This window comes from Rhizobium sp. WW_1 (assembly GCF_003610155.1).
Taxonomy (GTDB): Bacteria; Pseudomonadota; Alphaproteobacteria; order Rhizobiales; family Rhizobiaceae; genus Rhizobium; species Rhizobium tropici_A.
The window spans coordinates 1-227,126 of record NZ_RAIN01000006.1 but is presented as its reverse complement, the minus strand read 5'-3'; the positions used below and the strand labels follow the sequence as shown (position 1 = coordinate 227,126).

The following is a 227,126-nucleotide window of genomic DNA, read 5'->3' as shown; positions in this document are numbered from 1 at the left end:
GCAGTGAAAACTTGGCGATTTCTCGCCATGGAAGGGGCAGCAGGCCCAGTAATCCCCGCGCGGCACATTGGTCTTGCGCCTGTCCCAGGTCACACGACGGCCGATCACGTCCGAAATCAAAACGCGGTCGCGAATCTCGTCGAGAAACGTATTGGAAAATCGCATGGCTACCTCTGGCTCATTCCATATAAACAGGAATGTCGGGCATTGCCACGACGACCCGGCCGCCTCCCACGCTATTCACAACCCTTTGTCGCCGATTGTATTGTCGCCCTTCGATCACAACTCCGTGAACACGATCACATATTTATCCGCATCGACCCCAATATTAGAGCCTGCTTTTGGCGGCTCGGAAACATTCGGAAATCTCTTTGCTGAAGTCGAAACAGGCTCGCCATGCCGATCCAAGTAACTACTTCGTATGCAAAAATCCGCGGAAAAGCAAAGGCTTGCACAGCCTTCAGTCCATAAACGCGAAGCGTATCGACGCCATAAACAATCATGGGCTGCAAACTAGTCGCTCCGAAACGACACTCTCTGAAGGCACATTTGCGGCATGGTTCGTAAGCCAAACATTATTTTTTTGTAATTTGATTGTTGGTGTGCGCCGCAATAGCGTTCTTCTCACAGGGCGAGACAAGCCGGCGAAGAAACTTCTTCGCGACGCGACATGCCGAGACGCCCTGACGAACCGGAAGCCACCAGGTACGGGCTTTCAGTTTAGGAGAGGGAAATGCGCATTCTGATCGTACCCTTGGCAGCAGCAGCCATCTTCGCCACGGCTACTTATAGCTCGGCTACGATGACCGGCGGCGCCGGCGAAAAGAATGTGCTCTATGCCGGCGCGGGGTATCAGTTGCCGGCGGATATGAAAGTCCCTGCCCTTACGGCAGGCGTAAAGGTTCAAATGTCCGGACTGCCGTCGCAGGCATTGGCTTTGCCCCAGCAGATCAGGATTCTCAGATAAGTTCAGCAGATACTCAGGTGGGGCACCATCCCTACCCCCGGCGCCGCCCCACCTGAGTGCCTTTGCAAAAGACGTTTGATTTTTGGGCCCCACCCTGCGTCATCAAACGTCAGCAAAGCGCAAGAAGGCAGGAGCTCCCCCAGCTCCTGCCTTCTCTAATTTTGGGCTTCTCCAGCTTCGCGATGACAAGAACGGCCAACAATGCTGCGGAACATGATGTTTCGTCGCGGCGAGTATCTTGACGCATCGGTATCGATGGATATCTTTTATTATCTGCGCATATGCGATCTTAGTAATTATCTCTTTAGACAATTTGAATTTTGCTCAGTTCATCGGAGACGGCTGCATGTCTTTATCCGCGAAGGAACTTGCTCAAGACCCCGAATTTTTCACGGAAATCCTCAGCTATACACGAGAGATTATATCCACTTATGATGAGAACCAGAGCGTATGCTCTGTCTTTGCTTCACAACAACGCTGGCTGATGGCGCTTGCGGGCTTTGCCCTCTATTGCGGCGGCATCGACGGAGAGCCGCCCGGCATCCATGCCAACCGCTTCGCCAACTATGTCGTTGAACACGAAATCGCCAGTCACAATACCGCGCTGAGCTTCATTCAGGAGATGCTGGCTCTCGGCTTCCTACGCTATCTGCCTGTTACCAGCGATCGGCGGGCGCGGCCGCTGCAGCCGACGGAGGAGGCCGCAAGGCAACTTGCGAAATGGCTGAGCATCCATCTTTCCGTGCTCGACAGGCTGGATGGCGGCAAGCGCAATGCACTGTTTGCCAAGCGACCGGAACTTATCGGCCTGCTGCAGCCTGCGATATCAGTCGGCATCATCGACAGCGACGACCTTCGCCATCCGGGAGAAACATTCGACCTGTTCACCTGGGCGAATTCCGGCGGCGTCATCATGGACTATCTGATCTCCCGCGTCGGAATGATCAATCCGACGACCGAAAAGGCGATTGTCGGACGCATTGCGTTCACCGACATCTGCAATCGCTTCCTCATATCCAGGACGAATGCAAAACGGCTCATGAACAAGGCCATAAAGATGCAAAGCATCGGATGGACGGGGGCTTCCGGACGGAGCCATCTCTGGCTCTCAGGCGACTTCATCCAGCAATATCGGAACTATCAGGCCGAGAAATTCGCCATCATCGACGCGGCCTGGCAAACGACTCTCGGCTTGCGGCAAGCACGCATGCCGAGAGCAAAACTGGCCTTTACTTCAGCAGCTCCTTCAAGATAGCCGAAGCCTTGGCAAAATCCATCTGACCGGCATAACGCTCGCGTAGGGCGGCGACGCATTTGCCCATGTCTTTCAGGCCCTGCGCGCCAAGCTCCGCGACGATCGCGACACAGATCTCGCGCACCTTTTCTTCGGAAAGCTGCTCGGGCATGAAGCCCTGGATAACGGCAATTTCCTCGCGCTCCTTGCTAGCCAGCTCGGGGCGACCGCCATCGATGTAGATCTTCTCCGATTCCTCGCGCTGCTTGATCATCTTGGCGAGCAGCTGCAGGATTTCATCGTCGCTCGCCTGCTCCTTGCCGAGACCGCGATTGGCGATATCCTTGTCCTTGATGGCAGCAAGGATGAGACGAACGGTCGAAAGCCTCGCCGTATCCTTCGCCTTCATGGCGTCCTTCTGGGCACTGGAAAGGGTTTCGCGGATCATGTCTTTAACTCCTTGAAGCAGGCCGGCAACGATCGACCCGGCCACCTGTAACATCTTGGCTCTCTCTTAGACCAACAGTGTCGATCAATGCAATTGTGCCCGGGAGCTTGGATTCCTTGACAGGAAAGCAAAAGCGCGCATTGACCGGCTCGCCTTGTTTGGTTATGTCCATCACCTGCACATTAGATCGATAGGAAGATCTCAAGCCGCGACCTCGGTCGGCGGCTGTACCTTGCTACAAACATGGCGGAACCGCTGCTCTCTTCAAGGCCGCGCTCGACGCCGGAAACGGGATGACTATGACCGCGACAGCCCCATGGACCACTGAAAAGCCGACCGCCCTCCTCGTTCTTGCCGACGGCACCGTGATCGAGGGCAAGGGCATCGGCGCGACCGGCAAGGTCCAGGCCGAAGTCTGCTTCAACACGGCGCTGACGGGTTATGAGGAGATCCTGACAGATCCCTCCTATCTCGGCCAGATCGTCACCTTCACCTTCCCTCACATCGGCAACGTCGGCACGAACGAGGAAGATATTGAAGACCTGACGCCCGCCGCCCGCCACGGCGCCGTCGGCGTCATCTTCAAGGCCGACATCACCGACCCCTCAAACTACCGCGCCGCCAAGCATCTCGATCAATGGCTGAAGGCTCGCGGCATCATCGGCCTGAGCGGTATAGACACCCGCGCCCTCACCGCCTGGATTCGCGAAAACGGCATGCCGAACGGCGTGATCGCCCATGATCCGAGCGGCATCTTCGACATCGAACAGCTGAAGGCGGATGCCAAGGCCTGGAGCGGCCTCGAAGGTCTCGACCTCGCCAAGGTCGCATCCTCCGGCCAGTCTTCGCAATGGTCGCAGACGCCCTGGATCTGGAACGAAGGCTATGGCGAACTCGGCGCCGCCGACGCCAAGTATCACGTCGTCTGCCTCGACTATGGCGTCAAGCGCAACATCCTGCGTCTCTTCGCCGGTCTAGATTGCAAGGTCACCGTTCTGCCGGCCACCGCCTCGACGGATGAAGTGCTCGGTCTGAAGCCGGACGGCATCTTTCTTTCCAACGGCCCAGGCGACCCGGCCGCGACCGGCGAATATGCCGTGCCCGTGATCAAGGACCTGCTGAAGACCGAAATTCCGCTATTCGGCATTTGCCTCGGCCACCAGATGCTTGGCCTCGCGCTCGGTGCCAAGACAGCGAAGATGCATCAGGGCCATCATGGCGCCAACCATCCGGTCAAGGACCATACGACCGGCAAGGTCGAGATCGTTTCCATGAACCACGGCTTCGCGGTCGACTCGAACTCGCTGCCGGAAGGCGTTGAGGAGACTCACGTTTCGCTGTTCGACGGCAGCAATTGCGGCCTGCGCGTGTCAGGCAAGCCGGTCTTCTCGGTGCAGCATCACCCGGAAGCCTCGCCTGGCCCACAGGACAGCCACTATCTGTTCCGCCGCTTCATCAATCTGGTGCGCGAGAAAAAGGGCGAAGCAGCCCTGGCCGAGCGCGCCTGATAGCAGCGACACTGAACTGCATGAGAAAAGCCCCGGATTGCGGACAATCCGGGGCTTTCTCTTTGCGCGTCGACTTGGGAGGTCTCTTCACATCGGTTCGTGCTTGCTGAAACTCAGGCCTGCAGGCGGCGCTGCTTGACCACTTCAAGCTCGCTCATCAGGATCTCCTCGAGGAATTCGAAATCCGACTGTCCGAACTCGATGAGGCCGAATCTCAGCTTGTAACCCCAGTTCCGGTCCTGGGTGAAATCGAGCCAACCCAGGAGAGGACGAAGCGGCTGTTCGGGCGCATCGAGCCAATCCACATCCTTGCGATAGGCCTTTCCGCAACCCATTTCGCCAAGATAGGGCTCGCCTTCACGGACATAGCCGATCGCGGTGAAGCTCTGAAAGCCGTCCCTCTCACCCATTTTCACGGATGGCGAATAGTAGACGATGCCATCACCCGGCTTAATGCGCTTCAACGGAGCTCGCTTGCCGTGGTTCACCTGCATGAACCCATGCTGGCGCCCAATGCGCACATGCTCGGCACTGGCCACGGCCAGCCAGTAAGATTTCGGTTGCGGCTCCGCTCGCCGCGAAGAGGTATTGGCGTGCGGCAGGAGGCGTAAAGCCGCGCCCCGATTGCTCTGATCTTCCCGCGGGAAAAGCGCGGCATCACTACGATTGCTTGCCTTGAATATCATGGTCGTCTCCCGTCTCTGGTATGAGACAGATATAGCCGATCATGCTGTCAATTTTTGTCAGTAGTCTCGCAACGCACCAAGGGCGCCGCGATCAGCTGGCGGCCTTCTCCGAACGCACCAGAATGTAGAAGCGTGCACACAGCATGGCTGCCGCGGAGGCAAGGCCAATCAGGAAGCCGAACCAGATGCCGATGCCGCCAAAGCCGAGCGGAAACGCCAGCAACCAGGCGAGGAAGAAGCCGATCGGCCAATAGGCGATCAGCGCCATGATCATCGGCACGCGCGCATCCTTAAGACCCCGCAACAAACCGCTGGCGATCGACTGCAATCCGTCGACGAGCTGAAAGAGACCCGCCACGACGATCAAAGGTGCAGCAAAGGCCAGCACCTGCGGCGCATCGGCCGAGTGGGTGTCAAGAAACCAGCCCGCCAACCAAGACGGCACAGACGCGAACAGAATGCTGCCGCAGAGCGCAATGCAGCTCGAAACGACGAGAACCACGATGGCCGCACGCTTCAGGCCGAGATGATCGCCCTGCCCGTGTGCGACCCCTACCCGTACCGTCGCCGCCTGGCTGAGGCCGAGCGGGATCATGAAGGCCATCGATGCCCACTGCAGTGCGATACCGTGCGCGGCAAGCTCGATCGTGCCGATCTGTCCCATCAGCAGCGACGCCGCCGTGAACAGGCTGACTTCGGCAAGAACCGTGACACTGATCGGAAAGCCGAGGCGGACGACATCCCACAAGGCGTGCCAATCCGGCCGCCAGAAACGCGTGAAAATCTCATAACGCCGCGTGTCCTGATGAGCCTGCACGTAACCGACGATGAAGAAGAAACCGGCCGTCTGCACGGCGACGGAAACGATGGCCGCGCCGTGCAGCCCCATGGCCGGCAGACCGAAATGACCGAGCACCAGGATGTAGGCGAGTATCGCATTCATGACGAGCATGGCGATGGTCACCTTGAGAATGATGCCGGCACGGCCGATCGCGCTCACCAGCGCCCGGATGACGTTATAGAGCAGCCCCGGCAGCAAGGCGAAATGGCCGATATCGATGTAACCGCTGGCGAGCTTCGCGACATCGGGCTTCTGCCCTGCCGCGAGCAGGATTTCCTCGGAATAGAAGAAGGCAGGCTGCGCCACCAGCCAATAGGCCGTGACGACCCAAAGACCCATGCGCAGAGCCCGGCGCACCGAGGCAACATCGCCCCTGCCGAAGGCCTGCGCCACCAACGGCACAACCGCGATGGAAAAGCCGGAACCGAAAATCAGGATCGTGAACAGGAACTGGGCGGAAAGCACCATCGCCGCCAGCTGCTCGGCGCCGAGCCGGCCGACTATCATGACGTCCGTCGTGTTGATTCCAAGCTGCGCCAATTGCGCACCGATCAGCGGGATGCCCAGCGCAAGCGTTGCGCGGACATGTGCCGACCACGAATTATCATTGTCATGCGCGTGCGGGCGCGCAGGTACCGGCATATCCATAGCGAAGACTCGATCTTTAGAATCGCGCGAACCGCCCTACCCAAGGGTGCGCGAGCCTGCCGCATTAGCGCAACTTGGCTCAAAAGGCCAGCAGACAAGTCCATGATGCTAAATAATTCATCAGAACATCAAAATATCTGATGAATTTTTAGGCCGCTTCACCAGCCTGCGATTGAACGACGACCTTCGGCTCGGTCCTGCGGACCTTGGTCAACAGAACGACAAGTCCGACAGCCACGAGAATTGCACCCATGATCAACGGCGCACCGGCAAAGACGACGGGTGCGCCTGGCGCGGTATAGTATTGAAAAAGGTAGGGAAACAGCACGGGGCCGATGATCGCAGTAATACTTGTCAAACTGCCGAGCGCGCCTTGCAGTTCGCCTTGGGCCGATGGGGGCACCTTGCTGGCAGCAATGGAACGAAGCGGCGCATCCGCTACATTCTCGACCACAGTCAGGACGATGACCGCATAGACCATCCAGCCTTGCCACGCGAACGCGTAGCCCAACAGACCGAGGCAGGAAAACACCAATCCAAGCAGCGCAGTCTTCCATTCGCCAAGCACAGGCACAAGCCGCGGGAGCACCAGGCCCATGGAGATGGCTGCACCGATCCCATAGACAGCGAGTGAGAAACCGATCTGCCCTTCGCTCCAGCCATAGCGATAGGAGGTGACGAAGGCCCAGACAGCCGGGTAGACGCCATGCGCCAGCCAGTTCAAGAACATGACAACGCAGACCCAGCCGATGCCTTGATAGCGTCTTATCTGCCTGAGGGCGCCGAATGGATTGGCTCGACCGAGCTCGAAGGGCCGGCGATGCTTCGCATCCAACGTTTCCGGCAACAGGAAATAGGCACCGACGAAATTCAGGAACGCCAGAGCCGCAGCACCGTAGAACGGCACGCGCGGGCCGAATTCGCCGAGAAACCCGCCGATGACGGGGCCAAGCACGAAGCCGACACCAAAAGCCATGCCGATCAGGCCGAAATTCTTCGCGCGGTTCTCGTCATTGCTGATGTCGGCGATATAGGCCGAACAGGTCGAAAAGCTCGCGCCGCTGATGCCGGCAAGAATGCGGCCGACGAACAACATCCAGTAGGTGCCGGCGATCGCGCAGATGAAATTGTCGATCGCGAATGTCAGCACGGATGCAAGCAGTAGAGGACGCCGGCCGAAGCGGTCGCTCAGATTGCCGATCAAGGGCGAAAACAGGAACTGCATCGCGGCATAGGCAAGCAGCAGCCAACCGCCTTCCGTCGCCGCCGAACTGACCGACGCGCCCGTCAGCTCTTCCAGATATTTCGGCATGACCGGCATGATGATCGCGATGCCGATAACGTCGAGGAAGAGAATAAAGAAGACGAGGAACAGCCCTCGACGGGCGAATTTCTGATCGATCATGGAGTTGCCTTTGGGGCTCCGTCTCCATGAAAGAGACAGAACGTGAACGAAAAACCGAAGCGTTCCCCATATATAAAGATTTTGGCAGAAACAATCCGTGAACGCTTCAATCTTATTGATTTATTGACCGCTTTTTTTGATCCTTGGCATAAAAGCGACTATCTGTCGCGACCGCGCCGCTGCTCGCGATTCAGGAAGTCGACGAAGGCCCGGAGCGGTGTCGGCATGTGGCGTCTGCTGGCGTAATAGAGAAAGGGACCGGAAAAGGCCGTGTCCCACTCCTCGAGGATCGGCACGAGTTCGCCGCTGGAAATCTGCGGCGCAAGGAACTCTTTGAATGTCCTGATAATGCCAAGCCCCGCCGCCGCCGCGCTACGCTCGATATCGATCGAATTCGTCGCAACGACCATTGGCGGAGCGATGAAGATCGTCTCTCCATTCCTTTCGAATTCCCAGGCGACGACCGATCCGCTGAGGAACCTGTGGCGAACGCAGCGATGCTCCAATATGTCTCGCGGATGCTGCGGCGTACCGTTTGCCGTAAGATAGGCCGGCGACGCTGCCGTGACATAATACTGCTGCCGCGGCCCGATCGGCACCGCGATCATGTCCTTTTCCAGCCGTTCGTCGTAGCGGATACCGGCATCGTATCCGGCGGCAACGACATCGATGAATGTGTCTTCGGCAACGATCTCGACTGATATTGCCGGATATTCCTTCAGGAACCGGTTGATGATGTCGGGCATCACGACCATGGCGGCGACCGTCGGCACATTCAGCCGCAAGGTCCCACCGATGCTGTCGCGAAAGCTGTTGATGTCGTCGAGTGCCCCGGCGATCTCGCTCATGGCGGGCGTCAGGCGCTCCATCAACCGCTCCCCAGCCTCCGTCGGCGTCACGCTCCGGGTTGTGCGATTGAGAAGGCGCACCGCCAGCCGCTCCTCCAACCGTCGGACCGCTTCGCTCAGCGACGAGGCTGAAACACCCCGCTTGCGGGCCGCTTCGCGAAAACTGCGCTCGCGGGCAACGGCGGTGAAGGCAACCAGATCGGCAAGCGGCAAATCATCCATTGTGCGAAATTCCAAACAACCTGTTTCGATCTACCTGGATTATCGCACAGAGACCAATGAAGTAAAACCGTCGGCAAGATGTGAGACACTTCCGCCAAGGAGAAGGACGATGGAAAAGCACCAACTGGGAAAGACGGGGCCGCAGGTATCGGCGCTCGGCCTCGGCTGCATGGGCATGTCGGGCATGTACGGTCCATCCGATCGCGCCGAGAGCATCGCCACCATTCATGCCGCGCTCGATGCCGGCATCAACCTGCTCGACACCGGCGATTTCTATGGCATGGGCCACAATGAGATGCTGATCGGCGAAGCGATCAAGGGGTTAAACCGAGACGATTTTCTGCTCAGCGTCAAATTCGGCGCCTTGCGCGATCCCTCCGGCGCATGGCTCGGCTACGATGCCCGGCCGACTGCCATCCGGAATTTCGTCGCCTATTCGCTGCAGCGCCTCGGCGTCGATCACATCGACATCTACCGCCCTGCCCGTCTCGATCCGAATGTGCCGATCGAAGACCAGATCGGCGCGATGTCCGACCTCATCAAGGCCGGTTACATCAGGCGTATCGGCCTGTCGGAAGTTGGCGCGGAGACCATCCGCCGTGCCGCCGCCGTGCATCCTGTCGTCGATTTGCAGATCGAATATTCGCTGATCTCGCGCGGCATCGAGGACAAGATCCTGCCGACCTGCCGCGAACTCGGCATCGGCATAACAGCCTATGGCGTTCTTTCGCGCGGCCTCATCAGCGGCCACTGGCAAAAGGAAAATGCCCAGAAAGGCGACTTCCGCATCATGAGCCCGCGCTTCCAGGCCGGAAACGTCGAAAGGAATCTGGAGCTCGTCGAGGCATTGCGAGAGATCGCCGAGGCAAAGGGTGCAAGCGTCGCGCAGATCGCCATCGCCTGGGTCGCCGCCCGGGGCAAGGAGATCGTCCCCGTCATCGGCGCGAGACGCCGCGATCGCCTGACGGAAGCGCTGGGAGCACTCTCGGTCAAATTGTCGGAAACCGATATGGCAGCGATCGAACGCGCGGTCCCCAGGGATGCCGCCGCCGGCGGCCGCTATCCGGAAGCGCAGCTGACACATCTCGACAGCGAGAAGTAACGCATCAGAAGGCCCGCCCGCTCTCCGGCATCGCGGGAGCGGGCGGAAAAGCCGATCAGACGGGATTGTTCAGCGTATCGCAATCCGTAAGCTTGCCGGAATCGAAGCCCTGCTTGAACCACTTCACGCGCTGCGCTGAGGTGCCGTGGTTGAAGCTGTCGGGAACGACATAGCCTTGCGTGCGCTTCTGCAGCGTATCGTCGCCGATCTGCTGCGCCGCATTCAGCGCCTCCTCGAGATCGCCGGCCTGCAGGATACCCTTCTGCTGCGTGAACTTGCCCCATATGCCGGCGAAGCAATCGGCCTGCAGCTCGATGCGCACCGACATCTTGTTCGCATCCACCTCGCTCATGGTGCGACGGGCCTGGTTGAATTTCGGCAGGATGCCGAGCAGATCCTGAACATGGTGGCCGACCTCATGCGCGATAACATAGGCTTGAGCGAAGTCGCCGGCCGCGCCGAACTGATCCTTCATCTGTTTGAAGAAGGCCATGTCGAGATAGATCTTCTGATCGCTCGGGCAATAGAAGGGGCCGGTCGCCGCCGAAGCCTGACCGCAAGCCGAAGGGAAACTGCCTGAGAACAGCACGAGCTTCGGGTCGGTATAGGTCTTGCCCATCGATTTGAAGATGCCGGTCCAGGTGTCTTCCGTATCGGCAAGAACGGTAGCCACAAACTGCTTCATCTCGTCGTTGGCCGGCTGACCGCCATTGCCGGTAGATGTACTCTGCTGATATCCGGAGCCGCCGCCTTCCAGCATGCCGGTTTGCTGCAGCAGGCCCATGACGTCGACACCCATGGCTCTGAGGATGAGGAAAATCACGATGAGCACGATAATGGTGCGGAAGCTCAAGCCGCCGCCGCCAATCCCTCCGCCGGGGAAGCGGAACCCGCCGCCACCACTCCCGCCCATGGGCGATGAGCCGCGCTCATCCTCTATATTGTCGGACTGCCGACGCCCCTTCCAATCCATAGCGCACCTCCTGGCGATGCCTAAAAATCAAAGTCCCTTGAAGCATTTATATATCCAGGAAGACGAACAAAGCCAGTTGGCTATCGACAGAAGATCAGCTTAAGCGGCGGCGCGCCCACATTTCCTTGGACAGCATCCATAAAACAGCAATGCCTATACCTGCCACGACGAGAAACGGCGCAATCTCATCTCCCTCGAAGGCCACCTCGTTCATGATCCGGCCCGGAAGAAAGGTAAAAGCTCCCGCACCGACAATGCCGCCGAAGTAAAGACCCCTGATGATGCGCTTGTGCGCCTCGATATTGTGCCTGCGGGCATTGGCGATGGCACCCCAGCAACCGAAAAGGACATAGATGGAAATGAGGTGAATGGGGCTGAAGCCGTAAAACATGTTGATCTTATGAATGAAGAAGCTCGAGAGCGCCGTGATCACCATAAGGCATAGCCATATCTTGCCGAGCAGGCGGTGTATCGGCGTGCCCTTTGGCCTTAGCAAAAGGTAGGCGCCGAGCACGGCGGCCGGCACGACCGCGGCCACGTGAATCTGGATTGCGATCGGGGCATGAAGAAGCGGCTCGAAGGTCATGGTGGGCATCCGGTTGAGTTTGCCGAGCCTTTCCGCGATATTATCCTTCTCTCAATTGAAATTGCATGGAAAAGCGGGGAAACTTCGTGGATCACACCTTTCTGCAATCCACGCTTCGCGAATTGCAGGTCTTCTGGCGCTCGCCACGGCTCTGGGGGACCTTCCTGACGGTCGTCCTGGTCTTCGCCATAACAGGCCCCTACGGCACCTTCACACGACTGATGCCCGGCGCACGTTTCGGTTATTGGCTCGTGCTTCACGCCATGGCCTGGTCGATCGCCATCGTCTTTTCCATCGTCGCGGAAATCCTCCTGCGCAAATGGATGGCCGGAATGTTCGCACGGATGATGACCGGGTCGGTCATTTCAGCCCTGCCGATCGGCTTCGGCATCTCCCTCGTCGATCTGGCATTTTTTGGTACCGTGCCCTCTGTCACGAATAGTCTGCGCCAATCGCTGACGTCGATACCGCTTTGCCTGCTATTCTGCTTTCTCACCTATATGACGATGCATCGGCAGATCGCGATCGCGGCCGAACCACCGCCTGACGAGAAACCGGCGCCTCCCACCGCATCGGAGATAAAGGCACCATCCGCGCAAGCACCGATCCTGTCGCGGCTGAAACCCGAAAATCGGGGACCGCTCGTCAGACTCGCCGTGCGCGATCATTATACCGAAGTCGTCACCAGCCGCGGCCACGAACTCATCCTGCTCCGCTTCGGCGACGCCTTGATGGAGATCGGCGACACCGAAGGCATGCGCCTGCATCGCTCCCACTGGATCGCCACAGGCCATGTCGCCGGATTGAAACGTGATAACGGCAAGCTCTTCGTCATAACCCGCGACGGCATGGAAATGCCCGTAAGCCGCCCCTACGCCGATGCTGTGCGCCGCCGTTTTGGCTAGCGATGGATGAACCGGCAACGTCCTTTCGATCGGTGAGCTATTTCTGGCGATCCGCGACCGGCAGAAAAGCGGTTCGCTCGATTTCAGGCACTCTTACTTATCACGGCAACTTAAGGATATCAGGAAGACATTCTTTACGGTCACAACCATCGGTCTAAAAATTTTCGACAGAACGCACGCCTACGTTCTTTAAATGCGGTCGATTTACACCTAACTCAGATTTCGCGCCCATATTCTTTACGTTGATCCTTACATATGTGGACAACCGCGACGCCGCTTCTCCGCGGCTTGCGGTTGCTCGACCTATGCCGACGGTTTCCAAGAATATCCGGGCGCATGAACGCGCACTGCGCAGGGGGTTTTATGAAGCGATCGATGAGTGTGTCTCTGCTGCTCATGGGAACAGCGGCGTTGACCGGCTGCGGCGACAAGGAAGACACGGTTCAGATATACAAGGACGTCAATGGATGTATCGCTGGCGAAGTCTTTTCCGCTGACGAATGCCGATCCGATTTTGCTGCCGCCGAAACAGAACGCGAGCAAAACGCGCCGGCCTATGAAACAGCCGCGAACTGCGAGAAAGACTATGGCGTCAACAATTGCCAGCCGACAACCGGCGCGCATCGTGCGGGCTCAGGTCACTTCATCCCGCTCCTGGCCGGCTATCTGGTCGGCAACGCCGCAAGATCGTTCGATACCAAGGCGCTTTACCAGCCGCGCGGCAGCAGCGACTTTCGCACGGCAACCGGGCGCAGCCTTGCCAACGGCATGCTGCTTGCGAAAGCGGCCAATGCGGAAAGAAAGGACGACAACAGGCAAGCATCTTCCTCCTCCGGTGGCGGTGGTGGTGGCTCCTGGGGAAGATCCTCCGAGCGCGCCGGCCGTTCGAGCGGCGCAGTGGAACGCGGTGGCTGGGGTTTTCGTGGCTTCCGCCTTTCGAGCTAACAGGTGAGCGAATGAAACGCATTGTCGTGAACGAACGGCCGGATTGGAAGGCTCAGGCGGAGGCTTGTGGCTTCACCATCCATTCCATGTATGGCCAACGCTATTGGGATGAGCGGCATGCCTATGCCTTCACCTTTGAGGAAATTGAGACGAAGCTCGAGGAACCCTCGGCCAAATTGCTGGAAATGTGCTACGCGGCAGCCGAAAGGATCGCTTGCGACGACGATCTGATGCGTCGCATGGCCATTCCGCCGGCCTATCACGATGCGATATTGCGCTCCTGGCGCAATCGGGAGCATGATCTCTACGGTCGTTTCGACCTCTCCTATGACGGAAGCGGTCCGGCAAAGCTTCTCGAATTCAATGCCGATACCCCGACCAGCCTATTCGAAAGCGCGGTTTTCCAGTGGCAGTGGTTGGAAGACATGAAGCAACGCGGCGAACTTCCATCTTCGGCAGACCAGTTCAACTCGCTGCATGAGCGCCTGATCGATGCGATCCGCGTTCTTGCCGCACCTTCGGGCCGCATGCATTTCGCCGGCATGCTGGAATCGGAAGAGGACCTGGTAACACTGAACTACCTTGTCGATTGCGCCGTGCAAGCCGGCTGCGAGGCAAAGCTTATCGCCATGCCGGATATCGGCATTGATGATAAGCATTGGCTCATCGATCTTGAGGATGAACGGATGGACTGCCTGTTCAAGCTCTATCCGCTCGAAGATATGGTGCGCGAGCCTTTTGGCCGCCATCTGCCGCTCACCCCGACCCGCGTTATCGAGCCGCTGTGGAAGCTGACCTTATCGAACAAGGGGCTGCTGCCGGTGCTTTGGGACATGTTCCCCGGCCATGAGAATCTGCTGCCGGCCTATTTCGAAGATGACCCGCGCATCGGCGACCTCGGCGATCGCTACGTTCGCAAGCCCCTGCTTTCCCGCGAAGGTGCGAATGTGACGCTGGTCAACCACGAAACCGGCGCCAGCCTGTACCATGTCGACGGGCCGTATGGCGAAGAAGGATATGTAAGGCAGGCGATGCACCTGCTTCCCCGCTTTGGTGAGGATTGGACTGTCATCGGCTCCTGGATCGTTGCTGGTCAACCGGCAGGCATCGGCATTCGCGAAGACGACACCCCGATCACACAGGATACTTCGTGTTTCGTCCCTCATTATATAGAGGGCCAGATATAGAGAGAGTTAGCGGCTTGGTAACGGCTGCGCGGACCGCCCCATTGTCCGCGCAAGCCGTCATTTGAGCGCCGCATGACGATCTCGGCAGGAATCATGTCGATTCCGCCATTTATGGGGTTCCGTTTGCAAACACATTTGCCTATAAGCCGCTTCTAGCCTGAAAATATTGCCATGCGCCCCGACCGGTGATCTCCCACCCTGGCCGGCTTTTTGCGCAACAAAAAAACGGATGTGAGCCCATGCCGAAGCGCCAAGATATCAAATCGATCCTCATTATCGGTGCAGGACCGATCGTTATCGGCCAGGCTTGCGAATTCGACTATTCGGGCACGCAGGCCTGCAAGGCGCTCCGGGAGGAAGGCTACCGCGTCATCCTCGTCAACTCCAACCCGGCAACGATCATGACCGACCCGGGTCTTGCGGATGCGACCTATGTCGAGCCGATCACCCCTGAGGTCGTCGCCAAGATCATCGCCAAGGAGCGCCCGGATGCGCTGCTGCCGACCATGGGCGGCCAGACGGCGCTCAACACCGCGCTGTCGCTGAAGCGCATGGGCGTGCTCGATCGTTATAATGTCGAGATGATCGGCGCCAAGCCGGCCGCCATCGACATGGCAGAAGATCGCGCCCTCTTCCGCGAAGCCATGGCCCGCATCGGCCTGGAAACGCCGCGCTCCATGCTGGCGAACGCCACCGATATCAAGGATGCCGATCGCAAGACCCACGAGGCCGAGCGCAGCAAGCTCAAGGCGCAGCTTACCGGCGCTGAGCTCGATAAGGCGCTCGATGCCCTGGAAAACCAGTGGAACCTCGGCGAGAGCGACCGCAAGCAGCGCTATATGAGCCACGCAATGGCCGTTGCCGCGCAGGCGCTCGATCATGTCGGCCTGCCCGCGATCATCCGTCCCTCGTTCACGCTCGGCGGCACCGGCGGCGGCATCGCTTATAACCGTTCGGAATTCTTCGAGATCATCGGCGGCGGCCTCGATGCCTCCCCGACCACGGAAGTTCTGATCGAGGAATCGGTTCTCGGCTGGAAGGAATTCGAGATGGAAGTCGTCCGCGACACGGCGGACAACTGCATCATCATCTGCTCGATCGAGAACATCGATCCGATGGGCGTCCACACCGGCGATTCGATCACCGTTGCCCCAGCGCTGACGCTGACGGACAAAGAATACCAGATCATGCGTAACGCCTCGATCGCGGTCCTGCGCGAGATCGGCGTCGAAACCGGCGGCTCGAACGTGCAGTTTGCGGTCAATCCGAAGGACGGCCGTCTCGTCGTCATCGAGATGAACCCGCGCGTGTCGCGCTCCTCCGCTCTGGCATCGAAGGCCACCGGCTTCCCGATTGCCAAGATCGCGGCCAAGCTCGCTGTCGGCTACACGCTGGACGAACTGGAAAACGACATCACCGGCGGCGCAACCCCGGCCTCTTTCGAACCGTCCATCGACTATGTCGTCACCAAGATCCCGCGTTTCGCCTTCGAAAAATTCCCCGGCGCCTCCCCGGTTCTGACCACCGCGATGAAGTCGGTCGGCGAAGTCATGGCGATCGGCCGCACCTTTGCCGAATCGCTGCAGAAGGCCCTGCGCGGCCTTGAAACCGGCCTGACCGGCCTGGACGAGATCGAAATTCCCGGCACCGAGGAAGGCGAAGGCAGCCAGAACGCCATCCGCGCCGCCATCGGCACGCCGACACCAGATCGTCTGCGCATGGTCGCCCAGGCGCTGCGCCTTGGCCTGACGCCAGAAGAAGTGCACGAAGGCTGCAAGATCGACCCGTGGTTCCTGGAGCAGCTCAAGAATATCGTCGACATGGAAGCCCGTATCCGCGAACACGGCCTGCCGCAGGATGCCGCCAACCTGCGTATGCTGAAGGCCATGGGCTTCTCCGACGCGCGTCTCGCCACGCTGACCGGCAAGCGCCCGAAGGAAGTCGCCGAACTCCGCAACGGGCTCAATGTCCGCCCGGTCTTCAAGCGCATCGACACCTGCGCAGCCGAATTCGCCTCGCCGACCGCTTACATGTACTCGACCTACGAGACGCCCTTTGTCGGCGCCGCCCGTTCAGAAGCTGAGGTCTCCGATCGCAAGAAGGTCGTCATCCTCGGCGGCGGTCCGAACCGCATCGGCCAGGGCATCGAATTCGACTATTGCTGCTGCCACGCCGCCTTCGCGCTGAAGGATGCCGGCTATGAAGCGATCATGATCAACTGCAACCCGGAAACCGTTTCAACCGACTACGACACGTCGGATCGTCTCTATTTCGAGCCGCTAACAGCAGAAGACGTCATCGAAATCCTGCGCGCGGAGCAGGAAAAGGGCGAAGTTGTCGGCGTCATCGTTCAGTTCGGCGGCCAGACGCCGCTGAAGCTTGCCGAAGCGCTTGAGAAGAACGGCATCCCGATCCTCGGCACAGCACCGGACGCGATCGACCTTGCCGAAGACCGCGACCGCTTCCAGAAGCTCCTGATGAAGCTCGACCTCAACCAGCCGAACAACGGCATCGCCTATTCGGTCGAGCAGGCTCGCCTCGTCGCCTCCGAAATCGGCTTCCCGCTGGTGGTTCGCCCATCCTACGTTCTCGGCGGCCGCGCCATGCAGATCCTGCATTCGGAAGGCCAGCTCCAGACCTATCTGCTCGACACCGTTCCCGAGCTGGTGCCCGAAGACATCAAGCAGCGCTATCCGAACGACAAGACCGGCCAGATCAACACGCTGCTCGGCAAAAACCCGCTACTGTTCGACAGCTACCTCGCCAATGCCATCGAAGTCGACGTCGATTGCCTGTCCGACGGCACGGACGTCTACGTCGCCGGCATCATGGAGCATATCGAAGAGGCCGGTATTCACTCCGGCGATAGCGCCTGCTCGCTTCCCCCTCGCACCCTCTCCCCCGAGATGATCGATGAGCTGGAGCGCCAGGCGAAGGCCATGGCCAAGGCTCTGAACGTCGGCGGTCTGATGAACGTCCAGTTCGCCATCAAGGACGGCACCGTCTACGTGCTCGAAGTCAATCCGCGCGCCTCGCGCACGGTGCCCTTCGTCGCCAAGACCATCGGCGCGCCGATTGCCAAGATCGCTGCCCGCGTCATGGCCGGCGAAAAGCTGGATGCTACCTTTGCCGCCTATGGCGAAAAGCCCGATCCGCGCAAGCTGAAGCATATTGCGGTTAAGGAGGCCGTGTTCCCCTTCGCTCGTTTCCCGGGCGTCGACACCCTGCTTGGACCGGAAATGCGCTCGACCGGCGAAGTCATCGGCCTCGACACCGACTTCGCGCTTGCCTTCGCCAAGTCGCAGCTCGGCGCCGGCGTCGAACTGCCGCGTGACGGAACGGTCTTCGTGTCGGTTCGCGACGACGACAAGCCGCGCGTGCTGCCGGCCATCCGCATGTTGACGGAACTGGGCTTCAAGGTGCTCGCAACCGGCGGAACCCAGCGTTATCTGGCCGAAAACGGCATCGAAGCCACGAAGATCAACAAGGTGCTCGAAGGTCGCCCTCACATCGAGGATGCCATCCGCAACCGCCAGGTCCAGCTCGTCATCAACACGACCGACAGCAACAAGGCGATCTCGGATTCGAAGTCGCTGCGTCGCGCAACGCTCATGCAGAAAGTGCCCTACTACACCACCATGGCCGGTGCCGAAGCAGCCGCCATGGCGATCAAGGCATTGAAGGCCGGAAACCTCGAAGTACAGCCGCTCCAGAGCTATTTCTGAGGCGTGCAAATCCGCTGCAAAGGGCGTGAGCTGGATAGCCGGCTCACGTTCATGTCAACCCCGTAAGGCGATCGAACGGGCAAGGAGCTTTAACAGGAGCTTTTCCTTAAACCTTCGAATTTTCTGGCGTTCGTCTGTCTCAATCTGCTATACGTGACAGAATAACGACTCTGGATGGTTCCGAAGTACCGCTTCGGGACCTGTTTTCTTTTGTGTCTGCAGCAGAGCAACACAGGGAGTGAAGGACGAAAAAAATGGTTGATAAGGTACCGATGACACAGAACGGGTTCGTCAAGCTGCAGGAAGAACTGCGCTGGCGTCAGCAGGAAGAGCGCCCGCGGATCATCGAGGCAATTGCGGAAGCACGCGCCCATGGCGACCTCTCCGAAAATGCCGAGTACCATGCAGCCAAGGAAGCCCAGAGCCACAACGAAGGCCGCATCACCGAGCTCGAAGACCTGACGGCGCGCGCCGAAGTCATCGATCTCACCAAGATGTCCGGCTCGAAGATCAAGTTCGGCGCCAAGGTCAAGCTCGTCGACGAAGACACGGAAGAAGAGAAGATCTACCAGATCGTCGGCGATCAGGAAGCCGACGTGAAGGCAGGCCGCATCTCCATCTCCTCCCCGATCGCCCGCGCCCTGATCGGCAAGGAAGTCGGCGATTCCATCGAGGTCAATGCTCCCGGCGGCGCCAAAGGCTACGAAATTCTCTCCATCACCTGGGGCTGATTGCCCGTGCGCGATCGCGAGTCAGCGCATGCGAGCGATCTCCGTGAGATCGAAGTCATAGCAACAAACTTCAAACGCCGGCTTTCCGGCGTTACATCGACGATCGTGCAACTCATCCCCAAGCAGGTCGAGCTCGGCTATCATATTGCCACGCTCGGCCCCGGCTTGCCGGAAGGCCTGCCAAGGCTCGGCTGGCTGCGGCTTCCGGGCCTCTGGATGAAGCCGCGCCGCTATCGCGTGCGCATCTGGCATGCCCGCCGCAACAATGAGATGCTTGTCGGCCTGCTGTTGCGTTCCGTTCTACGCATGCGCCTGAAGCTGGTCTTCACCTCCGCGGCGCAGCGCCGCCATACCGGCTATACACGCTGGCTCATCCGCCGCATGGATTCGGTGATCGCCACCAGCACCCGCTCCGGCAGCTTTCTCGAAGTGCCGCACACCGTCATCCAGCACGGCGTCGATCTCAACAGCTTCCATCCGCCGGAAAAGCCCGACGACCGCATGGCCGCAACCGGCCTGCCCGGCACCTATCTGATCGGCTGCTTCGGCCGCGTCCGCCATCAGAAAGGGACGGATCTGTTCGTCAAGGCGATGATCGAACTGCTGCCACACTACCCCGACTGGACCGCCGTCGTCTGCGGCCGCGTAACGGCCGAGCATCGCGGTTTCGGCGATGAACTGGAAAAGATGGTGTCAGCGGCCGGCCTTTCCGATCGCATCCACTTCATGGGTGAAGTCGATGACATCAAGCCCTGGTATCGCCGTGCGACCCTCTATGTCGCCCCGTCTCGCAATGAAGGTTTCGGGCTGACGCCGCTCGAAGCCATGGCCTCCCGCACGGCCGTCGTCGCATCCGATGCCGGCGCTTACGCCGAAATGATCGTCCCGGGCGAAACCGGCGCCGTCGTGCCGGCCGGCGATGGCGAAGCCCTGACCAGAGCGATCGCCTTTTATCTCGCCAATCCGGAAGAAGCGCGACTTCAGGGCGAGAATGCCGTGCGCCACGTGCGCAGCGAATTCGCACTTGAAAAGGAAGCAACCGCCATCGGCGACGTCTACAAGAGGCTGCTCGTCGCCAACAGATGAGCGGCGAGATCAGCGACCGAGATCGATGCCGTTGCGCTCGATGAAATCGACCATCGAGCGGTCGTCCACCATATCTTCCTCGATGCTTTTGACGACGGCCAGCACCTTCTCCCGATATTTCGTCGCGCTGCTATCATAGGCCCATCCCCGAGCCAGTTTTTCCATCAGCTCCTGCCGGGATTTCGTATAATAATGATTGAGTTGCAGGAAACGGCTTGAATAGAACTCGGGAGACTTCCGGGCACGCCGTGTAAACCGTTTGCCGGCATCATTGGCCGTCAGATCCGCGTGGGCACGCGTCTTGAATTGATGCACGCTGACCTCGATAACTTCGCACGGGTCGACGATACATTTGAAATTGCTGACATTTTCCTTTGATGTCATCGGATCGGCACCACGCATCGTATAGTTCAGCGTCAACGGTCCGTCGGGCGGCGTCTCATGGCCGCTGGTGGCAAACATGTGCCACGGCAGCGAGACATTCGGAAAATCGCCGACGGCCTCCAACGCCTGCGCCACGGTCGTCGCCTCCTCCTTCGGAAGAAGGAATTCGTCGACGTCGATGAACGCCATCCAGCGGTAGTCGCCACCGAAATTCAGAATGGCATGCGCGAAAGTGATGACCTGACCGTTCAACAGCGCCGATGTCGACGCATCGCGCATGCGCCCGGCCCAGGGAATGATCGTCAATGTGTCTTCGTTCAGCAGGCTCCGAAGAAAGGTGCGGGTCTCGTCCGTCGAGCCATTGTCATAGACATAGAAGTGACGAATGCCGACAGCCTTATGAAAACGGACCCACTCCTCGATATAACGGGCCTCGTTCTTGACGCAGGCCGCAATCGCCACGCCATGCCGCCCTGCCCGTGGCTCCGGCGGATCGATGGATAGCTTCTTGGCGTCGGACGCCTTGGATTTCAGCCAACGCATAAGCTTCATTCGAGCAACCTTACTTCAAACCCGCCGATAGCCGATCCCTGGCCATAGCGGCGCGTCTCACGCCTTCGAAGGGAGGGCAAACCTGTCATCATAGCCGAAATCATATTTCAGCAGCGCCGAAATGGGGGAATAGTTGACGAAGGAGACGCGACGCTCCGCGGCAATCTGCCGGGCAAGCACCAAATGTTCTATGATGCGTCCCTCCGCTCGCGCGATACCGGAGAAAGCAGTGGCACGGTGATCTTCGTAAAAGCGCGGCTCTCGCGCATTGGAGATATCGATCCCGAGAAAGCCGACCTTATCTTGCGCGCAATAGAGGGCAAACTGCAGCGCTGATACGGCGACAGATCCGCCCAGGAACACGCCCCGGTCCGGTGAAAGCGAGAAGCCCGCGGAGCCTGTCCCGTTCAGGCGCACATATTGCAGCTTCTTGAGATCGTCGACCGAGCGGCGATGGGCGCCATAGGGTTTGCGGATATCGTCGATCAGGATGATCGTCTTGTCCGCCAGCCAGCCTTTGTCGATCTCGCAAAGCGCACGCAATACGGCAACGGACAGCAGACACAGAGACCCAGGCGCGATCTTCTTGCGCATCGTATCGCCATGCCGCCAAACGAAGCGCTCATCCTCGACCGCAACCGCCAGCGGCTCGCCGATCCGCTCGCCGCTCAGGCGAACTGCACCGTTCAGAAGAATGGCGCTCCGGGGCTCAAGCTCGCTCAGATCGCAATTGCGAATCGAAGGGCCGGAGCCGACGATATAGATGGTTTCGCCCGAGCGTTCGCGCAGCCGGTCCATGCCGGCAAGGCTGGCGATCTTGGCGCCGCGATAATGCACCTCGCTGACGCTTTGGCTGCGGACGATGCTAAGCCCCGGGAACCAATCTTGCGCATGAGCCCGCGAGCCGCCCAGAAAAAGGCGCACGCCGGACTTGATCAGCGACCGATGCCATGGGCGATCCGCCATGCGCTCAGAGCTCCACCAGCCCGAGCTTCTTGACTTGCCGGATGGTCAGCATGGTACGCACGGTGTCCACATGTTCATTCGCCGTCAGAACTTCGATGACGAAATCCTGAAAGCGGGTGAGATTTTCCGCAACGCAGTGCAACAAGAAATCACTGTCGCCCGATACCATCCAGGCTTGTCGAACGAGTGGCCAAGCTGCGGTCGCACCGGCAAAGGCCTTGAGATTGGCCTCCGATTGATGCTTGAGGCCGACCATGCAGAATGCCACGAGATCGAAGCCCAGTTTCGGGCTGTTCAACATGGCGTGATAGCCTTCGATGACACCCGCCTCTTCCAGCTTGCGCACCCGGCGCAGGCACGGCGGCGCCGAAATGCCGACCCTGTCAGCGAGTTCGACGTTGGTCATGCGTCCGTCCCGCTGGAGTTCCCGCAGAATCTTGATATCGATGGCATCGAGCTCAGCGCGAAGCACTTTTTAGCCTTTCTTTAATTCCCCCTCGCCAGCTTCTATATAAGGCGAGAAAATACGCAAGAAAGTTTCTCTAGCGTAACTGATTCTTACACAAACCAGATTTGCTCTGTGTGTAATGCAAGGCTGCCCTTGAATAAATGCATAAGGCAATCATAAATGAAGCAGCGGATCGCGAAATCGCCGGCTTTGCGCGCTTGAAGCCGCGGTTTCCAAATCGCCGAAATTGAAAGGACTGACTATGCCTGCCCGCCATACAAAGGTGCTCATCATCGGCTCCGGCCCAGCCGGCTATACCGCCGCGGTTTACGCTGCGCGCGCCATGCTGCAGCCGGTTCTGATCGCCGGTCTCGAACAGGGCGGCCAGCTGATGATCACGACGGATGTCGAAAACTATCCCGGTTTTGCCGATCCGATCCAGGGTCCGTGGCTGATGGAGCAGATGCTTCAGCAAGCCCAGCATGTCGGCGCGGAGATCGTCAACGACCTCGTGACCGAAGTCGATACCAGCAAACGTCCTTTCGTCGCTCACACCGACAGCGGCCAGGTCTGGACCGCCGATACGCTCATCATCGCCACCGGCGCCAAGGCCAAGTGGCTTGGGATCGAGAGTGAACAGCACTTCCAGGGCTTCGGCGTTTCCGCCTGCGCCACCTGCGACGGCTTCTTCTATCGCAACAAGGACGTGATCGTAGTGGGCGGCGGCAACAGTGCCGTCGAGGAAGCACTCTATTTGTCCAACATCGCCAAGTCGGTAACCGTCGTGCATCGCCGCGATACCTTCCGCTCGGAAAAAATCCTGCAGGAACGCCTGTTTGCCAAGGCAAACGTCAGGATTCTCTGGAACACCGAGGTTGCCGAGATCACCGGTACGCCGGCCAAGCCACCGATGCCGCCATCGGTCACGGGTGCCCGCCTGCGCGATGCGCGCACCGGCGCCATCACCGAACTGCCGATCGACGGCGTCTTCGTCGCCATCGGTCATGCCCCGGCGACCGAGCTGTTCAAGGGCAAGCTAAAACTGAAGGATAATGGTTATCTCTGGACCGCACCGGATTCGACCGCGACAAACGTCGAGGGCATCTATGCAGCCGGTGACGTGACCGACGATACGTTCCGGCAGGCGATCACGGCAGCGGGGATGGGCTGCATGGCCGCGCTTGAAGCGGAACGCTACCTGACCGGGCACATGCCCGTCGCCGTGGCTGCGGAGTGATGCAGCCGATGAGGGGAAACGGCATGCCATTGGATTGGGACAAGCTGCGTATCTTTCACGCGGCTGCCGAAGCGGGTTCGTTCACGCACGCGGCCGACAAATTGCATTTGTCCCAATCCGCCATCAGCCGACAGGTCAGCGCTCTCGAGCAGGATGTCGGTATAAAACTCTTCCATCGCCATGCGCGCGGCCTCATCCTGACCGAACAGGGTGAGCTGCTCTATCGCACGGCCCACGACGTTCTGCTGAAGCTCGAAACGGTCAAGATGCAATTGACCGAAACGACCGACAAGCCGAGCGGCAAGCTGCGCGTGACGACGACGGTCGGTCTCGGCCAGGGCTGGCTGACGGACAAGATCCAGGAATTCCTCCAGCTTTATCCTGACATGTCGATCCAGCTGATCCTCGACAACGAGGAACTGGACGTGAACATGCGCCATGCGGATTGCGCCATTCGCCTGCGTCAGCCGCAGCAATCGGATCTCATCCAGCGCAAGCTCTTCACCGTGCACATGCACGTCTATGCCGCCCCCTCCTATATCAACCGCTACGGCGAGCCGCAGTCGGTGGAGGATCTGGACGAGCATCGCATCATCAGCTTCGGCGAACCGGCACCGAACTACCTTCTCGACGTTAACTGGCTGGAGATCGCCGGCAGGTCGTCGGACAACAAGCGCGCGCCGCATCTGCAGATCAACAGCCAGACCTCGATCAAGCGCGCCTGCCTGCTCGGCATCGGCATCGCCGTGCTGCCGGACTACATCGTCGGCCGCGACCCAGGTCTCATTCAGCTCGCGATCAACGCGGATGTGCCGTCCTTCGACACATATTTCTGCTATCCCGATGAAATGAAAAACGCAGCTAAGCTCAAGGTTTTTCGTGATTTTATCGTCGCCAAGGCCCGTAACTGGAATTTCTGACGAAGGTAAGTCACTGATAACGAACTCTTTTTAGCACTAGTATATCAGCCACGCATATGACGCATAGCTGATATGCACAAAACAGAGTTGAAGCCTGCACATTTAACTACCATATCGCTAATAGCTGATGCACACGGTGGCTTTTCCTCCCAGTTCCACCGCATTGGCTGTTCCCCTCTGGAGGTTTTTGACCTTCATACCTATAGGGCCCTGGTTTACTCCGGCGGCCCTTTTTTTTGCCCTTTTGAAGCTCGCTTTGCAAACGCATAACTGCCATGCACAAAAAAGCATTGCGCACTGCACAAATTAGCATCATAACGCACACAGCTGATGCACATGGTGGCTTTTCCTCCCAGTTCCACCGCATTGGCTGTTCCCCTCTGGAGGTTTTGACCTTCACACCTATAAGGGCCCTGGTTTATACCGGTGGCCCTCTTTTTTTGCCCAATTTCTAAGCACGCGCTCCAGCTGCCTTGCAGAAAATAATATCTTGCGCCGCTCTTGATATATCGAAAACCATCGATACATAAATCGAAATTATTCGATATTCATGCGGTGAACGCCATGGACAAGAACGAGATATTGAAAGCGCTGGCCAACCCGGCTCGACTGGAAATCCTCAATCATCTGAAAGATCCACACACACATTTCCCGACCCAGGAACATCCTCTGGAGCTGGGCGTCTGCGCGAGCCAGTTCGAACGCTGCGGCCTGTCGCAGTCGACGGTCTCAGCCCATCTCAGTACGCTGCATCGGGCCGGACTGGTGACCACCCGGCGCCTCGGCCAGTGGATTTTCTACAAACGCAATGAGGAAACGATCGCCGAATTCCTCGCGGCCATGCAGAAGGAGCTGTGACGATGCCTCTTGCGCTCCTCGTCCTTGCCCTCAGCTCCTTCGCCATCGGCACGACAGAATTCGTCATCATGGGACTGCTGCCGGAAGTGGCTTCCGACCTGTCCGTCACCATTCCCCAAGCCGGCTGGCTCGTCACCGGTTATGCGCTGGCGGTTGCGATCGGCGCGCCGATCATGGCGGTCTCGACAGCGCATCTGCGCAGACGCTCGGCACTCATCATGCTGATGGGTTTCTTTATTCTCGGCAATCTTCTCTGCGCTATCGCTCCCAATTACTGGGTCCTGATGATTGCCCGTATCGTGACAGCACTTTGCCATGGCGCGTTTTTCGGCATCGGCTCGGTGGTTGCGGCGAGCCTCGTGGCCGAGGATCGCAAGGCCCGCGCCGTCGCCCTGATGTTCACCGGCCTGACGCTCGCCAATGTGCTTGGCGTTCCGCTCGGCACGGCATTCGGTCAGGCCTTTGGCTGGCGCGCGCCGTTCTGGATCGTGACACTGCTCGGCGTCGCCTCGATCGCCGGTCTCGTCGCCGTGCTGCCCAAGAATGAGGAAGCTCGCGAAGGCAGCCTTGGCCGTGAAATCGCCGCACTGCGTGGCCTTGGCCTCTGGCTGGCATTGCTGACAACCGTGTTCTTCTCGGCCGCGATGTTCGCACTCTTTACCTATATCGCTCCGATGCTGCGTGATGTCACCGGCGTCTCGCCCGAGACGGTGACCTGGACACTGCTGTCGATCGGCGTCGGCCTGACGATCGGCAATCTGATCGGCGGCAAGCTCGCGGACTGGCGCCTTGGCACCACGCTTGCCGGCGTCTTCCTGGCAATTGCCGTGACCTCGGCGATCTTCAGCATCACCATCCACTCGCTCATCGGCGCCGAGATCACGCTTTTCCTGTGGGCTGCCGCAGCTTTCGCAGCTGTACCGGCATTGCAGATCAATGTCGTCAACTTCGGCAAGGACGCGCCGAACCTCGTATCCACGATCAACATCGGCGCCTTCAACACCGGCAATGCGCTTGGCGCCTGGATTGGCGGCGTTGTCATCGACGAGGGCTTTTCCCTGGCTCAGGTGCCGCTCGCCGGCTCGGCCATGGCAATCCTCGGCTTCCTGACAGTCATGCTGACCTTTGTCGCCATACGTCCCAAAGACGAAGTGCTCACCTCGCCCTGAGGCTTTCCTTCCCTCCTTCTTCTCCCCCATAGAAAGGACTATCCCAATGACCAAACTGTTCGAACCGACGAAGCTGGGCGATATTTCCATCGCCAACCGCATCGTCATGGCGCCGCTCACGCGTAACCGCTCACCGAATGCCGTGCCGAACGATCTGAACGTTAAATATTATGCCCAGCGCGCAACCGCCGGCCTGATCATCACCGAAGCGACGGCAATCACCCATCAGGGCCAGGGCTATGCCAATGTCCCCGGCCTCTACAGCAAGGAAGCGCTCGATGGCTGGAAGAGGGTGACGGATGCTGTACATGCCAACGGCGGCAAGATCGTCGTGCAGATGTGGCATGTCGGCCGCATCTCCCATACGACCCTGCAGCCGAACGGCGGCAAGCCGGTATCTTCCACCTCCAAGCGCGCTGAAACCGCGAAGACCTACCTCGTCAACAGTGACGGCAGCGGCGGCTTTGCCGACGTTTCCGAACCCCGCGCCCTCGAGGCCTCGGAAATCCCGGGCATCATCGAAGATTATCGCAAGGCTGCCCGCGCCGCGATAGATGCCGGCTTCGATGGCGTCGAAGTCCACGCCGCCAACGGCTATCTGATCGACCAGTTCCTGCGCAGCGATATCAACGACCGCACGGACCAATATGGCGGCTCGATCGAAAATCGTTCCCGCTTCCTTTTCGAGGTGCTCGATGCCGTCACGAAGGAAATCGGTGTCGGCCGCACGGCGATCCGCATTTCCCCGGTCACGCCATCCAATGACGCAAGTGACCCGGCGCCGCAGCCACTCTTTACCAAGGTGGTTGAAGGCCTGGCGAAATACGGCCTCGCCTATATCCATGTCGTCGAGGGCCAGACCGGCGGCAAGCGCGACTTCCTGCCCTTCGACTACGAAGCCCTGCACGCAGCCTATAAGGCCGCAGGCGGCAAGGCCGGCTGGATGGTCAACAATGCCTATACCCGCGAGATGGCCATCGACGCCGTCGAAAGCGGCAAGGCCGATGTCGTTGCCTTCGGCAAGCCGTTCATTTCAAACCCGGATCTCGTCCGTCGCCTGAAGGAAAACGCGCCACTCGCCCAATGGGATCAAACGACGCTCTATGGCGGCGGCGCTAAAGGTTATGCCGACTATCCGATGCTCGACGAAGCGGCCTGATTCAGGCTCTTCAGCCAGTTTTCCTTTCAACGAAGAGCCCTCGCAACCATTTTGCGAGGGCTTTCCTTGTCGTATCAAACGGGCCGAGCCGAGCGAGCTTGCGCCTATCGCAGGCCTGCCGGGGGCCGCCTCATGCTGCCGGCAGGCAACCGATCGACGCCAGACTGCTCCGCACAGCCTCGTCGATCGGCGTATGAGGCTCTTCGCCGAGCACGGCCACCAGCTTGTCGTTTCTCATCTCCAGCGGCACCTTCCAGAGATAGCTCATTTCACGCAGCTCCCGCATGAACGGAACGAAGGGTGCGGCCAACGGCACTATGATCCAGGGAAACGCCTTGACTTTCACCGCATGCCCAAGAACCCGCCGCACGGCATCGATCATTTGCCTGCCATCGCCATCCCAGTGGCCACGCATGTGATACACGGCGAAAGCAGGCAGCTCGTCGCCCTTTTCGATCAACCGGATCATCGTTTCGGCAACATCCGGCAGGTAAGCCCATTGGTGCCCGAGACCGGCCCTGCCAGGATAGGTAATGGTGCTGACCGGCTTGCCCGGCGTGACCATGGCCTGCGAGAACCAGCTATTGGCACGCGATCCACCGAAGAAATCGCCGGCACGAACGATGATAACAGGAGTATCGCCCTGTTCGGCCGCCGCCCTCAGGCGCCGCTCCATCTGCACGCGGATCGCGCCCTTGCGCGTCTTCGGCCGTTGCGCGCTGTCTTCCGTGACATTCGGGAAAACATCGGGACCGAAATTATAGACCGTGCCGGGGAGTACGATCCGTGCGCCGACGGCCTTCGCCGCCGCAATCGTGTTATCCAGCATCGGCAATACCAGCTGTCCCCAGTTGCGATAGCCCGGAGGATTGACGGCATGTACGATGACTTCAGCTCCGGCCGCAGCCTTCAATACATCCCCGACCAGCATGGCATCGCCTTCGATCCAGTCGAAGTCCGGCTGGCGGTGAGCCGCTTGCGCCACATCACGCGTTAATGCCCGGATGTGCCAGCCGCGGGCTGCAAGCCCCTGGGCAACGGCACCGCCGATGCCGCCGGTCGCTCCGAGTATCAAAGCGGTTTTCGCATTTTCTGTCTGGCTGCTCATGGTCGTCTCCATCTGGTTCGATGGGCTGACTATGCCTCGCTCTCGCAATAAACGAAATTGCCGAAAAATCTGCATATGCTATACATAAATGTATGATATCGAATTCTGAACCAAGCTGGGATTTCTATCGCACTTTCCTTGCCGTGCTGGAGCACGGCTCGCTGTCGGCGGCGGCACGCGAACTCGGCCTGACGCAGCCGACGGTCGGCCGTCATATCGATGCATTGGAACAATCGGTCGGTGCCGAACTGTTCACGCGTTCGCAACAAGGCCTTTTGCCGACGGATGCCGCCCTCATTCTGAAACCCTATGCCGAAACGCTGGCGAGCACGGCCGCCTCCCTGTTGCGGGCCGCCTCCGGCTCGAAGGACAAGGTCGGCGGCACGGTACGCATCAGCGCCGGCGAAGTCATCGGAACCGAGGTGCTGCCGCCGATCCTTGCCGCACTTCAGGCAAGATATCCCGACCTGGTCGTCGAGCTGTCCGCCTCCGACGTCGTGGAAGACCTGTTGCAGCGCGAGGCCGATATAGCAGTGCGCATGGTTGCGCCGGCACAGGAAGCCTTGCTGGCCCGGTACATCGGCATCATTCCTCTCGGGCTCTTTGCCCATCACAGCTACGTCGAGCGCTACGGCAAACCCGAAACGATCGAGGATTTGCGCCGTCGGCACAGATTGATCGGTTTCGACCGCCAGACCGCCTATATCCGGACCATGATGAAGCGTTATCCCTTCCTGGAGGGCATCCTCTTCAACTTCCGATCCGATCACAGCACCGCACTGCAGAATGCCCTGCGCGCCGGCATCGGCGTCGGCTTCTGCCACATTCCGCTGGCGCGACGCGATCCGAATCTCGTACGCATACTGCCGGAAGTGGAAATACGGCTGGATACCTGGGTCGTGATGCACGAGAACCTCAAGACATCGCCACGCTGCCGCGTGACATTCGACGCGCTCGTTGCGGGATTGCTTGAATACATCAAGGGAAGCGATACGGACGGACGATCATGATCGGCGGAACGGCAGTGGAGCTGGCGCCATACGACCCGAACTGGCCGCAGGACTTCGAACGTATCCGAGACAAGCTGCAACGGTTGCTAGCCCCCTTTGTCGTGACGATCGAGCATATCGGCAGCACGTCCATTCCCGGCATCGCTGCAAAGCCGCTGATCGATGTCGACATCATCCTGCGCAACTCCGCCGACATTTCGGCAGCGACACAAATTCTTCTGGAACAGAATTACGAGCCACGCGGAAATCGGTATGACGACGATGTCTGGGCTTTTATGATGCGCGACAGCCAGCCGCCGGAACGTGTCTATCTTTGCCCGCCGAACAACCAGACACACGAACGCAGGATGATCTTTCGGAATTATCTTCGCGCGCACCCGGCTGAAGCGGTAGCCTATGCGAAACTGAAGCTGAAACTTGCCGAAATCCATCGGCATGACGGCGATCGCTACACCGCCGAGAAGCGTCCCTTCATCGACGCGATCATCGAAAAGGCAGGCAATCCAAAGCGGCCCTAGGCGCCGGGAGCAGTATCCACCGGCGGGAAACGCATCTGGCCGTCAATGACCTCGGTTTCCGGGCGGTCGCCACCATCGGCATATTCCTCATGCCATTTGCCGCCTTCATCCTGCCAGCTGATCTCAGCCGAGTCGCCTCCGACCTGCTGTTCAGCCGCGACGATCCTGGCTGCCTCCACCGCCTCGGAATGCGTCGGAAACGCTTCCGAATAGACGTCTCGGAAACGATAAGCCCACCCACCGTCATGCGGTACGATTTCGTAAACGACCTTGACCATTCAAACCCTCCTTCTCATCTGCCAAGACCTTTTGACCGGACGTTGCCGGCGGGATCGCGTGCATCTGAGACGGATTCGAGGATGCCGCGGCATTGTGGTTGGGCAGACCTATGCGCGCAGTATTCCATTAAACGGCGTTAACTGCAAATTTCGCCCTCTTCGTCACGAGCTTGATGTGCGAAACCCTTGCTCTAGAGTGCAACCGTGAATCGGCGCAAAGGTGGGGAAAGTGTTCACAGCGAAATGGTTTAAGCAGGAAAAAGCCCTGTTCGTGGCTCTGGCAATTGCCGTTATTGCCTATGTCGGCGAGCATTCGATACTGGAAATGGGGCAGACCGCATCAATGGTCGCAGTCGCGGCATTGATCGCAACGATTGTACTGGCGTCCATGCGTGTCGCCCACCATGCAGAGACCCTCGCCGTCAAGGTCGGAGACCCCTACGGCACGATGATCCTCACCTTGTCGGCGGTTGCCGTCGAAGTGATCATCCTTGCCATCATGATGAGTGGCGAGAGTTCGCCAACGCTGGTGCGCGATACGATCTACGCCGCCGTCATGCTCGACATCAACGGCATTCTCGGTCTCGCCGCCCTTCTCGGCGGGCTGAAGCATGGCGAGCAGCCCTACAACGACGATTCCAGCCGGACCTATGGCGTGATGATCCTGACCGCCATGGGCATTTCGATGATCGTTCCCGAATTCATTCCCAATGCGAAATGGCACTATTATTCCGCCTTCACCATCGTCGCGATGATCGCGCTTTACGCATTGTTCCTGCGCATGCAGGTCGGCAGGCACAGCTATTTCTTCAGCTACAGCTATCCACGCACGGAAAAGAAACTCGCAGCCGCCGAGGCTGAGGAGCATCACGAGGAGGAATCGACGACCACCTCGATCGTGACGATCCTGATCGGCGTCGTGCTGATCGGCGCTTTGGCGGAATTCATGTCGGCCTTCATGGATACCGGCCTCAGGGGTACGGGCGCACCGCCCGCCATCGCGGCCATCGTCGTCGCCGCCATCTCGGCAGCGCCGGAAATCCTGACGGCGCTGCGCGCAGCCCTCAGAAACCGCATGCAGGCGACGGTCAACATCGCGCTTGGCGCCTCGCTCTCGACAGTCATCCTGACCGTGCCGGTCATGGAGGCGGTCGCGCTCTATACCGGCCAGCCCTTCATCATGGCCATGTCGCCGGTGCAGACCGTTATGGTGATGATCACGCTCATCGTCGCGGCCATCAACCTCAACGACGGCGAAACCAACGCCATCGAAGGCATGACCCATTTCATCCTCTTCGCCACCTTCATCATGCTGACGGCGCTCGGCCTTTGACTCCAATTTCAAGGACTTGCGCCAGCTGGCAGAATCAAATTGCGAAGCGCTTGAATCAGTTGATGAAGCCGCAACCGGCAATCCGAAAAGGAAAAAGCCCGCCATTTCTGGCGGGCTTTCCATGTAAGTTACCGTTGGCCGCTTACTTGCAGGCTGCGCAGAAGCGCTGGATGCGGCGGCAAGCTTCTTCGAGCAACTCTTCCGAGGTCGCATAGGAGATGCGGAAGTTCGGACCGAGGCCGAAAGCCGAACCGTGGACAACGGCAACGCCTTCCGATTCCAGCAGCTCTGACACGAAGTCTTCATCCGTCTCGATGACCTTGCCGGTCGGAGCCGTCTTGCCGATCAGGCCGGCGCAGGACGGGTAGACGTAAAAGGCGCCTTCCGGAACCGGGCAGGCAAGACCCTTTGCCTGGTTCAGCATCGAGACAACGAGGTCGCGGCGACCTTCGAAGATCTTCTTGTTCTGCGGAATGAAATCCTGCGTGCCATTCAGGGCCTCGACGGCAGCCCACTGAGCGATCGAGGTCGCGCCAGAGGTCTGCTGACCCTGGATCATGTCCATGGCCTTGATGAGCTGCAGCGGGCCGGCGGCATAGCCGATACGCCAGCCGGTCATCGCGTAAGCCTTCGACACGCCGTTCATCGTCAGCGTGCGGTCATAGAGGCTCGGCTCGACTTCGACCGGCGTGGCGAACTTGAACTCGCCATAGGTCAGGTGCTCGTACATGTCGTCGGTCAGGACCCAGACATGCGGATGCTTGACCAGCACGTCCGTCAGCGCCTTCAGTTCGGCATGCGAGTAGGCGGCGCCCGACGGGTTGGACGGCGAGTTGAACATGAACCACTTCGTCTTCGGCGTGATCGCCTTCTCGAGATCTGCCGGCTGCAGCTTGAAGTTATTGGCCTGCGTCGTCGCGACGAAAACCGGCGTGCCGCCGCACAGCGCCACCATTTCCGGGTAGGAAACCCAGTAAGGCGTCGGGATGATGACTTCATCGCCCGGGTTCAGCGTCGCCATGAAGGCGTTGAACAGGATCTGCTTGCCGCCGGTGCCGACGATCGTCTGCTCCCACGTATAGTCGAGATTGTTCTCGCGCTTGAACTTGGCGGCGATCGCCTTGCGCAGTTCCGGAATGCCGGAAACCGGCGTGTACTTCGTCTCGCCGCGATTGATCGCGTCGATGGCGGCCGTCTTGATATTATCAGGCGTATCGAAATCGGGCTCACCGGCGCCGAGGCCGATCACGTCGCGTCCTTTTGCTTTCAACTCGCGCGCTTTCTGGGAAACGGCGATGGTGGCAGAAGGCTTTACACGGGAAAGAGCGTCGGCAAGAAAGGCCATGGTGATCGGTCCTATTCGGTTGAAATTGGCAGAAAGCCTGTGGACCAGTTCTCTGCGCTAAGCTCTATGTCGAATATGGGCCGACGTTTCAAGCACAAAGGCGTCACAGTGGCTTTATTTCATGGCTTTCCGGGCCATGCATGGAGGCGCTCCTGATCCGGCTAGAAGCCGGCTTGCGAGCCTGAATGCTTCATTTTGCCCGGCCGGATCGATCGTCGTCAGGCACCAGCACTCCATCAGAACTTGAATCATCACGCGAAGCGCCTGAATCAAGATCTGAAGTGCTTTGAAATTTCGAAGGCAGATCAGGGGCTTCTCCCGTTGCCGCCCCTTGCGCCAGGAGCTCGACGCCCCTTGCTCGGCAAAGCCCACCTTCGGCAGACGGGATCGAAATATCCGAAAAGCCTCCTTGCACCGGAGACGAGAACACAAAGACGTTATCGGCTCCGCGATGAGCCTTGAACGGCAATCGAACGGCCCCACCTTGCGAAAACGGGGCAATGGGAGGTCGCATGGATGCGCACTGTAGGAATGGGATGTTCGATCGCCTTCGTGGCTTGCGCGCTGCTGACGGCAACGTCGGCACTCGCCGAACCTGCGGTGACCATCAAGACGCAAAAGGTGGACGTCAAGGTCGAGACGATAGCAACCGGGCTCGAACATCCGTGGGCGGTCGACGTGCTGCCGGACAGCGCCTACCTCGTGACCGAGCGCCCGGGCCGCATGCGAATTGTCCGTGATGGCAGGATCTCAGCTCCGATTTCCGGCGTGCCTGCAGTCTATTCGCACGGCCAGGGCGGCCTGCTCGATGTTGAGCTCGACCCGAAATTCTCCAGCAGTCGAACGCTCTATTTCACGGCCTCGGTGGCGGGTAGCGACGGAAGCGGCACGGTCGTTTTTCGCGCCCGACTATCGCCGGACGAAAAGCAGCTGACCGACGTGAAGCGCATTTTCCTGATGAACAAGCTGTCGCGCGGCAACATCCAGTATGGTTCGCGCATCGCGATTGCCCGTGACGGCAGCCTCTTCGTCGGCCTAGGCGATCGCGGCCAGCAGGACCGCGCCCAGGATTTTCACGATGATGCCGGAGCCATCATCCATATCGACGCCGATGGCGGCATCCCCGCCGACAATCCCTTCAAGGACGGCAAGCATGCCTTGCCCGAAATCTGGTCGAAAGGCCATCGCAATCCGCAGGGCATCACCTTCGACAGCGCGACGAACAGGCTCTATACGGTCGAGCACGGCGCCAAGGGCGGCGACGAGATCAACACGCCCGAAGCCGGCAAGAATTATGGCTGGCCGGTCATTTCCTACGGCGTCAATTACAACGGCACGAAGATCGGTATCGGCACAGCGAAAGCGGGTATGGAGCAGCCCCGCTTCTATTGGGACCCTTCGATCGCGCCCGGCGCCATCGTCGTCTATCGCGGCAAGATGTTTCCCGAATGGAACGGCCAATTCCTGGTGACTGCACTGAAGTTCGAGCTGCTGTCGCGGCTGAACCAGGACGACAAGGGCAAGATCACCGAGCAGGAACGCATGTTCGACGGCAAATTCGGCCGGTTGCGAGACATCGCGGTCGCGCCCGACGGCGCACTGCTGATCACGACGGACGAAAACAACGGCGCGCTCTTGAGGGTTTCGAGAGCCGCAGACTAGCCCCTTGCCCTCCGTGTCGGGCAGCTTTCGCCCTTGCCGCAAGCAAAAGCAGCTGCTAACGGTCGCCTCACCCTTTCCTCCCCTTCCCGCAGGATGCAGATGTCTCGCATACAGGCGAATTTGTTGTTGTTGCTTGCCGCCGCGATCTGGGGCGGCGGTTTCGTTGCGCAATCGACAGCCATGAAGGCGATCGGGCCCTTTTGGTTCATCGGCCTCAGATTCGCCGTGGCCACCATGGTCGTCCTGCCTTTCGTCTGGATGGAAAAGAGGAAGGCGGCGAAGCCGCTGACATCCCGCAACTGGCTCTCCTTCCTGCTCATCGGCATCGCTCTTTTCGGCGGTGCGGCAACGCAGCAGCTCGGCCTTCTGACGACGACCGTGACGAATTCCAGTTTCATTACCGGCCTTTACGTGGTCTTCGTGCCGCTGATCGCGGTTATCTTCCTGCGCCGTTCGCCGCACTGGGTCATCTGGCCGGCGGCATTGATGGCGCTTTGCGGCATCTACCTGCTCTCGGGCGGCTCCTTCTCGCGCCTGACATCGGGCGATTTCCTGACCGTCATCTGCGCGCTCTTCTGGGCGGCACAGATCACGCTTGCCGGCTCCGCCGTCAACGAAACCGGACGGCCGCTCGGCATCTCCGCCACGCAATTTGCCGTCACCGCCGTCCTCGCGCTTGCGGTTGCCGCCGCCATCGAGCCGATCAGCATGGCCAACATCCGCGCCGCACTTGGCGAGATCCTCTATGTCGGCATCTTTTCCTCCGGCCTGGCTTTCGCGCTGCAGATCATCGGCCAGCGTTATACGACCGCACCCCAGGCGGCGATCTTCCTGTCATCCGAGGCATTGTTCGGCGCGTCGCTCGGCGCTTTGCTGCTTGGCGAGACCATCGGTCCGCTCGGTTATGCCGGCTGCGCCTTGATGTTCGCGGCCATGCTGGCGGTGGAACTGGTGCCGGAATTGACACGCCGGCGCGGCGCGACAGCATAAAAACGCCGGAAATGCGCGCTTTCGCCGTTTGGCGATATGGCTTGCCGAAATTTTTCAACAATCGAAAACCGCCGTTCACCCCAGCGGATTTGGGAAAATTTCGCCAAAACTATATCGCGAACGATGCAAAAGCCTTAGAAACTTGTTTCAAAGTGGGAAAATTTGCGAATCGCCTTAACATATTCGCGTTACGGTATTGTGCCCGTTGTGCCACGTTAAAAAACTTTTGCTTGCCAATTCCCTTTAAACACAGCACTCTCAATAGTGTTCGGGCATTTTTAGAGCATGGGAAGTCCTAATAGAATTGCGCTCCGGGAACGCTAATATTCCGGTCAGCCTGGTCGAGAAGCGGGGTGGCAAACATCGCATCGAGACCGTGCCGAGTTACGGGGACCTTTTCCTTCAAATTCCGAGAACTGCCTGCAAGCGCCCGCAAGGGCAACACAAGTAATGCTGCCCGTGTGGATGGTGGGCAGAGAGAAAAGGACCTGAGGCATGGCCGAGACTGGCACTGTAAAGTTTTTTAATACCGATAAGGGCTTCGGTTTCATTAAACCGGACAAGGGTGGTGCAGACATCTTTGTACACATTTCTGCAGTTCAGGCTTCTGGTCTGGCAGGATTGTCGGAAAACCAGAAGGTAAGCTTCGACACGGAACCGGATCGTCGCGGCAAGGGACCGAAGGCCGTCAATCTGCAGATTGCTGGCTGAGACACCTTAACGGCTATCAAATTCGAGTTGGGGCCCGGCAGCAATGCCGGGTTTTGTCATTCAGTCTGCATTCAGTTAACCGCGTATAATTTGCCTCTCATCAAAGAGCGGGAATGATTGTTGCCCCGCTCCCGTGAGAGGATAGGCCAATGACCATACTCGGCAAAACGCTTGTCATGTCCGCCGTCGCCGCGGCATTGACGGTTACTTCTATGAGCGCCGCTTCCGCCGATGAATATTGGCGCCATCGCGACCGTGATGGTTGGGCGCTCGGCGCTGCCGGGCTCGCAACCGGCCTGATCGTCGGCTCCGCAATTGCCAGCCAACCGCGCTATGTCGAACCGGCGCCGGTCTATGTCGATCCCGATTACGACGCACCTCCCCCGGCCTATTACTATCGCCCGCCGCCGCGCCGCGTCTACGTCGAGCGTGACGTCAGCTATTATGCGCCGCCGCCGGCATACGGCCCGCGCCCGTGGACATCCGCATGGATGCGCTATTGCTACGACCGCTACAGGAGCTTCGACGGTCGCTCCGGCACCTATGTCGGCTTTGACGGCATGCGTCATTTCTGCACGGCAGACTGATTTTCGAGCGCTGCTCCTGTCTGAAGTTTGAAGTATTGTCTGCCGCGAAGCCTGTATTTAGAAAGGCTTCGCGGCAGAGTGTTCGTACGGCAGCCATCCCGATCACTCGATGCGACATGATAGAGGCGAGCATTCGCGCGAAACTCTCAGCGAGATGTTCCGTCAACAATGTCTTGCCGTTGTCACACCTCCCCCATATGCCCGCTGCTCTCACGTGCGACGGCGCGAGCAAACTTTCCGGAGGTTGGGCATGGGCATTAGGAACTATCTGATCGAAGGCGTTTCCGGAGCCGGCAAGACCTCCGTCGCGACCGAGCTCCAGCAGCGCGGCTACCACGTCATCCATGGCGACCGGGAACTGGCTTACAAAGGCGACCCGGAAACGGGCGAACCGCTGGATGCTTTTGCCCGTGAGCAGCGTAGTCAGGATGTGGCCTTCGGGCACAAGCACCATCTTTGGAATGTCGACAAAGTCAAATCCCTTGCCGCCGATCGAAGCCATCCGGCCTCCTTTTTCTGCGGTGGCTCCAGGAACTTCCATCGTTTTATTCATCTGTTCGATGCGGTCTTCGTTCTCGATGTCGACGTCGGAACGCTGAAACGCCGGCTTGCCGACAGACCGGAAGACGAATTTGGCGGAAAGGCCGCAGAACGCGAGGTCATTCTGGAACTGCACGCAACGCAAGCGGATATTCCGAGGAACGCGATAGCGATCGACGCCACTGCACCGCTCGCCCGCGTCGTCGACGATATCCTCTCGAGGTGCTGAGCAGGCGGCCACATGACCGCCGGCAAACGCCCCCGCTTTCTTTATAGACCGCGCAGGAAGGGATTGGTGCGACGCTCGTCGCCGATCCGGCTGCCCGGACCATGACCGCAGATGAAGCCGACTTCATCGCCGAGCGGAAAGACCTTGTCGCGGATCGAATCCAGCAGTTGCTGGTGATTGCCGCCGGGCAGATCGGTTCTGCCTATCGAACCGTTGAACAGCACGTCGCCGAGATGGGCAAAACCCTGCTTCCGGTTTACATAGATGACATGGCCGGGCGCATGGCCGGGGCAATGGAAAACCTCGAATTCATGCTCGCCGAAAGAGACCTTGTCACCCTCCTTCAGAAAGCGATCCGGCGTAACGTTGCGCACGCCGCTGATGTTGAACATCTTGCCCTTGGCCTCGATATCATCAAGCAGGAAGCGGTCGTCCTCATGCGGGCCGATCACCTCGATGCCGAGCGCCTCGCGCACCTCGTCGGCGCCGCCGGCATGGTCGATATGGCCGTGCGTCAGCCAGATCGCCTTCAAGGTGATGCCGTTCTCGCGCACGGTCTGCAGGATGACGTCGACATCGCCGCCCGGATCGACCACCACGCCTTCTTTCGTCTCCGGATCGAACAGGATGGTGCAGTTCTGTTCAAAAGGGGTCACCGGAATGATGCCGGCCTGGAGCATGCCCATGGAGCGCCTCGTCTGTTGGATCGTCGTACTGCCGGTATAGCGGCAAACGCCCGCCAAAACAGCCCCTGCGGTCCTGAAGCGGCATGGACGCCGGAGATCATTCACTCAAAGCTCTATAAAATCATTCATTTTCAGACAGTTACTATATTTCCCTCTCGAACGGAGGCATGTTCACGCCAATCAGATCGGAACACCGAAGCACCGCAAGCGTTGAGGATACGTCTTTCAAGACAGAAGGAGAAAACCAATGTCCTTGAAAAGAAACCTGTTGCTCGCCAGCTTCGCCCTGCTCGGCAGCGCTGGCCTTGCCCAGGCCGAGACGGCCGCAACCACCGCCACCGACATCGAAGTTCGCTCCGGACCGGGCGCGGAATTCCCGACGGTCGGTGTTGCCACGCGCGGTTCGGAAGCGACGCTGGATGGCTGCGTCGAAGGCAGCCGCTGGTGCCGGGTCGATGTGAATGGCATGCGAGGCTGGGTCTATGCGCAATATCTGAGCGTGGAACAGAACGGCGCGTCTGTTGTCGTTCAGGACCACAGGGATGATCTCGGCATCCCAACCATCACCTATGAGCAGACCGACCCGATCAAAACAGGCAGCGTCGAAACCGCTCAGCCTGGTCCCAACGACCAGTTACTGGGTTCGGTCGATCAAAATGGCGGCGAGGTCGTCGCAATTACCCCGCCTGAAGAGATCCGAACCTACATCGATGACAATCCGGTCGATACGGTTCAGCTGAGCGGAGATCTCGCGGTCGGCGCCACGGTTCCGCAAAGCGTGGAAGTACACCGCATTCCCGATTATCAATACAGCTATGTCGAAGTGAATCATCAGCCAGTACTGGTCGATCCGGGCACGCGTCGGATCGTCTACGTCTATCGCTGATTCGCCTGCAAGGCCGAACAACATGGCGAAATTGACATGCGGCCGGCTCGCCGCATGTCGCAATGACGGATTTCCCCTGAAATTATTGCGGAATTCTCCCGTTTGAGTTGCCTTCTATTTCCAGCGATCCGAGCATGATGTACTTCTAATATCAGTGAGGATTATCGCCGCTCCCCGGCATCGATCCGGGACGCAGCGAGAGGGCATCCGGAAGCGTCTCCGGAATCATGGGAGAAGGGCAGTCATGGAAAGTCTAGGGCCTATCATCACGCAATTGATTGCCGGTGCGATCGGTGGCAACGCCGCAAGCGCCGTTTTGAAACAGGATGGGATCAATCTCGTTGCGAGAACGATCGCCGGCGCCATTGGTGGTCTTGGCGGCGGCCTGATCCTCAACCTGATCGGCAGCGAAGCTCTAACCGGCCTCATCGCGCAGGGCATATCCTCGCTGGTCGCAGGCGGCGTGCTCTCGGCGATCGTCGGTGTCGTTCTCGGCCGCAAGTCCTAAATAGATCGGATCGCGCAAGCCGGAGGTCGCAACCACCCGGCTTGCGCAGATCGATGCGCAACCCTGCTCGGCAACAGCCGCCCCTCCTCGCGCCTCGAAGTAAGCGCCAGCTCAACCGGCATCAGGGGCCTGTGAGATCGGACATGGCAGGGTTTCAACATGGGGCGTACCCCTGTTCATGTTGGCCGCCGCCACTCTCCACCTCGCTACAGGATTGATTTCAGCTGTGTTTGCGCTCTATGCGCGAGTGGCGGGCGATAAAAATACAGGATATGTTGAGGTTTTCGCGGGGCCGCGCTTAATTTCCCGACAAGCCAACGCCGTTTGAAACGCGTGGCATTGTGCGAAGGCAACCGGCGACGTAAAAATGTGTCAACAGAGCTGACATATTTTAGCGTAAATGTCCCGGATGCTCCATAATAGGAAAGGAAATGCCACGGTGCCACGACAGATGAGCCAGAATGCGGCAAAGACAGAGCTGCTGGCCACGCCGATGCAGAACGCGGGAAGCATCGATTTCGAGATCATCGAGCTGCTTTTCTTCGCTTACCGTGATTTCGTCTCCGATCCGGACCAGATCCTCGTCAAAAGCGGCTTCGGCCGGGCTCATCACCGCGTCGTTCATTTCGTTAACCGCGAACCCGGCATGACGGTTGCGGACCTTCTGGAAACATTGCAGATCACCAAACAGAGTTTGGCACGGGTTCTCAAACAATTGATCGATTCGGGTTATATTCGTCAGGTCGCAGGTCCTGAGGACCGGCGGCAGCGCAAGCTGTACCCGACGCAGGCGGGCCGCGATCTGGCTCTGGCGTTGGCCGAGCCGCAATCGCGCCGCATTGAAAGGGCATTCGAAGGCGCGTCGGAAGCGACGCGCGAAGGCGTGAAACGTTTCCTGAGGGGAATGCAGACCGAGACATGACGGCAATCCCGCCCGTGGGGCCTGGTGCGGACTGCGTCAACTCAATCGATGGGTAGGACAGGATCGAGACGGATCGAATGACGACAAAAGCAGCAATCTCGGATGACGCAGCACATCTTCTGGTCGTGGACGACGATACGCGTATCCGCGCCCTTCTCAACCGTTACCTTATGGAGAAGGGTTTCCGCGTAACGGCTGCAGCCGACGGCGCCGAAGCCCGACGCAAGCTGGAAGGGCTCGATTTCGATCTCATCATCATGGACGTGATGATGCCCGGCGAGTCCGGCATAGAGTTGACCGCGAGCCTGCGCGCTATCAAGAATATCCCGGTCATCATGCTGACGGCGCTCGCCGAAGCCGATTCCCGCATAGCCGGCCTGGAGGCCGGTGCCGACGATTATCTGCCGAAGCCCTTCGATCCGCGCGAGCTGGTGCTCCGGGTCAACAATATCCTGCGACGCAACGCGCCTGCCGACTCCCCGAAGATCGAGCTCGTGATGTTCGGCCCCTACACGTTTTCACTCACCCGCAAGGAACTCAAGAAAGCCGCCGAGCTCATCCGGCTCACCGATCGCGAGCAGGAAATCATGTTGCTCTTTGCCAAACGCGCCGGCGAAACGATCCCGCGCCACGAGCTTATCGGCAACGATGCCGAGGTGGGCGAGCGCACGATCGACGTCCAGATCAACCGGCTTCGCCGCAAGATTGAAGACGACCCGGCAAACCCTATCTGGCTGCAGACGGTGCGCGGCATCGGCTACCGCCTGAGCATAGACTGAGTTTCGTTCCGAGGATCAGCGGCCATGGTGGCATTCGATTCGATCAGACGCGACCAGGAGCACACGCCGTCGAACGGGCTGCGGTGGCTTTCGCGCTGGATGCGTCGCTATATCCTGCCGACCGGCCTCTATGCCCGCTCGTTGCTGATCTTCATCCTGCCGATGATCATCCTGCAGGCCGTTGTCACCGTCGTTTTCATGGAACGCCACTGGCAGATGGTGACGCAGCGGCTGTCGATGGCGACCACTCGCGACATCGCCGCCATCATCACCATCATCCAGACCTATCCGCAGGATGCCGACTATTCCGCCATCACCCAGATGGCGCGCCAGAAGCTCGATCTCGCCATTTCGATCGAACCGGGTGGCGAGCTACCGCCGCCGGGCGAGAAGCCGTTCTTCTCGATCCTCGACGGCATCCTGAGCGACGAAATCCGCGATCAGATCAACCTGCCCTTCTGGATCGATACGGTCGGCAATTCCAGTCTGGTCGAAATCCGCATCAAACTGCCTGACAAGGTGCTGCGCGTCTTTGCCAAGCGCAGCCAGACCTATGCCTCGAACACCCATATCTTCATTCTGTGGATGGTCGGCACCTCGCTGGTGCTGATCGGCATCGCCGTCCTCTTCCTGCGCGGTCAGATCCGTCCGATCCTGGCGCTGGCGCAGGCTGCCGAAAGCTTCGGCAAGGGACAGCGGCTGGAAAACTATTCCCCCCGCGGCGCCGACGAGATACGCCGCGCCGGTTTGGCTTTCATTCTCATGCGCGAACGCATCGAGCGGCAAATCGAGCAGCGGACGGCAATGCTTTCCGGCGTCAGCCACGATCTGCGCACGGTTCTCACCCGTTTCAAGCTGCAACTCGCCCTTGTCGGCGAGAATCCCGATCTGATCGGGCTCAGCGAAGATGTGGAGGACATGCAGAGCATGCTCGAGGGCTACATGGCCTTCGCGCGCGGCGAGGCCGAGGAAGATGTCGGGCAATTCAAGCTCAGCGACATTCTGGAGAAAATCCGGCAGGACTTCACGCTGCACGACAAGTCGATGAGCTTCTCCATCGAGGGAGATGACGAAATCTCCGTCCGGCCCAACGCATTCAACCGTCTGGTGACCAACCTCGCCACCAACGCCCGACGCTATGCCAACAGCCTGCGTGTCGAAGCCCGGCATAGCGCGAAATGGCTGACGATCATCTTCGATGATGACGGCCCCGGCATTCCGGTCGCCGCGCGAGATGACGTCTTCAAACCGTTCTTCCGGCTGGATTCGGCGCGCAATCTCGATAAGTCCGGCACCGGTCTTGGCCTTGCCATCGCGCGCGACATCGCCCGCAGCCATGGTGGCAACGTCACGCTCGGCGACAGTCCGCTCGGCGGCTTGCGCGCCACCATCCGCATTCCCGCCTGAGGAGGGAGCATATGCCGATCGATATCGATGGCATGCATTGGCTGAATTCACCGCCAATGTGGGAGGTGAACCAGGGACGCCTGTTCGTCCGCTCCGGCAGCAAAACCGATTTCTGGCAGGAAACCTATTACGGCTTCCATCGCGACGATGGTCATTTTCTCGGAATACCACGGCGCGGCGACTTCACCGCCGAAGTCACCTTCGTCGGGCATTATCGCGAACTGTACGATCAGGCCGGCCTGATGGTCCGCCATGATGCCAAGCACTGGATGAAATGCGGTATCGAATATACCGATGGCGCCAGGCATTTCAGCGTCGTCGTCACCAATGGCAATTCCGACTGGTCTGCATTTCGGCTCGATCATGAATTCGACGCCATGTCCGTGCGGGTCACGCGCAACGGCAATGCACTCTTCATCCAATATCGCACCGATCGGATGGCCGAGTGGCACATGGCAAGGCTCGCCTGGTTTGATCCGACGCTGGAAGACGTATCGGTCGGCCCGGCCTTCTGCTCGCCGCAGCGCGAAGGCTTCGAAGCGGAATTCCTCGCCTTCAGCCTGACCGACCCGGTATCAAGGGATATTCATTGAACGCATTCCCTTTCGATTGCGAAAGGGACGTCGCTCACATCATCCGCTTGCCGTTCGGCACCGGCTGGGTTACCGCAGCAAGGATGATCGCCCCCGCCTCATCCTCGAAACCGAGGGTCAGCACCTCGGAACGCACCGGTCCGATCTGGCGCGGCGGAAAATTGACGACGGCCAGCACCTGCCGGCCGACAAGGGTTTCCGGCGTATAATGCACGGTGATCTGCGCGGAGGAGCGCTTGATGCCGATCTCCGGCCCGAAATCGATCCTCAGCTTGTAAGCGGGCTTGCGCGCTTCCGGAAAGGTCTCCGCTTCGATGATCGTCCCGACGCGGATATCAACCCGCTCGAAATCGCCATAGGTGATCTCTTCCGTCATGTCCCGCCCTTTATCGAGAATTCAACCGGCCAGTTCCTGCGCCCGCTTGCGCGCCGCTTCAAGAGCCGCGTCGAACAGAGGCTGCATCCCGTCTTCCGCCATCAGCACGCCGAGCGCCGCTGCAGTCGTCCCGCCTGGAGACGTCACGTTCTGGCGCAGACGCGAAGCGTCGTCGGGAGACTGGTGCAAGAGTTCACCAGCCCCCGCGACGGTTTCCCGTGCGAGCCGCATGGCGAGGTCCGCCTGCAGGCCAAGCTTTCGGCCCGCTTCCGCCATGCATTCCACGAGATAGAAAACATAGGCAGGCCCGCTGCCGGAAACGGCCGTCACCGAATCGATATCGGCTTCGCCGGGCACCCATTCGACCGGGCCGGACACTTTCAACAGATTCTGCACCAGCTGCCGCTGGCGATCGCTCACACGGGCATTGGCGAAGGCGCCCGTCACGCCGCGCCCGACCATAGCGGGCGTGTTCGGCATGGCGCGCACCATTGCGGCCTCTCCCAGATGCGCTTCAAGCGCAGAGAGCGTCTTTCCGGCCGCGATGGAAACGACGACCGTCGCCTGCCCGACGAGCGGCTTGAACGGCGGCAGAACCGCGTCCATCAGCTGCGGCTTGACGGCGATGAAGAGAACCCCCGCCGTCACGCCTTTCGGAACTTCGATGACATGGCTTGCGCCGGCATCCGCAATCATTTTCCGCATCGCGTCGGACGGATTGGGATCGACGACGATGACCGATGACCCCGGCACGCCGTTCTTCAGCCACCCCGTCAGCAATGCGCCACCCATGTTACCCGCTCCGATCAGGACGATCGGCCCGGAGGATGCAAATGCATTAGCGGATTGTTCGCCTGTCATGTCACGCTTCGCCTACCGTTTCGAAGAGTACGGCTTCCATGGCACGGTTCGCATCAAGCCCGGACCACACAACGAACTGGAAAGCCTGATAGTAAGCCTCGCAGGTGTCAAGCGCATTGGAAAGCAGCACCTCCACCTGCCGGTTGGTGGGCTCGGCGCCGCCGGACAAGAGCAGCGACTGGCGGAAGATGACGATATCTTCCTGACGCCACAAATCGAAATGACCCATCAGCACCTGCCCGTTGATACAGGACAGAAGCTTGATCACTTCGTTGACGCGCGGGTCGGGAACCTTGACATCGAACGCGCAGGCTATGTGCAGCGCCTCGAATTCCTCCATCCAGGAGAACGAGACGTGATAGTCGGTCCATCGGCCTTCGACGGTCATGGCGAGTTCGTCCTCGCCGGACCGCTCGAACGACCAGTCGTTGTTGGCAGCGACGAATTCGATCATGTCGACCGGATTCGATTGTCGTTCGGCTTCCATTTCCATAAGGCTCATGCAGCACCTTCTTGACCGGATCGGTTGCAGTTTTCCCGTGGCTCAACACTGAAAGAACGCAAACAATTTTACTCCGGAAACATCCTCGGGATGATGTTGAACGGTTGCCAGACTAACGCTTCCACCATGCCCGGGGCTTACCAAGTCCGTTTCGAATCATCATTTAAAATCAGTGTATAGCCGCATGCCCGGCATGCCAGCCCCTGAGCGGTGATTTTGGAAACGGCACTGTGGAAAGCTCTTCCGACGCCTATTCAGAAGGGAGTCATAACCGACTCTGGCGATTGGCTTTTTTGCCTATGTCCACAGGTGGAAAAACAGACGGAAATTTTCAGAGGAAAAAGGCGCGGCAAACGGGTGCCGCACCGGCTTTCAGGTTGAAAACAGGTTCACTCGCCCTTGGCTGCGAGCTTGGCCTCGAGCGCTTCGATTCTCGAAAGCAGCGCCTCGTTTTCGTCGCGCGCCTTGATCGCCATTTCGCGAACGGCCTCGAACTCCTCGCGCTTGACGATATCCATGCTGTTCAGCCAGCGTTCGGCATGAGCGTTGAAGGCGGTTTCTATTTCGCGGCGCACGCCCTGGGCAGCACCGGCGGCATCGGTCATCAGCTTGGCGAATTCGTCCAAGATTCGGTTCGGTCCAGTGCTCATGGCAATCTCCTTGCGGCCGTCGGCCCTCAACGGTCAGGCATCGATATGGGCCAGATAGTGCTGAGGTAGGATTTCCAAGGGGCCGATGCAAGCAAATTGAGATAGGACTGGACAACCGCACCCGCGATATCGGGCGGACCAACAATCGACTTGACCGTTTCGATAGCGAACGCCATGTTCCGCGCACATTTTGGATATTAAGCATGATCCCGTTCCGAAATGGCACGGTGCTTTCGGGAACATGCTGCAACGGGCCTGACGATCTTGCTGACATCCGCCAATCTCGCCGCCATCCTGCCGTTTCCGGATATCGACCCGGTCGCCGTATCTCTCGGTCCGATCTCCGTCCATTGGTACGGGCTTGCCTATGTCGCCGGCATTCTGATCGGCTGGTTCTATGCTCGGCGGCTGGTCGACAACGGCAAGCTCTGGCTGAACGATACAGCACCCATGACGCGCCAGCATCTGGACGACTTCATTCTCTGGGTCGCCTTCGGCATCGTTCTCGGCGGTCGCATCGGCTATATCCTCTTTTATGATCTCGATCCGGTGCTGGCCAATCCGATCCGCGCCATCGAGGTCTGGAATGGCGGCATGTCCTTCCACGGCGGATTGATCGGCACGACGATCGCCATGATCCTGTTCGCAAGACGCAACCAGATTCCAGCCTGGAGCTTGTTCGATATCGTCGCCGCCGTTGCGCCGATCGGGCTGTTCTTCGGCCGCATCGCCAATTTCATCAACGGCGAACTCTGGGGTCGCGTGAGCGATGTTCCCTGGGCCATGATCTTCTGCAGCCCGCATATCATCGCAGCCCATAATGGCGCCTGCCCCGCCGGCCCCGATCCGCGCCACCCCAGCCAGCTTTATGAAGCCGGCATCGAAGGCATCATCCTCTTCCTCGTGCTCTTCATTCTCACGCGCTGGGCGCTGGCATTGAAGAAGCCGGGCACGGTCAGCGGTATTTTTGTCATCGGCTACGCTTTCTCGCGTATTTTTGTCGAATTCTTCCGTCAGCCTGACGAACAGCTCGGCTATCTCCTCGGCACGAACTGGCTGACGATGGGAATGGTGCTGTCGCTTCCGATGGTCGCCATCGGCCTGTGGGCCGTTATCCGCGCCAGGCAGGCAGCGGCACGGCAGATGGCTTGAGGTGGGGTTAATATCGCATGATCCTGCGGGAACGGCTCCCAGTCCTTCAGGATCAAGCATTAGCGAAAGCAAAGAATGACGACGGCGCTCGGGGAAAAAATCAAAGCCATCATCCGCACCAACGGGCCATTGAGCATCACGGATTATTTTTCGCTGTGTCTCGCCGATCCGGTGCATGGTTATTACAAGACGCGTGAGCCCTTCGGCCAGTCCGGCGACTTCGTCACTGCCCCCGAAATCAGCCAGCTCTTCGGCGAGATGATCGGCGTCTTCATGGTGCATGCCTGGCAGCGGCATGGAACGCCTGATGATGTCCGTCTCGTCGAAATCGGCCCGGGCCGCGGCACGATGATGTCGGACATGCTGCGCGTCATCGGCAAGCTCGCGCCGCCGCTCTACGATGTCATGACGGTGCATCTCGTCGAAACCAGCGAGCGCCTGCAGGGCTTCCAGCGCCAGACCCTCGAAGCCTACGGCGCAAAAATCTCCTGGCACACGGATTTCGGCGAAGTGCCCGAGGGTTTCACCCTGCTCGCCGCCAACGAACTTTTCGACGCCATTCCGATCCGCCAGTTCGTCCGCACCGCGAACGGCTTCCGCGAGCGCACGGTCGGCCTCGATGTCGACGACGAACTGAGCTTCACCGCAGGCGTCGCCACGCTCGATCCGGCTCTTCTTCCGGACGGCGGCCTGCCGCCGATCGGCACGATTTTCGAAATCGCACCTGCCCGCCAGGCCGTGATGACGACGATCTGCGACAGGCTGGCCGCCTATGGCGGTACGGCGCTCGCCATCGACTACGGGCACATGGCAACGGGATTCGGCGATACGCTGCAGGCGGTGCGCATGCACGAATACGATCCGCCGCTGGAGCATCCCGGCGAAGCGGACCTTACGAGCCATGTCGATTTCCAGCATCTGGCGCAAACGGCGCTCGCTTCCGGCATGCACATCAACGGCTGCTGTCATCAGGGCGATTTCCTCATCGGCCTCGGCCTGCTGGAACGCGCCGCCGCCCTCGGCCGGGACCAGGATGCGGCAACGCAGGAGAATATCCGCGTCGCCGTGGAGCGGCTTGCGGGCGCCGGCGAAGGCAAGATGGGAGAGCTTTTCAAGGTGCTGGCGGTCTCCAGCCCGGCGATCGAGCTCCTGCCCTTTCGTCCCGTCAGCTGATCGCTTGGCCGCCAATCCTTGCGGATTGACAGGGTACGGCGGCCTGGGCCAACATTCCCTCACGATCGAACTGCTTCGCCGCGGCTGCGTTATTCATCGCACGACAGGCTGAACCAAGATATCAAGGAACACTCTCGTTGCCGACACCACTTGCAAGCACGCTGCTGAGCGCCGCCGAGACTTCCGGCATTCGTCATGGCTACTTCACCCGCGCCGGCGGCGTTTCGGAAGGCCTCTATCGCGGCCTGAACGTCGGCCTCGGCTCACATGACGATCGCGAGCACGTGCAGGAAAATCGCCGCCGTGTCGCCGGCTGGTTCGGCTTGCCCGTCGAACGGCTTGCCACCGTACACCAGATCCATTCGCCCAATGTCGTCACCATCGGCGCGCATTATGATGGCAGCCGGCCGCAGGCCGATGCGATGGTGACGGCCTCGCCGGGTATCGCGCTTGGCGTGCTTGCCGCAGATTGCGGCCCCATCCTCTTCGCCGATCCTGAAAACCGGGTCATCGGCGCCGCCCATGCCGGCTGGAAGGGCGCGCTGACGGGCGTGCTGGAAAACACCATCGAAGCGATGGTGGCGCTCGGCGCGAAACGCGAGACGATCATTGCCTGCCTCGGCCCCTCCATCAGCCAGGCGAGTTACGAGGTCGGCCCCGAATTCGTCGAACGCTTTCTCGCCCACGATCCCGATTACGCGCAATATTTCACCCCATCCGAGCGCGACGGCCATGCCATGTTCGATCTGCCGTCCTTGACGGTCGATCGTCTGCACAAAGCGGGCGTCACGGCTGAAAGCCTGAACCTCTGCACCTATCCGGATACGGAGCGCTTCTTCTCCTATCGGCGCACGACGCACGCGAAGGAGCCGGATTACGGACGCCAGATTTCCGCCATCGCTATCGGGGAGGCAACCTAGTATGGCCCTGCATTTCGAACGCAGCGAATTCGATGCTCGTCTGGCGCGACTGCTGGCGAGGATGCAGGAGGAAAAGCTCGATGCCATGCTGCTCTTTGCCCAAGAGAGCATGTATTGGCTGACCGGCTACGATACGTTCGGCTATTGCTTCTTCCAGACACTGGTCGTCAAGGCGGACGGATCCTTGACGCTTCTGACGCGATCGGCCGATCTTCGCCAGGCGCAGCTCACATCCGTCATCACCGATATCCGCATCTGGGTCGACCGCGTCAACGCCGATCCGACGCTCGATCTCAAGGATCTATTGTCCGATCTCGATCTGCTCGGCGCCCGTATCGGCATCGAATACGACACCCACGGCATGACGGGCCGCATCGCCCGGCTGCTCGATCATCAGCTAGCAAGCTTCGGCCAGATCGTCGACGCTTCCTATCTTGTAAGCCGCCTGCGCCTGACCAAAAGCCCGGCGGAAATCGCTCATGTCGAGCGTGCCGCGGCACTCGCCGACGATGCCCTGGACGCCGCGCTGTCCCTGGTCAAGCCGGGCGCCGACGAGGCCGATATCCTGGCCGCGATGCAGGGCGCCGTCTTTGCCGGCGGCGGCGATTACCCCGCCAACGAATTCATCATCGGCTCGGGTGCCGAAGCCCTGCTCTGCCGCTACAAGTCCGGCCGCCGCAAGCTCGACGCCGACGACCAGCTGACGCTCGAATGGGCTGGCGTCGATGCCCATTATCACGCGGCCATGATGCGCACGGTCGTCATCGGCACTCCCAGCCACCGCCATCGCGAACTTTACAGCGCCTGCCTGGAAACCCTGCAGGCAATCGAAACGGTCCTGATGCCCGGGCACACGTTCGGCGACGTGTTCGATGTTCATGCGAAAATCATGGACGAGCGCGGCCTTGCACGCCACCGGCTGAATGCCTGCGGCTATTCGCTCGGTGCTCGCTTCTCGCCCTCATGGATGGAGCACGAGATGTTCCATATGGGCAATCCGCTTGAAATCCAGGAGAACATGTCGCTCTTCGTGCACATGATCATCATGGATTCCGACAGCGGTACCGCCATGACCCTCGGACAGACCTATCTGACGACCTCGCAGGCGCCGAAAGCCCTTTCCCGCCACCCTCTCGAATTTCTTAACCGTTAGGGGCGTAAGATAGCGGTCCTGGACGGTAAGACCGTCGGGAGAAAGGATCGCGTCTATGGGACTGGTCAGGATCACGTTGACTGTCGCCGGCTTTTGCCTCGCGCTCTCCGCCTGCAATACCACGGACGCCCTGACGCCGCCCGAAGCCATCGGCGATGCCAGCTCCAGCCCGGTCACCCAACGCGACGTCGAACGCATGGCGTCGGCGCCCCAGCGCCGTCAGACCTATCAGAACACGCAGGATAGCTACGGCTATCAGCAGCAGACCTCGCAGCAGGCCTATCAGCCACAGAGCTACAGCGGCAGCGGCACGCTCGACGACCAGGCTTCGGCGCTGCGATCGAACGGCACCAACCCTTATGCCTCCCGTCCGCTTGACGGATCTCGGACGGCCTCGATTGCTCCGGCCAACAACCAGTTCTCCGAGTCCGACGAACAGCAGGAAGCCGACCGCCGCCTGTCGGACGATCCTCAGCCGCAACAGCAGGCTACGGACGAGCAGCAGCCGGACCAGCAACAGGCATCGCTGCCGCCCGCAGCCGCGGCCGGCGGCAACAGCGTCCGCTTCCTGCCGATCATCGGCGCTCCGGTGGAAGCCGTCACGCCGCTGTCGCGCCAGCTCGGCGCCGATGCCCGCTCGCTCGGCCTGACAATCAAGAGCTCAAGCGATTCCAGTGCGGCCTACATTCTCAAGGGCTATCTCTCCGCCTTTGAGGATGGCCCGCAGATTTCCGTAACCTATGTATGGGACGTGCTCGACAGCAATGGCAATCGCGTCCACCGCATTCAGGGTTCGGAAAGTGCTCCGCTGAAGCGCGGCGACCCATGGTCGGCCGTTCCTTCGACGGTCATGCAGAAAATTGCCACCAAAACCATGTCGGAATTCAATTCCTGGCGTGAATCCAACGGTGGATAGCCACAAGCTTTTCAGAAATATGAAAGCTAACGCGCCTCTCCCCCTTGCATTCGAGAGCAAGGCGGTTAAAAGCGCGGCTATCAGGTTGGTAACAGGCGGGCCAAAATGAAGGTTTTCGCAGGCAATTCGAACCGGCACCTTGCCGAAGCGATCTGCAATTATCTCAACGTTCCTTTGGGCAGGGCCAGTGTCAGGCGCTTCGCGGACCAGGAAATCTTCGTTGAAGTCCAGGAAAACGTACGCGGCGAGGACGTGTTTGTCGTCCAGCCGACTTCGTTCCCGGCCAACGACCATCTCATGGAACTGTTGATCATGATCGATGCGATGCGGCGCTCTTCGGCGCGACGCATCACGGCGGTTCTTCCCTATTTCGGCTATGCCCGCCAGGATCGCCGCGCCTCCGGGCGCACGCCGATCTCGGCCAAGCTGGTGGCGAACCTCATCACCGAGGCTGGCGCCGACCGCGTGCTGACGCTCGATCTCCATGCCGGCCAGATTCAGGGCTTCTTCGATATCCCCACTGACAATCTCTACGCGCTGCCGATCCTGACCCGCGATATCAAGGCGAACTACGATATCGGCAATGTCATGGTCGTCTCTCCCGACGTCGGCGGTGTCGTGCGCGCCCGCGCGCTCGCCAAACGCCTCGACTGTCTGCTGGCGATCGTGGACAAGCGCCGTGATCGCCCGGGCGAGTCCGAAGTGATGAACATCATCGGTGAAGTCGCCGGCAAGGATTGCCTGCTGATCGACGACATCGTCGATTCCGGCGGCACGCTCTGCAACGCGGCCGATGCGCTGCTCGCACGCGGCGCGGCAAGCGTTACCGCTTATATCACCCACGGCGTTCTCTCAGGCGGCGCCGTGACCCGTGTGACGAATTCGCAGCTGAAGGAGCTGGTGATCACCGATTCCATCCAGCCGACGACAGCCGTGCTTTCGGCGCCCAATATCCGCGTCATCTCGACGGCAAGCCTGATCGGCGAAGCCATCAACCGTACCAGCCAGGAAGAATCGGTTTCGAGCCTGTTCGACTGAGGCTTGCACCCGCTGTCAGGTGGCTTTGGCTCCCGCGGGACGCGCCTGTTTCCATGCCAGCAGGCCGATTCCGAGCAGCCCCGAAACGAAAACCGCCGCTCCCGATCCCATGATCGAAGGTCCGATGCCGAACCATGCAAACAGCGTCGGCGACATCAGATAGGCCACAAGCAGGCCGGTAAAGATTGCACACATCAATAGACGGTAGACCTGTGCGAGACGATGCGGCTCGGCGCGTGTCTGCATCAGATGCAGCATGGCAAGGTTCTCGAAGGGTCCGTTGATCGCGGCAAAACAGGCGACGGCCATCAGCGACAGCCGGTCATGCATCAGCGGCAGCAGGAAAACCCCCGATCCGAAAATGAGCTTCGCCGCAATGATCCAGACCACCGGCCGGCGTGGCTTGACGCTGCTGAGGATCAGATTGGTCGTCAGGTTGCCGACGCCGTAGGCCGTCATCATCAGACTGTAGTCGGTGAGCGGGTCTGCGCTGGTTTCGCGCAGATGCAGGATCATGCCAAGCAGAATTCCCATCGCCCAGGCGACGTTTCCCATCAGATTGGTAAACAAGCCGTAGAGGATGGCCGCATGACCCCGTGCGGCGCGCCATCCGCCAAGAATGCCGTCCACGACCGCCGCCATACCGGAGAAATCGCGGCGTCTCGGCGCCATGGGAAGTTTTGCCACCGCCAACCAGACGGCAAGCGCGGAGAGCATGAACGTGACCGCAGTCACTGTGAAGAACTGAGATTTCGGCAGGAGCCCGTTCACGAGCGCGATCAGGCTCGGCCCGAGAATACGCGCCATGCGGCGGGTGGCATCGAACAGGCCGTTGGTCGCATGCCGGACCTCGGGATCGACGGCAATCGTCGGCAGGGTCGCCTGCAGCGAGGGATCGAATGTCGATGTGAGCAACGCAATGCTTCCGGCAAGCACGATCAAGAGCGGCAGGCTCATCAGATGGAGAAGCCCCGCCAGCGACAGCGTCAGCAGCAGGGCCGCACGCAACAGGTCGGCCATGATCATCGTCACGCTATGCCGCCAGCGATCCGTGATGATGCCGCCGAACAGACTGCCGAACAGCAGCGCCCCCGATTGCAGCGCCGACACATATCCGGCATCGCGGCCAATGAAATCCGCCGCGATCCAGACGACAGCGACCATGTAGAATTCGGAGCCTGTAGCCGCCAGCACCTGGCCGGTCCATAGGAGAGAGATCGAGCGCTGGCTCAGCGGCTTCAGGACAAACATGATCGCATTCTGGCTTCGGAGCGGATTACTTCATGACCTGACCGTTGACCGTCACGCGACCGTCGTCGGAAAGATCGATGTCCCAACGCGAGCGTCCATCCGTATCCGTCTTGGCAAAGCCCTTCGCCATCATCAGGCCGAAAGACACCTGAGCGAGATCGGCCTTTGTCTTTGCAGCCTCCTGGATAGCCGCGATCGTCTTGTCGAGATCGCGCGCGAAAACCGTCATCTTCATGGCGACGCGGTCTTTCTCGGTCAGCCAGCCGCGCATGCTGCCGGAAGCCTCGACATCATAGAGACCCGAGACGGCGCTGATTTTGGGAAAGTTGATGGTCACCGTCCCATCAGGGAACATTGCCTTCTGCAGTTTTTCGTCCAGGGCAGTGTCGCTCTCAGGGTTTTTGAAATCCGCCTGCTGGAAAATATCCGCCACAGCGGAGAAATTCAGGTTCGGCACCTGTACCTGGATATCGGCCGCATCCGGAATGAAGGCGATATAGTCCTCAGGCACCAGGCCCGTTTCAAGGGCAAGCTTTTCGGCATTCAGCCCGAAATCGGCATTCATGGCATTGGCCGGCCCCGCCATCTTGAAGAAATAACCCAGCTTCTGCAGGTCGCCATTACCGAAGGGCGTCGTGACCGCAATGTCCTTTGCGGCAATCGACTCGTCAAAGGAGCCAATGATCGGCATGGCATCCATCAACAAGGCCTTGACCGCCTGGCTGTCAGCATCCGAAAGGGTCTTCTCGTCCTTGTGCTCCGAGATGAACTGCAGCAGGGAGTTGGCCGCCTTCAACGGCAGTTTCGTCGCCCCCACGTTGAAATCGACCGCCGCGACCTTGATTTCGGCAATCGTGGCGTCGTCCGTCGAAACCTTGTCGTAGAACGACTGCAGGCTACCGTTCATCTTGATGTCGAGCCTGCCCGGCTCGCCACTGTCCGCCGACGATAGCGTATAGGCGATGCTGTCGGCCGTTGCGTCGTTCTTCTGAACGCTGTTGTTTTCGTCGGCGGTCTTTGTCGTGAAGGTGATGCCGTTGCCCTTCATCTCCATCGAACGCAGGTAGTGAAGCGCCGGATCGAAAACGCCCTTGAAGGTCGATGACGCCAAGGCGTAGCGAAATTCGCTGTTCGCGCCGCTGCCGGGCTTCGAACGCGCCGTCACGTCAAAGGCATTGTTGCCTTCGATATTCCAGAGACCGCTATCGAGCGGCGTCGCCAGCATCATCAATGGCTTGAGGCCGCTGATGTCGAACCCGGTCACATTCAGCTTGTCGAAAAACTTCTGCAGGTCATAAGCGACCTCGTAGTGCGCACTGACCGGCTTGACCGAAATCGCACCGCTCTTTGTTATATCGTCGGGCAGGAAATAGGTCAGGTTGCCGTAAAGATCCTTTGCACCCTGCTCGCTGACGTCAGCCGCCTGCGCACCGCCGACAACGCCTGCAGCGACGACAGCCGCTGCGGCAATCGTTTTGAAACGCATAAGTCACCCCCAAATATTATGGAAAAGAAACGTGAAAATCCGAAAAGGGCCGACCGGCCTTTCGCATGGAACTTTATGATCGCCCTGATACATGGGCTTACCCTCAAACTTCAAGGCTTCTTCATCACCTGGCCGTTGACCGTCACCGTGCGGTCCTCATCCATGGTGACGTCCCAGCGCAGGCGGCCGTCCGGATCGGTCTTCGCAAACCCCTTGGCGGCCAGAAGGCTGAAGGAGACATTGTTCAGGCGGGGCTCCGTCTTGGCCGCCTCCTGAATGGCGGCAACCGTCTTGTCGAAATCGCGCGCCAGGATCGTCGCTTGCAACGAGAAACCGGAATGCGGCGTGGTCGAGCCCTTCAGCTCGCCGGACACCTCTATGTCGTAGACGTCAGACTTTGCGCTGATCTTCGGAAACTCCAGCGTTCCGTAACCACTGGGAAACATCGTGCGCTTCAAGGTTTCGCCGGAAACCGGCGTCGCCCGTGCGGCAATGGAATCGAGCGCGGTGTCGATGAGGCCGGCAAAATTGATGTTGGGTACACCGAGTTGAACATCCAACGCGGCCGGCAGGAAAGGCACATAGGCCGCCGGCACGAGGCCCGCATCCGGCGTGAACTGCTCGGCCCTAAGCTCCAGATTGACGTTGGACGCCTTGGTTAGACCATCCATCTTGAAACTGTAGTCGATGCGCTTGACGCCGACCTTGCCCTTCTCGGTCGCCACCAGCGCATTGTTTATGGTGACGGTCTTGCCGAGCGAGCCGAAGACGGGCAGAGCGCGGTGTACCAGTTGCTCGAACTTCTCGCTGCCGCTTTCCGAAAGCTGCTTGGCCTTGACGTGTTGGACGAAGAAACGGATGAGCGCGCGCAGATCCTTCACCGGTAGGCTCGTGGCGGTGACATTGGTCGCGACGCTATCGGCACTGAAGGTGATGGGCGCGGCATCCGGCCGCACGGTGATCTTCTCACTCAGGCGTTGAAGCGTGCCCTGCAATTGCAGATCCGCCTTCCCGGCTTCGCTGCTGTCGGTAACCGTATGGGCGAAGGAGGCGCTGTCGATGGTGGCCTCGATCTTGCGCCCGCTCTTCGGGCCGCTGCCAGCGCTCGAGAATTTCACGCCGCTGCTCTTGATACCCATCGACCGCATCATCTCGATCGTCGGATCGAAAATGCCGTCGAAAGAGCTTGACGCGATCGAATAGGCGATGTCCGAGGTCGGCGAATGCAGCGCGATATCGAGACTATTGTCGCCGGTCAGATGCCATTTCCCCTGTTCGACCGGTTGCGCGAAGAGGGTAAGCGGCTTGAAACCCGTGACCGAAAACACGCTTGAATTGATCTTGTCGAAGAATTTCGAAAGATCGTAGGTGATCTCATATTGGTCGCCGGCCGGTTTGACGGTGACGAAATCGCTGCGGGCAAGGTCCTGTGAAAGCGAATGGGTGAGGACATTGCGGAGGTCCTTGGCGCCTTGCTCACTGACGTCGGCCGCGTGTGTCGCGCCGGCAAGACCTATGGAAAAAACCGCGGCGGCGATTGCCCTGGAACGCATGCCCGACCTCTCCTTCTGATCCCAATCGATCGGAGTCGACTGTTGATGGCCCCGAGGGTATATGTCAAGTCGTTGATACAAATGGCATCGCAGGCTTGTTCGCAGCCGTTGCACGGGCACCACAAGGCTTCGCGTTCCGCAGGCGCTTGCACCTTTCGTCGCTTTGTATTATACGCCACGCGTCCGCGTAGACACCCTTGGAGGCAACGCGGATGAGGCAGGGCACGCCCTCCTCCAGTTCAGCCGATGCGGCACATGACCAATCGGACGAACTCTCCAAATAACCTCGAAAGGAATAGCTATGAGCCACGAAAGCTACGAGCTCAAGGCCGAGGCGCGCGAACGGGTTGGTAAGGGGTCCGCCCGTGAACTTCGCCGCAATGGTCTGATCCCCGCTGTCATCTATGGTGACAAGCAGGCCCCCATTTCCATCGCTCTCAACACCAATGAGGTGACGAAGCGCATCCACGCCGGCGGCTTCCTGACGACGATCGCAACGATCGACGTCGACGGCAAGAAGATCAAGGTTCTGCCGAAGGACTATCAGCTCGATCCGGTCCGTGACTTCACGGTTCACGTCGACTTCCTGCGCGTTACCGGCAACACCGAAGTCACCGTCGAAATCCCGGTTCACTTCGAAAACCACGAGAAGTCCCCGGGCCTCAAGGCTGGCGGCGTGCTGAACATCGTTCGCCACGAAGTCGAAGTCCATTGCCCGGCCGATGCGATCCCGGAATTCTTCACGGTTGACCTCAGCGGCCTGAAGAGCGGCGACAGCATCCACATCTCGGCCGTCAAGCTGCCGAAGAACGTGACCCCGGTCATCGCCGACCGTGACTTCACGATCGCAACGATCGTTGCCCCGGCTGCCGGCCTTACTGAAGACGAAGCAGAAGGCGGCGAAGAAGCCAGCGCCTGATCGACATCTTCAACTGAGCATTGTAACCCGCCTCCCCTTCGGGGTTGGCGGGTTTTTTCATGCCCGAAAACAAATATTAGAGAAAGTAAAAATAAAAAAGTCTTGAAATCTATACTATAGTTGATTTCCATTAACCCCAGAATTTCAGCAACATTTAACGGATTCATGAAAATCTGCGCGAAAGAGTTGTAGAAAGCGGCGCCCCCAAGATCCGCTGGTCTATGGCTGGGGAGCTAACGGAACTATGAGCCATTCGGTCGAAAACAGGTTTTTCGCGATCGTTTGCGGTGCGCTACTGGTTTTCGTAGCGCCGCTCTTCGTCCTTTTCCTCTTTTTGTCGTCCGAACGCGCCGAAAAGGAAATCAAGGATCATATTACCGTTCTGCTCGTCGCCAATGCCCAGGCACTTGCCAAACCGCTCTGGGACCTGGACGAAGACAGCGTTACCCAGATCAGCGCGACGACGGTTGCCGAGGGTGCGATCGTCCGGGTGAACGTCCGCGATCTTTCCGGCCAGCTCGACGTCACGCAATCGACCATCCCGAAATCCTACAAGGGCGTTCTGGAGTCCATCTCCAGGCCGATCGTCTATAATGGCGTCGATGGTGCCAAGAAGCTCGGCAATATCACGGTCTATTATCCGCAGCTCGGCCTCTTCGACGGCCTGAAGAACGAAGAAATCGTCTTCATCTCCATCTTCATCTTCGCCGTGCTCACCGTCTTCGGCGCAGCGCTGATCGGCAACCGCATTTTTGTCATCCAGCCGCTGATGCGTCTCACGCACGCCATCGAGGCCACACGCCGGCTCGGCTCGCGCCATCACGTCGACTGGCAGTCGAATGACGAGATGGGCCGGCTTGCCAGCAGCTTCAACGACATGCAGAGCAAGCTGCAGCGCGAGGAAAACGAGCTGAAACTCGCCCACCGCCGCGCGACCGATACCTACAATCTGACGCCCGCCATGCTCTTTTCCCTCGACAAAGAGGACCGCATCGCCGCCGTCAGCGACTATTGGCTCGCCGCCACCGGTTACGATCGCGGTGAGGTGATCGGCCGGGAGTTCGTAAGCCTCGTCCTGCCGGAATCGCGAACGCAATATGTCGAACGCAAACGCAGCAATCCCGACAGCGCCGGCCGTCTTGCCGTCACCGTGAAGTTTCTGTGCCGCGATCGCCGGATCATGGACGTACTCATTCTCGAGACCACGGCGATACAGGACGGTCTCACGCTTTCGGTCATGACTGATGTCACCGAACTCAAGCAGTCCGAAGACCGGAACCTGCGGCAGGCCATCACCGATCACCTGACCGGCCTGCTCAATCGCCAGGGCTTCGAGACCGCGCTGGACGCCAAGATCAATGAGGCCGATCTGCGCAAGCGCGAGCTCGCCTGCCTCTTCATCGATCTCGATCGCTTCAAGTGGATCAACGACAATATGGGCCATGCCGCCGGCGATACGGCCTTGCAGGAACTGGTATCGCGCCTGCAGACATGCCTGAAGCCGGGCGACATTGCTGCCCGCCTCGGCGGCGACGAATTCGCGCTCCTGGTGCTGGCAGAGGATGCCGAGACGAGAGCCATGGACATGGCAAGCCGTATCGCCGAAATCTTCGAAGCGCCTTTCGTCGGCGATGCGCGATTGAGCGCCAGCATCGGCATCGCCATCTACCCGCGCCATGCCATCAACGCCGCCGAACTGCTGCTGAAGTCCGATATCGCCATGTATGCCAAGAAGCGTGACGGCAAGAACGGCGCGCAGATCTTCGACAACGGCATGCTGGACGACTCTCGCCGGCGCGCCGAACTGGAAAGCCATATCGAAGCCGGTCTCAACGAGGACTGGTTCGAGGCCTATCTGCAGCCCGTCGTGAATATAGATGACCGCTCGATCGCCGGCTTCGAGGCGCTGATGCGCCTGCATCACCCGCAGAAAGGCATCCTGCCCCCTGGCCGCATCATCGAGGTCGCCGAAGAGACCGGTTCAATCATCCGTATAGGCAATCGCATCATGGAAAAGGCGATCGCCAACTTTGCGCGTCTCTCGCAGATCGAGGGCCTGCAGGACTCCTATCTCGCCATCAACTTCTCGCCATTGCAATTCGAACCGGAACTTCCGCTGCGCATTGCGGCCCTGCTGTCGCGCCATGAAATTGCCGCCCGGCGCATCGTCGTCGAAATCACCGAAGCCGTGCTGATGGACGACAACCCGGAAACCCGGATGGTCATCAACGAGATCTGCCGCTACGGCTGCCGCATTGCGCTCGACGATTTCGGCACCGGCTATTCATCGCTGAGCTACATCAACCGCTTCCCGGTCGACATCATCAAGATCGACCAGTCCTTCATCCGCGCGATCAACGACACCGCCTCCGATGTCAGCGCCAAGAGCCGAATGCTGGTCGAAAGCATCACGACGTTGTCGCACAAGATGAGCTGCACGGTGATTGCGGAAGGCGTTGAGACCGAAGAGGAATGCGCAACCCTGCGCACGATGGGCATCGACTATGGCCAGGGCTATCTCTTCTATCGACCGCTGCACCCGGACAATTTGGTGAAGATGCTGGCGGGCCTGCAGCAAGATCACCCTTCCCCCATAGCGCAAGCATCATAGCGATGAGGAACCGGATGCGAAAACCGCTGCTCATGATTGCAACCAGCCTGTTTTCGCTATCCTTTCTCTCCCCGGCGCGCGCCGAAACCGTTCACTTCACCACGGAAGAATATCCGCCCTTCAATTACCGCGACGGCAAGACACCCGTCGGTGCAATCACGGATCAGGTGCGGAAGGTCATGGCCGATATCGGGGTCGATTATACGATCACCAGCATGCCCTGGGCTCGAGCCTATGGCCAGGCCCTGTCGGATCCCATGACCTGCGCCTTCGCCACGGCACACAATGAAGAGCGCGATCAGTTGTTCCAATGGGTGCAGCCATTGCTGATCGATCGCAGCATTCTCATCAAGCATAGCGGCTCTAAGGTGACCGCAACGACCATCGGTGAAGCCAGGAAATATGTGGTCGGAACCTGGCGGGACGACTATACGGAAACCATCCTGCGCCGGAACGGCTTCCCGCGCATCGATGTCGGCAGCGACTTCAAGGCAAGCCTGAAGAAGCTGATGAGCGATCGCATCGATCTGATGCCAATCTCGGAATTCTACTTCGACAAGCTGAAGGCGGAAGGCAATGCCGTCGAGAGGGTCGTCGTTCTCTCCCAGCAGCCGATGGCGATCGCCTGTCAGAAGGATTTCCCTCGCGACCTTCTGAACAGGATGCAGACGGCGCTGAATGCACTGATCGCCGACGGAACCCAGAAGCAGATTTTCCTGAAGTACGGCCTGCATCTCGGCGACTGATCGCATCCCGCCTTGACTTTGCCGTCAAATCGCTGTGGTGAAGGGCATCGGTATTTACCAAGGGGTGAAGCGCATGCTTCTCATCGCGGGTCTCGGCAATCCCGGCGCCAAATATCAGGGCAACCGCCACAATATCGGCTTCATGGCCGTGGACGCGATCTATCGCCGCCACAGCTTTTCGCCCTGGTCGAAGAAGTTCAAGGCGGAGATTGCCGAAGGCGAGCTCGGCGGACAGAAGGTGCTGCTCATCAAGCCCCAGACCTTCATGAACCTCTCGGGCGAAGCCGTCGGCGAGGCCATGCGCTTCTACAAGCTGCAGCCGTCCGATCTCGTCGTCATCTATGACGAACTAGACCTCCCAGCCGCGAAGGCACGGCTGAAGACCGGCGGCGGCCATGGCGGCCATAACGGCATCAAGTCCATCGACGCCCATTGCGGCAAGGAATATCGCCGCCTGCGTCTCGGCATCGGCCATCCCGGCGCAAAGGAGCTCGTGCACAATCACGTTCTCGGCGATTTCGCCAAGGTGGATCGGGACTGGCTGGAACCGCTGTTCGATGCGCTCGCCGACAATGCCGATATGCTGGTGCGCGGCGAGGATTCGCAGCTGATGAACAAGATCGCGCTTGCCCTCGGCGGCAAGGCCGAAGAGGACGCGCCGAAGCCGGAGAAGAAGGCGCCCGCCAAATCCCATATTCATCAGGCACGTAATCACAGCCAGCCGAAGATTCCGGAAAGCGGCCCCATGGCGGAAATGCTGAAGAGGATGTTCGGCAAGAAGGGCGATTGAAATGCCGAACACATCCGTCGCCCCAGCCACAGACATCGTCATACGCCCGGTCGCGATCGCCGACCTGCCAACGCTCCTTGCGCTCTACCAGCACCTCAATGCTAAAGATCCGATGCTGGAACTGCAGCTCGCCGAACGCCGCTTTGCTGATATCCTCGCTCATCCCGGCATGACGATCTTCTCAGCCTTCGATGGCGCAAAGGCTATTTCCTCCGTGACGCTGATCGTCATCCCCAATCTCACGCGTGGCGGCATGCCCTATGCGTTGATCGAGAATGTCGTGACACACGCCAGCTATCGCCGGCAAGGTTTTGCCGGCGCGGTCATCCGCACGGCCGTAGCCAGCGCCTGGGCAAGGAACTGCTACAAGGTCATGCTGCTGACCGGGTCGAAGGACCCAGCGACACTGCGCTTTTACGCAAATTGCGGATTTACCCAGGACAAGACCGGCTTCCAGATCCGCCGGTCCGCCTGACAGCTATGACCGCTCCTATTCCTCGGGTTCGGTCGTGAACATCAGCGGAAAGCCTGCACTCTTGGCAAGATCGATCGCTTCCTGGGCCTTCGTCTCGGCAATATCGCGTGCACAGACCATGACCACGCAAGTTCCGAGCTTGTGCGCCGTCATCATGACACGATAGCCAGCCTCTTCGCTCATGCGGAAGACGGCCTTGAGCACCATGATAACGAATTCCCGTGGTGTATAATCGTCGTTCACGAGAATGATCTTGTAGAGCTTCGGCCTCTCGACCTTCGGCTTGGTTTTAGTCTTTGGTTTCAGGACAACATCATTGTCACTCATCGGCATCACCGTTGACGACAGGGGAAAGGGTTTTGGGCTAATGGGAATATTATAGTGCAGCGCACCACATCCTTCAAGGATGGTCGTGTCAGGGAGACAATGTGGCCATCATCAGCTCACAGGCCTTCTGTCAGCAGAAAAATGGCTCTTTGCCTGCCCGAGACTTGACCCGCAACGGCCCTTCCCCCATACGCACTGCAAAGATTTTCAAGATATGGACAAGGTGCCATGGGTTTCAAATGCGGTATCGTCGGGCTGCCGAATGTCGGCAAGTCCACTCTGTTCAACGCGCTGACCAAGACGGCGGCCGCGCAGGCGGCGAACTATCCGTTCTGCACGATCGAGCCGAACACGGGTGAAGTCGCGGTTCCCGATCCGCGCATGCGCAAGCTTGCCGACATCGCCAAGTCGAAGGAACTGATCCCGACGCGCATCTCCTTTGTCGACATCGCCGGCCTCGTGCGCGGCGCGTCGAAGGGCGAAGGACTCGGCAACCAGTTCCTGGCCAACATCCGCGAAGTCGATGCCATCGTGCATGTGCTGCGCTGCTTCGAAGACAGCGACATCACCCACGTCGAGGGCCGCATCAACCCAGTCGCCGACGCCGAGACGATCGAGACCGAGCTGATGCTCGCCGACCTCGAAAGCCTTGAGCGCCGCACCGAGCAGACGCGCAAGCGCGCGACTAGCAAGGACAAGGAATCCATGGCGATGCTGCCGATCATGGATGCGTCGCTCGCATTGCTGCAGGAAGGCAAGCCGGTCCGCACGCTGCTGTCGAAGCTCGATGCCGAAGAGACCCGCATCCTCAAGAGCCTGAACCTTTTGACCTCGCATCCCGTGCTCTACGTCTGCAACGTCGCCGAGGGCGATGCGGTGACCGGCAATGAGTACACGGCAGCCGTAGCCGCCATGGCCAAGGAGCAGAACTCGGAAGTCGTCGTCATCTCAGCCGCCATTGAGGCGGAAGTGGCGCAGCTGCCGGACGAAGAGGCGACGGAATTCCTCTCCGCCCTCGGCCTCGACGAAGCTGGCCTCGACCGCCTGATCCGCGCCGGCTACAAGCTGCTGCATCTCATCACCTACTTCACCGTAGGTCCGAAGGAAACGCGCGCCTGGACGATCGAACAGGGCACGAAGGCGCCGCAGGCCGCCGGCGTCATCCATTCGGATTTCGAGCGCGGCTTCATCCGCGCCAACACGATCGCCTATGACGACTATATCGCCTACAACGGCGAAGTCGGCGCCAAGGAAGCAGGCAAGGCCCGTGATGAAGGCAAGGAATACGTCGTCCAGGACGGCGACGTCATCCACTTCCGCTTCAACACCTGATTGCCTCTTTGCTGCCGGCGCCTATCTGAGCGCCGGCAATCTCGCTTGCATGCTGGCAGGCAAGCGCCGCACGACGATGCGGCGCAGATCGGTCCAACCGATGCCGATCACAAGCACGACCAGACCGACAATCATCAGCACCAGGAAGCCGACCTTGTCGAGACCGGCGTCGTTATGCCTGAGAATGGCCGCCGTCGCGAGACCCAGCGAGACGAGACCCGCGGTCACGAAAGCCCGCCGATCGATAATCAGGCCGATCAGCATCATCACCAGAACCGCCACAAGCACGGTCACCGCCTGCAGATAGCCTCCAAAGAGCGCGTCGGTCAGATTGGTGAAGACAATACCGCTGCTGGCAAGCTCGAGGCGCAATGCCAACAGGATCGTCGAGTAAAGCAGGGCCGGCGCCGTTGCGAGATGCAGCCAGAAGGCCACGTCGGAGCGGCGCGTCACTCTCTGCGGATCGCTGAGATCGTAGCGCATCGCCAATGCAAAGCTGCCGAGAGCCGTCACCAGCAAGATCATCATCGTCTGGATGGGATAATCAGCCGGGACATTCGACGACCCCGTCACCGTACCGGCGACATAGAAGACCGCGGCAAGAAACAGGCCGAACAGCGAAAACAGGAACAGGGCCAGCGACAGCGGCACGCGGTAGCGCCAGTAAAACAAGGCGAGCGACAGCGGAAATGGCGCCACCAGGACGATCGCGCCGATGGTGAAATTATCGCTCAGCGCAGGTGTGGAGCTGACATAGCTCACGACAGTATAGAAAACCCAGACAACGAGCGCGACGGTCAAGACCACGGCAGGAAGCGCAAGGCGCTGGCGGCGCACCAGGATTTCAGCGAGCACGACGATTGCCAGCACCGGCGCATAGCGGTTCGCCAGTCCCCATAGCCCGATGAGGAGCACGATGACGCCGATGGTGATGAGCACATCATGGAAGCCGCGTACGAAACGCGGCGCTTCCGTATCCTCCAGCGGGTTAGGATCATCGGGAAAACGCGACGCCGAAAGACCCCGCCCTGCCGGCAGCACGCCGATATTCTTCCCCGCCAGATAGGGCAGCAATCGTTCGGCCTGGCTGGAGGAAATAATCCCCTCACCGGCTGCTTCATCCAGTGCAATTTTGAGTTCGCTCATTCCTGCTCTCGTTCCGTCTTGCAACGAACAAGCCTCAACATATCGCCGCCGCACAATCAAGGGCTGCCAGGCATCGATAGATGATCGCCCACGGTCGCCCGCCAAGACCATGAAAATGCTTGCGCCACCACTACGGGCCATGCGATTGCCGATGAACGAGATGCGGAGGACGACAGAAGAGATGACGAAACTCGTCTATGAAGACTTCCAGCCGGGGCGGGAATTTCCACTCGGCCCCAAACACATGACAGCGGCGGAGATCATTGAATTCGCCAGCGAATTCGATCCGCAGCCGATGCATCTGAGCGAAGAAGCCGGCCGCGCCAGCATTCTCGGCGGCCTTGCCGCTTCCGGCTGGCATACCTCGGCGGTGTTCATGCGTATGATGTGCGATTCCTACATCCTCGCCGCCGATGCTCAGGGCGCTCCCGGCATCGATTTCATGGAGTGGAAGAAGCCCGTTCTGGCCGGTGACACCCTTTCGGGGCGATCCATCGTGGTCGAGGCACGCCCCATGCGCTCCCGCCCCGGCATCGGCATCGTCAAGTTCCGTCATGAGGTCGAGAACCAGCGCGGCGAACTCGTCTGCCTCGGGGAGAACTCCACCATGATCCGCATGCGCGCCGGAGCGGAGGTTTCGGCATGAAGATGAGCGAAGTCTATACGATCGGCGAACGTGTCGAGATCGGCAGCCACACCTTTACGCCCGAAGGCATCGTCCGCTTTGCCTCGCGTTTCGATCCGCAGATCTTCCATATGGATGCGGAGGCGGCCAAGCATTCCTTGTTCGGCGGGCTCTGCGCCTCCGGCTGGCATAGCTGCTCCATGTGGATGCGCAGCTTCGTCGATTTTTGGAAGTCCGAAACGGCGCGGCTGATCGCGGAAGGCAAGACGCCGCCCAATCTCGGTCCTTCGCCCGGCTTCAAGAATTTGCAGTGGCTGCGCCCGGTCTTTGCCGGCGACACCATCACCTACGGCGTCGCGATCCTCGGCAGCCGTCCCTTGGCCTCACGCCCCGGCTGGACGCTCTACACGCTCGCCTGCGATGGGGTGAACCAGCATGGAGCCCCGGCCCTGCGCTTCGAAAGCACCGTGCTGGCCTTTGAATAGAAACTGGCGAGCCGCTCGTAACGGCCCACCAGTCTTCCAGGCCGATCAGTGACCGGCGAATTCCACCAGCGTATGAACCGGCACATCGAGCTCTTCGAGTTTCTTGCGGCCACCAAGATCAGGCAGGTCGATGACGAAGCAGGCAGCAACGACTTCGGCGCCGATCTGGCGCAGAAGCTTCGTGGCACCGACGGCTGTGCCACCGGTCGCGATCAGGTCGTCCACGAGAATGACCTTTTCGCCCGGATTGACCGCATCGCGATGCATTTCCATTTCGTCGACGCCATATTCCAGGCTGTAGGCGATGCGGACGATATCGTGCGGCAGCTTGCCCTTCTTGCGGATCGGCACGAAGCCGGACGACAGCTGATGCGCCACCGCGCCGCCGATAATGAAGCCGCGCGCTTCCATGCCGGCGACCTTGTCGATCTTGGAGCCGGCATAGGGCTGCACCAGCGCGTCCACGGCGCGACGGAATGCCCTGGCATCGCCAAGCATCGTCGTGATGTCGCGGAAGATGATACCGGGCTTGGGATAGTCCGGAATGGAACGGATGCTGGCAGCGAGTTCCGAAGCGATAGTGTTCATGAAATATGTACTCTCAGGCTATGATAGGGCCGGCCGCACCCTATCAAGACCGGCGCGCTATACCAACAAAAAAGGCGGCCTCGACGGGCCGCCTTTTCGTTGAAACATGACAATACTCAGTGGGCGCCGGCCTTGGCGTAGACGGAACGCTTGGTGAGATAGATCAGCGTGGAGAAGATCAGCAGGAACACCATGACCATGAAGCCGAGGTGCTTGCGATCTTCCAGATGCGGCTCGGATGTCCACATCAGGAAGGCAGCCACGTCGCGCGCATACTGGTCCACCGTCTGCGGCGAACCGTCGTCATAGGTCACCTGCCCGTCCGAAAGCGGTTTCGGCATCGCAAAGGTCGCAGCCGCATCGAAATACGGATTGTAGTGCGAATTCTGCGGTACGGCGAAGCCGGCCGGCGGCTCTTCATAGCCAGTCAGCAGCGAGTAGATGTAGTCCGGCCCACCTTCCTGATACTGCGTGAAGATATCGAAGATGAACTGCGGAAAGCCGCGCTCGATTTCGCGTGCCTTGGCAAGCAGCGACATATCGGGCGGCACGGCGCCGTTGTTGGACGCAGCGGCAGCCTCGTCGTTCGGGAACGGCGAGTTGAAATGATCGGACGGAAGCGCCTTGCGGGTGAACATCTCACCTTGAGGATTCGGGCCGTCCTGCACTTCGTAGTTGGCGGCAAAAGCCTTCACCTGGGCTTCCGTGTAGCCGAGATCCCCCAGCGTGCGGTAAGCCACCAGCTTCATCGAATGGCAGGCGGAACAGACTTCCGTGTAGACCTTGAGACCGCGCTGCAGCTGCGCCTTGTCGTAGTAGCCGAACGGGCCGGAGAAGGTCCAATGCTGTTCGCGCGGCTCCTTCAGCGGATAATGCGGCGTCTCGGCTTCTGCGGCGGGCTTCGTTTCCGCGGCGATGGCGGCAACGCTTGCGGCACCACCGATGAGCGTCAGGGATAGAAGGCCGACAATAAGTTTCTTCATCGTTTTCGTCCTCTATCGCCGGTTACGCTTGAACCGGAGCGGCTACTTTACCGCCCTGCTTTTCAAGAACCGCTTCCGTAATCGAGTTCGGAATGCGCTTCGGTGTCTCGACGATGCCAAGGATCGGCATGATGACGAGGAAGAACAGGAAGTAGAACAGCGTCGCGAACTGGGCAGCCGTGGTGTAGATGCCTTCTGCCGGCTGCGAACCAAGCCAGCCGAGCAGGACGGCGTCGGCAATGAACAGCCAGAAGAACAGCTTGTACCAGGGACGATAGACGGCCGAACGGATCTTCGACGTATCGAGCCAGGGCAGGAAGAACAGCACGATGATCGCGCCGAACATCGTCAGAACGCCGCCAAGCTTGGAGTCGATCGGGCCGATGTTGAAGGTGATCGAGCGCAGCATCGCGTAGAATGGCAGGAAGTACCATTCCGGAACGATGTGAGCCGGAGTCTTCAGCGGGTTGGCCTGGATGTAGTTGTCGGCGTGGCCGAGGAAGTTCGGCAGATAGAAGACGAAATACGCGAAGACCAGCAGGAAGATGGAAACGCCAAGCGCATCCTTCAGCGTCGCGTAGGGCGTAAACGGCACGGTATCGGTCTTCAGCTTGACTTCGACGCCGGTCGGGTTCGTCTGGCCGGTCACGTGCAGCGCCCAGATGTGCAGGATGACGACACCGGCAATCATGAACGGCAGCAGATAGTGCAGCGAGAAGAAGCGATTGAGCGTCGGATCGTCCACGGCGAAGCCGCCGAGCAGGAAAGTCTGAATCCAGTCGCCGACCCATGGGAAGGCCGAGAAGAAGCCGGTGATGACGGTCGCGCCCCAGAAGGACATCTGGCCCCAGGGCAGAACGTAGCCCATGAAGGCGGTCGCCATCATCAACAGGTAGATGATAACGCCGAGAATCCAGAGGATTTCGCGCGGCGCCTTGTAAGAGCCGTAGTAAAGACCGCGGGCGATATGCAGATAAACCGCAACGAAGAAGAAGGATGCGCCGTTGGCATGCATATAGCGCAACAGCCAACCATGATTGACGTCGCGGACGATCTTTTCGACCGAGTTGAAGGCGACGGTGGTATCCGGCGCGTAGTGCATGGCAAGGACGACGCCGGTCAGGATCTGCAGAAGCAGCATGACGGCCAACATGGCACCGAACGTATAGGCATAGTTCAGATTGCGCGGGACCGGATAGGCGATGAAACTATCATAGACCATGCGCGGCAGCGGAAGCCGCGCGTCGACCCATTTTTCGAGCCCTGTCGATGGCTCGTAAGACGAATGACCACTCATGTTTCAGCTCCCCCTCAACCGACCTTGATCTTCTTTTCCGACGTAAACGCATATTGCGGAATCGCAAGATTCATCGGCGCGGGCCCATGGCGTATGCGGCCGGCGGTATCGTAGACCGAGCCATGGCAGGGACAGAACCACCCGCCATATTCCCCTGCCTGACCGAGCGGAATGCAGCCGAGATGGGTGCAGACGCCGATCATGATAAGCCAGTTTTCCTTCCCGTCGCCAGCCGAACGGGCAAGATCCGTCGCCTGCGCGTCAGCCGGAAGGTTGGCATTGCGAGCGACCGGATCTTTCAGATCCGAAAGCTGCGTGCCCTTGGCATCGTCGATTTCTTTCTGCGTGCGGTTGCGGATGAAGACGGGTTTACCGCGCCATTTCACCGTCAGCGACATGCCAGGCTCAAGGCTCGACACATCGACTTCGATTGAAGCAAGAGCGAGCGTCGATGCATCCGGTCGCATCTGGTCGATAAACGGCCACGCGACGGCGACTGCACCAACGGCGCCGGCCATACCTGTCGTCAAATAAAGGAAATCGCGGCGCGTAGGCTCGCCGGTGGACTCACTTGTCGTACTATGCTCGCTCAACGCTGCACATCCTCTTCCCGCAAACCACGGCAAAACCGCGGCACCCCTCTCACTAACGGCGAATCAACGCGACCATAATTCCGCCATAGATTCCTCCGTAACCCGCTGCGTTCTAAGCTTGATCGCAAATTATGTCCAGTCTTGGCAAGGGGTAAGGGCACAATGTCGCGGCAAAACTGCGCTATTGCGTCGCAAGGCCGGTGCTTAAACGCGCCCGCCATCAAGCCGAACAGTTAAGCACATGAAAAAACAAAGAATTTATAAAGTACTTCTTCGTGCTGCGTGGCAAAATAGACAATGATTTCAATGCTGCATTGCAAAAAATCATGACTACAAAGCCAGCTTCCTTACCCGCAGGTCTTAACCGTTACCTCTTAAAACCGAATGGATTTTCCAGACGATCCGTGGAGGATTGCAATCATGGCAACGCGCCATGCAAACATCGAAAAATGAAGCGCGAGAACCTCCCATGAGACACACGGTTTATTGCGTTCTATGCGTTCTCGCCACACTGGCCTTGGGTATTCTTGCGGCACGCTACGTCGCCGATTCCTGGCTTCTGGCCTTTTTCGAGAGCCTGCAGACCCACATCAGCCTGTTTGCGATCATCCTTGCCTTGATCGCATTCTTCTTCAAGCGCCATTGGTATTCGCTCTTCCTGACTGCGGTCGGCGCCGTGCTCCTCATTCACTCGGTCCTCATGCTGCAGGAATATTCCACCTCCTCCCTCGTCGCATCGGCGGAGGCGGGCGGCAGCCATTTCAGGCTGCTATCCTTCAACATCGAGGATAGCAATTTTGAGAATGGCCCCCGCATCGCCGACCTCATCGTCGGCTCCAAAGCCGACGTCGTCGAAATTTTCGAGGCGGGACCGATTTTCTCGGAAATGGATCGCATCCTCAAAGTCTATCCTTACCGCATCGGCTGCGGCGTGATGACTACTGATTGCGATTCCTTGATACTGTCAAAAAGACCGTTTCAGACCCAGCTCATGCGCAGCCTCGGCAGCCTCTGGGACAATCGCTTCATTCTGGCCACCATCGACATGGATGGCCAGCCCGTGAATTTCGCCTCGGTTCATCTGAGCAAACCCTATTTTGACGAGTTCCACCAGGTCGAGCTTGGTCTCCTCGCTGCAGCTCTCGAGGACGTGAAGGGACCATTGCTTCTCGCCGGCGACTTCAACGCTTCGGTCATCACGCCCGACATGCGCGATTTTCTCGCCACGACCGGTCTGCGTCACGCCTTTCCAGAGCCGGCAACCTGGCCGATTGCTGCTGGAGCCTATGGCATCACCATCGATCACGTCTTCGCCCGCGCTCCGCTACGGCTGATCTCAGTAAAGCAGATCCGCGATGCGATGGGCTCCAACCATTTTGGCCTGATGACGGAGTTCAGCGTGCCGCGGTCTCCGTAATCCCGGCGCGCCTTAACCGATACGACCGGACCTGATCAATCGGCATCTGCAGCGATGAACCCGCCGGATTGACGTGCCCAAAGCTCCGAATAGAGACCGCCACGGGCAATCAGTTCCTCGTGGGTTCCCTCTTCGATGATCTTCCCCATGTCGATGACAACAAGCCGGTCGAGCTTGGCGATGGTCGAGAGGCGATGCGCGATCGCAAGAACGGTCTTGCCGTTCATCAGCGCATCGAGGTTGGACTGCAGCACGGCCTCGGCCTCCGAATCCAGTGCCGAGGTCGCCTCATCGAGCACCAGGATCGGCGCATCCTTCAGCATGGCGCGCGCGATCGCGATGCGCTGGCGCTGGCCGCCCGAAAGCTTGACGCCGCGTTCGCCGACATGAGCGGAGTAGGCCGTGCGCCCCTTCTGATCCTCGAGAGCGGTGATGAAACGATCCGCCTCCGCCCGTCTTGCCGCCTCCACCATCTGCTCGTCGGTGGCGTCAGGGCGACCGAAGAGAATGTTGTCGCGAATGGAGCGGTTAAGGAGCGCCGTATCCTGCGTCACCATGCCGATCGCGCCGCGCAGCGACTCCTGTCTGACGGCCGCGATATCCTGGCCATCAACCAGGATACGGCCACCTTCGAGGTCGTAGAAGCGCAACAGCAGATTGACGAGCGTCGTCTTGCCCGCTCCCGAACGGCCGACGATGCCGACCTTTTCTCCCGCGCGCACATTGAGCGAGAAATTATCGATGATGCCGCCGCCGCGTCCGTAGTGAAAGGTGACATCGTCAAAACGTATCGCAGGGCCGATGATCGTCAGATCACTGGCTTCGGACCGGTCGACCAGACCGATTGGTTCCGAGATCATTTCGGCCGAATTCTGGATCGTGCCGAGATTGCGCATGATGGCGTTGAATTGCGACATCATGCGGCTGAAGAGCATGTTCAGCCGCAGCACCATGCTGAGCGTGAAGGCGACGCCGCCAGTCGAAATCTCGCCTGAAAGCCAGAGATGCACCGCCAGCGCGCCGATTGCCGTGATCATGACACCGGACAGCAGCGCCAGAGACGAGCGCACGCCGGTCAACAGCCGGGTGAACGGTATGACCGCCGCCTGGAAGCGGTCGAAGCCATTGCGGATATAATGGTCGTTCTGCTCTTCCCGCCCGAAGAGCTTCAGCGTCTGGATATTGGCATAGGCGTCGACCATGCGGCCGTTCAGCATCGAGGATGCCTCCGCCGCATTGCGCGCATGCTCGCGTATGCGTGGAACAAAGTGGCGGGCGAGCAGCAAGAAGATGCCGATCCATACCGCGATCACCAGTGCCAGCCGCCAGTCGAGCCCACCGACGAGCGCAATGGTCGAGGCAGCATAGATGATGATGAACCAGACCACTTGCAGCAGCGACACGACCAGATCACCCGTCGCCTGGCCCGCAGACCAGACCTTGCTGACAACGCGACCGGAAAAATCATTCTGGAAGAATTCGACCGACTGTCTCGCCACATGCCGGTAGGCCTGCCAGCGCACGAGATTGAGGAAGCCGGGAACGACGACCTGCTCCTCGACCAGCGCACCGAGGCTGACCACCACGAAGCGTACGATAAGCACGACGAAGACCATGCCGAGCAATGCTGCTCCGTGGCCGGCCAGCAGCCCGCTCCACCCCTCGCCCGGCTTCACCTTGTCGAGAATATCGACCAGATGGCCGACAAACCAGAAAAGCGCCGCCTCCAGCACGGCAACCGCTCCGCCGAGCACCGCCATCGCCAGGAACGGCCCCTTCGCTTGCCCAACATAATACCAGATGAAGGCACCAAGCGACCGTGGCGGCCGTAGGTCGCCGCTGCGATAGTATGGATCAATCCAGGTCTCGAACAGACGGAACACAAAACGGATGAACATCTAAGCGATATAGGGAATTTTAGCAGGACCGGAAAGTAAAGACGGCCCCCGGCAATGGTTACATTTTCGTTAGAATACGGTGCCTTATGATTTGAGAGACGAACGCGGGCTAACGATCGACCTGCAATTTCATTCAAGACCGGAGAAGACGACGCCGCGATATTGCTCGAAGCCATCACCGAGTGAGATCCATGCCCGCTATTTCCGCCAAGGCCGACGCGATGCATCCGCTGCATCCGTCGTCAACACACATCAGACCTCAACCTGACCGCCTGGACATCTTGCGCCGAGCGCCGTCCGAAAGGGGCGTAACGGCTCAAGCCTTGCCGCCAATGTGTCACCTCTCCATGGACGCCAAGGCATGAGCATGGAGTTCCTGATAACGACCTTCATCATCGTCGCATCCCCTGGCACCGGAGCGATCTATACGCTGGCTGCCGGATTATCGGGCGGTGCAAGAGCGAGCATGATTGCCGCATTCGGCTGCACGCTCGGCATCGTCCCACATTTGCTCGCCGCGACAAGCGGCCTTGCCGCGCTCCTGCACACCAGCGCCGTGGCCTTTCAGGCGCTCAAATGGCTCGGCGTCGCCTATCTGCTTTACATGGCCTGGTCGATGTTTCTGGAGCGAGGTGTTCTGCGCGTTCACGGAACTCCGACCGACAAGAGCACGCGACAGGTGATTGGCTCGGCAGTCCTGATCAACCTGCTCAATCCGAAACTATCGATCTTCTTCTTCGCCTTCCTGCCGCAGTTCGTGACGCCGGATCAGGCAAGCCCGATTGCGCTGATGCTGAAGCTCAGCCTGATATTCATGGCGCTCACCTTTGTTATTTTCACAGCCTACGGTGTGTTCGCGGCCTACCTGCGCCGCCACATCGTCTCAAATCCGACCGTTCAGTCATGGATGCGACGAAGCTTCGCAACCGCATTCGGATTGCTCGCGGTGCAGCTCGCTCTGGCGAGCCGTTAGCGAGCATCGTCGCCTTCCACGTCGTTGTCGCGTTTTGAATTTTGGGAGATGGCCGCCTTGGCGTCTTCCGGATCAGCTCGACCCGTGTTTTGCGAAGACGGCATGGCCGAAGGAGCCTGGAAACAACAACTGGGGCGCCTCAGCGCCCCAGTTGTCAGTCGCATTATTGTGCCGCCGTCTCGACTTCCTCGTGATCGGCGAGGAAACCGCCGGACTGGCGGCTCCAGAGCTCGGCATAGATGCCGCCACCATGGGCCAGTTCCTGATGGGTGCCCATCTCGATGATCCGGCCCTTGTCGAGAACGACGAGGCGGTCCATCTCGGTCAGCGTCGACAGGCGGTGGGCGATCGCGATCACCGTCTTGCCGTGCATCAGCGCGAAGAGGTTCTCCTGGATCGCCGCTTCCACTTCGGAATCGAGCGCCGAGGTTGCCTCGTCGAGCACCAAGATCGGCGCGTCCTTCAGGAAGACGCGGGCGATCGCGATACGTTGGCGCTGGCCACCCGACAGCTTGACGCCGCGCTCGCCAACCTGTGCATCGAGCCCGGTGCGGCCATGCATGTCGACCAGCCCTTCGATAAAGTCCCAGGCATTGGCGCGCTTGGCCGCCTGGATGACCTCTTCGTCCGTCGCATCCGGACGGCCATAGGCGATGTTGTCGCGGATCGAACGGTGCAATAGTGACGTATCCTGCGTCACCACGCCGATCATCGAGCGAAGGCTGTCTTGCGTGACGCCGGCGATATCATGGCCGTCGATGGTGATGCGGCCGCTTTCCAGATCGTAGAAGCGCAGCAGCAGGTTCATCAGCGTCGTCTTGCCGGCGCCGGAGCGGCCGACGAGGCCGACCTTTTCGCCCGCCCGGATATCGAGGGTCAGATCCTCCATGACACCCTTCGCCTTGCCATAGTGAAAGCGAATGTGGTCAAAGCGGATCGCCCCCTGCTTGGCGACGATCGGCGCGGCGGCCTGCTTGTCGACGATATCGTGCGGCTTCGACATCATCTCCATGCCGTCATAGACGGTGCCGATGTTTTCGAAGAGCGCCGAGACTTCCCACATCACCCACTGCGACATGCCGTTGACGCGCATGGCAAGGCCGATGGCAATGGCAATGGAGCCGACCGAGATCGAGCCGCTGAGCCAGAACCAGATCGACATGGCCGAAACGATGAACAGCGCCGCGCAGTTGTTGAAATAGACCGAGGCGTGGAACAGCGTCACCTTGCGCATCTGCTTGTGGACGGTATCGAGGAATTCCTCCATGCCGGCCTTGGCGTATTTTTCCTCGCGGCCCGCATGCGAGAACAGCTTCACCGTGGCGATATTGGTGTAGCTGTCGACCACGCGGCCCGTCATCGTCGAACGAGCATCGGCCTGCTGCGCCGCAATCTTGCGCAGCACCGGCACGAAATAGGCGACGATCGCGACATAGACGCCGAGCCAGACGAGGATCGGAATCATCAACCGCCAGTCGGCCGCCGCGATGACCAGGATCATCGACAGGAAGTACGTGAACACGTAGACGAAGACGTCGAGGATCTTCATGACCGTTTCGCGCACGGCAAGCGAGGTCTGCATCACTTTGGTGGCGACGCGGCCGGCAAACTCGTTGGCGAAGAAGGTCATGCTGTGGCGCAGCAGAAAGCGGTGCATCTGCCAGCGCGCGATCATCGGATAGTTGCCGAGCAGCACCTGATGCATGATGAAGCTGTCGAGGATCGCCGCGGCTGGCAAGCCGATCAGCACCATCGCGCCCATCCAGAACAGCTTGTGCCATTCCGTCTGCAGGAAGGTTTCCTTATCCGCGTGTGTCAGCCAGTCGACGATATCGCCGAGGAACTGGAACAGCGCGACTTCGCCGATCGCGATCGACATGGTGAGGACGCTCATGGCGATCAGCCATGGCAGAGCCGGCCTGGAATAGTGCCAGCAGAAGGCGAAGAGGCCGCGCGGCGGAGTATCCGGCACCTCGCTCGGGAATGGATTCAGTCGGCGTTCGAACCAGCCAAACATTGAAATGCTCCAAAGACTCGACCCTTCGACCACCCACTGCGCCTAAAGGTCGCACGCATATATGGTGGTCGGGCGGTAAAACGACGAGGCCATGTTGGCCGCGCAATGACTTAAAGAAGGGGATACTTGCGAATACGCGCCTTGAAGGCGCTCAATAGATCCGTGGCTTCACGGCGCAGAGGCGCATCATCACAAACAAGATATCCATCTGAGCCTCCTTCTTTCGCAAGTTGTAGAGCGCCCGTCTTTTAGCGCGACTTTTCTTGTTTGAAAAGCGAAATATGCCCGAAAAATGGGCTAAATCCTTCAATTCTGCTTATGGGAAGCATCACAGAAACGAAGAGCTCGCGAAAAGTCGAAGACAAGTCCGGGCGATTTCGCTAGTTCCAGCGCATGACAAAACTGCGCATCGCCCTCTACCAGCCCGATATTCCCGGCAACACCGGCACAATCCTGCGGCTCGCCGCCTGCCTTGGCCTCGGCGTCGATATCATCGAGCCGGCCGGCTTCGACATATCCGACCGCAACCTGAAGCGCGCCGGCATGGATTACCTCGCAGCCGTCACCCTGACCAGGCACGTCAATTGGGAGCGCTTCGAGACATGGCGGGAGGAAAGCGGACGGCGGCTGGTGCTGGCCTCGACGAAGGCAGCGCAACGCTACACGGATTTTGCCTTCCACGACGACGATATTCTTCTCTTCGGCCGCGAGAGCGCCGGCGTGCCTGATCATGTGCATGAGAGAGCAGACGGTCGCATCCTGATCCCCATGGTCGAGGGCCAGCGCTCCATCAATGTTGCGATGTCGGCGGCGATGATTTCAGGCGAAGCTCTGCGACAAACGCAATGGTAGCCGCTGGCGCCCGAGCCTGAATGTCACACCCCAATAGCCGTTGGCACGCCTGACAAAGTGTGAGAAGCTTCGCTACGGAATGCTCTAACTCAGGCAACCTTGGCGAGGTGACCCATGTTCCAGACGGCATTCACGCTTTCCCTGACGCAGTTCGCACGCAGCCTGAGCCTCCCCGAACGGCTGCAGCGCTCACCTGCCCGCAACCTGGCTCTCGAAGGCCTGCGCCAGCGCAACCTTGCGCTCGACGCGCTGTTCTATGACGTTACCGTGATCACGCCGGAAGAAGCCTTCTACATCAGCGACTCGCTGGCCGCCGAAGGCGCGATCATGATCGTGCCGCCAAGCGGGCTCGGGGCGCTGACGCTCTGCGAAACCATCGATGAGTTCGTCCTGCGCGGCGGCGCCGACACCCGGGCGCTTGCCGTGGCAGGCATCGGCGGCTCCGCGCTCGGGGCAGCCGCCTTCGCGCGCAACGTGGCCGATGCGGTCGACGCGCCGGTTGCAGTCGTCGTCTCGGGCTACGGCCTGGCCGATGTCATCACAGAAGCCTTCGGCGGCTTGTTTTTCTTCGGTCACCTGAAAGGTTTGCGGCCCTTCCTCGAAGGCCTGGATGACCTTGCCGGTCGCCCCAAGGTCGGGGCGCAGGCCGAGGCAAAGGCTGCCCGCTCCAGCCTCGACACGAGAACGGTGCAGGCGCTCCTTTCCGACCCCCGCCTCTCCTTCCGCCTGCTGACGGGGCACTCCAAGGGCAATCTCGTCTTGTCGGCCGCGTTGCACAATCTCTGGAAACGGGATGAAAGCCGGGTCGCCGAACTGGCGCGGCACACGAAGATCGTGACGATCGGCGCGCGCATTGCGATGCCGCCGGTATTTACCGATGTCGTCGATGTCATGGGTGAGTGGGACTGGTTCGGCGAAATCAATTCCAGACGGTTCATCCCCGCCGATCGGCGCGTTGCGCACGCATGGCATCATACGAACACCGACCTTAGCGGCCATCTGCCCGTCACCACGACGTTGATGGAAATCTTTGCCGCATCCCCCATCGCGAAAGACCCGAGGGTCCGCGAGCGCGACGCTTCAAAACTGGGCGCCGCGGCTGAAGCACCGACAACGGCGGAACGCAAGCCTCCCTCGCCAGGAAGCGGCAACACAGCCACGATCGAGAACGTCAAGAAAGCTTTCTCCGCCGGCCCGACGCCGGGCGTCCAGCCACCCTCATCCGGCCCATCGGATGAGGGACAGTCGTCGAAACCCCATTGAGCGAGCGCCACACTACAGGCCAGCGCCCCGAGGACACGGAAACGCGCCTCAGCCTGTTCATCGGTCGCGGCAGGTGGCCATGTCGCCCGCGTCAATCCGCCGACGGCAAGCGCCGCATGGTGAATTCGATGCGATCGCCGTCCACCTGACGCCAGCTTTCAACCTCGGTCCAATAGGCAGCTTTCGGGAATTCATCGAACCATTCGCGCGCCTTTTCACGCGCTTCGGGGCGGCTCAGACAAAAGGTCTCGCGAACGAATTCGCTCTTCCCACCGGCCGGATGTTCCTGCCGGTAACGGAATATTCTGTTTCTCAACCCATCCAGGGGCGGCGGTCCGGGTATCTTCATGATAAAACCTCGCCTTTGAGAGAGGGAACATAATACCGCATTGTGAAATTTGCGAGTCGATTCTCCTGCGACGCTGCTGCACTGGCTGCGCCGCAATCTTGCTGATATTCCAAATCACGATACATAGAGAGCGAATCGCGGGCCGCCGGTTGCTCGCGCCGTCGGAGAGCATGAATGGAACGACCCAATCTTCCCAAGGGATTACCCGAGGATATTGAAGAAAAGAAAGAGGCAGCGCGACACTGGTTCGAAGGCCTGCGCGACACAATCTGCGCGGAATTCGAGCAGCTGGAGAACGAGCTGACTGGCCCCCTTTCCGACCAGGAACCGGGCCGCTTCGTCGCCAAGGACTGGCAGAGAGACAAGGGCCAGGGCGGCGGTGGCCGCATGTCGATGATGGAAGGCCGCGTCTTCGAGAAGGTCGGCGTCCACACATCGACGGTCTATGGCGAATTCTCTCCTGACTTCCGCAGCCAGATTCCAGGCGCCGAAGAAGATCCGCGCTTTTGGGCTTCGGGGATTTCGCTGATCGCCCACCCCGTCAATCCCAACGTGCCGACCGTGCACATGAACACCCGCATGGTGGTGACGACAAGCCAATGGTTCGGCGGCGGCGCCGACCTCACGCCGATGCTCGACCGGCGCCGCACCCAGGAAGATCCCGACAGCGCCCTCTTCCATCGCGCCATGCAGATCGTCTGCGATCGCCATGCCGTCGCCGACTACCAGCGCTACAAGAGCTGGTGCGACGAATATTTCTTCCTGAAGCACCGCAACGAGGCGCGGGGCATCGGCGGCATCTTCTTCGATTGGCTGCATTCGACGGAGGATGCCGGCGGCTGGAATGCCGACTTCGCCTTCACCCGCGATGTCGGCCGCGCCTTCGCGATGGTCTATCCGCGCATCGTCCGCTCCAATTTCAACGAGACATGGACGGAAGAGGATCGAGACGAACAATTAATTCGTCGCGGGCGCTATGTGGAGTTCAATTTGCTGTACGATAGGGGTACAATATTTGGGCTGAAGACAGGCGGCAATGTCGAGTCGATCCTATCGTCTCTGCCACCTGTGGTGCGTTGGCCCTGATATATCGCGCGGGTGGCCGCGGTCTTCCCCTAGCCGCCCGCGAAATACGCAAGCGCAGCGAAAGAATCTGACAGATCGCGATGCGCTTCAAGCGTTCAACATTAAATGATCGGACAACGCCCTGAAATCGGCAGGAGGAGTGCCTAAGTGACCTAATGCTCGTTCCAATCGGAGGAGGTTGTAATGGCAGCAGAGAAACAAGTCACGGAAGCTTCGAAAGAACAGAAACTTTCGCGCACAGTCGATAGTCCAGAGTTCATCATCCGACTGGCCGAGGATATGCGGACCCGTAGCGGGTCCGACCTACCCCTTTCCTGTTTCGTAGAACAGGTGAGGATGCAATTGGCAGGCAAATCTCCGAGCGATATCGCGAGCTTCGCGGCCGATCGCTCGGCCAGGCAAGCGCCCATTACCCGATATCAGTCGTCGGACTGCTTCAAGTCCTGGGCGATGCCGGATTGATGTCCGGAAAACCGCCGCCGGCAAGCAAGAGGCTTGCCGGACGGCAGAAACCTTTTCCCGTCCGTTGCGTTTAGGCCTTCATGCCCTTCGCATGAAGGGGCGGGAAACTATGAAAGGAAGAGGAGGAAGATATGCGACTGTTCGAATGCGGAACCCTCGTACCGGGCTGCGCCTGGCATACCCGCGCCAAGGATGACGCCGAAGTCGTTCGCCGCGCCGTCGAGCACATGCGCGAAGCGCATGGTGAAACCGTCATACGCGAAAACATGGTCGACAATATCAAGGCAAGGATTCGTGACGAGGCCCACGCGGCCTGATCCATGGTTTGGCCTACCGGCCCGAAAATCGGGCTCTAAGGTCAACCATTGGCCAAATCCTTCAGTCGGGCGAGAAGACTCGCCCGGTTCATCGCGAAATTCCCATCAAGCCATTCCTGTTCCAGCTTGCCGAGAAGTTCGCCGACGCGTGGTCCGGCGCTAACACCGGCGGCAAGCGCATCTGCGCCATTCAGCGGGAAAGCCGGCCTTTTCCATTTCGCAACACGCGCCAGCAATCTTCCGAGCCTCGCGACGCGCGCCATCTCCTCGAAATCGTCTTCCGCCTTGCTCCGGGCAACCGCCAGCGCCAACTTCAGGCGAACGGCGACCCCGGATGGGTCATGACGATAAAGCAGGCGATCGAAGGCCGCATCCGCAATATCGTCTTTAACCGCGGGCGCATTCGCCCAGGCCTGAAGATAGGCGCCTTCTGCCTTCGAGAGGCGCAGCCGCTCCGCGAGCTTGGCAAGCCTTGCCGCGTCGGGCGGCACGATCGCGGCAAGCCGCAGCAAAGGCTCCGCCGGCCAGCCGAGAACCTGTTCCGCGGCGACGAGCCCCGGAATGGCGTCGATCCCCCACTTCTCCGTTTCCGGCAGCACTTCCGTCAATATGCCGATCTGGCGCATCCAGAGCAGCGCCCTGCCCGGGTCCTGAGCCGCCAGCAGCTTCTTCATTTCGGACCAGACGCGCTCGGCCGAGAGCGTTGAAATCTTCGACTTTGCGGCGGCACAAGCACGCAACCCATCGGCATCCGGCCGGCCGCTGCCATAATAGGCGAAGAAGCGGAAGAACCGCAGGATGCGCAGGTGATCTTCGGCAATTCGTGTGGCCGCGTCGCCGATGAAGCGAATATTGCGGCGCTCCAGATCGGCAAGCCCGCCGACGAGATCCACGACCTCGCCATCGGACGAAGCGTAAAGCGCGTTGATCGTCAGGTCGCGCCGCTCGGCATCCGCCTGCCAATCCCGGCTGAAGGCAACCACGGCACGGCGCCCGTCTGTTTCAACATCGCGCCGCAAGGTGGTGATTTCGAACGGCTTTCCATCGATGACCAGGGTGACGGTGCCATGCGCGATGCCTGTCGGCACCGCTTTGATTCCAGCCGCCTCCGCTCGTTCCACCACCGTTTCCGGCAACAGGGTTGTGGCTATGTCGATGTCGGCGACCGGCAGCCCCATCAGACTGTTGCGGACGGCGCCGCCGACCACACGCCCCTCGCCGCCATCCGCATCGAGCAGCGCCAGCACGCGCTGCAAAGCCTTATCGCGAAACCAGGCCTCATCGGCAACGGACGTCATGTATAGAGCCTTTCATAAAGCGTGCGGACGATGCCGGCGGTAATGCCCCAGATCATTCGTTGCCCGTAGGGCATGCGGTAAAAATGGCGCTCGGTCCCCTGCCAGAGCATCGTGTCGGTGACGTGGTGGTCGGGGTCCATCAGGAAGGAGAGCGGCACCTCGAAGGCATCCTCCACCTCAGTCGGATTGAGAGCCAGATGAAAGCCCGGCTTCACCACGGCGAGAATGGGCGTGATGCGAAAACCCGTGGCCGCGAGATAGTGCGGCAGCCGCGCGACGGGCTCTATGAAGATATCGGCCAGCCCGATTTCCTCGCCCGCTTCGCGCACCGCCGCCATCTCCGGCGATGCGTCCTCGGGATCGATGGCTCCACCAGGAAAGGCGATCTGGCCGGAATGCTTGCGCAAGGTCGAGGTCCTGAGCGTGAAGATGACCTTGGCATCGTCGCCGCTGTCGACCACGGGGATGAGCACCGCGGCATCCTTGAGCTTCAAGCCTGCGACCTGCGAAATGGTTTCCGGGTTGAGGCGGTGATCGCCATGGTCGCGCCAGGCAAGCTCGACAGGGCTGCCACTCTGATGGAGGGCGCGACGGCGGAATTCATCCGCGGAATAAAGGGGGAATTCATTCATCGAGTGAGTGCATCCAGTTCGGCAACCGGCATGACGGGAAAGATGGAGCTGCCGGAACGTACGCAGAATATCTCCCGCCCGGCAATTTCGACGGGTTCGCCGAGCTCGATGAGATCATACATGACCGCGCGCGTCACCAGAGCCTCCAGGCGTCCACGAACATGCAGATAGGGCTTAAGCTCGTCGTTCTCGCCGCGAATGACGAAACGGATGGGATGATCCCTGCCCGCCTCGACGACATCGCCGACATTCGTGCGGAAGGTCAGCACGCGCCTCCCGTCCCGCTCCGTCACGCTCATCTCGACTGCGACGAAGGGCGCATCGACGACGCGAATGCCGACCTTCTCCACAGGCGTCACGAGATAGGTCTTTCCGTCTTCATCCTTGCGCAAGACTGTGGAAAACAATCGCACCAGCGGCGCGCGTCCGATGGGTGTTCCGAGATAGAACCAAGTGCCGTCAGCGCGGATCTCCATGTCGAGATCGCCGCAGAACGGCGGATTCCAGCGATCGACGGGTGGCAGGCCCTTCTTGGAGCCGCCGCTGTCGCCGGCAGCGCGCGAAATCAGCGCCGCGAGGCTCGCTGCGTCGCCGGTTGCCCTGATTTCCTCGGTTGCCATTCTTCTGTCCCGGTTCGTCGTTAGTCAGGAATATGACAGTTCTCACGAGATAGTCATTTGAAACGTGCTTGTCAGCCATCTTGCTGGCGATAAGTTGTATTGATTATGAGGCAAATGTGTAACGTCTGCGAATCGCACGCACCGTTTTACTGCCATTGGAGACGCAAATGGGCATGATCAAATCGACCGAAACGAGCCTCGACGAGCAGGCGATCATCGCAGCGGCCGAAAAGGCATTGAGCGATATCGCCCGTGTCCGCGAAGAGGTGTCGAAGGTCATTTTCGGCCAGGAAAGCGTCGTGGAAAACACGCTGCTCGCGGTGCTCGCCGGCGGCCACGCATTGCTGGTGGGCGTGCCCGGTCTTGCGAAGACGAAGCTCGTGACGACGCTCGGCGCAGTCCTGGGTCTCGCCTCCAACCGCGTTCAGTTCACGCCGGACCTGATGCCCTCGGATATTCTCGGCTCCGAAGTGATGGACCAGGACGAAACCGGCCGCCGCTCCTTCCGCTTCGTCAAGGGACCGGTCTTCGCACAATTGCTGATGGCAGACGAAATCAACCGCGCCTCGCCGCGCACGCAGTCGGCTCTGCTGCAGTCGATGCAGGAATATCACGTCACCATCGCCGGCCAGCGCTACGACTTGCCGGCGCCGTTCCACGTTCTCGCAACGCAGAACCCGCTGGAGCAGGAAGGCACCTATCCGCTGCCGGAAGCCCAGCTCGACCGCTTCCTGCTCCAGGTCGATGTCGATTATCCCGAGCTTGCAGACGAGCGTCGCATCCTGCTTGAAACCACGGGCCTCAGCGAAGCGACGCCGCAGGCAGTCATCGGTGCCGAGCGTCTCCTCGAAATACAGCAGCTGATCCGCCAGATGCCCGTCAGTGACGGCGTCGTCGACGCGATCCTGTCTCTCGTACGCTCCGCCCGCCCCGGCCAGGGCAATGCCTCCACAGACAAGCACGTCGCCTGGGGTCCGGGCCCGCGCGCCGGCCAGGCCATGATGCTCTGCGCCCGCGCCCGTGCCCTCTACGAAGGCCGGCTTGCGCCGTCGATCGACGATATCCATGCACTCGCCGAGCCGGTCTTGGAACACCGCATGGCGCTGACCTTTGCCGCCCGCGCCGAAGGCATGTCGGTGCGTGATGTCATTGCAGGGCTGGTCAAGCAGTCGAAGTCGTAATCCGGATGTCGAGGAGAGTATAGCGCGTGGCATCCATCGGACAGACCGTCAGACCGACTTCAGGCAATGATGCCCTCTCCCGAGCCCGCAGCCGCGCCGCCCTCGTGCCGGATTGCCTCGTGGAAGCCAAGCGCATCGCCAATACGGTCATTGCCGGATGGCACGGCCGGCGCAAGCGCGGCATCGGCGAGAATTTCTGGCAGTTTCGCCCCTATACCGAAGGCGAGAGCCTGTCGCGCATCGACTGGCGCCGCTCCGCCCGCGACGATCATACCTATATCCGCGATCATGAGTGGGAGGCCGCCCACACCATCTGGCTCTGGGCGGATCTGTCGCCATCCATGTTGTACAAGTCGACCTATGGCCATGCCTCCAAGGAGGGTCGCGCGCTTGTCATCATGCTTGCGCTGGCAGAAATCCTGTCCCGCTCCGGCGAGCGCATCGGCTGCCCCGGCATCATGGAGCCGGTATCGACCCGCAACGCCGCCGAGCGTCTGGCCGCCGCCCTGATGCACACGCCGCTCGAAGGCGGTCTTCCACCGACGGCAATGATCCGCGGCTGGAGCGATATCGTGCTGATCGGCGATTTTCTCGATGATGCCGACAGCATCATGGGCAGGATCGGACCGCTGGCACGCCGGGGCTTGCGCGGCCACGTGATCGAGATTGCCGATCCCGCCGAGGAACTCTTTCCCTATAGCGGGCGCACCGAGTTCAGCGATCCCGAAACGGGGTCGAAGCTGATTGCCGGCCGCGCCGAAAACCTGCGGGACGACTACCAGCGCGCCTATCTCGCCCGCCGCGAAAATCTCGGCCAGTCGCTGCGCCATCTCGGCTGGACCTTCGTCAGCCATCGCACCGACCGGCTGGCCTCGGAAGCGCTGGTCGCCGTGCACATGTATCTCTCAGGCATGCCCGCGAGAGTGGCCTCCGGAGGGCAGCCATGAGCGGTCTCTCCTTCGCATTCGCATCACCCGCCATCCTCGGCGCCCTCATCCTGCTCCCTGCGATCTGGTGGCTGCTGCGGCTGACGCCGCCACAGCCGCGAACGGAAGTCTTTCCGCCGCTGCGCATTCTGGCAAGCATCCTCAAGCGCGAGGAAACGCCGGCGCGCAGCCCCTGGTGGCTGACGCTGTTGCGCATGCTGCTTGCGGCGCTGGTCATTCTCGCCATCGCCAATCCGATGTTCAATCCGCGCACCAACACGCTTTCGAGCAGCGGGCCGCTGGTGCTGATGATCGACAACAGCTGGGCAAGCGTCTCGGATTGGGAGCGCCGGGTGCGCACCGCCGATGCGCTGATCGACGATGCCGATGCCAAGAGCATTCCGGTTTCGATCACCTTCACCGCCGAGCAGGGCAATGACGCGACACCGGGCGCCGCAACATCGGCGCGCGACAAGCTGCACGCGATGAATCCAAGGCCGCTGGTGCCGGATCGACAGCGGGCCGCAGACGCCGTGAAAGCAGCGCTCAACGGCACAAAGCCCGGCACAATCGCCTTCATCTCGGACGGCATCGAAAGCAAGGAAAAGGACGATATCGTCAGCCGGCTCGCCGCCCTGCAGCCGAGCGATCTGCGGCTGATCGAAGGCAACGGCCGCGACATCGTCGCGATCACCGGCGCAACCAATAACGCCAGCAACATGACCGTCACGGCAACGCGCCTGAACGGCGATGGCCCGATGCGCCTGGGATTGACCGCGCAGGACAATCAGGGCCGGCCGATTGCCGCCGGCTCGCTTGATTTCACCGGCGGGCAAACGGTTGCGACCGGCACCATCACCGCCCCCTTCGAAATGCGCAATGATTTCGCCCGCATCGGCATCGACCGCCAGGCAAGCGCCGGCAGCGTCTATCTGCTCGACGACGGCTTCCGCCGCCGCCGCGTAGCGCTCCTTTCCGGGCAGGCCGCCGACGAATTCCAGCCGATCCTGTCGCCGCTCTATTACATCCAGCGCGCGCTTCAGCCCTATGCCGACCTGACGCAGCCGAACAGCGCCGACCTGGCAAAGTCGATCCCCGAGCTGCTCGCGGGCAACCCCTCCGTCATCATCATGGCCGATGTCGGCCGACTGCCGCAGGAGACCTATGCGCCGCTGCAGAAGTGGATCGAGAATGGCGGCACGCTCGTCCGCTTCGCCGGTCCGCGCCTTGCCGCAGCCCCTGCCGACGACCCCCTCGTGCCCGTCACCTTGCGGCAGGGCGAGCGTACCTTCGGCGGCGCCCTTTCCTGGGCCGAACCGCAGCCGCTTGCCGACTTCCCGACCTTCGGCCCCTTCGCCGGCATGCCGAAGCCGAACAATGTGCTGATCAAACGACAGGTTCTGGCCGAACCGACGCCGGATCTGGCCGAACGCACCTGGGCAAGCCTTGCCGACGGTACGCCGCTCGTCACCGAAAAGCAGATGCAGGCCGGCCGCATCGTCCTCTTCCATGTCAGCGCCGAGCCGCAATGGTCCGACCTGCCGATTTCGGGCGATTTCGTCGAGATGCTGCGCCGTATCGTGCAACTGTCGCGCGCCGGCGGCGTCGCCTCCGCCGCGGATGGCAAGGCATCGAAGGCGAGCGAAGCAATGCCGCCTTATCGGCTTCTGACTGCCAAGGGCGTTCTGACCAGCGAAATCGGCAGCGCCCGGCCCCTGGAACCGAACAACAAGGGCGCGGCCGTCGCAAACTTCGACAATCCACCCGGCCTCTACGGTTCCGAAGAAGGCTTCAGTGCGCTCAACACGCTCCCGAACGGGGCAGCCCTCAAGCCGTTGGATACCTCGGCGACGAGCGCTGTTGCGCGCGAAGACCTGATTGGCGGAGAGGCATGGTCGGCAAAACCGATCCTCTTCACGCTCGCCTTCCTCTTGCTCCTGGCCGACAGCGTGATCGTCCTGTTCATGAACGGTGCTTTTCCACGCCTCAAGAGATCGGCAGGGACGATCGCCGGCGGTGCGGCGGTGCTGTTGCTGGCGGCCTCGCTTGCCGTCTTCCTGCATCCGGCAAATGCGGTGGCCGACGATTCCAAGCCGGGCGACGACGCCATCTTTTCAAGGCTGGACAAGACGCATCTCGCCTATGTCGTCACGGGCGAAGCCAGCGTCGATCACATTTCGGAACGCGGGCTTGCCGGCCTCTCCGAGTATCTTACCTATCGCACCACGTTAGAGCCCGGTCCGCCGGTCGGCCTGGATCTCAACAAGGATGAACTGGCCTTCTATCCGCTGATCTACTGGCCGATTTCGGCAACCGCGCCGATGCCGTCCAACGATGCCATCAACCGCATCGACGCCTATATGCGCAATGGCGGCACCGTGCTCTTCGATACGCGAGATGCGATCGACACGATGGGCGACACCTCCTCGCCGAGCCCGAACGGCCAGCGTCTGCAGCAGATCCTCGCCAATCTCGACATTCCGCCGCTGGAACCTGTGCCGGCGGGCCATGTGCTGACGAAATCCTTCTATCTGCTGTCGAGCTTTCCCGGCCGCTATGCCGACAGTCCGCTCTGGGTCGAAGCAAGGCAGGATACGCGTCGCGATGCGAATGCGGTCGCAACGTCCGACGGCGTGACGCCGATCATGATCACGGGCAATGACTTTGCCGGGGCCTGGGCCGTCGACGACAATGGCGCGCCGCTGCTGCCGACAGTTCCCCCCGACGAGACCCAGCGCGAATATGCCTACCGCACTGGGGTCAACATCATGATGTACATGCTGACCGGAAACTATAAGTCCGATCAAGTCCACGTTCCGGATATCCTGCAGCGCTTGGGGCAATAATTATGAATATCGGTTTTGCCCCTTTCCTCCCCTGGCCAGTCCTCGCCGCTTTGGCGGCGCTGATACTCGCCATCGCAGCGCTCGCGATCTACCGGCGTCTGCGCGGCAGCTGGATACGTGCGCTGGCCGGCTTCGCCCTGCTGATCGCACTCGCCAATCCCGTGCTGATGCAGGAGGATCGCGATCCGCTGACAACGATCGTCCCTGTCGTCGTCGACCGCAGCCTCAGCCAGCAGACGCCAGAACGCGCCAAGATGACGGACGAGGCGCTGGCGATGCTCAAGGATCGGCTGGCGCAATTCCCGCGCATCGAGCCCCGCATCGTCGAATTCCGCGATCCGGCCGAATCGGATTCGCCGTCGACACGGCTCTTCTCGGCCCTGTCCTCGGCAATCGCCGACGTGCCGTCCGCCCGCATCGGCGGAGTGATCTTCCTGACCGACGGCCAGATCCACGATATCCCCGGCGTCAACCAGCAGCTCGGCTTCGATGCGCCCATCCACGGGCTGATAACGGGCAAGCCGGACGAATTCGACCGCCGCATCGAGATCGTGCGCGCACCGCGCTTCGGTCTCGTCAACGAGGAGCAGCAGCTCGTCTTTCGCGTCGTCGACGACGGCAAGAGCCCGGGCGGCACCGCAGCCGTGACGATCAAGATGAATGGCGATGAAATCGCGACGCTGCAAGCAACGCCCGGCCAGGACATGCCTTTCAGCTTCAAAGTGCCGCGCGCCGGCAACAATGTCCTCGAATTCTCCGTCGCCGAGGTGCCCGGCGAGGTCACGCCCACCAACAACCAGACCGTCCAGCTGATCGAAGGCATCCGCCAGAACATGCGCGTCCTGCTCGTTTCGGGTGAACCGCATGCCGGCGAGCGCGCCTGGCGCAATCTGCTGAAATCGGACGCGTCGGTCGATCTCGTGCATTTCACCATCCTGCGTCCGCCGGACAAGCAGGACGGCACGCCGATCAACGAACTGTCGTTGATCGCCTTCCCGACCCGAGAGCTTTTCGTCGACAAGATCAGCTCCTTCGACCTGATCATTTTCGACCGCTACCAGGACCGCCAGAACGTCCTGCCGACGATCTATTATGATTATATGGCGCAATATGTCGAAAACGGCGGTGCCCTGCTGGTTGCTGCCGGTCCGGAACATGCCGGCGGCAGTTCGATCGCGCTGACCCCGCTTGCCTCTGTGCTGCCGGCCGAGCCGACAGGCCAGATGATCGAGAAGGCCTTTTATCCACGGCTCTCGGATCAGGGCCGCAAGCATCCCGTGACGCGCGGCCTGGATGGCTCCGACACCGAGCCGCCGCATTGGGGCCGCTGGTTCCGCAGCGTCGACGTCGAGAAGCCGCAGGGGCAGACCGTGATGGTCGGCGCCGATAACAGCCCGTTGCTGGTGCTCAACCGCGTCGGCCAAGGCCGTGTCGCCATGCTGCTGTCCGACGAGGGTTGGCTCTGGGCACGCGGCTTTGAAGGCGGCGGTCCGCATGTGTCGCTCTATCGCCGCATCGCCCACTGGCTCCTGAAGGAACCGGCGCTTGAAGAGGAGGCGCTGACGGCCAACGCCGCAGGCCGGAGGCTTCAGGTGACGCGCCAGACCATCGGCGACGATCCCGGGCCGGCCACAATCAAGACGCCATCGGGCAAGACGGAAACCTTGCCGCTGAAACAGACGCAGCCGGGTCTTTATCAGGCCGACAAGCACATGGACGAGATCGGGCTCTATCAGATCGCCAACGGCAATCTGTCGACGCTGGTCCATATAGGCGCGATCGACGCTCCCGAATTCAAGGCGATGATCTCGACCACGGAGACGCTGAAACCGCTGGCGCAGAAGACCAAGGGTCTCGTTACCCGCGTCGCCGGTCCCAATGGCAGCGTAACCGTACCGCAGGTCTTGCCGGTGCGCGGCGCGGTGCGCGTCGCCGACGGCCAACGCCTGACCATTCGCATGACCGACGAAACCGTCTTGAAGGGAATCAACACCCTGCCGCTCTTTGCGGGCTTTGCCGGCCTTGCCGCCCTCCTCTTTGCCTTCTCGGCCACATGGTGGCGCGAAGGACGGTGAACGTGATGAAAATCGAAGTGACGGATACTCCGTCGGAAAGCGAACTTGCGGCCATAAGCACGGGATTGACGGCCTTCAACACCGCAGATGTCGGACCGTCCGGCCGGCAATCTCTGGCGGTTCTGATCCGCGACGACGCCGGCTCGACCATCGGCGGCATCTCCGGCTACACGGCCTGGGGATGGCTGTTCACGCAATGGCTTTTCGTGCCGGAAAGCCTGCGCGGCCAGGGCATGGCCGGCAAACTGCTCGATGCGGCGGAAGCCGAAGCAAGCGCGCGCGGCTGCTTCGGCGCGTGGATCGATACCTTCAATCCGCAAGCGTTGAAGGCCTATCAGCGGCAGGGTTATGCCATCTTCGGCGAGCTGCCGGATTTTCCCGCCGGCCGCAGCCGCTTCTTCCTGCAGAAGAAGTTGCCGCCCCGCTGATATCAGGCGGGGCAATCTCGTCGGTGCAATGAAATGACCTAAACGGCGATCGCCGTCAGCTGCCCAACATCGTCCAGGTCTTCGTCGTCTTCGGCTTCGATGACCAGAGCCGAATCGTCGCGCCAGATGATTGAACCAGGCAGCCGCGCATGTGTATCCGCAGCAATCGGCACCACCAGCACCCGGTTGGGATCGACGGGACCTGGGAAGGCCAAGACGTTATAGGCGACCTTCTCGAAACCGAGTGGGCAATAATAGGGCGGATCGCCAATAAGGATCACCGCCTCCGACCCCCTGCGTCTGGCAGCGGCGACGGCAATCCGCACCAGTTCCCGGCCAATGCCCTTGTTCTTGTGCGAGGGGCGTACGGCAAGCGGGCCGAGCAGATGTCCCTTGACCGATCCGGCCAGTACCGGCGTCATCCGCACGGAGGCAATGGTCTCGCCGTCGTCGGCGCAGATGAAGGAGAGCGAGCGGTCATGTGGCCCCTGCTCGCGAATACGGGCAGCCGCACGGGTAAACCGACCCGGACCAAATGCTTCTTCGTTGATGATTTCGATAGCAGCGTCGTGCGACGCATCCTCGGTGAGGTAGACCAGATCGTGCTTGTACATTAGCCCAAGAAAACCAGATAGACGGACGATATTGTTCTCGAAAGCGCTCGCGGAGCGTTCAAGTTCATCGGCGTCGTCGCAGGCTTCTGGTTGCTTTCATGACAAGGGGTTCCTCAAAGTGTGAAAAGCCGGATAGCAGGAAATATTCGGCACGTCCAACGCAAAATGCATGTTGCCGTCTATTGATGCAAGATCGTGTCCGCATCATGTCTTGTTGCAGAGCGTCATGCCGGTCAAGGAGCCGCTCCGCGGCGCATGCGACGCAGTGTTCATCATTTGCGGTCTCGAAATCCGGCTTGCAAACCGTATTTTCATCGCGAGTTTCGGCAACACCTCCGAAAGGATTAAGCAATGGGCATATTGGTTGATGGCGTCTGGCAAGACGTCTGGTACGACACCAAGGAGACGAAGGGCCATTTCAAGCGCGCCGCTTCGCAATTCCGAAACTGGGTGACTGCCGATGGAAGTCCCGGCCCGACAGGTTCCGGCGGTTTCAAGGCGGAGGCCGGGCGTTACCATCTCTACGTGTCACTCGCCTGCCCCTGGGCGCATAGAACCCTGATTTTCCGCAGGCTGAAGCAACTGGAAGAACTGATCTCGGTCTCGATCGTCGACCCGCTGATGCTGGAAAACGGTTGGGAGCTCAATGGGAAGGACGGAGGCACCGGAGACCACCTTTTCGGCGCCAAGGCACTCTGGGAAATCTACGTGAGAGCCGATCCGCAATATTCCGGCCGCGTCACCGTTCCCGTTCTATGGGACAGGCAGACGGGCACGATCGTCAGCAACGAATCGGCCGAAATCATCCGCATGTTCAACACCGCCTTCGACGGCTTGACCGGCTCGAAGGCTGATTTCTATCCCGCCGATCTGCAAACCGAGATCGATGGCCTAAACGAGCTCGTCTATGACACGGTCAACAACGGCGTCTACAAGGCCGGCTTCGCGACGACCCAGGACGCCTATGCGGAAAATGCGTTGCGCGTCTTCGAAACCCTCGACATGCTCGACGAGCGGCTCGCGGCAAAACGCTACCTTTTCGGAGATCGGTTGACCGAGGCCGACTGGCGGCTGTTCACTACCCTCGTCCGCTTCGACGCGGTCTATGTCGGCCATTTCAAATGCAACATCCGCCGCATCGCCGACTACCCGAACCTCTCGGCCTATGTCAGGGATCTCTATCAGGTTGCCGGCGTTGCCGGGACCGTAGATATCGAGCACATCAAGAAGCACTATTACGGCAGCCACAAGACCATCAATCCCATCGGGATTGTGCCGGTCGGCCCCAAACTGGACTTCGATCGCCCGCATGGGCGGGAGCGGCTGGCAAAGGCTGCCTGATCCGAAGGCCGCTACCAATAGCTGGAGGGAGCCACCGCTCCTTCCAGCTCCTGAAGCCTGCGGTAGGTTGCTTTCGTCGTGCCCGGCGGCAGCGCATCGACCGCAAAGAAGCCGCTTTCGACAATTTCGCGATCCGGCTTGCGCGGCGCGGTCTGCGTGACTTCTACGCGGTAGAAGACGACGTGGTCGCGTTTGCTGCTATGATTGTTTAAGTAGACCTGGAAGAGCTGCGGCTTGCCCGAGATCATGAGATTGCCCTCCTCGCGCAACTCCTTCTCAAGCGCCTGCCCCACCGTTTCATGGCGCTCGACACCACCGCCGGGCATATGCCAGCCGGCAATATAGGAGTGGCGAACCAGAAAGATCCGCCCGTCACGATCAAAGCAGGCCGCGCGGACACCAAGCGTCATGCTCCGGGTCAGTACGAAATACACATGCAGCAAGCGGCCGAACAAACGCACTGCGAAACTCTGCCTTTCGTCCCGTCGATTGTCTCCGCTCATGACTGCCCCCCGCAATACCGATTGGCAATCGCACCTGGGATGTATTTGTTTTGACAATAGAGTGGGCTATGTCTCATCCCATGTTCAAGCTCGCGCATATTTCAGATGTTCACCTTGGTCCACTGCCACGCCTTTCGATCAGAGAACTTGCCTCCAAACGTATTACCGGATTTGTGAACTGGCATCGGAACCGGCGCAAGCATCTTTTTGGCGATACGCTCGACCTGCTTCTGGACGATATCAAGGCGAAACAGGCCGATCACCTGGCCATAACCGGCGACCTCGTCAATCTCGCAAGCGGCATTGAAATCCAGACGGCGGCCGAATGGCTGAAGACGGTCGGCGATCCCGCCCACACCTCTGTTGTTCCGGGCAATCACGATGCCTATGTGCCCGGCGCCTATGAAAAGGCGATGCGCGCCTGGTATCCCTATGTCCAGGGTGATCGCGCCCCTGCCGAATGGCAGGAAAGCCAGCGGATTTTCCCCTATCTGCGCATTCGCGGGCAGGTGGCGCTCGTCGGTTGCTCCACAGCCGTCGCGACCCCGCCTTTTGCCGCAAGCGGCTTTTATTCTGCCCGCCAGGCGCGCGAGACGGTGAACATTCTGCGCGCGGCCGGGGATGCCGGGCTCTTTCGCGTCGTCATGATCCATCACCCACCGATCCGAGGCGCGACCAGCTTCTACAAGCGCATGATCGGTATACGCCGTTTCGCAGCCGTCCTCTCGACGGGCGGCGCCGAGCTTGTCCTGCATGGCCATACCCATCTCAACACGCTGCACTGGCTGCGCGGACAGGTGGGTCCGGTACCCGTCGTCGGCATCGCTTCCGCATCGCAGGGCGTTGGCGGGTTGAAGCCGCCCGCCGCCTATAATCTTTTCACCATCGGCGGCCGGCCGGGTGCCTGGGAAATGAAAGCGGAGCGCTATAGCCTCGACGATAATGGCCGTGGCGTGGCCCCTGAAGGCTTCGATATTCTGGCGACGTGACAGGTCTTTTAGCGTCATCGCCCGCATCGTTTCGATAGCGTTTTCCGAGATACGGAGCTACAATCGAACTGTTGGAATCCCAAGGAATGGGATGGATTTCAAGGTCGCGACAAGGAGCGCCGCATGTCGGCTTTCGGGACCAGTATTCTTTTTGCCGCATGCCCTCCAGAGGGCCTGGATCATCTATCGAAGCAATATGGACCGAAACCTCGTAGGATCGCCATCCAAAGAAAGACGGTGAAGCGCGCGCATGTTTTTGAAGACTTGCGAAGCGGTACAAAAATGGTTCATACCAGCACTAGACGATTATTCCGCTCGCATCACCTTTCCTCCCGTGGGAAAGGCCGTTCACCGCGGAAACAGATCGCCCATGTAACAACCTCCAACGCCTTTCTGGAACGATCATGCCAACGCCGGTAGCAGCCATCGATATCAGACGCGATCTGGTCGGCCTTCTTCCGAAGCTTCGCCGCTTTGCAGTGACGTTGACTGGCGATCTTGCCGAGGCGGACGAGCTTGTTCAGAGCGTCTGTCAGCGCGGCATAGCCAAGTTCCATCTCTGGAACAGTGGCGGCAGGCTGGAGAGCTGGCTCTATACCATGGCCCGCCATCAATGGATCGATGAAGCGCGCCGTCACAAACTGCGCCCCGCCGCAAAGGGCAGCGCGCTGGAACAGGGCGAGCCGGCATCAAGTCATTTAAATCTGGTGGAAGCTGGCGAAGCGCATCGCCTTGTCACATCTTTGCCAGAAGGACTTGCCAGTGTCTTCCTGCTGGTCGATGTCGAGGGGCACAGCTACAAGCAGGCCGCCGACGTCCTCGGCATTCCTCTGTCGGCAGTGGCGTCAAGGCTCTCCAGTGCCCGCCTTTACCTTGCCTCCCAGGGGCATAGTCGTTCGCCTCGAAGGTTTTAAAGCATTGCAAGACATGAAAAAAACGCCGCTCGAAGTCCGTTTGTCCGCCTTCATGGATGGCGAGACGAGCCGCGAGGAAAAGGAAGAGCTGGAAAAGCTCATAGCTTCCGATGCGAATGCGCAGCGTATTTTCGATGAGCTGAGACATGGCTCCGATGTCGGCCGCAAGGCGTTCGACGAGGTTCTGAAGGAGCCGGTGCCGTTGGCGCTCGTTCGCTCCATCAAGAGCACTCAGCCCCCAAAGACACGCGAACCCTCGCCTCGCCTCAACCGGCAAACATTGAAGCTGGCGCCGACGGGCAGGCAGTCGCTAGCCGCGGCCCTCATCCTTTTCGTCGTCGGCGGCGGCATCGGCTATCTTTTCGGCATGCAGCCCGCTGACACCCCGGCAAGCCAGCCCCCGATCCCGACACAGGTCGCGCCGCGCACCTGGCTGGATGACCTTGCTGCCTATCACCGTATCTATTCCCGCCAGCCGCAGCATATGGTCGAGCTGCAGGCGAGCCAGCTGGACGAGATCGCCAAGTGGCTGGCGAGCACGGTCGGCGTCAAATTCAATTTCCCCGATCTTGCCGCGGATGGTCTGGTTTTCCAGGGAGCCCGCATGTTTGTCGCCGGCGGCAAGCCTGTCGGCCAGCTGATCTACAAGAACCTTGACGGCGATGTCATCGCCATCTGCTTCATCAAGACGGACGGCGTTGCCGACGACGATTTCAACGAGACCATCAAGGACGATATCAGCATCGTGTCCTGGCGTCGTAATGGCGCGACCTATGCGATCGTCGGTCCCTCCTCGGATGCGATGCTCGACCAGATTGCCAACCGGGTCTCCTCCGAAATCTGACAGGTCTCCCACCCGCTTTGCAGCTTGCAGCCATTGGTCGGTCGATGGATAATGAGCGGCGGTAATCGCACCGATCCGATAGTCTTGCTGGAGTTTCGATATGTCTGACGTCCTGCTGACCATTCCTGAAATCGACAAGCGTATCGCGGCGATACGGGAAAATCTTCGCGAACTGATCGAACAGGCAGCTGCCTTCTCCGGCGCGGCCGACGAAGAACGGACATCGGAACGGATAGCCGATCAGGAAGAAGAGCTCGAGCGCCTGACGAAGCAGCGCGACGCGCTCTCGCAGAACAAGAGCTGAGTCAAAGCCGATCTGATGACCAAGGGTGCGGCGGATCACGGCACAATTGCTGATGACAGCCGCATCGACATACCATACAAGAGTTGCAGCGACCAATGAGGAGAGCACTTTGATGAAAAATAACGGCACCGGAAACCACCGCTGAAAAGCAGTGCCGTTAAGGGCTGCTTTATCGGCCCGACCATCAGATTGCTATCATTCGCCCGTGGAGGGCACTCATGTTTCGTCGCTTCGAAGAGCTTGTCGATCCGTTTCAAGATCACGACGAGCCGCAACCATCATTCAATGCCTGGCGCTACCTCCTAGTCAACCTTCGCCCGTTTCGCTCGGTCATGGCGATGAGCCTCGGTTTGACCGTGATCGGCGCCATCATCGAAATCTGGCTCATCGGCTATTCCAGCCAGCTGGTGGACAATCTCGCCGTCGCCCGCCGTGAGGATTTCTGGGCATCCGAAGGGCTGGGCCTGCTCGCCGCGGCCATTCTCGTCCTGGTCGGACGGCCGCTCGCCGGCTATCTCCGGGAAGGCCTGGACGACATCGCATTCCGGCCGAATGCCGAAACTTTGTTTCGCTGGCGGGCTCACCGCCATGTCCTGCGGCAATCGGTCGGCTGGTTCCGTCAGGATTTTTCCGGCCGTATCGCCAGCCAGGTGCGCGACATAGGCACTGCGGCAACGGGTGCAGCCTATCAGGTCCTGCACACGCTTTCCTTCGTCACGATCTACGTGGCCGGCTCGCTCTGGCTGATGGCCTCGATCGATCCGCGCCTGATCTGGCCACTCGCTGTCTGGCTCCTCTGCTATCTCGGCCTGATGGCCTATGTCATCCCCCGGCTGCAGAAAGCCTCCGCTCGATATCAAGGAAGCTATGCCGAACTGACGGGTATGCTGGTCGACAGCTATGCCAATATCGATGTCATCAAGCTTTTTGCCGATGCAAAGGTGGAAGACAAAGAGGCCCGGCGTCGTTTCGCTCTAACTCGGGAAACATTCGTTCGGGTGCAGAGGCTCGAAGTGCTTGTCAATTCGAGCATGCTGTTTCTCGGCAGCTTCCTGATCGTCGCGCTCGTCGGTTATGCGGTCGTCCTCTGGCAGTCCGGCGGCGCACCGCTCGGGCTGATCGCGGCATCGCTCGCTCTGAGCTTCCGCATAACCGGCATGGCCGAATGGATGCTGGATGCGGTGTCTTCGCTCTTTGCCCATCTCGGCGCCATGCGGCAATCGCTGTTGACCGTTTCGCAGCCGCTTGCCATCACGGATGCGCCGAACGCGAAGCCGCTTGCCGCAACGAAGGGTGAAATTGCCTTCCGGCAGGTCACACATCACTACGGCAAGGGAGACGGCGGATTGGACGGCGTTTCCCTGCGAATTGCGGCAGGTCAAAAGGTCGGCCTTATCGGTCGCTCCGGCACGGGCAAGTCGACGTTGATCAATCTGCTGCTGCGCTTCTTCGATGCGGAAGCCGGCACCATCGAAATTGACGGGCAGGATGTTCGGCAAGTGACGCAGGATAGCTTGCGCCGACAGATTGCCGTGGTCGGCCAGGAGGCATCGCTCCTTCACCGATCCATTCGCGACAACATCGCCTATGGCAATCCTGACGTCACGGAGGATGCGATCCTCGACGTCGTCGAAAAGGCATCCGCAAGCGACTTCATCGCAAGACTGAAGGATATGGAAGGACGCACCGGCCTCGATGCCCGGGCCGGCGAGCGCGGCGTCCAGCTCTCCGGCGGTCAGCGTCAGCGCGTGGCGATCGCGCGGGCCATCCTCAAGGATGCCCCGATCCTGGTGCTTGACGAAGCAACCTCCGCCCTCGATTCGGAAGTCGAAGCCGAGATCCGGGATACGCTTTACGGCATCATGGAAGACAAGACCGTGATCGCCATCGCGCACCGCCTGTCGACCATCGCGCGCATGGACCGCATCGTCGTGCTCGATCGCGGCCGCATCGTCGAGGATGGCACGCATGCGGAGCTGATTGCCCTGAACGGCATCTACGCAACGCTGTGGTCGCATCAATCCGGCGGCTTCATCGAAAGCGACGAGCCGGTTGCCGACTGACGCGCAATGAAAAGCCCCCTCGACAATCGAGGGGGCTTTTTAAATCATAGCCGTAACTAAACCTGAGCCTCACACCGCCTTGATGGCAAGCACGCGGTTTGCTGCCGAGACGATCGCTTCGAGAGAGGCGGCAACGATGTTGGTGTTGATGCCGGCGCCGAAGAGCTTGCCGCCCGGATAGGAGATCTCGACATAGGAGATCGCGGCAGCATTGGAGCCGTGCTGAAGCGAGTGCTCGGAATAGTCTTCGACCGTCATCGGCACGCCGAGATAGATCGAGAGCGCGTTGATGAAGCCGTCGATCGGCCCGTTACCCCTGCCCTCGATACGCTTCACTTCACCCTTGTCGGTGATTTCGGCCGCAACGATGCGCTGCCCCTTGTGCTCGGGATCGGCGAAGGTGTGGTGATCGACGAAACGAAGCCGCGCGTCCGGCTGCGTCACGTAACGCTCAATGAAATGCTCGTAGATGCGCTTGGAGGGCAATTCCTTGCCTTCTTCATCGGTGATGCGCTGGATTTCCTCGCGATACTCCACCTGGAGATTGCGCGGCAGGTTCAGGCCGTAGTCCTGCTGCATGATATAGGCGATGCCGCCCTTGCCGGACTGCGAGTTGATGCGGATGATCGCCTCATAGGTGCGGCCGACATCCCGCGGGTCGATCGGCAGATAGGGCACTTCCCATACCGGATCGTTGGCAACCTTGGCAGCCTTCATGCCCTTGTTGATCGCATCCTGGTGCGAGCCGGAGAAGGCCGTGTAGACCAGTTCGCCGACGTAAGGATGACGCTCGCCGATCGCCATCTGGTTCGAATATTCGAAGACTTCCTTCATGCGCTCGATGTTGGAGCAATCCAGCTCTGGATCGACGCCTTGCGTGAACATGTTCAGCGCCATGGTGACGACGTCGACATTGCCGGTACGCTCGCCATTGCCGAACAAGGTGCCCTCAACGCGGTCGGCGCCTGCCATCAAGGCCAGTTCGGCGGCGGCGATGCCGGTGCCGCGGTCGTTGTGCGGATGCAGGGAGATGATCAGGTTTTCGCGGTTGTCGAGATTGCGGCACATCCATTCGATCTGGTCGGCATAGATGTTCGGCGTCGCCATTTCGACTGTCGACGGCAGGTTGATGATGAGCTTGTTGTCCGGCGTCGGCTTCACGACGTCGATGACGGCGTTGCAGATCTCCAAAGCTACATCCAGCTCGGTGCCGGTGAAGCTTTCCGGCGAATATTCGAAACGATAGCCGCCGCCGGCCTTGGCCGCCATGTCGGTGATCATCTTCGCCGCATCGACGGCGATCTGCTTGATGCCCTGCACATCCTTGGCAAACACCACGCGGCGCTGCAATTCGCTGGTGGAGTTATAGAAATGCACGATCGGCTTGTTGGCGCCTTCCAGCGCCTCGAAAGTGCGGGTGATCAATTCCGGACGGCACTGGACGAGAACCTGCAGCGACACGTCGGCGGGCACATTACCATGCTCGATGCACCAGCGGGCGAAGTCGAAGTCGGTCTGCGAAGCCGAGGGGAAACCGATCTCGATTTCCTTGAAGCCCATGTCCAGCAACAGCTGGAACATGCGCGCCTTGCGGTCATGGCCCATCGGATCGACGAGCGCCTGATTGCCGTCGCGCAGGTCGACCGAACACCAGACCGGCGCCTTGGTGATGACCTTGGACGGCCACGTCCGGTCGGGAATATTGATCTGGGGATAGGCGCGGTATTTTACCGTTGCGTCTGGCATGCCTTTGGGGGAATGGCTGTTCGCGTCCATGGTCTCGTCTCTTCCTTTCCCGTCATTTTATCCCGCGTCTTAGCCGATCGAATGCGGCTTGGCGATGATAAATGCGGACCCTTTGCGGGTGAGCTGTCGATTTTGGGGTAAGTCGCGAGGAGCGATGGCCAGCGGGCTTTTCGGCCGCCGGGCGCTCCTCAAAGGACCCGGCAACCGCGCGTAAGGCCGAGGAGGAGAAGCGAAGTGAGGGCGCGCGTATTGTCACGCAGGGCAACGCGCCCACGTGCAATCTGTTCGGAAATCTTTGCGCCAGTCAACTTCATGGCCGCGCTTATAGCCGCCGGATCATAAAGAAGCAACCCCCTGCTCACTTCTTCAGCATCTGCACGCCGCGCGACAGCGCCATCATCAGCCCGCCGGCGATCAGCCCCCAAAAAGCGCCGGAGATCCCGCCGAAGGAAACGCCCGATGCCGTCACGAGAAACGTGATGGCCGCAGCCTCCCGCGATTCCGGCTGCTGGAAGGCGTTCAACGCGGAGTTGGACAATGCACCGACGAGTGCTAAGCCAGCAACTGCCTCGATCAGGATCGGCGGCGCGAGCGCGACGAAAGCTGTCACGGCACTCGCCAGCAATCCAAGGATGACATAGCCGATGCCAGCAATGATCGCCGCCCAATAGCGCCGTTTTGGATCGGCATGCGCATCTTGCCCGGCGCACATCGCGGCGGTGATCGCCGCGAGATTGACGGCATGGCCGCCGAATGGAGCGGCAAGCAGCGAGAACACGCCCGTGACGGCAAACAGCGGACCCGGCTTGGGATCGTAATCATGCACCTTGAGCACGACGATGCCCGGTATGTTCTGCGACGCCATCGTCACGATGAACAAGGGCAACGCGATGGAAACGATGCCGGCGAGCGTGAAAACCGGCTTCACTAACTCCACTGTCGGCAACAGCGAGTGCTCGATCGAGCCGAGCGCGCCGTCCGGTATCTTTACCCCGAAGGCCAGCACCAGGGCAAAGGCGGCAAGGGCCGCCGGCACCGCCCAAAGCCTCTTGAACGAGCCGACGACGATCCAGGCGAGGATGATCGGCAAGCCGAAGGCCGGATTGAAGGCGATCGCCTTCACCGGCGCAAAGCAAAGACCGATCAGGACGCCCGCAAGCATGGCATTGGCGAGCGGCGCAGGGATCGAAGCGACAGCACGGCCAAACGGGCGAAAGAGCCCGGCAACAACGATCAATATCCCACAGATGAGAAACGCCCCAACCGCCGCCGAAAAACCGCCCTCGATCGCCCCGCCGCTCGCCAGCAACGCCGCGCCGGGCGTCGACCAGGCGATGCTGATCGGCAATCTGGTGACTGTGCTGAGCACAATCGCGCAAAGCCCCATCGCGACCGAGAGCGCCATCAGGCCCGAGGCTGCCTGCGCGTCCGTGGCCCCAACCACCTGCAGCCCGTGAAAGACGACCGCGAAGGAACTGGCAAAGCCGACAAAAGCCGTGAGGCAACCCATGAACAGGCTTTGAACGGAGAAATCTTTGAGCATGGCAATGGAGACTCGAACGAGGGCGATTGAGACGGCATGGAGCATTACAAGCATCGGGCGTGCAAGTGCAGTTTCGGGCCAAAGTGGCTGCCGCACTCAGCAAACTGATCGCGGCATATATCCGCCGCGACTCAAATCGTGCATAATCGTGTATGTTGACTCTCTTGTTTATGCACGATATTGCAAATTTATGAGCAATCCACTCCCATTGTCCCGTCGTGACGTTATCGAAGCCCGGCTTGCAGAAGGGCGGCAGATCATTGCCGCATCGCTCGCTGCCGAATTCAACGTGTCAGAAGACGCCGTGCGCCGCGATCTGCGCGCACTGGCCGCCGAAGGAAAGTGCCGGCGTGTCTATGGGGGCGCCCTCCCGCTGCTCACGCTTTCGCAACCCATATCGGCGCGGATCGGACAGGAATCCGGTCGTAAGAGGGCCTTGGCGCAGGCGGCCGTCGCGATGATAGAGCCGGGCGAATTTCTGTTCATCGACAGCAGCAGCACCAATCTTGCAATGGTCGATCTTCTGTCGAAGGACCTCGACGTGACGATCGCGACGAATTCCATCGATATCGCCGGCGCCGTCATGAAGCGCGGCGATATCCCGCTCGTCCTGATCGGCGGCGCGGTCGATCCTGTCGTCGGCGGCAGCGTCGATGCCTCCGCCGTTGCCGCTGTCGAAGCCCTAAACATCGACCGCTGTTTCCTTGGTATCTGCGCCGTTTCGGCAAGAAACGGCATCAGCGTGTACGAACATGCAGATGCGATCTTCAAACGGACGCTGCTGAAAAGAAGCGCCGCGCGCATCGCCCTGATTACCTCGGAGAAATTTCACGAACGCGCGCCGCATCGCATTGGCGGCGCCGACGATATCGACCGGCTTGTTGTCGAGGATGACCTTCCCGCCGCAGACGAAAGAGCGGCTGCCGATGCCGGCTTCTCGCTCGTGAAGGCGAGCGACGTCACCTCATCCTCCTGATTCTCGAAGGACAAGAAATGACCATGCAATCCACGGATCGGCCGGAAACCCGGCTGGCAACACGACTCGCCTTTCTGGTGGCGGGGTTTGCCCTCGCCTGCTGGGCTCCCCTCGTCCCTTTCGCCAAGGCTCGCCTCGGGGTCGATGATGGCGTCCTCGGCATATTGCTGCTTTGCCTGGGCCTCGGCTCGGTAGCGGCGATGCTTGCGACCGGCATGTTGAGCGCGCGCTACGGCAGCAAGCCGATCATCATCGTGGGCGGTCTCGGCCTCGCGCTTGTCTTGCCGACGCTGGCCGTGGCCAACACGCCATTCACCCTCGGCATTGCGCTCGCCGCCTTCGGCGCCTGCCTGGGATCGCTCGACGTCGCCATGAACATCCACGCCGTCGAAGTCGAGAAAGGCGCGGACCGGCCACTGATGTCCGGCTTCCATGCGCTCTTCAGCATCGGCGGTTTCATCGGCTCCCTGCTCGTCACCCTGCTTCTGTCCGTCAAGGCCGGACCGCTCGTCGCCACGCTCCTCAGCTCGGCCGTGATGGTCATCGCCATCATCGTCGCCTGGCCGCGCCTGCTCCGAACGGTTCAGTCGGAGGATGCGCCGCTCTTCGTCATGCCCCGTGGCTTCGTGCTGCTGCTGGCGGCCCTCGCGGCCATCACCTTCCTGGTCGAGGGCGCCATCCTCGACTGGAGTGCCCTGCTTTTGACGATGCAGGGGCACGTCGACGCCAGCCATGGCGGCCTCGGCTACATGCTATTTGCAATTGCGATGACGGCGGGCCGCCTGAGCGGCGACGCCATCACGGCAAGGATCGGAGACAGGGCGATCATGCTATGGGGCGGCGTGATCGCAGTGGCAGGCTTCGTCGTCCTCCTCATCAGCCCGATCGCGATCCTTGCGATGTGCGGTTTCCTGCTGATCGGCCTCGGCGCTTCCAACATCGTCCCCGTGCTGTTCCGCAAGGGTGGTGCGCAGACGGTCATGCCGGCAGGCCTGGCTGTCGCTGCAATCACTATGTGTGGATATGCAGGCGTGTTGATCGGGCCGGCCAGCGTGGGCTTCGTGGCAAACCATATCAGCCTACCCGGCTCCTTCTGGATGCTCGCCATCCTGCTTTGCGCCGCGCCTCTTTGCGCCGGCATCGTGACCCGCACACAGGATCGGGAGGAAACCGATGCGCATCGCTCATACAGCTCTCTGGACACGTGATATCGATGCCACTGCAGCATTCTGGACCAAATATTTCGGGGCGAGTGTCGGCGCGCCCTATCACAGCCAGCGCCGTCGCGGCTTCACCTCCCGCTTCGTGCAATTGCCTGAGGGCCCGGCCCAGATCGAACTGATGACCGGCCCCTGGCTTGCAACCGACCCCTATGGGGAGCGCATCGGGTGGGATCATGTTGCCATATCCCTCGGCAGCAAGGCAGCCGTCGATGCCCTGGCCGAGCGATGCAAAACGGATGGCTGCTTGAAGTCTCCGCCGCGCATGACCGGCGACGGCTTCTATGAGGCGGTCATCGTGATGCCGGACGGCACGCCGATCGAGGTTACCGCTTAGGGAGTGCCATTCGCACCACAAGCGATTTTCAAGCTCGCTGCTCTTTGGAACGTTGCAACCTCCCGGGCAGCGAAAAGCTGGCGGCGGACTCCTCCGTCGCCAGCACCCGGCGCACGATGGAAAACTGTAGGGCAAAAGATATCGATACCTAGGATTGGGAGCCAATTCCCTCGACGACAATACGGATGATGTGCCTGATCTCATCCGCACTGAACGATCCGACGGCCAGAGCCGTCAACATCGCCTGCCCATAAATGCCGAGCAGCACCAACGACATGAAATTGATATCCTCATCCCTCCGAATAACGCCCTGCCGCTGGCCAAGCATGAGAAGATCCCTGACCAACCCTTGGAAGGACGGCCGATCCGAAGGCGGCTCCCGCGACGGCCTCTCGGCAGGGGCAAGCGCCAGCTTCGCAAGCGATGGATTTGCCAGGCACCATCTGGCGCTGTCGAGAAAAACCTGTTCGAGCAGGACAAAGACATCCTCGTTCGCGTGCATGCGAGCGCGATAGATGGCGTCGCCCGCTTCCACGCGCGCAATCAGCTGTAGGGCGATATCCTCCTTCGAACCGAACAGATTGTAGACCGTCTTGCGCGTGAGCCCTGCTCGCGAGGCGATTTCCTCGACAGAGGTATCCGCAAAGCCCAATTCCCGAAACGCCATGTCAGCAGCATCGAGAATAAGCGCGCGTGATCGTTCCGTTCGCTTCAGTCTTGTCATTTTTATACGTTAGTGTAAATTTATACACATGTAAACTTATGACATCAAACAGGGATGGCATGAAAATGCCCGCAATCCTCAAGGAGTTCGGTCCCGACATCTGGATAGCGGATGGCCCAATCGTCGCGGCCGCCGGCGGCTTTCACTATCCCACCCGCATGGCTGTCATCCGACTGGCTCGCGGGAGCCTGTTTTTGTGGTCGCCGACACAGATCTCGGATGGACTTCGCGCAGAGATCGATGCCTTGGGCGACGTGCGATATCTGATCCCGCCCAATTCACTTCATCACGTTTTCCTTGGTGATTGGCAACGGATCTATCCGGATGGCAAGACGTATGCGCCGCCTGGTCTGATGCAAAAGCGCGGGGATATTCGATTTGACGACAATCTTGATGAGACTCTGCAACAGGACTGGGCAGGTGAAATCGATCTGGTCGTCATGCGCGGCAATCTAATTACGACGGAGGTCGTATTCTTTCATCGCAGGAGCGGAACGGTACTCTTCACCGATCTCATCCAGCACTTTCATCCACAATGGTTCAAAGGCTGGCGCGCACTTGTTGCCAAGCTCGACCTTATGGTTGGTCCCGAACCTTCCGTGCCTCGAAAGTTTCGCGTCGCATTTACCGATCGCCGCGCGGCACGCGCATCCATTGAGCGCGTTTTGGAATGGCCGGCGGAAAAGGTGCTGATGGCCCATGGCGATCCGATCACCGAAAATGGGCAGGCCTTCATCGCCCACGTGTTTCGCTGGCTCACACGTGGCTGAACGTTGCGATTGGCGGCCGGAACGGAAAACGCCCTCGCCTGCCTTCCGGCAAGCAAGGGCGCTCAATTCAGTCAGGCAGATCCGCTAGATCAGATTTCCGCCTGCGAAGTCACGATGCGAGAAACCAGGCCATACGCCTTGGCTTCCTCGGCGGAGAGCCAGTAGTCGCGGTCCGTATCCTTGGCGATGCGCTCGACCGGCTGGCCGGTGGCTTCCGAGAAGATCTTGTTCAGGCGCTCGTTCATCTTGATGATTTCGCGTGCCTGGATCTCGATGTCGGAGGCCATGCCGCGCGTGCCGCCCGACGGTTGGTGCAGCAGGAAGCGCGTGTTCGGCAGGCAAATGCGGCGCTCCTTGGGAGCGGAGACATAGATCAGCGCTCCGGCGGAGGCGACCCAGCCCGTACCGATCATCCAGACCTTCGGCTTGATGAACTTGATCATGTCGTGGATGGAATCGCCTGATTCGACGTGGCCGCCGGGCGAATTCACGTAGATGCGGATGTCGTCGTCGCTGGCGGCGGAGAGCGCGACGAGCTGCGAGCAGACCTTCTGCGCCAGCTCCTGCGTGATACCGCCATAGATGAAGATCGAACGCGACTTGAAAAGATTCGCCTCCGCGTCCTTGCCCAAGGGCTGCTCGGTCTTCTTGTCTTCCTGTTCGTCTTCGTCGTTCATTCAACTCTCCAGCATGATGCGTCGTTCACCGCACATAGTGCGACTCAATGCGTAAAACAATGCCGGAAAAAGACAAGGCGGGAATAGCGACTGACAACATGGTGTTATGGTTGCGGATTACGGAAATGTAACTTGAACGGCTTTGAAAAGCCGAGATTTGATCCTACGTCAGGTCAGCGCGGTGAAACATCGCGCCCCGAATTTACAGCACGGATAGCCAAGGAGGCCATCATGTCGCCTGAAGAACGTCAATTGCTCGCCTCTCTCTTCGATCGCGTGCGCGGCGCTGCCAGCACCCAGCGCGACGAGGATGCAGAGACCTTCATCAATCAATCGGTCCGGGACCAGCCCTACGCGCCTTATTTCCTGGCGCAGGCCGTCATCATGCAGGAACAAGGCATGAAGGCTGCCGCCGATCGCATCCAGCAGCTCGAAGCCCGCGTGCACGAGCTCGAGCAGCAGGGCGCCGACAATCATCCGCAGGGCCAGAGTGGTGGTTTCCTCGGCGGGATCGGCTCGCTCTTTGGCGGCGGTCAGCAGCAGCGTGCCGCAGCACCACAGGGCGGCAATCCGCAGCAACAGGGCCGCCTCTATGACGATTATGCCCGCAACGCACCGCAGCAACAGCAGCCCGGCCCATGGGGTGGTCAGCCGCAGCCGTCAGGCCCGTGGAGCCAGCAGGCAGCAGCACCTTCCGCCGGCGGCAGCTTCCTGCGCGGTGCGCTCGGCACGGCAGCCGGCGTCGCCGGCGGCGTGATGCTGGCGGAATCGCTCTCCAGCCTCTTCAGCCCGCATCTCGGCGGCACAGGCGGCGGTCTCTTCGGCGGCAATGCCGGCAGCGGCCTCTTCGGAGGCGCGGCAGCCGAACAGCCGGTGCAGGAGACCATCATCAACAACAACTATTTCGGCAATGACGACAATAGCGATCAGAGCGCTGCCGATTACGCCCAGGACGCTGCGCAGGACGCTCAGGACGACGACTATGACGATTCGTCCGACAACAGCGACGACGACAGCTCGTTTGCCTGAGCCTGAGCCGCAACGACATTAGGAGAAAGCCGCCATCCCCGGATGGCGGCTTTTTCGTTCAGCCTCGGCCGCGATAGGGCTGGACGCCCTGATCCGGCAGCCACACGCCTTCCGGCGGCTTACCGGTCTGCCAGAAGACGTCGATCGGAATGCCGCCGCGCGGATACCAATAGGCACCGATGCGCAGCCACTTCGGCTGCAACAGATCCACCAGACGCTTGGCGATATAGATCGAGCAATCCTCGTGGAAGGCACCGTGATTGCGGAAGGAATGCAGAAAGAGCTTCAGCGACTTCGATTCGACAAGCCATTCGTTCGGAATGTAGTCGATGACGATATGGGCGAAATCCGGCTGGCCAGTCATCGGGCAGAGCGAGGTGAACTCGGGCGCGGTGAAGCGCACGACATAGTCGGTGCCGGCATGGCCCGAGGGCACCTTCTCCAGAACCGCTTCTTCCGGATTGCTGGCGGCTTCGGTCTGGTTGCCGAGCATCGACAGGCCGGACACATCGGTCTTTGGCATCTCAGGTCTCCTTGATCACTTTGACGCGGATACCATGGGCCTTCTCGCCCTCCGGCTCCACATGAATGGTTATTTCGGCGCCCGCATGGATCGCCCGTATGGCATCTTCAAGGCGGTCGCAGATGCGATGCGCTTCGCGCACCGGCATGGCGGCAGGCACGACCATATGGAAATCGACGAAAGTCACCGCTCCTGCCCTGCGTGTCTTCAGATCATGCACGCCGAGCGAGCCCTCCGCATTCCTCGCGATCGCATCCTTGATAACGGTCTCTTCGGCCGGCAGCACAGCCTTGTCCATCAATCCGTCGACGGAATGGGAGATGACCTTCCAGCCTTGATAGAGGATGTTGATGGCAACGAGAATGGCGAGCACCGGGTCGAAGATCGGATAGCCGCTGCCGATCGCCAGGAGCAAGCCGATGAGGACACCGACCGACGTATAGACGTCGGACATGATATGCTGACCGTCTGCCGTCAGCGCCGGCGAGCGGTGTGCCCGGCCAGCGCGGATCAGCGTCACAGCCCAAACGGCGTTGATAACGCCGGCGACGAAGTTTATGGCGAGGCCCAGCACCGGCGCCTGGATCGGCTGCGGATTACCGAGATGCCCCACCGCTTCCTGCACGATCATCAGCGCGGCGACGACGATCATGACGCCTTCGGTAACGGCGGAAAGATATTCCGCCTTATGGTGGCCGAACGGGTGATCGTGATCGGCTGGTTTCTGGGCATAGCGGATGACGAAGAAGGCAATAAAGGCCGCAACGACATTGGTCAGAGATTCCAGTCCGTCGGATAGAAGAGCCACGGAGCCCGTCAGCCACCAGGCCAGCATCTTCAGCCCCATGACGCCGAGCGACAGCGGAATGCCCCAGAGGGCGAGCCGCCTGATCGTATCGTTTCCTTGAGCGCTCATGCCCTTCTCCAGTGTCCCGCGCCGTGCTTATGCGAATGAATTGCAAAAAAGGCGCCGTTGAAATGCAAAACCGCCCGCGCGAATTTTCGCGCAGGCGGTTCATTGACGGTCCATATGGGGCACAGCGCCGAGTTTGTCAAAGGACGTAATCCTTTTTCGCATCACGAACTGTTCTCACCACTCGGGCCAACCAATGCACGATTGGATCATCCAAGCCCGAAGGATGGAGAAGGCTCCGCCTGGATCGCCGCTGCGAGGTGATTGTAAGCCTTCGCGATCACCTTGGCCGCCGTGCCTCCTGAGAACGCTATTGAATTCCAGACAACTGTTGCGATCGCGCATAGCGCGTGGGTGGAAGCCCAACGGAACGTGTGAAGGCAATACTGAATGCGCTGGCGGAACCGTATCCGATGCGTTCGGCGATCTCCTTCATGCCGCCTTCGTTATTCAACAGCATGTTCTTGGCGAGCGCCATGCGCCACGAAATCAGATACTCCATTGGCGAGACGCCAACCGCACGGCTGAACCGCTCGAAGAAAGCGGAACGGGAAAGACCAGCCGACTTGGCAAGCTCGGTTACGGTCCATTGCCTGCTCGGATTCTCATGCATCTGGCGGAGCACGATACCAAGACGTTCATCCGCAAGGCCACGCACGAGGCCGCGCGGAGTTCCCATTTCTGCGATGGATCGCAGCGCCTCGATCAGCAGCACCTCCAGCAAACGCTCGAGAATGACGTCACGCGCGGGGCGTTGCGCTCTCGTCTCCTCCCGCACGAGCTGGACCAGGGTCGTGAAGCGCGTTTCGCCGCGAACGTGGATGAGACGCGGAAGCAGCGAGGCCAGGAGCGCGGCATCCGGGGATCGGAACGTGCAGTGACCAACGAGCGATCTGACATCGGGCACGCCATCGGGATCGCCGTTTCTGACTTCACCATTGGGAAGCACTGTGTGCCGTGTGTCGCCACGCTCCTGCAGCGCCAGAGTTGCGCTCGACATCGAAAAGTTGGTTGCAGAAGGGATCAGGACAAAATCCCCGGCCCGTAGAATGATCGGCTCGTGGCCTTCGGCTGCTAAGCGACAGCAGCCTTCCAGTATGACGCTATAGAATGGCTGTCCGTTGTCCGAGCGGTTGACGCGCCAGCGGCCTGCTCCGGTGGCGAGCTTCGATCGGGATGCACCCGGCTGGAGCAAGGCGACAACCTCGGCAAGTGGGTCGGACAAATCAGGACTCCTGAAAGCGCATTACGGACTTTTGATTATAGATAATCCGGCCATCGAAACATACATTTTTCTGAGCCAATCGTTCAGGAGCATTCATCATGACGCATGATAAACGCATAGCGCTCGTCACCGGCGCAAATCAGGGCGTGGGCCTTCAAGTCGCAAAGGAACTCGTGGCGAACGCCGTCACCGTGTTCGTCGGATCGCGCGATCTCAAACGTGGCGAGGAGGCAGCCAGGGAAATCGGCGCTGGCGCGATCCCAATCCAGCTCGACGTAACGAACATCGACTCTATCGCCAACGCGGCAAAGCGGATTGGTGACGAATTCGGACGCCTCGACCTGCTCGTCAACAATGCGGCAATCTCGAATACGAGGAAGGGGAACTTGTCGCTCGAGGAATATGTCAAGGTCAGCAAGGCGAGCAACGTCTCGCTCGATGAAGTCCGCACGGTCTGGGAGACCAATGTGTTCGGCGTTCTTGCCGTCTATCAGGCCATGCTGCCGTTGCTACGCCTGTCATCGGACGCTCGCATCGTCAACGTATCGAGCGGCGCCGGATCGCTGACAGCCAATGCCGACCCATCCTTCCCGCACCACGCGTATTTCGGTCCCGTTTATCCGGCATCGAAAGCAGCTCTAAACGCGATCACGCTTGCCATGATGATCGAGCTGGAGGAGACCGGCATCAAGGTCAATCTGGTATCCCCCGCCTTCACAAAGACGAACCTCAACGGATACCAGGGCACCGAGTCCGTGGAGGATGGCTCGCGCGAGGTCGTGCGTGTCGCGCTACTTGGGCCGGACGGTCCCACCGGAACCTTTACTCGCTGGGAAAACACCACAATTCCGTGGTGATACACAGACGCTCATCCCATATCCAGAATTTCGGTTTCTGGTCCAACGCAGCAGGCGGCGGCTCACGTCAGCCGCTGATGCATAACGGACATTAGAGCGGTCATCAGGTAGCCACACGGTATTTGCCACATAATGGCGCGATTATGCGCGCCTATGAAAAATCGTGCTGGTAGTTTCGCTTCCGATCCAGCACTAAGCCCTGCGTCAGCCCGACATGCGAATGTCAGCGGCATCGGCCGACGAGCCGCCGTTCTTGATGAAACCATGGTTGAATATGTCTGCTCTTGACGATCGCCCCGATGCCAGCGCCGCCGATACCTCTGTGAATATGTCGGATCATCTGGTGGTGGCCGGCGCTTTTTCGGAAGGAGAGCGCAACGCCGTCTACCGCGCCATCGAAACGCGGCGTGACGTGCGCGACCAGTTTCGGCCCGATCCCCTGCCCGACGGTCTCGTCAGGCGTCTGCTCGAGGCGGCCCATTCGGCGCCATCGGTGGGGTTCATGCAACCATGGAACTTCATCCTCATCCGTCAACCAGAGACACGCGAGCGCGTGTGGCAAGCGTTCCATCATGCCAATGAGGAAGCCTGCTCGATGTTCGAGGGTGATCGCCGCGCGCAGTATCAACGGCTGAAGCTGGAAGGCATCCGCAAGGCGCCGCTCAGCATCTGCATCACCTGCGACACCAGGCGCGGTGGCCCGGTCGTGCTCGGTCGCACGCACAATCCGGACACCGATGTCTATTCGACCGTTTGCGCCGTCCAGAACCTCTGGCTTGCCGCAAGGGCCGAAGGCGTCGGCGTCGGCTGGGTCAGCATCTTCCATGAAGACGCCATCAAATCGATCCTCGGCATACCCGAGCACGTGAAGATCGTTGCCTGGCTCTGTGTCGGCTATGTCGACGAGCTCTACGATATGCCTGAGCTCGCCGTGAAGGGATGGCGTGACCGCCTGCCGCTCGACAAGCTCGTCTTCGAGGAAGGCTGGCAGGATTGCAAGGACATGTAAGAGCTGCCGCTGCGCGGCAACCCTCGACGGATCAGGGCGTCACGATCTGAACGTAACAAACGAGACGACGTTGCCGTCCGGGTCGCGCACATGGAAATCCGTGCCGCCCCAGGCTTGTTTGGTGAGCGGCTGCGCGAACTCCACGCCTCTGGCTTTAAATTCCTCGAACAGCCCCTGGACATTCGAAACCTCGATCGAAGCGAGAATCAACGACTTCTCCTTTGCAGCCGCCGCGGCAAAATAAGGTTCGTGGACGAGCCGCAAGTGAATCCAGATTCCGTCGCGCGACACCGCCCCATAGAACGGCGGAGACCCATGCAGGAAATCCGCTTCGAAGCCCAGCTTCTCCCGAAAGAAGGCGGCACTGGCGGTCACATCACGTACGAAGAGTATCGGAATGACGCTCTTGAAGATCGGCGGTTCCGCCGAAGTGGGCGGCATCTTCGCCGCATCCACCGCGACGGCTTTCAACTCCGCCCAGCTCTTGTGACCGGCTTCGACCGCAACAATCTCCTGCGCCAGCGTCAGAGGGAATTTCATTGCCAGAATCTCGCGATCCGTCAGCGTTTTGAAACGGTCGAGCGTTCGCACTCTTCCGCCGATGGAATAGTCGCGTTCACGGTGCCAGCGCATCAAGAGCTTGGCTTGTTTACGGTAGGTATCGAGGGTTGGCATAGACGGACTCCTGCTGAGTGATATCAGCGGGCAGGCCTAGCCCTTTCGGCCTAATGCCGATGTGCCCCACAGGAACGCTCAAAGACTAGTTTACAGCCTGCCATAAGTCAAACAAAGCTAAGGCAAAGCGTGGCTTGCGGCAAAACGCTCATCCTCATTGTGCAAGCGCAGCGACCAGCGCAGCATGAAAGGCAAGGACGTCCAAAGGCCAGAGGTCAATCCCGCCTGCCGGAGCGCGGCGGCTGTCCAGGTATTGCATCCCATCAACGCGTTGAAATATCCCCGCGCCTCGAAGAACGCATCGTTCGGGCCGTAGTTGCTGCCAAGCAGAGGCACCGGCCCATTGTCGGCTTGTTCGAAGCTACCGAGAATGAATTGCTTCAGCCGCTCAAGGCCTTCCGGATTGATGTTGATCACCGTCACAACAGGCGCATCCAGCGGAATATCGCCCGCCAGCTCCGCATGAATGACGGAACGGTCGAGACCGAAGCTTTTAAGCACAGGTCCGGGCTTCAAATCGGCCCAGGTCGGCGTCTCGATGTAGAAACTCCGGCCACCCCAGCCGAAGACGAGATAGCGCAGGTTGGGATTGTCGAGATCGAGCCCGGCCGTCCGCAGGAAGGCGAAACGAGTGAGGAGATCGCCGTCGACGGGAATGGCAATATCCGTATGGATCGGGTTGCTGAGCATGAGAATCTGCCAGTATCGCTCCGCTTTCGCGGCCGACGCATCATGCCAGAGCGGACGCGGCACGACGATGCCGAGGCCGACCAAGAGCACAGCGGCAAGAATGGCGCAGAAAACACCCTTGAATATCTTTGAGATCACCGACTGAAAGCCCCCGTCAACAATCAATCTCTTCAGCGATTTGTTGGTTCCTTCAAGGCATAAAAATAATCCCATGCACTCTTACCGAGTGCATGGGATTATCGAACGTCCAGGCGAAAAACGCCCGCCTCAGGCGGCCTTGGTCTTCACCCGCCGCGCCAGATGCGCCACGACATTCTCGATCATCCGCATCCCTGCATCGCCGCCGAGCGTCATGATCGATTCCGGGTGGAACTGTACGGCCGCGATCGGCTCCTTCACATGCTCGATGCCCATGATCGTGCCATCTTCGCTCTCGGCCGTGATCATGAATTCACGCGGCAGGCTCGACGGATCGGCAAAGATCGAGTGATAGCGTCCGACCGTGACCTCGCGGCCGAGGCCGGAGAAAACGAGGCCCGGCTCCAGCACCCGGATGCGCGACGGCTTGCCGTGCATCGGGATTGCCAGATGGCGCAATTCGCCACCATAGGCTTCGGCGAGCGCCTGCAAGCCCAGGCAGACACCGAAGATCGGCAGGTTGCGCGCCCTCGCCTTCTTGATGGTCGCCTTGCAATCGAAATCCTTCGGATTGCCGGGGCCTGGCGACAGCACGACGAGATCCGGATCGAGCCGGTCGAAGACCTCCTCCGGCACCGGTGTACGCACGGTCGAAACCGTCGCGCCCGTCTGGCGGAAATAATTGGCAAGCGTGTGGACGAAGCTGTCCTCGTGGTCGACGAGCAGGATCTTCACGCCCTTTCCGACGGAAGCGACGTCACGTTGCTGTTTGCCGGAATTGCCGGTCTTGGCATCACGGATGGCGGAAAGCATGGCGGAGGCCTTCAGTTCGGTTTCGGCTTCTTCTTCCTCGGGGATCGAGTCGTTGAGCAGCGTCGCGCCAGCCCGCACCTCAGCGATGCCGTCCTTGATGCGAACGGTGCGCAGCGTCAGGCCGGTATTCATGTCGCCATTGAAGCCGACCATGCCGATCGCGCCACCATACCATGCGCGCGGGCTCTTCTCATGGCTCTCGATGAAGCGCATGGCCCAGAGCTTTGGCGCGCCGGTGACGGTAACGGCCCAGGCGTGGCTGAGGAAACCGTCGAAGGCGTCCATATCGTCGCGCAGGCGGCCTTCGATATGGTCGACCGTGTGGATCAGGCGCGAATACATCTCGATCTGGCGGCGGCCGATGACCTTGACCGAACCCGGCTCGCAGACGCGGCTTTTGTCGTTGCGGTCAACGTCGGAGCACATGGTCAGCTCCGATTCGTCCTTCTTGGAGTTCAGCAACTTCAGGATTTGCTCGCTGTCGGCGATCGGATCGTCGCCGCGCTTGATCGTGCCCGAAATCGGGCAGGTCTCGATGCGGCGGCCGGACACGCGCACGAACATTTCCGGCGATGCGCCGATCAGATATTCCTGATTGCCGAGGTTGATGAAGAAGGAATAGGGCGACGGGTTGATCGCCTTCAGACGCTTCGAAATGTCTGACGGTTTGCTGTCGCAGCGTTCCATGAATTTCTGGCCGGGCACGACTTCGAAGAGATCGCCCTTGCGAAAACTCTCCTTCGCCTTGACCACCAGCTCGGCATATTCGCCGGGGCGATGATCGCTCTTCGGCGGAATGGCATCGGTATGGTGGAAAGGCTCAGGCACAATCTCGCCGGACTTGCCTTCCGTCGATTGGCCGTCCTTGGCGAAATCGTAGCGGTCGATCCATGCCTTGGCGGAGTAGTTGTCGACCACCAGAATTTCATCGGGCAGATAGAGCACCATATCGCGCTGGTCGTCCGGGCGCTTGAGCTTCAGGCTGATGGCGTCAAATTGGAAGGCCAGGTCGTAACCGAAGGCGCCATAGAAACCGATGCTGGCATCGGCCTGGGAATAGAACAGCTCAGTGACCGCGCGCAGCACGGTAAAGACCGTTGGCATCTTCGAGCGTTCTTCCTCGGTGAAGACGCGATCCGGCGTCTTTACGGTGAGGTCGAGCCGACGCGGTGTCGAAGCGCCGAGAACGACCTCCGAAACGCTCTTCAACTTCTCCGCGATGAAGCCGAGAATGACCTCGCCGCGCTCGTTATAGGCATCGATCCAGACATCGCGACCATTACAGGAAAGACCGAGCGGCGGATCGACGACAGCGGTATCCCAACGCGTATAGCGGCCGGGATATTCGTAGTTCGACGAAAAGACCGCGCCGCGGCGTTCGTCGAGCTTGTCGATGTATGACGATACGGCATCCGCATAGGGCGTCGGCCGGCGCTGCCGGGTGACGGTGATGCCGCCCTTCGTCTCGTAGATTTCCGCACCATCATCCCGAAGGATCGTTACCATTGTTCCTCACTCCGTTGTCGGGCCCGGATGACAGGCGGCCAATATAACAAAAAAGCCGCCTCGAAATCTCGGGCGGCTCACTCGTCGTCTTTGAACACGATTGGTCGAGGCCGCCTTAGCGTGCCCACCACCAAACTGCAATGTTGTTCAAAGACGTGTTCATGGCGGGAATTGTTAGCGTGAGATGCCGCGATGCGCAAGCGGAAGATGGGAGGAAAGTTTCCGGCGGCGAAAAGGCGACCTCAGCCCGCTATCAATCATGACCGTCTAGGCGCGATCATCTCCGGAACTGCCGAGCTTCGGCAAAACCAGATCGCCCACGGTGTAGGTATGGAATTCGCTGGTCGAAACCTCGTTGAGCTTACGGAATTTCTCGACAAAGACAGGATCGGAGAAGAACTCGTCGACGTTGCCGGTATCCTTGATCGCCTCGATATTGACCACGGTCAGACCATCCGTGCTCTTGGCGAGATTGCTCCAGAGAAATCCGTCCTTCCGTTCGGCAACATAGTGGACAACATCCTGAATCAGCCGGAACGCCTCTTCTTGCTTGCCGGGATGAGCATGAATGACATTGACCACGAAGATGGTCGGCTGCGGTTGAGCGGAGAACTGTGCAGAGATCGTATCCATTGCGGTTCCTTCTTTGAAAAGCGGCATCGTTTGCTGCGCCGGCACTGGATATCGGGATCGACATAGCGGATAAACAATCCGGTATTCTTGTGAGATCGGAATTAATTTCCGCAATCGGGGTTATGATGGATAGGCTTGGGGCGCTTGGCATTTTCGTGCAGACGGCAGAGGGCGGCAGCTTCGTTGCCGGCGCCCGGCGGCTTGGCCTCTCCAGCTCCGCCGTCGGCAAGGCCATTGCGCGGCTCGAACAGGATATGGGCGTTCGCCTTTTTCACCGCTCGACGCGGAGCATGACCCTAACCGAGGAAGGCAGCTTCTTTCTCGACACCTGTCGACGCATCATCTCGGAGCTCGATACCGCTCAGGCGGAGTTGTCGAAATCGCATTCGGCACCTCGCGGCCATCTTCGGGTGAGCCTTCCAATTGCGGGCATGCTGTTGATGCCAGCCATATCGGCCTTCATGCGCACATATCCCGATATCACCCTCGATCTGGATTTTACCGATCGTCTGGTCGATGTGATCGAGGAAGGATTCGATGCCGTCATACGCACGGGCGATGTCAGGGATACGAGGCTGATGAGCCGCAAGCTCGGCACATTTCGTTTCAGGATCGTCGCCTCACCAGATTATCTGAAGGCGGAAGGCACGCCACTCGCACCCGAAGACCTGCTCAGACACAAATGCCTGCATCATCGCTACCCCAGCACGGGCAGGCTGGAACCTTGGCCACTGAAACGGAATGGGGAGGATTTGCGGCTCGCCTTGCCGACGACGACGATCGCCAGCACCATCGAGCCGCTCATCCATCTTGCCGAAAACGGCTTTGGGATCACATGCCTGCCGCCCTTTGCCGTCAGGACGCAGATCGCTGAGGGCCGGCTTCTGTCACTTCTCGAAGACTACATCGGGGAAACCGGTATTTTCCGCGTATTGTGGCCTACGAGCCGTTACATGTCCCCGAAGATCCGCGTCTTCGTCGACTTCATGGCGGCCAATCTGTTTTCGAATGAACCAGCCACCTGAAGATCGCGCCCTCGCCTACTCTTGTGCTCTGGCCGCTTCGAAGAACTCTTCCGGCCCATCCACTTCGACCAACCGCTTCCGGTCGATCAGCCAGAAGCGATTGCCGACCGAACGCACGAAGCTACGGTCATGCGAAACGAGAAGGCAGCTTGCCTCGTTCGCCATAAGCTCGCCCTCCAACGCCTCCTGGCCGTCGATATCCAGATGATTGGTTGGCTCGTCCAGCAAATAGAAATTGGGATTGATGAGCCGCAGCACCAGCATCGCCAGCCGCGCCTTCTGCCCGCCGGAAAGCCTGCCGATCTCCCGTCCCTGCATCTCGATGCTGACACCGGCGCCCACCAGCAGGCTGCGGGCGCGCTGCTCGCCAAGCTCGAACAGCCGCGTGATCATCCCGAGCGGCGTATCGTTCTGCCCGAGATCGGAGAGCGCCTGATCGCTGTAGCCAAGCACGAGAGACGGCGTCGGCTTGATCGCTCCGCCGGTCGACGGATCGGCGATGGCCCTGCGGATCATTTCCACCAACTGCGTCTTGCCGGCGCCGTTGGCACCAAGCAGCACGATGCGGTCGCCCTGGCATATCCATTGCTTGCCGGTCTTGAAGAGAAGCGTACCGTCGGGCGTCGTCACTGCGGCATCGTCCAGCGTCAGCAATATCTTGGCCTGGATGCCGCGATTGGCAAGCCGGATCGAGCCGGAGGAACGTTCAAGGTATCCCGGCTTTGCGCTGTCCTCAAGCTTCTCGGCCCGAGCCTTCAACTGCTTGGTCTTCACCGTCAGCAGGTCGCTGCCGGAATTGACGCCGATATTATGGAGCTTGGCCGCCTGCTTGCGCAGCTGCTGCGCCGTCTTCATCTCCTTCTGATAACGGCGCTCGTCGGAGGCATCCGCCTCGTCCAGCGCCGACCGCGCCCGGCTATAGGCCAGCGAATAGGCCTGCGGCTGGTCCTGACGCAGGAACAGGGTTCGATTGCAAACCACGTCCAGGAAGGCGCGGTCGTGGCTGGCGATGATGACGGGCACGTCACGCGGCAAGGCGTTCAGCCAATCCTCAAGCAGCGCTATCTTGGCGAGATCGAGATGGTTGGTCGGCTCGTCGAGCAGCAGCACGTCCGGCTCCGTCACCCAGACGCGGGCAAGCATGGCAAGCCGCTGCCAGCCGCCGCTGAGCTGGGCAAGCGTCCTCTCCCGCATCGCATCAGGCACGCCGAGCGAATCGAGGGTGACATCGACGCGCCAGCTTTCGCTTGCGACCTGCTCCTTCGGCAAGGCCTGAAGGACGGCATCATAGAAGGAAACATCGAGCAGCTTCACCGGCACGTTCTGCTCGACATAGCCAGCGCGCAAGCCTCGGGCGCGCGTAATATCGCCTGATGTCGGTTCCTGCCTGCCGGCTATGCAATTCAGCAGAGTGGTCTTCCCGCGTCCGTTCGCAGCGACGATGCCGACGCGATCACCGGCGTCTACGGTGAAATTCAGATTGGAAAACAGCGGCGCACTCATGGTGACGCCCAGATTGCGGAGATTGATCAGAGTCATGGTCTTTTCCGGTCTCGATCGAGCATCTCGGAACATCGCCGGCGGCTCCTTTTGCCGCGCTACGCCGATGTCGATGGCCAAAAGCAGGCCAATGCTCGAAAACATGTCATGACGCAGCCGCGCGGATGCGCAGGCTTACGTCGCCCAAAGGGCAGACCAGAAGGAATGAGTGAGTAACCGCCTCTGATCAGCCCTGCAAACGCATCCGCAGGGCACGAGTCGGACCGAACTGGCGAATATGCCAGACTACCTTGGTCATATGGGTCCTCCTCTCTTTTCTCTCGACGGGTTGAAGACTATGCGCGTCAAATAGCATCGAAGCCTGCGATTTACAATTGCGCAATTTTGCCGATGCCACGCCAGAGGGCAAAAAAGAGGGCGATACCGAAGCACCGCCCAAGTTTGCTGCATCGATGAGGTGGCTTAGAACCGCTGCGTCAGCGTCAGCTTGAAGGTCCGGCCAGGCTCGGAATAATAGGATGCGGGTTGGGTCAGCGGGCCGCTATAGGACGGCGCGTTCAGCGCATCGTAGTAGGTCTTGTTGAAGATGTTGTAGACGCCGCCGCGAATGCTGAGGCCCTTCACCTGTTCCGGCTCCCACCAGGCGGTGAGATCGAAGATGCCATAGGCAGGGGTCTGCAACGTGTCGCCCGTCTTCTTCGCTTCGCGAGCCGCGGTGATGAAGGTCAGGTCCGTTCCCCAGACTTCGGTCGCATAGCCGACAGTGAAGGCGGCCTTGGCCGGCGCGACGGAATTGATCCATTGACCGGTGTCGGAATCCTTGCCGTTGACATAGGCAAGCGCGCCCTTGACGTGGATGCCGTTGTCGAACTTCTTGTGCGCATTGACCTCGATCCCGAACATGCGGACGTTGGCGCGGTTGAAGTATTCGGTGATCCCGAGCGGATAGGTGCCCGTGGGATCACGATAGTTCAGCGTGTCGATGAAGTTCCTGTACTTGTTGTAGAAGGCGCCGACATGGCCGCCGAAATCGTCGTCGCCGAGGTTGGTGCCGATTTCGATGCCGTTGCTGGTTTCCGGCTTCAGGTCCGGATTGCCGTAGCTGACATAACCGCCGGGCACGCCATAGTTGACGTAGAGTTCGTTGGCATTGGGCGCACGGAAAGCCATCGCCCACTGCGCGTAGATCTCGACATTCTGTTGCGGTTCATAGGAGGCCCGTAGGCTTGGCGAGAAGCGAGTATCCGACTGACCGGGTGGCAGCCCCTTGTAATTGGCGCTGTCGCGATAGGCAGTCGTGTTCTTCGGCGAGTAGTCATACCAGTCGAAACGCAGACCCGGCGTCAGCGAGACATTGCTGGAACCGAGCTCAATCTTGTCATTGACAAAGGCACCGACGCGCTTGCCATCGACATCGGGCATGTCGGACTGGTTGGTATGCAGGAACGCGCAAGTGGCGCGCCAGCGCGGGTTGCTGCAGCTATCTTTACCTGCCGAATACTGAGTAATTTTGTCGAAGGAAGTGTCGAGACCAAAGGTAACCGTGTGATGCAGGCTTCCGGTGTCGAACGACTTCGACGCATTGCCGTTGAAGCCGATACTACGGTCTTTCAAATCATTAAAGCGCGAATAGTCTCCGATGACGGAAGTATAGCGATAACCCGCAGTACCAGTTTCACGCAGCAGATTCTGCCAGTAGAATACGGCATTGGCAGTATCAAGCAGCGAATCGGCGCTCTCGGCTTCATATTTATAGTCGAGAGAAAGGCGATTGCGCTCTATGTTGTCTGTCCCGTTATAGTTGCCGGGCCGGAAGTTTCCGGTCGGGCTCTGCAGGGTCATCAGATCGGTGTCTTTGTCCTTGTTGTAGTGCTCGGCCGTGATGCCGAAAGTGCCGATGTCGGTATATTGGCGGATCTTGAAGAGAGCGCTTCTCTGATTGTAGTCGGCCGGATTCGCTTCGGTGCGCTTGGTCGAATAGCCACCGACATCGCCATTGTTCTCGAGCTCATGCCCACGTGTATAACCGCCTTCAAAGAGAACGGCCGTATTGTCGATACGTTTTGCAACAGCCGCCGAACCACCGACACTGCGGTCATCGCCGTTATAACCGAACTTGAAAATGCCGCCCCAAGTCGATCCAGGGGTGATCAAATCTTCCGGCTCAAGCGTGTGCAAGACGAAGGCGCCGCCGAGAGCGCTGGAGCCGCCACGACTGGAATCGGCGCCGCGAACGACGTCGATGCTGGAGAGCGCGTTGAAATCGAAGCTATTGGCGCCACCGTTGGACCCGCGCGAAGTATCGAGAAGAAAAGGAATTTTGATACCGTCGATCGAGGTCAGGACACGGTCGTCGCCGAGACCGCGAATGTTGATGCCGCCGGTGGTGCGGTTGAAGCCGACGCCGACCTCCGTGCTGCGGCCGAGATCCTCGATGCGCGTGATCTGGTTTTCGTCGATTTCCTTGGCTGTTGTCTCGCTGGCGGTCGGCGAATCGGCAAGCACGTCCTTGTTCGCCTTGCCTTTGCCCTTCACGACGATCGGTTTCAGATTGGTGACGCGATCACCCTTTGCCGCCTCGCCCGTCGCCTCGTCATTCGGGGCTGCGGTTTGCGCAAAGGATGTCGTTGCCAGCCCGAGGGCGAGAAACGCAGTGCATGCCAAGAGAGCCGAGCGGGAGCGCCGGACAACCATAACCATTCCTTTCGAACTGCTTGACCGGGCTGGCTGGTTGCTGCGTCAAATGCAGGCAAGGGGCTGGCTAGGCTATTTTGTTAACGGCGGGAAATATTCCGCCTTCTTTCTGCCGCATAAAAAACATGAGTATAATTGTCAATATATATGGCGCGTATAATCATGAATAAAATTGTCATCTTTTAAGACAAGAGGCAAACGTTGCTGAATTGCAACGAAATGACAGCCTCACGCGTTCTATCGGCATCATCATTAGAATTGGCTGAATTACTTGATGCTGTTTAGAATCGTTTCATTCGTCTCTGCTGCCATCATGCTCATGGCCGCGTCTCTACCGCAAGCCGGTCCGATTCCCGAGCAAAAGCCGGGTAAGGAACAGGTCCAGCCGGAGGACGAACCGCCGATTCCAGCAGAGAAACCCGTTACATCGCCGGACAAACCCGCCATTCCGACGGAAAAGCCGGCGGTCAGACAGGAGGAAACGCCGGCGCCGCAGCCGGAAGAACAGACGACGGGCCAAACCCAAGGTCCCCCTCGCCCGCCTCTCAGCATCGCGTCCGAACCGGATGATGAACACCAGGCCTGCCTGAAAGACCTGACCGCCATGGGGGCAACCTTCAAAGAGATCGCCCGCATTGACGACGGCAATGGCTGCGGCATCGACAAGCCGATCGCGCTCAGCTCCCCGCTGCCGGGTATAGCGTTCAAACCCGAAGGCAAGATGCGTTGCGAAGCCGCCCTCGCTTTGGCCCAATGGGTGAAGGAAAGCGTCATTCCGTCCGCCGCCGCGTTGGACAACGGCAAGATCGTCACCATCAACCAGGCATCGACCTATGTCTGCCGGCTGCGCAACAACGCCTCCACCGGCAAGATCTCGGAACATGCCCGCGGTAACGCCATCGATGTCGCAAGTTTCACCTTCGAAAACGGCAAGACGATCGCGATCGAGCCGCGGCGCGAAGACCCGACACTGACGGGCGCATTCCAGCGCGCCGCCAGTGCATCGGCCTGCCTCTATTTCACGACGGTCCTGGACCCCGAGAGCGACGCCGCGCATGAAACCCATTTCCATCTCGACGTGATCGAAAGGAACGGCGGCTTCCGCTACTGCCATTAGAGCGGCATTGAGATGCTTAAGACTGCGATGGCAGTCCCATCACACCGCGACGCCCCTATTCGAGAACCACAGGTCTCTGTAGATCGCGATCGCCGTTTCATCCGGCGCCCGGTCCTGCGTCAGCCAGACCGACTGGATAGACCGAGCCTCGCCGCCATTTGGTGTTTTTGCGGAATTAACCGGATCGGACGCTCCGATGCAGGGGATGAAATAGGCGGACATCAATATCCGAGCATCGAACCCCCGCGATTCTCGCGTAATCACGACGGCAAGTCCGACCTTCTCGTTCGCCTGCCAGGGCAGGATGATCCGGCCACCGGGTCGCAGCGCCTGCAACCACGATATCGGCGGCGCCACCACCCCGGCATTCACATAGATCAGATCGGCTTGCGGAAGCTCCAATGCCGTCGCATCGGCGCAGATGACGGAGACACCGTCAAATGACGCGAGATTGTTACGCGTGCGGTCGGCCAATGCCTCGTCGATCTCGACGGCATGGACATGGCCGCCGGGCGTGACGAGCGTCGACAGGATGGCGGTGTAGTATCCCGTTCCCGTACCGATGTGGATGACGATTTCGCCAGGCTTGGGAGCGACAGCTCCAAGGAAAGCCGCATGGAGAAACGGCTCGCCATTGTTGATGCCTTTGGATTTGTCCAGGGCGACGAGCACATTCTGGTAGAGATAGGCAGGATCGGCGCTTGGCGTCTCGAGGTAGCTCGCGCTGACGCGGATCTGCCACGGTCCCGGCCCCATGAAGGCCTCGCGCCGAATGAGACGAAAGGCCTGTTCCAGCCTTTCATCCGAAGAATTGCTGGCAACAGCCATCATCTTCGCATGGAAATCCCGTATCTCATCCAAACTGGCACGGCTATCGGCAGTCACGGCATGCCTCCACCTTAACAATACATGGACCGCGCCGATTTTGTTTCGGATTTCGACGAGGTCAATGGGCCAGACATTCTATTGCGATCGGATGACAATAATTGCATGCGCAGCCGCCAAACCGACAGTTGCGCTGGCAAGTTGAATCAGATTCTGAACTTAAAACAGTCCCTCGATATAGCCCTGATCATTGAGGAAAATCCTCTCGGCTGCCGGCGATTTCGGGAGGCCCGGCATCGTCATGATCTCGCCGGTAATGACGACGATAAAACCCGCACCGGCGGAAAGCCGCACCTCGCGGACGGAAACGATGTGACCCTCGGGCGCGCCGCGAACGTTCGGATCGGTCGAGAAGGAGTATTGCGTCTTCGCCATGCAAACGGGCAGATGGCCGTAGCCCTGATCCTCCCAGGACCGCAGCTGGTCGCGTATGGTCTTGTCGGCCGTGACCTCGCCGGCATGGTAGATCTTCGAGGCGACGATCTCGATCTTCTCCAGAAGCGGCAGATTGTCCGGATAGAGCGGCTGGAACTTCGCCTGGCCGGATTCGGCAAGCTCCACCACCTTATGCGCGAGATCGGTGATACCGGCCGAGCCTTCCGCCCAGTGTCGGCAGAGGATCGCCTCGGCGCCGAGCCGCGCGACATAATTCTTCAGCGCCTCGATTTCGGCTTCCGTATCCGAAACGAAATGATTGATGGCGACGACAACAGGCACGCCGAACTTGCGGACGTTGGCGACATGTCGCCCGAGGTTGGCGCAGCCCTTGACCAGAGCCTCCACATTCTCCTTGCCGAGATCGTCCCTCTTGACGCCGCCATTCATCTTGAGTGCCCGCACGGTCGCGACGATGACGGCAGCATCGGGCGAAAGTCCGGCCTTTCGGCATTTAATGTCGAAGAATTTCTCCGCGCCGAGATCGGCGCCGAAGCCCGCTTCCGTCACCACATAATCGGCAAGCTTCAGCGCTGTGCGCGTCGCGATCACCGAATTGCAGCCATGGGCGATATTGGCGAAGGGGCCGCCATGCACCAGGGCCGGATTGTTCTCCAGCGTCTGCACGAGATTCGGCTGCATCGCATCTTTCAGGAGCACGGCCATCGCGCCGTCGGCCTTCAGATCGCGGGCATAGACGGGCGTGCGGTCGCGGCGGTAGCCGATGATGATGTTGCCAAGCCGCTTTTCTAGATCCTTGAGGTCGGATGCCAGACAGAGGATGGCCATCACCTCCGAGGCGACGGTAATGTCGAAGCCGCCTTCGCGCGGGAAGCCGTTCGCAACGCCGCCCAGCGAGGAGACGATGTCGCGCAATGCGCGGTCGTTCATATCCATCGCACGGCGCCAGGTGATACGGCGGATGTCGATGTTCTCTTCGTTGCCCCAGTAGATATGGTTGTCGATCAGCGCGGCGAGCAGATTGTGGGCTGACGTAATCGCGTGGAAGTCGCCGGTGAAATGCAGGTTGATGTCTTCCATCGGAATGACCTGCGCATAGCCGCCGCCGGCAGCCCCGCCTTTCACGCCGAAGCATGGCCCGAGAGATGCCTCCCGCACGCACACCACTGCCTTCTTGCCGATACGGTTCAGACCGTCGCCGAGACCGACCGTCGTCGTGGTCTTGCCTTCGCCCGCGGGTGTCGGATTGATCGCCGTGACGAGGATCAGCTTGCCGTCCTTCTTGCCGGCCTGCGCCGCAATGAATTCGGCGCTGATCTTCGCCTTGTCGTATCCGTAAGGTGCGAGCTGTTCCGCGGGGATGCCGAGCTTTGCGCCGATGTCGGTAATCGGCAGCTTCTTTGCCGCACGCGCAATTTCTATGTCGGATGCCACGGTCGTCGCCATAAGTCTTGCCCCCAACCATACGGTCATTTCCCTGTCGGGATAAACCAATATGTATCCGGTGTGAATAGTGGCACAGCACTCGGCCCGCCGAAACGTACCGCCTTGTCTGAAGGCATCGACGTGCCTATTTTCGGCATCCAATGCAAACCGAGAAAGAAGGAAAACATATGAAGTCCCTGGAATTGCTGGTCGAGCGCATCATCCTCTCCAGTCGCTGGCTCCTGGTGATCTTCTATCTCGGCCTTGCCGCATCCCTTGCGGTCTACGCCGTCTCGTTTGCCTATAAGTTCTACAAGGTTGCGATCAACGTTTTCGCCTATGACGAAGCCGACATGATCCTGGCCATTCTCGGCCTGATCGACGCCGCCCTGGTGGCGAGCCTCATCGTCATGGTGATGATTTCCGGCTACGAGAATTTCGTCAGCCGCTTCGATGAGGCAGAGAACGAGGGCGAAGTCTCCTTCATCGGCAAGCTCGATTCAGGCAGCCTCAAGATCAAGGTCGCCTCCTCGATCGTCGCCATTTCCTCGATCCACCTCCTGCAGATCTTCCTGAACGCCACGCAATACGACAATGCCAAGCTGATGTGGTTCACCATCATCCACCTCGCCTTCGTCATCTCGGCGCTGCTGTTAGGCTACCTCGAAAAGATCATGGCCAAAGCCAAAAGCAAGGACGGCTAAGGCCCGAACTGCGGTTACTTGCCAGCCATAGCCGAGGCGCTGCTCATCGGCGCATCGGTAACGGGTGCATTGGTGGCGGGCGTAGCGGCTGCGGGCGGCGGCGCCACGCAGTCAGAAATCGACTGATTTTCCTTGCAGTTGCGGGCCGATACCAGAGCATCGGCATCGGCAAGCTCGGTGGTCAGCTTCAGCCTCAGCGCTTCCATCTGCGGAATCAAATAGATGCCGTTTGGCTCGGTTCCAAGCATCAGAGCGACAAGCCGTCGGTCGACGCCCATCTTGTCGAGAAAGTCGACCAGCCTCGCCCTTTGTGCCTTGTCGAGCTTCGTCGTGTCATATTTGCCGACGAATTTGCGCCCGATCTCCTTCTTGGAAATGACCTTGCGCTTGCCATCAACCATTTCGTATTCCGTGCGGTATTGAACCCGCACTTCGCTATAGGTCGTCGTGATCTGATGAACGCCCAAAAGCGCGAAGGGGCTGGCAACACGCTGAACACCGCCAGCGAAAAACAGCGGGCAGGCCGAAAAGCAGATGGCACCGTAAGAGAATGGCTGTCCTTTGATCGAGCCATCCTTGGCAAGGGCGGCCGAGCAGATCGGCTCGGCATAGGGGCACGCCCGCGAGCGGGTGCGCCCAACCGCGATCGACAGTTTCTGCTTGCGAATGATGCGGGCCATCTCCATCGCCGCCTTGACATCGCCGCCCGGCGAGCTGACGACGATGGGAAGTTTGCGGTTGCCGATCTGCTTCAGGATTTTCTGCAGCTTCCGCGGCGTGTCCGTCATGATCTGACCCTCGGCGGAAATCCAGTCCGGGCAGGTATTGTCGGCTCGGCACTGACCCATCTCACCATGGACAAGCAGGAAGCGCATCGGCGTGCCTCCAGCTACGCCCGCTGCTTCCGCAAGCGCAGGCGAGACCAGCAGGAGCGAAACGCCGGTGACGAACCACAACAGCGTTTGGCAACAGCGCGCCGCAAGTCGCGACAAGAAGCGAGAATTCATGAGCTATACGCCTGCAAGCGATTACTTTGGCAAGACCGATAGCAACCGCTTTGGGCCTTCGCAAGGCACGCCGGCATGGCGACGCATCATTTGACGAAACTCCTGGGCAGCTGCGTCTAAAGTCACACATACGCGAGCGGACCACGAGAAAATCGATCGCCATCCGATCACAAGAATGCGGGAATGGGCCACCACGATGCTCATCATACCACATGAACAGCAAAGGCTTCGCCGCTAAGCGCGAGCCTCTTCCGGATCAAACCCACTCCCCTTCTCCTCGCGTCGGGCAACGTCTTTTCAGACCCAATTTTGACATAGTGAATGCATCTCACGCAGTAGCGTCTTCAGCGCCGGAAGTGACGCAAGGCGTATGCCTCCGTCGAAATTTGGCCAGCGGAAACGCTATTTTCACTCTTAATGACCATTTTGGGCGAAGTTTCTGATGAACACTTAGGTTGAAATATTAAAATATATGAAAATAAAATTATTTCTGGCCCTGTGGTATTTTTGCGTCTAGCATTCACTCATAAATCGGGTAATTGATAACGATAACACGCTGTGGGCGCCTCTACTCATATGTCCTATATCATCACTGCCGAGAGACAATTGTTGCTTTCTGCCGAGCTTGCTGCTGCTCGGACACAAGCAGCATTTGCATTGGCGCTGGAGCGGACCGGAGCTGCCTTTGGCTTCAGCCATATGGCTCTCATGAACGCCCCGGTTACCGATGACACGATGCTGACGCCGCTGCTCATCGAAGGAACAGTGCCAGCGCCGTTCGTGCGTGAATTCGATCGGCACCAGCTGGTGCGTCGCTGTCCGATGCTGTTGCGTACGCGCGATTCGGTGATGCCGCATTCGTGGCACCTGATGGAAAAAGACGCGGAACCGAACACCGATCTTCCGCGCGAACTTCGCACGCTGCTGATCAATCACAATTGCCCGATGAACGTCATCATTCCGGTCAACGCGCCGGATGGTCAGCGTCTCGTTTTCTGGTTTCTGGGGAATCGCAACAGCCTTGGCCAGAGTGAAATCAACGAGCTTACCCTGATCATGCTGCAGGCGCTCGATTCCTATACTTGCCTCAAGCGCAACGATGGCGGCGTCCCCCACTCGCTTTCGGCCCGCGAACTGGAAGTGGTCCGCTGGACCGCTCAAGGCAAGACTTCCGTGGAGATCGGACAGATCCTTTCCCTCTCCGACCACACGGTAAACGCCTACATGATGAACGCGATCAAGAAGCTCGATTGCGTCAACCGCACGCAGCTCGTCGCCAAGGCCATCCGCCTGAAGCTGATCAGCTGAACGAACCTTCCTTCACACGCTTTCCGGACTGAGCCCTCTGACCGGGCTCAACGTTGATGCGCGTCCGACAGGCGCACAGCTCTTCCCGGCTTAGCGACCGCCCAGAACCGTGCGAATCTCGACGAGGCTCGAACGCACCCGCAGAATATGGAAACCCATGGTTGCGAGATGGCTCGGCATGAAGGAACTGTCTTCAGGTCCGTTGGAAATGATGAAAGGCTGAATGCGCAGCGCCGCCTGCAGCTGCGTTATGACATCTGCCCAAAGCGTACCGACATTGCGTTCGGCGATCACCTGCTGGAAATCCGAGCGGGCGGCGCTCAGGATGCCGTAGCTGGCGTAAAGTTGTCCGTAGGCAAACCAGAAGCGATCGTCAGCCCGCATGTCAAACCAGCCATAGCTGTGATCCGCCGCCCGTTTGGCCAAGATGTCGGCCGTACTGCCGAGATCATTGGCAATATGGTCGACGAACTGCAGCAGATTGTCGGCGCGACCGTCGAAGATTGCCTTGCAGCTGCCGAGATCGCTGTTGAAGCTGCGCAGATTGACCATCGCGGCGCGATAATAGCTTGGGCTCGGCGTCTTCGGTCCGAAGGGATGCAGGCCGAAATACCAGCTGGACTCGTCGAATTGCAGGTTGCCGCGCGCCTTCTGCAGATCGCTGTTGATGCCTGAGGTTCCGCGCACGCGGCCGAGCGTGTCGACCAGCTCCGCCGACGTACGGCGAACAACCGAATTGATGCCGCGCTGGAATGAGGCTTTGTTGTCCAGGAACGGCGTGTCATCCCATGAGATGCCGAAGAGGCCGGCCTTGTAGAGCAGCATCGACGAGATCCACGCGTTCTGATTGACATTGTAATCGATCAGATCCGCGGCTACGTCGACAACAGCCGAGGTTTGGCAGGTTTTGGGCGCGGTTGCGGCGGCCTGCTGACCGTCCGTCGCCGGCAATTCCTGTCCGGCGGAATATTTACGCTCGGAGAATTTGTAGACGTCCGGATAGGCCGTATTGAACCCGGTCCAGACTTGGGTTTGCCAGATGAAATAGACATAAAGCACCGCGAACAGTGCCACGAAGGCGGCGATCGGCAGCTTGATGATCCAGTTGCGCTGCCGATACCAGCCATGCGCCGCGAGAAACGGCCAGCTAAGCCCGACGAAAACCAGCCCCAGCCATCGCACAATGGCGGCCCTGATCCGCTTGAAGAACGCACTGATCGAGTCAAGCATGGACACGCCTCCTAAACCGTACCGCGCATCCCGCCGACACGCGAAGGACGCACCACACTAAACTTGCACAACGGACCTTGCGAAAACCGTCGCGGTCCTCGGATCATAAGTCCTTATCTCCATTTGTGTTCCAGCAAATATGTGTTCTTCGGAGAAACAACAACCGTCCGCGTCGAATTTTCAATGCCGGCCGGCAATCAACCCTCAGGTTGCGCCTCCTCCGCCGCACGGCCGAGATCCGCCGACGCAAGCAGCAGATGCGGTTCCAGCCGCCGCGTGAACACGGCATCGACATGGGCTTTGCGGGCCGCCAGATCCTGTCCGGCCAACACATTCGCCTCGAATGCCTGGATCAGGCTCTCGACCGCCGCCGTCCGGGAAACCGTCGCTGATGTGGGGGCCGCTTCCGTCGCCAACGCCTTCAGCAAGGCAATCCGCTGCTCGATGTCGACCGTCAGCTTGCCAGTCATGGCGCCGATGGCGGCGATCTGGCCATTCAGCGCGGCCGCCAGTCCCTCATAGATGTCGATGAGACGCTGACGCGCAGTCCTGCGGGATTGAAGCGCCTGCTCCTGCCGCCGAATGTCTTCTTGCTCGGCAAGCAGCGCGCGATGATCCGTCTCAAGTTCGGATTGCAGATCGGCGTGGCGCGAGGATGGGCGGTTGCGCCGCTGATACATGAGCTTTTCCGCGAGGGCATCGGCCCGGCGCTGCACCTCCTCAATATCGAAATCGAGCTTTCTCCGGCGTTCGATTACGCTCTCCAGTTGCAGCTCGCAGTCGCGAAAGCATCGGGAAAATACAGGGCGCGCCTGCTTGAACAGGAGATCCAGTTCGGCCGACGCAGCCAGGATCGCGTCGAGATCGACGATAATCGCCTCCGGCGTCATGGGGCTGCGCGCCAATGCCCGCCCAAGCAAGCCCGCATTTTCGAGGCCTACCTTCTCGTCGAACAATCGCCGGTGCTGCAGATCCGCATGCGCCGTCGCACTGTCGAGTTCCTTGACAAGCGACAGGGTCATCGATTTCCACCGGTCGAGCAGTTCGACCGCCTCGCGGACAAATGTTTCCTCTACGGAAAAATTGACGGCTTCGACGTGCCCGCCGTCCCTGGCATGGCCGGCGAGCGTCGCCACGGCCGAATTCGCGTCGCTGATGGCGTCATCGAGCGTCGCGCGCGCCCTGTCGAGCCCACCATCGAAGGAATGAGGTCTGACCATGAAAGCATGCCCTCCCCTGACTTTGAGACGAGACTAGCTGCTTCCTGGGACGAAGGAAATGCTCGAAAGCTATTGGGCCGCGGCGGGATTCTTCAGATAGGCAATCAGATTGTCGAGATCCTTGTCGCTCTTCAGGCCCGGGAATGCCATGCGGGTGCCTTTGACGAGGAATTGCGGCGACGGCAGATATTTCCGCAGCAGCGCTTCATCCCAAACCTTGCCGTCTGCCCCGAATGCCTTCATCGCCGGGGAATAGGCATAGTCCGGCTTGCTGGCGACGGGCCGCCCGACGATCCCTATCAATGAAGGGCCGACGCGGTTGTCGGGTCCGGTCGCCGTGTGACAGGCGCCGCATTTCTTGAAAACGACAGCACCCGCGACCGCATCACCATCCGCAAGCGCCGAAGAGGCTAAGGCGAACAGAACGCCGGCCGATATCAGACACAACAGTTTCATCGTCCCTCCCGATCGGCAAGAACCTCGGCGGATAATGCCTTGCCGAAGACGGCCGGTTTCACCTGTCGAATGGTCGCATGCCGGCGTTTCACTTGCAGGTGATCGCCTCTTCCCAATGGCGACGGCAGAGCGAGACATATTTGTCGCTGCCGCCGATCTCGATCTGCGCACCTTCATGCACCACCTTGCCGTCGGCATCCAGCCGCACGACCATCGTCGCCTTACGCCCGCAGTGGCAAATGGTACGCACTTCGCGCAATTCATCGGCGATGGTCAGCAGTTCCTGCGAGCCCGGAAACAGGCGTCCGTGGAAGTCCGTGCGCAGCCCGTAGGTCATGACGGGAAGACCGAGTCGGTCGACGACATGGGCAAGCTGCCACACCTGCTCACGCGTCAGAAATTGCGCCTCGTCGACGAAGACGCAGGCGAGCGGCTCGCTTGCATGCATTTCCTCGACCCTCGCATAAAGATCGTCGCCGGTTTCGAACGGCAGGGCATCCATCGTCAGGCCGATGCGCGAGGCGATTGTGCCGCGACCGGCGCGATCGTCGAGGGCCGCGATGAAGGCCGCCGTGCGCATGCCGCGCTCCTGATAATTGTAGGCGGCCTGCAGCAGCATGGTCGATTTGCCGGCATTCATCGTCGAATAATGGAAATAGAGTTTGGCCATGACATTCTCCTTGAATGCTTCATGGGTTCTGCGAGTTCATAAGAAAAGACAGTCTTCACGAAAACCACAGGATTCAGAAGGGGCAGGCTTGCCCATCAAAACCCCGGCAACGCTTGGAAGGAAAAATGGCGGCGTCGCAATCAGCCCCCTCAAACCGCCGCAAATACACTGTGGTCGCTTGAAAATGTCAGTTATTGATGGTTGCTTGGGAACGTTAGACTGGGAGTCACGCAATGATAAAAATGACCCTTACTGCATTCGCTTTCGCCTCCACCCTCTCTGCACTGACATTGGGCGCCGCCACGGCTTCCGCAGCCGAACCGGCAAGCTGTAGCACCGTCCATTTCGCCGATGTGGGCTGGACCGACATCACCTCCACCACGGCGACCGCCTCCATTCTCCTGAAGGCTCTCGGCTACGACACCGACGTCAAGGTGCTTGCCGTGCCGGTGACCTATCAGTCGCTGAAGAACAAGGACATCGACGTCTTCCTCGGCAACTGGATGCCCTCCATGGCCGAGAACATCAAACCCTATGCCGCCGACAAGTCGGTCGAGACCGTCCGCGCCAATCTCGAAGGCGCCAAGTATACGCTCGCAACCAACGAAAAGGGCGCAGCACTCGGCATCAAGGACTTCAAGGATATTGCCGCCCACAAGGATGATCTCGACGGCAAGATCTACGGCATCGAGCCGGGCAACGACGGCAACCGCCTGATCATCGATATGGTCGACAAGAACACCTTCGGCCTCAAGGGCTTCGAAGTGGTCGAGTCTTCTGAGCAAGGCATGCTGGCGCAGGTTTCCCGTGCCGACAAGGAAGGCAAGCCGATCATCTTCCTCGGCTGGGCGCCGCATCCGATGAATACCAACTACAAGATGACCTATCTGTCCGGCGGCGACGACGTCTTCGGGCCGAACTACGGCGGCGCGAGCGTTTTCACCAACGTCCGGGCCGGCTATCTGCAGGAATGCCCGAACGTCGGCGCCTTCGTGAAGAATCTCGTCTTCTCGCTGCCGATGGAAAATGAAATCATGGGCAAGATCCTGAACGACGGCAAGGACCCGGAAGTAGCCGCCACGGAATGGCTGAAGGCCAACCCGTCGGCAATCACGCCATGGCTCGCCGGCGTCACCACCAAGGATGGCGGTGACGGCCTGGCGGCGGTCAAGGCCAAGCTCGGCCTGTAACAAGGATGAAGCAAGGGGCGGCCAAACCGCCCCTTTCTCTTCCATGGACAGAGTGCTTCCTTTCGCGTCCCGCCACATCAGTTCAACTGATCGTGTGGCGTGACAGACCGTTATTCTTCGGCGGCTCCTTCCGGAACCATACGTAACAGTCGGAAAACGCCGCCCCCAATCGTGGGCAAAGACGTGAACTGGTTAACCGAATACCGCATCCCCATCGGGCCATGGGCCAAAGCCGTCGTCGACTGGCTGACGACCAATGTCACATGGTTCTTCGACGGCCTCTCCTTCGTTGTCGCCCATGTCATCAACGCGCTGCTGTTCCTGCTGCAGACGCCGCATCCATTGGTCGTCGTCGTCGTTTTCACTGCCGTTGCCTATTGGATGCGCCGAAGCATCGGCGTCACGGCCCTCACCTTCATCGGCCTGCTCATCACCATCAACCAGGGCTACTGGAAGGAAACGACCGAAACACTGGCGCTGGTGCTCGCCTCGACCTTCGTCAGCATGCTCGTCGGCCTGCCCCTCGGCATCGCGGCCGCCCGCCGTCCCTGGCTCTTCGCCTTCATGCGACCGGTCCTCGATCTGATGCAGACCATTCCGACCTTCGTCTATCTGGTGCCCGCCATGATCCTGCTCGGCCTCGGCATGGTGCCGGGCCTGGTCGCGACCGTCGTCTTCGCCATTCCCGCGCCGATCCGCATGACGCGCCTCGGCATCATTTCCACGCCGCCCTCGCTCGTTGAAGCAGCCGAATCCTTCGGCGCCACGCCGCGACAGGTTCTTCGCAAGGTGGAGCTGCCCTTTGCCATGCCGCAGATCATGGCGGGCCTGACGCAGACCATCATGCTGTCGCTTTCCATGGTCTCCATTGCCGCCCTCGTCGGCGCTCCCGGCCTCGGCGTGCCGGTCCTGCGCGCGCTCAACAGCGTCAATATCGCCAAGAGCTTCGATTCTGGTGCCTGCATCGTCATCCTGGCAATCATCCTCGATCGCATGTTCCGTGCCCCCGGCGAAGGAGATCGCTCATGACCGTCGCTGTCGGCTTCAACAATGTCAGCATCATCTTCGGCGATCGCCCCGATGCCGCGCTGAAACTCGTCGATGCGGGAAAATCGCGCGACGAGATCGGCAAGACAACCGGTATGGTGCTCGGCGTCGCCAATGCCTCGCTCGAGATCGAGGAAGGCGAAATCCTCGTGCTCATGGGCCTTTCCGGCTCGGGGAAATCGACGCTGCTGCGCGCGGTCAACGGCCTTGCGCCAGTCGTCCGCGGCAATGTCGTCGTCAACACCAAGGATGGCCCCGTCAGCCCCTATTCATGCAACCCCAAGGCGTTGCGCGACCTGCGCATGCACACCGTTTCCATGGTCTTCCAGCAATTTGCGCTGCTCCCCTGGCGAACGGTCGCCGACAATGTCGGCTTCGGGCTTGAGCTCGCCGGCGTGCCGGAAGCTGAGCGCAAGAAGCGAGTGGACGAGCAGCTTGAGCTCGTCAATCTCACGCAATGGGCCAATCGCAAGGTCAACGAACTCTCAGGCGGCATGCAGCAGCGCGTCGGTCTCGCCCGCGCTTTTGCGACCGGCGCGCCGATTCTGCTCATGGACGAGCCGTTTTCCGCGCTCGACCCGCTGATCCGTACCCGCCTTCAGGACGAACTGCTGGAATTCCAGCGCCGGCTGAAGCGCACGATCCTGTTCGTCAGTCACGACCTGGACGAGGCCTTCCGCATTGGCAACCGCATCGCCATCATGGAAAGCGGCCATATCATCCAGTGCGGGACGCCGCAGGAGATCGTCAAGAATCCGGCCGACCAATATGTGGCCGACTTTGTGCAGCACATGAACCCGATCAGCATGCTGACGGCGCGAGACGTGATGCAGCATGGTATCGGGCATTCGGCCAATGCCGGTTCCGTCACTGCCACAGCGACCGCATCGACGCCGCTTGTCGACATTCTCGACGCCCTGACGCGCCAGCCGGGCAATATCGGCGTTGTTGACAATGGCACGATTATCGGAACGATCTCGGCGCAAGACGTGGTGGCCGGCCTCACCAGCCACCGACGAAAGGAGTAGCCGTTCAGCGCTGCTCCTCAATTCATGGAGCAGTTAATGAACGATAAACCATCGGTGATCAGGGAAACGGACGAGGATGCGCGCATTTTGGCGCGCGACCTCATGCACAAAGCCGCGCATGCTGCCCTGGCCGTGATCGATCCCGAAACCGGTTTTCCCTCCGTCAGCCGCGTCCTGATCGCCGACGATGTCGACGGCGCTCCGCTCATCCTCGTCTCCGGTCTTTCCGCCCATACCAAGGCGCTGATGAAAGATCCGCGTGCCTCGATGCTTTTTGGCGAACCAGGCAAGGGCGACCCCCTCGCCCATCCTCGCCTGACCGTGCGATGCAGCGCGCAACGCCTTGATCGGCAAGGCGATACGCATGAGCGCATTCGCATGCGTTTCCTCGATCGCCATCCGAAATCGAAGCTCTATATCGACTTTCCGGATTTCTGCTTCTTCCGCCTCATCCCTCTCGATGCCAGCCTGAACGGCGGCTTCGGCAGAGCCTATATTTTGTCCGCCGAGGACCTGATGACGCTTTAAGCTGAAAAGAAAATTCGGCCGCAGTCAGGGGGCGGTGATAGTGCGAGAATTAGTAGCCGCGTCTTCCGACGCCACGGCGACCATTATTGGTAAGTCTTGAGAGACTTATGACCAAAATTGGCATGTTTGCGACTCCGAAACGATAAGAATCGACCTATTTTGGTCTAATTAAGTCTCTGGATGGGACATTCTGCGCCCTGGCGTTATTGCCTGACCATCATACGTACATACCTAAAACAGCATACTCGATACCTTAAATTTAGGTATATACAATCTTCGACCCCTCTTGGTATTGTTAGTCATCGGTAGGGACCGGGTTGGAAATAGCACAATTTCTGATGTACGCTCCGCATTGGGAAGATTAACAGATGAAAACAAGAAATTTGGCCGAACACTCTAATGTTGCGGCAGCATTATTATCAGCAATGGCGAACCCAAAGCGCCTTTTGATCCTTTGCAGTCTCGTTAAAGGCGAAGTTCCTGTTGGCGTTCTTGCCAATCAGGTCGGATTGAGCCAGTCGGCACTGTCGCAGCATCTTTCAAAGCTGCGCGCTCAGAAGCTGGTCAAGACGCGCCGTGATGCTCAAACGATTTACTACTCCAGCACATCGGAATCCGTGATCCGTGTTCTTGAAACGCTGGAAGACATTTATTGCGAGCCGGAAAAAAGTAGATCGGCTGCTTAAGAGCTTCAATAGCTCGTGCTTGTCGACGGACGATCCGTTGGGGGGACACTTTAAACCCTAAAAGATCGACATGCTTTCATTACCAGGTGTTTTACAGTTTTAACTGGCAAATCTTCGGATTTGCCAGTTTTTTCATGTCTGGACGGCCTTACGCGACGTCTCCGGGCGGTTCTCAGTCGTCACGCCGGCGTGCATCGATCCGCCATTTGCCTGACATCAGTCCCCGCCTTCGCCGCCATCTTTGCCTTGACGCAAAAAGGCCGGCTGATAATTTGACCAAGCAGTAAATATAATCGCGCGGCGTCGCGCCGCGGTCGGGAAATGGCCCCCGAATGGCCATTTGGAGAACAGCATGTCGGACCGTTTGAATGCCACCCCCAACGATTTGCGCGCCTTCTGGATGCCCTTTACCGCCAACCGTCAGTTCAAGAAGGAACCGCGCCTCTTCGTCGGCGCCAAGGACATGTACTACACGACCCATGACGGCCGGCAGGTACTGGATGGAACCGCGGGACTGTGGTGCGTCAACGCAGGTCATTGCCGACCGAAGATCACCGAAGCCATCGCCCAGCAGGCGGGCGAGCTCGACTATGCCCCTGCCTTCCAGCTCGGTCATCCCAAGGCTTTCGAGCTGGCGAACCGCCTCGTGGACATAGCGCCTGAGGGCCTGGACCATGTCCTTTATACCAATTCCGGCTCGGAATCGGTGGAGACCGCACTCAAAGTTGCGCTTGCCTATCATCGTGTGAAGGGCAACGGCTCGCGCTTCCGTCTCATCGGCCGCGAACGCGGCTATCACGGCGTCAACTTCGGCGGCATTTCCGTCGGCGGCATCGTCACGAACCGCAAGATGTTCGGCACGCTGCTGACCGGCGTCGATCACATGCCGCACACCCACCTTCCCGGCAAGAATGCCTTCACGCGCGGCGAGCCCGAGCATGGCGGCGATATTGCCAGCGAACTGGAGCGTATCGTCACTCTGCATGATGCCTCGACCATCGCGGCCGTCATCGTCGAGCCGGTTGCCGGCTCCACCGGCGTCCTCATCCCGCCGAAGGGCTACCTGCAGAAGCTGCGCGAAATCTGCACCAAGCACGGCATTCTTCTGATCTTCGACGAAGTCATCACCGGCTTCGGCCGCCTCGGCACCCCCTTTGCCGCGCAATATTACGACGTGAAGCCAGACATGATCACCACGGCGAAAGGCCTGACCAACGGCGTCATCCCGATGGGTGCGGTCTTCGTCACCTCGGAGATCCATGACGCCTTCATGCAGGGACCCGAGCACATGATCGAGTTCTTCCATGGCTACACCTATTCCGGTAACCCGATCGCGTCTGCTGCCGCGCTCGCGACGCTCGACACCTACAAGGAAGAGGGCCTACTCACCCGCGCAGCCGAACTTTCCGACTACTGGGCCGACGCCCTGCATTCCCTCAAGGACTGCCCGAATGTCATCGACGTCAGAAACACCGGCCTGATCGGCGCCATCGAGCTCGACCCGATCGCCGGCGAGCCGACCAAACGCGCCTTCACGGCCTTCCTGAAGGCCTACGAGAAGGGCCTATTGATCCGCACCACCGGCGACATCATCGCTCTCTCGCCGCCACTGATCATCGAGAAGCACCACATCGACGAGTTGTTCGGCAAGCTTCGCGAGATCTTGCAGAATAATATCTAGTTCGCCTTTCATGGATCGCGATGCGATCCGCGAACTCGAAGCGTCCCCTCTCCCCGCCTGCGGGGAGAGGGTTAGGGTGAGGGGCTTTTCCCGACGGACTATGAGATGCGCGGCCCAGAACCTAAAATAACAGATCGCGCGCGCAGCCTTCGGCAAGCAGACAATGATGCCGAGGCAAAACTCTGGTCGGAACTTCGCAACCGACGACTGAACGGCTTCAAATTCGTCCGGCAGTTTCCAATCGGTCCTTACTTCGCTGATTTTGCCTGTCGAGAGCGATATCTGGTCATCGAAGTCGACGGCAGCCAACACGCAGACAGCAGGCGCGACGTCATTCGCGATGAATTCATGACCGCTGAAGGCTGGTCTGTTGCCCGCTTCTGGAATGTTGACGTCTTTACAGCCACGCCGTCCGTTCTCGAAACCATCGTTGCGATCTGCAAGGGAAGATTGACCGAAGCTGTAGTGGCTCGTGATTTCAAGTTTCTTCCGGCCGTGCCTCCGAAATAGCCCCTCTCCCCGACCCTCTCCCCGCAAGCGGGGAGAGGGAGCCTATCGAATGCTGGAAACACCGCTCTATCAACACATTCGGACAGATCCCCTCTCCCCGTAAAACGGGGAGAGGGCTAGGGTGAGGGGCAATACGGAATCAAAGCGGTATAGGAAAAACCATGACCACCAAACTCGAACGCTATATCGACCAGGGCGTCGGCCGGGAGCCTGCGGACATCGTTCTCAAGAACGGGCGCTTCTTCGATTTGGTGACGGGGGAGCTGGTGGCCTCGGATATCGCCATCTGCGGCGACCGCATCGTCGGCACCTGCGGTGATTATCATGGGCATCAGGAGATCGATATCTCCGGCCGCATCGTCGTGCCGGGCTTCATCGACACCCACCTTCATATCGAATCCTCGCTGGTGACCCCGCTCGAATTCGACCGCTGCGTCCTGCCCTATGGCGTCACGACGGTTATCTGCGATCCGCATGAGATCGCCAATGTGCTCGGCATCGAAGGCATTCAATACTTTCTTGAATCCTCGCTCGAAACCATCATGGATATCCGCGTCCAGCTTTCCTCCTGCGTGCCGGCAACGCACCTGGAAACGTCTGGCGCCGATCTGCCGATCGAGAAGCTCCTGCCCTTCCGCGACCACCCGAAAGTGATCGGCCTTGCCGAATTCATGAATTTCCCCGGTGTGGTCCACAAGGACCCCGTCTGCATGGCGAAGCTCGAAGCTTTCCAGGGCGGCCACATCGACGGCCACGCCCCTTTGCTGCGCGGCAACGACCTCAACGGCTATCTCGCAGCCGGCATCCGCACGGAGCATGAATCGACAACATCAGAAGAGGCGCTGGAAAAGATCCGCAAGGGTATGCATGTGCTGGTGCGCGAGGGCTCCGTCTCCAAGGACCTGCATGCGCTGATGCCCATCATCACGGAGCGCCTGTCTCCCCATCTGGCACTCTGCACCGACGACCGCAACCCGCTCGACATCGCCGAACAGGGTCACCTCGATTACATGATCCGCACGGCAATCGCCCATGGCGTCGAACCCTTGGCAATCTATCGCGCCGCCTCCATCTCCGCCGCCCGCGCCTTCGGCTTGCGCGATCGCGGTCTGGTGGCACCCGGCTGGCGGGCCGATCTCGTCGTCATCGACAGCTTGGAAAACTGCAAGGCTGAGATCGTCTTCTCCGCCGGCAGACAGGTGACGGCAGACCTCTTTGCGACCCGCAATTCCGTAACCCCGGTCGGTCTCGACAGCGTCAAGGCCCGCCCGATCAATGCCGCCGACTTTGGTGTCCCGGTGACGGAAGGCGAAAGCTCGGTGATCGGCGTGATGCCCGGCAAGATCATCACGGAACACCGCCGCCATCGCCTGCCCACCAAGGGCAATCAGACCGATATCGATCTCGGCAACGACGTCATCAAGGTCGCCGTCATCGAACGGCACGGCAAGAACGGCAATCACGCCAATGGTTTCGTCCAGGGTTTCGGGCTGAAGAAAGGCGCCATCGCCTCGACGGTCGGCCATGACAGCCATAACATCTGCGTCGTCGGCGTCAGCGAGGATGACATGGCGCTCGCCGCCAATCGCCTGAGCGAAATCAACGGCGGTTTTGTCGTGGTCGCCGATGGCGTCGTGACAGGCGAGATCGCGCTACCCATCGCCGGCCTGATGAGCCTGGAACCCTATGAAAGCGTGCGCGACACGCTGCATCATCTGCGACAAGCGGCCTATGCCCTCGGCGCAACGCTGGAAGAGCCCTTCCTGCAGCTCGCCTTCCTGCCCCTGCCCGTCATCCCGCATCTGAAGATATCGGACAGAGGTCTGGTCGATGTCGACAAGTTCATGCTGATCGGCTGATCAGACAAGCTTGCCGCAATAGGCATCGAGTGCCGCAAGCGCCACCGTCGAGCCTGCATCGGCGGTGGTGAAGCCCGGCATGGGAATGGTCTTGCCAAGCTTTATGTCCTTTGGCAGCGAGACCTTCACCGGCTTGCGGGAGAGATTGAAGACGAACAGCAGCTTTTCATCGCCCTTGGAGCGAGTGAAGGCGAGAACATCCTCCTTGGTGTCGAGGAAGACCATGTCGCCATCACGCAAGGCCGCATGCTCTGCACGGAAAGCCAGCGTCTCGCGATAGTGATGCAGCACCGAATCCTTGTCCGCTTCCTGCTTGTCGACTGCGAGCGCCGCATGTTGATAGGGAACCGGCAGCCACGACTTGTCAGCGGTCGTAAAGCCCGCATGCGCACGGCTCGCCTCCCAGGGCATCGGCGTGCGGCATCCGTCACGCCCCTTGAAAGCCGGCCAGAAACGAATGCCGTAGGGATCGCGCAGATCCTCGAAAGCCAGTTCCGCCTCGGGCAGGCCGAGTTCCTCGCCCTGATAGAGGCAGATCGAGCCACGCAAAGTGGAGAGCAGCGAGATTGCAAGCTTCGCAACGCGCGGCTGCTCTTCCTCGTTCTCGGCAAAGCGGCTGACATGGCGTTGCACGTCATGGTTGGAAAAGGCCCAGCAGACCCAGCCGTCGACGACATTGTCCTGGAAGTCGCTGACGCAGCGGCGGAAATGCGCCGGCGTGAAATCGGGCCCCAGCAGGTCGAACGTATAGCACATGTGCAGCTTGTCGCCGCCGCTGGTATAGGCGGCCACCGTCTCCAGCGAACGGGCGCCGTCGCCCACTTCACCGACGGTCGTGCGGTTGTCGTATTGATCGAGCAGCGCCCGGAACCGCTTCAGGAAGCCGATATTCTCCGGCTGCGTCTTGTCGTAGAGATGGTTCTGCATCCCGTATGGGTTGCTCTCGGGCGCATCGAGGCCGCCTGTCGATACGAGTGCGGCCGGATTGTCCCGCAGCTTCTTGTCGCAGAAATAGTAGTTCACGGTGTCCAGGCGGAAGCCGTCCACGCCTCTGTCGAGCCAGAACTTCACGGCCGAAAGCACGGCATCCTGAACTTCTGCGTGGTGGAAATTCAGATCCGGCTGCGAGGTCAGGAAGTTGTGCTGGTAATACTGCCGCCGCACGCCGTCCCATTCCCAGCCGGGGCCGCCGAAGATCGACAGCCAGTTGTTTGGCGCCGTGCCATCCGGCTTCGGATCGGCCCAGACGTACCAGTCAGCCTTGGCATTGTCGCGGCTCGTCCGGCTCTCCACGAACCAGGGATGCCGGTCGGAGGTGTGCGAGATGACCTGATCGATGATGACCTTCAGACCGAGATCATGCGCCGCCGCCATCATCTCGTCGAAATCGGCAAGCGTGCCGAAGATCGGATCAACATCGCAATAATCGGCGACGTCGTAGCCCATGTCGGCCATCGGCGAGGTAAAGAACGGCGCCAGCCAGATCGCATCGACCCCGAGTGCGGCAATGTGAGGCAGGCGCCGGGTAACCCCCTTGATATCGCCGAGCCCGTTGGCATCCGTATCCTGAAACGACCGCGGATAGACCTGATAGATCACTGCCCCGCGCCACCAGTCGGCTTGCGCCGCTTCATTCGTCGATTTCATCAAACCGCCTCGATATCGCACAAGGCCTCCCAGTTTGCACAGTCAGGCGCAGGCGGCAAGCCGCAATCGGCCGCATGACGAATTCAACCAACGGGACGCGTAAATTCGCAGTATCAATTTTAGAGAATTATCAATATGAAAGTTCACACGCTAAGCATGCCCGATTTTTTTAACTTGAATGCGACGTCGCTTTCGATAACTTCCCGCGTTGACTTGTACGTACAGGTTACCTGCGGAACCAAAAACACCCTTGTAAAACAAGGACAATAACTCCAGAAAGGTGGGAAAACATATGACTCATATCACCAGAAAATTTATCGCTGCGGCTTTCGTCAGCACGATATTGAGCGTTTCCGCGCATGCCGCGACCCTCAATATCCACAACGGCGGCGACCCGACTTCGCTCGATCCGCAAAAAATTTCCGGCGACTGGGAGAACCGTATCGACGGCGACATCTTCGAAGGGCTGGTGACGGAAGACCCCAAGGACAATCCCATTCCCGGCCAGGCCGCAAGCTGGACCATTTCCCCCGACCAGAAGGTCTATACCTTCAAGCTGCGTGACGGCATCAAGTGGTCTGACGGCCAGCCTGTTACAGCTCAGGACTTCGTCTTTGCCTTCCAGCGCCTGATGGACCCGAAGACCGCCGCCCAGTACGCCTATCTGCAGTACACGATCCACAACGCGGAAAAGATCAACAAGGGCGAGATCAAGGATCTGACCCAGCTCGGCGTCAAGGCGATCGACGACAAGACGCTCGAAATCACGCTTGAGAACCCGACGCCTTACTTCCTCAACGCCCTGATGCACTATACGGCCTATCCGCTGCCGAAGCATGTCGTCGAAGCAAAGGGCGACCAGTGGGTCAAGATCGGCAACATCGTCACCAACGGCCCCTATAAGCCCACCGAATGGGTGCCCGGCTCGCACGTCAGCATGGTCAAGAGCGACCAATACTACGACGCGAAGGACGTGAAGATCGACAAGGTCAACTATTACACGCTGGAAGACCAGGCCGCAGCCCTCAAGCGCTATCGCGCTGGTGAATTCGATATCCTGACCTCCTTCCCGGCCGATCAGTATGACTGGATCCAGAAGAATCTTCCCGGTCAGGCGCATGTGGTGCCCTTCCTTGGCACCTACTACTACGTCATGAATGCCACCAAGCCGCCCTTCAACGACAAGCGCGTCCGCCAGGCTCTCTCGATGGCCGTCAACCGTGAGGTCATCGGGCCGAAGATCCTCGGCACCGGCGAACTGCCGATGTATTCCTGGGTACCGCCGGGCACGGCGAATTATGGCGAGCCGGCCTATGTCAGCTGGAAGGACGAGCCTTACAAGCAGAAGGTCGAAGAGGCCAAGAAGCTTCTGAAAGAAGCAGGCTTCGGTCCTGACCATCCGCTGAAGGCGCAGCTTCGCTACAACACCAACGACAACCACAAGCGCATCGCCGTTGCGATCGCCGCCATGTGGAAGCCGCTCGGCGTCGATATCGAGCTCTACAACACCGAAACCAAGGTGCACTACGATGAAATGCAGCGCGGTGAGGTGCAGATCGGCCGCGCCGGCTGGCTCGCAGACTATAACGACCCGATCAACTTCCTGAACCTGCTGTCCACCGGCGTCGAAATGAACTACGGCCGCTGGAGCAACAAGGATTACGATGCCCTCATCAAGCAGGGCAACGAAGAGATCGACCTGAAGAAGCGCGCCGAAATCTACAAGAAGGCCGAGCAGCTGGCCCTCGACGACAGCGCCGCGATCCCGATCTACTACTACGTTTCCCAGAACATCGTCGCCCCGAAGGTCCAGGGCTTCGTCGACAATATTCAGGACATCCACCGCACTCGCTGGCTGTCGATCAAAGAATAATTGGGAACAGGCTCCCTTCCGGACACAACCGGAAGGGAGCCGTCTAAGATCATGTTTGGCTACGCTCTCCGTCGTTTGCTGTCGACAATCCCCGTCTTGTGGATTGCCGTGACAGTGTGTTTTTTCATTCTGCGCCTCGCTCCCGGCGGCCCCTTCGATGGCGAAAGGCCATTGCCGCCGGAAGTCAAAGCCAACCTTGCGGCTCACTACAACCTCGATAAGCCCCTGGTTGAGCAATACCTGATCTATGTCGGCGACGTCATGAAGGGCGACCTTGGTCCCTCCTTCGCCAACCAGGATTTCACCGTCACCCAGCAGATCATGTCCGGCTTCCCCTACACGCTGACCATCGGTGGCGCTGCCTTCGTGCTTGCGACCGTCGTCGGCGTTTTCATAGGCTGTCTTGGGGCGCTCTATCAGAACCGCGCGGCCGACTATTGGCTGGGTGGCGGCCTCCTCATCGGCCTGGTCATGCCGAGCTTTCTCATCGCCCCGATCCTTCAGCTCGTCTTCGGCAACACGCTCGGCTGGCTGCCCGTCGGCGGCTGGGGTGACGGCTCGATCAGGTTCCTGGTCCTGCCCATCATCGTCCTGACGCTGCCGCACGCGGCACGCATCTCCCGCCTGATGCGCGGTTCGATGATCGAGGTGATGAGCCAGAACTTTATCCGCACCGCCAAGGCCAAGGGCATCGGCCCTCGGCTGACCGTAATGCGACACGCGCTGAAGCCGGCGATGATGCCGGTGGTCTCCTACCTCGGCCCGGCGGCAAGTTACCTGCTCACCGGTTCGCTGGTCGTCGAAACCATTTTCGGCCTTCCCGGCGTCGGCCGCTATTTCGTCGGCGCAGCGCTCAACCGCGATTACGGCATGGTCCTCGGCACGGTCATCTTCTACATGGTCCTGATCGTGGTGCTCAACCTGCTGGTCGACATCGCCTATGCCTGGCTCGACCCGAAAGTGAGAATGCGATGATCCTCAATTCCGCCAAGAGAGAATTGCTGGAAGCGGAATTGCTTTCGGCAGAGGGGCTCGCACCCAAGGGGCGCTCCCTCACCGGCGACGCAATGCGCCGCCTGCTGCGAAACAAGGCCGCCGCACTGTCCCTGATCGTGTTGGCAGTCCTGGTTCTGGTCGCCATTTTTGGCCCCTATTTCCTGCCCTTCAACTATGAAGACCCGGACTGGAACTCCTTCCGGGGCGCTCCGGACTTCGCCGCGGGCCACTATTTCGGCACTGACGGCAACGGCCGCGACCTGCTGGCGCGCACGCTCTATGGCACGCGCGTCTCGCTCACCGTCGCGCTCGTGGCAACGCTCGTCTCTGTCGTCATCGGCGTGCTCTACGGCGCCATCGCCGGTTATTTCGGCGGACGCGTCGATGCGATCATGATGCGCTTCGTCGATATCATGTACGCCCTGCCCTACGTGCTTTTCGTCATCCTGCTGATGGTGATCTTCGGCCGCAACGTCTATCTGCTGTTCGCAGCAATCGGCGCTCTGGAATGGCTGACCATGGCCCGCATCGTGCGCGGCCAGACCCTGTCGATCAAGCAGCGCGAATTCATCGAGGCCGCGCGCGCCTCGGGGCAGCGATCGTTCAAGATCATCCTCAAGCATATCGTGCCGAACCTTGTCGGCCCGGTCGTGATCTACGCGACGCTGACCATCCCGGAGATCATCGCGACGGAAAGCTTCCTTTCCTATCTCGGCTTCGGCGTTCAGGAACCGCTGACATCGCTCGGCACGCTGATCGCGGAAGGGTCGGCGGGCATGGAGACGACGCCCTGGCTGCTGTTCTTCCCGGCCGGTTTCCTGATCGCACTGCTGATGAGCCTGCTCTTCATCGGCGACGGTCTGCGCGATGCATTCGATCCGAAGGATCGCTGACATGACAGACACACTTCTCGAACTCAAAGACTATTCGATCACCTTCCGCACGCCCGAGGGCGAAGTCGCGGCGGTCTCGAAAATGAACCTCAAGATCGGCCGCGGCGAGCGCGTCGCTATCGTCGGCGAATCCGGTTCCGGCAAGAGCCAGACCTTCCTCGGCCTTATGGGCCTGCTCGCCAAGAACGGCCGCACCAGCGGTCAGGCGCTGCTCGACGGCAAGGACCTGCTGACGCTGAAACCGCGTGAACTCGACCATGTGCGCGGCAAGGACATGGCCATGGTCTTTCAGGACCCGATGACCGCGCTCAATCCGTCGCTGCGCATCTCGCGACAGTTGACGGAACAGCTCGAGGTTCACGGCGGCCTGACAGCGCGCGCCGCTTCGGCGGCAGCTCTCGACATGCTGAAGCGGGTTGGCATTCCCGACCCGACGCGCCGCTTCAATCTCTATCCGCACGAGCTTTCAGGCGGCATGCGCCAGCGCATCGTCATTGCCATGGCGCTGCTCACCAAGCCGAAGCTCCTGATCGCCGACGAGCCGACGACCGCGCTCGACGTGACGATCCAGGCGCAGATCCTCGATCTCTTCAACGAACTGACGGCAGAAATGCACACGGCGCTGGTCATGATCACCCATGACCTCGGCGTCGTTGCCGGCCTCGCCGATCGCGTCGCCGTCATGTATGCCGGCCGCATCGTCGAGGAAGCCCCGGTCGAGGAGCTGTATGAAAGCCCGGCCCATCCCTACACGGCAGCGCTCCATTCGGCGATCCCGCGGCCAGACCAGGATGTCGACGATCTCACCGTCATCCCCGGCAGGCCGCCAAACCTGATGCACCTGCCGCGCGGCTGCGCCTTCTCGCCGCGCTGTGCCCATGTCCAGGACGACTGTCTGGATGCGGCACCGCCGCTCGCCCAGCTCGCGTCACGTCGCTGCGCCGCCTGCTTCCACCCCCTTTCGGCTGATCAGGAACGGAGCCTCGTCCATGGCTGAACAAACGCTTCTGAAGGTCGAGCATCTGACGACCGAATTTGAGATACCGTCGAAATCCCTCTTCAGGCCGCCGATGGTCCTGACGGCGGTCAACGACGTCAGCTTCGAATTGAAGACCGGCCGCACGCTCGGCATCGTCGGCGAGTCCGGCTGCGGCAAATCCACGCTCGGCCGCTCGATCTTGCGGCTGATCAAAGCGCAGAAGGGCCGCATCATGTGGCAGGGCGGCAATCTGCTCGATCTTACCGAGGAAGAGATGCGTGCCGCTCGCCGCGACATGCAGATCATTTTCCAGGACCCGATCGCCTCGCTCGATCCGCGCATGACCGTCGGTGACATCATCGCCGAGCCGCTCAGCGTCTTCGAACCGAAGCTGACCCGTGCACAGCGGCAGGATCGGGTGCGCGAGATCATGGCGGCGGTTGGCCTCGTCCCTGAAATGATCAACCGCTACCCGCACGAGTTCTCGGGCGGTCAGGCGCAGCGTATCGGCATTGCGAGAGCGGTCATCACCCGGCCGAAGCTCATCATCTGCGACGAGCCGGTTTCCGCCCTCGACGTCTCGATCCAGGGCCAGGTCATCACGCTCCTGCGCCGCCTGCGCAAGGAGTTCGGCCTCACCCTGATCTTCATCAGCCACGATCTCTCCGTCGTGCGCCTGATCTCGGACGACGTCCTGGTGCTCTATCTCGGCAAGGTCGTGGAAGCGGGTGAAGCCGCCACGGTCTTCGACCATCCGGCCCATCCCTATACGCAGGCGCTGTTCTCCGCAGCGCCCATCCCCGACCCGAAGCTGGCACGAGGCCGCGAGCGCATCCGCCTGCAGGGCGATCCGCCCTCGCCGCTCAATCCGCCACCGGGCTGCGTCTTCTCGCCCCGCTGCTGGAAGGCGACAGATGTCTGCCGCACGAAGATGCCGCCGACCGAGCAGATACGTCCGGGCCAGACGGCAGCCTGCTATCATATGGACCGGCCGTAAGGCACTCCGAGGAAAAGTGGACGGCGGCAGCCGCCGTCCGCCTTGCCCCCGCCGCCGCTTGCGCGTATGCAGCACCGAGGCAAATGCAGGAGGAAATCTTGGGCGGGCGTTTTCTATCGATCGGCGAATGCATGGTGGAACTGTCGCAGGCCGATGACGGGCACCTGCGCAAGGGGTTTGCCGGCGACACCTTCAACACCGCCTGGTATGCGCATGCCTGCCTGCCCGCAGACTGGTCGATCGACTATTTCACCGCGCTCGGCGACGACGCCATGTCCGACGAAATGATCGCCTTCATGGGCGGCGGCGGCATCGGCACAGCAAGCATCCGGCGTCTTCGCGGCAAGACGCCCGGCCTCTATATGATCAATCTGAAGGACGGCGAACGCTCCTTCAGCTATTGGCGCGATAGCTCCGCCGCCCGCCAGCTTGCCGCCGACGGCGACGTCTTGCGCGCTGCGATAGAAGTATCCGACGTCCTCTATTTCTCGGGCATTACGCTGGCGATCCTGCCGCGCGAGGATGCCTTCACGCTGCTTGCTGAACTGCGCCGCGCAAAGGCTGTCGGCAAGCTCGTCGCCTTCGATCCGAATCTGCGTCCGCGCCTGTGGTCGAGCCTCGACGCCATGCACACCATGATTTCGGAAGGCGCCGGCGCCGCGACACTCGTCATGCCGAGCTTCGACGACGAGGCCATTCACTTCGGTGACGACTCGATCGCCACGACCATTCGCCGCTATCGGCAGTACGGCGCCAATATGGTCGTCGTAAAAAATGGCCCGGATGGCGCAACCATTGGCGACGGCACCGACGAAACGCTGGTTCCGGCGGTCAAGGTTGCCAAGGTCATCGACACCACCAGTGCCGGTGACAGCTTCAACGGCGCGTTTCTGGCCCACTATCTCCAGCATCGGGATGCGGTTGCCGCCGCCGGTTTCGCAGCCAAGATCGCAGCAAAAGTCATTCAGGAATATGGCGCGCTCGTTGCGCCCGAGAAGCTGAAATCCATCCGCTAAAGCAATTCCAGGAAAAGCGCGCAGCGGTTTTCCGTCCGGAATTGCGTGAAAGCAAAGAGATGGAGCGGTTCAGAGATTCCGTGAGGAGCTGAACCGCTCTAGACGCTGTAATATTTCCATCATGGACACGCCCCACAATAGGTTGGGCGCGGGAATCATGTTTGAAGCACCGCAATCGCTGGCACCGTCATCATGAGGATGCGGTGCGGATGGACTGTTTTGGGCATGTTGCAACGCTTGTCAGACATCGATCAAACCACCTGGGCGCAGGCGGCGACACCTGTCGCGGTACCCGAACGGCTGCTCATCGTCAGCGATGCCTGGCATCCGCAGGTCAACGGCGTCGTCCGCTCGATCGAGAATACCAACCGGGAACTGGTGCGCATGGGCGTCGAAGTTTCGATGATCACGCCGGATGGTTTTCGCAACATCCCCTGCCCAACCTATCCGGAAATCCGGCTTTCGATCGCAAGCTACCGCAAGGTCGCCTCCAGGATAGAGGCGATGCGACCGACCTACGTACACATTGCCACGGAAGGCCCCCTCGGCCTCACAGCGCGGCGCTGGTGCCTGCGAAACGGCATGCCCTTTTCGACGAGCTATCACACCCGCTTTCCCGAATATGTCGCGGCGCGCTTGCCGATACCGGAAAGCTGGCTCTATGCCTTCGTCAAATGGTTTCACAATGCCGGATATGGCTGCATGGTGGCGACGCCCAGCCTTGCGAGCGAGCTCAAGCTGCGCGGTATCCGCAACCTGCTGCCCTGGAGCCGCGGGATTGATTCCCACCTTTTCCAGCCACACGCCCTCGAAGATACCCCCTTCGGCCTGCCCCGCCCGATCTTCATGACCGTCGGCCGCGTGGCGCTTGAGAAAAACCTTCCCGCCTTTCTCGCTCTCGATCTACCCGGATCGAAAGTGGTGGTCGGCGATGGCCCCGCGCGGGCGGAACTGCAGAAGCTCTATCCGGACGTACATTTTCTGGGAGCAAAGTTCGGCGAGGAACTGGCCCACGCCTATTCGCAGGCCGACGTCTTCGTCTTCCCTTCGAAGACCGACACCTTCGGCAATGCCATTCTGGAAGCGCTCGCAAGCGGTGTCCCGGTCGCCGCCTATCCCGTGACAGGACCCGCGGACATTCTGGGAGGAGACAGGACGGCCGGCGTCGTGGATGCCGATCTTGCGACAGCCTGTCTTGCCGCCCTCTCCTGCTCCCGCGAGGCAGCGCGCTCCTTGGCGCTCAACTATTCCTGGGAAGCCGCCACCACCCAGTTCATCGGCAATGTCCGGGTTGCCAATCATCGCGGTCGGTTGCTCGCCCACCACGATTAGGCCGTAAGGGATCGACATCCAGGGGAAACTGACGCCGCCTTCCCTTCAGCGATCAGCGAGCCGCCCTGACGGCATAGCACAGCCCCGCATGGGGGTTGGATAGTTGCGTCTTGTCCAACACGATGAAGCCGGCATCGAGCAACGGAGCGATCAGCGTCATCTGGTTTTTATCCTTGGACCACCATTTATGCCATTCGATCACCATGGCGTTGATCGACCCAAAAAGGCCATGCCTCGCCAGAGTGTCAAAAATTCCAAACTCCGATCCCTCGCAGTCCATCTTGATGACGACATCCATGTCAGCAGTGCGTGCGTGCTCCGCGAGCGGACCGATGATGCCGGCTGCCTCCTTGATATGAATCTTTTCCGGCTTGCCCGTATCTGCCCCCCTAACGGAAATGCCGATCGTCGCATCAGAGCGGACCATGACCTCCATCTGTTCGTCCCTCTCACCCAATCCGAACTGGTTCGGCTTGATCTTGCCCGCGGTCGTCGGATTCAGAGCGAAATTCTTCAGCGCTCTCGCATAGGGCAGTGAAAAGGGCTCGAATGCATGTATCTCCCGCACCGAGGGGTCCCGCGCCAGAAAGAGCGATGCCAGCCCGGCATTCATGCCGATATCGATGACGACCTTGTCGCGCCCGGTCATGAAATTGTACTCGTTGTGGATGAAAATCTCGCTCAGAACCTGGAAGTCCTCGATGTTGTTGACGTGGAATCGGGTTCCCGAAAATTCCGCGATAATCTCCTGAGCCGTGGCGTGAAAGGTAAAGCCGTTCTTCTCGAAGAACTTGAACTCGTTGAGATGAGCCTGGAAGAACGGATTGACGAGTTCCGGCAGGATGACGTCCAGCATCTCGCCGCTTTGGCGGTCAATCCGCTTGAGGGGACGATGGGCGCGCGCTGCAAGCGATCCGATCCCGGTCGAGGCAATCCGGAACTCGAAGACATCTTCAGCATCCACATCGAACTGGAGTGCGACACGCTTGTCCGATCGCCGCAAATCGGCTTCGGTCAGCTGCTTTTGCGCCAGCAACCGGGTGCCGAAATCGGTCGCGACGTCGATACTGCAACAGACCGCTTCCGAAGGCACCGACGGATCGCCCTCGATATGAAATTCGACGACATAGCGCCCCGGAGAAAGGGTCGCATAGGGACCATAAAGCACCCATCCCGCCTCCCCCTTCTTCGCGGAGACGCGCTCATTGCCATGAATCTTCTCAACCTGTCCGATTTCGGAGTAAAACAAAGTCAGTTTCCTTCTTGACGACGGAGACGGGAATGGATGTCTCCTCGACAAAAAAGATCCCGCCCGGACTTCGATGTGGCGCGAGATTGACCACTAAGTCCATGTTTGACAAGAACAACTTTTAATTGACGGCAACATCGGCGTGTTCGGTATAAACGAGACATAATCTGTCCTCGGTGGTCGCATATTCCTTTCATTTTGCATCAATGCGGGCCGATTTTGACAATGGTGGTATGCGATCATTCGCAAGACTACGATGGTCGACGGCACGAAGTCCGATGAAACTATCTTTGCAATTTATCGTTTTCGCCTACACGAAATGTATCGTCGAGAAGGCAGCTTTAAAGACTCTCATGATTGCCGAGCGGTACCGACAGTCGTGGTCCTCGACATGGCTGCTCTTTTGGAAAGCAGAAGAAACCCGTAGCCCGGGCATAATTTTGGGTGTACAATTATTTATCGCACGACTTACATGAGACCTCTCAGGGAGTACTTGAGATGACCGACGACCCGTTAAAGCTGGATAACTTCATCTGCTTCGCCCTTTACTCGGCGAACCACGCGATGAACAGGCTCTATAAGCCCATGCTGGACGCGCTCAATCTCACCTATCCGCAATACCTCGTCATGGTGACGCTGTGGGAAGAAGACGGTCAGACCGTCGGCGGGATCGGCGAGAAGCTGTTTCTGGAATCGAGCACGTTGACGCCACTTCTGAAACGCCTGGAAGCTGCCGGCTTCATCAAGCGCATCCGCAGCAAGGAAGACGAGCGCCAGGTACTGATTCAGCTGACCAGCGAAGGCAGGGCATTGAAGAAGAAGGCGGCAGCCGTCCCCCCCTGCATTCTCGATGCGACCGAGCAACCGGCCGACGAACTGGCGCGGCTGAAGGCGGAAATTACGGCGCTGCGAGAAGCGCTGAACAGAAACGCAGCTTGAACGAGGCGCCCGCGATCCCGCGCCCCCGATCTCGCGATGGGGCGCTGAAGCGAACTACCGCTTCTTCTTGTTTTCGTAGGGATTTTCCGAAGACCGGAAGTGGATGCGGATCGGCACGCCAGGCATGGTGAAATCCGCACGCAGACCATTGATCAGATAGCGCACATAGGATTCCGGCAGCGCATCCGAACGCGTGCAGGAGATCATGAAGGCCGGCGGGCGCGCCTTTACCTGCGTCATGTATTTGAGCTTGATGCGGCGGCCGGAGACGGCCGGTGGCGGATGCTGAACCTGCTGCGTCTCGAGCCAGCGGTTGAGACGCGCGGTCGAGATACGCTTGTTCCAGACTTTATCGGTATCGACGATCGCCTGCATGAGGCGATCAAGCCCCTCGCCCGTCTGGCCGGCAATCGGTATGGCGCGAATGCCGCGCGCCTGCGGCAGCAATCGGTCGGTCTTTTCACGCAGGTCGGCAAGCACCGCCTGACGATCCTCGATCATGTCCCACTTGTTGAAGGCGAGCACGGCGGCGCGACCTTCGCGGATCACGAGATCGACGATCTGCAGATCCTGCTTCTCGAAGGGAATGGTCGCGTCAAAGACGATGACGACGGTTTCGGCGAAACGGATGGCGCGCAGCGTGTCGGCGACCGAGAGCTTCTCCAGCTTCTCGATCACCTTGGCCTTGCGGCGCATGCCGGCCGTGTCGAACATTTTGACGGTACGGCCGCGCCAGCTCCAGTCGACGGAGATTGAATCGCGGGTAATCCCGGCCTCCGGGCCAGTCAGCAGCCTGTCTTCGCCGAGGAAACGGTTGATGAGCGTCGATTTGCCGGCATTCGGGCGGCCGACGATCGCAACGCGCAACGGGCGCGTGTCATCATAGGCCGGCTCTTCGTCAATCTCCTCGCCGTCTTCGCCGGCGGCAGAGCGCGGAATGCTGACATTCGTCTCCGCCTCGTCGTCGTCCTCCGGGAAAGCGCGTTCGGGGCCGATCGCCTCGACGATCGCGTCGCGCAGATCCATCATGCCCTGGCCGTGTTCGGCCGAAATCGGGCAAGGCTCGCCAAGGCCGAGCGTATAGGCATCGTAAAAGCCGCTGTCGGAGCCACGCGCTTCGGATTTGTTGGCAACGAGCACAACGGGCCGGCCGCGCTTGCGCAGCATTTCGGCAAGCGTCTTGTCGACATGGGTCAGGCCCATCTTGGCATCGACGACGAAGAGCGTCAGATCGGCTTCGTCGATCGCCGCTTCCGTCTGGGCGCGCATACGGCCTTCCAGCGTCTCCTCGCCGGCTTCTTCGAGACCGGCGGTATCGACGATGCGGAAACGCAGATCGATGAGCTTGGCGTCACCGGGGCGGCGGTCACGCGTCACGCCCGGCGTATCGTCGACAAGCGCCAGCTTCTTGCCAACCAGACGGTTGAACAGCGTGGACTTGCCGACATTCGGGCGACCGACGATCGCGACCGTAAAACTCATTGAGCGATCCTTCAGCCTTTTGCAGCCGGAGCCTTGCCGGATGCAGTGATGAGATCAAGCAGCATCTGGGCACGGTTGGCAACGTTGCGTGGGCTCTGCGGATCATCGACGATCGCCTGGAACCATTGCCGAGCCTTGGCGAAATCGCCGGCCTTGTAGGCGGCGAGGCCGAGAACATCGCGGGCCGAGTGGCGGAATGCATCGGCCGGTACGGCGAGTTCCTGCGCCTCGGCAGCGACCTGATCGTAAGTACCGGTATCGACGAGAATATAAGCCGCGCGCAGGCGGGCCGCATCGCGGATCACGACCGGAAGGTCCGTCTGCTTGCCGATCGCCGAGAAGGCGGCAATGGCCGCAGCCTTGTCACCCTTCTGCGCCTGCAGCGTTGCCGCGCGCAGGCGGGCCAGCACCGGATAGGAACCGGGGCCGTCCTTTTCGATGGCTGCGAATGCGGCGAGCGCTTCGTCTGTCTTGTTCTGGTCGGCCAGCGTCAGCGCGGCAAGGAACTGATCGCCACCACTGCCAGCCTGATTGCCGGCCCAATAGCGATAGCCGCTATAGGCTGCCGTGGCGAGAACGATGAGCACGGCCAAACCGATGATGAGCTTGCCAAAACGGCGCCATATGAACCGCAACTGGTCCGAACGCAGTTCCTCGTTCACCTCGCGGATGAAGCTATCGTCATTGAATGCCATTCTCGTCTCCGGCCCAGGCCAAATAGTTCCAACAAGCTTAGGGGTTAGTTGGGCCTTCTACTCCATTTTGCGGCTGATGTAAGGGGGAATGGCAGAAATCGTCACATAACGAGCGGCGAAACCCCGATAATCCACGCATGAAGCTTCCAAATGATCAATGCCCAGACGACGACGCCGATGACGATGGCATAGAGATCGTACTTCGCCGAGACGAAGGGACGCAGAGTGATTTCGCCGGCCCGTTCACGCCGCTTCAGCGAAATCCGCAGGATCACGCCCCAGGCGAGGAAAGCGGCAAAGAGCAGGATCGCCGCGCCGTCGCCATTGGACAGAAGATGCGCCAGCGCCCAGATCTTCACCGACAGCACCATCGGATGTTTCGTCCTGACTGCGATATGCCCCGCCGGCAGCAGCGAGGCGACAAGACAGATCAGCGCAAACAGCATCAGAAGAATGGTGATATGGCTCATCCAGAACGGTGGCGACCAGACCGGCGTCATGTCCCGCGCCTGACCGAAGCCGTAAATCAACACGATCAGCGCGACGATGCTCGCGATAGAATAAGCAATCTTCCAGCCTCCCTCGCCGAGGCTCGCGATCAATGAGGCCCTGAGGCCGGGCGCCACGACGCGGATCAGATGGAGGCCGAGAAAAAGAACAATGCCGAGAATGAGCAATGCCATGGATAAAATCCTCTATGGTCTTGTAGTCACATCCTTATCGGCTGCCGTAAAAAAATGCCAGCATCACCGCAGCTTCGCCGCATTTAGGCGAAAGGAAGGAGGCGACCCGCAGCACGCCATGCGAGATCGCCAGATAATCCCCGGAACGCGTGCTCGACCCAATCAATATTCGGTGCCCATGTTTCGCTTAGCTACCTGTCTCTCCCTTGCCATTTCCTTAGGGTTGCCCGCAGCGGCCTTGGCCGATGGCAAACCCAAGCAACTGGTCATGATTTCCTTCGATGGCGCTCATGACAACGCGCTCTGGACCAAGAGCCGCGAGATCGCTTCGCGCAACGGCGCACATTTCACCTATTTTCTCTCCTGCACCTTCCTGATGAACAAGGCACAGGCCAAGGCCTATCAGGGGCCGAAGCAGCGGCCGGGCAAGTCGAATGTCGGCTTCGCCAAAAGCGAAGACGATGTCCGCACCCGCATCGCCAACATCTGGGGGGCGCATCAGGAAGGCCACGACATCTCAAGCCATGCCTGCGGCCATTTTGATGGCAAGGGCTGGAGCGCGGCCGACTGGAGCCAGGAATTCATGAACGCGCGCGTCGCCCTTCGCGATGCGTGGAAGAATGTCGGCCTTGCCGACAAGGAACCCCAAGGCTGGGAAGATTTCGCCACCAACGACGTCAAGGGCTTTCGCGCGCCCTACCTCTCCACCAGCGACGGCCTCGTCCCGGCCGAGAAGAAAATGGGCTTTCTCTATGATGCAAGCCTCGTCACCAAGGGACCTGCCCTGCCGCAGGTGGTCGACGGCATCTATCGCTTCGGCCTGCCATTGATCCCAGAAGGCCCCCAGCAGCGCCCGGTCATCGGCATGGACTACAATCTCTATGTCCGCCATTCCAAGGGCGTCGAGGACAAGGCGAACGCCAAGACCTATGAGGATCGCACCCTTGCGGCCTTCGAAGCCGCCTTCAACAAGCAATATGACGGCGAGCGCATCCCGCTGCAGCTCGGCTTCCATTTCGTCGAAATGAACGACGGCGCCTATTGGCGCGCCCTCGATCGCTTCGTCAGCGACGTCTGCCACAAACAGGATGTCGCCTGCGTCAGCTATTCCGAAGCCATCCCGCTGATTGCGGCGCACGGCAAGCCGCAGCAAGGGTAAGGAGCGATCGGGCAAAGCCCGAGCGAGCGACCCACTCGGTCGCTTGCAGCGACGAATGCCCGAGCAGTGCAAGACGACCTTGCCGGCATCCTCGCCATGAGCCCTTGTACAAGGCTGGATACTGAACTGCTTCACATCACAGCGTAACCCACCCTCGCCCTGGCTTCCTTAAGGGCAAGGGCGGCCTGGATCTTCTGACCAATGAAAGAGGTTCAGAGCCTCTTTCGTCAGCCGTCTGCGTGAACGACGCCCGCCTCGCGCTCCAAGTAGGTCTGATCGATCTTTGGCAGAGGCGTATCGTCGATCGCCGCTTCGAAGGCTTTCAAGCGCTTATGGATCGACAGAAGCTCGATAATCGTCGTCCAGGAATTGACGAGATACTGGAAGGAATTGCTGACTTGGCCGAAGGCCGTGGCGATCTGCTGATAGATACCATACGTGATCGCACCGGCAACGAAAGTCGGCACCAGCATGAACAGCACGAACATCGTATCGGCCTGCAGATAGAAATAGCGGGCGACGTTGAAATAGACGTAGTGGAAATAAATGCGGAAGTAGTTCCGCCGCACGTTGGCGAACAGCTCCTTCACCGTCGTAGGCTGTGCGCGATCCTCGTGATCCTCGCCATAGACCAGCTCTTTGCGATAGGCGGCTTCAACGCGTTGATTCTTGAAGTTCAGTCCCGGCAGCTTGATGCCGGCCACGGCCAACAGCACCGTGCCGAAAATCGACCAGAAGAGCGCCAACCAGAAGAGCGAATGAGGAATCTTGCCGATGATCGGCAGTTCGGTGACGTAGGTCGAAAGCGCTAGCAGGATCGGCAGGAACACGATCAAGGTCATGACCGAATTGATCAAGCTGATGCCAAGACCTTCCAGCACGCTTGAGAAGCGCATCGTATCTTCCTGCACACGCTGAGAGGCACCCTCGATGTGGCGCAGTTTCTCCCACTTCGACATGTAGAAATTGTTCATGGCCGTGCGCCAGCGGAAGATATAATGGCTTGTGAAGAAGTCCGTCAGGATCGAAACGAACATACTGAGGAACGCGATCTGCGCGAAGATGATCATCAGCGAATAAAAGCTATCGGTCGTAACACCGGGCTGTTTCGTCAATGCCGCCTGTAGAAGGTCGCCAAACGGACGACGAAAATTATTGATGACCACGCTGACCTGAACACCAAAATAGGTGACCAGAATGATCAGCGCCGAACCCCAGAGCGACCAGAGTTTCCAGGGATGGTTCCAGGCGCGAATATGCCATGCACCGCAAAAGATGATGATGCAGGCAAGAAAGAACCCATAGAACCAGAGATTTCCCCACAGCAGGAAATAGCTGAGATCATACGGCTCCTTTCCCTCTCCCGGCATGACGAAGCCCAACTGCGTCCCGAGGTTTGAAAAGAAGAGATACCAGGCAGCGATACAGGCAAGCGTCCAGACCACCATCGAGATGAAAAATAGTTTTGGATTCGGGAAGAAGGAGTGGAACACGGCGGGTAAGCTTCCTTGATCGGGTTCTGAGCGGGACCGAAAGTGGCGTCAATTTGCGGCGAGCCTAAGACAGTTCGCCGGGGGCGGCAACCGGCGGAACCCTATTCTTACGTAGATGTAACCGCTTATCCCATGATCGTGATGCAGTTGTTCAGCGGCAAATTTTCACCCATTGGACGAGCACGTCCCCCGTGAGGGTGCCTCTCTTTCCGCCGATCCCTCCTTCCGTACATCGCCCCCTTGCAGAATACTATCTTACGATATATATCTTACGACATGACTAACGATATGAACCCTCACACTTCAAGGAGAAACGACATGAGAGGTTTTAGAGATCGCCATATGGACGGAGATGGCTTTGACATCGTCGAGGCATATATCCTACGACATGGTCGAAGCCGTGAATCGCGCGGCGAGCACAGGAGAGACTTCATGAGAGGCTTCAAGGGCGGCATGTTCGGTGGCGGGTTTCGCACCGGCCGCAAGTTCGATGCGGCCGACCTGCAGCTGATCATCCTCGCTTTGCTCTCCGAGCAGCCGCGCCACGGCTATGAACTGATCAAGACCTTCGAAGAGCGCTCCGGCGGCTTCTATGTGCCAAGCCCGGGCGTCATCTATCCGGCGCTCACCTATCTCGAAGAGACCGGCCAGGCCGAAGTCGAAGTCAGCGGCACGAAAAAGCTCTACCGCATTACCGAAAGCGGCCAGAAGCGCGTCGACGACAATCGTGATCTGGTCGAGGTAACGCTCGCCAAACTCACCTCCATCGGCGAAAAAATGGCCCGCGTCCGCGAGGTCTTCGACGGCGGTGACGAGGACGGCCGTGACAATCCGTTCGATCGCCATGGCGCAGGCGACGTCCATCGCGCCCGCCATCTGCTGCGCTCAGCCCTTCGTTCGAAGTTCCCGTGGAGCAAGGCCGAAGGCGCTCGCATCGCGGCAATCCTGGAACGCGCCGCCGCCGATATCATTCGCGGCGAAACGAAAGCCCAGGACGAGCCGAAGACCGAGGATTGAACCGGGTCTTCACTTGTCCGGCCGAGGTCTTCACTTGTCCGGCAAAGTCAGGATGATCGGCCCGTTGCGGGTAGCGATGATGGTGTGCTCGTACTGGACCGTGGGCGCCTGCGGATCGGCATAGAGCGTCCACGCATCGTCGCCGCCCTCCGCCCAGGTCGCACCGAGCGAGAGAAACGGCTCGACGGTGAAGACCAGGCCATCCTCCATGATCCGGGTCTCGGAAGGGTCCGCCCAGGTGGAAACCTCGGCGGGCTCTTCGTGCAGGGAACGGCCGATGCCATGGCTGGCGAGATTGGCAATCAGCGTATAGCGGTTCTTCTGCGCGAAAGCGCCGACGGCCTGCCCGATCTTCGCCATCGGCGCGCCGCTCTTCACCTGATTGAGGCCGACCCACAGCGCCCGCTTGCCGTCGCGGCAAAGACGCTCGATCTTCGGCTTGACCGGCGGCACGGTGAAGGAGGCGCCGGTATCGGAAAAGAAGCCGTCCTTTTCGGCCGATACGTCGAGATTGACCAGGTCCCCGGCCTTGATGATACGCGGGCCGGGAATGCCGTGCGCCACTTCCTCGTTGACGCTGATGCAGGTCGCGCCGGGAAACTTGTAAACCAGCTCCGGCGCCGATTGCGCGCCGGCATCCTCCAGCACCTTGCGGCCAATCGCATCCAGCTCCAGCGTGGTGATGCCCGGCTCGAGCGCCGCCGCCATCGCGTGCAGCGCATTAGCGCAGATGCGGCCGATATCTTTCAGCTTGCTCAGTTCTTCTTCAGTCGAGACGATCATCTATGGCTTCCGGCATCCTCGCACTCTCGGCAACGGCTCAGCGAGAGGCTCAAGCTCGCTTTCGCCCCTTCCCTCCCGACAGTCAATCGCTTTTTGGGCCTTACGCCAGATAGCGCAGCTTTCGGATTCCGAAAGAGCTTAGGAGCGCGGATCGTCCGACAGCAACGCCCAACGCTCGTGATCGCACCACACGCCGCCGATCTTCAGATATTTGGGCGAAAACCCTTCCTTGCGGAAACCGAGACGCCTGACCAGCGCAATCGAAGAATGGTTGCCCGGCTGGATATTGGCTTCCAGCCGATGCAACCCGACCGCATCGAAGCCATGCGCCACAGCCAGGCGAACGGCCTCCGTCATAAACCCCTGGCCGGCAAAACCCGTCATGCCGTGATAGCCGAGAAAGGCGCTGCGAAAGCCGCCCCAGACCATCTGGCTGATATTGACGACGCCGACGATGCCACCGGAGCCGGGATCACGCGCCACGAGACCTATATTCGGCCCCGTCACCGTCTGGCCGAACCAGGCGTCGAAACCGTCGCGATCGAGAAAGGGATAGGCCCAGGGGACGTGATGGGCGCGGCTGGCGATATTGGCGGCGATCAGTTCGTCCGCGTCCGATTGCCTGACCGGCGCGATGATCACATGCGGCATGGCTCGCTCCCTCTGTTCAAGGCAGCGAGCCTTATCAAATCGAATCCGAAATCAAAAGCTTCGCTGAAAGAACGGAATCATTTTCCGAACCGCTTCATAGCGAAGATAAAGTCCGCCCCACGCGATCACGCCGACATAGACGCCGAACAGCAGATGCGAGAAGATCGGGCTGCCGACCCTCAGATGCGTCGCCATCGCTCCGCCAAGGAGACCCGTCAGCAGGATTGCACCGAGGACGGACGTTCTCGGGATCGCATAGAGAATGGCGCAGCCGAGCGTGATGACGCCGAGCAGCCGCGCAAGCGATGGATCGGCGGAATAGCCGAGCCCCGCCATCGTCTCCGTAACGACTGGGAGCGGAATAAGCTTGATCACACCGTCGAAGACGAGAAAGGCGATGATGAGCCCGCTAAGGATCATGCCGGCCACGCGCTGGGCGCGCGTGACGGAAGGCACGGATGAATCGACTGCATAAGACATTGTTATATCCCCCGGAATTCTATCGGAAATTCAGATCTTGGCCGCCAAGGCGGCGAGTTGATCGGCACATTGAGCCCATCCCTGATGGAAGCCCATTTTCTCATGCGCGTCGCGATCTTCGGCCGACCAGTGCAGGACGGTCGCAGTATAGCGGGTCTTGCCGTCACCGAGATCATCGAGCTGGATCGTCACCACCATGAAGGGTTTCGCCGACGGCACCCAGGCGCTGGTGAAGGCGTCGGTGAAGACGATCCGTTCATTGGGAACGACTTCCAGATAGACGCCGTTGCCCGGATAATCCTCGCCTTCTGGGCTGCGCATGGTGATCGAGCTTGCACCACCCGCACGAAGATCGATCTTGGCCTCGGATACCGTCCACGGCAGCGGCGCAAACCATTGTTTCAAAAGGTCGGCCTCGGTCCAGCACCGGAAGATCTTCTCGCGCGGTGCGTCGATGACCCGTGTCAAGGAGAGTTCGTGGCGTTGGGTTTGTTCGGTCATGGTGCTGTTCCTTGTTGCGGTTTGGTGTGGCCTGCGCGGCCTATACTCTCATGACGTTCATGACCGTCGCTTCCCGACAGCACAGAGGCAAATTTTTCGATTATTTTGCAGTGACAACGGCATCCACACTCAGGCGATCGAGCTGATGGCGGATATGGGCTGCTTCGGCGGGCGAGCGAGCAAGCGCGATCGCCCTGTCGAAAGCGACACGCGCTTCCTGCGAGCGGCCGAGCTGCGCGAGCAGGGCGCCCCTGACGCCGTGAAAATAGAAATAGCTGTCGAGCTGCGCCTCCAGCGGCGCAATCAGCGCCAGCGCCGCTTCCGGCCCCTTGAGTTTCGAAAGCGCGACCGAACGATTGAGCGTGACGACGGGAGACGGCGTCAGCCGCTCCAGCATCTGATAGAGAAGATTGATCTCCTCCCAGTCCGTATCCTCGGCCCGCTTTGCTCGGGAATGCAGCGCCGCGATTGCCGCCTGCACCTGATAGGGGCCGGGCCGGCGATGGCGGATCGCCTTGTCGAGAAGCGCGAGCGCCTCGTCTATCGATGTCCGATCCCAGAGCGAACGATCCTGGTCCTCGAGGAGAACAATCTGTCCATCCGTGTCGAACCGCGCTGCCTTGCGCGATTGCTGGAGAAGCATCAGCGCCAGCAGCGCCATGGTTTCCGGCTCGGCGGGAAAAATCCGCAAAAGCAGCCGGCCGAGACGGATCGCCTCATCGGCAAAGGCCGCAGCCTCGCGATGCGTACCGCCGGCCGAATATCCCTCGTTGTAGATGAGGTAGATCATGGCGCTGACGAGAGCCAGCCGCTCGCTTCGCTCCACCGCGCCCGGCGTTTCGAAAGGTACGCCGGCTGCGGCCACGCGCGCCTTCGCCCGGGTGATGCGCTGCTCCATCGCGCTTTCGCTGACCAGGAAGGCACGCGCGATCTGCGGCACCGAAAGGCCGGAGACGATGCGCAGCGCCAGCGCGATCTGCTGCGTTGCCGGCAGATCCGGATGACAGCAGATGAACAGCAGCCGGAGAATGTCGTCACGATAGCCGGAGCCATCCAGCCGTTCGGCAAGATCGCTTTCCGCATCGCTTGTATCGGAAATCGCTTCCTCATCCGGCAGGCTCTGCAATTTCGCCTGTTTGCGCACCGTATCGATGCCGCTATTGCGTCCGACGAAGATCAGCCAGGCAATGGGATCACGCGGCGGCCCCTTGTCGGGCCAGGTCTTCAAGGCCCTGAGGCAGGCCTCCTGAAAGGCCTCCTCGGCGGTATCGAGATTGCGGAAATAGCGCAGCAGCGCGCCCAGCACCTGCGGCCGGGCATTGGTGAGCGCAATGTCGATCCAGGCAATGTCGGTCATGTGGCAATCGTCCCTGGCCTGAATACGTAGAGTGGACGGATTTCGTAAGAGCCGGCGCCGGGATTGGCCACGGCAAGCTCCTTCGAGAATTCAATCGCCTCGTCAAGTGTTTCGAAGTCGATGACGTAGAAGCCCAGCAACTGTTCCTTCGTTTCGGCAAAGGGGCCGTCGATAACCAGCGGCTCGTTCTTGCCTTTGCGCAAGGTCGTCGCCGCCGTCGTCGGCATCAGACGCGCGACTGGGCCAAGTTTGCCGGCCTCGGCAAGCGGCGTCTGTACGGCAAGCAGCCGCGCCATGGTTGCCGCCTCCTGGTCCTTGGACCAGGCAAATACGGTATCTTCGTCGTTGTAGCATAGGATCGCATAGAGCATGAGGACTTCCTTCTCCTGTAAAGACGAAGGAATATCACCCGCACCGACAGGCCGCGTCAAAAAATTACTGCTCGAGATGACCGGCCTGGCAAATGCGGTCGATCAAGCCAGCCACTTCGTGCAAACGGGGAGATGGCATCTTGAGATCGCGGTCCGTGCGCTCGACGATGACCAGATCGTCATGCGGAACGACGAAAGCATATTGCCCGCCCGCTCCCCAGGCAAAATAGGAGCCGGCCGGAAGGTGAAATACGTTCTCGCCAACATTTTTTGGGGCCGGCGATGCCGCGTCCCCCGTCCACCAAAGATAACCGTAGCCCAACCCATGGTCGGCATCCGAATGAGGTGTCGTGCTTTCACGCACCCAGGACTCGGGAATGATCTGCTCACCGTTCCAGCGGCCGCCATCGAGAAAGAGAAGCGCAAAGCGGGCAAGATCACGCGTGCTCATTCGAAATGTGTAGGCGGGATGGATCGATGCCGCCCCGAAGAATTTATGTTGAGCGCGCGGGTCGTAATCCTGCATGCCGATCTTGCGGGCGATTTGGTTTTCGAAGGCATCATAGATCGAAATGCCGATCGCTTTCTCGTAGATCGTTCCGAGGGCGTTGAAATCCCAGTTGTTGTAATACCAGAAGGTTCCCGGCGCATGGCTGAAGCGTTCGGGCCGCGCCGCCGCCATGGCTTTCGTCTCGTAGAGCGCCGGGTGATAGATTCCGGACCGCGCCTCCAGCAGCATCCGGATCGTCGCCTGCTTTTCCTGCGCGGACAGCGACGGCGGCTTATCGTCGATATCGGCTTGCTGAAGCGTGGTCCCAGGATCGATCTTGTGCTGCGCCACCGCGATCCCGATCAGCGCGTCAAGGAGACTCTTGCGGATGGACGCCAATTCCATCGGTTTGTCAGTATTTCCCCATTCGGCAACAACCTTCCCATGCTGAACGACCATAACGGCGCTGATATCGTGCCCGTCGGCGAAAGCTTTCGCCTCGGCAAGCTTTGACGCCGACCATCCGGATGCCTGAGGTGATGGATGCGCCCATTCCGCGGAAGGGACTGTCTGCGCCATCGCCGGAGCCGACAGCAATGCGACGAATAGCAGCGAGATCAAACGCATAGCGGATGCCCTGTTTCAAGCGTTGTCAGACGTCTCGAAGAATTCAGCCTTTTCGGTGACGGAGCACAACCCCGCTCATCTTTTTCGACATCAGGCTTAATGCTTGGCAACGGCAGGCGCTATGCCTCGTTTCGCTTGATAGTCAGCATCCCCACCTTTACATCAAGCTCCGCGACGGCGCCGATGAAAACGCTCGCTCCGTTAGCCTTGATTTGGGTACCGAGCCGCTCTGCCAGCCAAACCGCCTGCGGTCGGCATCGATTGGAGCATCTAACTGTCGTCCGCCCTGCCCTTCCACAACGGCAAGCCAACCAACTCCGATACCGCCGGATCTGCGGTGAACACAGGGTAACCGCGTTCGACAAGCCGCTCGAGAACCTCGCGATCTTTCTGAACATGCAATCGGGCGAGATTTTCCCTGTTGTAGACATGCCCGCCGGAAGCTGGATTGATGCCAGTGATGATGACCGCAGTCGCACCGTTATAGAGAGCAAAGAGAATGGCGTTGATGCCATTCGAGCATTTGTCGTCCGCCCCCATTTCCGTGCAGTTCAGGCCCCCAATACGATCCAGAAGCGCCATGCGCCTGTAACGGTCGACGATCTCGAGCTTGTCGTAGTCGTAGTTGAAGGCCCGCAAGCCATCCTTCAGACGTTGAAACTCTTTCCGCCACAGCAGGACATAAAGCATCTTCGTCCGCTCGCCGTTCAGCACGCGGCGGACTTCGACGGCATTGGTATTCGTTCCTTCGATCTGGTTGAATTGTACGAGCGTGACGTCAGGCGTTTCCCGGCCCCAGCTTTTCGGTACCACTTGCGAACCGTTGATGGTAATCACCCGATAAGTTCCGTCGAAGCCTTCGGGCCTGTTCGACACCGGCGCCGACCCGACCACGACAACCGGGCTCTGAAACGGCTCCGCCAGAATTGGCGGCAAGGGCCGGGTTACATGGTATTTCACCTGCCGGTATATGTGCCTCTTCAGTTCCTTAAATCGAGCAGCCATCCAACGCCTTGTCGTTTCTCAGAAGGTATCGGCCCTAAAAGCATCTACCTTGTGAAATGCGAGCAGGAACATTTCGTTCCGATTCGCGGACAACACGAGTATCTCTAAATATTCTCATATAAGAAAAATGAACAAATCTTGCGCGGTATAACCTATGGTGAGCGCCCGGCGCGCGTCATCACGCCGGCTATCTGCTCAACGTCCGCGACACGGCGTTCCTCCACCCCTTGAGCTTCGCGTTCCGGGTCTTGTCATCCATAGCGGGCTCGAACCGGCGATCGCGCGCCCAGGCCTTGGCGAAGCCGGCGCGGTCCGGCCAGACGCCCGCGCGGCTGCCAGCAAGCCAGGCGGCGCCAAGCGCTGTCGTTTCGAGGATCGTCGGGCGATCGACCGGCGCGTCCAGCAGATCGGCAAGCCGCTGCATCGTCCAGTCGGAGGCGACCATGCCGCCGTCGACGCGCAGCACTGTGTCCTGTCCACTGCCGTTGCGCCAATCCTTGTGCATGGCGTCCAGGAGATCGCGCGACTGGTAGCAGACAGCCTCCAGCGCCGCCCGGACGATCTCCTCGGGCCCGGTATTGCGCGTCAGCCCGAAGATCGCGCCACGCGCATCTGGGTCCCAATGCGGAGCACCGAGACCGGTGAAGGCCGGCACCAGATAGACCTCCTGCAGCGGATCGGCCCTGGCTGCCAATTCTCCGGAATCCGACGCACGCTGGATGGCCTTCAGGCCATCACGCAGCCATTGCACGGCGGCGCCTGCGATGAAGATCGATCCCTCAAGTGCGTAGGTCGTCTCGCTGTTCAGCCTGTAGGCGATTGTGGTCAGCAGGCGATTTTTCGACCGCACCATGTCCCCGCCGGTATTCAGCAGCGCAAAGCAGCCCGTGCCATAAGTGGATTTCATCATGCCGCGCTCGAAGCAGGCCTGGCCGATCGTCGCCGCCTGCTGATCTCCGGCAACACCGAGGATCGGGATTTCGGCCCCGAAATGCGCAGCATCGGTCACGCCGAAATCTGCGGCGCAATCCTTCACCTCGGGCAGCATCGCGGCGGGAACGCGCAGAATATCCAGCAGTTCCTCATCCCATTCGTTGGCGCCGATATTGTACATCAGCGTGCGCGAGGCATTGGTGGCGTCCGTGACGAAGCTCTTGCCCTCCGTCAGCCGCCAAATCAGGAAGGTGTCGACGGTGCCGAAGCAAAGCCGGCCCTTGGCAGCAAGCGCACGCGCGCCCTTCACATTGGTCAGCAGCCAGGAAAGCTTGGTGCCGGAAAAATAGGGGTCGAGCAGCAGGCCGGTGCGGCGTGTAAAGAGTTTTTCGAGGTCCTGCCGCTTCAGCTTCTCGCAATAGCTCGCCGTGCGGCGGTCCTGCCAGACGATGGCATTGTGGATCGGCTTGCCGGTGTCGCGATCCCAGACGACGACGGTCTCGCGCTGGTTGGTGATGCCGATGGCTGCAATATCCTTGGCGGTGATGCCGGCGGCTTCGATCGCTTTGCGGACGGTCAAGAGGACGGACGACCAGATCTCTTCCGGATCGTGCTCGACCCAGCCGGGCTTCGGATAATGCTGGGTGAATTCCTTCTGCCCGACACCGGCAACCTTCATCTTGCCGTCGAAAACGATAGCCCGCGTCGACGTCGTTCCCTGATCGATCGCCAAGACATAACCGCTCATGCAATCCTCCCGCCTGTTGCATCCGGAAACAACAGATACGCGAGCAAAACGAATGTGAAAAGAAAGCAAAACGAAATTTCTGCAAAGCGATGCGCTTTCCAGTCCATGACATCAAGGTCCGCGGGTACTGCAACGGCGGCCGGCGCAATACGATTGCCATGTCCGCCGGTTTGGGACTAGGCTCAAGCCGTTTTGCATTGCAGCAGAAAGCTGCGCTGTCCAAGGAGAAGATCATGGCTAGAACAGTTGTCGTCACCGGTTCCACGAGCGGTATCGGCCTCGCCATCGCGACGGCCTTCGCCGCCAAGGGCGATAACGTCGTCATCAACGGCTTCGGAAAGCCCGAGGAAATCGATGCGATCAAGACCAGGCTGGAAGCCTCCGGCGGCGGCAAGGTGATCTATCATCCAGCCGACATGACGAAGCCGGCCGAGATCGCCGACATGATCGCGACGGCCAATTCCACTTTCGGCAGCGTCGATGTCCTCGTCAATAATGCCGGCATCCAGCATGTCGAGAAGATCGAAGATTTCCCGATCGAGAAGTGGGATCAGATCATCGCGATCAATCTCTCCAGCTCCTTCCACACCATCCGCGCCGCCATTCCGCTGATGAAGGCTCGGAAATACGGCCGCATCATCAACATCGCCTCGGCGCACGGCCTGGTCGCCTCGCCCTTCAAATCCGCCTATGTCGCTGCAAAACATGGTATACTCGGTCTGACCAAGACGGCGGCGCTCGAGCTTGCCGAATTCGGCGTGACGGTGAACGCCATTTGCCCCGGTTACGTCCTGACGCCGCTTGTCGAGAAGCAGATCCCGGACACGGCCAAGGCACGCGGCATGACCGAGGAGCAAGTTAAGAACGAAGTCATCCTCAAGGTCCAGCCCACGCATGAGTTCGTCAAGGCCGAGGAAATCGGCGCCCTGTCGCTTTACCTTGCAAGCGACGAGGCGCGCCAGGTGACGGGCACACACGTCTCGATTGACGGTGGCTGGACCGCGGAATAACCATTCACGGTTAGGGCCGGATTCGTCTTGACGCCTCCGGCCCCAACCAAACAGATAATAGACGGGAACGACATGAGTGACAGCATCCGCTTTATCCTCAACGGCGAGGATATTACGCTATCCAGCTTGCGCCCCACCGAGACGCTGCTCGACTTTCTCCGCCTTCAACGGCGCCTGACAGGAACGAAGGAAGGGTGTGCGGAAGGCGACTGCGGCGCCTGCACCGTGCTTGTGGGACGCCTGATCGATGGCGGACTGTACTACGAGTCCGTGAATGCCTGCATCCGCTTCGTCGGCTCATTGCATGCGACCCATGTCGTGACAGTCGAGCACCTTGCCGCCCAGAACGGTACGCTACATCCGGTGCAGCAGGCCATGGTCGATTGCCACGGCTCGCAATGCGGCTTCTGCACGCCGGGCTTCATCATGTCGCTCTATGGCCTCTGGCTTTCGACGGAAAAGCCGAGCCGAGCGCAGATCGAAAAATCGCTTCAGGGCAACCTCTGTCGATGCACGGGCTACGAGCCGATCGTGAAGGCGGCCGAGCAGGTCAGCCAGAAGCGTCCGAGCGCACTCTTCGACCCCCTCGAAAAGACCAGAGCCGACATCATCGCCCGTCTCTGGGCGATGCAGGGCGGCGACACCATCGAGATTGCCGAGGGCGCCGATCGCCTCATCGTGCCCGGCTCTGTCGCGGCGCTGGCGCAGGTGCTTGCCGACGAGCCGAAGGCGACCGTCGTTGCCGGTTCAACCGATGTCGGCTTGTGGGTCACCAAACAGATGCGCCGGCTGAATCCTGTCGTTTTCATCAACCATCTGACCGATCTGCAGAGGATATCGGTCGAGGACGATGGTTTGAGCATTGGTGCCGGCGTCACCTACAGCCGCGCCTTCGCCGTCATCGCCGAAAAGATCCCGGCATTCGCCAACCTCATCAACCGCATCGGCGGCGAGCAGGTGCGCAATATGGGCACAATCGGCGGCAACATCGCCAACGGCTCGCCGATCGGCGACACGCCGCCGCCGCTGATCGCGCTCGGCGCCACTGTAAAACTTCGCTCGACAGCGGGCACGCGCAGCCTGCCGCTGGAAGACTTCTTCATCGAATACGGCAAGCAGGATCGCCATCCCGGCGAGTTCGTGGAAGGCATCTTCGTGCCCTATCCCGCCAGCGATGCACATTTCGCCGTCTACAAGATCTCCAAGCGCCGCGACGAGGATATTTCGGCCGCCTGCGGCGCCTTCCATCTGTCACTGGATACCGCCGGCAATGTTCAGGATATCCGTATCGCCTTTGGCGGCATGGCCGGCACGCCGAAGCGCGCCCGCTCCGTCGAGGCCGAATTGATCGGCAAGCCCTGGACGGAGGCGACGGTGACAGCCGCGCGCGATGCCTTCGACAGCGACTACACGCCGCTCTCCGACTGGCGCGCATCGGCCGAATACCGACAGCTGACCGCCAAGAATCTTCTCATCCGCTTCTATCTGGAGACGGCCGGAGCGCCGCAAGAACTGAAGCGATTTGCGACGGCGGAGGCCTGAGTTATGGACAAATCCGCTTTCGAAGAACGCAAGGTTGTCATCAACGGCTCCATGCACGGCTCGCTGAAGCATGATTCAGCGCATAAGCATGTCACCGGAGCCGCCGACTATATCGACGATATTCCCGAACCCGCCGGCTTACTGCACGGCGCACTCGGCCTTTCCGACCGCGCCCATGCCGAGATCGCCGGTATCGATCTTTCGGCCGTTAAAGCCTATCCGGATGTCGTCTGGGTCTTCACCGGCGCCGATATCCCCGGCGTCAACGATACCAGCTCCAATGGCATGCACGACGAGCCGCTGCTTGCCGAAGCCAAGGTCGAGTTCCACGGCCAGCCGATCTTCGCCGTCATCGCCGAAACCCGCGATGCCGCCCGTCGCGCCGCACGCCTTGCCAAGGTCGACTACCGCGACCTGCCGCATTGGAGCGACATCGACGGCGCGCTCGCCAATGGCTCGCCGCTTGTCTACGAGCCGATGACGCTGAAGCGCGGCGAACCGGAAACCGAGATGGCGAACGCCAAGCACCGCATCAAGGCGCAGATGCGCATCGGCGGCCAGGAGCATTTCTATCTCGAAAGCCATATCGCCATGGCGATCCCAGGCGAGGACGATGAAGTCGCCGTCTGGTCCTCGACGCAGCATCCGAGCGAAATCCAGCACATCGTCGGCCATGTCCTCGGCATCCCCTCCAACGCCGTGACCGTCAACGTCCGCCGCATGGGCGGCGGCTTCGGCGGCAAGGAGACGCAGGGCAACCAATTCGCGGCTCTCGCCGCCGTCGCCGCCAAGAAGCTCGGCCGCGCCGTGAAATTCCGGCCCGACCGCGACGAAGACATGAGCGCCACCGGCAAGCGCCACGACTTCCTCGTGGATTACGAAGTTGGCTTTGACGACGAAGGCCGCATCCATGCCGTCGATGCGACCTATGCCGCCCGCTGCGGCTTTTCTTCCGATCTTTCCGGGCCGGTCACCGATCGCGCGCTGTTCCATGCTGATTCCAGCTATTTCTACCCGCATGTGCATCTGGTCTCGAAACCGCTGAAGACCCACACCGTCTCCAACACCGCCTTCCGCGGTTTCGGCGGCCCGCAAGGCATGGTCGGCGGCGAGCGCATGATCGAGGAGATCGCCTATGCGCTCGGCAAGGACCCGCTCGAAATCCGCCGCGCTAATTTCTACGGCCAGCCGGGCTCCGGGCGAACGTTGACGCCCTATCATCAGGAGGTCACGGACAACATCATCAACCGCGTCGTCGACGAGTTGGAACAGAGCTCCGACTATCAGGCGCGGCGCAACGCCATCATCGAATTCAACCGCTCCAGCCGCTTCATCCGCAAGGGGATTGCACTGACGCCGGTGAAATTCGGCATCTCCTTCACCATGACCGCCTTCAACCAGGCCGGCGCGCTGGTGCATATCTATCAGGATGGCTCCATCCATTTGAACCATGGCGGCACCGAAATGGGCCAGGGCCTCTATACCAAGGTGGCTCAGGTTCTGGCCGACAGCTTCCAGGTCGATATCGATAGGGTAAAGATCACCGCAACAACGACGGGCAAGGTGCCGAACACCTCGGCAACGGCCGCATCCTCCGGCTCGGACCTGAACGGCATGGCAGCCTTCGATGCTGCCCGCCAAATCAAGGAGCGGCTGATCGCCTTCGCGGCGGAAAAATGGGGCGTCGGCGCCGAGGAAGTGCAATTCCTGCCGAACCGCGTGCGCGTCGGAGAAGAGGAAATCCCCTTCCCGGATTTCGTCAAGCAAGCCTATTTTGCCCGCGTCCAGCTCTCGGCTGCCGGCTTCTACAAGACGCCGAAGATTCACTGGGATCGCAAGGCCGGCCGCGGTACCCCCTTCTATTACTTCTCCTATGGCGCGGCCTGCTCGGAAGTGTCGATCGATATGCTGACCGGCGAATACCTAATCGACCGCGCCGATATCCTCCACGATGTCGGCCGCTCCCTCAATCCGGCGATCGATATCGGCCAGGTCGAAGGCGCCTTCGTGCAGGGCATGGGCTGGTTGACCACCGAAGAGCTCTGGTGGGATGCCAAGGGCCGGCTGCGCACGCACGCACCCTCCACCTACAAGATCCCCCTCGCCTCCGACCGTCCGAAGATCTTCAACGTGCGATTGGCGGAATGGTCGGAGAATACGGAAGCCACCATCGGCCGCTCGAAGGCCGTCGGCGAGCCGCCTTTCATGCTGCCGATTTCGGTGCTGGAAGCGCTATCGATGGCAGTCGCCAGCGTCGCGGACTACCGCATCTGCCCGCGCCTCGATGCACCGGCAACGCCGGAACGGGTGTTAATGGCAGTCGAGCGTTTGAAGGCGATGTAATTGTCCTTCCGGCCAAACAGGAGCGCTGCGTCAGACGCAGCGCTCCCCAGCTCTCTCTACCTCGCTCGTAAAAGCCTCACATGCGAGCACTGCACGCCGTCCTCATCCAGATCGACGCTGAAGGACCAGTGTCCGGAGCTCAATTCCGCCTATAGCTGCTGCCTATCGTCATAATGCGGCTCGCGCCCATCCAGAAATCCAAGATCGCGCTTGAGCCTGTCCGGCATCTCATCGAGATCCAGATGCGGTGACGGCTCCGCATGCTTGACGAAAATCTGCGCGAACGACTCCAGAAGACGTGCCAGAACCGTCGGCTTGACCGCATTCACTGGCTCGACGACATAGCAATCCATGACAACACCTCAATTCAATCAACGATATGATTTGCAGTTTGTCGCGAAAAATGCTGGAATTCCAATCGAACTATCGTCTGCATACATAAAGAGAACTTATCCATGAAGCTCTCAAAGCGCTTCCCTTTGAATGCGCTCCGCGTCTTCGAAGCCGCCGCCCGGCTCAACAGTTTTACGCGGGCGGGTGACGAACTCGGCATGACGCAGACGGCGGTCAGCTATCAGATCAAGCTGCTGGAAGAGACGGTCGGGGAGCCGCTGTTCCTGCGTCGGCCACGACAGGTCCTGTTGACGGAAGCGGGAGAGCAGCTGGCGCCGAAAGTGGCGGAAGCCTTCGCCATGCTGCAGGAAGCGATGGCCTCGATCAGCGGCGATGCAGAGACCACGCTGCACATTCACTCGACCCCGACCTTCGCCTCGCAATGGCTGGCCCGTCATCTCGGTTCGTTTCAGCTCAAGCATCCCAAGATCGCGGTCCGGCTCGATACATCAGGCTCGATCATCGATTTTGCCCGGGAGCCGTCCGATATCGCCCTTCGCGCCGGACGCGGCCAATGGCCCGGTCTGCGCGCGCATCTGTTGATGAAGGTCTATTTCACACCGATGTTGAGCCCGGCTCTAGCGGAAACGATCGGCGGCATACACGAGCCGACCGATCTCCTGAAGCTCCGCATTATCGATGCCGGCGACCCCTGGTGGGTTCAGTGGTTCAAGGACGCCGGCATTGACGATCCCGGCCTCCAGGGGAGGCCGCGCAGCCGGCTGGGAGCGCAGTCTTTCGAGGCCAGCGCCGCGATTGCCGGCCAAGGCGTTGCCGTCCTGACGCCGGAATTCTACGCCGACGATCTGGCATCAGGCCGACTGATCCAGCCCTTCGATATCCTTTCGTCCGATGGCACCGACTATTGGGTCGCCTATCCGGAAAACAGGCGCCAGACGCCACGCATTCGCGCGTTCAGGGACTGGATACTGGGCGAATTCGGCATGCCGCTCGAATAGCGGCGTTTATCCGCAGCCGCGTGAAGACAAAGGAATAGACTGGCTTAGGCTCGATTGTTCCGATGCTCAATCGGACATGTCGGGCGCATAGAAACAGCGCGGCGTATTCTCATCCGGAAACAGACAAAGGTGATAGGCCCCATCCGGGGAGTGCATCGCCTTGCTCTGCGGCAGGGTAAAGATATGCGCGTGCGTTATGTAGCGATGGTCGCCGGGATTGAGCGTCACCCGATAACCGCCGGGCACGATCGTCACCGTGCGCGACGGGATCATCTCGCAATCGCCGGTCGTGCTGTCGCCATTGCAACAATAGGGATCATAGGACCATCCGGAGGGCGCATCATGCGCCAGGGCGGCGGCTGCGGACAGGAGGAAGAACACGAACGTCAGAATACCACGCATGGGCAATTCTCCGTCGAAGGATAGACGGCCGCCGCGGACACGGCCCGCTCCAAGCAGCCGAGGGCGCTTTAATAAAACCGCCATGATCTGATCTAATGCGGCTTGAGCGCCAGACAAGACCGTGGCTTTTTGCTCGCATGGCAAACTCTCCCCTTCCCTCCGCCTTCAACATTTTGCAAGGTGCTGAGTGGGACGAAGAAGAGGGAAACTGAATGTATGAATACGCCATAGCGTGGGAATGGCTGGCCTTTGCCGTGCGCTGGTTCCACGTCATCACCGCCATTGCCTGGATCGGTTCGTCCTTCTACTTCATCGCGCTCGACCTCGGGCTGGTGAAGCGCCCGCATCTCCCGCCCGGCGCCTATGGCGAGGAGTGGCAGGTCCACGGCGGCGGCTTCTATCACATCCAGAAATACCTCGTGGCGCCGGCGCAGATGCCCGAGCATCTGACCTGGTTCAAATACGAAAGCTACTTCACCTGGATTTCCGGCTTCCTGATGCTGTGCATCGTCTATTACGGCGGCGCCGATCTTTTCCTCATCGACCGGCATGTACTCGACGTCAGCGTTCCCGTCGCGATCCTGATTTCGCTGGCCTCGCTCGCCGGGGGCTGGATCGTCTACGACCTGCTCTGCAAGTCCCCGCTCGGCAACAACACCTGGGGGCTGATGATCGTGCTTTACGCCGTCCTGGTCTTCATGGCCTGGGGCTACACACATCTTTTTACCGGCCGCGCCGCCTTCTTGCATCTCGGCGCCTTCACCGCGACGATCATGTCGGCCAATGTCTTCATGATCATCATTCCCAACCAGAAAATCGTTGTCGCAGACCTCATTGCCGGCCGCACGCCCGACCCTAAATACGGCCGCATCGCCAAGCAACGCTCGCTGCACAACAACTACCTGACGCTGCCTGTCATCTTCTTCATGCTGTCGAACCACTATCCGCTGGCTTTCGGCACCGCATATAATTGGGTGATTGCGGCGCTGGTCTTCCTCATGGGGGTCACCATCCGTCACTGGTTCAACACGACGCATGCCCGCAAGGGTCATCCAACCTGGACCTGGATCGTCACCGTCGTCCTCTTCATCATCATCATATGGCTTTCGACCGTTCCGAAGGTGCTGACCGGCGAGAAGGAAGCCAATGCGGTGGCGCCCGCCTTCCAGCAATTCGCCTCGGATGTGCATTTCTCCTCCGTCAGAGAGATAGTGACGACACGCTGCACGATGTGCCATTCGGCCGAGCCCGTCTATGTGGGGATTGTCCGGCCGCCAAAGGGCGTCGTGCTGGAAAACGACGCGGAAATCGCTATGCATGCCCGTGAGATCTATATCCAGGCCGGCCGCAGCCATGCCATGCCACCCGGCAACGTCACCGACGTCACGCCTGAGGAGCGCAAATTGCTGGTCGCCTGGTTCGAAAGCTCGATCGGAGAAAAGAGCCAATGACGACCCTTCTGCGCGGCCGACTGCTGTCCTTCAAGCGCCTGCCGCAAAGCCTCGACGATACCGACAGCTATGCCTATGAAAGCGATGGCGGCTTGCTGATCGAGAACGGCATGATCGCCGCAACCGGCCCCTATGCCGATATCAAGGCGCGCGCACCGGAAGGTGTCACCGAGATCGACCATCGCCCGCATCTGATACTGCCCGGTTTCATCGACATGCACCTGCATTTCCCGCAAATGCAGGTGATCGCCTCCTATGCCGCCAACCTGTTGGAATGGCTGAACACCTATACTTTCCCCGAGGAGTGCCGCTTTGTCGAAAGCGCCCATGCCGAGCGCATCGCCAGACATTTCTATGACGAGATGATCCGCCACGGCACGACGACCGCCGTCGCCTATTGCTCTGTGCACAAGACCTCCGCCGACGCCTATTTCGCCGAAGCCATGCGACGCAACATGCGCATGGTCGGCGGCAAGGTGATGATGGATCGCCATGCGCCGCAGGGCCTGCTCGACACGCCGGAGATGGGCTATGACGAAACCCGCCAGGTGATAAGGGATTGGCACGGCAAGGGCCGCAACCACGTCGCCATCACCCCGCGCTTCGCCATCACCTCGACACCGGCGCAGATGGAAGCGACGGCCGCGCTTGCCCGCGAATTCCCGGACCTGCACATCCAGACGCATCTTTCCGAAAACGACGACGAGATCACCTTTACCTGCGAGCTCTATCCGGAAGCGATCGACTACACCGATATCTATGCGCGCTACGGGCTGCTTGGCCCCAAGAGCCTGTTCGGCCATGCGATCCACCTCTCCGAGCGCGAGGCCGATGCCATGAGCGAGGCCGGCGCCGTTGCCGTGCATTGCCCGACCTCGAACCTCTTCCTCGGCTCTGGCCTCTTCCCGCTGAAGGCGCTGGCACGCCGCGAAAAGCCTGTCCGCATCGGTGTCGCCACCGATATCGGCGGCGGCTCCAGCTATTCCATGCTGCGCACCATGGATGAGGCCTACAAGATACAGCAGCTGCTGGGCGAGCGGTTAAACCCACTGGAAAGCTATTACTACATGACGCGCGGCAACGCCGAATCCCTTTCCCTCGTCGACAAGATCGGCACCCTCGACACCGGCACCGAAGCCGACCTCATCGTCCTCAATGCCGCCGCGACACCGGCCATGGCGCTGAAGATGGAGGTGACGAAGAGCCTCACCGAAGAGCTGTTTTTGCTGCAGACTATGGGCGACGACCGCGCCGTCGTTGAAACCTATGTCGCGGGAAAGCCAATGAAATCGACCCTGCAATAAGGCAATCCGAACCCGCCGCCATGTAACCATCCAGAAGGCAGACAGCCATGACCGCGCCGCTTACCATCGCCGAATTGAAGACGCTTGCGCAGCGGCGCGTACCGAAAATGTTCTTCCAATATGCGGATTCCGGCTCATGGACGGAATCGACCTATCAGGCGAACGAGGCTGACTTCGCCAAGATCAAGCTGCGCCAGCGCGTGCTGGTCGACATGTCCGACCGATCGCTGGCAACCACCATGGTTGGTCAGAAGGCTTCCATGCCCGTGGCGCTGGCGCCGACCGGCCTCACCGGCATGCAGCACGCCGATGGCGAGATGCTGGCGGCGCGCGCGGCCGAGGAATTCGGCATTCCCTTCACGCTCTCGACGATGAGCATCTGCTCGATCGAGGACATTGCCTCGGTGACAAAGCAGCCCTTCTGGTTCCAGCTCTATGTCATGAAGGACCGCGACTTCGTCCTCAATCTGATCCAGCGCGCCAAGGCGGCGAAATGCTCGGCACTGGTGCTGACGGCCGACCTGCAGATCCTCGGCCAGCGTCATAACGATATCCGCAACGGGCTGTCCGCGCCGCCGAAAATGACGGTGAAGAATCTCTGGCAGATGGCGATACGACCGACCTGGTGCATGGAGATGCTGAAAACCAAGCGTCATTCCTTCGGCAATATCATCGGTCATGCCAAGGATATTTCCGACATGACGACGCTGTCGCATTGGACGCATTCGCAGTTCGACCCCAAACTCTCGTGGAGCGATGTCGCCTGGATCAAGGAGCAATGGAGCGGCCCGCTGATCATCAAGGGCATCCTCGACGTCGAGGATGCGAAGGCGGCTGTCGATACCGGCGCCGATGCCATCGTCGTCTCCAATCACGGCGGACGGCAGCTCGACGGCGCCCATTCCTCCATCAGCATGCTGCCCCAGATCGTCGATGCGGTCGGAGACAGGATCGAAGTGCATATGGATGGCGGCATCCGTTCAGGACAGGATGTGCTGAAGGCCGTAGCGCTCGGCGCCAAGGGCACTTTCATCGGCCGCCCCTTCCTCTATGGCCTGGGAGCCATGGGCAAGGAAGGCGTGACGCTCGCGCTCGACATCATCCGCAAGGAGCTGGATGTTTCCATGGCGCTCTGCGGCAAGCGGGATATCAAGGCCGTGGATCGGTCGATCCTGGCAGATTTCTAGCGCGGTTCAGCTTTTCACGGAATCTCCGAACCGCTCTATCTCTTTGTGATCCAGCAATTCCGGAGGAAAAACCGCTACGCACTTTTCCTGGAATTGCTCTAGCGCAGCCAGCCCGTCGCCAGGCCGCTCGCCCACTCCTCGCGGCCTTTCTGCGCCGCAAGCTCCGCCATCGCCATGTGATCGTAGGCGACTTGCCGGAAGGCCGGCAGCCAATGATCCCCGACTTTCTCCAGAATGGCGTAGGAGGCGAAGGGATGACCGGCTTCCACCTTGTGATAATGGGGCAGATCGTCATCATAGGCCGGGCAGCCGACGCTGCCGGGATTGACGATCAGGCGGCCGTCCGAAAGTCTTACGGCACGCGGAATATGGGTATGCCCGCACAGGATCAGCGGAAAATCGATGCCGGCCGCCAGTGCCTCGATCTCTTCCAGAGGCTTCAAATGGACATAACCATCTACAGAGACGGATTCGAGCCAATAGACGTTATCGTCAGTCGGCGTCGCGTGGCATAGATAGACTTCATCCAGGTAATTCGCGCTGAAGGGTAATCCGCGCAGCCATTCGAGATGACGGTCCGTCAGTTCGGAATGCGCGGCCCGATCGGAAACATGCATCGCCTCCGGCGCCCGCTCGATCAAATAGCGGTCGTGATTGCCGCGCACCGTCAAGGCATCTAGCCCAAGCAAGACTTCCGCCGTCTTTCCCGCCGTCAGCGGCCCGCTGAAACAATCACCCAGATTGACGATCGCGGTGACACCCTGCTTGCGGATATCCGCCAGCACCGCTTCGAGCGCAAGATGATTGCCGTGAACGTCAGCGATGGCGGCGAAACGCAAGTCTCAGCTCCCGCGATAGGTGGAGTAGCCGTAGGGCGAAATCAGCAGCGGCACATGATAATGCGCCGTCGTATCGGCGATACCGAAACGGATCGGCACGAGATCGAGGAAAGCCGGCTCGGGCAACTTGGCGCCGCTGGCACGCAGATAGTCTCCGGCGCGGAACAGCAGCTCATAGGTGCCGGCGACGAAGCTGTCGCCGATCAGGATGGGACCGCCATCCACACGCCCGTCGGAATTGGTCGTGACCGTCTTCAAATGCGTGCGGGAATCGCCCTCGATCCTAAAGAGATCGATGACCAGGCCCTCGGCCGGCTTGCCGAGAGCGGTGTCAAGCACGTGGGTGGTCAGTCCGGTCATGGCGTCGGTGCTCCGATGATGAAGGGCGTATCGAAGAAATATTCTTCCAGATTGTTTCCTGGCCCGTCGCGATCGACGATAAGGAAATCGCTCTGCTCGTCCAGCGCCATCAGCGGAAAATGCCAGACGTTGACCCGGTAGTTTACGCCCTGGTCCCCGCGCGCCAGAAAGACCTGCGGCCGGCCCGGCTTGCCGCCCTCATCCTTCGCGACCACAACGAGGAACGGCCGGCCATTCAGCGGCACGAAACACTGGCTGCCGAACGGATGGCGCTCCATCATGTCGATCGGGAAGGGAAAGGCACGCGGCTGGCCGCGAAACAGGTTCAGGATAACCCGCGCCCCGTCACCGGCAGCCTCGGCGTTGGACAGCGCATGAAAGCGCTCCGTCGTACCGCCATTGATGTATCGCATCGTCGCGGGATCGGCCTCGATGATATCGCCGAACGGCTCGAATGCGGCCTTTGTCAAAGGATTGATGTCTAAATGCTGTGTCATTGAATGATCATTCGCCTTCCGCTCGCCAATGGCGAATGGAGTCCAGTTGCAGGAGCAACTCCGGAAGAGATTTGTGGGCGATATCCCATAGGGTCGTCAACTCGATGTCGACATACCCTTGCGCAATCCGATTCCGGAAGTCACGCATCACATGCCAAGGCAATTCCGGATGGTCAACGACAAACTCCGGATATTCTTCCGCAATGCGCGAAGCGACCTCGCCGATCAGCATCAGATTCATGCCGACGGCGCGCTGCTTCTCGACATTTTTGGAAAAGGCGGCCTGATCGATTTCCCGAAGGAAGTGACCGGTTTCGGAGGCAGCCCGCTGCATGCGCTCAAGGTAGGTGATCAGCCGGTCCAGGCTCATGCCGGCTTCCTTTCACCGGCAATACCCGATCTCTTTGCTGCGACGCATCCTTCGGCGTCACTGGTCACCCGACCGCTTCTATCTCTGTCCAATGCTTTTCACAGCCTCATGGCTTGGTGTTCGACCAAGTGGATACTAAGCCATGAACGAATCGAAAAATAGCACGCACGTCAACGGGGAAACCCATGCGGGGGTCCGCATGGAGAAGATGGTGGCCCAAGGGCCACGCATCAGGCTTCGGGCAGCATGGACTGGAGACGCAACAGGGCGATCTTCTCGACCTGGGCGGCGGCCGTCGCAAACTCCGCATCCCGGCCGTTGTCTATCCGGGTCTCGAAGGCGGCGAGAATATCGTCCTTGCCGAGTCCCTTGACCGCGATAATGAAGGGAAAGCCGAATTTCGTGACATAGGCGGCATTGAGTTCGGTGAACCGGGCATGCTCCTCCGGGCTCAATCGATCGAGCCCGGCGCCGGCCTGCTCCTTGCGGCTGTCCTCGGTCAGCTCGCCGGCAATCGCCAGGCGACCGGCGAGATCCGGGTGCGCCTGCAGCACACCGAGCCGCTCCGCCTCGCTGGCGGCGCGGAAGACCCGCACCAAGGCGGCATGGACTCCACCGGAAGTCAAAGGTTCGGCAGCACCGGCCGCATCATAGGCCCGCTCGGCAACGAAAGGCGAATGTTCGAAGACGCCGCCGAAGCGGCCGACAAAATCGTCCCGCGAGATCATGTCAGCGCGCGCCTCCGGGAAGGTGATTCTCATACCAGTGGTTGGCGATCTCGACGCGCCGGGGAACCCAGACCTTGTCGTGCTTCAGCACATATTCGATGAACCGCCGAAGAGCCGCAGCACGGCCGGGACGGCCGACGAGACGGCAATGCAGGCCTACGGACATCATCTTCGGGCTACCCTGCTTGCCTTCTTCATAGAGCGTGTCGAAGGCATCCTTGAGATAGGTGAAGAACTGGTCGCCGGAGTTGAAGCCTTGCGGCGTCGCAAAGCGCATGTCGTTGGTTTCGAGCGTATAGGGGATGATCAGGAACGGCTTGCCGTTCAGACCGTCGACCCAGAACGGCAGATCGTCGGCATAAGAGTCGGAAGAATAGAGGAAACCGCCCTCCTCCATGACCAGCCGCAACGTGTTGTCGGATGGCTTGCCCTGGTACATGCCGTAGGGCCGCTCGCCCGTCAGTTCCGTGTGCAACCGCACTGCTTCGAGAATGTGCTTGCGCTCCAGATCCTCGGAAAAATCCTTGTATTCCAGCCAGCGATAGCCGTGGCTGGCAATTTCCCAGCCGGCTTCCTTCATCGCGGCAACCGCTTCCGGGTTGCGGGCCATGGCGAGCGTCACGCCATAAACCGTCGCCTGCACCTTGAGTTCGGTGAACATGCGCCACAGCCGCCAGAAGCCGGCGCGCGAACCATATTCGTAGATCGATTCCATGTTGAGATTGCGCTGGTTCGGCCAGGAAGCCGCACCCACGATCTCGGACAGCAGGTTCTCAGAGGCAGCATCGCCATCGAGAATGCAGCTTTCCCCGCCCTCTTCGTAGTTGATGACGAATTGCACCGCGACGCGGGCGTCGCCCGGCCATTTCGGGTCCGGAGTATTGCGGCCGTAGCCGATGAGATTGCGGGGATAGATTTCCGACATTGAAGCACCTTCTCTGATCGGGGAACGGTAGCACCCATGCCTAGAAAGTCGAGACGGAAACTGGGAAAATCACTTTCGCTTCAAAGCGGGGTATTGGCGCGAACGCCGTCCGCTAATCTAGGCGATCTTTCGCGCGCTTACCTTTCCCATCGGATGCAGCGAATGCACCCGGAAGGGACCGCCGGCCCCATCTTCCATCATCAGGGCGATGTTGGAAACGGGAACAGGCGCGGCCAGAGCCGGCTCGAAGAAATCGCGCAACGCGCGCTCCATGCGTGGCATGTCGCCGGGGCTCACGGTCCCCGTCAGCATCATCTGGAAGCGATATTCGTCCATCACATGCGGATAGCCCCAACGATGCAGATTGGCGAATTGCGTTGCCGAGAGGCCATCCGGGTCGATGCGTTCGATTTCCGCCTCGCTCAGCGGAGCCCGGTATTGATCGAAGGTCTGCACCAGCGATGCCGCAAGAAAATGCATCTGTTGGCTCGGAGCGGAGGGAACCAGGCCGAGGGCGCCGCCAAGCCGCGCAACCTCAAGCCTTGGAATCTCGAAAGGGGCAATCGTGCCTGAAAATCGCATCAGGTCGCGCAGCAGCCCTGCCTCGGACATGCCTTCGGCAAGCCGGAACGGCGCCTTCAGCAGGCCCATGAAACCATAGCGGCGCGGGACAGCGGTGTAGAAGGCAATCTCGTGGATGCCCAGCCCGCGGATTGCGGGCGGCTCGACCATCTCGCCCGAATAGACATTCCGGCCCAGCCAATTTGCCGCCACAAGCGTCAGCGGATCGCTCGCAGACGGCGTGAAGCAAATGGCGTAGCGCATAAAATCTCCTCCAGGGCGCAACATCAGGCGGCCCGAACCGGCACCGATGGCCAAGGAGATAGGTGATTTGCGTGACAGATTGACGACCCGAAAGAGGCGTAGAGTCACGATTTATGTGATATGACTGAAATATGACTTGCTAAAGTGAAAGTCCGCGGCAACTTGAAGCAACCGGCCACATCCGCTGCCTCTCGCACGGCCGCCTCCGCCAGCCGATGCGCCAGGCCGAAACTCACCTTGAAACCGCCGGTCAATGCAATCAGCGACGGATGATCGGGATGCGCGCCCACCATCGGATCGCGGTCCACGGCCTTCGGGCGCAAGCCAGCCCAGCGTTCCACCACCTCGGCACCGGCCAGAGCCGGCGCCATGGCGCGTGCGGCGGCGAGCAGATCGTCAAGCTGACCATCCGTCGATAGCGGATCTTCAAACCGGTTCTCGCTGGTGCTCCCCACAGCGACCAATCCGTTCTCGTGCGGAACGATATAAAGACCGTCGCGGAAGATAACCGGAAGGCCGCCGTCCACATCGGCCTTCAGCATGGCCGCCTGCCCCTTGACCGACTGGCCGAGCGAGGATTTGCGGCCTTCCGTGAGCGCGTCGAGGATTGGAAACGAACGATGACCGGCGGCAAGGATGCAACGTCCGAAGCGAATGTCACCATCCTTTGTCCGTGCAAGGCCACGCTCAGGATCTACGCCGTCGATGGCAACGCCCTCGGCGATCCGAACATGTCGCGCCCCCGCTAGAAATTTGCAGAGCACCTTCAGCAGAGCACGGGGCGCGACACGCGCCGCCAGCGTGTCGTACACAAAGCCGCTTTCGGCGAGTGAAGGCTCGATCCAACCTTCGACGGGTGCCGCATCGAGGACATGCCAGTGAAACCGCCGCTCCCCATGCCGCCAGTGCACATCGGCATCCTCGGAATGACCGAGCGCGATCTGCCTCAGATGCGGCTTTGGCAATGGAATGAGCCGACCGGCGCGACGGTAGCCCGCGGAAAGACCGGTCTCCGCCTCAAGCGCCGCAACTTCCTCTTCCAATGCAATGAGCGCATCGAACTGAAACTGCTTCTTGTCGGACCACTTGTCCGGCATGTGCGGCATCAGCGCGCCCAGCAGACCGCCGCTCGCCCCCTGCCCGAAACGGCCGGCTTCGACAAGCAATGCCTGGATACCGAGGCGCTCGGCATGAACAGCCGCCCAAAGTCCCATGATCCCGCCACCGACGATCAGCAGATCGACAGACGATTGACCGGCAGGTCTCAGAGGATTATCGGCTCTTTCCATGACAGATCCAGTTTCCGATCGGACCGACCAGTCCGAAACCAGTGCGGCAAGCCCGGAGCTCGAATGGCGCGACGGCGATATGCCCTATTCGACCGCCTTTGGCGACCATTTTTATTGCCAGACGGACGGCCGGCTGGAATGCGGCCACGTCTTCCTGGCCGGCAACGGCCTGCCCGAGCGTTGGCGGGGGCGACAGAATTTCCTCATCGGCGAACTCGGCTTCGGCACGGGCCTGAACTTCTGCGAGACATGGCGCCAATGGCGGCAGCTGGCCGTCCCCGGTTCGCAGCTGCATTTCATGTCCTTCGAACTCTATCCGATGCGCGCCGAAGAGATCGACCGCGCGCTCTCGCACTGGCCCGAAATCGATAGCGAGCGCCGCGCACTTGCTGCTGCCTGGCCGGATAATCCGCAAGATGTCGTGTCATTGCAACTCGACGCGAACACACGCCTCAGCGTCGTCTGCGGCCCGGCTCTCGAAGGCGTCAACCGCGCCGCGCCGGGCTTCGATGCCTGGTATCTCGATGGCTTCGCGCCCTCGCGCAATGCCGACATGTGGTCGCCGGAGCTGATGCAGACTCTATACGGCAAGACCGTTCCGGGAGGCACGTTTGCGACTTATGCAGCGGCCGGCTTCGTGCGGCGAAACCTGCAGGCAGCCGGATTTGCCGTGGAGCGGCGCAAGGGCTTTGCCGGCAAGCGGGAAATGCTCTGCGGCATCAAGTCGGCCTGAAGTGGGAGCCTGCCTGCGAGGCCGGAAGACAATTGTTGCGAGGCTCAGATCAGCTCGCCAAGATGCTGGCGAACCCAATTGGCCTCCTCCGAGGCCGTTCGCCGGAAATGTCGTTTGAAATCCCTGCTGAACTGGGCGGGACTGGCATAACCGACCGATACCGCCACCTCGGCAATCGTCCTGTCCTGACGGGCGATCATCAGCCGCGCCTCGTGGAGCCGCATCGCCTTCACATATTGTATCGGACTGCTGCCGGTCAGGGCCTTGAAATGGACGTGGTAGGAGGGAACACTCATCCCTGCCTCACGCGCCAGCGCGGCAACCGAAACCTCGGAACTGTAGGTTTCGCGCAACCGGGCGAGGCTTTGCACGATCTTCCCGGAAACGCCCTGCTGTTGAAGCGCTGAGATCATCGCACCGCCTTGCGGGCCGACGAGAACCCGGTAGTGCAGCTCGCGCAGGATGCCTGCACCCAGAACCGCAAGCTCGACGGGATCGCGTAATGCCCGCAGCAGGCGGAGTACGACATCCTCGATCATCTGCTCCATCCTGCTCGATATCAGGCTTCTCACCTCGCCGACCGCTGGTTCGGACTGCCTCGCTCCCACTTCCGAGGCGATCTCGGCAGCCATCAACATGTCGAACTCGACATAGACGGCAAGCAAAGGACGTTCTGCGCTGGCTGAGGATTCCATACGAAATGGAACGGGCACCGATACGGCCAGATAGTGCTTCTCGTCATAAAGATAGATCTCGCCTTCAAGCATGCCCTGCTTTCGGCCTTGCAGGACGAATACCGCACCCGGCTTGTAGAGCACGGGGACATCATGAAGAACCACCTCGGTCCTCAGAATGCGGACCCCGGCGAGCGCGGTGGGATTGTATCCCTGACCCGGCGCAAGAAGTCCCGCCAGCTCCACCAGCTCTCGGCGTTTCGACCCTTCGCTCCTCTGCTTCATAGGATTTGGCAAAGAATTCATAGTTTTCGCAATCGTCGACGATAGTTTCAAAGATTATCGGTCATGGGCAACGATCAATCAAGCAGAGAACACCAATCATGTCACAGAAGACCTTCTTCATCACCGGAGCGAATTCCGGCTTCGGTTTCGCCATCGCAGCCGCCGCTAGCCATCAGGGTCACAGGGTTATAGGCACCGTCCGCTCGGAACAGTCGCGGGCAGCTTTTGAAGAGCGCTTGCCGACGGCGCGATCCGTCCTATGCGACGTAACCGAGTTCGATAGGATCGCGGACGTCGTTCGACAGGTCGAAGAGGAGCATGGCCCCGTCGATGTGCTGATCAACAATGCCGGTTACGGCCACGAGGGAATCCTCGAGGAATCGTCTATCGAGGAGATGCGCCGTCAGTTCGACGTCAACGTCTTCGGTGCCGTGGCGGTCGCCAAGGCCTTTCTGCCGCGCTTCCGTGAAAGACGCAGAGGATTCATCGTCAACGTCACCTCGATGGGCGGCATGATCACCATGCCCGGCATCGCCTATTATTGCGGCAGCAAATTCGCCCTTCAGGGCATTTCGGAGGTGATGCGGGCGGAGATGGCGCCATTCGGCGTTCGGGTCACTGCCCTCTGCCCAGGCTCCTTCCGGACCGACTGGGCCGGACGTTCGATGATCCGGACCGAGCGATCGATCGCAGACTACGACACCCTGTTTGATCCGATCCGGCAGGCAAGGCAGTCCAAAAGCGGCAAGCAACTCGGCGATCCCGACAAGCTCGCCGCCGCCGTTCTGGGCCTCATCGAATCCGACGCCCCTCCGCCGCAGCTTCTGCTTGGCAGCGACGCTCTTGAACTCGTGTCAGACAGGATCGAGCACCTGAAGCAGGAAATCGAAGCATGGAAATCCGTTACCGTCTCGACCGACGGCTGAACCCTAGCTTTTGGAACGATCGGCCCGGAAAACGGTATCGCCGAGATAGCGCTGGATCTTCGCCTCAAGAAGCTCTGGACTGATCGGCTTCGACATGCAGTCGTCCATGCCCGACTGCATGCACGTGATGCGATCCACATCCAGCGCCTGCGCCGTGACCCCGACGACGGGCACATGCCGCCCTTGCCCGGCTTGCGCCTCAAGCTGCCGGATCATGCGTGTCGCCTGATGGCCGTTCATGACAGGCATCGACACATCCATGAGGATCAGCGACGGCCGCAACTGACGCCATGCGTCGACGGCCGCCTGGCCGTTTTCCACGACGAGGAACCGCAGACCGGTCGCCTGCAGGATCTGCGTGAAGACGATCTGGTTCACGTCATTGTCCTCGGCGACGAGGACGTCGATGGCGTGACCGGTTTTGGCGGAGGTTATCTGGTCGGTGGCTTCGATCGCAGCCGCGGCTTCCGCTTCGATCGGCAACTGCCGTTCGGCGGCGGCCGATTGTCCGCCGGGTTTCTTCCGCCGCGATGCTCGCACGACATCGATGATCGTGCTGCGCAAGGCATTGGCACGAATGGGCTTCATCAAATGCGCCTGACCGCTGACGACAGCGAATTCCTTGTCGCAACCGGCAGCATCCATCGACGTCAGGAACACGATCGGCAATGCAGCGAAACGCGGATCGGCACGCACGGCGCTCGCGACCTGATAGCCATTCATGCCGGACATGCTGTAGTCGACGATGATCGCATCGACCGATACGCCCATGTCGAAAGCAGCATCCAGAATGGCGAGTGCGGTCTCGCCGTCCTCGGCCACATGCCCGTCGAAGCCCCATTGCGCCAATTGTTCGGTCAGGATGCGCCGATGGATCGCATCGTCTTCGACGATCAGGACACGGGCGTTTCTGACATTTTCAGGCAGTTCCGTGCCCTTGCCGCGCGCGGCAACCAGCGGCATCGGCAAATGGACCGTGAAGACCGACCCCTGGCCCCATTCGCTCTCCACCGACAGCGAACCGCCGAAAAGATCGACGAGACCATCCGTGATCGCGAGGCCAAGGCCGGAGCCTTCGAGGCGCCGCGCGAAGGAAGAATCCGCCAGCGAGAATTTGTCGAAGATCGTATCGAGCTTCTCGTCGGGAATGCCGATACCGGTATCTTCGACGCGCAGCACGAGCAATATGCTGTCATCCGCTGCCGACTGGCTATCCAGCTCTACCAGCACATGACCCCGCTCGGTGAACTTGATCGCATTGCCGACCAGATTGGTCACGATCTGCCTGAAGCGGCCCGCATCGCCGAGAACCCCTGCCGGCACGCCAGGCGCGATGCGCATCATCAACTCGACATTCTTTTCCGATGCGGCGGCGGCCAGCAAGGTCACGATATCTTCGACGGCCTCGGCCGGATCGAACGCCATCTTGCGCAGATGCATTTCGCCGCTGTCGATGCGGGAGAAATCGAGGATATCGTTGATGATGGTCAGCAACGCATTGCCCGACTTGACGATGATATCGACGAAAGTCTTCTGTCGGGCATCGAGATCCGTCTTGCCAAGTAGTTCCGCCATGCCGAGCACGCCATTCATCGGCGTGCGGATTTCATGGCTCATATGGGTGAGAAATTCGGATTTCGCCCGATCGGCTGCGTTGCTGCGCGCCAGAAGCAGCTGCAGATCCGCCTCCCGCTCCTTCATCTCGGTGACGTCGCTCAACACCACCATCCAGCGGCGATGCTCGCCGATCGCGCCATCGAGCTGCATCCAGCGATCACCGATGATCTGGAACACACAGGAGATCGGCTTGCCTGCCGCGATGCTTTCCCGCCATGACGTCCGGACGGCCTCGAAATCCTCGCCGAAATCGCCACGTTCAGCGCAATAGTCGAACGCCGCGGACCAGTCCATGCCGGTCTCAAGAAGTTCCGCCGGCAGCTTCAACATCTCCTTGAGCCGATCATTGGCCAGCATGATCGCACCGTCCTGGACGATGAGCAGACCTTGGGACATGGCCTGCATGGCATCGGCCATGAGCTCGCCGAGACGCTCCAGCGCGAGCCGGGTCTCGGTGATCTCCTGGGATTGCTGCCTGACAGAAGAAATATCCGTATAGGACATCAATGTCCGGCCGTTGGAAATCCGGCGGGCATCGATGATGACGGATTTGCCGTCGGCAAAATTCACTTCCGTCTGCAGATGCTCGCCCGCCTTGCGCAGCGCTGCCAGACGCGCCTGATAAATATCGTCGATGCTGCGGCCGTCGGAACCGAAGCGTGCCAGTTCGAAGTGCTTGGCTATGAGATCACGATAGGGCCGCCCCTCGAAGCGATCGTCCTTCGAGAATTCCCAGATATCGTAGAAGGCGTCATTCAGGTATTCGACGATGTAGTCGCTGTTGTGGATCAAGACACCGATCGGCATCGAGCGAAGGATGTTGTCGAGATCGTCGTGAAGTGCTTCGGCGCGGACTTGCGAATCGATCAGCTGCATTTCCCGCTGCTTCAGCGCCGACGTATCGGTTACGGAACCGATCGCATAATGCTTGCCGTCTACGGTCGTCGCTCGGTTGAGGCGAATCTTGACGGGACGCTTCGCCTGGTTCCGATTGACGATTTCGCTTTCGAATTCGTACGCGCGTCCTTCCCGCAGCACGGCTTCGTTTTCCGCGAAGAATTCGTCAGCGCCAACGTCGAACGTTTCATGCTCGGTTCTTCCGAGCATTTCTTCACGATCGAGCCCAATGATCGCGGCGTGGGCGGCATTGGAGTAAATCAATCGATGGTCGGCATCACGCACGAAGGTGGCGACCGGCAGATCCTCCAGAACGCTGCGGAAAAACTCTGTCTCGTCCGCATCCCGCCGACCTGTCTCGACAGCGAAGGTGTCGCGTGCCACGGTCGGCGCCGTAAGAAACATGCCGAAGATATAGACCCTGTCTTCCGAGGGTGAAAAGCTCTCGATCTGGATGCGCGAACGCTGGAGGCCGGACGGATCGAAGCAGAGCGCAATCTCTTCCGAGCCGAAGACCAGGGCACGGCGTTCCCTGTCCTCTCTGTCGGCGCTCTCGCCGGCTTCAAGGAGATCATGGCTGCGATTGCCGATGAAATCGGAAATGTCGTGCCCGAAAAAACGCGCATAGGCGTCGTTGACCGCGACGTAACGAAGCTCGCTGTTCTTGATGTAGGCGGGCCTATCCAGACTGGCGATCCGGCGGCACACTATGTCAAGCAGTTCACCGTCCAGGGTCAAACGGAGCCTCTCTTCTCACCGCGCATGACAGTTCATGAAACGACGCTCTACCATGATTGGCTTTAACAAGGCGTTAACCATGTTTAACCACCTCGGCGACGTCGCGTTCAGACTATGCGCTATCCTATAATGGTCACGTGTTGGTCGCAAACGACGGCGGCATGTCGCGGGAAACTCTGCCAAGAATCCGTCAGCTGATAATTGGGAACGAGCGTCATGAGCGACGAAGCAAGCCTGACTTTGAACGAAGCGCAGAGCGCTGCGGCGACGGGCGAACGGCGGCGGCGAGCCGGAGGTCGAGGTGCCGAACGCAGCCGCAAGACGAGCGGCACGAAGTATCTCAACCTCGTCAACAATCTCGCCCGCACCGAACTTCTGTCGCCGGAAGCGCTTGACGATATTCACGAGGCATCGCTGACCATCCTCGAAGAAATCGGCATGGACATTATCCTGCCCGAGGCGCGTGAACGCATGAAGGCGGCCGGCGCCGATGTCACCCCCGGCAAGGAACGCGTGCGCTTCGATCGCAGCATGATCATGGAGCTGATCGCTTCGATCCCCTCGACGTTCACCCTGCACGCGCGCAATCCGCTGCGCAATGTTCAGATCGGCGGGCGCAATCTCGTCTTCGCGCAGGTTGCCTCGGCTCCCTTCGTTGCCGACCGGGAAGGCGGCAGGAGAGCCGGCAATCAGGAGGATTTTCGCAAGCTCATCAAGCTCGCCCAGTCGTTCGACATCATCCATATGACCGGCGGCTATCCGGTGGAGCCGATCGATATCCATGCCTCGGTGCGCCATCTCGACTGCCTCTCCGACATCGTGAAGCTCACCGACAAGGCCTTTCATTGCTATTCGCTCGGCAAGCAGCGCAATCTCGACGCGATCGAGATCGCCCGCATCGGCCGCGGCATCAGCATGGAGCAGATGGAGCGCGAACCCTCGCTCTTCACCATCATCAACTCCTCCTCGCCGCTTCGTCTCGACGGGCCGATGCTGCAGGGCATCATCGAAATGTCGTCGCGTGGTCAGGTGGTGGTGGTCACGCCGTTCACGCTGGCGGGCGCCATGGCGCCGGTAACGATCGCAGGCGCGCTGGTGCAACAGAATGCCGAGGCGCTCTGCGGCCTCGCCTTCACCCAGATGGTGCGCAAGGGCGCACCGGTCATGTATGGCGGCTTCACCTCGAATGTCGACATGAAGACGGGTGCGCCCGCCTTCGGCACGCCGGAATACATGAAGGCGGTCATCGCAGGCGGCCAGCTCGCCCGTCGCTACGGCATCCCCTACCGCACCTCCAACACGAATGCTTCGAATACGCTCGACGCCCAGGCCGCCTACGAATCGGCACTGTCGCTCTGGGCACTGACCCAGGGCGGCGGCAATTTCGTGCTGCACGCGGCCGGCTGGAGTGAAGGTGGTCTCACCGCCTCCTTCGAAAAATTCATTCTCGATGTCGACATGCTGCAGATGGTCGCGGAATTCCTGACGCCGCTCGATGTCAGCGCCGATGCCTTGGCGCTCGATGCCGTCCGCGATGTCGGCCCCGGCGGCCATTATTTCGGCACGGCACACACGCTCGCCCGCTATGAAACGGCCTTCTACTCACCAATCCTGTCGGACTGGCGAAACAATGAAACCTGGGCGGAAGCCGGAAGACCCACAACTTACGATCACGCCAACCGCGTCTATAAGGAAACGCTGGCGCATTATGAACGCCCGCCCATCGATCCGGCAATCGAGGAAGAGCTCGACGCCTTTGTTGCCAAGCGCAAGGAAGAAGGCGGAGTACCTACCGATTTCTAGTTGAAAATCAAAAGGTTTCCCGCGTTTCATCATGAACGAAATTTAATGTCGCGATCCTCTTTTTGGCCGCGACTTCGCCCCCTTTCGCACGCACCTTCAAACTCGGCTTCGGCTGGGAGGCCTGTGTTTTTGGGAAAGGGATGTCAATGTCTGTGCTTCGCACATTAACAACGGCCGGTTTGATCGCGCTGACGCTTGGCAGCGCCGCGGCCGTAACCACCACCACTGCCAGCGCCTCAGATCGCGGCGCCTTCTTCGGCGGTCTCGCCGCGGGTGTCGTCGGCGGCGCCCTGGTCGCCGGAGCCATGCGGCCGGCTTACCCGGCCTATTATCCTGCATACCCCGCCTATCCGGCCTATTATGCCGGACCAGCCTATGAACGCGTTTATGTGCGCCCCTATCCCAGCTGCTACTGGGCATGGCGCCACGATGGCTGGGGCCGGCCCTATCGTGTCGAGGTCTGCCGCTGAAGCCGACAGCAATTCCAGGAAAACTGCGTAGCTGTCTTCCGTGCGGAATTGTGTAAACAAAAGGATAGAGCGTTTTCGCGAATCGAAGAAAAGCGGAAAAGCCACAAGGCGCCGATGGCGTTCCCTATCAGTCGCATCCAATCTCGAATGCCGCCGGATTTCCGGCGGCATTTTCGTCTGTCTGTTGAAAAGCTTTTACCCACACCCCTTGACATTGGCGGCATTTAAGACCAAATGCGCCGCAGCTTTCACCTTCCGGCCGCCGCGTGAGCGTGCCCTGCGGGACAATCTGTACGCAAGAGAAGGACAAAAGCGCTTTTATGAATGAGGCCGCGCCAAGCGCTGCGGCCGGATGCGCTGGAAAGCTATTTCCAACTTACAAGTTCCCACTTCACGCGGGGTTCTTGACGCCAGAGACAGACCGGACCGCATGGTGCGACCCGGCCTATTTGCTTTGGCGCCCCCGAAAGGTATTGAATTGACCGATTTTCACTCGCTTGGTCTCTCCAAGCAGATCGTCGATACGCTGTCGCAGAACAACTTCGCCACGCCGACTCCCATCCAGGCGCAGGCGATCCCGCTCGTTCTCCAGGGCCGCGATCTCATCGGCCTCGCTCAGACCGGCACCGGCAAGACGGCCGCTTTCGGCCTGCCGATCATCGAAATGCTGTTGAAGGAGGCCAAGCGCCCTGACAACCGCACCGTCCGCACACTGATCCTCGCCCCGACCCGCGAACTGGTAAACCAGATCGCCGACAACCTCCGGCTCTTCGTGCGCAAGTCGCCGTTGCGGATCAATCTCGTCGTCGGCGGCGCGTCGATCAACAAGCAGCAGCTTCAGCTCGAGCGCGGCACCGATATCCTCGTCGCAACCCCCGGCCGCCTACTCGATCTCATCAATCGCCGCGCCCTCTCGCTCGGCCATGTCACCCATCTCGTCCTCGACGAAGCCGACCAGATGCTCGATCTCGGCTTCATCCACGATCTCCGCAAGATCGCCAAGCTCGTTCCGGCCAAGCGCCAGACCCTGCTGTTTTCGGCCACCATGCCGAAGGCGATCGCCGATCTCGCTTCCGACTACCTGACCAATCCGGTCAAGGTCGAAGTCTCACCTCCGGGCAAGGCAGCCGACAAGGTGGAGCAGTATGTCCACTTCGTCGCCGGCCAGAACCACAAGACCGAGATCCTCAAGGAAACCATCTCGGCCAACCCGGATGGCCGCGCCATCGTCTTCCTGCGCACCAAGCACGGCGCCGAGAAGCTTATGAAGCATCTCGATCACGTCGGCTTCGCCGCCGCCTCCATCCACGGCAACAAGAGCCAGGGCCAGCGCGAACGCGCGCTCAAGGGCTTCCGTGATGGTGAAGTCCGCGTTCTCGTCGCAACCGACGTCGCCGCCCGCGGCATCGATATCCCCGGCGTTTCGCATGTCTACAACTTCGACCTGCCCGAAGTGCCCGATGCCTATGTTCACCGCATCGGCCGCACCGCGCGCGCCGGCCGCGACGGCATCGCCATCGCCTTCTGCGCTCCGGATGAAATCCGCTTGCTGCGCGACATCGAGCGCCTGATGGGCATCGAGATTGCCGTTGCCAGCGGCGAAGCTCCGGCCGATCGCGGCCGTCCCGTTCGCGGCAAGGGCCGCGGCGGTCAAGGTAACGGCAATGGCGGCCAGGGCAGAGGCCAGAACGGCCAGGGACGCGAACGCGGCGAAGGCCGACCGCAACGTCCGGCCCGTCGCCCGTTCTTCGACAAGGAAGGTGGCGAAGCCCGTGGTCAGATCGGCGAGCGCCAGGAACGCCGCCCGCGTGAAGATCGTCCGCAGCGCGAAAACAACCGCAATGCCGATTTCCGCGGCCAGCGCCGCAACGAGCCGACGCCGCGTGCAGAACCCGACAACGATCTTGTCTCGACCTCGGACTTCCGTCCCGCTCGCAAGCAGCAGCACAGTGGCCAGGCAAACGGCAATGCCGGCGCACATGAGGGCGGCGCCCACCGCGGACAGCGCCATTCTCATGGTCGCCCCGCAGGCCGCCACAACGAAGAGCGCGGCGCCCAGGGCGAACAGCGCAATGGCGGCAACGGCCGCATGAAGCGCCGTGGTCCGGGCAACGGCGGGCAACGCCGCGAACGCGCCTGATGTAATACAGAAGGGGGCCAATCGCCCCCCTTTTTCTTGCGCTATTGCGCCAACCCACGAAGGCCTTTCAGCAAGGCCGGAATATTATCCCAGACATACGCGACCTGACCGACTGCCGTTCCGCCGAGGATGAGCGGCTCCGTCGGCACCGCCCGACCACGCAGGCGCTCGTAGAAGACCCTGTTTGGGTTGTTCTCCAATGCCAGCGCCAGCAATCCCTTATGCCCCGCATCTCCGAGATCTCCCGCCACGCGGGCAAAGAGCATCGAACCGAGCTTGCGGCGCTGATGGGCAGGCAGGAGATAAAGCGCATAGACTTCAGCATCGTGCGAAAAGCCCGGATGGCGGCTTGGCCCTCCGCTCGCAAACCCGACGACCACGCCATTTTCATCTTCCGCCACGTAGTAGACGATGCCGGCGCGACTCAGATAACGGCGATGCCGCCGCACCTGTCGGTCATGGGTCATGCCCTGAAGGAAGTCTTCTGGCAACACCCCGGCAAAGGTCGCCCTCCAGGCGTCGACCACAACATGGGCCATGGCCGGCAAATCGCCTTCAACGGCAAGCCTGATCCCAATCGCCATCGACACCTTCCCGCCTCGCGACCTTTATGTGGAATGTGCCACCCAGATATCGCCATCCGCAAGACGTCGCAGCCTATTCCGGTACCACCTCTGCCGTGCGCCGGTTGGTGAGATAGACGCCGAGCACGACGATGACGGTTCCGATGATGATCGGCAGCGTCAGCGGTTCGCCGAAGGCGATCGCGGCTTCGATGGCGACGGCCGGCGGCATGAGGTAGATCAGCGAGGCGGCGCGCGATACCTGCCCTCGGCGAATGAGATAGAGCAGCAATCCGACGGCACCCATCGACAGGCCGAAGACCGACCAGAGCAACGACAGGATGGCCGTCTGCGTGCCGTCGAAACGTAATCCCTCGAACACGAAGGCCAACGGAACGGTGACGATCAGCGCGCCGACATATTGCAAGGTCGCGATGGTTCTGAGGTCGCCGGTCTGTAGATGCCGCTTCTGGTACAGCGTGCCGTAGGTCACGGAGACCATCGCCAACAGATTGACGATCAAGGGAATGGCAGATTGCCAGAGATTGCCCGTATCGGTCGTCAGGAGCTTCGGCGAGATCGCGATGGCGATACCGAGAAAGCCGAGCAGCAGGCCGATCTTCTGGATCGGCTGCAGCCGTTCGCCGACGAGGAACGGCGCGGCCATGGCGGTCATCAGCGGCTGCAGCGCCGCGATGATGCCGGAAATGCCGGCCGGCACGCCCTCGGCAATCGCCCACCAGAGCCCGGCCAAATAGATGCCGTGCAGGAAAATGCCGGAATAGATGGCGCGAAACGCGCTCGACCAGTCACGCGGCCATTTGGCGCCTACGATCGAACAGAGCAGCACGAAGGCGAGCGCCGACAGGCTGTAACGGATCATCAGGAAGGTGAAGGGCCCCGCGTGCAGCGACGCGTACTTGGCGACAATCCAGCCTGTGGACCAGAGAAAGACGAAGATCGCCGGCGCGAATTTATCGAGGGACATGGGAACGGACCGATATGTGTGTTTGGCGCGCCGGTGCCGGTGTCGGGATCGAGCTCGGAATCTCGCGCAAGGGGGTTGCAGGCTGATAGCCGATGGCCGCGGCACGGTCAAAATCGATCTGCTGAAAACAGCAATCAATTTTTCTTCACCGACACAAGGAGCACCGCGAAAGCTTGGAAAAGCTGATCCACCATCGATCCCTTGGTCTGCGAAAGCAGCAGATGCTCAAATTTTGATCCGAGCGGAAGGACGCGACAGGGCAAGTAGAGACTATGCCATCATTAAATGACTGCAAATCCGGCATTTTTCGCCAAGGCGAAATTCGTAAGGGCAACTGCGCATAGTTCTTGCATTGTCAAAACTGTTGTATTCAAATGGTAAAAAAATACGGGGACCGCACCTTTGGCATTTGATGAAATGATAACTGCGGATGAAAATCCGCGCGCGCCTTACGAGAAATACTTCGAGTGGTACTCAGGCCAGGATAGAGGCCATCTCATTGCCAAATCCCGCGATGCGGAAACGATCTTCCGAAAAACGGGCATCACCTTCGCGGTCTACGGACACGCAGACTCCTCCGAAAAGCTCATTCCCTTCGACATCATCCCCCGCATCATATCAGGCCGCGAATGGCGCAAGCTCGCCCAGGGCATCGAACAGCGGGTCATTGCCCTCAACGCCTTCCTCGACGACATCTATCACAAGCAGGAAATCATTCGCGCCGGCCGCGTCCCGCGCGAGTTGATTGAGAAGAACGACGCCTTCCTGCCTGAAATGATCGGCTTTCGCCCGCCCGGCGGCGTCTACACCCACATCGTCGGCACCGATATCGTGCGTACCGGCGAAGACCAATTCTACGTGCTGGAGGATAATGCCCGCACGCCGTCCGGTGTCAGCTACATGCTGGAAAACCGCGAAACGATGATGCAGATGTTCCCGGAGCTGTTTCACCAGAACAAGGTGCAGCGCGTCGAGGACTATCCGCTGCTGCTGCGCCAGAGCCTGGCATCGCTTGCCCCTCCCGGCTGCAAGGGCAAGCCGCGCGTCGCAGTCCTCACTCCGGGTATCTACAACTCAGCCTACTACGAACACTCCTTCCTCGCCGACATGATGGGCGTGGAGCTGGTCGAAGGCTCAGATCTGCGCGTCATCGACGGCAAGGTAAAGATGCGCACGACGCGCGGCTACGAGGCGATCGACGTGCTCTATCGCCGCGTCGACGACGATTTCCTCGATCCCCTCACCTTCCGCCCGGATTCCGCGCTCGGCATTCCCGGCATCATGGACGTCTACCGCGCCGGCAATATCACCATCGCCAACGCACCCGGCACCGGCATTTCCGACGACAAGGCGATCTATTCCTACATGCCCGAGATCGTCGAATTCTACACTGGCCGCAAGCCGATCCTTGAAAACGTGCCGACATGGCGCTGTTCCGAGCCGGATAGCCTCAAATATGTGCTCGATAACCTTGCCGATCTCGTCGTCAAGGAAGTCCATGGCTCCGGCGGTTACGGCATGCTGGTGGGACCGACGGCGACGAAGAAGGAGCGGACGGCTTTTGCCGAAAAGCTCAAGAGCAAGCCGAACAACTACATCGCGCAGCCAACCCTTTCGCTCTCGACCGTGCCGATCCTGGTCAACAAGGGGATTGCCCCGCGGCATGTCGATCTGCGACCCTATGTCCTCGTCTCCGACAAGGTGCGGATCATCCCCGGCGGGCTGACCCGCGTGGCGCTGAAGGAAGGCTCGCTGGTGGTCAACTCCAGTCAGGGCGGCGGCACCAAAGACACCTGGGTTCTGGAGGACTGATCGGACATGCTGGGAAGAACCGCGAATGGCCTCTACTGGATGTTCCGTTACATCGAGCGCGCCGAAAACATAGCCCGCCTTGTCGATGCCGGCCAGCGCATGTCGCTGACGCGCAGCGACGCTGCCGATGACGACTGGGACGGCGTGCTGCAGAGCGCCGGCGTGCGCGAAGCCTATGGCGAAGTGCATGACAAGATGACGGGCGCCGATGCGATCGACTACCTGATGCGCGATCGCTCCAATCCATCGAGCGTCATGTCCTGCATCGAATATGGCCGCAACAATGCCCGCATGGTGCGCACGGCACTGACCCGGGATACCTGGGAAGCCACCAACGAATGTTGGATCGAGCTGAAGTCGCTGCTCGGCAAGAAGCTGAAAACCGCCGAGCTGCCCGAGACGATCGATGTCATCAAGCAGCGCGCCGGACTGATCCGCGGCGCCTTCCACGGTTCGATGCTGCGCAACGAGCTCTATAATTTCGCCCGTATCGGCACCTTCATCGAACGGGCCGACAATACGGCCCGCATCCTCGACGTCAAATATTACGTGCTGCTGCCATCCGTCTCGCATGTCGGCTCCTCGCTCGACAATGCGCAGTGGGAATCGATCCTGCGCTCGGTGTCGGCGCACCGGGCCTATAAATGGGCCTACGACCCCGAATACACGCCGGCCAATATTGCCGACTTTTTGATCCTCAACGGCCAGATGCCGCGATCGCTTGCCTATTGCTACGACAAGATCGTCAGCAACATGGGCTATCTCGGTGCCGAATACGAAAGGCGGCTGCCAGCGCACGAAACAGCCGAAGCCATCCGCCAGTCGCTGCAGAAACTGACGATCAAGCGCATCATGGACCAAGGCCTGCATGAGTTCCTTGAGGATTTCGTCGCCCGTAACAACCAACTGGGCGCCGAGATCTCCGATGGCTATCGGTTCTACGAATAGGCGGGCGATATCATGAGACTGACGATCAGCCATATTACCGAATACCGCTACGACGACCCCGCTCAGTTCTCCCTGCAGCGGCTACACCTGACGCCGCTGACCGGCGTCGGGCAGACCGTCACCGACTGGAAACTGACCGTCGAAGGTGCCAAGCCCGAAGTGGAGTATGACGACCAGTTCGGCAATCGCGCCACGCTCGTTTCCCTCGATGGACAGCAGGATAAGACGAGGATCATCGCCTCTGGCGAAGTTGAAACCCAGGATCTCAACGGCGTCATCGGGCTGCATCAGGGCTTCAGCCCGCTCTGGCTCTACCTGCGGGAATCACCGCGCACCAAGGCCGGCAAGCTGACCAAGGAGCTGTTGCGCAGCCTCTCCGGCGACAACGAACTCGGCAAGATGCACGCGCTGATGAAGGCAATCCACGAAACCGTGGAATACAAGCCGGGCACCAGCAATACCGAAACCACGGCGGAGCAGGCTCTGGAGGCGAAAAGCGGTGTCTGCCAGGACCACGCCCATATCTTCCTCGCAGGCGCTCGCGCATTGCGCATCCCCGCCCGCTATGTCTCAGGCTATCTGATGATGGAAGGCAAGAACGAGCAGGCCGCCACGCATGCCTGGGCCGAAGCGCATATTCCCGGCCTCGGCTGGGTCGGCTTCGACCCGGCCAATGACGTCTGCCCCGATGCCCGCTATGTCCGCATCGCGACGGGCCTCTGCTATCGCGACGCAGCCCCGGTCTCCGGCATGCGGATCGGCACCCCCGGCGAGACCCTGACCGTCAAAGTCACCGTGGCAAGCCAGGGGCAGAGTCAAAGCCAAAGTCAGAGCCAGTAGACGCAAGCGCTGCTCAACAAAAGACGTCGGCGTTGCTCCCTCGCCGTCCTCGAGAATCGCGCGACTGCAAAGTCAAAACGAGACGCGACGGCGATGGAGCAGGCCAAAATATTGGCCTCATCTGCAAACAGCAATCTCCAACTATCCCACCATCGGCAGTTTGCATGGACCGCACGAGAAGGCTCGCGACCAAGCGCGAGACCGCTAGCGCCTTCTTTTTCACTTCGTCGCTCATAGGAAGCCTCCTCCTGATCGATCTTCTCCTAAATTCACATACGCGGCGTATATTAATTTGACATACGGTGCGTATCTGCATTATTAACATACGCGCCGTATATAAATTAGACGGCAAAGAGATAGCGCTCCGCTTGTCGGAAGCGATTTAACGACCAGGAAGAAAGATCAAAAATGACCCAGCGCGAAGCAATCTTTCCCGCAAACAGGCATGCACTTTATGAGGAACACGGCTATTCGGCCGCCATTCGATCCGGCGATCTTCTGTTCGTTTCCGGACAGGTCGGCAGCCGCTCCGATGGAACGCCGGAGGCCGATTTCGAACAGCAGGTCCGCCTGGCCTTTGAAAACCTCAAAGCGACGCTTCAGGCAGCCGGCTGCACATTCGGTGACATCGTGGATGTGACGACCTTTCACACCGATCCCGAGAAGCAATTCGGAGCCATCATGGCCGTCAAGCAGCAGATCTTCAGCGAGAAGCCTTATCCGAACTGGACCGCGATCGGCGTCAATTGGCTCGCTGGCTTCGATTTCGAGATCAAGGTCATCGCCCGCATCCCTTCCCAAGCGTGATTCCTTGCCGCGAAGATCCCCGTCTCCGCAGGAAATCAGCGATCTCGAAACCGCGCGATCGATCTGTGGCAAGGGATATTCCGGAATGCAAAAAGGGGTGGGGCTTTCGCTCCACCCCTTTCAATTCAAATCGTCAGCTTAGTGGCTGTCGCGGTTGTTCGGGATTTCCGAGCCGCGCGGGCCGACCAGGAAGTCGAGGTCGGCGCCGGTGTCGGCCTGCATGACCGACTTCACGTAGAGACCGCCATAGCCACCGTTGAGCGGCTTGACCGGGGAAACCCAGGCGGCGCGGCGCTTTGCCAGTTCCTCGTCCGACACTTCGAGCTGAATGGTGCGGGCGGGAACGTCGACGGCGATGATATCGCCGTTCTGGACCAACGCCAGCGGGCCGCCATCGGCGGCTTCAGGTGCGGTGTGCAGAATGACGGTGCCATAGGCTGTGCCGGACATGCGCGCATCGGAAATGCGGATCATGTCGGTGATGCCCTTCTTCAGCACCTTCGGCGGCAGACCCATATTGCCGACTTCGGCCATGCCCGGATAACCCTTCGGGCCGCAATATTTCAACACCATGACGCAGTTCTCGTCGATGTCGAGATCGTCGCGGTTGATGCGGGCGTGGTAATCCTCGATGCTTTCGAAGACGACGGCGCGGCCCTTGTGCTGCATCAGATGCGGCGACGCGGCCGACGGCTTCAAGACAGCGCCCTTCGGAGCGAGATTGCCGCGCAGAACGGCAATGCCGCCCGACTGCGTCAGCGCCTTCTCACGCGGCACGATGACGTCGTCATTGTAGTTGACGACATCCTTGACGCCGGCCCAGATGCTTTCGCCCGTCACGGTGATCGCATCCTTGTGCAGCAGGCCCATTTCGCCGACCGCCTTGATGACGACAGGCAGGCCGCCGGCATAGTAGAACTCTTCCATCAGGTGCTTGCCCGATGGCTGTAAGTTAACGATCGTCGGGACTTCGCGGCCGAGACGATCCCAATCGTCGAGCGACAGATCGACACCGATGCGACCCGCCAGCGCCAGTAGGTGCAGGACGGCATTGGTCGAACCGCCGACGGCGCCGTTGACGCGGATGGCGTTCTCAAAGGCTTCCTTGGTCAGGATATCCGAAGGCTTCAGGTCTTCCTTGACCATGTCGACGATGCGGCGGCCTGACAGTTGCGAGATGACACGACGGCGCGCATCGACCGCCGGGATGGCGGCATTGCCTGGTAGCGTCATGCCGAGGGCTTCGGCCATCGACGCCATCGTCGAGGCCGTACCCATGGTCATACAGCTGCCGGCCGAGCGGGCCATGCCCTGCTCCGCATCCATGAATTCATCCAGCGACATCTCGCCGGACTTCACCATTTCCGAGAACTGCCAGATCGCCGTGCCGGAGCCGACATCCTTGCCACGCCACTTGCCGTTCAGCATCGGGCCGCCGGAAACGAGAATGACCGGGATATCGACGGAGGCAGCCCCCATCAGCAGGCTCGGCGTGGTCTTGTCGCAGCCGCCGAGCAGCACGACGCCATCGACCGGATTGCCGCGGATCGCCTCTTCCACATCCATGGCAGCGAGATTGCGGAACATCATGGCCGTCGGGCGCAGCGTGCTTTCGCCGACCGAGAAGACCGGGAATTCGACAGGAAAGCCGCCGGCTTCGTAAACGCCGCGCTTCACGCGCTCGGCAAGATCGCGCAGATGCGCGTTGCAGGGCGTCAGCTCCGACCAGGTGTTACAGATGCCGATGATCGGACGGCCGTCGAACGTATCGGCCGGCAGGCCCTGGTTCTTCATCCAGGAGCGGTGCATGATCGCGTTCTTGCCGGTGCCGCCGAACCAATCGTAGGAACGCAGCTTGCGCGGCCATTCAGCTTTCTTTTTCATAGTCTCAGTACCTTTTGCGCCACCCGGGCCGCCTCGTTCGCGCCCGGGCCTTGAAATCGATGGTCAGGCCAGCGTGTAGGCGGTCTTGACCGTGGTGAAGAACTCGGCGGCATATTTGCCCTGCTCGCGCGGGCCGAAGGACGAACCCTTGCGGCCGCCGAACGGCACGTGGAAGTCGACGCCTGCCGTCGGCAGGTTGACCATCACCATGCCCGCTTCCGCGTTGCGCTTGAAATGCGTCGCATGCTTGAGGCTGGTCGTGGCAATGCCGGAGGACAGGCCGAACGGCGTGTCGTTGGCGACAGCGAGCGCTTCGTCGTAATCCCTAACGCGGATAACGGCAGCAACCGGCCCGAAGATCTCTTCGCGGCTGATGCGCATCTGGTTCGTCGCCTCGGTGAAGAGCGTCGGCTGCAGGTAGAAGCCGGGCGTGTCGCGGTTGACGAGCTCGCCGCCGAAGGCAAGCTTGGCGCCTTCCTGCCGGCCGATCTCGATATAATCAGTATCCGTCTTCAGCTGCTTGGCATCGACGACGGGGCCGATATGGGTGCCCGACTTCATGGCGTTGTCGACGTTGAGCGTCTTTAGTCTCTCTGTCAGCGCCGCCACGAACTTGTCGTGAATGCCTTCGGTCACGATCAGGCGCGACGAGGCCGTGCAGCGCTGGCCGGTCGAGAAGAAGGCGGAATTGGCGGCGGCTTCGACGGCTACGGTCAGATCGGCATCGTCAAGCACGACCATGGGGTTCTTGCCGCCCATTTCGAGCTGGCACTTGCGGCCATGCTCGACGGAGGACAACGCCACGCGCTTGCCGGTCCCGACCGAACCGGTGAAAGTGATGCCCGAAAGAACCGAGCTGTCGAGCATGGCCTGGCCGACGACAGAACCCTTGCCCATGACGAGGTTCAACACGCCCTTCGGCAGGCCGGCGCGATTGAGGATATCGACAATCGCCCAGGAGCAGCCGGGCACCAGATCGGCCGGCTTGAAGACGATGGTGTTGCCGTAGCAGAGCGCCGGCGCGATCTTCCACGCTGGGATGGCGATCGGGAAGTTCCAGGGCGTGATGATGCCGATGACGCCGAGCGGCTCGCGGGTGATCTCGACGCCGATGTTCGGGCGCACGGACGGCAATATCTCGCCCGCCAGGCGCAGCGCCTCGCCGGCAAAAAATTCGAAGATCTGCGCCGCACGGATCGTCTCGCCGATCGCCTCCGGCAACGTCTTGCCCTCCTCGCGGGCGAGCAGCGCGCCGAGTTCGTCCTTGCGGGCCAAGATTTCCTCGCCCGCCTTCTTCAGGATCGTATGGCGCTCCAGAATGCCGGAGCGCGACCAGGTCGGAAAGGCGGCCTTCGCCGCTGCGATCGCATCCGCGACATCCTGTGTGCTCGCGCTCGCATAGAGGCCGACGACCTCGTTCGTATCCGACGGATTGATGTTTTCGCTGCCGTTCGCTCCGGTCCACTCGCCGGCGATCAAATTCTGATGAATGGTCATGGCGTCATGCCTTCCTGGATCGTGTTGGAAACGCCCGGCCTATCCCTATGGCCGGGCTTGACGAATTACAGCTGGCGAACAGCCACTTCCTCTTCGGCGGCAACCGCCAATGGATTGCGCAGCGGCAGGCCGAATTCGGCGACTTCGATCTCGAACACGTCGCCCGTCTCCGGCTTGATACCCTCGGCAAACGAGAGCGTTGCCGTGCCGAACATGTGGACATGCACATCGCCGGGAACGCGGAAGATGCCGTACTTGAAGTGGTGATATTCGAGGTTCGCGAAAGTATGCGACATGTTCGCCTCTCCCGACAGGAACGGCTTTTCGAAGATCACCTTGTCGCCGCGCTTGATGCGGGACGTGCCGCGAATATCATCAGGCGCCGCGCCGATACGGATCTCAGGACCGAAGCTTGCCGGGCGCAGCTTGGAATGGGCGAGATAGAGATAGTTGATCCGCTCGGTGACGTGATCAGAAAATTCGTTCGACAGCGCAAAGCCGATGCGGAATGGCGTGCCGTCCTTGGCAATCACATAGATGCCGGCCATCTCAGGCTCTTCGCCGCCATCAAGCGCGAAGGACGGAGACACAAGCGCGGCACCGGGGGCAGCAGCGCCATAGCCGTTGCCCTTGTAGAACCACTCGGGCTGAACACCCTTCTCGCCCGCCTTCGGCTTGCCGCCCTCGATGCCCATCTTGAACATCTTCATGGAGTCGGTCAGCGTCTCCTCAGCGGCTTCCGTCGTCTTCTTGTGCATGGAATCGCGCGTGGCGGCTGAGCCGAGATGCGTGAGGCCCGTGCCGGTCAGATGCAGGTGCGCGGCGTCCGGATGCGTGATCGGCGACAGGAAGCGACCTTCGGCATGGGCCTTGTCGAGATCAACAGCTTCGCCGAGACCATGTGCCTCGATGACCGATGCGAGCGACTTGCCGCTGTCGGCGGCTTCCATCGCAAGCTTGTAGACGCTGCCGCCGTTGACGACGGCCTTGGCAGTTTCGGCAGGCCCGTTGCGGACGGCAACGACGATCTCGCCGTTCGAACCCTTGATCTGCGAGATGAGCATGTCTTTTATCCTTTCCTATCGGACAGAGAACGGATGCAGTTTACCGCTCCGGCTCTCAGCGAGAGCCGGACTCTGTCATGGATTTGGTTTTAAAAGCCTCGGCCGGTCGCTAAAGCGATCAGCCCTTGTTCTTGTTGTAGACGTCGATGAACACGGCGGCGAGCAAGACGGCACCCTTGATCATCTTCTGGGAGTCCGTCTGATAGCCGAGGATCGACATGCCCTGGTTCAGCACGCCCATGATCAAGGCGCCGATGACTGCACCCGTCACCTTGCCGACGCCGCCGGAAGCGGACGCGCCGCCGATGAAGCAGGCCGCGATCACGTCAAGCTCGAGACCGTCGCCGCCCTTGGCGGTTGCCGAGTTCAGGCGCGTGGCGATGATGATACCGGCGATGCTCGCCAGGATGCCCATGTTGATGAAGGTGTAGAACGTCAGGCGGCGAGTATCGATGCCCGAAAGCTTCGTCGCCTTTTCGTTGCCGCCCATGGCGTAGATACGACGACCGATCGTGGTGCGCTGGGTGGCGAAAGCGTAGAGCGCGATCAGCGCCAGCATGAGGATCAGAACGTTCGGCAGACCTCTGTAGGAAGAAATCTGGTAGCCGATAAAGATGGTCGCGGCCGCAACCACCAGATTTTGGCCGATGAAGAAGCTAAATGGCTCGACATCGATGCCGTGCTTCTCGTTCACGCTGCGGCGGCGCCATGAGAGAAAGAACATGACGATGGGGATGGCGACGGTCAGCAAGATCGACGTCGAATGAATACCGCCCATGTCGGCGAAATCCGGAATGAAGCCGGTGGCGACGATCTGGAATGCCGGCGGGAACGGGCCGATACTGCTGCCGTTGCCTGTCGTGTTGATGATGGCATAGGTCAGGCCGCGGAAGACCAGCATGCCCGACAGCGTCACGATGAAGGAGGGAATGCGGTGATAGGCGATGAAATAGCCATGCCAGGCACCGACCGCGGCGCCCATCAGGAGACAAATCACCGTCGCGAGCGCCAGGTTCATGTGCATCTGCACGACGAGCACACCAGCGACCGCCCCGACGAATCCGACGACCGAACCGACGGACAGATCGATATGGCCGGCGACAATGACCAGCAGCATGCCAAGCGCCATGATGACGATGAACGAGTTCTGCAGCACGATGTTGGTCAGGTTCTGCGGCCTGAAGAGAACACCGTTCGTCAAATACTGAAACAGCAACATGATGACGACGAGCGCGATCAACATGCCGTATTCGCGGATGTTGTTGCGGATATGGTCGCCGATGGAAACGACGTTGCTGCTTTCCGTGGCTGGGTTGGCCGAACTCATTGATGCTTCTCCCCTGAGCGCATGATAGCGCGCATGATGCTCTCCTGGCTTGCCTCCGCCTTCGGCAGTTCAGCGACGATACGCCCTTCGTTCATGACGTAGATGCGGTCGCAGGTGCCGAGAAGCTCGGGCATTTCCGACGAAATCATCAGAACGCCCTTTCCGTCGGCAGCAAGCTGGTTGATGATGGAATAGATTTCGTATTTGGCGCCGACGTCGATGCCGCGCGTCGGCTCGTCGAGGATCAGCACCTCCGGGTCCGAGAACAGCCATTTCGACAGCACGACCTTCTGCTGGTTGCCGCCGGAAAGGTTGCCCGCTTCCTGGAAGACACCGGCCGAACGGATGCGGAGCTTGGCGCGATAGTTCGTCGCCACCTGTAGTTCGCGGACGTCGTCGATGACAGTCGCCCTGGAAACGCCCAGCAAATTGGCAAGCGTGGTATTGTGCAGGATGCTGTTCGACAGAACCAGACCGAGCTGCTTGCGGTCTTCCGTCACATAGGCAAGGCCGGCATCGATCGCCTTGCGCACCGTGCTGGTATCGACCGGCTTGCCGTCGAGAAAGACCTCGCCGCTGATCTTGTGACCATAGGATTTGCCGAAGACGCTCATGGCGAATTCGGTGCGGCCCGCGCCCATCAGGCCGGCAATGCCGACCACTTCGCCCTTGCGTACATGGACGTTGATATCGTGCAGGACCTGACGATCGCGGTGCTGCTGGTGGAAGGCGTTCCAGTTCTTCACTTCGAAGATCGTTTCGCCGATCGGCACGGAGCGCGGCGGATAGCGGTCGGCGAGTTCGCGGCCGACCATGTTGCGAATGATGATGTCTTCGCTGATCTCTTCCTCGTGACAGTTCAGCGTCTTCACGGTCATGCCGTCGCGCAACACGGTGATCTCGTCGGCCACCTTGCGCACTTCGTTGAGCTTGTGCGTGATGATGATCGAGGTAATGCCCTGATTGCGGAACTCGATGAGGAGATTGAGAAGCGCGTCGGAGTCGCTTTCGTTCAGCGATGCCGTCGGCTCGTCGAGGATGAGCAGCTTGACGCTCTTCGACAGGGCCTTGGCGATCTCGACGAGCTGCTGCTTGCCGACGCCGATGTCGGTCACGAGCGTATTCGGAGATTCCTTGAGGCCAACCTTGGAAAGAAGCTGTTTGGTTCGGCTGAAGGTTTCCTGCCAATTGATCATGCCCTTGGCGACGACTTCATTGCCCAGGAAAATGTTTTCGGCGATCGACAGAAGCGGCACGAGCGCCAGCTCCTGATGGATGATGATGATGCCGATATCCTCGGAATCCCTGATCGTCTTGAACTGACGAACCCCGCCGTCGTAGTAGATGTCGCCTTCATAGGTGCCGGCCGGATAAACGCCTGAAAGCACCTTCATCAGGGTGGATTTGCCGGCGCCGTTTTCGCCGACCAAAGCATGGATCTCGCCCTGACGGACCTTCAGATTGACATTTTCCAAGGCGTTCACACCGGGGAACGACTTGGTGATGTTCCGCATTTCGAGAATGGTATTGTCCATTGTCCAAATCCAACGCCGCGACTGAACATAGCAGACCGCGCGATCGTCTTAAATATGAAAGCCAGGGCTCGCATTTCGGCGAGCCCTGACCGATCTATCGAAAAATTACTTCAGCTGGTCAGCCTTGTAGTAGCCGCCTTCTACGAGGATCTTCTCGTAGTTGCTCTTGTCGACTGCGACCGGGGTCAGCAGGTAGGACGGGATGACCTTGACGCCGTTGTCGTAGGTCTTGGTGTCGTTGACTTCAGGCGTCTTGCCTTCCATCAGCGCGTTGACCATGTCGACGGTGACCTTGGCGAGGTCACGGGTGTCCTTGAAGATCGTCGAGTGCTGCTCACCCGCGATGATGGACTTGACCGACGGAATTTCGGAGTCCTGGCCGGTGACGACCGGAAGCTTCACGCCGCCGGAACCGTAGCCGACGCCCTTGAGCGCGGAGAGAATGCCGATCGACAGACCGTCATAAGGAGACAGAACGGCATCGACATGAGAGTCGGTGTAGTAAGCCGACAGCAGGTTGTCCATGCGAGCCTGGGCCGTTGCCGGGTCCCAACGCAGCGTGCCGACCTTGTCCATGCCCATCTGGCCGGACTTCACGACCAGCTTGCCGCTGTCGATGTAAGGCTTCAGGACCGACATGGCGCCGTCATAGAAGAAGAAGGCGTTGTTGTCGTCCGGGGAACCGCCGAACAGCTCGATGTTGAACGGACCCTTGCCATCCTTGAGGCCGAGAGCGTCGACGATCGAGGTTGCCTGCAGAACGCCGACCTTGAAGTTGTCGAACGTGGCGTAGTAGTCGACGTTGCCGCTGTTGCGGATCAGACGGTCATAGGCGATAACCTTGATGCCGGCATCATGGGCCTTCTGCAGAACGTCGGACAGCGTGGTGCCGTCGATCGAAGCGATGACGAGAACCTTGTCGCCCTTGGTGACCATGTTTTCGATCTGCGACAGCTGGTTCGGAATGTCGTCGTCGCCATACTGCAGATCGGTGCCGTAACCGGCGGCCTGGAGCTGCTTGACGATGTTGTTGCCGTCGTCGATCCAGCGAGCCGAAGCCTTGGTCGGCATGGCGATGCCTACCGTGCCCTTGTCCGCCGCGAAGGCAGGTACCACCAGCGTAGCGACGCTAAACGCAGCGCCGGCCATCAATGAGATAATGGATTTCATTACTCTCTCCCTTGTTGATAATGCGGCGGACAAAAAATGCCCGCCCGAAACTGCGGCAGGTTCCGTAGAAGGAATGAATTACTTCTAATTGTGAGAAACGAAGTAGGTCTCCTCCACGCTCTCACGGTTTATGAGCTGTACCCAGCGCACGATCGGCAAACTCGTACGATTTCGTATAACTGTCAAATAGAATAACTGGCTAAACATATACCAAGTTTGGTATAATGTTAAAAAATAGTACTTTTTTGCGAATGAAGGGGAAATTTGGCCGCTATGGAGAAAATATATAACGATTATGTCAGCGATGGCATCGAGATTCATTCTGACAGCTTTCGCGATGATACGCTGCTGAAAGCGGGCCTGAAGCTCAATCATCTGCGCATGATCGTCACGATCGAAGATCACGGGCAAATTTCCGCTGCCGCCGAGTCCATGAACATGTCACAACCTGCGGCTTCACGCATGCTCTCAGAAATGGAATCGATTGTCAAAAGCCCGCTTTACGAGCGCGTGGCCCGCGGCGTCGTGCTCACCCCTTTCGGCCTCGCCTTGGCCAAACGGGCGCGCAAGATCCTGCTGGAACTGCGCGAGGCAGGCCGCGAGCTTGGCGCGCTGCGAACCGGCAAGGGAGGCGCGGTGTTTCTGGGCGCGGTGACAGCGCCGGCGATCAGCCTCGTCGTCCCCGCCATTCAGCGGGTTACCCGCACCTATCCCGGCATCGAGATCAATATCGAGGTCGAAAACAGCAATGTGCTGGCACGCGAGCTTCTGGCCGCCCGCCACGATTTCATCATCAGCCGCATTCCCGACGATCTCGATCCGCGCCTGTTCATGGCGCATGAGATCGGCGTCGAAAAGGCCTGCCTTGTCGTCCGCAACGGTCATCCGCTACTCAAAAAGGGGGTGGCCAGCATGCAGGATCTCGTTGGCTACGACTGGGTCTTCCAGCCACCGGGAACGCTGTTGCGTCGTAAAGTGGAGGACATATTCCTCGCGGCCGGCGTACCGTTGCCGGAAAATGTCGTCAACACCTCTTCCCTGCTGCTGACGCTTGCCGTGGTCTGCAAGACGGATGCGATCGCGCCGATTGCGCTCGACATGGCGCAATTCATCTGCGGGCAATCCTCCCAGGCGGGCGAATCCAGCATCCTGCCGATCGATTTCGATATCGACGTCAGGCCCTATAGCCTGATCACGGCGCGTGAACGTGCCATGCCGCCGAGCGCCCGGCTGCTGCACGACATGATCCTGGAAGAGAGCCGGAATCTCTCGCTGACATAGGGCCGGAGCCGGACTGCCATAAGCCCCGCGCCAACTTCTACGCCTATAAAGCATGGCGTGGAGACCACGCATGCTGTTCAAGCAATCATTGTTTCAATCCGTCCTCGACCGCCTCGACAGCGAAGAGGATACATCGGAAGAGGAAGAGGCGGCGCACCGCATCCGCGGCCTGAACGTCAGCTTTGCCGCAACGGTGCTCGGCGGCGAGACGCCGGAAGCGCATCGGCCCGACGAAGCCTATCGCGATAATCTCGGCGATCCGATCATTACGCCGGAACCGCAACCCGCGCCGCAAGAGCCGGAGCCGCCTGTTATGCCCGAGCATCTCAGCCGAATATCACGGGAAGAGGTTGCAGCCGAGCTCGCGATCACCTCCGACCTCACGCGCGAAGCCCTGCAGGAAAAGCGTCGCAGCTTCGCCAAGGCCAATCATCCAGACAGTGTCGCTGCCCTCTTCCGCGAGCAGGCGACGGCGCGCATGACACTTGCCAACCAGCTGATCGATGAAGCCATACGCCGCCTAAAGCGGTGATTACTTCTTGTCGTCCGCCGGTTCGTCATCCTCGACAGCCTCATCCTGCGCGGGCGCAGGATTGGTCGCTTCGGGCGGCTGCGGCTTGAAGTTCAGAAGCAGCATCCAGGCGGCATAGGCGCCGAGCGCGCCCGACAGCATGGCCCAAAATGGCTGCGAGCCAAGCGTTTCGACCCCCGCCCAGCCAAAGCAGACGGCCACGATAAGGATACGCACCCAAAGCGGCTTGTACATGGGATGGCTGGGATCGATCAGTTGCATGGGTCTCTTTTGCCTGTTCCAGAAGACATGTCTTTAGCGCATCATCGGGAAAATTGTGAAGTCGTCGCTATAAAATAAGGTTTCGCGGGCGGATTTCGGCTAAAGCATCTCGCGCAAAAGTGCGCAGCGGTTTTGCGAGAACGACATGCGCAAAATCAAGAGCTTAAAGCGAGAGGAGCGAATCTTAGAGATCGCGACACGCTTTAAGCCGGCATCCAACCGGAATTTTCAGAATTGTGAAGTCGTGGCGGCTTGACGCCGCTAGCGGAAAATGGAATGAAAATTCCATAGAGATTGATATTCGGTTCATTTGTTCCGAATCCAGGGAGGTAGAAATGACTGTCAGATTTGGTCTGCTCGGTGCCGGACGCATCGGCAAGGTGCATGCAAAGGCCGTCAGCGGCGATGCCAACGCCAAGCTCGTCGCCGTCGCGGATGCGTTCCCCGCGGCCGCGGAAGCAATCTCCGCCGCCTATGGCTGCGACGTGCGCACCATCGAGGCGATCGAAGCCGCCAAGGACATCGATGCCGTCGTCATCTGCACGCCGACCGATACCCATGCCGATCTTATCGAGCGCTTCTCCCGCGCCGGCAAGGCCGTCTTCTGCGAAAAGCCCGTCGATCTCGACCTCGCCCGCGTGAAAGCCTGCATCAAGGTCGTGGATGAGACCAAGGGCAAGCTGATGGTTGGCTTCAACCGCCGCTTCGACCCGCATTTCATGGCCGTGAAGAAGGCCATCGACGAAGGCCGCATCGGCACCGTCGAAATGGTGACAATCACCTCGCGCGATCCGGGCGCCCCTCCCGTCGATTACATCAAGCGCTCCGGCGGCATCTTCCGCGACATGACCATCCATGATTTCGACATGGCGCGCTTCCTGCTCGGCGAAGAGCCTGTCGCCGTAACTGCGACAGCCGCCGTCCTTGTCGACAAGGCGATCGGTGAAGCCGGCGATTACGACAGCGTCTCCGTCATCCTCCAGACGGCATCGGGCAAGCAGGCGATCATCTCCAACTCGCGCCGCGCCACCTATGGCTACGATCAGCGCATCGAAATCCATGGCTCCAAGGGCCTGGTGTCAGCCGAAAACCAGCGCCCCTTCTCCATCGAAGTCGCCAATGGGGACGGCTACACCCGTCCGCCGCTGCATGATTTCTTCATGACGCGCTACACCGAAGCCTATGCCAACGAGATCGCAAGCTTCATCGCCGCCGTCGAAAAGGGCGCCACCATCACGCCATCGGGCGCCGACGGCCTGGCCGCGCTGAAGTTGGCCGATGCCGCCCTGCAGTCCGTCAAGGAAGGCCGCCTCGTAAAGGTCGACTAAGCGATCCCCAATTCCGACAAGGAATACAGTCCTCCCAAAAAATCCGCCGCGAATTGCTTCGCGGCGGATTTTTTGCAATCGGAATGTGCTGCAATCCGGGTGCGATTTCAGACATCCGCAACCTCACCCTGCTGCCAGCGATTCCATTTCCTTACTGGCATCCATTCATACGCCGACCTGCACCACAAGCTTGCCGAACGTCGTGCCTGCCTCGATCAATCGATGGGCCTCGACGATATCCTCGAAGTCGAAGACACGCGCAGGCTTGGCCTTGTAGGCCCCTTGCTCGACATGTCGGACGATCTTTTGAAATGGAATTTCTGAAAGCGGAAATTCAGGCCCGCCAAGCACCAGCGCACTTGCGAATACGCTGAGTTTCCGCCCGCTTGGAATCTGGAAAACCGGTTCCAGCGCCAGAGGTCCGCCGCCGCCGAGAAAGCCGACCTGACAAACCTCGCCGCCGCGTTTCAGCGCCGCCAGCGAGTCCAGGATCGTCCTGTTGCCGATAATGTCGAGCACTGCATCAACGCCGTCCGGATGCTTCGAACGCACCCGATGCGAAAGACCCTCCCCTTCGAGGAAAACCTCGTCGACACCAAGAGCCTCAAGATAGGCGAAGCGATCCTGCTGCCGGGTCGTGCCGAGAACATGCAGCCCGAGATGATGCGCGATGTTCACAGCCGCCTGTCCGAGTGCAGACGTTGCGCCCCGCACAAGCAGGCTCTGTCCTGGCGAAATATGCAGGATCGTCATCAGCGCACTCCATGCCGTGGCGTAGGATTCAGGCAGTGCGGCAAGCTCGGCCCATGAAAGTTCGGTATCAAACGTCACGACATTGCTGCGCGGCGCGGCTACGAGTTCCGCGTAGCTTCCGTTCAGGTCTCGCCCGAGGCCACCCACGAGGGCGATCACCTTCTGGCCAACCCGAAACTGATTTCGGGGATCATGGCGCACGAGGCCGACGCATTCGATGCCGGTGATTTCGGCGACGTCGCCCCAGGCTCCCGAGCGAAAGTAGATCTCGGCATGATTGAGGCCAAATGCCTTCACCTCTATCAACACCTGGTCGAGGTTCGGCACCGGATCTGGCCGGTCTGCGACCTTCAGGACGTCCGGACCACCATGGGAACTGATAAGGATCGCGCGCATGATCTTGCTCCAAAGCTTGCGTTTCGCGGTACTGCTGTGGAGAAACTAGGCGGCATCTCTGCAGATGTATTTTACAAAGTTCCGACATTCATTGTAGAGTTTGCACATGATCACCGTGACGATTGCCCAACTGCGCGTGCTCGACGCCGTGGTTGCCGAAGGTTCGCTCCAGGCCGCCGCCGAGCGCCTCGGCCGCACGCACCCAACGATCCACACAGCGCTGGAATCGATGGAACGTATGATCGGCTTCAAGCTCTTCGACCGATCCGGCTATCGTCTCCAGCTGACCGCCGAAGGACATGCCTTCCTCGTCCGCGCCCGCCGGGTGCTCCATGGCATGGAGGATCTGGAGGCATTAGCACTTGGAATTGCCGCCGGGGAGGAAAGCGCCTTGCGGGTCGTCATCGGCGATCTTACCCCGCTGCCCGCGACCCTCGGCATACTCAAGGATTTTTTCGCGGACCACCCGCAGACCCATTTGCATATGAGCTTCGAGGCACTCTCAGCGCCATGGCAGATGCTGCTCGCAGACGAGGCGGATGTCATCCTGCATCACGTGCCGAACGGCGACATCCGTTTCGAAACCCTGCCATTGGGTCGGGTCAAGCTCATCCCGGTGGCGGCGCCCGGCTTCCTGCCCTTTCCCGCGCATGAGGCGCGTGTCGATCGGCTGCGGCCCTATCTCCAATGCGTGATCCGCGACAGCGCCGAAAAGCCTGATGGTCCGGATTACTACCTGATCGAAGGCGCCCGTTCGTGTTCGGTCAGCGACCAGACGATGAAACGCGAGGTCATAGTGCAGGGCCTCGGCTGGGGCCATATGCCTGATTATCTCGTCGCGGATGATCTCGCCCAAGGTCGGCTGCTCTCGCTTGAAAACGCGCGGATGCAAGGCGGCGCGGTCGACCTCGTTGTCGCCAGGAGGGTGGGCAAGGTGCATGGTCCAATTGCCAATAGACTTTGGGCTACGATCGCACAGAACTCCGTTTCAGTCTTTGCCTCGAAGCAAGCCCGCGGGGCTGACGCAGCTCCTTCATAAAGCCGAGAGCGTCGGAGATCAGGCATCGGAAGGGAGCGGTCGCCAACCGGTTGTCGCCGCCCATCGATCGGCGCGACGAATGACGCTCCAGAAAAAATCGTCCTTGCCATCGGTATAGGCCGCCCTGTCATGTCCATGACGCTCCGCCAAACTGCGCTTCAGCGCCACGTAAGGGGCATGCTCGTCAGCATGATTGCGCATGTAGTCCCGAAACAGCAACGCCCATTGCTCATGCCAGCTTCCCAGCCTCCTCACATGGATATGCGTACGCTCGTCACCGGGATTTTCCCGGAAATATCGTTTCGTGAGTTCGGGATTGGAAGGGCGCCAAACATATCCGCATTTCTCAAGCGGCACTGTCAGCGCATCTATCGGCTCGAAACTCGCGACGGATACCTGGATATCTATGATCGGCTTGGAGGCGAGGCCGGAAATGGAGGTCGAACCTATATGGTCGATACGTTTTGCAACGTGACCGAGTTCGGCGCGAATAGCTTCCGCTTTCCTGCTGAATGCTTGCGCCCATTCGGCGGACCAATCGCATATCAAGATACGATCACTCTCGGTCATGAGACTCTCCTTCACGTGTCAGTCCTGCGGCGGGGCTTCCTTGCTGTTGCACGGGTGTAGACACCCCCATCGTCAGGCGATCAATCTCCAGCCATAGGCGACCTCAATCAAGGTCGCCATGTCACGCCTGTCCTCCTTCTCGGCAACCACCTCTCCGCCCATATGCCGATAGAAGTCGCGTGCCGCCGCGTTCTCCTTCAAAACCCACAGGGCGACCGCGTCATGCCCGCGCGACCGGATTTCCGCTGTCATCGCGCCCATCAAGGCTCTGCCGAACCCTTTGCCCTGTTGTGATCGCAGCAGGTAGATCGCGCTGATTTCAGCCGCGAAACCCAGCTCCCGCAAGCGCGGATCACGCTGATGACCGCACGAACCGAAGCCGACGATCGAAGCCTGATCCTCGATCACATAAACCGCGGTTCCAGCCGCAGCCGATGGATCGCCGAGTATTCTCGCCCACATGGCAGACCGAGCCTCGGCAGACTGGCCGGCAAGCATGGCCTCGGGCAGCAATCCGGCATAAGTCTCATTCCACGCGGCGACGTGAACGGAACCGAGCTGGGCCGCATCCTCTATCGTTGCTCTGCGCAGCATCGCAAAAAATCTCCCTGCCTTCGCGTCCATGTTCGCGACCTAGCCGATCCGACAGCTTTTGCAACTGGTAAAACGCCGACCCGCAATGCGCTATCTCGATAAAAATAACTTGCAAATCACATAAGTACGCGCTTATCTGTTCTCATGATAGAGAACGAGATATTCCGGGCTCTGGCCGATCCGACCCGCCGCGCCATTTTCGAGAAGCTGGCCGCGGGCGGCATGAATGCCAGCGCCCTACGCGACGGCTTCGATATCAGCCAGCCCGCAATGTCGCAGCATCTTGCCGTTCTGCGCGGCGCCGGGCTGGTCAGGGAAGAGCGTCAGGGGCGTTTCGTGAATTACGAGGTCGATCCGGACGGGCTGACCCACATCGCCCAATGGCTGGCGAAATACCGAGCTTATTGGCCGGCTCGCATGGAAGCCCTCAAGGTCTTGTTGAAGGATATGGATCAATGAACGACCTGAAGTTCCCCAAGCAGGGAAAAGCCATCGAACTGGAATACGAGTTCAACGAGCCACCACAGAAGGTCTGGCGCGCGGTCAGCACGCCCGAACTCCGCGAAAGCTGGCTGCCGAAGGAGGCCCTCGCCAACCCTGAGGCAATTTCCGTAATTCAGGGCAAGGAGGTTCGCTACAGGCTGCGCGATGACGCGCCGCCCTTCCTCGAAAGCACCGTGACCTTCCGGCTCGCCCCGAACGCAACCGGCGGCACGAGCCTGCGGATCATCCACGAGCTTGACGACGCGCAGCTTCGCAAAACGTCGAAAGCCGCCGCCAACAACAACGGCTTCCCCGTCATGCGCGCTGCCTGACGCACCAAACCGGTCAACAATTTCAATAGTATTGGAGTTCGCCGATGCGCGAAACGATGCAACTCGTCCCTATGGTCGTAGAACAATCCAGCAGAGGGGAGCGGTCTTTCGACATCTATTCCCGTCTGCTGCGAGAAAGGATCATCTTCCTGAACGGCGAAGTGAACGATGACGTCTCGGCCCTCGTCTGCGCCCAATTGCTGTTTCTCGAGGCCGAGAACCCCAAAAGGCCGATCCATCTCTACATCAACTCGCCCGGTGGCGTCGTGACCAGTGGCCTCGCGATGTATGATACCATGCGGTACATCCGTGCGCCGGTGCATACGCTATGCATGGGAACCGCCCGTTCCATGGGTTCGTTCCTGCTGATGTCGGGCCATCCGGGCGAGCGCAGCGCGCTTCCGAATGCCAGCATTCACATTCACCAGCCATTGGGCGGCTTCCAGGGGCAGGCCTCGGACATCTTCATCCATGCCGAGGAAATGAGGCGCACGAAGCATCGCATGACGCGGCTTTACGCCGAGCATTGCGGTCGCTCGTATGAGGAATTCGAGCGCGCCATGGACCGCGACCACTTCATGACCGCAGAGGAAGCTCTGGAATGGGGATTGATCGACCGCATTCTGCACGTGCGCGAGGAAGACCAGCCTTTCGTTTCGGCGGATTGATTTGGGTCATGGGCTATGCCGGTCTTGTGGCGGCCCCCTGACCTATCGGCGGCATCAACCCGCCTCGTCGCGCAGGTCCGCAACCGAGGCCCCTCTCTTCACGACGTCATTGTCGATGATCGAGAGCGCCCGGTTCAAATGTCCTTCGAAGACAAGCGTCGGCTCGTCGACCACCACACGCAGTTCCGGCATGCCCTCCATGCGCACGACATGCGATTCCGCCAGACCTTCGGTTATCCCTTCGATCAGCAGGTCGTAATAACGCACGCCCGGACCGGTAATGACGATCGGCATCCGCTCATGCAAGCTCAAGACGCGCGAAAGGCCGTTTCCGAGCGCCAGGCCGGCTTGACGGAAGGCCAGCACATTGCGGCGTCCGCCATGCCGGGCGCTCGCCGCGATCTTGTCGAGCTCGGCGATCGGAACGAACTTCGCCGGGATCGTATCAAGCGGCACATCGAAAGCCGTGCGCAGCATGGCATAAAAACCGGCATAGGCCTCGATGCATCCCCGCGCGCCGCAGCGACACAGGCCTCCCCCAGGCACATGCATCATGTGCCCGAAATTCGGCGCCGATATCTGGTGGCCGCCTTCATGATCACGACGGACGATGCCGAGCCCGATGCTGTGGCCGAGCGACAGCGCAGCCAAGGCGCGGAAATCGCCGCCTTTACTGATTTCCTCCTGTCGCCCGAGCGCGGCAGCGACCAGCAGGGTTTCATTGCCAAGAATGACCTGCGCCGGCCATTCGTCGCGAAGCACGGCAGCAAAATCGATCTCATCCCGCCCAAAGATCGGCGACCAGCGCAGCACCGGCTCGGAAGCATCGACCAGCCCCTTGCTGCTGATCGAAATCATCAGCACCTTGTCGCGCGATAATTGCGAGCGGGTAACGATCCGGTTCAAAGCATCGCGCAATCCGGCTACGAAACGCTCAACGCCCGCGGCGTTCTGCTGCCTGTCCTCGGTAAAGCGGTCGATCAGCCGGCCGGCATAATCGACCAGCGAATATTGCACGGCATCGGACGAGATGACGACGACGATCAGATAGCCGCAATCGCGCCGCTGCGAAAACAGGACGCGTGGCCGCCCGCGGCCGCTGGCCGCCTGCTGCTCCGCCTTTTCGATGATCTGCGCGCGCTCCAGATCCGCCGTGATGACGGAAACGGTTGCGGAGGAAAGCTTGGTAAAATCAGAAAGTTCGGTATGGGCGAGCGGACCGTGGCGGCGCAGCGCCGACAAGACCAAAGCACTGTTCTTTTGACGGACCAATTCGGTGCTCGATTTGGCCAGCATCGGCAAACTCCCTGCTCATTCAACCCTCCCCTTCCGCAGCCCCTGATAGCTTTTTCGGATGACCGATGAAACCTGCCAGTGCGGGTGTTGACAGCTGAAAAAATCTCTGACACTAAATTTCTCGACTGTCGAGAAAAAAGTCCAAAGCATTTCTTGTCAGCATTTTCGCCGCGACCGACGGGAGTTCAGGATACGTGCGGTCGCATTCACTCGGGAGGATCACATGAAAGCTTTCATCAAGCTGGCTGCGGGCGCGGCCATCGTTTTGACCATGCAGACGGCTGCCTTCGCCAAGGATCTCGTCGTCGGCGTTTCCTGGTCGAACTTCCAGGAAGAGCGTTGGAAGACGGATGAAGCAGCCATCAAGAAGGCGCTCGCAGCAGCCGGCGCCAAGTACATTTCCGCCGACGCCCAGTCTTCCGCTTCCAAGCAGCTGACGGACGTCGAGTCGCTGATTTCGCAAGGCGCCAACGCGCTCATCATCCTGGCGCAGGATTCCGACGCCATCGGTCCGGCCGTTGAAAAGGCTGCCGACGAAGGCATTCCGGTTGTCGGCTACGACCGCCTGATCGAAAATCCGGCCGCCTTCTACATCACCTTCGACAACAAGGAAGTGGGCCGCATGCAGGCTCGCGAAGTCCTGAAGGCAAAGCCGGCGGGCAACTACGTCTTCATCAAGGGCTCGTCGTCCGACCCGAACGCCGACTTCCTCTTCTCCGGTCAGATGGAAGTGCTGAAGCCCGCCATCGACGCCGGCAAGATCAAGAACGTTGGCGAAGCCTATACGGATGGCTGGCTGCCGCAGAACGCGCAGCGCAACATGGAGCAGTTCCTGACCGCCAACAACAACAAGGTTGACGCGGTCGTCGCCTCCAACGACGGCACCGCCGGCGGCGCCGTTGCTGCTCTCGATGCGCAGGGTCTTGCAGGTTCCGTGCCGGTTTCCGGCCAGGACGCCGACAAGGCTGCCCTGAACCGCATCGCGCTCGGCACGCAGACCGTTTCGGTCTGGAAGGACTCGCGTGAACTCGGCAAGCGCGCCGCTGAAATCGCCCTTTCTCTTGCCGGCGGCAAGACCCAGGACCAGATCGACGGCGTCCAGACCTTCAACGGCGGCCCGAAGCACGTTGCCATGAAGTCCGTCTTCCTGACCCCGATCGCCATCACCAAGGACAACCTGAACGTCGTCATCGACGCCGGCTGGATCTCCAAGGCTGAAGCCTGCCAGGGCGTTAAGGCCGGCAGCGTTGCTGCCTGCAAATAAGCACCCGGCTTGACGGGTTGACCCGAAGATAATGCCGACGCCGCAAGGGGCTTCCCGTTGCGGCGTCGAATGCGGATGAGAGGCCCGCAACCAAACCCAGAATGGGAATGAAGGCCTCCCGCATGTGTTGCGTCATCGCATATCCGATCGGCCTGCCGGATGGCGGTCGTGGAACCGGGAGAAACCGGGTGGGCGAGCGATGACGTCTATTGTGACCAGCGCGGATACTGCCCAGCGATCAAGAAAGAGCATTCGCGGGCCTGCGCCCAACTAGTGGGAGAACGGCAAAGCGATGGCCGACATGACACATTCCACAACATCGAGCGGTCCGCGCAAGGCAGAGGAAGGTGCGTTTACACGCTTCCTGCGCGCCACCGAAATCGATACGCGCCTGCTTGGCATGATCGGCGCGCTGCTGATCATCTGGATCGGCTTCGACGTCTACACCGGCGGCCTCTTCCTGACCCCCAGAAACCTCTGGAACCTTTCCGTTCAGACCTGCGAGATCGCGGTGCTTGCAACCGGCATGGTGCTCGTCATCGTCACCCGCAACATCGACCTTTCCGTCGGCTCGCTGCTCGGTTTCGTCGCCATGATCATGGGCGTCATCCAGGCGAAATTCCTGCCGACCTATCTCGGTTTCGACAGCTCCTGGACCTGGGTCATCACCCTGATCTGCGGCCTCGTCATCGGCACACTGCTCGGCACCTTCCAGGGCGTTGTCATCGCTTTCCTGAATGTCCCCTCCTTCATCGTCACCCTTGGCGGGCTTCTCGCCTGGCGCGGCCTTGCCTGGTACGTCACCAGCGGTCAGACGGTCGCACCGCTCGACGCCACCTTCCGCATCATGGGCGGCGGCGCAGAAGGCTCGATCGGCGCGACATGGAGCTGGATACTCGGCGTGCTTGCCTGCGTCTTCATCGTCCTGGGCATCATCGGCGGACGCCATCAGCGCAAACGCTTCAACTTCCCGCGCCGGCCGCTCTGGGCCGAATATTTCCTCGCCATCCTCGGCTCGGCCCTCGTCCTCGGCACCATCTACGTCTTCAACATCTACTACTGGCCCGTCGGCATCGCGAAGAAATATGCGACCGAGCACAACATTCCCTGGCCGGAAACCGGGCTCGACATCCCCTACGGCATTGCCGTGCCCGTGCTCATCGCCGTCGGCATCGGCATCGTCATGACTTTCATCGCAACCCGCCTGCGCTTCGGCCGCTATGTCTTCGCGATCGGCGGCAACCCGGAAGCGGCCGAACTCGCCGGCATCAAGACCCGCTGGGTGACGGTGCGCATCTTCGCGCTTATGGGCTTGCTCGCAGCCGTCGCTGCGGCCATCTCCACGGCCCGCCTGAACGCCGCCGCCAACTCGCAGGGCACGACCTACGAACTCTTCACTATCGCTGCGGCCGTCATCGGCGGCACCTCGCTTGCCGGCGGCAGCGGCACGATCGCCGGCGCCATGCTCGGCGCCCTTGTCATGCAATCGCTGCAATCGGGCATGGGGCTCGCCAATGTCGACACGCCGATCCAGAACGTCGTCGTTGGCGTCGTGCTCGTCATCGCCGTCTGGCTCGACATCGTCTACCGCTCGCGCGCCAAGTAAAAGGAATTCTGAACCATGACGGATCAAACCACTCCGCTTGTGGAAATGAAGAACATTTCCATCTCCTTCGGCGGCATCCACGCGGTCGACAATGCCTCGGTGGACCTCTACCCCGGCGAAGTCGTCGCACTGCTCGGCCATAACGGCGCCGGCAAGTCGACGCTGATCAAGATCCTGTCGGGCGCCTACAAGCGCGACAGCGGCGATATTCTGATCAACGGCGAACCCGCCGATATCCGCAGCCCGCGCGACGCCAAGAAATACGGTATCGAGACGATCTACCAAACGCTCGCCGTCGCCGATAATGTCGACGCCGCCGCCAACCTCTATCTCGGCCGCGAGCTGCAGACCCGATGGGGTACGCTCGACGACGTCGCGATGGAGGCCAAGGCCCGCGAAGTGATGGGGCGCCTCAACCCCAACTTCAAGCGCTTCAAGGAGCCGGTGAAGGCGCTTTCCGGCGGCCAGCGCCAGTCGGTCGCGATCGCTCGCGCCATCCTCTTCGATGCCCGCATCCTGATCATGGACGAGCCGACAGCGGCACTCGGGCCCCAGGAAACGGCGCAGGTCGGCGAGCTGATCAAGCAGCTGAAGAAGGAAGGCATCGGCATCTTCCTCATCAGCCACGACATCCACGACGTCTTCGACCTCGCCGACCGCGTCTCGGTCATGAAGAACGGCCAGGTCGTCGGCCATGCCCGTACCGAAGACGTCACCAAGGACGAAGTGCTGGGCATGATCATCCTCGGCAAGGTCCCGCCAAAGGCCATCCCCGGCCCCGGCGCGATGAAAGAATAGGCTAACCAGGCCACCGACAACGAGGCCGCGCGCCAAAAGCCCGCGGCCTATCCCACCAAAACGTCCGATCCCGCGCTTTCTTGAATTTTCCGCATTGAAGCCAAGCGCTTCCTAGGCTAAGAACCAGCCATCGGACAGGCGATTCAGGTCGTCACGGCATGCACCCGTAGCTCAGCTGGATAGAGTGTTGGATTCCGATTCCAAAGGTCACAGGTTCGAATCCTGTCGGGTGCGTTTCCCAACTTACTGATTTTATTGATTTATCAGTCTTTGCTTGTCCTCACGCACACAGGAAAATAAGCTAGCTCAGTCCTAGCTCAGTAGCACATACCCTTCGGAATTTCTCAATGATTTCAACGTAGCGTTATGGGGCTCGGATGCGGAGCCAGCGCAGTTTCAGCGCAGCGCTCCGACCGAAGTAACTCCGTTGGAGCCCAAGTTATGTTGCAGCGTACCCCCGAATCGACAAACGCCCCTTTCACGCTTTTTCAACGTGAAGGCACCCGAAACTGGTCCATGCGCTATTCGCTTGGCGGTAGACAGATCAAGAAATCACTCAAGACCGCCAACTACGATACCGCGCTGCAGCGGGCTAACGAAATTTATCACGAACAGAAGTACCGACATAAACAGGGCCTGTCGCTGATCCAGCATCCCTTCTGTGAAGTCGCCGAGGAGTTTATCGAAAAGGTCTGCGCCGAAGCCGAGCGTGACGAACGCAGCCATTATCACCCCACATTCTGGCCTCCGATCATCCGGCGCTTTCCTATTGCTTACTTCGAGGACAAGGCCATCGACCTCATCACCACCGCCGATGTCGAACGCTATCTTGAATGGCGCAAGACTTATTGGACAACCGGGCCGGGATCGAAGATCGAGAAAATCCGCTGCAAGCGGGAAGATGGCCGCGTCTTCTCCCGCGCTGCCCCGCGGAAAGTTGCTGCACTGACGACCATGAAAGGCGAAATGGTCATCATCCGCGAGCTTTTCCGGCAGGCGTCAAGATGGGGCTATTGCAAGCCACTGGAGTTGCCAACCGTTGGAGCGAGAAAAAAGCCCGACAATCGCCGTCCCGGCTTCAAACCAGAGGAATACGAAAAGCTGGTTGCCAAGAGCATTGAGCGTATCAATGAACACCATACAAAGCTAAAAGTCATCAAGGCCAAGGATGGCCGTGTCTGGACACAAAGGGCCGTGACAGAGGGCATACGCGCCGACCGTATTCGGCTGCACGCCTATATTGAGTTAATGGCCAATTCCGGCCTGCGTCCCACGGAGGCAAAGAACCTGACCTGGGCCGACATCTCGCTTTTTCGGGAAACACGGCACCTACCACTTTACCAACAAGATGCCCGCTTGGCGGTTCACGGCAAGAGCAAACATGGCAACGCCGTACCGCTTTACGGAGCGCTATCGGCGCTAGGCATGCTTTGGGACCTGTTTGTCTACGATATGGGACGCGAGCCTCAAGACGGCGATCCGGTCTTTGCGGACGAGAAAGGCAATCGCATCCTATCATTCAAGAAAAGCCTGAATGCGCTTCTGATCGCGGCTGGCTTGGAAAGGGACAATCGCGGCGTTCGTCGCACCTCTTATTCGTTCCGGCACTTCTACATCTCGCAGATGCTCGCCAACAACGTCTCTGTCCACCACGTTGCACGCAATACCCGTACATCGCTTGCGATGATCGACAAGCACTATGCGCAGGTTAATACCGAGCAGATCAAGGATTTCCTCCGGCCCGGACAGGAGAACTATGCTAACGAGCCTGTCCTGCTGGATGACGAGACCTACGATGAAATCAAGCTTCTCGAAAAACGGATCGAAGAATTGAAGCGTGGCAGCAAGGACGGATCCACGGAGCAACAAATCGTAAAGCGATATCAAGGGATGTGAGCTGGATGGGCCGAACTTGAGGCTGATCGCTTGAGGCCCTTCCGATTACTCAGGCCGGAAAGTTCGTTCAAACGAACTTTCTTGCATGGAACATGTACTGCTGTTCATGCCGCAAATGCCCGGAACTGCCCGCTGATCCGGCCTTCTTGGACGTTGTACGCGACCGCACCATTCGCGACGATAACAGTTACCGAGCAAGTGCCACCGTCGAAGCTGATCTCAGCGACAAGTTCCCGAATCGCGGCATGAGCTTCCGAGCGAAGAGCATAGCAGGTGGCAGCATCCTCAGCGGCTTCCCATGCTGTACGCAAAGTTTTAACACGGTCGCCGGTCAATTCGGGATCGTTATTTCTCGCTGACAATCGTTGGCGCTCATTTTGATGGTGCCGTAGTTCAGCTTCAACGGCATGCCTTTCGACCTGTCTTGCCTTGAGCAAATCGAGAATAGTTTCCAGCGGCTGGCTATCAACCTCAACAGCCAGCGCCAATCGTTGCTCCTTGCGGCGAAGCTCGTCCAGTCGGATCGTTATCCCGGCAATTGTCTCGTTGATGTCGCTGATCGCGCGATCGATACGGGTCGTTTGCAGCGCATCCGCAAGGTTGAGTTCCTTCAAGTGATCGAGAATAGTCATTTCGAACGGCTCGTAGCGGAAATGCCTATTGCCTTCGGTACAGCGATGCCCGCGCACATAGTTTGCGCATACGAGATAGCGGCCGTTTTCGTTCCCTTTGACCCGGCTCATCTTCATCGTCATCGGCCCGCCACAATGGGCGCAGTAGCACAAGCCAGTGAACAGATTGGCAAACGTGTTGCCTTTACGGCCTGGTCTGCCGGGATTGCCTCGCATGGCCTGCACCCGCAAGAACAGGTCTTTATCGATGGCGGCGGGGAAATAATTCTCTATGGGATCGCCATCCGGCACACGCCTGCCGTCCTGCATGCGATGCGGCTGGAATGTGCCGATGACATCGTGACGACCAAGAAGGGCCTTGATGATGCTCTGATACCATCCGTCCTTGCTCTTGAATGCCGGAGTGCCGTCTGAATTCAGCTTGCGTGCGATCACCGTTGCGCCGAGCCCGCGTAGTGCCATCTCGTAGATCGTCCTCACTGTTTCCACGTGATGGTTAAGCGTAAACTCGTATCGATTCGCATCGATCCTTCGGGCGTCGATCCATGCGGGTGTCAGTCCGGTGATATGCCCTTTGCCTTCCCGGGCCTGCTCGCGTTTACGCTTGACAACTGCACGGATACGTTCGCTCTTCGTCTGGCTTTCCTCATGACCGCGCGACATGACCGCAAGCCCGATAATCAGTTTAGTCCAGTCACCGTTGAGCCTATCACGGCTGTAAATCTGCCGGTCCTCTCCCAACGTCGCAATGGTAATTCCCGCATTGATGATCGCCATGAACAGGGTCAACGCATCCGGCACGGCCTCACGTGAAAGGCGGTCGAGGCTTTCGATCAGCAAGTAGCTGCCCTTGGGGATTTCTCCGCTCTCGACCATGGCAAGGAACCGACCGAGCGCGCCGGTCTTGAAGTTCTTGCCCTTCCACGCGCTGATACCCAAGTCCTGTAAGCTGTCATCCAGAAGCAGAGAGTGTTCGTCCGCAAAGGCTTTCGACCGCTCAAGCTGCCTACGCAAGCTGTCGCCGCGAAGTTGTTTACGGGAGCTCATTCGCACGTAGGAATAGGCTCGCACCAGATCCGATGAATAATGATTGCCTGGGAAATCGTCCTGCATGACCGCCTCCTTTGCGTCGGACTGCTAACACCAGAGGCGGTGAAGTTCGAGCGCGAGGGTAGCGGAGTGTAAACAGCTAAGCCGGCGTAAAGCTGCGGCTTACGGGAATGGGTTGATAAGACGCAGCGCAAATCACCGCTGGCTGCATTGAAATTACCGTGGTCCGGTCGGTTAACAAGAGATAAATTTCTCCCGAGTGTAAAACATTTGCCGGTACGCAAATCCGGCTGACGGAAGCAGAAACGCCTGACAGCAGGCCGGGCCTACAGATATGAGCAAAGGACGCCCCGAAATGGAAAATCTGGCACGCCAATTTTATCGGGATCAAAAAAAGGTGCTGGATCTCATAAGGAAGCCTAGTTCCCGTTCAGGATTTGATCCCGCAATTCATCGACTGTTTGGCAACGATCCCAAGCAGGGGAAGATGGTCAGGATTGGCAATCGCGATTACAGATATTCAAGCCTTGCGAAAAACCTCGTGAGCTTTCTGCCAGCGCGATGGCACGAGGAATTGGACAAGACGAAAGGCACATGGTCCGGCTGCGCGAATTGGTGGTCGGGCTATCCGTTTATTGCCTGGGTGGAGATACGAGTTGGCGATGATGGAACCACAGGATACCTTAAACTCGATGCGGAAGTCGGCCCTATTTCAGGTCATAGAATCCGCAAGGGGATTATAGACGCGATCAAGGTGGCCGCGTCTGCGAAAGGCTTAGAACGAATTCAATTCCCGGCTGGCGCCTCGGATAAGGGGCGGCTCTATTCGCGTTTTCTGCGCAAGAATTCCATCGCTGTGAACGACATTGACGACACAGGCGAAATTGAGACGAAATTCGTACAGCTTATCGCTGACTTCGGGCCGGAGTTCGAATTGGTTGCGAGCGTTATACCGGAGTTTTTGCGCTTGGGCGAGCTACGATAGCCCTGTGAAGAAAACCACGCGGAACAGCTTGAGAATGGCGAGAACTGGGAGAGAGTTGTTGATCAACATTAATAGATGGTTTCAACGCGGTTAACACTTTGTTAACCAATTCCAGTGCAAAAGCGTTAACGAAATTGCTCGGCTTGATTGTAAAATCGAGTCTTCGCCGAGTAGCCCCAACGTAGCGAGTTCGCTCGTATTTTGGGGTGACGGTCTCGCCATTATGGCGAGCACCCCAGTGGTTAACCGTTAAAAGTGTTCCCACCCTAGCCTTTTCTGCCGGACCGATCATGACGTCCGGCGGTTAACCTATATTCATGGGGCTTTTAACATGACCAGTATTTTGACCAACACCGCGGCGATGGCCGCCCTGCAAACCCTTCGCACCGTAAACTCAGGCCTTGAGCAAACACAGCAACAGGTCAGCTCAGGTTTAAGAATTGGGAAGGCCGCTGATAATGCTGCCTATTGGTCCATCGCAACCACCATGCGCTCGGATAGATCGGCGGTTTCCGCCGTCTCCGATGCCATAGGTCTTGGACAAGCAAAGGCCGATACTGCCTATAGCGGCCTCAATGCCGTCAGCGATATTCTCTCTCAATTCAAGGAGAAGCTTGTCGCCGCAACCGAAACCAGCGTGGACAAAGACAAAATCCAGCAGGAATTGGATCAATATAAGCAACAGATTCTCGGGATCGCGCAGTCCAGCTCCTTCAACGGCCAGAATTGGCTATCCACAGATGTTGACGACATCTACGACGTCAGCGCCAATAGCGACACGGTCGCGTCTTCATTCGTCAGAAGCGCCAACGGCACGGTTTCCGTGAATTCGGCCAATATGCATTTGTCGGAGACGTCGCTGTTCAACAGCACGGGCGGCGGCATCTTGCAAAAGGACGGCCGCGATGCGGGATCGATCGGTGGCCTACGCTATTTGACCAGTTGGCAGAATGGCTCCGAGATCGAAACGGGCTGGAATCCCTATAACGAAAGGCAAGGGACTAAGGCGAGCTTCGACTTCACCTTTTCAGGGCCCTTGACCTTCAATGACCCATCAAAGCAGATCAGCTTCGACGTGACGGTAGACGCAGATAACCCGGCTGACGGCATTGACCCGCCCTATGCGGCCGGAAAGACCACAGCCGTTACAATCGACAGGTCGACAATCGATGCAGTGAACGCCTCGTGGAATGGGGTGATCTCTACCTATACACAATATCAGCAAGTATTGAATTATGCACTTTCGCAGGCCAACACCGGGGCCGCTGCCACCACGTATGTTGACCTGAACAATCAGCCGATCATCAATCGGGTCGGCATCTATACACAGCAGGATCGGTCAACCGGGCTGACTGGATCTTATGTTGAAGTCAGCAACTTCGCCAGTAACGTTGGCACCGGCGGGCTTGGGAATGCGTCGGACTACGGTTCACGCGGATCGGCGTTGACGCTGAATTTTACACCGTTCCAGGATTACAAGGATGGTGACGATCCGGACGGCATCACAATCAGCTTCAATTTTTCGATCAATGGCGCAGCCCCGAAAACTTACTCCTTCAACCGTACTTGTCCGTCGTCGAATGATTTGAGACTTTTTGGGCTCTGGAAGAATGGAGTTTCCGGCTCAGTTTGCGGGTTGATTTAAGCCGCTTTGGCCTGGTG

The 227,126-nt window shown here is 59.9% G+C and carries 215 protein-coding genes, 1 tRNA gene and 1 pseudogene (1 of these 217 running past the window's edge); 120 read left to right on the top strand and 97 right to left on the bottom strand.

From position 1 onward, the window contains the following. Nucleotides 1-165 carry the 5' end (the start) of a DNA primase gene (gene dnaG, locus BJ928_RS19170; RefSeq protein WP_047632047.1) on the bottom strand. The gene continues 1,836 nt to the left of window position 1, outside the view, so 165 of the gene's 2,001 nt are visible here — the first part of the coding sequence; its start codon is at nt 163-165; its stop codon lies off the left edge, out of view. A 568-nt stretch (nt 166-733) separates the two neighbouring features. Between dnaG and BJ928_RS19160 the strand changes: the two genes are divergently transcribed. Further along, nucleotides 734-967, top strand: a complete 234-nt coding sequence (locus tag BJ928_RS19160) for a hypothetical protein (RefSeq protein ID WP_047632049.1) — start codon at nt 734-736, stop codon at nt 965-967. 346 nt (nt 968-1,313) lie between these two features. Then, on the top strand, nt 1,314-2,222 hold the full coding sequence (locus BJ928_RS19155) for a hypothetical protein (RefSeq protein WP_047632050.1): 909 nt from the start codon (nt 1,314-1,316) through the stop codon (nt 2,220-2,222). On the opposite strand, the gene BJ928_RS19150 is transcribed toward BJ928_RS19155, so the two are convergent. Further along, nucleotides 2,197-2,649, bottom strand: a complete 453-nt coding sequence (locus tag BJ928_RS19150) for a GatB/YqeY domain-containing protein (protein WP_047632051.1) — start codon at nt 2,647-2,649, stop codon at nt 2,197-2,199. The two genes, BJ928_RS19155 and BJ928_RS19150, sit on opposite strands and share 26 nt — an antisense overlap. Before the next feature lie 299 nt (nt 2,650-2,948). On the opposite strand from BJ928_RS19150, the gene carA reads away from it, so the two are divergent. Next, on the top strand, nt 2,949-4,157 hold the full coding sequence (carA, locus tag BJ928_RS19145; protein ID WP_047632052.1) for a glutamine-hydrolyzing carbamoyl-phosphate synthase small subunit: 1,209 nt from the start codon (nt 2,949-2,951) through the stop codon (nt 4,155-4,157). 113 nt (nt 4,158-4,270) lie between these two features. Here carA and BJ928_RS19140 read toward each other — a convergent pair whose 3' ends face one another. The 4 genes from BJ928_RS19140 to BJ928_RS19125 all read right to left on the bottom strand — a co-directional run bounded on the left by BJ928_RS19140 (nt 4,271) and on the right by BJ928_RS19125 (nt 8,807). Then, nucleotides 4,271-4,843 carry an EVE domain-containing protein gene (locus tag BJ928_RS19140; protein ID WP_047632053.1) on the bottom strand — a complete coding sequence of 191 codons (573 nt, stop codon included), beginning with the start codon at nt 4,841-4,843 and terminating at the stop codon, nt 4,271-4,273. Between the two features lie 91 nt (nt 4,844-4,934). Continuing rightward, nucleotides 4,935-6,332 (bottom strand): MATE family efflux transporter, encoded by a 1,398-nt coding sequence (locus tag BJ928_RS19135; protein ID WP_047632054.1) that lies wholly within the window; start codon nt 6,330-6,332, stop codon nt 4,935-4,937. Between the two features lie 148 nt (nt 6,333-6,480). Next, entirely contained in the window at nt 6,481-7,737 is a 1,257-nt protein-coding gene (locus tag BJ928_RS19130) for a TCR/Tet family MFS transporter (RefSeq protein ID WP_047632055.1), read from the bottom strand. Nucleotides 7,738-7,895: 158 nt separating this feature from the next. After that, nucleotides 7,896-8,807 (bottom strand): LysR family transcriptional regulator, encoded by a 912-nt coding sequence (locus BJ928_RS19125; RefSeq protein WP_047632056.1) that lies wholly within the window; start codon nt 8,805-8,807, stop codon nt 7,896-7,898. 109 nt (nt 8,808-8,916) lie between these two features. Here BJ928_RS19125 and BJ928_RS19120 point away from each other — a divergent pair, with 109 nt between their 5' ends. After that, nucleotides 8,917-9,909 (top strand): aldo/keto reductase, encoded by a 993-nt coding sequence (locus tag BJ928_RS19120; RefSeq protein WP_047632057.1) that lies wholly within the window; start codon nt 8,917-8,919, stop codon nt 9,907-9,909. Nucleotides 9,910-9,964: 55 nt separating this feature from the next. On the opposite strand, the gene BJ928_RS19115 is transcribed toward BJ928_RS19120, so the two are convergent. Next, nucleotides 9,965-10,882, bottom strand: coding sequence for a neutral zinc metallopeptidase (locus BJ928_RS19115; protein ID WP_047632058.1), 918 nt, complete (start codon nt 10,880-10,882; stop codon nt 9,965-9,967). 94 nt (nt 10,883-10,976) lie between these two features. Beyond that, nucleotides 10,977-11,468 (bottom strand): DUF2306 domain-containing protein, encoded by a 492-nt coding sequence (locus BJ928_RS19110; RefSeq protein WP_120296639.1) that lies wholly within the window; start codon nt 11,466-11,468, stop codon nt 10,977-10,979. Nucleotides 11,469-11,554: 86 nt separating this feature from the next. Here BJ928_RS19110 and BJ928_RS19105 point away from each other — a divergent pair, with 86 nt between their 5' ends. The 6 genes from BJ928_RS19105 to BJ928_RS19080 all read left to right on the top strand — a co-directional run bounded on the left by BJ928_RS19105 (nt 11,555) and on the right by BJ928_RS19080 (nt 20,047). Further along, nucleotides 11,555-12,373, top strand: a complete 819-nt coding sequence (locus BJ928_RS19105) for a LytTR family DNA-binding domain-containing protein (RefSeq protein WP_047632352.1) — start codon at nt 11,555-11,557, stop codon at nt 12,371-12,373. Nucleotides 12,374-12,748: 375 nt separating this feature from the next. Then, the gene (locus BJ928_RS19100) at nt 12,749-13,318 is read left to right on the top strand and encodes a DUF1190 domain-containing protein (RefSeq protein ID WP_183079429.1); all 570 of its coding nucleotides are present in this window, start codon (nt 12,749-12,751) and stop codon (nt 13,316-13,318) included. 11 nt (nt 13,319-13,329) lie between these two features. Further along, nucleotides 13,330-14,505 carry a glutathionylspermidine synthase family protein gene (locus BJ928_RS19095; protein ID WP_047632059.1) on the top strand — a complete coding sequence of 392 codons (1,176 nt, stop codon included), beginning with the start codon at nt 13,330-13,332 and terminating at the stop codon, nt 14,503-14,505. A gap of 239 nt (nt 14,506-14,744) precedes the next feature. Further along, nucleotides 14,745-18,230 (top strand): carbamoyl-phosphate synthase large subunit, encoded by a 3,486-nt coding sequence (gene carB / locus BJ928_RS19090; RefSeq protein ID WP_047632060.1) that lies wholly within the window; start codon nt 14,745-14,747, stop codon nt 18,228-18,230. A 254-nt stretch (nt 18,231-18,484) separates the two neighbouring features. Then, the gene (greA, locus tag BJ928_RS19085) at nt 18,485-18,961 is read left to right on the top strand and encodes a transcription elongation factor GreA (protein WP_047632061.1); all 477 of its coding nucleotides are present in this window, start codon (nt 18,485-18,487) and stop codon (nt 18,959-18,961) included. Between the two features lie 6 nt (nt 18,962-18,967). After that, nucleotides 18,968-20,047 carry a glycosyltransferase family 4 protein gene (locus BJ928_RS19080; protein ID WP_047632356.1) on the top strand — a complete coding sequence of 360 codons (1,080 nt, stop codon included), beginning with the start codon at nt 18,968-18,970 and terminating at the stop codon, nt 20,045-20,047. A gap of 9 nt (nt 20,048-20,056) precedes the next feature. Here BJ928_RS19080 and BJ928_RS19075 read toward each other — a convergent pair whose 3' ends face one another. The 3 genes from BJ928_RS19075 to BJ928_RS19065 all read right to left on the bottom strand — a co-directional run bounded on the left by BJ928_RS19075 (nt 20,057) and on the right by BJ928_RS19065 (nt 22,421). Next, nucleotides 20,057-20,974 (bottom strand): glycosyltransferase family 92 protein, encoded by a 918-nt coding sequence (locus tag BJ928_RS19075; RefSeq protein ID WP_047632359.1) that lies wholly within the window; start codon nt 20,972-20,974, stop codon nt 20,057-20,059. Between the two features lie 66 nt (nt 20,975-21,040). Continuing rightward, on the bottom strand, nt 21,041-21,949 hold the full coding sequence (locus BJ928_RS19070) for a glycosyl transferase (RefSeq protein WP_047632062.1): 909 nt from the start codon (nt 21,947-21,949) through the stop codon (nt 21,041-21,043). A 4-nt stretch (nt 21,950-21,953) separates the two neighbouring features. Beyond that, a complete protein-coding gene (locus BJ928_RS19065) occupies nt 21,954-22,421 on the bottom strand; it encodes an Lrp/AsnC family transcriptional regulator (protein WP_047632063.1) in 468 nt (155 codons plus the stop codon). Between the two features lie 238 nt (nt 22,422-22,659). On the opposite strand from BJ928_RS19065, the gene trxB reads away from it, so the two are divergent. The 5 genes from trxB (at nt 22,660) to BJ928_RS19040 (ending at nt 27,740) form a co-directional block, all read left to right on the top strand. Continuing rightward, complete coding sequence (gene trxB, locus BJ928_RS19060) at nt 22,660-23,634, top strand: thioredoxin-disulfide reductase (RefSeq protein WP_047632064.1); 975 nt, start codon at nt 22,660-22,662, stop codon at nt 23,632-23,634. A 23-nt stretch (nt 23,635-23,657) separates the two neighbouring features. After that, nucleotides 23,658-24,554: a LysR family transcriptional regulator VtlR gene (locus BJ928_RS19055; protein WP_015340580.1), complete on the top strand. Its 897-nt coding sequence runs from the start codon at nt 23,658-23,660 to the stop codon at nt 24,552-24,554. 564 nt (nt 24,555-25,118) lie between these two features. Then, nucleotides 25,119-25,412: a metalloregulator ArsR/SmtB family transcription factor gene (locus BJ928_RS19050; protein WP_047632065.1), complete on the top strand. Its 294-nt coding sequence runs from the start codon at nt 25,119-25,121 to the stop codon at nt 25,410-25,412. A 2-nt stretch (nt 25,413-25,414) separates the two neighbouring features. After that, on the top strand, nt 25,415-26,581 hold the full coding sequence (locus tag BJ928_RS19045; protein ID WP_047632066.1) for an MFS transporter: 1,167 nt from the start codon (nt 25,415-25,417) through the stop codon (nt 26,579-26,581). Nucleotides 26,582-26,627: 46 nt separating this feature from the next. Continuing rightward, complete coding sequence (locus tag BJ928_RS19040) at nt 26,628-27,740, top strand: alkene reductase (RefSeq protein ID WP_047632067.1); 1,113 nt, start codon at nt 26,628-26,630, stop codon at nt 27,738-27,740. A gap of 130 nt (nt 27,741-27,870) precedes the next feature. On the opposite strand, the gene BJ928_RS19035 is transcribed toward BJ928_RS19040, so the two are convergent. Beyond that, the gene (locus BJ928_RS19035; RefSeq protein ID WP_047632069.1) at nt 27,871-28,848 is read right to left on the bottom strand and encodes an NAD-dependent epimerase/dehydratase family protein; all 978 of its coding nucleotides are present in this window, start codon (nt 28,846-28,848) and stop codon (nt 27,871-27,873) included. Nucleotides 28,849-28,940: 92 nt separating this feature from the next. Between BJ928_RS19035 and BJ928_RS19030 the strand changes: the two genes are divergently transcribed. Both BJ928_RS19030 and BJ928_RS19025 read left to right on the top strand, forming a co-directional pair. Next, complete coding sequence (locus BJ928_RS19030; RefSeq protein ID WP_183079428.1) at nt 28,941-29,858, top strand: LysR family transcriptional regulator; 918 nt, start codon at nt 28,941-28,943, stop codon at nt 29,856-29,858. Further along, nucleotides 29,855-30,376, top strand: a complete 522-nt coding sequence (locus BJ928_RS19025; RefSeq protein ID WP_047632071.1) for a GrpB family protein — start codon at nt 29,855-29,857, stop codon at nt 30,374-30,376. Before BJ928_RS19030 ends, BJ928_RS19025 begins: the two co-directional genes overlap by 4 nt. Here the strand turns inward: BJ928_RS19025 and BJ928_RS19020 are convergent. Continuing rightward, complete coding sequence (locus tag BJ928_RS19020) at nt 30,373-30,654, bottom strand: DUF2188 domain-containing protein (protein WP_047632072.1); 282 nt, start codon at nt 30,652-30,654, stop codon at nt 30,373-30,375. The two genes, BJ928_RS19025 and BJ928_RS19020, sit on opposite strands and share 4 nt — an antisense overlap. A gap of 229 nt (nt 30,655-30,883) precedes the next feature. Here BJ928_RS19020 and BJ928_RS19015 point away from each other — a divergent pair, with 229 nt between their 5' ends. Then, nucleotides 30,884-31,987 carry a calcium:proton antiporter gene (locus BJ928_RS19015; RefSeq protein ID WP_047632073.1) on the top strand — a complete coding sequence of 368 codons (1,104 nt, stop codon included), beginning with the start codon at nt 30,884-30,886 and terminating at the stop codon, nt 31,985-31,987. Between the two features lie 142 nt (nt 31,988-32,129). Here the strand turns inward: BJ928_RS19015 and BJ928_RS19010 are convergent, their stop codons facing one another. Further along, on the bottom strand, nt 32,130-33,332 hold the full coding sequence (locus tag BJ928_RS19010; RefSeq protein WP_047632074.1) for a pyridoxal phosphate-dependent aminotransferase: 1,203 nt from the start codon (nt 33,330-33,332) through the stop codon (nt 32,130-32,132). A 516-nt stretch (nt 33,333-33,848) separates the two neighbouring features. On the opposite strand from BJ928_RS19010, the gene BJ928_RS19000 reads away from it, so the two are divergent. From BJ928_RS19000 to BJ928_RS18980, 5 genes are all read left to right on the top strand, one after another. Then, nucleotides 33,849-34,994: a PQQ-dependent sugar dehydrogenase gene (locus tag BJ928_RS19000; protein ID WP_245432422.1), complete on the top strand. Its 1,146-nt coding sequence runs from the start codon at nt 33,849-33,851 to the stop codon at nt 34,992-34,994. 99 nt (nt 34,995-35,093) lie between these two features. Further along, nucleotides 35,094-35,984, top strand: coding sequence for a DMT family transporter (locus tag BJ928_RS18995; RefSeq protein WP_047632080.1), 891 nt, complete (start codon nt 35,094-35,096; stop codon nt 35,982-35,984). A gap of 495 nt (nt 35,985-36,479) precedes the next feature. Beyond that, nucleotides 36,480-36,695: a cold-shock protein gene (locus BJ928_RS18990; RefSeq protein WP_004116423.1), complete on the top strand. Its 216-nt coding sequence runs from the start codon at nt 36,480-36,482 to the stop codon at nt 36,693-36,695. Between the two features lie 149 nt (nt 36,696-36,844). Next, nucleotides 36,845-37,282 carry a BA14K family protein gene (locus tag BJ928_RS18985; protein ID WP_047632083.1) on the top strand — a complete coding sequence of 146 codons (438 nt, stop codon included), beginning with the start codon at nt 36,845-36,847 and terminating at the stop codon, nt 37,280-37,282. A gap of 250 nt (nt 37,283-37,532) precedes the next feature. Continuing rightward, complete coding sequence (locus BJ928_RS18980; RefSeq protein ID WP_047632085.1) at nt 37,533-38,051, top strand: AAA family ATPase; 519 nt, start codon at nt 37,533-37,535, stop codon at nt 38,049-38,051. A 41-nt stretch (nt 38,052-38,092) separates the two neighbouring features. Here the strand turns inward: BJ928_RS18980 and BJ928_RS18975 are convergent, their stop codons facing one another. Then, nucleotides 38,093-38,737: an MBL fold metallo-hydrolase gene (locus BJ928_RS18975; protein ID WP_047632086.1), complete on the bottom strand. Its 645-nt coding sequence runs from the start codon at nt 38,735-38,737 to the stop codon at nt 38,093-38,095. Between the two features lie 247 nt (nt 38,738-38,984). Between BJ928_RS18975 and BJ928_RS18970 the strand changes: the two genes are divergently transcribed. From BJ928_RS18970 to BJ928_RS18945, 6 genes are all read left to right on the top strand, one after another. Continuing rightward, nucleotides 38,985-39,623, top strand: coding sequence for a DUF1236 domain-containing protein (locus BJ928_RS18970; RefSeq protein WP_047632088.1), 639 nt, complete (start codon nt 38,985-38,987; stop codon nt 39,621-39,623). A gap of 244 nt (nt 39,624-39,867) precedes the next feature. Then, complete coding sequence (locus BJ928_RS18965) at nt 39,868-40,131, top strand: hypothetical protein (RefSeq protein ID WP_047632090.1); 264 nt, start codon at nt 39,868-39,870, stop codon at nt 40,129-40,131. Nucleotides 40,132-40,582: 451 nt separating this feature from the next. Further along, nucleotides 40,583-41,053 carry a MarR family transcriptional regulator gene (locus BJ928_RS18960; protein ID WP_183079437.1) on the top strand — a complete coding sequence of 157 codons (471 nt, stop codon included), beginning with the start codon at nt 40,583-40,585 and terminating at the stop codon, nt 41,051-41,053. 77 nt (nt 41,054-41,130) lie between these two features. Further along, nucleotides 41,131-41,832: a response regulator transcription factor gene (locus tag BJ928_RS18955; RefSeq protein WP_047632094.1), complete on the top strand. Its 702-nt coding sequence runs from the start codon at nt 41,131-41,133 to the stop codon at nt 41,830-41,832. Between the two features lie 24 nt (nt 41,833-41,856). After that, complete coding sequence (locus BJ928_RS18950) at nt 41,857-43,239, top strand: ATP-binding protein (RefSeq protein WP_047632096.1); 1,383 nt, start codon at nt 41,857-41,859, stop codon at nt 43,237-43,239. An 11-nt stretch (nt 43,240-43,250) separates the two neighbouring features. After that, the gene (locus tag BJ928_RS18945) at nt 43,251-43,832 is read left to right on the top strand and encodes a DUF1349 domain-containing protein (RefSeq protein ID WP_047632097.1); all 582 of its coding nucleotides are present in this window, start codon (nt 43,251-43,253) and stop codon (nt 43,830-43,832) included. Between the two features lie 34 nt (nt 43,833-43,866). Here BJ928_RS18945 and BJ928_RS18940 read toward each other — a convergent pair whose 3' ends face one another. From BJ928_RS18940 to BJ928_RS18925, 4 genes are all read right to left on the bottom strand, one after another. Then, a complete protein-coding gene (locus BJ928_RS18940) occupies nt 43,867-44,208 on the bottom strand; it encodes a tRNA-binding protein (RefSeq protein WP_047632099.1) in 342 nt (113 codons plus the stop codon). Between the two features lie 21 nt (nt 44,209-44,229). After that, a complete protein-coding gene (gene proC, locus BJ928_RS18935; RefSeq protein WP_047632101.1) occupies nt 44,230-45,069 on the bottom strand; it encodes a pyrroline-5-carboxylate reductase in 840 nt (279 codons plus the stop codon). Between the two features lies 1 nt (nt 45,070). Next, nucleotides 45,071-45,571 carry a YbjN domain-containing protein gene (locus tag BJ928_RS18930; protein WP_041677603.1) on the bottom strand — a complete coding sequence of 167 codons (501 nt, stop codon included), beginning with the start codon at nt 45,569-45,571 and terminating at the stop codon, nt 45,071-45,073. A gap of 389 nt (nt 45,572-45,960) precedes the next feature. Continuing rightward, a complete protein-coding gene (locus BJ928_RS18925; RefSeq protein ID WP_047632102.1) occupies nt 45,961-46,221 on the bottom strand; it encodes an accessory factor UbiK family protein in 261 nt (86 codons plus the stop codon). Between the two features lie 264 nt (nt 46,222-46,485). Here BJ928_RS18925 and lgt point away from each other — a divergent pair, with 264 nt between their 5' ends. The 6 genes from lgt to BJ928_RS18895 all read left to right on the top strand — a co-directional run bounded on the left by lgt (nt 46,486) and on the right by BJ928_RS18895 (nt 52,573). Continuing rightward, nucleotides 46,486-47,373 (top strand): prolipoprotein diacylglyceryl transferase, encoded by an 888-nt coding sequence (gene lgt, locus BJ928_RS18920; RefSeq protein ID WP_047632364.1) that lies wholly within the window; start codon nt 46,486-46,488, stop codon nt 47,371-47,373. 75 nt (nt 47,374-47,448) lie between these two features. After that, complete coding sequence (locus tag BJ928_RS18915) at nt 47,449-48,546, top strand: class I SAM-dependent methyltransferase (protein ID WP_047632104.1); 1,098 nt, start codon at nt 47,449-47,451, stop codon at nt 48,544-48,546. Between the two features lie 137 nt (nt 48,547-48,683). Then, nucleotides 48,684-49,466: a peptidoglycan editing factor PgeF gene (gene pgeF / locus BJ928_RS18910; RefSeq protein ID WP_047632106.1), complete on the top strand. Its 783-nt coding sequence runs from the start codon at nt 48,684-48,686 to the stop codon at nt 49,464-49,466. Between the two features lies 1 nt (nt 49,467). Continuing rightward, the gene (locus tag BJ928_RS18905) at nt 49,468-50,619 is read left to right on the top strand and encodes a Xaa-Pro peptidase family protein (RefSeq protein WP_047632107.1); all 1,152 of its coding nucleotides are present in this window, start codon (nt 49,468-49,470) and stop codon (nt 50,617-50,619) included. 55 nt (nt 50,620-50,674) lie between these two features. Beyond that, the gene (locus tag BJ928_RS18900) at nt 50,675-51,535 is read left to right on the top strand and encodes a hypothetical protein (protein WP_047632108.1); all 861 of its coding nucleotides are present in this window, start codon (nt 50,675-50,677) and stop codon (nt 51,533-51,535) included. Nucleotides 51,536-51,640: 105 nt separating this feature from the next. After that, nucleotides 51,641-52,573 carry a ribose-phosphate pyrophosphokinase gene (locus BJ928_RS18895; protein WP_047632110.1) on the top strand — a complete coding sequence of 311 codons (933 nt, stop codon included), beginning with the start codon at nt 51,641-51,643 and terminating at the stop codon, nt 52,571-52,573. Nucleotides 52,574-52,588: 15 nt separating this feature from the next. Here BJ928_RS18895 and BJ928_RS18890 read toward each other — a convergent pair whose 3' ends face one another. The 3 genes from BJ928_RS18890 to BJ928_RS18880 all read right to left on the bottom strand — a co-directional run bounded on the left by BJ928_RS18890 (nt 52,589) and on the right by BJ928_RS18880 (nt 56,863). Further along, a complete protein-coding gene (locus BJ928_RS18890; RefSeq protein WP_047632111.1) occupies nt 52,589-53,824 on the bottom strand; it encodes an MFS transporter in 1,236 nt (411 codons plus the stop codon). Between the two features lie 25 nt (nt 53,825-53,849). Next, complete coding sequence (locus tag BJ928_RS18885) at nt 53,850-55,310, bottom strand: hypothetical protein (RefSeq protein ID WP_047632112.1); 1,461 nt, start codon at nt 55,308-55,310, stop codon at nt 53,850-53,852. Nucleotides 55,311-55,420: 110 nt separating this feature from the next. Beyond that, nucleotides 55,421-56,863, bottom strand: a complete 1,443-nt coding sequence (locus BJ928_RS18880; RefSeq protein ID WP_047632113.1) for a hypothetical protein — start codon at nt 56,861-56,863, stop codon at nt 55,421-55,423. A 301-nt stretch (nt 56,864-57,164) separates the two neighbouring features. On the opposite strand from BJ928_RS18880, the gene BJ928_RS18875 reads away from it, so the two are divergent. The 5 genes from BJ928_RS18875 (at nt 57,165) to BJ928_RS18855 (ending at nt 62,404) form a co-directional block, all read left to right on the top strand. Next, nucleotides 57,165-57,782, top strand: coding sequence for a 50S ribosomal protein L25/general stress protein Ctc (locus tag BJ928_RS18875; protein WP_047632114.1), 618 nt, complete (start codon nt 57,165-57,167; stop codon nt 57,780-57,782). A gap of 244 nt (nt 57,783-58,026) precedes the next feature. After that, entirely contained in the window at nt 58,027-60,393 is a 2,367-nt protein-coding gene (locus BJ928_RS18870; RefSeq protein ID WP_047632115.1) for an EAL domain-containing protein, read from the top strand. A gap of 14 nt (nt 60,394-60,407) precedes the next feature. Then, nucleotides 60,408-61,139: a transporter substrate-binding domain-containing protein gene (locus tag BJ928_RS18865; protein ID WP_047632116.1), complete on the top strand. Its 732-nt coding sequence runs from the start codon at nt 60,408-60,410 to the stop codon at nt 61,137-61,139. A 73-nt stretch (nt 61,140-61,212) separates the two neighbouring features. Beyond that, on the top strand, nt 61,213-61,929 hold the full coding sequence (pth, locus tag BJ928_RS18860) for an aminoacyl-tRNA hydrolase (RefSeq protein ID WP_047632366.1): 717 nt from the start codon (nt 61,213-61,215) through the stop codon (nt 61,927-61,929). Nucleotide 61,930: 1 nt separating this feature from the next. Continuing rightward, nucleotides 61,931-62,404 (top strand): GNAT family N-acetyltransferase, encoded by a 474-nt coding sequence (locus BJ928_RS18855; protein ID WP_047632117.1) that lies wholly within the window; start codon nt 61,931-61,933, stop codon nt 62,402-62,404. Between the two features lie 15 nt (nt 62,405-62,419). On the opposite strand, the gene clpS is transcribed toward BJ928_RS18855, so the two are convergent. Further along, on the bottom strand, nt 62,420-62,731 hold the full coding sequence (clpS, locus tag BJ928_RS18850) for an ATP-dependent Clp protease adapter ClpS (RefSeq protein ID WP_047632368.1): 312 nt from the start codon (nt 62,729-62,731) through the stop codon (nt 62,420-62,422). A gap of 228 nt (nt 62,732-62,959) precedes the next feature. On the opposite strand from clpS, the gene ychF reads away from it, so the two are divergent. Beyond that, entirely contained in the window at nt 62,960-64,063 is a 1,104-nt protein-coding gene (ychF, locus tag BJ928_RS18845) for a redox-regulated ATPase YchF (protein ID WP_047632118.1), read from the top strand. A gap of 21 nt (nt 64,064-64,084) precedes the next feature. Here ychF and BJ928_RS18840 read toward each other — a convergent pair whose 3' ends face one another. Beyond that, entirely contained in the window at nt 64,085-65,209 is a 1,125-nt protein-coding gene (locus tag BJ928_RS18840; protein WP_047632119.1) for a hypothetical protein, read from the bottom strand. A 181-nt stretch (nt 65,210-65,390) separates the two neighbouring features. Between BJ928_RS18840 and BJ928_RS18835 the strand changes: the two genes are divergently transcribed. Next, nucleotides 65,391-65,855 carry a MaoC family dehydratase gene (locus BJ928_RS18835; protein ID WP_047632370.1) on the top strand — a complete coding sequence of 155 codons (465 nt, stop codon included), beginning with the start codon at nt 65,391-65,393 and terminating at the stop codon, nt 65,853-65,855. Then, entirely contained in the window at nt 65,852-66,319 is a 468-nt protein-coding gene (locus BJ928_RS18830; RefSeq protein ID WP_047632120.1) for a MaoC family dehydratase, read from the top strand. The genes BJ928_RS18835 and BJ928_RS18830 overlap by 4 nt, the downstream gene beginning before the upstream one ends. Before the next feature lie 45 nt (nt 66,320-66,364). Here the strand turns inward: BJ928_RS18830 and BJ928_RS18825 are convergent, their stop codons facing one another. From BJ928_RS18825 to petA, 4 genes are all read right to left on the bottom strand, one after another. Further along, nucleotides 66,365-66,907 (bottom strand): adenine phosphoribosyltransferase, encoded by a 543-nt coding sequence (locus BJ928_RS18825; RefSeq protein WP_047632121.1) that lies wholly within the window; start codon nt 66,905-66,907, stop codon nt 66,365-66,367. 116 nt (nt 66,908-67,023) lie between these two features. Next, nucleotides 67,024-67,890, bottom strand: coding sequence for a cytochrome c1 (locus BJ928_RS18820; protein WP_047632122.1), 867 nt, complete (start codon nt 67,888-67,890; stop codon nt 67,024-67,026). Between the two features lie 22 nt (nt 67,891-67,912). Further along, nucleotides 67,913-69,187: a cytochrome b N-terminal domain-containing protein gene (locus tag BJ928_RS18815; protein ID WP_047632123.1), complete on the bottom strand. Its 1,275-nt coding sequence runs from the start codon at nt 69,185-69,187 to the stop codon at nt 67,913-67,915. A gap of 14 nt (nt 69,188-69,201) precedes the next feature. Beyond that, entirely contained in the window at nt 69,202-69,780 is a 579-nt protein-coding gene (gene petA, locus BJ928_RS18810) for a ubiquinol-cytochrome c reductase iron-sulfur subunit (RefSeq protein ID WP_047632124.1), read from the bottom strand. A 469-nt stretch (nt 69,781-70,249) separates the two neighbouring features. On the opposite strand from petA, the gene BJ928_RS18805 reads away from it, so the two are divergent. Beyond that, nucleotides 70,250-71,197 (top strand): endonuclease/exonuclease/phosphatase family protein, encoded by a 948-nt coding sequence (locus tag BJ928_RS18805; RefSeq protein ID WP_047632125.1) that lies wholly within the window; start codon nt 70,250-70,252, stop codon nt 71,195-71,197. A gap of 35 nt (nt 71,198-71,232) precedes the next feature. On the opposite strand, the gene BJ928_RS18800 is transcribed toward BJ928_RS18805, so the two are convergent. Beyond that, nucleotides 71,233-73,095: an ABC transporter ATP-binding protein gene (locus BJ928_RS18800; RefSeq protein WP_047632126.1), complete on the bottom strand. Its 1,863-nt coding sequence runs from the start codon at nt 73,093-73,095 to the stop codon at nt 71,233-71,235. 361 nt (nt 73,096-73,456) lie between these two features. Here BJ928_RS18800 and BJ928_RS18795 point away from each other — a divergent pair, with 361 nt between their 5' ends. Continuing rightward, a complete protein-coding gene (locus BJ928_RS18795; protein ID WP_047632127.1) occupies nt 73,457-74,068 on the top strand; it encodes a LysE family translocator in 612 nt (203 codons plus the stop codon). A 163-nt stretch (nt 74,069-74,231) separates the two neighbouring features. Here the strand turns inward: BJ928_RS18795 and BJ928_RS18790 are convergent, their stop codons facing one another. Next, a complete protein-coding gene (locus BJ928_RS18790; protein ID WP_047632128.1) occupies nt 74,232-76,085 on the bottom strand; it encodes an ABC transporter ATP-binding protein in 1,854 nt (617 codons plus the stop codon). Between the two features lie 393 nt (nt 76,086-76,478). On the opposite strand from BJ928_RS18790, the gene BJ928_RS18785 reads away from it, so the two are divergent. Then, nucleotides 76,479-76,937 (top strand): tRNA (cytidine(34)-2'-O)-methyltransferase, encoded by a 459-nt coding sequence (locus BJ928_RS18785; RefSeq protein WP_047632129.1) that lies wholly within the window; start codon nt 76,479-76,481, stop codon nt 76,935-76,937. 114 nt (nt 76,938-77,051) lie between these two features. After that, a complete protein-coding gene (locus tag BJ928_RS18780) occupies nt 77,052-78,200 on the top strand; it encodes a hypothetical protein (protein WP_047632130.1) in 1,149 nt (382 codons plus the stop codon). A 91-nt stretch (nt 78,201-78,291) separates the two neighbouring features. Here the strand turns inward: BJ928_RS18780 and BJ928_RS18775 are convergent, their stop codons facing one another. Then, nucleotides 78,292-78,552, bottom strand: coding sequence for a hypothetical protein (locus BJ928_RS18775; RefSeq protein WP_047632372.1), 261 nt, complete (start codon nt 78,550-78,552; stop codon nt 78,292-78,294). Nucleotides 78,553-78,723: 171 nt separating this feature from the next. Between BJ928_RS18775 and hemF the strand changes: the two genes are divergently transcribed. The 3 genes from hemF to BJ928_RS18760 all read left to right on the top strand — a co-directional run bounded on the left by hemF (nt 78,724) and on the right by BJ928_RS18760 (nt 80,414). Then, nucleotides 78,724-79,635, top strand: a complete 912-nt coding sequence (gene hemF, locus BJ928_RS18770) for an oxygen-dependent coproporphyrinogen oxidase (RefSeq protein ID WP_047632131.1) — start codon at nt 78,724-78,726, stop codon at nt 79,633-79,635. Between the two features lie 183 nt (nt 79,636-79,818). Then, nucleotides 79,819-80,097, top strand: a complete 279-nt coding sequence (locus tag BJ928_RS39375; RefSeq protein WP_047632132.1) for a hypothetical protein — start codon at nt 79,819-79,821, stop codon at nt 80,095-80,097. 131 nt (nt 80,098-80,228) lie between these two features. Further along, nucleotides 80,229-80,414, top strand: a complete 186-nt coding sequence (locus BJ928_RS18760; RefSeq protein ID WP_047632133.1) for a DUF1059 domain-containing protein — start codon at nt 80,229-80,231, stop codon at nt 80,412-80,414. Between the two features lie 41 nt (nt 80,415-80,455). On the opposite strand, the gene BJ928_RS18755 is transcribed toward BJ928_RS18760, so the two are convergent. Genes BJ928_RS18755 through BJ928_RS18745 form a run of 3 tightly spaced genes read right to left on the bottom strand, consistent with a single transcriptional unit; the run spans nt 80,456 to nt 82,964 of the window. Continuing rightward, on the bottom strand, nt 80,456-81,712 hold the full coding sequence (locus BJ928_RS18755; protein ID WP_047632134.1) for a CCA tRNA nucleotidyltransferase: 1,257 nt from the start codon (nt 81,710-81,712) through the stop codon (nt 80,456-80,458). After that, nucleotides 81,709-82,344 (bottom strand): CoA pyrophosphatase, encoded by a 636-nt coding sequence (locus BJ928_RS18750; protein ID WP_047632135.1) that lies wholly within the window; start codon nt 82,342-82,344, stop codon nt 81,709-81,711. The genes BJ928_RS18755 and BJ928_RS18750 overlap by 4 nt, the downstream gene beginning before the upstream one ends. Further along, nucleotides 82,341-82,964 (bottom strand): DUF1285 domain-containing protein, encoded by a 624-nt coding sequence (locus tag BJ928_RS18745; RefSeq protein WP_047632136.1) that lies wholly within the window; start codon nt 82,962-82,964, stop codon nt 82,341-82,343. Before BJ928_RS18745 ends, BJ928_RS18750 begins: the two co-directional genes overlap by 4 nt. Before the next feature lie 167 nt (nt 82,965-83,131). Between BJ928_RS18745 and BJ928_RS18740 the strand changes: the two genes are divergently transcribed. The 5 genes from BJ928_RS18740 to BJ928_RS18720 are packed head-to-tail and all read left to right on the top strand — an operon-like array spanning nt 83,132 to nt 90,420. Further along, entirely contained in the window at nt 83,132-84,145 is a 1,014-nt protein-coding gene (locus BJ928_RS18740; RefSeq protein WP_047632137.1) for a MoxR family ATPase, read from the top strand. A 26-nt stretch (nt 84,146-84,171) separates the two neighbouring features. After that, complete coding sequence (locus BJ928_RS18735) at nt 84,172-85,092, top strand: DUF58 domain-containing protein (protein ID WP_047632139.1); 921 nt, start codon at nt 84,172-84,174, stop codon at nt 85,090-85,092. Beyond that, complete coding sequence (locus BJ928_RS18730) at nt 85,089-87,917, top strand: DUF4159 domain-containing protein (RefSeq protein WP_047632141.1); 2,829 nt, start codon at nt 85,089-85,091, stop codon at nt 87,915-87,917. Before BJ928_RS18735 ends, BJ928_RS18730 begins: the two co-directional genes overlap by 4 nt. Before the next feature lie 2 nt (nt 87,918-87,919). Beyond that, nucleotides 87,920-89,992, top strand: coding sequence for a membrane protein (locus BJ928_RS18725; protein WP_047632142.1), 2,073 nt, complete (start codon nt 87,920-87,922; stop codon nt 89,990-89,992). Between the two features lie 2 nt (nt 89,993-89,994). After that, nucleotides 89,995-90,420, top strand: a complete 426-nt coding sequence (locus BJ928_RS18720; protein WP_120296635.1) for a GNAT family N-acetyltransferase — start codon at nt 89,995-89,997, stop codon at nt 90,418-90,420. A gap of 38 nt (nt 90,421-90,458) precedes the next feature. Here BJ928_RS18720 and BJ928_RS18715 read toward each other — a convergent pair whose 3' ends face one another. Continuing rightward, a complete protein-coding gene (locus BJ928_RS18715; protein ID WP_047632143.1) occupies nt 90,459-91,034 on the bottom strand; it encodes an N-acetyltransferase in 576 nt (191 codons plus the stop codon). Nucleotides 91,035-91,385: 351 nt separating this feature from the next. Between BJ928_RS18715 and BJ928_RS18710 the strand changes: the two genes are divergently transcribed. Beyond that, nucleotides 91,386-92,375: a glutathione S-transferase family protein gene (locus BJ928_RS18710; RefSeq protein WP_047632144.1), complete on the top strand. Its 990-nt coding sequence runs from the start codon at nt 91,386-91,388 to the stop codon at nt 92,373-92,375. An 11-nt stretch (nt 92,376-92,386) separates the two neighbouring features. On the opposite strand, the gene BJ928_RS18705 is transcribed toward BJ928_RS18710, so the two are convergent. Then, nucleotides 92,387-92,878, bottom strand: a complete 492-nt coding sequence (locus tag BJ928_RS18705) for an NUDIX domain-containing protein (protein WP_047632145.1) — start codon at nt 92,876-92,878, stop codon at nt 92,387-92,389. A 50-nt stretch (nt 92,879-92,928) separates the two neighbouring features. Between BJ928_RS18705 and BJ928_RS18700 the strand changes: the two genes are divergently transcribed. The 5 genes from BJ928_RS18700 to BJ928_RS18680 all read left to right on the top strand — a co-directional run bounded on the left by BJ928_RS18700 (nt 92,929) and on the right by BJ928_RS18680 (nt 97,992). Then, entirely contained in the window at nt 92,929-93,867 is a 939-nt protein-coding gene (locus tag BJ928_RS18700) for a metallophosphoesterase (protein ID WP_047632146.1), read from the top strand. A gap of 404 nt (nt 93,868-94,271) precedes the next feature. Further along, a complete protein-coding gene (locus BJ928_RS18695; protein ID WP_047632147.1) occupies nt 94,272-94,781 on the top strand; it encodes an RNA polymerase sigma factor in 510 nt (169 codons plus the stop codon). A 4-nt stretch (nt 94,782-94,785) separates the two neighbouring features. Next, on the top strand, nt 94,786-95,625 hold the full coding sequence (locus BJ928_RS18690) for an anti-sigma factor (protein ID WP_047632149.1): 840 nt from the start codon (nt 94,786-94,788) through the stop codon (nt 95,623-95,625). A 100-nt stretch (nt 95,626-95,725) separates the two neighbouring features. After that, nucleotides 95,726-95,929, top strand: a complete 204-nt coding sequence (locus tag BJ928_RS18685; protein ID WP_047632150.1) for a hypothetical protein — start codon at nt 95,726-95,728, stop codon at nt 95,927-95,929. A gap of 218 nt (nt 95,930-96,147) precedes the next feature. Next, on the top strand, nt 96,148-97,992 hold the full coding sequence (locus BJ928_RS18680; protein ID WP_047632152.1) for an ABC transporter ATP-binding protein: 1,845 nt from the start codon (nt 96,148-96,150) through the stop codon (nt 97,990-97,992). A 69-nt stretch (nt 97,993-98,061) separates the two neighbouring features. Here the strand turns inward: BJ928_RS18680 and leuA are convergent, their stop codons facing one another. Continuing rightward, complete coding sequence (gene leuA / locus BJ928_RS18675) at nt 98,062-99,768, bottom strand: 2-isopropylmalate synthase (RefSeq protein ID WP_047632153.1); 1,707 nt, start codon at nt 99,766-99,768, stop codon at nt 98,062-98,064. 328 nt (nt 99,769-100,096) lie between these two features. Next, nucleotides 100,097-101,281 carry a benzoate/H(+) symporter BenE family transporter gene (locus BJ928_RS18665; RefSeq protein ID WP_120296633.1) on the bottom strand — a complete coding sequence of 395 codons (1,185 nt, stop codon included), beginning with the start codon at nt 101,279-101,281 and terminating at the stop codon, nt 100,097-100,099. A gap of 190 nt (nt 101,282-101,471) precedes the next feature. Between BJ928_RS18665 and BJ928_RS18660 the strand changes: the two genes are divergently transcribed. From BJ928_RS18660 to BJ928_RS18650, 3 genes are read left to right on the top strand one after another with little or no spacing between them, the layout of a single operon-like run. Next, a complete protein-coding gene (locus BJ928_RS18660) occupies nt 101,472-102,257 on the top strand; it encodes a DeoR/GlpR family DNA-binding transcription regulator (RefSeq protein WP_047632155.1) in 786 nt (261 codons plus the stop codon). Between the two features lie 23 nt (nt 102,258-102,280). Next, nucleotides 102,281-103,465: an MFS transporter gene (locus BJ928_RS18655; protein WP_047632374.1), complete on the top strand. Its 1,185-nt coding sequence runs from the start codon at nt 102,281-102,283 to the stop codon at nt 103,463-103,465. Next, complete coding sequence (locus tag BJ928_RS18650) at nt 103,431-103,814, top strand: glyoxalase/bleomycin resistance/extradiol dioxygenase family protein (RefSeq protein WP_047632156.1); 384 nt, start codon at nt 103,431-103,433, stop codon at nt 103,812-103,814. The genes BJ928_RS18655 and BJ928_RS18650 overlap by 35 nt, the downstream gene beginning before the upstream one ends. Before the next feature lie 148 nt (nt 103,815-103,962). Here the strand turns inward: BJ928_RS18650 and BJ928_RS18645 are convergent, their stop codons facing one another. Beyond that, the gene (locus tag BJ928_RS18645) at nt 103,963-104,538 is read right to left on the bottom strand and encodes a TetR/AcrR family transcriptional regulator (protein WP_047632157.1); all 576 of its coding nucleotides are present in this window, start codon (nt 104,536-104,538) and stop codon (nt 103,963-103,965) included. 65 nt (nt 104,539-104,603) lie between these two features. Here BJ928_RS18645 and BJ928_RS18640 point away from each other — a divergent pair, with 65 nt between their 5' ends. Beyond that, nucleotides 104,604-105,308: a DUF4336 domain-containing protein gene (locus BJ928_RS18640; RefSeq protein ID WP_047632376.1), complete on the top strand. Its 705-nt coding sequence runs from the start codon at nt 104,604-104,606 to the stop codon at nt 105,306-105,308. A gap of 89 nt (nt 105,309-105,397) precedes the next feature. Here the strand turns inward: BJ928_RS18640 and BJ928_RS18635 are convergent, their stop codons facing one another. After that, nucleotides 105,398-105,985, bottom strand: coding sequence for an ATP-dependent Clp protease proteolytic subunit (locus BJ928_RS18635; protein WP_047632158.1), 588 nt, complete (start codon nt 105,983-105,985; stop codon nt 105,398-105,400). 231 nt (nt 105,986-106,216) lie between these two features. On the opposite strand from BJ928_RS18635, the gene BJ928_RS18630 reads away from it, so the two are divergent. After that, nucleotides 106,217-107,014 carry a DUF2076 domain-containing protein gene (locus BJ928_RS18630; RefSeq protein WP_047632159.1) on the top strand — a complete coding sequence of 266 codons (798 nt, stop codon included), beginning with the start codon at nt 106,217-106,219 and terminating at the stop codon, nt 107,012-107,014. A 58-nt stretch (nt 107,015-107,072) separates the two neighbouring features. Here the strand turns inward: BJ928_RS18630 and queF are convergent, their stop codons facing one another. The 3 genes from queF to BJ928_RS18615 all read right to left on the bottom strand — a co-directional run bounded on the left by queF (nt 107,073) and on the right by BJ928_RS18615 (nt 109,675). Beyond that, the gene (gene queF, locus BJ928_RS18625) at nt 107,073-107,537 is read right to left on the bottom strand and encodes a preQ(1) synthase (protein ID WP_047632161.1); all 465 of its coding nucleotides are present in this window, start codon (nt 107,535-107,537) and stop codon (nt 107,073-107,075) included. A 1-nt stretch (nt 107,538) separates the two neighbouring features. Continuing rightward, complete coding sequence (locus tag BJ928_RS18620) at nt 107,539-108,453, bottom strand: cation diffusion facilitator family transporter (RefSeq protein ID WP_047632162.1); 915 nt, start codon at nt 108,451-108,453, stop codon at nt 107,539-107,541. A gap of 307 nt (nt 108,454-108,760) precedes the next feature. Then, nucleotides 108,761-109,675: an AraC family transcriptional regulator gene (locus BJ928_RS18615; RefSeq protein ID WP_047632163.1), complete on the bottom strand. Its 915-nt coding sequence runs from the start codon at nt 109,673-109,675 to the stop codon at nt 108,761-108,763. A gap of 98 nt (nt 109,676-109,773) precedes the next feature. Here BJ928_RS18615 and BJ928_RS18610 point away from each other — a divergent pair, with 98 nt between their 5' ends. Next, on the top strand, nt 109,774-110,532 hold the full coding sequence (locus BJ928_RS18610) for an SDR family NAD(P)-dependent oxidoreductase (RefSeq protein WP_047632164.1): 759 nt from the start codon (nt 109,774-109,776) through the stop codon (nt 110,530-110,532). A 328-nt stretch (nt 110,533-110,860) separates the two neighbouring features. After that, nucleotides 110,861-111,541 (top strand): 5,6-dimethylbenzimidazole synthase, encoded by a 681-nt coding sequence (bluB, locus tag BJ928_RS18605; protein WP_047632378.1) that lies wholly within the window; start codon nt 110,861-110,863, stop codon nt 111,539-111,541. Nucleotides 111,542-111,580: 39 nt separating this feature from the next. On the opposite strand, the gene BJ928_RS18600 is transcribed toward bluB, so the two are convergent. From BJ928_RS18600 to BJ928_RS18585, 4 genes are all read right to left on the bottom strand, one after another. Further along, the gene (locus BJ928_RS18600; protein ID WP_047632166.1) at nt 111,581-112,216 is read right to left on the bottom strand and encodes a glyoxalase/bleomycin resistance/extradiol dioxygenase family protein; all 636 of its coding nucleotides are present in this window, start codon (nt 112,214-112,216) and stop codon (nt 111,581-111,583) included. A 117-nt stretch (nt 112,217-112,333) separates the two neighbouring features. Then, nucleotides 112,334-113,044 (bottom strand): TIGR02117 family protein, encoded by a 711-nt coding sequence (locus BJ928_RS18595; RefSeq protein WP_052227744.1) that lies wholly within the window; start codon nt 113,042-113,044, stop codon nt 112,334-112,336. Between the two features lie 129 nt (nt 113,045-113,173). Then, the gene (locus BJ928_RS18590) at nt 113,174-115,363 is read right to left on the bottom strand and encodes an anthranilate synthase (protein ID WP_047632167.1); all 2,190 of its coding nucleotides are present in this window, start codon (nt 115,361-115,363) and stop codon (nt 113,174-113,176) included. Between the two features lie 267 nt (nt 115,364-115,630). Next, on the bottom strand, nt 115,631-115,996 hold the full coding sequence (locus tag BJ928_RS18585; protein WP_047632380.1) for an antibiotic biosynthesis monooxygenase: 366 nt from the start codon (nt 115,994-115,996) through the stop codon (nt 115,631-115,633). Nucleotides 115,997-116,121: 125 nt separating this feature from the next. On the opposite strand from BJ928_RS18585, the gene BJ928_RS18580 reads away from it, so the two are divergent. After that, a complete protein-coding gene (locus BJ928_RS18580) occupies nt 116,122-117,021 on the top strand; it encodes a LysR family transcriptional regulator (protein ID WP_047632381.1) in 900 nt (299 codons plus the stop codon). A gap of 15 nt (nt 117,022-117,036) precedes the next feature. Here BJ928_RS18580 and BJ928_RS18575 read toward each other — a convergent pair whose 3' ends face one another. Both BJ928_RS18575 and BJ928_RS18570 read right to left on the bottom strand, forming a co-directional pair. Next, nucleotides 117,037-118,560, bottom strand: coding sequence for an ABC-F family ATP-binding cassette domain-containing protein (locus BJ928_RS18575; RefSeq protein ID WP_047632382.1), 1,524 nt, complete (start codon nt 118,558-118,560; stop codon nt 117,037-117,039). A 423-nt stretch (nt 118,561-118,983) separates the two neighbouring features. After that, on the bottom strand, nt 118,984-121,215 hold the full coding sequence (locus tag BJ928_RS18570) for a TonB-dependent hemoglobin/transferrin/lactoferrin family receptor (RefSeq protein ID WP_047632168.1): 2,232 nt from the start codon (nt 121,213-121,215) through the stop codon (nt 118,984-118,986). 274 nt (nt 121,216-121,489) lie between these two features. Between BJ928_RS18570 and BJ928_RS18565 the strand changes: the two genes are divergently transcribed. Beyond that, nucleotides 121,490-122,332: an extensin family protein gene (locus BJ928_RS18565; protein WP_047632170.1), complete on the top strand. Its 843-nt coding sequence runs from the start codon at nt 121,490-121,492 to the stop codon at nt 122,330-122,332. A 39-nt stretch (nt 122,333-122,371) separates the two neighbouring features. Here BJ928_RS18565 and BJ928_RS18560 read toward each other — a convergent pair whose 3' ends face one another. Then, nucleotides 122,372-123,217, bottom strand: a complete 846-nt coding sequence (locus BJ928_RS18560; RefSeq protein WP_047632171.1) for a methyltransferase domain-containing protein — start codon at nt 123,215-123,217, stop codon at nt 122,372-122,374. 159 nt (nt 123,218-123,376) lie between these two features. After that, nucleotides 123,377-125,059: a formate--tetrahydrofolate ligase gene (locus tag BJ928_RS18555; RefSeq protein ID WP_047632172.1), complete on the bottom strand. Its 1,683-nt coding sequence runs from the start codon at nt 125,057-125,059 to the stop codon at nt 123,377-123,379. Nucleotides 125,060-125,226: 167 nt separating this feature from the next. On the opposite strand from BJ928_RS18555, the gene BJ928_RS18550 reads away from it, so the two are divergent. After that, nucleotides 125,227-125,742 (top strand): TIGR00645 family protein, encoded by a 516-nt coding sequence (locus BJ928_RS18550; RefSeq protein ID WP_082011885.1) that lies wholly within the window; start codon nt 125,227-125,229, stop codon nt 125,740-125,742. Between the two features lie 14 nt (nt 125,743-125,756). Here the strand turns inward: BJ928_RS18550 and BJ928_RS18545 are convergent, their stop codons facing one another. Continuing rightward, nucleotides 125,757-126,749 (bottom strand): hypothetical protein, encoded by a 993-nt coding sequence (locus BJ928_RS18545; RefSeq protein ID WP_047632173.1) that lies wholly within the window; start codon nt 126,747-126,749, stop codon nt 125,757-125,759. Between the two features lie 576 nt (nt 126,750-127,325). Here BJ928_RS18545 and BJ928_RS18540 point away from each other — a divergent pair. Next, nucleotides 127,326-128,057: a LuxR C-terminal-related transcriptional regulator gene (locus tag BJ928_RS18540; RefSeq protein WP_047632174.1), complete on the top strand. Its 732-nt coding sequence runs from the start codon at nt 127,326-127,328 to the stop codon at nt 128,055-128,057. Between the two features lie 90 nt (nt 128,058-128,147). Here BJ928_RS18540 and BJ928_RS18535 read toward each other — a convergent pair whose 3' ends face one another. The 4 genes from BJ928_RS18535 to BJ928_RS18520 all read right to left on the bottom strand — a co-directional run bounded on the left by BJ928_RS18535 (nt 128,148) and on the right by BJ928_RS18520 (nt 131,633). After that, nucleotides 128,148-129,287 (bottom strand): DUF2333 family protein, encoded by a 1,140-nt coding sequence (locus BJ928_RS18535; RefSeq protein WP_047632175.1) that lies wholly within the window; start codon nt 129,285-129,287, stop codon nt 128,148-128,150. A gap of 197 nt (nt 129,288-129,484) precedes the next feature. Continuing rightward, nucleotides 129,485-130,507: a hypothetical protein gene (locus BJ928_RS18530; RefSeq protein WP_047632177.1), complete on the bottom strand. Its 1,023-nt coding sequence runs from the start codon at nt 130,505-130,507 to the stop codon at nt 129,485-129,487. Nucleotides 130,508-130,576: 69 nt separating this feature from the next. Further along, entirely contained in the window at nt 130,577-130,963 is a 387-nt protein-coding gene (locus BJ928_RS18525; RefSeq protein ID WP_047632178.1) for a cytochrome c family protein, read from the bottom strand. A gap of 88 nt (nt 130,964-131,051) precedes the next feature. Next, nucleotides 131,052-131,633 (bottom strand): thymidine kinase, encoded by a 582-nt coding sequence (locus tag BJ928_RS18520; protein WP_047632179.1) that lies wholly within the window; start codon nt 131,631-131,633, stop codon nt 131,052-131,054. Between the two features lie 242 nt (nt 131,634-131,875). Between BJ928_RS18520 and BJ928_RS18515 the strand changes: the two genes are divergently transcribed. The 8 genes and pseudogenes from BJ928_RS18515 to ade all read left to right on the top strand — a co-directional run bounded on the left by BJ928_RS18515 (nt 131,876) and on the right by ade (nt 140,162). After that, nucleotides 131,876-132,823 (top strand): choline ABC transporter substrate-binding protein, encoded by a 948-nt coding sequence (locus tag BJ928_RS18515; protein ID WP_183079436.1) that lies wholly within the window; start codon nt 131,876-131,878, stop codon nt 132,821-132,823. Nucleotides 132,824-133,006: 183 nt separating this feature from the next. After that, on the top strand, nt 133,007-133,852 hold the full coding sequence (choW, locus tag BJ928_RS18510) for a choline ABC transporter permease subunit (protein ID WP_348628227.1): 846 nt from the start codon (nt 133,007-133,009) through the stop codon (nt 133,850-133,852). Beyond that, entirely contained in the window at nt 133,849-134,898 is a 1,050-nt protein-coding gene (gene choV, locus BJ928_RS18505; protein WP_047632183.1) for a choline ABC transporter ATP-binding protein, read from the top strand. The genes choW and choV overlap by 4 nt, the downstream gene beginning before the upstream one ends. A 36-nt stretch (nt 134,899-134,934) precedes the next feature. After that, nucleotides 134,935-135,417 (top strand): annotated as a pseudogene (locus tag BJ928_RS18500) (pyridoxamine 5'-phosphate oxidase family protein); the annotation flags it as partial. A 377-nt stretch (nt 135,418-135,794) separates the two neighbouring features. Further along, complete coding sequence (locus tag BJ928_RS18495; protein WP_004116664.1) at nt 135,795-136,112, top strand: metalloregulator ArsR/SmtB family transcription factor; 318 nt, start codon at nt 135,795-135,797, stop codon at nt 136,110-136,112. Nucleotides 136,113-136,464: 352 nt separating this feature from the next. Then, a complete protein-coding gene (locus BJ928_RS18490; protein ID WP_047632185.1) occupies nt 136,465-137,793 on the top strand; it encodes an aspartate aminotransferase family protein in 1,329 nt (442 codons plus the stop codon). Nucleotides 137,794-137,898: 105 nt separating this feature from the next. Then, the gene (locus BJ928_RS18485) at nt 137,899-138,303 is read left to right on the top strand and encodes an endonuclease domain-containing protein (protein WP_047632186.1); all 405 of its coding nucleotides are present in this window, start codon (nt 137,899-137,901) and stop codon (nt 138,301-138,303) included. A 161-nt stretch (nt 138,304-138,464) separates the two neighbouring features. Further along, nucleotides 138,465-140,162 carry an adenine deaminase gene (gene ade, locus BJ928_RS18480; protein ID WP_047632187.1) on the top strand — a complete coding sequence of 566 codons (1,698 nt, stop codon included), beginning with the start codon at nt 138,465-138,467 and terminating at the stop codon, nt 140,160-140,162. Here ade and BJ928_RS18475 read toward each other — a convergent pair whose 3' ends face one another. Continuing rightward, nucleotides 140,163-141,809: an alpha-glucosidase family protein gene (locus tag BJ928_RS18475; protein WP_047632189.1), complete on the bottom strand. Its 1,647-nt coding sequence runs from the start codon at nt 141,807-141,809 to the stop codon at nt 140,163-140,165. Between the two features lie 292 nt (nt 141,810-142,101). Here BJ928_RS18475 and BJ928_RS18470 point away from each other — a divergent pair, with 292 nt between their 5' ends. The 7 genes from BJ928_RS18470 to BJ928_RS18440 all read left to right on the top strand — a co-directional run bounded on the left by BJ928_RS18470 (nt 142,102) and on the right by BJ928_RS18440 (nt 149,895). Next, nucleotides 142,102-143,682, top strand: coding sequence for a peptide ABC transporter substrate-binding protein (locus tag BJ928_RS18470; protein WP_047632190.1), 1,581 nt, complete (start codon nt 142,102-142,104; stop codon nt 143,680-143,682). A gap of 51 nt (nt 143,683-143,733) precedes the next feature. Continuing rightward, nucleotides 143,734-144,657 (top strand): ABC transporter permease subunit, encoded by a 924-nt coding sequence (locus BJ928_RS18465; RefSeq protein ID WP_047632191.1) that lies wholly within the window; start codon nt 143,734-143,736, stop codon nt 144,655-144,657. Further along, nucleotides 144,654-145,571 (top strand): ABC transporter permease subunit, encoded by a 918-nt coding sequence (locus BJ928_RS18460; RefSeq protein WP_047632192.1) that lies wholly within the window; start codon nt 144,654-144,656, stop codon nt 145,569-145,571. The genes BJ928_RS18465 and BJ928_RS18460 overlap by 4 nt, the downstream gene beginning before the upstream one ends. A gap of 1 nt (nt 145,572) precedes the next feature. Then, entirely contained in the window at nt 145,573-146,568 is a 996-nt protein-coding gene (locus BJ928_RS18455) for an ABC transporter ATP-binding protein (protein ID WP_047632193.1), read from the top strand. Further along, nucleotides 146,561-147,547 (top strand): oligopeptide/dipeptide ABC transporter ATP-binding protein, encoded by a 987-nt coding sequence (locus tag BJ928_RS18450; RefSeq protein ID WP_047632195.1) that lies wholly within the window; start codon nt 146,561-146,563, stop codon nt 147,545-147,547. The genes BJ928_RS18455 and BJ928_RS18450 overlap by 8 nt, the downstream gene beginning before the upstream one ends. A gap of 98 nt (nt 147,548-147,645) precedes the next feature. Continuing rightward, nucleotides 147,646-148,563 (top strand): sugar kinase, encoded by a 918-nt coding sequence (locus tag BJ928_RS18445; RefSeq protein WP_120296631.1) that lies wholly within the window; start codon nt 147,646-147,648, stop codon nt 148,561-148,563. A 225-nt stretch (nt 148,564-148,788) separates the two neighbouring features. Next, nucleotides 148,789-149,895: a glycosyltransferase family 1 protein gene (locus BJ928_RS18440; RefSeq protein WP_047632197.1), complete on the top strand. Its 1,107-nt coding sequence runs from the start codon at nt 148,789-148,791 to the stop codon at nt 149,893-149,895. Between the two features lie 52 nt (nt 149,896-149,947). On the opposite strand, the gene BJ928_RS18435 is transcribed toward BJ928_RS18440, so the two are convergent. Continuing rightward, nucleotides 149,948-151,144, bottom strand: a complete 1,197-nt coding sequence (locus tag BJ928_RS18435; protein WP_047632199.1) for an FkbM family methyltransferase — start codon at nt 151,142-151,144, stop codon at nt 149,948-149,950. Nucleotides 151,145-151,642: 498 nt separating this feature from the next. Here BJ928_RS18435 and BJ928_RS18430 point away from each other — a divergent pair, with 498 nt between their 5' ends. After that, nucleotides 151,643-152,083, top strand: coding sequence for a MarR family transcriptional regulator (locus BJ928_RS18430; RefSeq protein ID WP_047632201.1), 441 nt, complete (start codon nt 151,643-151,645; stop codon nt 152,081-152,083). Nucleotides 152,084-152,137: 54 nt separating this feature from the next. Here the strand turns inward: BJ928_RS18430 and der are convergent, their stop codons facing one another. The 3 genes from der to BJ928_RS18415 form a co-directional block, all read right to left on the bottom strand. Further along, entirely contained in the window at nt 152,138-153,565 is a 1,428-nt protein-coding gene (der, locus tag BJ928_RS18425; RefSeq protein WP_047632204.1) for a ribosome biogenesis GTPase Der, read from the bottom strand. Between the two features lie 11 nt (nt 153,566-153,576). Next, entirely contained in the window at nt 153,577-154,260 is a 684-nt protein-coding gene (locus BJ928_RS18420; protein ID WP_047632206.1) for a tetratricopeptide repeat protein, read from the bottom strand. Between the two features lie 101 nt (nt 154,261-154,361). Next, nucleotides 154,362-154,943 (bottom strand): NnrU family protein, encoded by a 582-nt coding sequence (locus BJ928_RS18415; RefSeq protein WP_047632208.1) that lies wholly within the window; start codon nt 154,941-154,943, stop codon nt 154,362-154,364. 178 nt (nt 154,944-155,121) lie between these two features. Here BJ928_RS18415 and BJ928_RS18410 point away from each other — a divergent pair, with 178 nt between their 5' ends. Beyond that, entirely contained in the window at nt 155,122-156,102 is a 981-nt protein-coding gene (locus BJ928_RS18410) for a polysaccharide deacetylase (RefSeq protein WP_047632211.1), read from the top strand. Between the two features lie 227 nt (nt 156,103-156,329). On the opposite strand, the gene sbmA is transcribed toward BJ928_RS18410, so the two are convergent. Beyond that, nucleotides 156,330-157,595 (bottom strand): peptide antibiotic transporter SbmA, encoded by a 1,266-nt coding sequence (gene sbmA, locus BJ928_RS18405; RefSeq protein ID WP_047632213.1) that lies wholly within the window; start codon nt 157,593-157,595, stop codon nt 156,330-156,332. 432 nt (nt 157,596-158,027) lie between these two features. Between sbmA and BJ928_RS18400 the strand changes: the two genes are divergently transcribed. Then, nucleotides 158,028-158,612: a PadR family transcriptional regulator gene (locus BJ928_RS18400; RefSeq protein ID WP_047632384.1), complete on the top strand. Its 585-nt coding sequence runs from the start codon at nt 158,028-158,030 to the stop codon at nt 158,610-158,612. A 30-nt stretch (nt 158,613-158,642) separates the two neighbouring features. Here the strand turns inward: BJ928_RS18400 and map are convergent, their stop codons facing one another. The 9 genes from map to glpK form a co-directional block, all read right to left on the bottom strand. Beyond that, nucleotides 158,643-159,395, bottom strand: coding sequence for a type I methionyl aminopeptidase (gene map / locus BJ928_RS18395; RefSeq protein ID WP_047632216.1), 753 nt, complete (start codon nt 159,393-159,395; stop codon nt 158,643-158,645). 138 nt (nt 159,396-159,533) lie between these two features. Further along, a complete protein-coding gene (locus BJ928_RS18390; RefSeq protein ID WP_047632219.1) occupies nt 159,534-160,046 on the bottom strand; it encodes a GNAT family protein in 513 nt (170 codons plus the stop codon). Between the two features lie 51 nt (nt 160,047-160,097). After that, a complete protein-coding gene (locus BJ928_RS18385) occupies nt 160,098-160,526 on the bottom strand; it encodes a DoxX family protein (protein WP_047632221.1) in 429 nt (142 codons plus the stop codon). Between the two features lie 30 nt (nt 160,527-160,556). Then, nucleotides 160,557-161,027, bottom strand: coding sequence for an SRPBCC family protein (locus tag BJ928_RS18380; RefSeq protein WP_047632224.1), 471 nt, complete (start codon nt 161,025-161,027; stop codon nt 160,557-160,559). 100 nt (nt 161,028-161,127) lie between these two features. Continuing rightward, a complete protein-coding gene (locus BJ928_RS18375) occupies nt 161,128-162,384 on the bottom strand; it encodes an RNA polymerase sigma factor (protein WP_047632226.1) in 1,257 nt (418 codons plus the stop codon). Further along, nucleotides 162,381-162,755: a YciI family protein gene (locus BJ928_RS18370; RefSeq protein WP_047632229.1), complete on the bottom strand. Its 375-nt coding sequence runs from the start codon at nt 162,753-162,755 to the stop codon at nt 162,381-162,383. The genes BJ928_RS18375 and BJ928_RS18370 overlap by 4 nt, the downstream gene beginning before the upstream one ends. A 64-nt stretch (nt 162,756-162,819) precedes the next feature. Further along, entirely contained in the window at nt 162,820-163,872 is a 1,053-nt protein-coding gene (locus tag BJ928_RS18365) for a serine hydrolase (protein WP_047632233.1), read from the bottom strand. Nucleotides 163,873-164,142: 270 nt separating this feature from the next. Continuing rightward, the gene (locus BJ928_RS18360) at nt 164,143-164,877 is read right to left on the bottom strand and encodes a hypothetical protein (RefSeq protein ID WP_047632235.1); all 735 of its coding nucleotides are present in this window, start codon (nt 164,875-164,877) and stop codon (nt 164,143-164,145) included. 187 nt (nt 164,878-165,064) lie between these two features. Next, nucleotides 165,065-166,558, bottom strand: coding sequence for a glycerol kinase GlpK (glpK, locus tag BJ928_RS18355; RefSeq protein ID WP_047632238.1), 1,494 nt, complete (start codon nt 166,556-166,558; stop codon nt 165,065-165,067). A gap of 233 nt (nt 166,559-166,791) precedes the next feature. Here glpK and BJ928_RS18350 point away from each other — a divergent pair, with 233 nt between their 5' ends. The 3 genes from BJ928_RS18350 to xdhB all read left to right on the top strand — a co-directional run bounded on the left by BJ928_RS18350 (nt 166,792) and on the right by xdhB (nt 171,453). Then, on the top strand, nt 166,792-167,568 hold the full coding sequence (locus tag BJ928_RS18350; protein ID WP_047632385.1) for a 3-hydroxybutyrate dehydrogenase: 777 nt from the start codon (nt 166,792-166,794) through the stop codon (nt 167,566-167,568). A gap of 72 nt (nt 167,569-167,640) precedes the next feature. Continuing rightward, entirely contained in the window at nt 167,641-169,110 is a 1,470-nt protein-coding gene (gene xdhA / locus BJ928_RS18345; protein ID WP_047632241.1) for a xanthine dehydrogenase small subunit, read from the top strand. 3 nt (nt 169,111-169,113) lie between these two features. Continuing rightward, entirely contained in the window at nt 169,114-171,453 is a 2,340-nt protein-coding gene (xdhB, locus tag BJ928_RS18340) for a xanthine dehydrogenase molybdopterin binding subunit (RefSeq protein ID WP_047632243.1), read from the top strand. A 149-nt stretch (nt 171,454-171,602) separates the two neighbouring features. Here the strand turns inward: xdhB and BJ928_RS18335 are convergent, their stop codons facing one another. Further along, entirely contained in the window at nt 171,603-171,806 is a 204-nt protein-coding gene (locus tag BJ928_RS18335; RefSeq protein WP_047632246.1) for a hypothetical protein, read from the bottom strand. Between the two features lie 102 nt (nt 171,807-171,908). Between BJ928_RS18335 and BJ928_RS18330 the strand changes: the two genes are divergently transcribed. Then, nucleotides 171,909-172,805: a LysR substrate-binding domain-containing protein gene (locus BJ928_RS18330; protein ID WP_047632247.1), complete on the top strand. Its 897-nt coding sequence runs from the start codon at nt 171,909-171,911 to the stop codon at nt 172,803-172,805. Nucleotides 172,806-172,871: 66 nt separating this feature from the next. Here BJ928_RS18330 and BJ928_RS18325 read toward each other — a convergent pair whose 3' ends face one another. Next, nucleotides 172,872-173,207: a hypothetical protein gene (locus BJ928_RS18325; protein ID WP_047632250.1), complete on the bottom strand. Its 336-nt coding sequence runs from the start codon at nt 173,205-173,207 to the stop codon at nt 172,872-172,874. A gap of 212 nt (nt 173,208-173,419) precedes the next feature. Between BJ928_RS18325 and BJ928_RS18320 the strand changes: the two genes are divergently transcribed. From BJ928_RS18320 to BJ928_RS18310, 3 genes are read left to right on the top strand one after another with little or no spacing between them, the layout of a single operon-like run. Next, nucleotides 173,420-174,658: a urate hydroxylase PuuD gene (locus tag BJ928_RS18320; protein ID WP_047632251.1), complete on the top strand. Its 1,239-nt coding sequence runs from the start codon at nt 173,420-173,422 to the stop codon at nt 174,656-174,658. Then, nucleotides 174,655-175,962, top strand: coding sequence for a guanine deaminase (gene guaD / locus BJ928_RS18315; protein ID WP_047632253.1), 1,308 nt, complete (start codon nt 174,655-174,657; stop codon nt 175,960-175,962). The genes BJ928_RS18320 and guaD overlap by 4 nt, the downstream gene beginning before the upstream one ends. Nucleotides 175,963-176,009: 47 nt before the next feature. Further along, nucleotides 176,010-177,149, top strand: a complete 1,140-nt coding sequence (locus BJ928_RS18310) for an alpha-hydroxy acid oxidase (RefSeq protein ID WP_047632255.1) — start codon at nt 176,010-176,012, stop codon at nt 177,147-177,149. Nucleotides 177,150-177,247: 98 nt separating this feature from the next. Here BJ928_RS18310 and BJ928_RS18300 read toward each other — a convergent pair whose 3' ends face one another. The 8 genes from BJ928_RS18300 to BJ928_RS18265 form a co-directional block, all read right to left on the bottom strand. Beyond that, nucleotides 177,248-177,988 (bottom strand): metallophosphoesterase family protein, encoded by a 741-nt coding sequence (locus BJ928_RS18300; protein WP_047632256.1) that lies wholly within the window; start codon nt 177,986-177,988, stop codon nt 177,248-177,250. A 3-nt stretch (nt 177,989-177,991) separates the two neighbouring features. After that, nucleotides 177,992-178,348 carry a hydroxyisourate hydrolase gene (gene uraH / locus BJ928_RS18295; RefSeq protein ID WP_047632257.1) on the bottom strand — a complete coding sequence of 119 codons (357 nt, stop codon included), beginning with the start codon at nt 178,346-178,348 and terminating at the stop codon, nt 177,992-177,994. After that, a complete protein-coding gene (locus BJ928_RS18290) occupies nt 178,345-178,845 on the bottom strand; it encodes an ureidoglycolate lyase (RefSeq protein WP_047632259.1) in 501 nt (166 codons plus the stop codon). The genes uraH and BJ928_RS18290 overlap by 4 nt, the downstream gene beginning before the upstream one ends. 7 nt (nt 178,846-178,852) lie before the next feature. Further along, nucleotides 178,853-179,215: a HepT-like ribonuclease domain-containing protein gene (locus BJ928_RS18285; protein WP_047632261.1), complete on the bottom strand. Its 363-nt coding sequence runs from the start codon at nt 179,213-179,215 to the stop codon at nt 178,853-178,855. A 230-nt stretch (nt 179,216-179,445) separates the two neighbouring features. Next, entirely contained in the window at nt 179,446-179,943 is a 498-nt protein-coding gene (gene uraD, locus BJ928_RS18280) for a 2-oxo-4-hydroxy-4-carboxy-5-ureidoimidazoline decarboxylase (protein ID WP_047632263.1), read from the bottom strand. 1 nt (nt 179,944) lies between these two features. After that, a complete protein-coding gene (gene puuE / locus BJ928_RS18275) occupies nt 179,945-180,868 on the bottom strand; it encodes an allantoinase PuuE (RefSeq protein ID WP_047632265.1) in 924 nt (307 codons plus the stop codon). A 117-nt stretch (nt 180,869-180,985) separates the two neighbouring features. Next, nucleotides 180,986-181,693, bottom strand: coding sequence for a DUF1045 domain-containing protein (locus BJ928_RS18270; RefSeq protein ID WP_047632266.1), 708 nt, complete (start codon nt 181,691-181,693; stop codon nt 180,986-180,988). A 104-nt stretch (nt 181,694-181,797) separates the two neighbouring features. Continuing rightward, entirely contained in the window at nt 181,798-182,982 is a 1,185-nt protein-coding gene (locus BJ928_RS18265) for an FAD-binding oxidoreductase (RefSeq protein WP_047632268.1), read from the bottom strand. Here BJ928_RS18265 and mnmD point away from each other — a divergent pair. Continuing rightward, nucleotides 182,981-183,715 carry a tRNA (5-methylaminomethyl-2-thiouridine)(34)-methyltransferase MnmD gene (gene mnmD, locus BJ928_RS18260; RefSeq protein WP_047632271.1) on the top strand — a complete coding sequence of 245 codons (735 nt, stop codon included), beginning with the start codon at nt 182,981-182,983 and terminating at the stop codon, nt 183,713-183,715. The genes BJ928_RS18265 and mnmD overlap by 2 nt on opposite strands. 44 nt (nt 183,716-183,759) lie before the next feature. Here mnmD and BJ928_RS18255 read toward each other — a convergent pair whose 3' ends face one another. Then, nucleotides 183,760-184,695 (bottom strand): AraC family transcriptional regulator, encoded by a 936-nt coding sequence (locus tag BJ928_RS18255; RefSeq protein WP_047632274.1) that lies wholly within the window; start codon nt 184,693-184,695, stop codon nt 183,760-183,762. A gap of 77 nt (nt 184,696-184,772) precedes the next feature. On the opposite strand from BJ928_RS18255, the gene BJ928_RS18250 reads away from it, so the two are divergent. Further along, on the top strand, nt 184,773-185,600 hold the full coding sequence (locus BJ928_RS18250; RefSeq protein ID WP_047632275.1) for an oxidoreductase: 828 nt from the start codon (nt 184,773-184,775) through the stop codon (nt 185,598-185,600). Nucleotides 185,601-185,603: 3 nt separating this feature from the next. Here BJ928_RS18250 and BJ928_RS18245 read toward each other — a convergent pair whose 3' ends face one another. After that, on the bottom strand, nt 185,604-188,852 hold the full coding sequence (locus tag BJ928_RS18245) for a response regulator (protein WP_047632277.1): 3,249 nt from the start codon (nt 188,850-188,852) through the stop codon (nt 185,604-185,606). Between the two features lie 216 nt (nt 188,853-189,068). On the opposite strand from BJ928_RS18245, the gene BJ928_RS18240 reads away from it, so the two are divergent. The 3 genes from BJ928_RS18240 (at nt 189,069) to BJ928_RS18230 (ending at nt 193,265) form a co-directional block, all read left to right on the top strand. Continuing rightward, the gene (locus BJ928_RS18240; RefSeq protein ID WP_047632278.1) at nt 189,069-190,655 is read left to right on the top strand and encodes a trimethylamine methyltransferase family protein; all 1,587 of its coding nucleotides are present in this window, start codon (nt 189,069-189,071) and stop codon (nt 190,653-190,655) included. Between the two features lie 146 nt (nt 190,656-190,801). Continuing rightward, nucleotides 190,802-191,125, top strand: coding sequence for a hypothetical protein (locus BJ928_RS18235; protein WP_047632281.1), 324 nt, complete (start codon nt 190,802-190,804; stop codon nt 191,123-191,125). Between the two features lie 430 nt (nt 191,126-191,555). Beyond that, the gene (locus BJ928_RS18230; RefSeq protein WP_052227737.1) at nt 191,556-193,265 is read left to right on the top strand and encodes a DEAD/DEAH box helicase; all 1,710 of its coding nucleotides are present in this window, start codon (nt 191,556-191,558) and stop codon (nt 193,263-193,265) included. Between the two features lie 41 nt (nt 193,266-193,306). Here BJ928_RS18230 and BJ928_RS18225 read toward each other — a convergent pair whose 3' ends face one another. Further along, on the bottom strand, nt 193,307-193,849 hold the full coding sequence (locus tag BJ928_RS18225; protein ID WP_047632285.1) for a GNAT family N-acetyltransferase: 543 nt from the start codon (nt 193,847-193,849) through the stop codon (nt 193,307-193,309). Between the two features lie 73 nt (nt 193,850-193,922). Beyond that, on the bottom strand, nt 193,923-194,816 hold the full coding sequence (locus BJ928_RS18220) for a DMT family transporter (RefSeq protein ID WP_047632287.1): 894 nt from the start codon (nt 194,814-194,816) through the stop codon (nt 193,923-193,925). A gap of 402 nt (nt 194,817-195,218) precedes the next feature. Between BJ928_RS18220 and BJ928_RS18215 the strand changes: the two genes are divergently transcribed. The 4 genes from BJ928_RS18215 (at nt 195,219) to BJ928_RS18200 (ending at nt 199,223) form a co-directional block, all read left to right on the top strand. Next, entirely contained in the window at nt 195,219-196,628 is a 1,410-nt protein-coding gene (locus tag BJ928_RS18215; protein ID WP_047632289.1) for a circularly permuted type 2 ATP-grasp protein, read from the top strand. A 6-nt stretch (nt 196,629-196,634) separates the two neighbouring features. Further along, nucleotides 196,635-197,576: an alpha-E domain-containing protein gene (locus BJ928_RS18210; protein ID WP_047632294.1), complete on the top strand. Its 942-nt coding sequence runs from the start codon at nt 196,635-196,637 to the stop codon at nt 197,574-197,576. A gap of 12 nt (nt 197,577-197,588) precedes the next feature. Next, nucleotides 197,589-198,416, top strand: coding sequence for a transglutaminase family protein (locus tag BJ928_RS18205; RefSeq protein ID WP_047632296.1), 828 nt, complete (start codon nt 197,589-197,591; stop codon nt 198,414-198,416). A gap of 408 nt (nt 198,417-198,824) precedes the next feature. Then, the gene (locus BJ928_RS18200; protein WP_047632297.1) at nt 198,825-199,223 is read left to right on the top strand and encodes a RidA family protein; all 399 of its coding nucleotides are present in this window, start codon (nt 198,825-198,827) and stop codon (nt 199,221-199,223) included. Between the two features lie 138 nt (nt 199,224-199,361). Here the strand turns inward: BJ928_RS18200 and araD are convergent, their stop codons facing one another. The 6 genes from araD to chvE form a co-directional block, all read right to left on the bottom strand. Beyond that, on the bottom strand, nt 199,362-201,107 hold the full coding sequence (araD, locus tag BJ928_RS18195; protein WP_047632298.1) for an L-arabinonate dehydratase: 1,746 nt from the start codon (nt 201,105-201,107) through the stop codon (nt 199,362-199,364). A gap of 63 nt (nt 201,108-201,170) precedes the next feature. Continuing rightward, nucleotides 201,171-202,604 carry an aldehyde dehydrogenase family protein gene (locus tag BJ928_RS18190; RefSeq protein ID WP_047632299.1) on the bottom strand — a complete coding sequence of 478 codons (1,434 nt, stop codon included), beginning with the start codon at nt 202,602-202,604 and terminating at the stop codon, nt 201,171-201,173. 65 nt (nt 202,605-202,669) lie between these two features. After that, nucleotides 202,670-203,668 carry an AraD1 family protein gene (gene araD1, locus BJ928_RS18185; protein WP_047632300.1) on the bottom strand — a complete coding sequence of 333 codons (999 nt, stop codon included), beginning with the start codon at nt 203,666-203,668 and terminating at the stop codon, nt 202,670-202,672. Between the two features lie 118 nt (nt 203,669-203,786). Next, nucleotides 203,787-204,995, bottom strand: coding sequence for a multiple monosaccharide ABC transporter permease (gene mmsB / locus BJ928_RS18180; RefSeq protein ID WP_047632301.1), 1,209 nt, complete (start codon nt 204,993-204,995; stop codon nt 203,787-203,789). Beyond that, nucleotides 204,992-206,530 (bottom strand): multiple monosaccharide ABC transporter ATP-binding protein, encoded by a 1,539-nt coding sequence (mmsA, locus tag BJ928_RS18175; protein ID WP_047632302.1) that lies wholly within the window; start codon nt 206,528-206,530, stop codon nt 204,992-204,994. The genes mmsB and mmsA overlap by 4 nt, the downstream gene beginning before the upstream one ends. Nucleotides 206,531-206,635: 105 nt before the next feature. Beyond that, nucleotides 206,636-207,700, bottom strand: a complete 1,065-nt coding sequence (gene chvE / locus BJ928_RS18170; protein ID WP_047632303.1) for a multiple monosaccharide ABC transporter substrate-binding protein — start codon at nt 207,698-207,700, stop codon at nt 206,636-206,638. 273 nt (nt 207,701-207,973) lie between these two features. Here chvE and BJ928_RS18165 point away from each other — a divergent pair, with 273 nt between their 5' ends. Beyond that, nucleotides 207,974-208,981 carry a LysR family transcriptional regulator gene (locus BJ928_RS18165; RefSeq protein ID WP_047632305.1) on the top strand — a complete coding sequence of 336 codons (1,008 nt, stop codon included), beginning with the start codon at nt 207,974-207,976 and terminating at the stop codon, nt 208,979-208,981. A gap of 70 nt (nt 208,982-209,051) precedes the next feature. Continuing rightward, on the top strand, nt 209,052-209,513 hold the full coding sequence (locus tag BJ928_RS18160; RefSeq protein ID WP_047632306.1) for a hypothetical protein: 462 nt from the start codon (nt 209,052-209,054) through the stop codon (nt 209,511-209,513). Here BJ928_RS18160 and BJ928_RS18155 read toward each other — a convergent pair whose 3' ends face one another. Continuing rightward, the gene (locus tag BJ928_RS18155) at nt 209,514-209,774 is read right to left on the bottom strand and encodes a hypothetical protein (protein WP_047632308.1); all 261 of its coding nucleotides are present in this window, start codon (nt 209,772-209,774) and stop codon (nt 209,514-209,516) included. A 335-nt stretch (nt 209,775-210,109) separates the two neighbouring features. Here BJ928_RS18155 and iolG point away from each other — a divergent pair, with 335 nt between their 5' ends. Next, on the top strand, nt 210,110-211,102 hold the full coding sequence (gene iolG / locus BJ928_RS18150) for an inositol 2-dehydrogenase (protein WP_047632310.1): 993 nt from the start codon (nt 210,110-210,112) through the stop codon (nt 211,100-211,102). Nucleotides 211,103-211,267: 165 nt separating this feature from the next. Here the strand turns inward: iolG and BJ928_RS18145 are convergent, their stop codons facing one another. Next, entirely contained in the window at nt 211,268-212,251 is a 984-nt protein-coding gene (locus BJ928_RS18145; protein ID WP_047632311.1) for a zinc-binding dehydrogenase, read from the bottom strand. 106 nt (nt 212,252-212,357) lie between these two features. Between BJ928_RS18145 and BJ928_RS18140 the strand changes: the two genes are divergently transcribed. After that, the gene (locus tag BJ928_RS18140) at nt 212,358-213,290 is read left to right on the top strand and encodes a LysR family transcriptional regulator (protein ID WP_047632388.1); all 933 of its coding nucleotides are present in this window, start codon (nt 212,358-212,360) and stop codon (nt 213,288-213,290) included. An 18-nt stretch (nt 213,291-213,308) separates the two neighbouring features. Here BJ928_RS18140 and BJ928_RS18135 read toward each other — a convergent pair whose 3' ends face one another. Together BJ928_RS18135 and BJ928_RS18130 are read right to left on the bottom strand one after the other, a co-directional pair. Next, the gene (locus tag BJ928_RS18135; protein ID WP_047632313.1) at nt 213,309-213,860 is read right to left on the bottom strand and encodes a GrpB family protein; all 552 of its coding nucleotides are present in this window, start codon (nt 213,858-213,860) and stop codon (nt 213,309-213,311) included. 72 nt (nt 213,861-213,932) lie between these two features. Further along, nucleotides 213,933-214,454, bottom strand: a complete 522-nt coding sequence (locus BJ928_RS18130) for a GNAT family N-acetyltransferase (RefSeq protein ID WP_245432419.1) — start codon at nt 214,452-214,454, stop codon at nt 213,933-213,935. A gap of 144 nt (nt 214,455-214,598) precedes the next feature. Here BJ928_RS18130 and BJ928_RS18125 point away from each other — a divergent pair, with 144 nt between their 5' ends. The 3 genes from BJ928_RS18125 to BJ928_RS18115 are packed head-to-tail and all read left to right on the top strand — an operon-like array spanning nt 214,599 to nt 215,937. After that, nucleotides 214,599-214,913 carry a metalloregulator ArsR/SmtB family transcription factor gene (locus BJ928_RS18125; protein ID WP_047632316.1) on the top strand — a complete coding sequence of 105 codons (315 nt, stop codon included), beginning with the start codon at nt 214,599-214,601 and terminating at the stop codon, nt 214,911-214,913. Beyond that, on the top strand, nt 214,910-215,269 hold the full coding sequence (locus BJ928_RS18120) for an SRPBCC domain-containing protein (RefSeq protein ID WP_047632317.1): 360 nt from the start codon (nt 214,910-214,912) through the stop codon (nt 215,267-215,269). The genes BJ928_RS18125 and BJ928_RS18120 overlap by 4 nt, the downstream gene beginning before the upstream one ends. A gap of 44 nt (nt 215,270-215,313) precedes the next feature. Beyond that, complete coding sequence (locus tag BJ928_RS18115; protein WP_047632318.1) at nt 215,314-215,937, top strand: ATP-dependent Clp protease proteolytic subunit; 624 nt, start codon at nt 215,314-215,316, stop codon at nt 215,935-215,937. A gap of 54 nt (nt 215,938-215,991) precedes the next feature. Here the strand turns inward: BJ928_RS18115 and BJ928_RS18110 are convergent, their stop codons facing one another. Continuing rightward, nucleotides 215,992-217,233: an ROK family transcriptional regulator gene (locus tag BJ928_RS18110; RefSeq protein WP_047632319.1), complete on the bottom strand. Its 1,242-nt coding sequence runs from the start codon at nt 217,231-217,233 to the stop codon at nt 215,992-215,994. A 223-nt stretch (nt 217,234-217,456) separates the two neighbouring features. On the opposite strand from BJ928_RS18110, the gene xylF reads away from it, so the two are divergent. From xylF to BJ928_RS18085, 5 genes are all read left to right on the top strand, one after another. Beyond that, nucleotides 217,457-218,497 carry a D-xylose ABC transporter substrate-binding protein gene (xylF, locus tag BJ928_RS18105; protein WP_047632320.1) on the top strand — a complete coding sequence of 347 codons (1,041 nt, stop codon included), beginning with the start codon at nt 217,457-217,459 and terminating at the stop codon, nt 218,495-218,497. A gap of 292 nt (nt 218,498-218,789) precedes the next feature. After that, nucleotides 218,790-220,103 carry a sugar ABC transporter permease gene (locus BJ928_RS18100; RefSeq protein ID WP_047632321.1) on the top strand — a complete coding sequence of 438 codons (1,314 nt, stop codon included), beginning with the start codon at nt 218,790-218,792 and terminating at the stop codon, nt 220,101-220,103. A gap of 15 nt (nt 220,104-220,118) precedes the next feature. Further along, nucleotides 220,119-220,901, top strand: coding sequence for an ATP-binding cassette domain-containing protein (locus tag BJ928_RS18095; protein WP_047632323.1), 783 nt, complete (start codon nt 220,119-220,121; stop codon nt 220,899-220,901). Nucleotides 220,902-221,061: 160 nt separating this feature from the next. After that, nucleotides 221,062-221,135, top strand: a tRNA-Arg gene (locus BJ928_RS18090). A 207-nt stretch (nt 221,136-221,342) separates the two neighbouring features. Continuing rightward, on the top strand, nt 221,343-222,797 hold the full coding sequence (locus BJ928_RS18085; RefSeq protein ID WP_183079426.1) for a site-specific integrase: 1,455 nt from the start codon (nt 221,343-221,345) through the stop codon (nt 222,795-222,797). Between the two features lie 104 nt (nt 222,798-222,901). Here BJ928_RS18085 and BJ928_RS18080 read toward each other — a convergent pair whose 3' ends face one another. Further along, nucleotides 222,902-224,542, bottom strand: coding sequence for a recombinase family protein (locus BJ928_RS18080; protein WP_052227739.1), 1,641 nt, complete (start codon nt 224,540-224,542; stop codon nt 222,902-222,904). A gap of 292 nt (nt 224,543-224,834) precedes the next feature. Between BJ928_RS18080 and BJ928_RS18075 the strand changes: the two genes are divergently transcribed. After that, nucleotides 224,835-225,464: a hypothetical protein gene (locus BJ928_RS18075; protein WP_147413919.1), complete on the top strand. Its 630-nt coding sequence runs from the start codon at nt 224,835-224,837 to the stop codon at nt 225,462-225,464. 331 nt (nt 225,465-225,795) lie between these two features. Then, nucleotides 225,796-227,109, top strand: a complete 1,314-nt coding sequence (locus BJ928_RS18070) for a hypothetical protein (RefSeq protein ID WP_082011887.1) — start codon at nt 225,796-225,798, stop codon at nt 227,107-227,109. Nucleotides 227,110-227,126 lie beyond the last annotated feature (17 nt).

Excerpts from the sequence above, each read along its gene's own strand:
- BJ928_RS19160 (WP_047632049.1), top strand. The coding sequence starts at position 734 with ATGCGCATTCTGATCGTACCCTTGGCAGCAGCAGCCATCTTCGCCACG.
- BJ928_RS19155 (WP_047632050.1), top strand. The coding sequence starts at position 1,314 with ATGTCTTTATCCGCGAAGGAACTTGCTCAAGACCCCGAATTTTTCACG.
- BJ928_RS19150 (WP_047632051.1), bottom strand. The coding sequence starts at position 2,649 with ATGATCCGCGAAACCCTTTCCAGTGCCCAGAAGGACGCCATGAAGGCG.
- carA (WP_047632052.1), top strand. The coding sequence starts at position 2,949 with ATGACCGCGACAGCCCCATGGACCACTGAAAAGCCGACCGCCCTCCTC.
- BJ928_RS19140 (WP_047632053.1), bottom strand. The coding sequence starts at position 4,843 with ATGATATTCAAGGCAAGCAATCGTAGTGATGCCGCGCTTTTCCCGCGG.
- BJ928_RS19135 (WP_047632054.1), bottom strand. The coding sequence starts at position 6,332 with ATGGATATGCCGGTACCTGCGCGCCCGCACGCGCATGACAATGATAAT.
- BJ928_RS19130 (WP_047632055.1), bottom strand. The coding sequence starts at position 7,737 with ATGATCGATCAGAAATTCGCCCGTCGAGGGCTGTTCCTCGTCTTCTTT.
- BJ928_RS19125 (WP_047632056.1), bottom strand. The coding sequence starts at position 8,807 with ATGGATGATTTGCCGCTTGCCGATCTGGTTGCCTTCACCGCCGTTGCC.
- BJ928_RS19120 (WP_047632057.1), top strand. The coding sequence starts at position 8,917 with ATGGAAAAGCACCAACTGGGAAAGACGGGGCCGCAGGTATCGGCGCTC.
- BJ928_RS19115 (WP_047632058.1), bottom strand. The coding sequence starts at position 10,882 with ATGGATTGGAAGGGGCGTCGGCAGTCCGACAATATAGAGGATGAGCGC.
- BJ928_RS19110 (WP_120296639.1), bottom strand. The coding sequence starts at position 11,468 with ATGACCTTCGAGCCGCTTCTTCATGCCCCGATCGCAATCCAGATTCAC.
- BJ928_RS19100 (WP_183079429.1), top strand. The coding sequence starts at position 12,749 with ATGAGTGTGTCTCTGCTGCTCATGGGAACAGCGGCGTTGACCGGCTGC.
- BJ928_RS19095 (WP_047632059.1), top strand. The coding sequence starts at position 13,330 with ATGAAACGCATTGTCGTGAACGAACGGCCGGATTGGAAGGCTCAGGCG.
- carB (WP_047632060.1), top strand. The coding sequence starts at position 14,745 with ATGCCGAAGCGCCAAGATATCAAATCGATCCTCATTATCGGTGCAGGA.
- greA (WP_047632061.1), top strand. The coding sequence starts at position 18,485 with ATGGTTGATAAGGTACCGATGACACAGAACGGGTTCGTCAAGCTGCAG.
- BJ928_RS19075 (WP_047632359.1), bottom strand. The coding sequence starts at position 20,974 with ATGCGTTGGCTGAAATCCAAGGCGTCCGACGCCAAGAAGCTATCCATC.
- BJ928_RS19070 (WP_047632062.1), bottom strand. The coding sequence starts at position 21,949 with ATGGCGGATCGCCCATGGCATCGGTCGCTGATCAAGTCCGGCGTGCGC.
- trxB (WP_047632064.1), top strand. The coding sequence starts at position 22,660 with ATGCCTGCCCGCCATACAAAGGTGCTCATCATCGGCTCCGGCCCAGCC.
- BJ928_RS19055 (WP_015340580.1), top strand. The coding sequence starts at position 23,658 with ATGCCATTGGATTGGGACAAGCTGCGTATCTTTCACGCGGCTGCCGAA.
- BJ928_RS19050 (WP_047632065.1), top strand. The coding sequence starts at position 25,119 with ATGGACAAGAACGAGATATTGAAAGCGCTGGCCAACCCGGCTCGACTG.
- BJ928_RS19045 (WP_047632066.1), top strand. The coding sequence starts at position 25,415 with ATGCCTCTTGCGCTCCTCGTCCTTGCCCTCAGCTCCTTCGCCATCGGC.
- BJ928_RS19040 (WP_047632067.1), top strand. The coding sequence starts at position 26,628 with ATGACCAAACTGTTCGAACCGACGAAGCTGGGCGATATTTCCATCGCC.
- BJ928_RS19035 (WP_047632069.1), bottom strand. The coding sequence starts at position 28,848 with ATGAGCAGCCAGACAGAAAATGCGAAAACCGCTTTGATACTCGGAGCG.
- BJ928_RS19030 (WP_183079428.1), top strand. The coding sequence starts at position 28,941 with ATGATATCGAATTCTGAACCAAGCTGGGATTTCTATCGCACTTTCCTT.
- BJ928_RS19025 (WP_047632071.1), top strand. The coding sequence starts at position 29,855 with ATGATCGGCGGAACGGCAGTGGAGCTGGCGCCATACGACCCGAACTGG.
- BJ928_RS19020 (WP_047632072.1), bottom strand. The coding sequence starts at position 30,654 with ATGGTCAAGGTCGTTTACGAAATCGTACCGCATGACGGTGGGTGGGCT.
- BJ928_RS19010 (WP_047632074.1), bottom strand. The coding sequence starts at position 33,332 with ATGGCCTTTCTTGCCGACGCTCTTTCCCGTGTAAAGCCTTCTGCCACC.
- BJ928_RS19000 (WP_245432422.1), top strand. The coding sequence starts at position 33,849 with ATGCGCACTGTAGGAATGGGATGTTCGATCGCCTTCGTGGCTTGCGCG.
- BJ928_RS18995 (WP_047632080.1), top strand. The coding sequence starts at position 35,094 with ATGTCTCGCATACAGGCGAATTTGTTGTTGTTGCTTGCCGCCGCGATC.
- BJ928_RS18990 (WP_004116423.1), top strand. The coding sequence starts at position 36,480 with ATGGCCGAGACTGGCACTGTAAAGTTTTTTAATACCGATAAGGGCTTC.
- BJ928_RS18985 (WP_047632083.1), top strand. The coding sequence starts at position 36,845 with ATGACCATACTCGGCAAAACGCTTGTCATGTCCGCCGTCGCCGCGGCA.
- BJ928_RS18980 (WP_047632085.1), top strand. The coding sequence starts at position 37,533 with ATGGGCATTAGGAACTATCTGATCGAAGGCGTTTCCGGAGCCGGCAAG.
- BJ928_RS18975 (WP_047632086.1), bottom strand. The coding sequence starts at position 38,737 with ATGGGCATGCTCCAGGCCGGCATCATTCCGGTGACCCCTTTTGAACAG.
- BJ928_RS18970 (WP_047632088.1), top strand. The coding sequence starts at position 38,985 with ATGTCCTTGAAAAGAAACCTGTTGCTCGCCAGCTTCGCCCTGCTCGGC.
- BJ928_RS18965 (WP_047632090.1), top strand. The coding sequence starts at position 39,868 with ATGGAAAGTCTAGGGCCTATCATCACGCAATTGATTGCCGGTGCGATC.
- BJ928_RS18960 (WP_183079437.1), top strand. The coding sequence starts at position 40,583 with ATGAGCCAGAATGCGGCAAAGACAGAGCTGCTGGCCACGCCGATGCAG.
- BJ928_RS18955 (WP_047632094.1), top strand. The coding sequence starts at position 41,131 with ATGACGACAAAAGCAGCAATCTCGGATGACGCAGCACATCTTCTGGTC.
- BJ928_RS18950 (WP_047632096.1), top strand. The coding sequence starts at position 41,857 with ATGGTGGCATTCGATTCGATCAGACGCGACCAGGAGCACACGCCGTCG.
- BJ928_RS18945 (WP_047632097.1), top strand. The coding sequence starts at position 43,251 with ATGCCGATCGATATCGATGGCATGCATTGGCTGAATTCACCGCCAATG.
- BJ928_RS18940 (WP_047632099.1), bottom strand. The coding sequence starts at position 44,208 with ATGACGGAAGAGATCACCTATGGCGATTTCGAGCGGGTTGATATCCGC.
- proC (WP_047632101.1), bottom strand. The coding sequence starts at position 45,069 with ATGACAGGCGAACAATCCGCTAATGCATTTGCATCCTCCGGGCCGATC.
- BJ928_RS18930 (WP_041677603.1), bottom strand. The coding sequence starts at position 45,571 with ATGAGCCTTATGGAAATGGAAGCCGAACGACAATCGAATCCGGTCGAC.
- BJ928_RS18925 (WP_047632102.1), bottom strand. The coding sequence starts at position 46,221 with ATGAGCACTGGACCGAACCGAATCTTGGACGAATTCGCCAAGCTGATG.
- BJ928_RS18915 (WP_047632104.1), top strand. The coding sequence starts at position 47,449 with ATGACGACGGCGCTCGGGGAAAAAATCAAAGCCATCATCCGCACCAAC.
- BJ928_RS18905 (WP_047632107.1), top strand. The coding sequence starts at position 49,468 with ATGGCCCTGCATTTCGAACGCAGCGAATTCGATGCTCGTCTGGCGCGA.
- BJ928_RS18900 (WP_047632108.1), top strand. The coding sequence starts at position 50,675 with ATGGGACTGGTCAGGATCACGTTGACTGTCGCCGGCTTTTGCCTCGCG.
- BJ928_RS18895 (WP_047632110.1), top strand. The coding sequence starts at position 51,641 with ATGAAGGTTTTCGCAGGCAATTCGAACCGGCACCTTGCCGAAGCGATC.
- BJ928_RS18890 (WP_047632111.1), bottom strand. The coding sequence starts at position 53,824 with ATGTTTGTCCTGAAGCCGCTGAGCCAGCGCTCGATCTCTCTCCTATGG.
- BJ928_RS18885 (WP_047632112.1), bottom strand. The coding sequence starts at position 55,310 with ATGCGTTTCAAAACGATTGCCGCAGCGGCTGTCGTCGCTGCAGGCGTT.
- BJ928_RS18880 (WP_047632113.1), bottom strand. The coding sequence starts at position 56,863 with ATGCGTTCCAGGGCAATCGCCGCCGCGGTTTTTTCCATAGGTCTTGCC.
- BJ928_RS18875 (WP_047632114.1), top strand. The coding sequence starts at position 57,165 with ATGAGCCACGAAAGCTACGAGCTCAAGGCCGAGGCGCGCGAACGGGTT.
- BJ928_RS18870 (WP_047632115.1), top strand. The coding sequence starts at position 58,027 with ATGAGCCATTCGGTCGAAAACAGGTTTTTCGCGATCGTTTGCGGTGCG.
- BJ928_RS18865 (WP_047632116.1), top strand. The coding sequence starts at position 60,408 with ATGCGAAAACCGCTGCTCATGATTGCAACCAGCCTGTTTTCGCTATCC.
- pth (WP_047632366.1), top strand. The coding sequence starts at position 61,213 with ATGCTTCTCATCGCGGGTCTCGGCAATCCCGGCGCCAAATATCAGGGC.
- BJ928_RS18855 (WP_047632117.1), top strand. The coding sequence starts at position 61,931 with ATGCCGAACACATCCGTCGCCCCAGCCACAGACATCGTCATACGCCCG.
- clpS (WP_047632368.1), bottom strand. The coding sequence starts at position 62,731 with ATGAGTGACAATGATGTTGTCCTGAAACCAAAGACTAAAACCAAGCCG.
- ychF (WP_047632118.1), top strand. The coding sequence starts at position 62,960 with ATGGGTTTCAAATGCGGTATCGTCGGGCTGCCGAATGTCGGCAAGTCC.
- BJ928_RS18840 (WP_047632119.1), bottom strand. The coding sequence starts at position 65,209 with ATGAGCGAACTCAAAATTGCACTGGATGAAGCAGCCGGTGAGGGGATT.
- BJ928_RS18835 (WP_047632370.1), top strand. The coding sequence starts at position 65,391 with ATGACGAAACTCGTCTATGAAGACTTCCAGCCGGGGCGGGAATTTCCA.
- BJ928_RS18830 (WP_047632120.1), top strand. The coding sequence starts at position 65,852 with ATGAAGATGAGCGAAGTCTATACGATCGGCGAACGTGTCGAGATCGGC.
- BJ928_RS18825 (WP_047632121.1), bottom strand. The coding sequence starts at position 66,907 with ATGAACACTATCGCTTCGGAACTCGCTGCCAGCATCCGTTCCATTCCG.
- BJ928_RS18820 (WP_047632122.1), bottom strand. The coding sequence starts at position 67,890 with ATGAAGAAACTTATTGTCGGCCTTCTATCCCTGACGCTCATCGGTGGT.
- BJ928_RS18815 (WP_047632123.1), bottom strand. The coding sequence starts at position 69,187 with ATGAGTGGTCATTCGTCTTACGAGCCATCGACAGGGCTCGAAAAATGG.
- BJ928_RS18805 (WP_047632125.1), top strand. The coding sequence starts at position 70,250 with ATGAGACACACGGTTTATTGCGTTCTATGCGTTCTCGCCACACTGGCC.
- BJ928_RS18800 (WP_047632126.1), bottom strand. The coding sequence starts at position 73,095 with ATGTTCATCCGTTTTGTGTTCCGTCTGTTCGAGACCTGGATTGATCCA.
- BJ928_RS18795 (WP_047632127.1), top strand. The coding sequence starts at position 73,457 with ATGAGCATGGAGTTCCTGATAACGACCTTCATCATCGTCGCATCCCCT.
- BJ928_RS18790 (WP_047632128.1), bottom strand. The coding sequence starts at position 76,085 with ATGTTTGGCTGGTTCGAACGCCGACTGAATCCATTCCCGAGCGAGGTG.
- BJ928_RS18785 (WP_047632129.1), top strand. The coding sequence starts at position 76,479 with ATGACAAAACTGCGCATCGCCCTCTACCAGCCCGATATTCCCGGCAAC.
- BJ928_RS18780 (WP_047632130.1), top strand. The coding sequence starts at position 77,052 with ATGTTCCAGACGGCATTCACGCTTTCCCTGACGCAGTTCGCACGCAGC.
- hemF (WP_047632131.1), top strand. The coding sequence starts at position 78,724 with ATGGAACGACCCAATCTTCCCAAGGGATTACCCGAGGATATTGAAGAA.
- BJ928_RS39375 (WP_047632132.1), top strand. The coding sequence starts at position 79,819 with ATGGCAGCAGAGAAACAAGTCACGGAAGCTTCGAAAGAACAGAAACTT.
- BJ928_RS18760 (WP_047632133.1), top strand. The coding sequence starts at position 80,229 with ATGCGACTGTTCGAATGCGGAACCCTCGTACCGGGCTGCGCCTGGCAT.
- BJ928_RS18755 (WP_047632134.1), bottom strand. The coding sequence starts at position 81,712 with ATGACGTCCGTTGCCGATGAGGCCTGGTTTCGCGATAAGGCTTTGCAG.
- BJ928_RS18750 (WP_047632135.1), bottom strand. The coding sequence starts at position 82,344 with ATGAATGAATTCCCCCTTTATTCCGCGGATGAATTCCGCCGTCGCGCC.
- BJ928_RS18745 (WP_047632136.1), bottom strand. The coding sequence starts at position 82,964 with ATGGCAACCGAGGAAATCAGGGCAACCGGCGACGCAGCGAGCCTCGCG.
- BJ928_RS18740 (WP_047632137.1), top strand. The coding sequence starts at position 83,132 with ATGGGCATGATCAAATCGACCGAAACGAGCCTCGACGAGCAGGCGATC.
- BJ928_RS18730 (WP_047632141.1), top strand. The coding sequence starts at position 85,089 with ATGAGCGGTCTCTCCTTCGCATTCGCATCACCCGCCATCCTCGGCGCC.
- BJ928_RS18725 (WP_047632142.1), top strand. The coding sequence starts at position 87,920 with ATGAATATCGGTTTTGCCCCTTTCCTCCCCTGGCCAGTCCTCGCCGCT.
- BJ928_RS18715 (WP_047632143.1), bottom strand. The coding sequence starts at position 91,034 with ATGTACAAGCACGATCTGGTCTACCTCACCGAGGATGCGTCGCACGAC.
- BJ928_RS18710 (WP_047632144.1), top strand. The coding sequence starts at position 91,386 with ATGGGCATATTGGTTGATGGCGTCTGGCAAGACGTCTGGTACGACACC.
- BJ928_RS18705 (WP_047632145.1), bottom strand. The coding sequence starts at position 92,878 with ATGAGCGGAGACAATCGACGGGACGAAAGGCAGAGTTTCGCAGTGCGT.
- BJ928_RS18695 (WP_047632147.1), top strand. The coding sequence starts at position 94,272 with ATGCCAACGCCGGTAGCAGCCATCGATATCAGACGCGATCTGGTCGGC.
- BJ928_RS18685 (WP_047632150.1), top strand. The coding sequence starts at position 95,726 with ATGTCTGACGTCCTGCTGACCATTCCTGAAATCGACAAGCGTATCGCG.
- BJ928_RS18680 (WP_047632152.1), top strand. The coding sequence starts at position 96,148 with ATGTTTCGTCGCTTCGAAGAGCTTGTCGATCCGTTTCAAGATCACGAC.
- leuA (WP_047632153.1), bottom strand. The coding sequence starts at position 99,768 with ATGGACGCGAACAGCCATTCCCCCAAAGGCATGCCAGACGCAACGGTA.
- BJ928_RS18665 (WP_120296633.1), bottom strand. The coding sequence starts at position 101,281 with ATGCTCAAAGATTTCTCCGTTCAAAGCCTGTTCATGGGTTGCCTCACG.
- BJ928_RS18660 (WP_047632155.1), top strand. The coding sequence starts at position 101,472 with ATGAGCAATCCACTCCCATTGTCCCGTCGTGACGTTATCGAAGCCCGG.
- BJ928_RS18655 (WP_047632374.1), top strand. The coding sequence starts at position 102,281 with ATGCAATCCACGGATCGGCCGGAAACCCGGCTGGCAACACGACTCGCC.
- BJ928_RS18650 (WP_047632156.1), top strand. The coding sequence starts at position 103,431 with ATGCGCATCGCTCATACAGCTCTCTGGACACGTGATATCGATGCCACT.
- BJ928_RS18645 (WP_047632157.1), bottom strand. The coding sequence starts at position 104,538 with ATGACAAGACTGAAGCGAACGGAACGATCACGCGCGCTTATTCTCGAT.
- BJ928_RS18640 (WP_047632376.1), top strand. The coding sequence starts at position 104,604 with ATGCCCGCAATCCTCAAGGAGTTCGGTCCCGACATCTGGATAGCGGAT.
- BJ928_RS18635 (WP_047632158.1), bottom strand. The coding sequence starts at position 105,985 with ATGAACGACGAAGACGAACAGGAAGACAAGAAGACCGAGCAGCCCTTG.
- BJ928_RS18630 (WP_047632159.1), top strand. The coding sequence starts at position 106,217 with ATGTCGCCTGAAGAACGTCAATTGCTCGCCTCTCTCTTCGATCGCGTG.
- queF (WP_047632161.1), bottom strand. The coding sequence starts at position 107,537 with ATGCCAAAGACCGATGTGTCCGGCCTGTCGATGCTCGGCAACCAGACC.
- BJ928_RS18620 (WP_047632162.1), bottom strand. The coding sequence starts at position 108,453 with ATGAGCGCTCAAGGAAACGATACGATCAGGCGGCTCGCCCTCTGGGGC.
- BJ928_RS18610 (WP_047632164.1), top strand. The coding sequence starts at position 109,774 with ATGACGCATGATAAACGCATAGCGCTCGTCACCGGCGCAAATCAGGGC.
- bluB (WP_047632378.1), top strand. The coding sequence starts at position 110,861 with ATGTCGGATCATCTGGTGGTGGCCGGCGCTTTTTCGGAAGGAGAGCGC.
- BJ928_RS18600 (WP_047632166.1), bottom strand. The coding sequence starts at position 112,216 with ATGCCAACCCTCGATACCTACCGTAAACAAGCCAAGCTCTTGATGCGC.
- BJ928_RS18590 (WP_047632167.1), bottom strand. The coding sequence starts at position 115,363 with ATGGTAACGATCCTTCGGGATGATGGTGCGGAAATCTACGAGACGAAG.
- BJ928_RS18585 (WP_047632380.1), bottom strand. The coding sequence starts at position 115,996 with ATGGATACGATCTCTGCACAGTTCTCCGCTCAACCGCAGCCGACCATC.
- BJ928_RS18580 (WP_047632381.1), top strand. The coding sequence starts at position 116,122 with ATGGATAGGCTTGGGGCGCTTGGCATTTTCGTGCAGACGGCAGAGGGC.
- BJ928_RS18575 (WP_047632382.1), bottom strand. The coding sequence starts at position 118,560 with ATGACTCTGATCAATCTCCGCAATCTGGGCGTCACCATGAGTGCGCCG.
- BJ928_RS18570 (WP_047632168.1), bottom strand. The coding sequence starts at position 121,215 with ATGGTTGTCCGGCGCTCCCGCTCGGCTCTCTTGGCATGCACTGCGTTT.
- BJ928_RS18565 (WP_047632170.1), top strand. The coding sequence starts at position 121,490 with ATGCTGTTTAGAATCGTTTCATTCGTCTCTGCTGCCATCATGCTCATG.
- BJ928_RS18555 (WP_047632172.1), bottom strand. The coding sequence starts at position 125,059 with ATGGCGACGACCGTGGCATCCGACATAGAAATTGCGCGTGCGGCAAAG.
- BJ928_RS18550 (WP_082011885.1), top strand. The coding sequence starts at position 125,227 with ATGAAGTCCCTGGAATTGCTGGTCGAGCGCATCATCCTCTCCAGTCGC.
- BJ928_RS18545 (WP_047632173.1), bottom strand. The coding sequence starts at position 126,749 with ATGAATTCTCGCTTCTTGTCGCGACTTGCGGCGCGCTGTTGCCAAACG.
- BJ928_RS18540 (WP_047632174.1), top strand. The coding sequence starts at position 127,326 with ATGTCCTATATCATCACTGCCGAGAGACAATTGTTGCTTTCTGCCGAG.
- BJ928_RS18535 (WP_047632175.1), bottom strand. The coding sequence starts at position 129,287 with ATGCTTGACTCGATCAGTGCGTTCTTCAAGCGGATCAGGGCCGCCATT.
- BJ928_RS18530 (WP_047632177.1), bottom strand. The coding sequence starts at position 130,507 with ATGGTCAGACCTCATTCCTTCGATGGTGGGCTCGACAGGGCGCGCGCG.
- BJ928_RS18525 (WP_047632178.1), bottom strand. The coding sequence starts at position 130,963 with ATGAAACTGTTGTGTCTGATATCGGCCGGCGTTCTGTTCGCCTTAGCC.
- BJ928_RS18520 (WP_047632179.1), bottom strand. The coding sequence starts at position 131,633 with ATGGCCAAACTCTATTTCCATTATTCGACGATGAATGCCGGCAAATCG.
- BJ928_RS18515 (WP_183079436.1), top strand. The coding sequence starts at position 131,876 with ATGACCCTTACTGCATTCGCTTTCGCCTCCACCCTCTCTGCACTGACA.
- choV (WP_047632183.1), top strand. The coding sequence starts at position 133,849 with ATGACCGTCGCTGTCGGCTTCAACAATGTCAGCATCATCTTCGGCGAT.
- BJ928_RS18495 (WP_004116664.1), top strand. The coding sequence starts at position 135,795 with ATGAAAACAAGAAATTTGGCCGAACACTCTAATGTTGCGGCAGCATTA.
- BJ928_RS18490 (WP_047632185.1), top strand. The coding sequence starts at position 136,465 with ATGTCGGACCGTTTGAATGCCACCCCCAACGATTTGCGCGCCTTCTGG.
- BJ928_RS18485 (WP_047632186.1), top strand. The coding sequence starts at position 137,899 with ATGCGCGGCCCAGAACCTAAAATAACAGATCGCGCGCGCAGCCTTCGG.
- ade (WP_047632187.1), top strand. The coding sequence starts at position 138,465 with ATGACCACCAAACTCGAACGCTATATCGACCAGGGCGTCGGCCGGGAG.
- BJ928_RS18475 (WP_047632189.1), bottom strand. The coding sequence starts at position 141,809 with ATGAAATCGACGAATGAAGCGGCGCAAGCCGACTGGTGGCGCGGGGCA.
- BJ928_RS18470 (WP_047632190.1), top strand. The coding sequence starts at position 142,102 with ATGACTCATATCACCAGAAAATTTATCGCTGCGGCTTTCGTCAGCACG.
- BJ928_RS18465 (WP_047632191.1), top strand. The coding sequence starts at position 143,734 with ATGTTTGGCTACGCTCTCCGTCGTTTGCTGTCGACAATCCCCGTCTTG.
- BJ928_RS18460 (WP_047632192.1), top strand. The coding sequence starts at position 144,654 with ATGATCCTCAATTCCGCCAAGAGAGAATTGCTGGAAGCGGAATTGCTT.
- BJ928_RS18455 (WP_047632193.1), top strand. The coding sequence starts at position 145,573 with ATGACAGACACACTTCTCGAACTCAAAGACTATTCGATCACCTTCCGC.
- BJ928_RS18450 (WP_047632195.1), top strand. The coding sequence starts at position 146,561 with ATGGCTGAACAAACGCTTCTGAAGGTCGAGCATCTGACGACCGAATTT.
- BJ928_RS18440 (WP_047632197.1), top strand. The coding sequence starts at position 148,789 with ATGTTGCAACGCTTGTCAGACATCGATCAAACCACCTGGGCGCAGGCG.
- BJ928_RS18430 (WP_047632201.1), top strand. The coding sequence starts at position 151,643 with ATGACCGACGACCCGTTAAAGCTGGATAACTTCATCTGCTTCGCCCTT.
- der (WP_047632204.1), bottom strand. The coding sequence starts at position 153,565 with ATGAGTTTTACGGTCGCGATCGTCGGTCGCCCGAATGTCGGCAAGTCC.
- BJ928_RS18420 (WP_047632206.1), bottom strand. The coding sequence starts at position 154,260 with ATGGCATTCAATGACGATAGCTTCATCCGCGAGGTGAACGAGGAACTG.
- BJ928_RS18415 (WP_047632208.1), bottom strand. The coding sequence starts at position 154,943 with ATGGCATTGCTCATTCTCGGCATTGTTCTTTTTCTCGGCCTCCATCTG.
- BJ928_RS18410 (WP_047632211.1), top strand. The coding sequence starts at position 155,122 with ATGTTTCGCTTAGCTACCTGTCTCTCCCTTGCCATTTCCTTAGGGTTG.
- BJ928_RS18400 (WP_047632384.1), top strand. The coding sequence starts at position 158,028 with ATGAGAGGCTTCAAGGGCGGCATGTTCGGTGGCGGGTTTCGCACCGGC.
- map (WP_047632216.1), bottom strand. The coding sequence starts at position 159,395 with ATGATCGTCTCGACTGAAGAAGAACTGAGCAAGCTGAAAGATATCGGC.
- BJ928_RS18390 (WP_047632219.1), bottom strand. The coding sequence starts at position 160,046 with ATGCCGCATGTGATCATCGCGCCGGTCAGGCAATCGGACGCGGACGAA.
- BJ928_RS18385 (WP_047632221.1), bottom strand. The coding sequence starts at position 160,526 with ATGTCTTATGCAGTCGATTCATCCGTGCCTTCCGTCACGCGCGCCCAG.
- BJ928_RS18380 (WP_047632224.1), bottom strand. The coding sequence starts at position 161,027 with ATGACCGAACAAACCCAACGCCACGAACTCTCCTTGACACGGGTCATC.
- BJ928_RS18375 (WP_047632226.1), bottom strand. The coding sequence starts at position 162,384 with ATGACCGACATTGCCTGGATCGACATTGCGCTCACCAATGCCCGGCCG.
- BJ928_RS18370 (WP_047632229.1), bottom strand. The coding sequence starts at position 162,755 with ATGCTCTATGCGATCCTATGCTACAACGACGAAGATACCGTATTTGCC.
- BJ928_RS18365 (WP_047632233.1), bottom strand. The coding sequence starts at position 163,872 with ATGCGTTTGATCTCGCTGCTATTCGTCGCATTGCTGTCGGCTCCGGCG.
- BJ928_RS18360 (WP_047632235.1), bottom strand. The coding sequence starts at position 164,877 with ATGGCTGCTCGATTTAAGGAACTGAAGAGGCACATATACCGGCAGGTG.
- glpK (WP_047632238.1), bottom strand. The coding sequence starts at position 166,558 with ATGAGCGGTTATGTCTTGGCGATCGATCAGGGAACGACGTCGACGCGG.
- BJ928_RS18350 (WP_047632385.1), top strand. The coding sequence starts at position 166,792 with ATGGCTAGAACAGTTGTCGTCACCGGTTCCACGAGCGGTATCGGCCTC.
- xdhA (WP_047632241.1), top strand. The coding sequence starts at position 167,641 with ATGAGTGACAGCATCCGCTTTATCCTCAACGGCGAGGATATTACGCTA.
- xdhB (WP_047632243.1), top strand. The coding sequence starts at position 169,114 with ATGGACAAATCCGCTTTCGAAGAACGCAAGGTTGTCATCAACGGCTCC.
- BJ928_RS18335 (WP_047632246.1), bottom strand. The coding sequence starts at position 171,806 with ATGGATTGCTATGTCGTCGAGCCAGTGAATGCGGTCAAGCCGACGGTT.
- BJ928_RS18330 (WP_047632247.1), top strand. The coding sequence starts at position 171,909 with ATGAAGCTCTCAAAGCGCTTCCCTTTGAATGCGCTCCGCGTCTTCGAA.
- BJ928_RS18325 (WP_047632250.1), bottom strand. The coding sequence starts at position 173,207 with ATGCGTGGTATTCTGACGTTCGTGTTCTTCCTCCTGTCCGCAGCCGCC.
- BJ928_RS18320 (WP_047632251.1), top strand. The coding sequence starts at position 173,420 with ATGTATGAATACGCCATAGCGTGGGAATGGCTGGCCTTTGCCGTGCGC.
- guaD (WP_047632253.1), top strand. The coding sequence starts at position 174,655 with ATGACGACCCTTCTGCGCGGCCGACTGCTGTCCTTCAAGCGCCTGCCG.
- BJ928_RS18310 (WP_047632255.1), top strand. The coding sequence starts at position 176,010 with ATGACCGCGCCGCTTACCATCGCCGAATTGAAGACGCTTGCGCAGCGG.
- uraH (WP_047632257.1), bottom strand. The coding sequence starts at position 178,348 with ATGACCGGACTGACCACCCACGTGCTTGACACCGCTCTCGGCAAGCCG.
- BJ928_RS18290 (WP_047632259.1), bottom strand. The coding sequence starts at position 178,845 with ATGACACAGCATTTAGACATCAATCCTTTGACAAAGGCCGCATTCGAG.
- BJ928_RS18285 (WP_047632261.1), bottom strand. The coding sequence starts at position 179,215 with ATGAGCCTGGACCGGCTGATCACCTACCTTGAGCGCATGCAGCGGGCT.
- uraD (WP_047632263.1), bottom strand. The coding sequence starts at position 179,943 with ATGATCTCGCGGGACGATTTTGTCGGCCGCTTCGGCGGCGTCTTCGAA.
- puuE (WP_047632265.1), bottom strand. The coding sequence starts at position 180,868 with ATGTCGGAAATCTATCCCCGCAATCTCATCGGCTACGGCCGCAATACT.
- BJ928_RS18270 (WP_047632266.1), bottom strand. The coding sequence starts at position 181,693 with ATGCGCTACGCCATTTGCTTCACGCCGTCTGCGAGCGATCCGCTGACG.
- mnmD (WP_047632271.1), top strand. The coding sequence starts at position 182,981 with ATGACAGATCCAGTTTCCGATCGGACCGACCAGTCCGAAACCAGTGCG.
- BJ928_RS18265 (WP_047632268.1), bottom strand. The coding sequence starts at position 182,982 with ATGGAAAGAGCCGATAATCCTCTGAGACCTGCCGGTCAATCGTCTGTC.
- BJ928_RS18255 (WP_047632274.1), bottom strand. The coding sequence starts at position 184,695 with ATGAATTCTTTGCCAAATCCTATGAAGCAGAGGAGCGAAGGGTCGAAA.
- BJ928_RS18250 (WP_047632275.1), top strand. The coding sequence starts at position 184,773 with ATGTCACAGAAGACCTTCTTCATCACCGGAGCGAATTCCGGCTTCGGT.
- BJ928_RS18240 (WP_047632278.1), top strand. The coding sequence starts at position 189,069 with ATGAGCGACGAAGCAAGCCTGACTTTGAACGAAGCGCAGAGCGCTGCG.
- BJ928_RS18235 (WP_047632281.1), top strand. The coding sequence starts at position 190,802 with ATGTCTGTGCTTCGCACATTAACAACGGCCGGTTTGATCGCGCTGACG.
- BJ928_RS18230 (WP_052227737.1), top strand. The coding sequence starts at position 191,556 with ATGGTGCGACCCGGCCTATTTGCTTTGGCGCCCCCGAAAGGTATTGAA.
- BJ928_RS18225 (WP_047632285.1), bottom strand. The coding sequence starts at position 193,849 with ATGGCGATTGGGATCAGGCTTGCCGTTGAAGGCGATTTGCCGGCCATG.
- BJ928_RS18220 (WP_047632287.1), bottom strand. The coding sequence starts at position 194,816 with ATGTCCCTCGATAAATTCGCGCCGGCGATCTTCGTCTTTCTCTGGTCC.
- BJ928_RS18210 (WP_047632294.1), top strand. The coding sequence starts at position 196,635 with ATGCTGGGAAGAACCGCGAATGGCCTCTACTGGATGTTCCGTTACATC.
- BJ928_RS18205 (WP_047632296.1), top strand. The coding sequence starts at position 197,589 with ATGAGACTGACGATCAGCCATATTACCGAATACCGCTACGACGACCCC.
- BJ928_RS18200 (WP_047632297.1), top strand. The coding sequence starts at position 198,825 with ATGACCCAGCGCGAAGCAATCTTTCCCGCAAACAGGCATGCACTTTAT.
- araD (WP_047632298.1), bottom strand. The coding sequence starts at position 201,107 with ATGAAAAAGAAAGCTGAATGGCCGCGCAAGCTGCGTTCCTACGATTGG.
- BJ928_RS18190 (WP_047632299.1), bottom strand. The coding sequence starts at position 202,604 with ATGACCATTCATCAGAATTTGATCGCCGGCGAGTGGACCGGAGCGAAC.
- araD1 (WP_047632300.1), bottom strand. The coding sequence starts at position 203,668 with ATGCTCATCTCGCAGATCAAGGGTTCGAACGGCGAGATCGTCGTTGCC.
- mmsB (WP_047632301.1), bottom strand. The coding sequence starts at position 204,995 with ATGAGTTCGGCCAACCCAGCCACGGAAAGCAGCAACGTCGTTTCCATC.
- mmsA (WP_047632302.1), bottom strand. The coding sequence starts at position 206,530 with ATGGACAATACCATTCTCGAAATGCGGAACATCACCAAGTCGTTCCCC.
- chvE (WP_047632303.1), bottom strand. The coding sequence starts at position 207,700 with ATGAAATCCATTATCTCATTGATGGCCGGCGCTGCGTTTAGCGTCGCT.
- BJ928_RS18165 (WP_047632305.1), top strand. The coding sequence starts at position 207,974 with ATGGAGAAAATATATAACGATTATGTCAGCGATGGCATCGAGATTCAT.
- BJ928_RS18160 (WP_047632306.1), top strand. The coding sequence starts at position 209,052 with ATGCTGTTCAAGCAATCATTGTTTCAATCCGTCCTCGACCGCCTCGAC.
- BJ928_RS18155 (WP_047632308.1), bottom strand. The coding sequence starts at position 209,774 with ATGCAACTGATCGATCCCAGCCATCCCATGTACAAGCCGCTTTGGGTG.
- iolG (WP_047632310.1), top strand. The coding sequence starts at position 210,110 with ATGACTGTCAGATTTGGTCTGCTCGGTGCCGGACGCATCGGCAAGGTG.
- BJ928_RS18145 (WP_047632311.1), bottom strand. The coding sequence starts at position 212,251 with ATGCGCGCGATCCTTATCAGTTCCCATGGTGGTCCGGACGTCCTGAAG.
- BJ928_RS18140 (WP_047632388.1), top strand. The coding sequence starts at position 212,358 with ATGATCACCGTGACGATTGCCCAACTGCGCGTGCTCGACGCCGTGGTT.
- BJ928_RS18135 (WP_047632313.1), bottom strand. The coding sequence starts at position 213,860 with ATGACCGAGAGTGATCGTATCTTGATATGCGATTGGTCCGCCGAATGG.
- BJ928_RS18130 (WP_245432419.1), bottom strand. The coding sequence starts at position 214,454 with ATGCTGCGCAGAGCAACGATAGAGGATGCGGCCCAGCTCGGTTCCGTT.
- BJ928_RS18125 (WP_047632316.1), top strand. The coding sequence starts at position 214,599 with ATGATAGAGAACGAGATATTCCGGGCTCTGGCCGATCCGACCCGCCGC.
- BJ928_RS18120 (WP_047632317.1), top strand. The coding sequence starts at position 214,910 with ATGAACGACCTGAAGTTCCCCAAGCAGGGAAAAGCCATCGAACTGGAA.
- BJ928_RS18115 (WP_047632318.1), top strand. The coding sequence starts at position 215,314 with ATGCGCGAAACGATGCAACTCGTCCCTATGGTCGTAGAACAATCCAGC.
- BJ928_RS18110 (WP_047632319.1), bottom strand. The coding sequence starts at position 217,233 with ATGCTGGCCAAATCGAGCACCGAATTGGTCCGTCAAAAGAACAGTGCT.
- xylF (WP_047632320.1), top strand. The coding sequence starts at position 217,457 with ATGAAAGCTTTCATCAAGCTGGCTGCGGGCGCGGCCATCGTTTTGACC.
- BJ928_RS18100 (WP_047632321.1), top strand. The coding sequence starts at position 218,790 with ATGGCCGACATGACACATTCCACAACATCGAGCGGTCCGCGCAAGGCA.
- BJ928_RS18095 (WP_047632323.1), top strand. The coding sequence starts at position 220,119 with ATGACGGATCAAACCACTCCGCTTGTGGAAATGAAGAACATTTCCATC.
- BJ928_RS18085 (WP_183079426.1), top strand. The coding sequence starts at position 221,343 with ATGTTGCAGCGTACCCCCGAATCGACAAACGCCCCTTTCACGCTTTTT.
- BJ928_RS18080 (WP_052227739.1), bottom strand. The coding sequence starts at position 224,542 with ATGCAGGACGATTTCCCAGGCAATCATTATTCATCGGATCTGGTGCGA.
- BJ928_RS18075 (WP_147413919.1), top strand. The coding sequence starts at position 224,835 with ATGGAAAATCTGGCACGCCAATTTTATCGGGATCAAAAAAAGGTGCTG.
- BJ928_RS18070 (WP_082011887.1), top strand. The coding sequence starts at position 225,796 with ATGACCAGTATTTTGACCAACACCGCGGCGATGGCCGCCCTGCAAACC.